The sequence below is a fragment of the Variovorax sp. TLI9-5A genome, from assembly GCF_056867935.1.
The window spans coordinates 4,690,507-4,910,717 of sequence record NZ_CP200310.1; the positions used below are offsets into that span (position 1 = coordinate 4,690,507).

General features: G+C 68.6%; 210 protein-coding genes and 1 pseudogene (2 of these 211 only partly in view). 118 read left to right on the forward strand and 93 right to left on the reverse strand.

Translation table 11 applies throughout. The features are described 5' to 3' along the window. Positions 1-646, reverse strand: partial view of a LytTR family DNA-binding domain-containing protein gene (locus AC1VNX_RS22215; protein WP_483159492.1) — the 5' portion only. The gene continues 317 nt to the left of window position 1, outside the view; 646 of the gene's 963 nt are visible here — the first part of the coding sequence; it begins with the start codon at positions 644-646; its stop codon lies beyond the left edge, outside the window. Positions 647-813: 167 nt separating this feature from the next. Between AC1VNX_RS22215 and AC1VNX_RS22220 the strand changes: the two genes are divergently transcribed. After that, positions 814-2,052 (forward strand): acyltransferase family protein, encoded by a 1,239-nt coding sequence (locus AC1VNX_RS22220; protein ID WP_483159495.1) that lies wholly within the window; start codon positions 814-816, stop codon positions 2,050-2,052. Here AC1VNX_RS22220 and AC1VNX_RS22225 read toward each other — a convergent pair. Beyond that, positions 1,964-2,410 carry a PaaI family thioesterase gene (locus AC1VNX_RS22225; protein WP_483159497.1) on the reverse strand — a complete coding sequence of 149 codons (447 nt, stop codon included), beginning with the start codon at positions 2,408-2,410 and terminating at the stop codon, positions 1,964-1,966. The two genes, AC1VNX_RS22220 and AC1VNX_RS22225, sit on opposite strands and share 89 nt — an antisense overlap. 223 nt (positions 2,411-2,633) lie before the next feature. Here AC1VNX_RS22225 and AC1VNX_RS22230 point away from each other — a divergent pair, with 223 nt between their 5' ends. Continuing rightward, on the forward strand, positions 2,634-4,295 hold the full coding sequence (locus tag AC1VNX_RS22230) for a DUF4139 domain-containing protein (RefSeq protein ID WP_483159499.1): 1,662 nt from the start codon (positions 2,634-2,636) through the stop codon (positions 4,293-4,295). Positions 4,296-4,412: 117 nt separating this feature from the next. Here the strand turns inward: AC1VNX_RS22230 and AC1VNX_RS22235 are convergent, their stop codons facing one another. Next, complete coding sequence (locus AC1VNX_RS22235; RefSeq protein ID WP_483159501.1) at positions 4,413-5,507, reverse strand: suppressor of fused domain protein; 1,095 nt, start codon at positions 5,505-5,507, stop codon at positions 4,413-4,415. A 175-nt stretch (positions 5,508-5,682) separates the two neighbouring features. On the opposite strand from AC1VNX_RS22235, the gene AC1VNX_RS22240 reads away from it, so the two are divergent. Further along, on the forward strand, positions 5,683-6,462 hold the full coding sequence (locus tag AC1VNX_RS22240) for a hypothetical protein (protein WP_483159503.1): 780 nt from the start codon (positions 5,683-5,685) through the stop codon (positions 6,460-6,462). A 12-nt stretch (positions 6,463-6,474) separates the two neighbouring features. Here AC1VNX_RS22240 and ylqF read toward each other — a convergent pair whose 3' ends face one another. Next, on the reverse strand, positions 6,475-7,431 hold the full coding sequence (gene ylqF, locus AC1VNX_RS22245; protein ID WP_483159506.1) for a ribosome biogenesis GTPase YlqF: 957 nt from the start codon (positions 7,429-7,431) through the stop codon (positions 6,475-6,477). Positions 7,432-7,658: 227 nt separating this feature from the next. On the opposite strand from ylqF, the gene AC1VNX_RS22250 reads away from it, so the two are divergent. From AC1VNX_RS22250 to AC1VNX_RS22260, 3 genes are all read left to right on the forward strand, one after another. Further along, entirely contained in the window at positions 7,659-8,282 is a 624-nt protein-coding gene (locus AC1VNX_RS22250; protein WP_483159508.1) for a cell envelope protein SmpA, read from the forward strand. A gap of 146 nt (positions 8,283-8,428) precedes the next feature. Then, the gene (locus tag AC1VNX_RS22255; protein ID WP_301508243.1) at positions 8,429-8,857 is read left to right on the forward strand and encodes a CBS domain-containing protein; all 429 of its coding nucleotides are present in this window, start codon (positions 8,429-8,431) and stop codon (positions 8,855-8,857) included. Positions 8,858-8,975: 118 nt separating this feature from the next. After that, positions 8,976-9,335: an HPF/RaiA family ribosome-associated protein gene (locus AC1VNX_RS22260; RefSeq protein ID WP_483159510.1), complete on the forward strand. Its 360-nt coding sequence runs from the start codon at positions 8,976-8,978 to the stop codon at positions 9,333-9,335. Here the strand turns inward: AC1VNX_RS22260 and AC1VNX_RS22265 are convergent. From AC1VNX_RS22265 to AC1VNX_RS22295, 7 genes are all read right to left on the reverse strand, one after another. Beyond that, the gene (locus AC1VNX_RS22265; RefSeq protein ID WP_483159512.1) at positions 9,322-9,789 is read right to left on the reverse strand and encodes a MerR family transcriptional regulator; all 468 of its coding nucleotides are present in this window, start codon (positions 9,787-9,789) and stop codon (positions 9,322-9,324) included. The two genes, AC1VNX_RS22260 and AC1VNX_RS22265, sit on opposite strands and share 14 nt — an antisense overlap. Further along, positions 9,779-10,198: a nuclear transport factor 2 family protein gene (locus AC1VNX_RS22270; RefSeq protein ID WP_483159514.1), complete on the reverse strand. Its 420-nt coding sequence runs from the start codon at positions 10,196-10,198 to the stop codon at positions 9,779-9,781. Before AC1VNX_RS22270 ends, AC1VNX_RS22265 begins: the two co-directional genes overlap by 11 nt. Before the next feature lie 128 nt (positions 10,199-10,326). Further along, entirely contained in the window at positions 10,327-11,265 is a 939-nt protein-coding gene (locus tag AC1VNX_RS22275) for an SDR family NAD(P)-dependent oxidoreductase (RefSeq protein ID WP_483159516.1), read from the reverse strand. A gap of 149 nt (positions 11,266-11,414) precedes the next feature. Next, positions 11,415-12,974, reverse strand: coding sequence for a glutamate--cysteine ligase (gene gshA / locus AC1VNX_RS22280; protein ID WP_483159518.1), 1,560 nt, complete (start codon positions 12,972-12,974; stop codon positions 11,415-11,417). A 137-nt stretch (positions 12,975-13,111) separates the two neighbouring features. Beyond that, positions 13,112-13,429, reverse strand: coding sequence for a putative quinol monooxygenase (locus AC1VNX_RS22285; protein WP_301508252.1), 318 nt, complete (start codon positions 13,427-13,429; stop codon positions 13,112-13,114). A 33-nt stretch (positions 13,430-13,462) separates the two neighbouring features. Further along, a complete protein-coding gene (locus tag AC1VNX_RS22290) occupies positions 13,463-14,125 on the reverse strand; it encodes an alpha/beta hydrolase (protein WP_301508253.1) in 663 nt (220 codons plus the stop codon). 153 nt (positions 14,126-14,278) lie between these two features. Beyond that, on the reverse strand, positions 14,279-15,289 hold the full coding sequence (locus AC1VNX_RS22295; protein ID WP_483159521.1) for a Bug family tripartite tricarboxylate transporter substrate binding protein: 1,011 nt from the start codon (positions 15,287-15,289) through the stop codon (positions 14,279-14,281). A 202-nt stretch (positions 15,290-15,491) separates the two neighbouring features. Between AC1VNX_RS22295 and AC1VNX_RS22300 the strand changes: the two genes are divergently transcribed. Then, a complete protein-coding gene (locus AC1VNX_RS22300) occupies positions 15,492-15,965 on the forward strand; it encodes a Fur family transcriptional regulator (RefSeq protein ID WP_483159523.1) in 474 nt (157 codons plus the stop codon). A 114-nt stretch (positions 15,966-16,079) separates the two neighbouring features. On the opposite strand, the gene zigA is transcribed toward AC1VNX_RS22300, so the two are convergent. Further along, positions 16,080-17,273: a zinc metallochaperone GTPase ZigA gene (gene zigA / locus AC1VNX_RS22305; protein ID WP_483159525.1), complete on the reverse strand. Its 1,194-nt coding sequence runs from the start codon at positions 17,271-17,273 to the stop codon at positions 16,080-16,082. 101 nt (positions 17,274-17,374) lie between these two features. Here zigA and AC1VNX_RS22310 point away from each other — a divergent pair, with 101 nt between their 5' ends. Then, positions 17,375-17,968 (forward strand): GNAT family N-acetyltransferase, encoded by a 594-nt coding sequence (locus tag AC1VNX_RS22310; protein ID WP_483159527.1) that lies wholly within the window; start codon positions 17,375-17,377, stop codon positions 17,966-17,968. A 3-nt stretch (positions 17,969-17,971) separates the two neighbouring features. Here AC1VNX_RS22310 and AC1VNX_RS22315 read toward each other — a convergent pair whose 3' ends face one another. Both AC1VNX_RS22315 and AC1VNX_RS22320 read right to left on the reverse strand, forming a co-directional pair. Next, positions 17,972-18,874: an SDR family NAD(P)-dependent oxidoreductase gene (locus tag AC1VNX_RS22315; protein ID WP_483159529.1), complete on the reverse strand. Its 903-nt coding sequence runs from the start codon at positions 18,872-18,874 to the stop codon at positions 17,972-17,974. A gap of 57 nt (positions 18,875-18,931) precedes the next feature. Then, positions 18,932-19,801 (reverse strand): helix-turn-helix domain-containing protein, encoded by an 870-nt coding sequence (locus AC1VNX_RS22320; RefSeq protein ID WP_483159531.1) that lies wholly within the window; start codon positions 19,799-19,801, stop codon positions 18,932-18,934. Between the two features lie 71 nt (positions 19,802-19,872). Between AC1VNX_RS22320 and AC1VNX_RS22325 the strand changes: the two genes are divergently transcribed. Beyond that, positions 19,873-20,529: a glutathione S-transferase gene (locus tag AC1VNX_RS22325; RefSeq protein WP_483159533.1), complete on the forward strand. Its 657-nt coding sequence runs from the start codon at positions 19,873-19,875 to the stop codon at positions 20,527-20,529. Here the strand turns inward: AC1VNX_RS22325 and AC1VNX_RS22330 are convergent. Next, positions 20,526-21,428 carry a LysR family transcriptional regulator gene (locus AC1VNX_RS22330; RefSeq protein WP_483159535.1) on the reverse strand — a complete coding sequence of 301 codons (903 nt, stop codon included), beginning with the start codon at positions 21,426-21,428 and terminating at the stop codon, positions 20,526-20,528. The genes AC1VNX_RS22325 and AC1VNX_RS22330 overlap by 4 nt on opposite strands. 134 nt (positions 21,429-21,562) lie before the next feature. Between AC1VNX_RS22330 and AC1VNX_RS22335 the strand changes: the two genes are divergently transcribed. After that, positions 21,563-22,897, forward strand: a complete 1,335-nt coding sequence (locus tag AC1VNX_RS22335; RefSeq protein WP_483159537.1) for an MFS transporter — start codon at positions 21,563-21,565, stop codon at positions 22,895-22,897. A gap of 37 nt (positions 22,898-22,934) precedes the next feature. Then, on the forward strand, positions 22,935-24,038 hold the full coding sequence (locus AC1VNX_RS22340) for a M14 family metallopeptidase (protein WP_483159539.1): 1,104 nt from the start codon (positions 22,935-22,937) through the stop codon (positions 24,036-24,038). A 17-nt stretch (positions 24,039-24,055) separates the two neighbouring features. On the opposite strand, the gene AC1VNX_RS22345 is transcribed toward AC1VNX_RS22340, so the two are convergent. The 3 genes from AC1VNX_RS22345 to AC1VNX_RS22355 form a co-directional block, all read right to left on the reverse strand. After that, positions 24,056-24,856: an enoyl-CoA hydratase/isomerase family protein gene (locus tag AC1VNX_RS22345; RefSeq protein WP_301508265.1), complete on the reverse strand. Its 801-nt coding sequence runs from the start codon at positions 24,854-24,856 to the stop codon at positions 24,056-24,058. 27 nt (positions 24,857-24,883) lie between these two features. Further along, positions 24,884-25,306: a hypothetical protein gene (locus AC1VNX_RS22350; protein ID WP_483159542.1), complete on the reverse strand. Its 423-nt coding sequence runs from the start codon at positions 25,304-25,306 to the stop codon at positions 24,884-24,886. A 75-nt stretch (positions 25,307-25,381) separates the two neighbouring features. Continuing rightward, positions 25,382-25,654: a DUF2164 domain-containing protein gene (locus tag AC1VNX_RS22355; RefSeq protein ID WP_483159544.1), complete on the reverse strand. Its 273-nt coding sequence runs from the start codon at positions 25,652-25,654 to the stop codon at positions 25,382-25,384. A gap of 94 nt (positions 25,655-25,748) precedes the next feature. On the opposite strand from AC1VNX_RS22355, the gene AC1VNX_RS22360 reads away from it, so the two are divergent. Together AC1VNX_RS22360 and AC1VNX_RS22365 are read left to right on the forward strand one after the other, a co-directional pair. Beyond that, a complete protein-coding gene (locus AC1VNX_RS22360; RefSeq protein ID WP_483159546.1) occupies positions 25,749-26,945 on the forward strand; it encodes a lactonase family protein in 1,197 nt (398 codons plus the stop codon). A gap of 33 nt (positions 26,946-26,978) precedes the next feature. Further along, the gene (locus AC1VNX_RS22365; RefSeq protein WP_483159549.1) at positions 26,979-27,191 is read left to right on the forward strand and encodes a hypothetical protein; all 213 of its coding nucleotides are present in this window, start codon (positions 26,979-26,981) and stop codon (positions 27,189-27,191) included. Between the two features lie 50 nt (positions 27,192-27,241). On the opposite strand, the gene AC1VNX_RS22370 is transcribed toward AC1VNX_RS22365, so the two are convergent. From AC1VNX_RS22370 to AC1VNX_RS22380, 3 genes are all read right to left on the reverse strand, one after another. Continuing rightward, entirely contained in the window at positions 27,242-28,150 is a 909-nt protein-coding gene (locus AC1VNX_RS22370) for a DUF808 domain-containing protein (RefSeq protein WP_483159551.1), read from the reverse strand. A gap of 103 nt (positions 28,151-28,253) precedes the next feature. Then, positions 28,254-28,946 (reverse strand): PepSY-associated TM helix domain-containing protein, encoded by a 693-nt coding sequence (locus AC1VNX_RS22375; RefSeq protein ID WP_483159553.1) that lies wholly within the window; start codon positions 28,944-28,946, stop codon positions 28,254-28,256. 13 nt (positions 28,947-28,959) lie between these two features. Further along, complete coding sequence (locus AC1VNX_RS22380) at positions 28,960-29,478, reverse strand: GNAT family N-acetyltransferase (protein WP_126024170.1); 519 nt, start codon at positions 29,476-29,478, stop codon at positions 28,960-28,962. 87 nt (positions 29,479-29,565) lie between these two features. Between AC1VNX_RS22380 and AC1VNX_RS22385 the strand changes: the two genes are divergently transcribed. From AC1VNX_RS22385 to AC1VNX_RS22395, 3 genes are read left to right on the forward strand one after another with little or no spacing between them, the layout of a single operon-like run. Then, positions 29,566-29,715 carry a hypothetical protein gene (locus AC1VNX_RS22385; RefSeq protein ID WP_301508274.1) on the forward strand — a complete coding sequence of 50 codons (150 nt, stop codon included), beginning with the start codon at positions 29,566-29,568 and terminating at the stop codon, positions 29,713-29,715. Then, positions 29,712-30,011, forward strand: coding sequence for a VF530 family protein (locus tag AC1VNX_RS22390; protein WP_483159555.1), 300 nt, complete (start codon positions 29,712-29,714; stop codon positions 30,009-30,011). Before AC1VNX_RS22385 ends, AC1VNX_RS22390 begins: the two co-directional genes overlap by 4 nt. Continuing rightward, positions 30,008-30,295, forward strand: a complete 288-nt coding sequence (locus AC1VNX_RS22395; protein ID WP_176664864.1) for a 2Fe-2S iron-sulfur cluster-binding protein — start codon at positions 30,008-30,010, stop codon at positions 30,293-30,295. Before AC1VNX_RS22390 ends, AC1VNX_RS22395 begins: the two co-directional genes overlap by 4 nt. 3 nt (positions 30,296-30,298) lie before the next feature. Here the strand turns inward: AC1VNX_RS22395 and AC1VNX_RS22400 are convergent, their stop codons facing one another. Further along, on the reverse strand, positions 30,299-31,498 hold the full coding sequence (locus AC1VNX_RS22400) for an MFS transporter (RefSeq protein ID WP_483159558.1): 1,200 nt from the start codon (positions 31,496-31,498) through the stop codon (positions 30,299-30,301). 201 nt (positions 31,499-31,699) lie between these two features. Here AC1VNX_RS22400 and AC1VNX_RS22405 point away from each other — a divergent pair, with 201 nt between their 5' ends. Further along, positions 31,700-32,350 (forward strand): RluA family pseudouridine synthase, encoded by a 651-nt coding sequence (locus AC1VNX_RS22405; RefSeq protein ID WP_483159560.1) that lies wholly within the window; start codon positions 31,700-31,702, stop codon positions 32,348-32,350. Positions 32,351-32,367: 17 nt separating this feature from the next. Here the strand turns inward: AC1VNX_RS22405 and AC1VNX_RS22410 are convergent, their stop codons facing one another. The 5 genes from AC1VNX_RS22410 to egtB all read right to left on the reverse strand — a co-directional run bounded on the left by AC1VNX_RS22410 (position 32,368) and on the right by egtB (position 37,041). Then, the gene (locus tag AC1VNX_RS22410; RefSeq protein WP_007833935.1) at positions 32,368-32,808 is read right to left on the reverse strand and encodes a universal stress protein; all 441 of its coding nucleotides are present in this window, start codon (positions 32,806-32,808) and stop codon (positions 32,368-32,370) included. 130 nt (positions 32,809-32,938) lie between these two features. Next, the gene (locus AC1VNX_RS22415) at positions 32,939-33,694 is read right to left on the reverse strand and encodes a 2OG-Fe dioxygenase family protein (protein WP_483159563.1); all 756 of its coding nucleotides are present in this window, start codon (positions 33,692-33,694) and stop codon (positions 32,939-32,941) included. Continuing rightward, on the reverse strand, positions 33,691-33,975 hold the full coding sequence (locus tag AC1VNX_RS22420) for a DUF427 domain-containing protein (RefSeq protein WP_483159565.1): 285 nt from the start codon (positions 33,973-33,975) through the stop codon (positions 33,691-33,693). Before AC1VNX_RS22420 ends, AC1VNX_RS22415 begins: the two co-directional genes overlap by 4 nt. 775 nt (positions 33,976-34,750) lie before the next feature. Continuing rightward, on the reverse strand, positions 34,751-35,647 hold the full coding sequence (gene egtD / locus AC1VNX_RS22425; protein WP_483162002.1) for an L-histidine N(alpha)-methyltransferase: 897 nt from the start codon (positions 35,645-35,647) through the stop codon (positions 34,751-34,753). Positions 35,648-35,781: 134 nt separating this feature from the next. Then, positions 35,782-37,041, reverse strand: coding sequence for an ergothioneine biosynthesis protein EgtB (gene egtB / locus AC1VNX_RS22430; protein ID WP_483159567.1), 1,260 nt, complete (start codon positions 37,039-37,041; stop codon positions 35,782-35,784). Between the two features lie 168 nt (positions 37,042-37,209). On the opposite strand from egtB, the gene AC1VNX_RS22435 reads away from it, so the two are divergent. Together AC1VNX_RS22435 and AC1VNX_RS22440 are read left to right on the forward strand one after the other, a co-directional pair. Beyond that, positions 37,210-38,556, forward strand: coding sequence for an NAD(P)/FAD-dependent oxidoreductase (locus AC1VNX_RS22435; protein WP_483159569.1), 1,347 nt, complete (start codon positions 37,210-37,212; stop codon positions 38,554-38,556). 13 nt (positions 38,557-38,569) lie between these two features. Beyond that, complete coding sequence (locus AC1VNX_RS22440; protein ID WP_483159571.1) at positions 38,570-38,818, forward strand: hypothetical protein; 249 nt, start codon at positions 38,570-38,572, stop codon at positions 38,816-38,818. A 22-nt stretch (positions 38,819-38,840) separates the two neighbouring features. Here AC1VNX_RS22440 and AC1VNX_RS22445 read toward each other — a convergent pair whose 3' ends face one another. Continuing rightward, positions 38,841-39,392 carry a thermonuclease family protein gene (locus tag AC1VNX_RS22445; protein ID WP_483159573.1) on the reverse strand — a complete coding sequence of 184 codons (552 nt, stop codon included), beginning with the start codon at positions 39,390-39,392 and terminating at the stop codon, positions 38,841-38,843. A 141-nt stretch (positions 39,393-39,533) separates the two neighbouring features. On the opposite strand from AC1VNX_RS22445, the gene AC1VNX_RS22450 reads away from it, so the two are divergent. Continuing rightward, the gene (locus tag AC1VNX_RS22450; RefSeq protein WP_483159575.1) at positions 39,534-40,016 is read left to right on the forward strand and encodes a tetratricopeptide repeat protein; all 483 of its coding nucleotides are present in this window, start codon (positions 39,534-39,536) and stop codon (positions 40,014-40,016) included. Positions 40,017-40,034: 18 nt separating this feature from the next. On the opposite strand, the gene AC1VNX_RS22455 is transcribed toward AC1VNX_RS22450, so the two are convergent. Then, on the reverse strand, positions 40,035-41,732 hold the full coding sequence (locus AC1VNX_RS22455; RefSeq protein WP_483159577.1) for a long-chain fatty acid--CoA ligase: 1,698 nt from the start codon (positions 41,730-41,732) through the stop codon (positions 40,035-40,037). Positions 41,733-41,986: 254 nt separating this feature from the next. On the opposite strand from AC1VNX_RS22455, the gene AC1VNX_RS22460 reads away from it, so the two are divergent. Both AC1VNX_RS22460 and AC1VNX_RS22465 read left to right on the forward strand, forming a co-directional pair. Next, the gene (locus AC1VNX_RS22460) at positions 41,987-42,427 is read left to right on the forward strand and encodes an OsmC family protein (RefSeq protein WP_483159579.1); all 441 of its coding nucleotides are present in this window, start codon (positions 41,987-41,989) and stop codon (positions 42,425-42,427) included. A gap of 45 nt (positions 42,428-42,472) precedes the next feature. Then, positions 42,473-43,441, forward strand: a complete 969-nt coding sequence (locus AC1VNX_RS22465; RefSeq protein ID WP_483159581.1) for a Bug family tripartite tricarboxylate transporter substrate binding protein — start codon at positions 42,473-42,475, stop codon at positions 43,439-43,441. A gap of 25 nt (positions 43,442-43,466) precedes the next feature. On the opposite strand, the gene AC1VNX_RS22470 is transcribed toward AC1VNX_RS22465, so the two are convergent. After that, a complete protein-coding gene (locus AC1VNX_RS22470; protein WP_483159583.1) occupies positions 43,467-44,186 on the reverse strand; it encodes a Crp/Fnr family transcriptional regulator in 720 nt (239 codons plus the stop codon). Between the two features lie 141 nt (positions 44,187-44,327). On the opposite strand from AC1VNX_RS22470, the gene AC1VNX_RS22475 reads away from it, so the two are divergent. The 11 genes from AC1VNX_RS22475 (at position 44,328) to AC1VNX_RS22525 (ending at position 53,135) form a co-directional block, all read left to right on the forward strand. Then, positions 44,328-44,846 (forward strand): ester cyclase, encoded by a 519-nt coding sequence (locus tag AC1VNX_RS22475; RefSeq protein WP_483159585.1) that lies wholly within the window; start codon positions 44,328-44,330, stop codon positions 44,844-44,846. Next, positions 44,843-45,616: an SDR family NAD(P)-dependent oxidoreductase gene (locus tag AC1VNX_RS22480; RefSeq protein ID WP_483159587.1), complete on the forward strand. Its 774-nt coding sequence runs from the start codon at positions 44,843-44,845 to the stop codon at positions 45,614-45,616. The genes AC1VNX_RS22475 and AC1VNX_RS22480 overlap by 4 nt, the downstream gene beginning before the upstream one ends. 54 nt (positions 45,617-45,670) lie before the next feature. Next, the gene (locus AC1VNX_RS22485; protein WP_483159589.1) at positions 45,671-46,744 is read left to right on the forward strand and encodes an MBL fold metallo-hydrolase; all 1,074 of its coding nucleotides are present in this window, start codon (positions 45,671-45,673) and stop codon (positions 46,742-46,744) included. 24 nt (positions 46,745-46,768) lie between these two features. Then, entirely contained in the window at positions 46,769-48,109 is a 1,341-nt protein-coding gene (locus tag AC1VNX_RS22490; RefSeq protein ID WP_483159591.1) for an MFS transporter, read from the forward strand. Positions 48,110-48,208: 99 nt separating this feature from the next. Further along, positions 48,209-48,988, forward strand: coding sequence for a GntR family transcriptional regulator (locus tag AC1VNX_RS22495; protein WP_483159593.1), 780 nt, complete (start codon positions 48,209-48,211; stop codon positions 48,986-48,988). Further along, entirely contained in the window at positions 48,985-49,785 is an 801-nt protein-coding gene (locus tag AC1VNX_RS22500; RefSeq protein ID WP_483159595.1) for a transporter substrate-binding domain-containing protein, read from the forward strand. Before AC1VNX_RS22495 ends, AC1VNX_RS22500 begins: the two co-directional genes overlap by 4 nt. A 15-nt stretch (positions 49,786-49,800) precedes the next feature. Then, positions 49,801-50,463 carry an amino acid ABC transporter permease gene (locus AC1VNX_RS22505; protein ID WP_483159597.1) on the forward strand — a complete coding sequence of 221 codons (663 nt, stop codon included), beginning with the start codon at positions 49,801-49,803 and terminating at the stop codon, positions 50,461-50,463. A gap of 36 nt (positions 50,464-50,499) precedes the next feature. Next, positions 50,500-51,153: an amino acid ABC transporter permease gene (locus tag AC1VNX_RS22510; RefSeq protein ID WP_483159599.1), complete on the forward strand. Its 654-nt coding sequence runs from the start codon at positions 50,500-50,502 to the stop codon at positions 51,151-51,153. Next, on the forward strand, positions 51,137-51,922 hold the full coding sequence (locus AC1VNX_RS22515; RefSeq protein ID WP_483159601.1) for an amino acid ABC transporter ATP-binding protein: 786 nt from the start codon (positions 51,137-51,139) through the stop codon (positions 51,920-51,922). Before AC1VNX_RS22510 ends, AC1VNX_RS22515 begins: the two co-directional genes overlap by 17 nt. Before the next feature lie 201 nt (positions 51,923-52,123). Continuing rightward, a complete protein-coding gene (locus AC1VNX_RS22520; RefSeq protein WP_483159603.1) occupies positions 52,124-52,615 on the forward strand; it encodes a P-loop nucleotide/nucleoside kinase family protein in 492 nt (163 codons plus the stop codon). A 28-nt stretch (positions 52,616-52,643) separates the two neighbouring features. Then, complete coding sequence (locus AC1VNX_RS22525; RefSeq protein ID WP_483159605.1) at positions 52,644-53,135, forward strand: GNAT family N-acetyltransferase; 492 nt, start codon at positions 52,644-52,646, stop codon at positions 53,133-53,135. A 6-nt stretch (positions 53,136-53,141) separates the two neighbouring features. On the opposite strand, the gene AC1VNX_RS22530 is transcribed toward AC1VNX_RS22525, so the two are convergent. Then, complete coding sequence (locus AC1VNX_RS22530) at positions 53,142-53,534, reverse strand: hypothetical protein (protein ID WP_483159607.1); 393 nt, start codon at positions 53,532-53,534, stop codon at positions 53,142-53,144. 29 nt (positions 53,535-53,563) lie between these two features. On the opposite strand from AC1VNX_RS22530, the gene AC1VNX_RS22535 reads away from it, so the two are divergent. Further along, the gene (locus AC1VNX_RS22535) at positions 53,564-53,929 is read left to right on the forward strand and encodes a hypothetical protein (protein ID WP_483159609.1); all 366 of its coding nucleotides are present in this window, start codon (positions 53,564-53,566) and stop codon (positions 53,927-53,929) included. 41 nt (positions 53,930-53,970) lie between these two features. Here the strand turns inward: AC1VNX_RS22535 and AC1VNX_RS22540 are convergent. Continuing rightward, a pseudogene (locus tag AC1VNX_RS22540) lies at positions 53,971-54,564 on the reverse strand (ArnT family glycosyltransferase); the annotation flags it as partial. On the opposite strand from AC1VNX_RS22540, the gene AC1VNX_RS22545 reads away from it, so the two are divergent. The 12 genes from AC1VNX_RS22545 (at position 54,473) to AC1VNX_RS22600 (ending at position 62,169) form a co-directional block, all read left to right on the forward strand. Then, a complete protein-coding gene (locus tag AC1VNX_RS22545; protein WP_483159611.1) occupies positions 54,473-54,676 on the forward strand; it encodes a hypothetical protein in 204 nt (67 codons plus the stop codon). The pseudogene AC1VNX_RS22540 and the gene AC1VNX_RS22545 sit on opposite strands and share 92 nt — an antisense overlap. Before the next feature lie 261 nt (positions 54,677-54,937). Beyond that, positions 54,938-55,507 (forward strand): DUF1439 domain-containing protein, encoded by a 570-nt coding sequence (locus tag AC1VNX_RS22550; RefSeq protein WP_483159613.1) that lies wholly within the window; start codon positions 54,938-54,940, stop codon positions 55,505-55,507. Continuing rightward, positions 55,504-56,496, forward strand: a complete 993-nt coding sequence (locus AC1VNX_RS22555; RefSeq protein WP_483159615.1) for a glycerophosphodiester phosphodiesterase — start codon at positions 55,504-55,506, stop codon at positions 56,494-56,496. The genes AC1VNX_RS22550 and AC1VNX_RS22555 overlap by 4 nt, the downstream gene beginning before the upstream one ends. Beyond that, positions 56,493-56,771, forward strand: a complete 279-nt coding sequence (locus AC1VNX_RS22560) for a hypothetical protein (RefSeq protein ID WP_483159617.1) — start codon at positions 56,493-56,495, stop codon at positions 56,769-56,771. Before AC1VNX_RS22555 ends, AC1VNX_RS22560 begins: the two co-directional genes overlap by 4 nt. A gap of 46 nt (positions 56,772-56,817) precedes the next feature. Next, positions 56,818-57,249, forward strand: a complete 432-nt coding sequence (locus AC1VNX_RS22565; RefSeq protein ID WP_483159619.1) for a hypothetical protein — start codon at positions 56,818-56,820, stop codon at positions 57,247-57,249. Between the two features lie 80 nt (positions 57,250-57,329). Beyond that, the gene (locus AC1VNX_RS22570) at positions 57,330-58,838 is read left to right on the forward strand and encodes a TolC family protein (RefSeq protein WP_483159621.1); all 1,509 of its coding nucleotides are present in this window, start codon (positions 57,330-57,332) and stop codon (positions 58,836-58,838) included. A 1-nt stretch (position 58,839) separates the two neighbouring features. Further along, positions 58,840-60,237: a multicopper oxidase family protein gene (locus AC1VNX_RS22575; RefSeq protein ID WP_483159623.1), complete on the forward strand. Its 1,398-nt coding sequence runs from the start codon at positions 58,840-58,842 to the stop codon at positions 60,235-60,237. Between the two features lie 34 nt (positions 60,238-60,271). Then, on the forward strand, positions 60,272-60,799 hold the full coding sequence (locus tag AC1VNX_RS22580; RefSeq protein ID WP_483159625.1) for a cupredoxin domain-containing protein: 528 nt from the start codon (positions 60,272-60,274) through the stop codon (positions 60,797-60,799). 11 nt (positions 60,800-60,810) lie between these two features. Then, on the forward strand, positions 60,811-61,266 hold the full coding sequence (locus AC1VNX_RS22585) for a DUF411 domain-containing protein (RefSeq protein ID WP_483159627.1): 456 nt from the start codon (positions 60,811-60,813) through the stop codon (positions 61,264-61,266). 34 nt (positions 61,267-61,300) lie between these two features. After that, a complete protein-coding gene (locus AC1VNX_RS22590; protein WP_483159629.1) occupies positions 61,301-61,591 on the forward strand; it encodes a copper-binding protein in 291 nt (96 codons plus the stop codon). A 63-nt stretch (positions 61,592-61,654) separates the two neighbouring features. Next, on the forward strand, positions 61,655-61,873 hold the full coding sequence (locus tag AC1VNX_RS22595; protein WP_483159631.1) for an addiction module protein: 219 nt from the start codon (positions 61,655-61,657) through the stop codon (positions 61,871-61,873). A 2-nt stretch (positions 61,874-61,875) separates the two neighbouring features. Then, complete coding sequence (locus AC1VNX_RS22600) at positions 61,876-62,169, forward strand: type II toxin-antitoxin system RelE/ParE family toxin (protein ID WP_483159633.1); 294 nt, start codon at positions 61,876-61,878, stop codon at positions 62,167-62,169. A 16-nt stretch (positions 62,170-62,185) separates the two neighbouring features. Here AC1VNX_RS22600 and AC1VNX_RS22605 read toward each other — a convergent pair whose 3' ends face one another. After that, positions 62,186-63,487 (reverse strand): NAD(P)/FAD-dependent oxidoreductase, encoded by a 1,302-nt coding sequence (locus AC1VNX_RS22605; protein WP_483159635.1) that lies wholly within the window; start codon positions 63,485-63,487, stop codon positions 62,186-62,188. A 41-nt stretch (positions 63,488-63,528) separates the two neighbouring features. Between AC1VNX_RS22605 and AC1VNX_RS22610 the strand changes: the two genes are divergently transcribed. The 5 genes from AC1VNX_RS22610 to AC1VNX_RS22630 are packed head-to-tail and all read left to right on the forward strand — an operon-like array spanning position 63,529 to position 68,666. Continuing rightward, on the forward strand, positions 63,529-64,566 hold the full coding sequence (locus tag AC1VNX_RS22610) for a P1 family peptidase (protein ID WP_483159637.1): 1,038 nt from the start codon (positions 63,529-63,531) through the stop codon (positions 64,564-64,566). A gap of 17 nt (positions 64,567-64,583) precedes the next feature. Then, positions 64,584-65,972 (forward strand): TAXI family TRAP transporter solute-binding subunit, encoded by a 1,389-nt coding sequence (locus tag AC1VNX_RS22615; protein WP_483159639.1) that lies wholly within the window; start codon positions 64,584-64,586, stop codon positions 65,970-65,972. Then, complete coding sequence (pabB, locus tag AC1VNX_RS22620; RefSeq protein WP_483159641.1) at positions 65,962-67,743, forward strand: aminodeoxychorismate synthase component I; 1,782 nt, start codon at positions 65,962-65,964, stop codon at positions 67,741-67,743. Before AC1VNX_RS22615 ends, pabB begins: the two co-directional genes overlap by 11 nt. A 58-nt stretch (positions 67,744-67,801) precedes the next feature. After that, positions 67,802-68,290 (forward strand): MerR family transcriptional regulator, encoded by a 489-nt coding sequence (locus AC1VNX_RS22625; RefSeq protein WP_483159643.1) that lies wholly within the window; start codon positions 67,802-67,804, stop codon positions 68,288-68,290. Continuing rightward, a complete protein-coding gene (locus AC1VNX_RS22630) occupies positions 68,217-68,666 on the forward strand; it encodes a carboxymuconolactone decarboxylase family protein (protein ID WP_483159645.1) in 450 nt (149 codons plus the stop codon). Before AC1VNX_RS22625 ends, AC1VNX_RS22630 begins: the two co-directional genes overlap by 74 nt. Before the next feature lie 115 nt (positions 68,667-68,781). Here the strand turns inward: AC1VNX_RS22630 and ettA are convergent, their stop codons facing one another. After that, positions 68,782-70,443: an energy-dependent translational throttle protein EttA gene (gene ettA / locus AC1VNX_RS22635; RefSeq protein ID WP_483159647.1), complete on the reverse strand. Its 1,662-nt coding sequence runs from the start codon at positions 70,441-70,443 to the stop codon at positions 68,782-68,784. Between the two features lie 303 nt (positions 70,444-70,746). On the opposite strand from ettA, the gene AC1VNX_RS22640 reads away from it, so the two are divergent. Next, the gene (locus AC1VNX_RS22640) at positions 70,747-72,540 is read left to right on the forward strand and encodes a DEAD/DEAH box helicase (RefSeq protein WP_483159649.1); all 1,794 of its coding nucleotides are present in this window, start codon (positions 70,747-70,749) and stop codon (positions 72,538-72,540) included. 84 nt (positions 72,541-72,624) lie between these two features. On the opposite strand, the gene AC1VNX_RS22645 is transcribed toward AC1VNX_RS22640, so the two are convergent. Both AC1VNX_RS22645 and AC1VNX_RS22650 read right to left on the reverse strand, forming a co-directional pair. Beyond that, positions 72,625-73,362 carry a hypothetical protein gene (locus AC1VNX_RS22645; protein WP_483159651.1) on the reverse strand — a complete coding sequence of 246 codons (738 nt, stop codon included), beginning with the start codon at positions 73,360-73,362 and terminating at the stop codon, positions 72,625-72,627. Then, entirely contained in the window at positions 73,359-74,804 is a 1,446-nt protein-coding gene (locus AC1VNX_RS22650) for a hypothetical protein (RefSeq protein ID WP_483159653.1), read from the reverse strand. The genes AC1VNX_RS22645 and AC1VNX_RS22650 overlap by 4 nt, the downstream gene beginning before the upstream one ends. Before the next feature lie 51 nt (positions 74,805-74,855). Between AC1VNX_RS22650 and AC1VNX_RS22655 the strand changes: the two genes are divergently transcribed. Next, positions 74,856-75,893, forward strand: coding sequence for an endonuclease/exonuclease/phosphatase family protein (locus tag AC1VNX_RS22655; protein WP_483159655.1), 1,038 nt, complete (start codon positions 74,856-74,858; stop codon positions 75,891-75,893). Positions 75,894-75,905: 12 nt separating this feature from the next. Here the strand turns inward: AC1VNX_RS22655 and AC1VNX_RS22660 are convergent, their stop codons facing one another. The 5 genes from AC1VNX_RS22660 to AC1VNX_RS22680 form a co-directional block, all read right to left on the reverse strand. Beyond that, complete coding sequence (locus AC1VNX_RS22660; protein WP_483159657.1) at positions 75,906-76,976, reverse strand: ABC transporter ATP-binding protein; 1,071 nt, start codon at positions 76,974-76,976, stop codon at positions 75,906-75,908. A 19-nt stretch (positions 76,977-76,995) separates the two neighbouring features. Then, the gene (locus AC1VNX_RS22665; protein ID WP_483159659.1) at positions 76,996-77,847 is read right to left on the reverse strand and encodes a carbohydrate ABC transporter permease; all 852 of its coding nucleotides are present in this window, start codon (positions 77,845-77,847) and stop codon (positions 76,996-76,998) included. Then, positions 77,844-78,728: a carbohydrate ABC transporter permease gene (locus AC1VNX_RS22670; protein WP_483159661.1), complete on the reverse strand. Its 885-nt coding sequence runs from the start codon at positions 78,726-78,728 to the stop codon at positions 77,844-77,846. Before AC1VNX_RS22670 ends, AC1VNX_RS22665 begins: the two co-directional genes overlap by 4 nt. A 49-nt stretch (positions 78,729-78,777) precedes the next feature. Then, entirely contained in the window at positions 78,778-80,160 is a 1,383-nt protein-coding gene (locus tag AC1VNX_RS22675) for an ABC transporter substrate-binding protein (protein ID WP_483159663.1), read from the reverse strand. A 109-nt stretch (positions 80,161-80,269) separates the two neighbouring features. Then, positions 80,270-81,013: a FadR/GntR family transcriptional regulator gene (locus tag AC1VNX_RS22680; protein WP_483159665.1), complete on the reverse strand. Its 744-nt coding sequence runs from the start codon at positions 81,011-81,013 to the stop codon at positions 80,270-80,272. A 149-nt stretch (positions 81,014-81,162) separates the two neighbouring features. Between AC1VNX_RS22680 and AC1VNX_RS22685 the strand changes: the two genes are divergently transcribed. From AC1VNX_RS22685 to AC1VNX_RS22705, 5 genes are all read left to right on the forward strand, one after another. Beyond that, a complete protein-coding gene (locus tag AC1VNX_RS22685) occupies positions 81,163-82,899 on the forward strand; it encodes an IlvD/Edd family dehydratase (RefSeq protein ID WP_483159667.1) in 1,737 nt (578 codons plus the stop codon). Position 82,900: 1 nt separating this feature from the next. Next, a complete protein-coding gene (locus AC1VNX_RS22690) occupies positions 82,901-83,812 on the forward strand; it encodes a 2-dehydro-3-deoxygalactonokinase (RefSeq protein ID WP_483159669.1) in 912 nt (303 codons plus the stop codon). Further along, on the forward strand, positions 83,809-84,456 hold the full coding sequence (locus AC1VNX_RS22695; RefSeq protein WP_483159671.1) for a 2-dehydro-3-deoxy-6-phosphogalactonate aldolase: 648 nt from the start codon (positions 83,809-83,811) through the stop codon (positions 84,454-84,456). Before AC1VNX_RS22690 ends, AC1VNX_RS22695 begins: the two co-directional genes overlap by 4 nt. A 35-nt stretch (positions 84,457-84,491) precedes the next feature. Further along, positions 84,492-85,259, forward strand: coding sequence for an aldolase (locus tag AC1VNX_RS22700; protein WP_483162003.1), 768 nt, complete (start codon positions 84,492-84,494; stop codon positions 85,257-85,259). A gap of 196 nt (positions 85,260-85,455) precedes the next feature. Next, complete coding sequence (locus AC1VNX_RS22705) at positions 85,456-85,767, forward strand: hypothetical protein (RefSeq protein WP_483159673.1); 312 nt, start codon at positions 85,456-85,458, stop codon at positions 85,765-85,767. A 43-nt stretch (positions 85,768-85,810) separates the two neighbouring features. Here the strand turns inward: AC1VNX_RS22705 and AC1VNX_RS22710 are convergent, their stop codons facing one another. From AC1VNX_RS22710 to AC1VNX_RS22725, 4 genes are all read right to left on the reverse strand, one after another. Next, the gene (locus AC1VNX_RS22710) at positions 85,811-86,524 is read right to left on the reverse strand and encodes an SDR family oxidoreductase (protein ID WP_483159675.1); all 714 of its coding nucleotides are present in this window, start codon (positions 86,522-86,524) and stop codon (positions 85,811-85,813) included. Between the two features lie 39 nt (positions 86,525-86,563). Further along, entirely contained in the window at positions 86,564-87,985 is a 1,422-nt protein-coding gene (locus tag AC1VNX_RS22715; RefSeq protein WP_483159677.1) for an MATE family efflux transporter, read from the reverse strand. Positions 87,986-88,004: 19 nt separating this feature from the next. Then, the gene (locus AC1VNX_RS22720) at positions 88,005-89,318 is read right to left on the reverse strand and encodes an MFS transporter (RefSeq protein WP_483159679.1); all 1,314 of its coding nucleotides are present in this window, start codon (positions 89,316-89,318) and stop codon (positions 88,005-88,007) included. Between the two features lie 111 nt (positions 89,319-89,429). After that, complete coding sequence (locus tag AC1VNX_RS22725; protein WP_126024114.1) at positions 89,430-89,885, reverse strand: MarR family winged helix-turn-helix transcriptional regulator; 456 nt, start codon at positions 89,883-89,885, stop codon at positions 89,430-89,432. A gap of 75 nt (positions 89,886-89,960) precedes the next feature. On the opposite strand from AC1VNX_RS22725, the gene AC1VNX_RS22730 reads away from it, so the two are divergent. Continuing rightward, complete coding sequence (locus AC1VNX_RS22730; RefSeq protein WP_093199442.1) at positions 89,961-90,509, forward strand: PaaI family thioesterase; 549 nt, start codon at positions 89,961-89,963, stop codon at positions 90,507-90,509. Positions 90,510-90,518: 9 nt separating this feature from the next. Here AC1VNX_RS22730 and AC1VNX_RS22735 read toward each other — a convergent pair whose 3' ends face one another. After that, positions 90,519-90,854, reverse strand: coding sequence for a hypothetical protein (locus tag AC1VNX_RS22735; RefSeq protein WP_483159682.1), 336 nt, complete (start codon positions 90,852-90,854; stop codon positions 90,519-90,521). Beyond that, positions 90,851-91,564 (reverse strand): hypothetical protein, encoded by a 714-nt coding sequence (locus tag AC1VNX_RS22740; protein ID WP_483159684.1) that lies wholly within the window; start codon positions 91,562-91,564, stop codon positions 90,851-90,853. Before AC1VNX_RS22740 ends, AC1VNX_RS22735 begins: the two co-directional genes overlap by 4 nt. 251 nt (positions 91,565-91,815) lie before the next feature. Between AC1VNX_RS22740 and AC1VNX_RS22745 the strand changes: the two genes are divergently transcribed. The 6 genes from AC1VNX_RS22745 (at position 91,816) to AC1VNX_RS22770 (ending at position 97,247) form a co-directional block, all read left to right on the forward strand. Next, on the forward strand, positions 91,816-92,877 hold the full coding sequence (locus AC1VNX_RS22745; RefSeq protein ID WP_483159686.1) for a Fe(3+) ABC transporter substrate-binding protein: 1,062 nt from the start codon (positions 91,816-91,818) through the stop codon (positions 92,875-92,877). 145 nt (positions 92,878-93,022) lie between these two features. Next, positions 93,023-94,699, forward strand: coding sequence for an ABC transporter permease (locus AC1VNX_RS22750; protein ID WP_483159688.1), 1,677 nt, complete (start codon positions 93,023-93,025; stop codon positions 94,697-94,699). Position 94,700: 1 nt separating this feature from the next. After that, the gene (locus tag AC1VNX_RS22755) at positions 94,701-95,396 is read left to right on the forward strand and encodes an ABC transporter ATP-binding protein (protein WP_483159690.1); all 696 of its coding nucleotides are present in this window, start codon (positions 94,701-94,703) and stop codon (positions 95,394-95,396) included. Positions 95,397-95,500: 104 nt separating this feature from the next. Then, complete coding sequence (locus tag AC1VNX_RS22760) at positions 95,501-96,184, forward strand: glutathione S-transferase family protein (protein ID WP_483159692.1); 684 nt, start codon at positions 95,501-95,503, stop codon at positions 96,182-96,184. A 66-nt stretch (positions 96,185-96,250) separates the two neighbouring features. Further along, on the forward strand, positions 96,251-96,664 hold the full coding sequence (gloA, locus tag AC1VNX_RS22765) for a lactoylglutathione lyase (RefSeq protein WP_483159694.1): 414 nt from the start codon (positions 96,251-96,253) through the stop codon (positions 96,662-96,664). Between the two features lie 22 nt (positions 96,665-96,686). After that, positions 96,687-97,247, forward strand: coding sequence for a DUF1697 domain-containing protein (locus AC1VNX_RS22770; RefSeq protein ID WP_483159696.1), 561 nt, complete (start codon positions 96,687-96,689; stop codon positions 97,245-97,247). Here AC1VNX_RS22770 and AC1VNX_RS22775 read toward each other — a convergent pair whose 3' ends face one another. The 4 genes from AC1VNX_RS22775 to AC1VNX_RS22790 all read right to left on the reverse strand — a co-directional run bounded on the left by AC1VNX_RS22775 (position 97,248) and on the right by AC1VNX_RS22790 (position 101,284). Next, on the reverse strand, positions 97,248-97,979 hold the full coding sequence (locus AC1VNX_RS22775; RefSeq protein WP_483159698.1) for a haloacid dehalogenase type II: 732 nt from the start codon (positions 97,977-97,979) through the stop codon (positions 97,248-97,250). It abuts the gene before it with no gap. An 11-nt stretch (positions 97,980-97,990) separates the two neighbouring features. Then, complete coding sequence (gene eda, locus AC1VNX_RS22780) at positions 97,991-98,626, reverse strand: bifunctional 4-hydroxy-2-oxoglutarate aldolase/2-dehydro-3-deoxy-phosphogluconate aldolase (RefSeq protein ID WP_483159700.1); 636 nt, start codon at positions 98,624-98,626, stop codon at positions 97,991-97,993. Between the two features lie 55 nt (positions 98,627-98,681). Continuing rightward, positions 98,682-100,523, reverse strand: a complete 1,842-nt coding sequence (gene edd, locus AC1VNX_RS22785) for a phosphogluconate dehydratase (protein WP_483159702.1) — start codon at positions 100,521-100,523, stop codon at positions 98,682-98,684. A gap of 194 nt (positions 100,524-100,717) precedes the next feature. After that, on the reverse strand, positions 100,718-101,284 hold the full coding sequence (locus AC1VNX_RS22790; RefSeq protein ID WP_483159704.1) for an OmpA family protein: 567 nt from the start codon (positions 101,282-101,284) through the stop codon (positions 100,718-100,720). Positions 101,285-101,419: 135 nt separating this feature from the next. Between AC1VNX_RS22790 and AC1VNX_RS22795 the strand changes: the two genes are divergently transcribed. Together AC1VNX_RS22795 and AC1VNX_RS22800 are read left to right on the forward strand one after the other, a co-directional pair. Then, positions 101,420-102,106 (forward strand): gamma-glutamylcyclotransferase, encoded by a 687-nt coding sequence (locus AC1VNX_RS22795; protein WP_483159706.1) that lies wholly within the window; start codon positions 101,420-101,422, stop codon positions 102,104-102,106. Then, positions 102,103-102,642, forward strand: coding sequence for a superoxide dismutase family protein (locus AC1VNX_RS22800; protein WP_483159708.1), 540 nt, complete (start codon positions 102,103-102,105; stop codon positions 102,640-102,642). Before AC1VNX_RS22795 ends, AC1VNX_RS22800 begins: the two co-directional genes overlap by 4 nt. A gap of 22 nt (positions 102,643-102,664) precedes the next feature. Here AC1VNX_RS22800 and AC1VNX_RS22805 read toward each other — a convergent pair whose 3' ends face one another. Then, positions 102,665-103,234, reverse strand: coding sequence for a nucleotidyltransferase family protein (locus tag AC1VNX_RS22805; RefSeq protein WP_483159710.1), 570 nt, complete (start codon positions 103,232-103,234; stop codon positions 102,665-102,667). Between the two features lie 29 nt (positions 103,235-103,263). On the opposite strand from AC1VNX_RS22805, the gene pdxH reads away from it, so the two are divergent. Next, entirely contained in the window at positions 103,264-103,917 is a 654-nt protein-coding gene (gene pdxH / locus AC1VNX_RS22810; RefSeq protein ID WP_483159712.1) for a pyridoxamine 5'-phosphate oxidase, read from the forward strand. 12 nt (positions 103,918-103,929) lie between these two features. On the opposite strand, the gene AC1VNX_RS22815 is transcribed toward pdxH, so the two are convergent. The 6 genes from AC1VNX_RS22815 to msrA all read right to left on the reverse strand — a co-directional run bounded on the left by AC1VNX_RS22815 (position 103,930) and on the right by msrA (position 109,842). After that, positions 103,930-105,141: an OmpA family protein gene (locus tag AC1VNX_RS22815; protein ID WP_483159714.1), complete on the reverse strand. Its 1,212-nt coding sequence runs from the start codon at positions 105,139-105,141 to the stop codon at positions 103,930-103,932. Next, complete coding sequence (locus AC1VNX_RS22820) at positions 105,135-105,539, reverse strand: hypothetical protein (protein ID WP_483159716.1); 405 nt, start codon at positions 105,537-105,539, stop codon at positions 105,135-105,137. The genes AC1VNX_RS22815 and AC1VNX_RS22820 overlap by 7 nt, the downstream gene beginning before the upstream one ends. A gap of 145 nt (positions 105,540-105,684) precedes the next feature. Continuing rightward, the gene (locus AC1VNX_RS22825) at positions 105,685-106,638 is read right to left on the reverse strand and encodes an AEC family transporter (RefSeq protein WP_483159718.1); all 954 of its coding nucleotides are present in this window, start codon (positions 106,636-106,638) and stop codon (positions 105,685-105,687) included. A gap of 62 nt (positions 106,639-106,700) precedes the next feature. Next, positions 106,701-108,803 carry a TonB-dependent receptor gene (locus AC1VNX_RS22830; RefSeq protein ID WP_483159720.1) on the reverse strand — a complete coding sequence of 701 codons (2,103 nt, stop codon included), beginning with the start codon at positions 108,801-108,803 and terminating at the stop codon, positions 106,701-106,703. An 84-nt stretch (positions 108,804-108,887) separates the two neighbouring features. After that, complete coding sequence (locus AC1VNX_RS22835) at positions 108,888-109,268, reverse strand: hypothetical protein (protein WP_483159722.1); 381 nt, start codon at positions 109,266-109,268, stop codon at positions 108,888-108,890. Positions 109,269-109,290: 22 nt separating this feature from the next. Further along, complete coding sequence (gene msrA / locus AC1VNX_RS22840) at positions 109,291-109,842, reverse strand: peptide-methionine (S)-S-oxide reductase MsrA (RefSeq protein WP_483159724.1); 552 nt, start codon at positions 109,840-109,842, stop codon at positions 109,291-109,293. Positions 109,843-109,944: 102 nt separating this feature from the next. On the opposite strand from msrA, the gene AC1VNX_RS22845 reads away from it, so the two are divergent. The 4 genes from AC1VNX_RS22845 to AC1VNX_RS22860 are packed head-to-tail and all read left to right on the forward strand — an operon-like array spanning position 109,945 to position 113,304. Further along, the gene (locus AC1VNX_RS22845) at positions 109,945-110,667 is read left to right on the forward strand and encodes a TetR/AcrR family transcriptional regulator (RefSeq protein WP_483162004.1); all 723 of its coding nucleotides are present in this window, start codon (positions 109,945-109,947) and stop codon (positions 110,665-110,667) included. Between the two features lie 21 nt (positions 110,668-110,688). After that, a complete protein-coding gene (locus AC1VNX_RS22850; RefSeq protein ID WP_483159726.1) occupies positions 110,689-111,366 on the forward strand; it encodes a protein-L-isoaspartate O-methyltransferase family protein in 678 nt (225 codons plus the stop codon). Between the two features lie 19 nt (positions 111,367-111,385). Further along, positions 111,386-111,730 carry a rhodanese-like domain-containing protein gene (locus tag AC1VNX_RS22855; protein WP_483159728.1) on the forward strand — a complete coding sequence of 115 codons (345 nt, stop codon included), beginning with the start codon at positions 111,386-111,388 and terminating at the stop codon, positions 111,728-111,730. 23 nt (positions 111,731-111,753) lie between these two features. Further along, positions 111,754-113,304 (forward strand): TolC family outer membrane protein, encoded by a 1,551-nt coding sequence (locus tag AC1VNX_RS22860; protein WP_483159730.1) that lies wholly within the window; start codon positions 111,754-111,756, stop codon positions 113,302-113,304. A 30-nt stretch (positions 113,305-113,334) separates the two neighbouring features. Here AC1VNX_RS22860 and AC1VNX_RS22865 read toward each other — a convergent pair whose 3' ends face one another. Together AC1VNX_RS22865 and AC1VNX_RS22870 are read right to left on the reverse strand one after the other, a co-directional pair. Then, positions 113,335-114,723 (reverse strand): 3-deoxy-D-manno-octulosonic acid transferase, encoded by a 1,389-nt coding sequence (locus tag AC1VNX_RS22865; RefSeq protein WP_483159732.1) that lies wholly within the window; start codon positions 114,721-114,723, stop codon positions 113,335-113,337. Between the two features lie 19 nt (positions 114,724-114,742). Beyond that, the gene (locus AC1VNX_RS22870; protein ID WP_483159734.1) at positions 114,743-116,125 is read right to left on the reverse strand and encodes a phosphomannomutase/phosphoglucomutase; all 1,383 of its coding nucleotides are present in this window, start codon (positions 116,123-116,125) and stop codon (positions 114,743-114,745) included. Positions 116,126-116,237: 112 nt separating this feature from the next. On the opposite strand from AC1VNX_RS22870, the gene AC1VNX_RS22875 reads away from it, so the two are divergent. The 3 genes from AC1VNX_RS22875 to AC1VNX_RS22885 are packed head-to-tail and all read left to right on the forward strand — an operon-like array spanning position 116,238 to position 119,400. Continuing rightward, on the forward strand, positions 116,238-117,869 hold the full coding sequence (locus AC1VNX_RS22875) for a DNA-3-methyladenine glycosylase 2 family protein (RefSeq protein WP_483159736.1): 1,632 nt from the start codon (positions 116,238-116,240) through the stop codon (positions 117,867-117,869). Positions 117,870-117,875: 6 nt separating this feature from the next. Next, complete coding sequence (locus AC1VNX_RS22880) at positions 117,876-118,373, forward strand: methylated-DNA--[protein]-cysteine S-methyltransferase (protein ID WP_483159738.1); 498 nt, start codon at positions 117,876-117,878, stop codon at positions 118,371-118,373. 49 nt (positions 118,374-118,422) lie between these two features. Further along, the gene (locus tag AC1VNX_RS22885; protein WP_483159740.1) at positions 118,423-119,400 is read left to right on the forward strand and encodes a DMT family transporter; all 978 of its coding nucleotides are present in this window, start codon (positions 118,423-118,425) and stop codon (positions 119,398-119,400) included. 18 nt (positions 119,401-119,418) lie between these two features. Here the strand turns inward: AC1VNX_RS22885 and AC1VNX_RS22890 are convergent, their stop codons facing one another. Beyond that, a complete protein-coding gene (locus tag AC1VNX_RS22890) occupies positions 119,419-120,090 on the reverse strand; it encodes a DUF1345 domain-containing protein (protein ID WP_483159742.1) in 672 nt (223 codons plus the stop codon). Positions 120,091-120,318: 228 nt separating this feature from the next. Between AC1VNX_RS22890 and AC1VNX_RS22895 the strand changes: the two genes are divergently transcribed. Both AC1VNX_RS22895 and AC1VNX_RS22900 read left to right on the forward strand, forming a co-directional pair. Then, the gene (locus AC1VNX_RS22895; RefSeq protein WP_483159744.1) at positions 120,319-121,164 is read left to right on the forward strand and encodes a hypothetical protein; all 846 of its coding nucleotides are present in this window, start codon (positions 120,319-120,321) and stop codon (positions 121,162-121,164) included. A gap of 102 nt (positions 121,165-121,266) precedes the next feature. After that, positions 121,267-122,880 (forward strand): class I adenylate-forming enzyme family protein, encoded by a 1,614-nt coding sequence (locus tag AC1VNX_RS22900; protein WP_483159746.1) that lies wholly within the window; start codon positions 121,267-121,269, stop codon positions 122,878-122,880. Positions 122,881-122,884: 4 nt separating this feature from the next. Here the strand turns inward: AC1VNX_RS22900 and AC1VNX_RS22905 are convergent, their stop codons facing one another. The 3 genes from AC1VNX_RS22905 to AC1VNX_RS22915 are packed head-to-tail and all read right to left on the reverse strand — an operon-like array spanning position 122,885 to position 126,416. Continuing rightward, the gene (locus AC1VNX_RS22905; protein WP_483159748.1) at positions 122,885-124,432 is read right to left on the reverse strand and encodes an acyl-CoA synthetase; all 1,548 of its coding nucleotides are present in this window, start codon (positions 124,430-124,432) and stop codon (positions 122,885-122,887) included. A gap of 5 nt (positions 124,433-124,437) precedes the next feature. Further along, on the reverse strand, positions 124,438-125,577 hold the full coding sequence (locus AC1VNX_RS22910) for a DUF5938 domain-containing protein (protein ID WP_483159750.1): 1,140 nt from the start codon (positions 125,575-125,577) through the stop codon (positions 124,438-124,440). 35 nt (positions 125,578-125,612) lie between these two features. Further along, positions 125,613-126,416: an SDR family NAD(P)-dependent oxidoreductase gene (locus tag AC1VNX_RS22915; protein ID WP_483159752.1), complete on the reverse strand. Its 804-nt coding sequence runs from the start codon at positions 126,414-126,416 to the stop codon at positions 125,613-125,615. Between the two features lie 241 nt (positions 126,417-126,657). Here AC1VNX_RS22915 and AC1VNX_RS22920 point away from each other — a divergent pair, with 241 nt between their 5' ends. Continuing rightward, the gene (locus AC1VNX_RS22920; protein WP_483159754.1) at positions 126,658-127,296 is read left to right on the forward strand and encodes a TetR/AcrR family transcriptional regulator; all 639 of its coding nucleotides are present in this window, start codon (positions 126,658-126,660) and stop codon (positions 127,294-127,296) included. 15 nt (positions 127,297-127,311) lie between these two features. Here AC1VNX_RS22920 and AC1VNX_RS22925 read toward each other — a convergent pair whose 3' ends face one another. From AC1VNX_RS22925 to ssuD, 13 genes are all read right to left on the reverse strand, one after another. Beyond that, positions 127,312-128,271, reverse strand: a complete 960-nt coding sequence (locus AC1VNX_RS22925; protein WP_483159756.1) for a LysR substrate-binding domain-containing protein — start codon at positions 128,269-128,271, stop codon at positions 127,312-127,314. A 68-nt stretch (positions 128,272-128,339) separates the two neighbouring features. Further along, positions 128,340-129,767 (reverse strand): FAD-binding oxidoreductase, encoded by a 1,428-nt coding sequence (locus AC1VNX_RS22930; protein WP_483159759.1) that lies wholly within the window; start codon positions 129,765-129,767, stop codon positions 128,340-128,342. 24 nt (positions 129,768-129,791) lie between these two features. Next, positions 129,792-131,108 (reverse strand): MFS transporter, encoded by a 1,317-nt coding sequence (locus AC1VNX_RS22935; protein WP_483159761.1) that lies wholly within the window; start codon positions 131,106-131,108, stop codon positions 129,792-129,794. Positions 131,109-131,493: 385 nt separating this feature from the next. After that, entirely contained in the window at positions 131,494-132,243 is a 750-nt protein-coding gene (locus AC1VNX_RS22940; protein WP_483159763.1) for an ABC transporter ATP-binding protein, read from the reverse strand. A 4-nt stretch (positions 132,244-132,247) separates the two neighbouring features. Then, positions 132,248-133,534, reverse strand: a complete 1,287-nt coding sequence (locus tag AC1VNX_RS22945; RefSeq protein ID WP_483159765.1) for an SfnB family sulfur acquisition oxidoreductase — start codon at positions 133,532-133,534, stop codon at positions 132,248-132,250. A 34-nt stretch (positions 133,535-133,568) separates the two neighbouring features. Next, complete coding sequence (locus tag AC1VNX_RS22950; RefSeq protein WP_483159767.1) at positions 133,569-134,891, reverse strand: ABC transporter substrate-binding protein; 1,323 nt, start codon at positions 134,889-134,891, stop codon at positions 133,569-133,571. 58 nt (positions 134,892-134,949) lie between these two features. Then, positions 134,950-135,984: a branched-chain amino acid ABC transporter permease gene (locus AC1VNX_RS22955; RefSeq protein ID WP_483159769.1), complete on the reverse strand. Its 1,035-nt coding sequence runs from the start codon at positions 135,982-135,984 to the stop codon at positions 134,950-134,952. A gap of 3 nt (positions 135,985-135,987) precedes the next feature. Next, positions 135,988-136,884 (reverse strand): branched-chain amino acid ABC transporter permease, encoded by an 897-nt coding sequence (locus AC1VNX_RS22960; protein WP_483159771.1) that lies wholly within the window; start codon positions 136,882-136,884, stop codon positions 135,988-135,990. After that, a complete protein-coding gene (locus AC1VNX_RS22965; protein WP_483159773.1) occupies positions 136,884-137,777 on the reverse strand; it encodes an ABC transporter ATP-binding protein in 894 nt (297 codons plus the stop codon). Before AC1VNX_RS22965 ends, AC1VNX_RS22960 begins: the two co-directional genes overlap by 1 nt. A gap of 8 nt (positions 137,778-137,785) precedes the next feature. Beyond that, positions 137,786-138,970, reverse strand: a complete 1,185-nt coding sequence (gene sfnG / locus AC1VNX_RS22970) for a dimethylsulfone monooxygenase SfnG (RefSeq protein ID WP_483159775.1) — start codon at positions 138,968-138,970, stop codon at positions 137,786-137,788. A gap of 43 nt (positions 138,971-139,013) precedes the next feature. Next, the gene (gene msuE / locus AC1VNX_RS22975) at positions 139,014-139,598 is read right to left on the reverse strand and encodes an FMN reductase (RefSeq protein WP_483159777.1); all 585 of its coding nucleotides are present in this window, start codon (positions 139,596-139,598) and stop codon (positions 139,014-139,016) included. A gap of 363 nt (positions 139,599-139,961) precedes the next feature. Beyond that, positions 139,962-141,155, reverse strand: coding sequence for an acyl-CoA dehydrogenase family protein (locus AC1VNX_RS22980; RefSeq protein ID WP_483159779.1), 1,194 nt, complete (start codon positions 141,153-141,155; stop codon positions 139,962-139,964). Beyond that, positions 141,152-142,342, reverse strand: coding sequence for an FMNH2-dependent alkanesulfonate monooxygenase (gene ssuD, locus AC1VNX_RS22985; protein ID WP_483159781.1), 1,191 nt, complete (start codon positions 142,340-142,342; stop codon positions 141,152-141,154). Before ssuD ends, AC1VNX_RS22980 begins: the two co-directional genes overlap by 4 nt. Positions 142,343-142,700: 358 nt before the next feature. Between ssuD and AC1VNX_RS22990 the strand changes: the two genes are divergently transcribed. From AC1VNX_RS22990 to AC1VNX_RS23000, 3 genes are read left to right on the forward strand one after another with little or no spacing between them, the layout of a single operon-like run. After that, positions 142,701-143,828, forward strand: a complete 1,128-nt coding sequence (locus AC1VNX_RS22990) for an acyl-CoA dehydrogenase family protein (protein WP_483162005.1) — start codon at positions 142,701-142,703, stop codon at positions 143,826-143,828. Further along, positions 143,825-144,952 (forward strand): sigma-54 interaction domain-containing protein, encoded by a 1,128-nt coding sequence (locus AC1VNX_RS22995; RefSeq protein WP_483159783.1) that lies wholly within the window; start codon positions 143,825-143,827, stop codon positions 144,950-144,952. Before AC1VNX_RS22990 ends, AC1VNX_RS22995 begins: the two co-directional genes overlap by 4 nt. A gap of 53 nt (positions 144,953-145,005) precedes the next feature. Further along, a complete protein-coding gene (locus tag AC1VNX_RS23000) occupies positions 145,006-146,625 on the forward strand; it encodes an alpha-amylase family glycosyl hydrolase (RefSeq protein ID WP_483159785.1) in 1,620 nt (539 codons plus the stop codon). 4 nt (positions 146,626-146,629) lie between these two features. Here AC1VNX_RS23000 and AC1VNX_RS23005 read toward each other — a convergent pair whose 3' ends face one another. From AC1VNX_RS23005 to AC1VNX_RS23020, 4 genes are read right to left on the reverse strand one after another with little or no spacing between them, the layout of a single operon-like run. Further along, a complete protein-coding gene (locus AC1VNX_RS23005; RefSeq protein ID WP_483159787.1) occupies positions 146,630-148,930 on the reverse strand; it encodes a CocE/NonD family hydrolase in 2,301 nt (766 codons plus the stop codon). After that, entirely contained in the window at positions 148,927-150,690 is a 1,764-nt protein-coding gene (locus AC1VNX_RS23010; RefSeq protein WP_483159789.1) for an ABC transporter ATP-binding protein/permease, read from the reverse strand. Before AC1VNX_RS23010 ends, AC1VNX_RS23005 begins: the two co-directional genes overlap by 4 nt. Next, positions 150,687-152,081, reverse strand: coding sequence for a glycoside hydrolase family 15 protein (locus AC1VNX_RS23015; RefSeq protein WP_483159791.1), 1,395 nt, complete (start codon positions 152,079-152,081; stop codon positions 150,687-150,689). Before AC1VNX_RS23015 ends, AC1VNX_RS23010 begins: the two co-directional genes overlap by 4 nt. After that, positions 152,078-153,373: a glucoamylase family protein gene (locus AC1VNX_RS23020; RefSeq protein WP_483159793.1), complete on the reverse strand. Its 1,296-nt coding sequence runs from the start codon at positions 153,371-153,373 to the stop codon at positions 152,078-152,080. Before AC1VNX_RS23020 ends, AC1VNX_RS23015 begins: the two co-directional genes overlap by 4 nt. Before the next feature lie 135 nt (positions 153,374-153,508). Here AC1VNX_RS23020 and AC1VNX_RS23025 point away from each other — a divergent pair, with 135 nt between their 5' ends. After that, positions 153,509-155,653: a glycoside hydrolase family 3 N-terminal domain-containing protein gene (locus AC1VNX_RS23025; protein WP_483159795.1), complete on the forward strand. Its 2,145-nt coding sequence runs from the start codon at positions 153,509-153,511 to the stop codon at positions 155,651-155,653. An 18-nt stretch (positions 155,654-155,671) separates the two neighbouring features. On the opposite strand, the gene AC1VNX_RS23030 is transcribed toward AC1VNX_RS23025, so the two are convergent. After that, entirely contained in the window at positions 155,672-156,040 is a 369-nt protein-coding gene (locus AC1VNX_RS23030; RefSeq protein WP_483159797.1) for a hypothetical protein, read from the reverse strand. A gap of 140 nt (positions 156,041-156,180) precedes the next feature. On the opposite strand from AC1VNX_RS23030, the gene AC1VNX_RS23035 reads away from it, so the two are divergent. Continuing rightward, the gene (locus AC1VNX_RS23035) at positions 156,181-157,020 is read left to right on the forward strand and encodes a phosphate/phosphite/phosphonate ABC transporter substrate-binding protein (protein ID WP_483159799.1); all 840 of its coding nucleotides are present in this window, start codon (positions 156,181-156,183) and stop codon (positions 157,018-157,020) included. Positions 157,021-157,121: 101 nt separating this feature from the next. Continuing rightward, on the forward strand, positions 157,122-157,826 hold the full coding sequence (locus AC1VNX_RS23040; protein ID WP_483159801.1) for a glutathione S-transferase N-terminal domain-containing protein: 705 nt from the start codon (positions 157,122-157,124) through the stop codon (positions 157,824-157,826). 9 nt (positions 157,827-157,835) lie between these two features. On the opposite strand, the gene AC1VNX_RS23045 is transcribed toward AC1VNX_RS23040, so the two are convergent. The 4 genes from AC1VNX_RS23045 to nthA form a co-directional block, all read right to left on the reverse strand. Next, complete coding sequence (locus AC1VNX_RS23045) at positions 157,836-159,059, reverse strand: glutamate carboxypeptidase (protein WP_483162006.1); 1,224 nt, start codon at positions 159,057-159,059, stop codon at positions 157,836-157,838. A 160-nt stretch (positions 159,060-159,219) separates the two neighbouring features. Beyond that, a complete protein-coding gene (locus AC1VNX_RS23050) occupies positions 159,220-159,588 on the reverse strand; it encodes a nitrile hydratase accessory protein (protein ID WP_483159803.1) in 369 nt (122 codons plus the stop codon). Continuing rightward, positions 159,585-160,250: a nitrile hydratase subunit beta gene (nthB, locus tag AC1VNX_RS23055; protein ID WP_483159805.1), complete on the reverse strand. Its 666-nt coding sequence runs from the start codon at positions 160,248-160,250 to the stop codon at positions 159,585-159,587. Before nthB ends, AC1VNX_RS23050 begins: the two co-directional genes overlap by 4 nt. Continuing rightward, entirely contained in the window at positions 160,247-160,906 is a 660-nt protein-coding gene (nthA, locus tag AC1VNX_RS23060; RefSeq protein ID WP_483159807.1) for a nitrile hydratase subunit alpha, read from the reverse strand. Before nthA ends, nthB begins: the two co-directional genes overlap by 4 nt. 71 nt (positions 160,907-160,977) lie before the next feature. On the opposite strand from nthA, the gene AC1VNX_RS23065 reads away from it, so the two are divergent. The 26 genes from AC1VNX_RS23065 to AC1VNX_RS23190 all read left to right on the forward strand — a co-directional run bounded on the left by AC1VNX_RS23065 (position 160,978) and on the right by AC1VNX_RS23190 (position 192,168). Further along, positions 160,978-161,820, forward strand: a complete 843-nt coding sequence (locus AC1VNX_RS23065) for a thymidylate synthase (protein ID WP_483159809.1) — start codon at positions 160,978-160,980, stop codon at positions 161,818-161,820. A gap of 14 nt (positions 161,821-161,834) precedes the next feature. Next, entirely contained in the window at positions 161,835-162,359 is a 525-nt protein-coding gene (locus AC1VNX_RS23070; RefSeq protein ID WP_483159811.1) for a dihydrofolate reductase, read from the forward strand. 12 nt (positions 162,360-162,371) lie between these two features. Further along, the gene (locus AC1VNX_RS23075; protein ID WP_483159813.1) at positions 162,372-163,514 is read left to right on the forward strand and encodes a phosphatidate phosphatase App1 family protein; all 1,143 of its coding nucleotides are present in this window, start codon (positions 162,372-162,374) and stop codon (positions 163,512-163,514) included. Between the two features lie 194 nt (positions 163,515-163,708). Next, on the forward strand, positions 163,709-163,948 hold the full coding sequence (locus AC1VNX_RS23080) for a hypothetical protein (RefSeq protein ID WP_483159815.1): 240 nt from the start codon (positions 163,709-163,711) through the stop codon (positions 163,946-163,948). Positions 163,949-164,418: 470 nt separating this feature from the next. Further along, positions 164,419-165,000: a type VI secretion system contractile sheath small subunit gene (gene tssB / locus AC1VNX_RS23085; RefSeq protein WP_483159817.1), complete on the forward strand. Its 582-nt coding sequence runs from the start codon at positions 164,419-164,421 to the stop codon at positions 164,998-165,000. Positions 165,001-165,061: 61 nt separating this feature from the next. After that, the gene (tssC, locus tag AC1VNX_RS23090) at positions 165,062-166,564 is read left to right on the forward strand and encodes a type VI secretion system contractile sheath large subunit (protein ID WP_483159819.1); all 1,503 of its coding nucleotides are present in this window, start codon (positions 165,062-165,064) and stop codon (positions 166,562-166,564) included. Between the two features lie 49 nt (positions 166,565-166,613). Then, positions 166,614-167,096: an Hcp family type VI secretion system effector gene (locus AC1VNX_RS23095; protein WP_483159821.1), complete on the forward strand. Its 483-nt coding sequence runs from the start codon at positions 166,614-166,616 to the stop codon at positions 167,094-167,096. A gap of 32 nt (positions 167,097-167,128) precedes the next feature. After that, positions 167,129-167,590, forward strand: coding sequence for a type VI secretion system baseplate subunit TssE (gene tssE / locus AC1VNX_RS23100; protein ID WP_483159823.1), 462 nt, complete (start codon positions 167,129-167,131; stop codon positions 167,588-167,590). A 1-nt stretch (position 167,591) separates the two neighbouring features. Then, positions 167,592-169,397, forward strand: coding sequence for a type VI secretion system baseplate subunit TssF (gene tssF / locus AC1VNX_RS23105; protein ID WP_483159825.1), 1,806 nt, complete (start codon positions 167,592-167,594; stop codon positions 169,395-169,397). Further along, entirely contained in the window at positions 169,361-170,401 is a 1,041-nt protein-coding gene (gene tssG, locus AC1VNX_RS23110; RefSeq protein WP_483159827.1) for a type VI secretion system baseplate subunit TssG, read from the forward strand. The genes tssF and tssG overlap by 37 nt, the downstream gene beginning before the upstream one ends. A gap of 13 nt (positions 170,402-170,414) precedes the next feature. Continuing rightward, complete coding sequence (tssH, locus tag AC1VNX_RS23115; protein ID WP_483159829.1) at positions 170,415-173,174, forward strand: type VI secretion system ATPase TssH; 2,760 nt, start codon at positions 170,415-170,417, stop codon at positions 173,172-173,174. Next, entirely contained in the window at positions 173,171-175,117 is a 1,947-nt protein-coding gene (locus AC1VNX_RS23120; RefSeq protein WP_483159831.1) for a type VI secretion system Vgr family protein, read from the forward strand. Before tssH ends, AC1VNX_RS23120 begins: the two co-directional genes overlap by 4 nt. A gap of 8 nt (positions 175,118-175,125) precedes the next feature. Beyond that, on the forward strand, positions 175,126-175,854 hold the full coding sequence (locus AC1VNX_RS23125; protein ID WP_483159833.1) for a toxin-antitoxin system YwqK family antitoxin: 729 nt from the start codon (positions 175,126-175,128) through the stop codon (positions 175,852-175,854). Positions 175,855-175,857: 3 nt separating this feature from the next. Then, the gene (locus tag AC1VNX_RS23130; protein WP_483159835.1) at positions 175,858-176,247 is read left to right on the forward strand and encodes a DUF4280 domain-containing protein; all 390 of its coding nucleotides are present in this window, start codon (positions 175,858-175,860) and stop codon (positions 176,245-176,247) included. A 60-nt stretch (positions 176,248-176,307) separates the two neighbouring features. After that, positions 176,308-176,520 (forward strand): hypothetical protein, encoded by a 213-nt coding sequence (locus tag AC1VNX_RS23135; RefSeq protein ID WP_483159837.1) that lies wholly within the window; start codon positions 176,308-176,310, stop codon positions 176,518-176,520. A gap of 17 nt (positions 176,521-176,537) precedes the next feature. Further along, positions 176,538-177,572, forward strand: a complete 1,035-nt coding sequence (locus AC1VNX_RS23140) for an ABC transporter substrate-binding protein (RefSeq protein ID WP_483159839.1) — start codon at positions 176,538-176,540, stop codon at positions 177,570-177,572. A gap of 24 nt (positions 177,573-177,596) precedes the next feature. Then, a complete protein-coding gene (locus AC1VNX_RS23145) occupies positions 177,597-178,871 on the forward strand; it encodes a dicarboxylate/amino acid:cation symporter (RefSeq protein WP_483159841.1) in 1,275 nt (424 codons plus the stop codon). A 13-nt stretch (positions 178,872-178,884) separates the two neighbouring features. Further along, positions 178,885-179,619: a cysteate racemase gene (cuyB, locus tag AC1VNX_RS23150; RefSeq protein WP_483159843.1), complete on the forward strand. Its 735-nt coding sequence runs from the start codon at positions 178,885-178,887 to the stop codon at positions 179,617-179,619. Continuing rightward, complete coding sequence (locus AC1VNX_RS23155; RefSeq protein ID WP_483159845.1) at positions 179,607-181,073, forward strand: dicarboxylate/amino acid:cation symporter; 1,467 nt, start codon at positions 179,607-179,609, stop codon at positions 181,071-181,073. The genes cuyB and AC1VNX_RS23155 overlap by 13 nt, the downstream gene beginning before the upstream one ends. Further along, positions 181,070-181,546 (forward strand): hypothetical protein, encoded by a 477-nt coding sequence (locus AC1VNX_RS23160; protein ID WP_301510617.1) that lies wholly within the window; start codon positions 181,070-181,072, stop codon positions 181,544-181,546. Before AC1VNX_RS23155 ends, AC1VNX_RS23160 begins: the two co-directional genes overlap by 4 nt. 59 nt (positions 181,547-181,605) lie before the next feature. Continuing rightward, the gene (gene tssK, locus AC1VNX_RS23165; protein WP_483159847.1) at positions 181,606-182,946 is read left to right on the forward strand and encodes a type VI secretion system baseplate subunit TssK; all 1,341 of its coding nucleotides are present in this window, start codon (positions 181,606-181,608) and stop codon (positions 182,944-182,946) included. A 7-nt stretch (positions 182,947-182,953) separates the two neighbouring features. Beyond that, positions 182,954-183,715 (forward strand): DotU family type IV/VI secretion system protein, encoded by a 762-nt coding sequence (locus AC1VNX_RS23170; protein WP_301510620.1) that lies wholly within the window; start codon positions 182,954-182,956, stop codon positions 183,713-183,715. A gap of 40 nt (positions 183,716-183,755) precedes the next feature. Further along, positions 183,756-187,820 (forward strand): type VI secretion system protein, encoded by a 4,065-nt coding sequence (locus AC1VNX_RS23175; protein WP_483159850.1) that lies wholly within the window; start codon positions 183,756-183,758, stop codon positions 187,818-187,820. After that, positions 187,820-189,064 (forward strand): type VI secretion system protein TssA, encoded by a 1,245-nt coding sequence (gene tssA / locus AC1VNX_RS23180; protein ID WP_483159852.1) that lies wholly within the window; start codon positions 187,820-187,822, stop codon positions 189,062-189,064. Before AC1VNX_RS23175 ends, tssA begins: the two co-directional genes overlap by 1 nt. Positions 189,065-189,102: 38 nt before the next feature. Then, positions 189,103-190,629: a hypothetical protein gene (locus AC1VNX_RS23185; RefSeq protein WP_483159854.1), complete on the forward strand. Its 1,527-nt coding sequence runs from the start codon at positions 189,103-189,105 to the stop codon at positions 190,627-190,629. Between the two features lie 27 nt (positions 190,630-190,656). Beyond that, a complete protein-coding gene (locus tag AC1VNX_RS23190; RefSeq protein ID WP_483159856.1) occupies positions 190,657-192,168 on the forward strand; it encodes a phospholipase D-like domain-containing protein in 1,512 nt (503 codons plus the stop codon). Positions 192,169-192,202: 34 nt separating this feature from the next. On the opposite strand, the gene AC1VNX_RS23195 is transcribed toward AC1VNX_RS23190, so the two are convergent. From AC1VNX_RS23195 to AC1VNX_RS23210, 4 genes are read right to left on the reverse strand one after another with little or no spacing between them, the layout of a single operon-like run. Beyond that, on the reverse strand, positions 192,203-192,640 hold the full coding sequence (locus AC1VNX_RS23195; protein ID WP_483159858.1) for a CBS domain-containing protein: 438 nt from the start codon (positions 192,638-192,640) through the stop codon (positions 192,203-192,205). A 48-nt stretch (positions 192,641-192,688) separates the two neighbouring features. Continuing rightward, complete coding sequence (locus AC1VNX_RS23200) at positions 192,689-193,744, reverse strand: 2-oxoacid:ferredoxin oxidoreductase subunit beta (RefSeq protein WP_126024593.1); 1,056 nt, start codon at positions 193,742-193,744, stop codon at positions 192,689-192,691. Beyond that, positions 193,741-195,591 carry a 2-oxoacid:acceptor oxidoreductase subunit alpha gene (locus AC1VNX_RS23205; RefSeq protein ID WP_483159860.1) on the reverse strand — a complete coding sequence of 617 codons (1,851 nt, stop codon included), beginning with the start codon at positions 195,589-195,591 and terminating at the stop codon, positions 193,741-193,743. Before AC1VNX_RS23205 ends, AC1VNX_RS23200 begins: the two co-directional genes overlap by 4 nt. Continuing rightward, on the reverse strand, positions 195,588-197,411 hold the full coding sequence (locus AC1VNX_RS23210) for an FAD-dependent oxidoreductase (protein ID WP_483159862.1): 1,824 nt from the start codon (positions 197,409-197,411) through the stop codon (positions 195,588-195,590). Before AC1VNX_RS23210 ends, AC1VNX_RS23205 begins: the two co-directional genes overlap by 4 nt. A 217-nt stretch (positions 197,412-197,628) precedes the next feature. Between AC1VNX_RS23210 and AC1VNX_RS23215 the strand changes: the two genes are divergently transcribed. After that, entirely contained in the window at positions 197,629-197,850 is a 222-nt protein-coding gene (locus tag AC1VNX_RS23215) for a hypothetical protein (RefSeq protein ID WP_483159864.1), read from the forward strand. A gap of 24 nt (positions 197,851-197,874) precedes the next feature. On the opposite strand, the gene AC1VNX_RS23220 is transcribed toward AC1VNX_RS23215, so the two are convergent. Next, positions 197,875-200,115 carry a sensor histidine kinase gene (locus tag AC1VNX_RS23220; RefSeq protein WP_483159866.1) on the reverse strand — a complete coding sequence of 747 codons (2,241 nt, stop codon included), beginning with the start codon at positions 200,113-200,115 and terminating at the stop codon, positions 197,875-197,877. Between the two features lie 87 nt (positions 200,116-200,202). After that, positions 200,203-201,039, reverse strand: coding sequence for a helix-turn-helix domain-containing protein (locus tag AC1VNX_RS23225; protein WP_483159868.1), 837 nt, complete (start codon positions 201,037-201,039; stop codon positions 200,203-200,205). A 280-nt stretch (positions 201,040-201,319) separates the two neighbouring features. Here AC1VNX_RS23225 and AC1VNX_RS23230 point away from each other — a divergent pair, with 280 nt between their 5' ends. From AC1VNX_RS23230 to AC1VNX_RS23245, 4 genes are read left to right on the forward strand one after another with little or no spacing between them, the layout of a single operon-like run. Beyond that, positions 201,320-209,317, forward strand: coding sequence for an SdrD B-like domain-containing protein (locus tag AC1VNX_RS23230; protein WP_483159870.1), 7,998 nt, complete (start codon positions 201,320-201,322; stop codon positions 209,315-209,317). Between the two features lie 23 nt (positions 209,318-209,340). Next, on the forward strand, positions 209,341-213,624 hold the full coding sequence (locus AC1VNX_RS23235) for an OmpA family protein (RefSeq protein WP_483159872.1): 4,284 nt from the start codon (positions 209,341-209,343) through the stop codon (positions 213,622-213,624). An 11-nt stretch (positions 213,625-213,635) separates the two neighbouring features. After that, on the forward strand, positions 213,636-213,941 hold the full coding sequence (locus AC1VNX_RS23240; protein WP_301509821.1) for a hypothetical protein: 306 nt from the start codon (positions 213,636-213,638) through the stop codon (positions 213,939-213,941). A gap of 7 nt (positions 213,942-213,948) precedes the next feature. After that, complete coding sequence (locus AC1VNX_RS23245; RefSeq protein ID WP_483159875.1) at positions 213,949-214,200, forward strand: hypothetical protein; 252 nt, start codon at positions 213,949-213,951, stop codon at positions 214,198-214,200. A 19-nt stretch (positions 214,201-214,219) separates the two neighbouring features. Here the strand turns inward: AC1VNX_RS23245 and AC1VNX_RS23250 are convergent, their stop codons facing one another. Beyond that, positions 214,220-214,843 carry a TetR/AcrR family transcriptional regulator gene (locus AC1VNX_RS23250; RefSeq protein ID WP_483159877.1) on the reverse strand — a complete coding sequence of 208 codons (624 nt, stop codon included), beginning with the start codon at positions 214,841-214,843 and terminating at the stop codon, positions 214,220-214,222. 146 nt (positions 214,844-214,989) lie between these two features. Between AC1VNX_RS23250 and AC1VNX_RS23255 the strand changes: the two genes are divergently transcribed. The 3 genes in view from AC1VNX_RS23255 to adeC are tightly spaced (at most 24 nt apart) and all read left to right on the forward strand, a layout consistent with a single transcriptional unit that may run on beyond the window. After that, the gene (locus AC1VNX_RS23255; RefSeq protein WP_483159879.1) at positions 214,990-216,198 is read left to right on the forward strand and encodes an efflux RND transporter periplasmic adaptor subunit; all 1,209 of its coding nucleotides are present in this window, start codon (positions 214,990-214,992) and stop codon (positions 216,196-216,198) included. A gap of 24 nt (positions 216,199-216,222) precedes the next feature. Next, positions 216,223-219,390: an efflux RND transporter permease subunit gene (locus AC1VNX_RS23260; RefSeq protein WP_483159881.1), complete on the forward strand. Its 3,168-nt coding sequence runs from the start codon at positions 216,223-216,225 to the stop codon at positions 219,388-219,390. A gap of 13 nt (positions 219,391-219,403) precedes the next feature. Continuing rightward, positions 219,404-220,211 carry the 5' portion of an AdeC/AdeK/OprM family multidrug efflux complex outer membrane factor gene (gene adeC / locus AC1VNX_RS23265; protein WP_483159883.1) on the forward strand. Its footprint extends 662 nt past the window's final position, so the window shows 808 of its 1,470 coding nt (coding positions 1-808); its start codon is at positions 219,404-219,406; its stop codon lies off the right edge, out of view.

A 220,211-nucleotide genomic window follows, 5' to 3' on the forward strand; every position in this document is an offset into this window, starting at 1 on the left:
GGAAGCGCTCGGGGCGCGGGGGCGGCGATGGGGGAGGCGCTTCTGCGGCCGGGGGTTCAAATCCCCCGGACTCCGCCAAGTCCGGGACCGGGACCGGGACGGGAGCCGGCTCAGCCACCACGCCCTCCTCCGGCGCATCCAGCACCCGCGCTTCGCCCTGCAGGCGCAGCAGGAACAAACGGTAGGCCCAGATGCCGAACACGATGCTGGCGTACACCCGCACGTCCTTCAGGTACTCGTAGCCCCACTGGGCAGCCCAGCCCCAGAAGTCGTAGCGCTCGCCGGCTGCGGCGTAGACCAGCGCCCGCAGCCCGAACATGCCCACCACGTGGACCACGCTGAACACCACGCTCGCGACCAAGTGCCAGGCCAGGAAGCGCAGCAGGTGGGTGCGCGCCAGCGGCGACAGCCGGCGCTCCACCGCGGCCAGCGCCGGCACAAGCAGCAACAGCATCAGGTGGCTCGACACCTCCCAGGTCGCGACCTCCCAGTTGGGCCGGGGCACGGCACGCGTGCGCACGTCCATGATCGCCACCATGGTGCTGAACGCGGCCTGCAGCGTCATCAGCACGATCCAGAAAGCCACCTCCAGCGGGCGGCGGATCGGCGCGTAGCGTTCGTACAGGTTCTTGCGGGGGTCTCCCATGGCCGGGATTCTCGCGAAAACGGACCCCGGGACGGCTGTTTCGGGGCCGGATTTCATCCCCGCGGGCCACCGCTCGTCACAAAGCGGGAGCGATCCGTCCCCCGGCCGCGCCGCGCGGGGGCGGCCGGGCCGAGCATGGCGGCCTTCCCCGCTTCGAGGAGCCGCCCATGACCGCCGATCCTGACCCTTCCGACCACCGCCGCCACGACATCGACGCCCTGCGCGCGCTGGCCTTCCTATTCGTCATCCTCTATCACGTGGGCATGTACTACGTGGCCGACTGGCCCTGGCACCTCAAGAGTCCGCACGCGGCCGAGTGGCTGCAATGGCCGATGCGCATCCTGAACCTGTGGCGCATGGACCTTGTCTTTTTGATCTCGGGCGTGTCGCTCGGCTTCCTCAGCCGGGGCCTGGGCACCTGGGGCCTGCTGCGCAGCCGGGGCCTGCGGCTGATGCTGCCGCTGGTCTTCGGCATGGCGGTGATCGTGCCCTACCAGGCCTACGCCCAGGGCGTGGCCAACGGGCTGGTGGCGCCGGGCTTCGGCGCCTTCCTGCTGCGCTACCTGTCGATGGCCCAGCCCTGGCCGAAGCAGGCCTTCGACGGCGCGGAGTTCGGCATCACCTGGAACCACCTCTGGTACCTGCCCTACCTGTTCACCTACACGGCGCTGGTCGCTCTGACGCTGCCGCTGTGGAAATCCGCCGCCGGCCAGCGGCTGCGCGCAGCCTTCAACGGCCTGCGCGGCTGGAAGCTGCTGCTGTTGCCGGTGGTGCCGCTGCTGGTCTTCACCATGCTGCTGGCCTCGCGCTTTCCGGCCACGCACAACCTGGTGCGCGACTTCCACCTGCACAGCCTCTACTTCACGATGTTCCTCTACGGCTACTGGATGGGCGTGGACACCGGCGTGTGGAAGGAGCTGGAGCGGCTACGCCGCGTGTCGCTCGCGCTGGCGGTCGCGGTGATCGCCATCTTCATCGCGCTGCGCGCCGGCATGAAGAGCCCGCCTTCGGGCCTGCTGATGGACACGCTGCGCATGCTCTACCTGTGGCTGGCGGTCGCGACCATCCTCGGCCACGGCCATCGCCACCTGAACCGCCCCTGGCCCTGGCTGCGCTGGGCCAACGAGTCGGTGTACCCGTGGTACGTGCTGCACCAGACGCTGATCATCGTCGGCGTGACGCTGCTGGCCCCGCTCGCGCTCGGCCCGGTCGTGGAGCCCGCGCTGCTGGTGGCCCTGACGCTGCTGGGCTGCTGGCTGCTGACGGATGGGCTGATCCGCCGCACCAACCTGCTGCGGCCGCTCTTCGGTCTGAAGCTCAGGCAGCGGGCTGCGACTTCTTCGGCGGCGCGGAAGCAGGATCTTCGACCGGAACGAGGATTGCGTTCCCCGTCGCCACGAGCTTGAGCGAATCGGCACCCTCGCCCTGCGCATAGAGTTCGGCCGCCGCGAACACCTGCTTGCGCCCGGCCTTCACCACCCGCCCGCGCGCCACGAAGGCGCGGCCGATGGCGGGCGAGACGCAGTTCACCGAGAAATGCGACGCCAGCACGCGGCCCGCCACGGTGGCGGCCGCGTAGCCGCTCACGGTGTCGAGCATCGCGCCGATCATTCCGGCGTGCAGGAAGCCGGCGTACTGGCCCATGTCCTCCTCGCGCCAGTTCATGCGCAGTTCGGCTTCGCCGTTGGCGGCGCTGGTCACTTCGAAGCCGGCCCAGCGGTTGAAGGCGGCGGTCTTGTTGATGGCCTGGATGGTGTCGAGCATGGCGGTGTGTCCTTGTCCGGGGTTGGGTGGAAAGACGATGCGGCCACTCTATGAACCACGCACCGCATCCGCCGTCGCGCGCGCGACCGGAAACGCCGTGGCGGTTGCATTGGCGACAGCGCCGCCGGCTGCATGCAATTTTTTTGACGATGCCTTAACCCCGATCGCCGGGGCCGCCCGTATGAGCCTGGGTCATTCATCACCTTCGCTCCAGAGGCATCACATGAAAACGTCGACTTCCGCCCTCCTCCGCGCCACCGCCGGTGCCGCCGTCCTGCTGGTCCTGAGCCTGAGCGCCCAGAGCCAGGCCACGGCTCAGCAGCAGCCCTCCGCGACGGCAGCCGCCGACTCGCGCATCACCCAGGTCAAGGTCTACCCCGGCAGCGCCACCGTCGAGCGCGTGGCCCGCGTCGCGGCCGGCGCGCGCTCGGTCACCTTCGCCTGCCTGCCCGCGGGGCTGGACGCGCAGAGCCTGCAAGTGTCGGCCGATGCCTCGGTGCGCATCGGCGAGACCTCGGTGCTCAGCGAGCAGCGCGAGCTCTCGGCACGCTGCTCGACCAGCCCGCTCGATGGCCGCATCCGCGAGCTCGAAGACCAGAAGGCCGCGCTGCAGGCCGAAACCGATGCGCTGGGCATGGTCACCGGCTATCTCAAGGGCCTGGCCGGCGGCAACGGCGGCGAGGCAACCGGCGCGCGCGCACCGATGGACGCGCGCAACCTCGCAGCCATGACCGAGGCCATGCGCCGCACCGGGCAGGATTCGCTGCTCAAGCAGCACCAGATCCAGCGCAGGCAAGCCGAGATCGACCGCCAGCTCAACCCGCTGCTGGCCGAGCGCACGCGCACCCAGGGCAACGGAGGCCAGGTGACGGCAGTGACGGTGACCCTGGCCGCGGGCGCCGATGCCGACGTCAAGCTCAGCTACCAGGTCAACGGCCCCGGCTGGACGCCCACCTACCGCGCGCTGCTCGACACCACCACGCGCAAGGTGCGCATCGAGCGCCAGGCGCTGGTGGCGCAGGCCACGGGCGAGGACTGGCGCGGCGTGAAGCTGGTGCTTTCGACCGGCCAGCCGCGCCGCGAAACAACGGGTCGCCTGCCGACGGCATGGCGCATCGGCATCGAGCCGCCGCCGCGCCCGCTGGCCGAGATGGCCTACCCCTCCGCGCCGGCGGCGGCCATGGCGCCGTCGCCCATCATGGCCAGCAAGTCCATGGACAGCCGCGAGCGCCGGGCAGAGCCGCTGTTCGACGTGAGCGTGTTCGACAACAGCTTCGCCACCGAGTTTTCGGTGCCGCAGGCCATCGACGTGCCCTCCAACGGCCAGCGCGTGACCATGGCGCTGGGCCAGCACGAAGACACGGCCAGGCTCGCCGCGCGCACCAGCCCGCGCGTGGACGCCAGCGCCTTCCTCGTCGCCGAGCTCGACCAGCCCGCCGGCGTGTGGCCTGCCGGCCCGATGCAGCTGTATCGCGACGGCGCCTTCGTTGGCAGCGGCCGCTGGAACGCGCCCACCGATGCGCGCCTGACGCTCTCCTTCGGCCGCGACGAGCTTGTGCGCGTGCAGGCCGAGCCCGAGCGCGACAACCAGGGCACGGGCGGCTTCGCCGGCTCGCGCGCCGAGCGCAAGGTGCAGCGCGCCTACGTGGTCGAGAACCGTCACCGCACGCCGATCGCGGTGCAGGTGCTGGAAGCCGCGCCGGTCTCGGTCGACGAGAAGGTGCGCGTGGCCTCGGAGTTCTCGCCGCAGCCCGCCGAGCTGACCTGGAACAAGCAGCCCGGCCTGGCCATGTGGCAGCTCGACCTCGCAGCCGGCCAGACCGCGCGCGTGACGGCCGACTACACCATCGGCTACCCGAAGGACGCGCGGCTGCAGATGCGCTGAGCTGCCGCGCGACATCGGTCGGCGTGCTTGGTGCCGTGGCCCGACTTGCCATTCGCCTCGGGCTTGCACGCCACCTCGCAGCGGGCTGGCGCAAGGCTGGCTTCGGGGGGCGACTGGTCAGCCTATGGTGCGGACCACGTTCCCCTGCGGGTCCTTGATGGTCGTCTTCTGCACCTTCCAGCGCACGGTGCCAAAACCCCGCACCTCGTAGATGCCGGCGACCGGCTTCAGCACATGGGCCAGCTCGCGCACCGTGGCGTCGGAAAGCCGCAGCGTGAGTCTGTTGCCCTCCTCCTCGACGCTGTCGGTCTCGCCGTGCGCGAAGACCAGCGCCCGCTCGCGGCTCGCGAAGTGGAAGTCGCGCCCGAAGGGCAGCCGCAGCGGCAACAGCGCGACCAGTTCGTCGACCTGCCGAGCCCCGAGCGTGATCTCGGTGACCGGCGCGCGCAGCAGCCGCCTGCTCGTCTCCCAGCCCAGCACGTCGGTGAAGAGAAAGCCACTGGACGAGCCGTCGCGCGCCGCGCCCTCCTCCACGCGCCTGCGCACCTCGGCGTCGTCGAGCAGCGAAGGCCGCGCGAGGTCGGTCACCCACAGCGGCATCGCGGGCAGCAGCGCGTCGAGCAGCCGGCGCGTGTCCCAGCGCTTGCCCGCGCGCTCCTCGTCTTCCGTCAGGCCGACGACCTGGATGAAGCTCATGCGGCCGTTGGGCGTGTCGATGGCCGGCAGCTCGGGATCGAACACGAAGCCCATCGAGCGGATCAGCGTCTCGCGCTCCAACGCGATGGGGCCGTTGGCGGTCATCCAGTGGCCGTCGTCGAACACGTTGCCGCTCTTGAACACGTAGCGCGCGAGGTTCTGCAGGAAGTTGATGGCCCATGCGGGCGGCTCTGCCTCGTCGGGCTCGCAAGCAAGGCGAAAGGTCAGCTCGAAGCCGTAGCCGCTGGTCCCGGCGTTGTCCGATTCCTTGGCATAGAGCTCGCTGAGACCGTAGCTCAGGTAGTGCCAGTGCGGCACCGGCTCCGTGCGCTTCCACACGCTCACGCCGTCCAGCGGATCGGGCCCGCCGAGCCTCCACTTGATCACCGTGCCGTAGTGCCTGGGCTCCTGGCCGGGGTAGAGGCGCTCCACGGCGGCGGTGATGGCATCCCAGCCGGGCGAGAGGTCGTCGTCACCATCGTCGTCGTTGCCCCGGTCCTGCGCTGCTTCGGTCATGTCGCTCCTTGCGATGTGGATGCGGCGAGCCTACACCGCGCCCCCTGCTACCCGGCCGTCCTCAGGCAGATGTCAGGCCCGCATGGCATCCTCGTGCGCCGGACAGATAGCTTTTCCCTGGAGAGAACACAAAGTGAGATGGTTCCATCGGCGGGACGCGCTGGTACTTTCTGCCGTGTGCGCCGCAACCGCCCTGCTGGCCGCCTCGGGCTGCGGGCAGTCGCAGGACGCGCCCGCATCCGCCCCGGCAGCGCCGCCCCAGCCGGGCAGCATCGAGATCACGCAGGCGGACATCGACTGGTTCCGCCGCAGCCACGCCGAGTGGGTCGACTGCGAATCCGGCGCGCCCGCCATCGTGCCGCCCGACATGACGTTCGAGCAGTTCGGCGACGTGCTCGACGGCGGCAGCTCGCCGGCCTTCGACCGCTTCGTGAACGTGGCTGCCGCCTTCTTCCTGCACGCGAGCTTCGTGGCCGGCCACTACGCCTTCCAGCCGCCCTTCGAGAAACGCGCGGCCTTCGACGTGACCGACGAGCACATCCGCCTGCTGCAGCACGCCAACTGGAGCAGCTTCGTCATCGACTGCAAGCGCCCGTACGGCGACTTCACGCACTTCGAGATCGACATGGCCGACATCCTCGGCCTGCCCATCACCAAGGACGCCAAGGGCTACGCGCAGATCGGCAAGGAGGCTGAGAAGCGCATGAACGCACTGCACGCCGACGTGCTCCCCACGCTGCAGGCCTACATCCGCTTCGCGCGGCTCAGCCCGGGGCGCTACGTGGTGCCCGGGCGCGGCATCGCGCAGACGCGCGGACGGCCGCTGTGCAGGCCGGTGTCGGCCACGCGGGTGGCGATGTACCAGCGCGCGCTGCAGGCGGCAGGGCCGGGCTCCGGCTCGCGCCGGCTCGCCGCGCTCGACGAGGCCGCGGCCGCGCTGTTCGCGCTGGACTGAACTGAGGCCAGCTCAGGCCTCCGGCTCGGCCTGCGCCTTCGGCTTGCCCTTCTGCTTGCGAGCGGCCTTCTTCGCCGCGCGCTCGGCGTCGGCGCGCTGGCCGTCGGCCAGCCACACCGCGAACTCCTCGGGCGTCTCGAGGGTGATGCGCCCGAGGTTGCCGGCGCGGAACTCGTGCATCACGATCTCCGCGGCCTTCTGCAGATTGACGCGCCCCTTGCCCAGCAGGGCGCCGCGCTTGCGGCCGATGGTGTCGAGCAGCGCCTCGTCCTTCATGCCGGCCATGGTCTCGGTGTCGAGCTCCACCAGCTTGAAGCGCGCGGCCACGCCGGCGGCGTAGCTGGTCTTGAGGTAGCCGAGCAGCTCGAGCGCCACTTCTTCCTCGTCGAAGGCGTTGCGCCCCACGGCGCCGCTGGCCGCGAGGTTGTAGCCGCTCTTGGGCACGATGATGCGCGGCCACAGCATGCCGGGCGTGTCCCACAGGTAGAAGTCGTCGGCCAGCGTGATGCGCTGCTCCAGCTTGGTGATGCCGGCCTCGTCGCCGGTCTTGGCCTTGCGCCCGCCGGTGAGCGTATTGATGAGGGTGGACTTGCCCACGTTGGGAATGCCGCAGATCAGCACCCGCATCGGCTTGGCCAGCCCGCCGCGGTTGGGCGAGAGCTCGTGGCAGGCCTTGACGATCTGCTGCGCAGGCGTGGTCTGGCTGGCGTCGAGGGGAATGGCGCGGGTGGCGGGCAGCGCGTTGTAGTGCGCCAGCCAGAGCGCGGTGCGCGCGGGGTCGGCCAGGTCCTGCTTGTTGAGCACCTTCAGCGTGGGCCGTCCGGCCGTGAGCTCGGCCAGCATCGGGTTGGCGCTGGAGCCGGGGAGGCGGGCGTCGAGCAGCTCGATGACCACGTCGATGTCCTTCACCCGTTCGGTGATGGCCTTCTGGGTCGAATACATGTGACCGGGGAACCACTGGATCGCCATCGGTGGGCTCTTCTTTCTTTTCGCGCTGTCTCTGTGAAGTCGGGGGGCGGCAGGGCCGCCGGGGCGCATTGTGAACCGGGAACCTGAACGCAAGCTGGTTGCTACGCTTTCGATAGCTGCAGGCGCGCATTCTGCCTTCGCTTGGGGATTGTTCGCTCCTAGAATCCCTTCGCTGCCGAGGACAGCGATCCCGCAGCGATTCCAACAACTCCGAGGGAAATCCAAAAATGCTCAAGCGCCTTGCCGCTGCCGCCCTGCTGGCAGCCACCGTCGTGCCCGCGTCCATCACCGTCGCCCATGCCCAGCGGCCCTCCCCGGCGCCCGGCCCGCTCGTCAGCGGCTACCTGTGCTGCAACATGCGCACCTACGGCGACTCGATCAGCGACATCAACTACGACGAACAGGGCACGAGCATCGTCGCCGTGGGCACCCCGGCGCGCATCACGACCTACGACTTCCGCTGGTTCGGCGTGGAACTCGCCGGCAAGCAGCAGCGCATCAAGAACGACTACAGCCGCAACATCCCGTTGCCGACCTTCGCGCAGCGCTACGTAGTGGCGGCGGACCCGAAGCAGAAGCTGGCGACCTTCCCCGCGCCGGTGCGCGACGCCATCCTGGCCGGCAAGGTGATGCCCGGCATGACGCGCGAGCAGGTGCTGATGGCCATCGCCTACCCGGTGGCCAGCGAGAACCCGAGCCTCGACGCGCCGGTGTGGCGCTACTGGCGCGACAGCTGGTCGGAGTTCCAGGTGCAGTTCGACGAGAAGGGCCTGGTGAAGACGGTGGTGGGCGACGCCGTGGCGCTGAACCGCGTGTTCATCGCCACCCCTGCGGCGGCTGCGCAGCCTTAAGTTCTCGCGCATTGCGCGTGTCTTGCACACACGCGCAATCCCTTAGAGTTTTTTGCGCCGCGCGATCATCCATCGCCTCTATGATTTGTTCGAGTGCGGCGCCCGAGCGTCGGTCGAATCGAAAACCCTTCATGGAGTTGCACACGATGAAACCCGTCTCCGAACTGCTCAAGCGCCATGATTCCGCGGCATGGCGCACCTCCCCCGACACCAGCGTGTTCGACGCGCTCTCCATCCTGGCGCGTTTCGAGGTGGGCGCGCTGATGGTGATGGACGGTGACAGGCTGGTGGGCTTCCTCTCCGAGCGCGACTACACCCGCAAGGTCGCGCTGCAGGGCAAGAACTCCAAGGAAATGAAGGTGCGCGAGATCATGACGCCCGACGTGATGACCGTCACCCCGCAGACCCGCACCCGCGCCTGCATGGCGCTCATGAGCCAGCGCAAGTTCCGCCACCTGCCGGTGGTCGACGGCGACAAGGTGGTCGGCATGATCTCCATCCAGGACTTGATGGACGACATCATCTCGGACCAGGAAGCCACCATCGAGCAGCTGACCACGTACATACAGAGCTGATCGAGCGCACGGCATCGCGGACCCTGCCCGTCGCGCGGGTAGGAAGCAGGCCTACGCACCACCCGGTGCCGCAGGGTGCACAGTGGGCTTTCTTTCATCCATCCAGCGGGGATATTGCATGCAGATACAGGTCAACACGAGCAACGGCATCACCAACAAGGACGCGCTGGAGCGTTGGGCCGACTCCGAGATCAAGCAGAACCTGAGCCGTTTCGTCGACGACGTGACGCGCGTCGAGGTGCACCTGAGCGACGAGAACCACGACAAGGCCGGCAGCGGCGACAAGTGCTGCGTGATGGAAGCGCGCCTGGCGCACCACCAGCCGCTGGCGGTGACGCAGCACGCGGCCAGCCTCGACGAGGCCTTCCGGGGCGCGTCCGACAAGCTCAAGCGCCTGATCGAGAACACGCTGGGGCGGCTTCACAACCACCGGGACAGGGGTTCGATCCGCACCGACCCGGGCTTCATCGCCGAGTAGCGCCGCTTCTGCGCTTCCTGGGCGCGGCTGAAGCCTCCGCGGCGATGAGCGGCGGGCGATGCCCGCTGGCCATCCACTCGTCGTAGAAGTCGATCTTGCGCTCGACCAGCGACAGCGCCCTCTTCCACCCGGCGATGGTCTCGTTCACACGCTCGCGGTGCGCGGCGAGCATGTCGCGCCGCTCGCGCAGCGTGGTCTTGCCCTGCAGCGCCAGCGCGGTGTACTCGCGCATCTCGGCGATCGACATGCCGGTGCGGCGCAGCCGCTCCATCAGGTCGAGCCAGCCGACGTGCAGCTCGACATAGAGGCGCCGGCCGCCCTCGTCGCGCGCCACGCCGGGCACGAGGCCCTGCGTTTCGTACCAGCGGATGGCGTGCACCGTGCGGCCGGTGCGCGCGGCCAGCTCGCCGATATGGAAGGGAGCGCCCCTTTCCGTTGCTCCGTCAGCCGGCATGGACGACGGCCGGGGGCTGCAGCGCCTCCTGCACCAGCGCGGTGTCGAAGTATTCGGTCAGCTCTTTCACCTTGCCTCCTTCGAGTCGGTAGACGTAGCAATAGCGGTTGTTGTAGCGCTTGCCGGCCTTGGTGGGCACGTCGCCGCTGAACAGCACCACCACCCGGTCGCCCTCGGCGATGACTCGCTCGGTCTTGCTCCTGTAGGGCGCGGCGAACTGGGCGAAGAGCGGGTCCAGCAGTTCCTCGCGGATCGCCTTCTTGCCTTGGTAGGTGCGCGACCACGCGGTGCTGCCTTCGAGCTTCCAGCTTGCGTCGTCGGCGAGGCTGTCGACGAAGGGACGGCCGTTGCCCTTGTCCAGCTCGTCGTGGATGTGCTGGACCAGGGCCTTGTTGTCGATCGTGTTCATGGCTCGATTTCCTTGCTTTGAATGAATGAACCGGAGATCCGGTGAATTCATTGGAAATGCTCGAGTGCGCTCTAGGTCAAGCGCGCCATGAACGCGGTGCCGGACTGTGCCGCTCCGCTCAGCCTCGCTCAGCCCCGCTTGGCGTTCGCCATGCCCTTGGCGACTTCGTTGGCGCCCTGGGCCGCACCGCTTTGCGGCACCGCCTCGCCTTCGCGGTCGGTCACTTCCGACAGGCGCGCCGCCAGTTGCTCGGGCGTGTCGGCCTCGATGCCCAGCCAGGCGCCCTGCGTCAGCGTGATGTGCGCGGCCTCGAAGGTGCCGGCGCCCGCGCAGAGGATGGTGCGATTGGGTGCGTCCTGCGCGGCCAGCACCAGCATCGCGGGCACCACGGCCTCGGGGCGGAAGGCCTCGAGCATTTCCTTGGGGAACAGGTCCTCGGTCATGCGGGTGGCGGCCGTGGGCGCCAGGCAGTTCACGCGGATGTCGTTCTTCGCGCCCTCGATGCTCAGCGTCTGCATCAGGCCCACCAGCGCGAGCTTGGCCGCGCCGTAGTTGCTCTGGCCGAAGTTGCCGTACAGGCCCGACGAAGAAGTGGTCATCACGATGCGGCCGTACTTCTGCTCGTTCATGAGCGCCCAGACGGCCTTGGTACAGTTCACGGCGCCCATCAGGTGCACGTCGACCACCAGCCGGAAGTCGGCCAGGTCCATCTTGGCGAAGCTCTTGTCGCGCAGGATGCCGGCGTTGTTCACGAGGATGTCGACGCGGCCCCAGGCATCGACCGCCTGCTTGACCATGGCCTGCACCGCCTCGAAGTCGGTGACCGAGGCGCCGTTGGCAATCGCCTCGCCGCCGGCCGCCTTGATCTCGTCGACCACCGCCTGCGCGGCGCTCACCGAGCCGCCGGAGCCGTCGCGCGCGCCGCCCAGGTCGTTGACCACCACCTTCGCGCCGCGCGCGGCCAGCGCCAGCGCATGCTGGCGGCCCAGGCCGCCGCCCGCGCCGGTCACGATGGCCACGCGGCCCTTGAAGTCGAGGTTGCTGCTGTTGCTGCTGCCGTTGCTCATGTCTCTGTGTCGCCTTCCATGGGAGTTGCCGTTGTTCGGAGCCGCGCCGGGCTTGCCTTGCCCGGGCGGCAGCGTGGCGTTTTACCCCAGAAAGCGGCCGCGGGGCAGCTTCGGCGCGGCGAGCCCAGTCGCCAGCGTGTCAGCGGCGTTCAGGCGGCGACTGCCGTACGGCTGCGCGGCACGCCCAGGCGCGAGGGCGAGACGTACTGCTCGCGGTAGATCTCGAAGGGCATGGTGTCGGCCGCCTCGATGCGCTTCTGTTCCTGGATGGACTCGGCCGTCATCTGCTCGAACTCGGCCTGCTGCGCCGCCGAGAACGGCAGGCCCAGCAGCGTGGCGCGGGTCTGCTCGGAGCGGGCGCGCACGAAGCCGACGAAGGAGTTGGCATGCTCCTTCTCGATGGCCGCCAGCACGCGGGCCGAGGGCAGGCTGTCGGGGTTGCGCAGCGCAGCGCCGGCGGCACGCACCGCGTCGGCATGCGCGGTGCCGCTGCCCTGCGCCGCGTCGAGTGCGGCTGCAATGGGCAGGCACTGCTCGACCAGTTCCAGGCCCCAGTCGGCGAGCGTGACTTCGGCGCCGTTGCGCCGCAGCTTCAGGCCCGGCTCGCGGCCACGCGCGGCGGTGAGGTGCTGGTTCTGCGCGAGGTCGGCGATTTCCTGAGGCGTGTCGTCGGGGCTGTCGCTCAGCAGGCAGTGCAGCAGGAACACGTCGATGAAGCGCATGGTCTGCGCGTTGATGCCGACCGTCTCGAAGGGGTCGAGGTCCATCAGGCGCACCTCGACGTACTCCACGCCGCGCTCGCGCAGCGCATGCAGCGGGCGCTCGCCGGGGTTGATGACGCGCTTGGGGCGGATGGTGCCGTAGAACTCGTTCTCGATCTGCAGCAGGCTGGTGCCGAGCTGGTTGTAGTCGCCGCCGAGGTTGCGGATGCCGATGGCCTCGTAGGCCGGCCACGGGCGGGTGAGCGCGTCCTGCAGCGAGGCGCCGTAGCCTTCGAGGCTGTTGTAGCTCACGGCCAGCGAGGCCTGCGCATCGCTCTGGTAGCCCAGCCGGCCCATGCGCAGCGAGGTGCCGTGCGGCATGAACATGCTGCCGTCGCCCAGCGGCTGCAGCTCGTGCGGGCGGCCCGCAACGAAGCTCGAACACAGCGCCGGCGAGGCGCCGAACAGGTACAGCAGCAGGAAAGCCTGGCGGCGGAAGTTGCGGATGAGCGCGAAATACTGTTCGCTCGAAACGTCGGGCAGCGACCAGTTGTAGTGGATGCCCGAGATGGTCTGCATGCGCCGGCCGTAGCGGTGGCTCAGGCCCATGCGGTAGACGCTCTTGGCGCGGCCCACGTTCGACGAGCCATAGCGGCCGATCGGAATGGTCTCGTCGGTCGGCAGGCCGCAGGGCATGCTCGACACCCACAGGCGCTCGTCGCCCAGTCCGTCGAGCACGCGGTAGGTGAACTGGTGCACCCGCGTGAGTTCTTCGATGGCCGAATCGACGTCCGCATGCACGCCCGTGATGAGTTCGAGCTGCGATTCGCTGAAGTCGGTCGTGATGTGCGGATGCGTGAGCGCGGAGCCCAGCGCGAGCGGATGCGGCGTCAGCGCAAGCTTGCCGTCCGGCAGCGCGCGCAGGCTTTCCTTCTCGATACCGCGTCGCATGCCCTGGAGGCGTGCGGCTGAAAGTGCACCCAACCTCTCCTGCAATCTGTTGCTCATATTGTTATGACCCATCAATCTTCTGAGGGGCTGGAAGGTAGCACGGGCAAGCGGGCACTGCTTGTGCAGGGAATCCCGGGGCTGGCTACCCTGTTGTGCGCTATGTTTTTGATAGCTGCCAGCGTTCCGGGCGCGACTCAGGCCTTGGAACGGCCCGCCGACAGGTCGATCTCTTCCGACCGGTAGACATGGATCTCCGGCGTGCCCTCCGCCATGGCCGAGAGCGCCTTGGCGAAGGCGCGCGATGCGTCCACGCGGAAGTGGGCCTGCAGCGCGTCCATGTCGCTCCAGCGCTCCACGAAGGTCAGGCGCAGTGGCTCCTGCACGTCGGTCGTGACTTCATGCGAGATGCAGCCGGGCTCGGCGCGCGAGCGCAGCACGTGCTCGGTGCTGATGGCGAGCATGGCCTGCAGGGTGTCGGGCTTGGCCAATGCGTGGCCGATGACGAGGATCATTTTGCGGCTCCTTCGTGCGAGCGTTGATCAGGTTCAGCCGAGCACCCGCAGCAGGAAGCGGTTCAGGTCGGCGACTTCTTCCATGCACACCGAGTGCGCCATGGCGTATTCGTGCCATTCGACGGCGTAGCCCAGCGCGGAGAGCGCCTCGCGCGTGCGCACGGCCGCCGCGTAGGGCACCACCGGGTCCTGCCGGCCGTGGGCGAGGAACACCGGTGTCTCGTGGTTGGCCGCGTGGCGCTCGGCCGCGGTGGTGGCCGCGATCGGCAGGTAGCCCGAGAGGCCGACGATGCCGGCGAGCCGTTCGGTGTGGCGCAGGCCGGTCATCAGCGCCATCGCGCAGCCTTGGGAGAAGCCGGCCACCACGATGCGATCCGCAGCGATGCCACGGGCCTTCTCGCTGGCGATGATGGCCTCGATGGTCGCCTGCGAGCGGCGCAGGCCCGCTTCGTCCTCTCCCGACGTCAGGTCGGGCTGGGCGATGTCGTACCAGGCCGGCATCTGGTAGCCGCCGTTGATGGTCACGGGCATGACGGGCGCATTGGGGAACACGAAGCGCACCGGCCCCACGGCCGAGAGGTCGAGTTCGCCGGCAATGGGCACGAAGTCGTTGCCGTCGGCACCGAGGCCGTGCATCAGGACCACCGTGGCGGTGGGGTTGGGGGCGGTTTCGATCTCGATGGGGGGACGGGACATGGTCGGGCGAAGGTATTCAGGAACGCGGATGCCCGGACCTTAGCGCATCCCGGCGCCGCCCGAGCCGCGGAAACGGCCGGTAGACCGACTTGCACAAGGTTTCGATGTAAAGCCCCGCCGTTACTTCCCGGGGCGGAACTTGGACGATTTCTGCTATTCGGCCTTGATGCCCACGGCCTTCACGATCTGCGCATAGCGCTCGTATTCGGCCGACACCTGCGTCTGGAACTGGCGCTGCGGAAACCCCGTGGCCTCGATGCCCTGCGCAGCCAGTTCGGCGCGCGCGGCCGGGGCCTGCACGATGCGCCCGGCCTCCGAGGCGATGGCGTCGAGCACCGGCTGCGGCGTGCGCGCCGGCGCAAAGAGGCCGAACCACGTGCCGGAGCGATAGCCCTTGTAGCTCTCTGCCACCGTCGGCACTTCGGGCAGCAGCGCATGGCGCTTCTCGCCGCTGGTGCCCAGCGCCATCAGCCGACCGCTGCGGATGTGCTGCAGCGCGGGCCCGACCGCGATGAACATCACGTCGACCTGCCCCGCGATCACGTCCTGCATGCCCAACGGGCCGCCACGGTAAGGGATGTGCGTGACGTAGATGCCCGCCTTCTGCTTGAGCAGCTCCATGCTCAGCTGCTGCGGGCTGCCGTTGCCGGCGGAGGCGTAGTTGATGTGCCCCGGCCGGGCCTTGGCCGCGCGCACGAAGTCGGCCACCGTGCGAAAGCCCGTCTTCGGGTTGGCGACCAGCACGAAGTCGATCTGCCCCAGCGACACCACCGGCACGAGGTCGCGCCGCGCGTCGTAAGGTAGGCCGGCCTGGATGTTGGGGAGGATGGTGATGGGCCCGTCGGCGCCCACCAGCAGCGAATAGCCGTCCGGTTGCGCCTTGGCCAGCCCGTCGGCCGCCAGGATGCCCGCCGCGCCCGCGCGGTTGTCGACGACCACCGGCTGCTTCCACTGCTCCGAAAGGCGCTGCCCCAGGTAGCGCGCCAGCACGTCGGGCGAACTGCCGGGCGTGTTCGCCACGGTGATGTGCACGGGCTTCGACGGATAGGCCGCGCCCGCCGGTTGCGCCTGCGCCATCACCGTCAGGGAAGCACAGGCTCCCAGCAGCACGGCCGGCCTGAGCAGCTTCGACAGCAACGAATGGGCACGCAAGAGGGCACGCATGGCGGACTTCCGATCGCAAAAGGCAAAGGGCGCGATTCTGTCGCGCGGCGGCGCGCAAGCGAACGACCCATTCGTCAGATGCTTAGGTGCGTTCCGGCATATATGCCCGGTCCGGGCGGAACACAGCCAGGCAGGTCATTTCCGCCGCTCCTACCCTCGCCGCCCCGGGATGCAACACAATGGCGTTTCGCAAGAAGACCGCATGAAGACCCCGACCTCGCACCCGAAGCCCCCGCGCGCCGCCCCGTTCGACAGCGAAACGCTGCTGCGCGACAGCGGCCTGCGCGTGACGCGCGCCGCCCAGACCGTGCTCGAACTCATCGAGCACAGCTCGCAACCCCTGACGCACGAGGAAGTGGCCGCCGCCTACACCGCCGCCACCGGCGAGGCGCCCGACCGGGTCACGGTCTACCGCGTGCTCGACCGCCTGGTCGAGGCCGGCCTGTGCGACCGCCGCGTGGGCACGGACCGCGTCAACCTCTTCTCGCGCCACGTGGAAGCCGAGTCGGGCAACACCTTCGAATGCGACCAGTGCCACAAGGTGCTGGCGCTGCCCTCCGACCCGGAGCTGCCGAAGGTGATGGGCCGGCTGGGGCGGGTGCTGCGCAAGCAGGGCATCGACACCCGCCACACCGCCCTCACCCTTCACGGTACCTGCGGCGACTGCGCAAGATAAAGGCAAACCCCCAGGCTGCGCGCACTTCGTGTCGCTTCGCCAACCCCCTTGCAGGGGGCAATGCCTGCGGCCCGGCAAAGCCGGTTCCGCGGCATTTCCCGCGCAGACATCAGTTCACTGGTTCCAAGAGGGAAATGGGTCCGGGAAGTTCTGCCACCACGAGGCGCCAAAGCGCATCTCGTTTTCCGTGAGCAGGCAGGCGTCGAGCCGGGCGCGCAGCGCGTCTTCGTCCATGCCGATGCCGATCAGCACCAGCTCCTGGCGGGCGTCGCCGGTGGCCGGGTCCCAGTTCTTGTGGATGAGTTCCAGCGCATCGGGATCGGTCGGCCAGTGCTCGCGCGGCACCGCCGCCCACCAGAAGCCCGCCGCGCCGTAGCGGCAGGCGCCGCCGGCCTGCGACCACGAGCCCGCGCGCGTCGCACGGCTGGCAAGCCAGAAGAAGCCCTTGGAGCGCACCACGCCCTCCCATTCGCTCTGCACCAGCTTCCAGAAGCGCATCGGGTGGAACGGCAGCCGCGAGCGGTAGACGAAGCTGCGGATGCCGTATTCCTCGCTCTCGGGCACATGCTCGCCGCGCAGCTCGGCCAGCCAGCCGGGCGCCCGCTCGGCCTGCTCGAAGTCGAAGAGGCCGGTGTCGAGCACGCGGTCGAGCGCCACGCGGCCGAACGCCGACACTTCGATGCGCGCACGCGGGTTCAGGCTGCGCAATATCGCCATCAGCCGCTCGCGCTCCCCGGGCGTGACGAGGTCGGTCTTGTTGACCACCAGCACGTCGCAGAACTCGATCTGCTCGATCAGCAGGTCGACCACCGTGCGCGTGTCCTCGTCGCCCAGCGACTGCCCGCGCTGGCCCAGGCTGTCGGGCGAGCCGTAGTCGCGCAGGAAATTGAAGGCGTCGACCACCGTCACCATGGTGTCGAGCCGCGCCACGTCCGACAGGCTCTTGCCGTCCTCGCCGGCGAAGGTGAAGGTCTCCGCCACCGGCAGGGGCTCGGAGATCCCGGTGGACTCGATCACCAGCTGGTCGAAGCGCTTTTCCTTCGCCAGGCGCCGCACCTCCACCAGCAGGTCCTCGCGCAGGGTGCAGCAGATGCAGCCGTTGCTCATCTCCACCAGCTTCTCGTCGGTGCGCGAGAGCTCGGCCCCGCCGTCGCGCACCAGGGCCGCGTCGATGTTGACCTCGCTCATGTCGTTGACGATGACGGCGACGCGCCGGCCTTCGCGGTTGTGGAGGATGTGGTTCAGCAGCGTGGTCTTGCCGGCGCCGAGGAAGCCGGAGAGCACGGTAACGGGGAGGCGGTCGGCCATGGGAGTTGGCTCCATATATGCAACAGGATTGCATTATATGAATCCAATGCAACTGCGTTGCGTTTTATGCCGTACCGGAGCCTTCGCCTACCATCGGCGCCATGACCGACTTTTCCGCCCTGCCCCTGCAACTCGTCTGGCCCTCTCGGGAGCATCTCCCCAGCTACATCGCGGCACTGGAGCGCGGCTGGTCGCCCAACAACCTCCGCCCCGAAGCCGGGCAGGAAGAACTGGCGCAGATCCGCATCGACCCCGCGCGCTTTCTCGCCGGCCTCGTCGACCCGGAGGCCAAGGGCCCGCCCGTCGCGCTGCCCGACGGCGGCACTGTGCCGCGCCTGCCGGGCTACCGACGCTGGATGTGGGACGGCGAGTTCTGCGGCAGCATCCAGCTGCGCTGGCAGCCCGGCACCAACGACCTGCCCGTCTACTGCCTCGGCCACATCGGCTATGGCGTGGTGCCGTGGAAAGGTGGCCGGGGCTACGCCAAGGCCGCACTGCGAGCCCTGCTGCCCGAGGCGCGCGCCAGAGGCCTCGACCACGTGGAGATCACTACCGACCCGGGCAACATCGCCTCGCAACAGGTGATCCGCGCCAACGGCGGCGTGCTGGTGGAGGAGTTCGTCAAGCTGCCCGGGCTCGGCGGCACGCCGGAGCTGCGCTTCCGCATCGACGTGTGGGGTCTCGACGCCCGGTAACGGCTACATCTCGAAGGCCGCGACCTGACGGCCGTCGATGTCGGTGAAGCCGTATTCGCGCGCGAGGTCGGCCACGCGCAGCACCTCGCCGCTCTTGTCCATCACGCGCGCATCGGCAGCGAGCGCCGCTATCGCCCGCCCGAGGTAGCGCGGCGACTCGGTACGCGCAAGCTCGGGACGTTCCTGCCAGTGCGCCTCGTCGGTCTTGTGACCGGCCAGTACGAACTCGGTGCGCATCCAGCCGGGCGACACCGCCACCGAGGCGACGCCGTGCGGCTTCAGCTCCTGCGCCATGCCGAAGGCCAGCCGCGTCATCGATGCCTTGGCGAGGTCGTAGAAGAGATTGCCGCGCAGATAGTGGCCTCGGTCCCAGAAGGTGGTGGTGGCGACCAGCCCCTTCTTCTGCCGCACCATCAGCGGCGCGACACAGCGGCTGGCCAGCAGGTGGTTGCGCACGCCGCGGTCGAACATCGAGTCCCAGTTCGACAGCGGATGCTCCCAGAACGGCGCCTCGAACACGCCGGTGAAGGTCTCGTGGCCGCCCCATGCGTTGTTCACCAGCAGGTCGATGCGGCCGGCGTCGCGCTCCACGCGGGCGAAGAGCGCGGCCACGTCTTGCTCGCTGGTGTGGTCGCAGCGCACCGCGATGCCGCGCCCGCCCAGGCGCGTGACCTCGTCGGCGGTGTCGTCGATGCTGCCCGGCAATGCGGCCAGGTCCGACAAGGCCATCAGCTGGCCGTAGGTGGCGGCAGGCTGCGCGCGCGTGCTGCGGCCGGTGACGTACACGGTGGCGCCGGCCGCGCCCAGTTCCACCGCAATGCCGCGCCCCGCGCCACGGCTCGCGCCGGTCACGACCGCCACGCAACCCTTCAGCGGATGGGCGGTCCTGTTTTCCTCGTTGTTCATCCTGATGGCTCCTTCGATCCGTTCTTTGCCTGAGGGAGCCGGGAAGATAGCCAGCGTTCAGCCCGGCGTCTTGGAAGAAACCGAAACCGCCCGGTCGAGGAATTCGGTGGGCGTGACGCCGCACAGCGCGCGGAACTCGTTGACCAGATGCGACTGGTCGTAGAAGCCGCCCTCCAGCGCCACCTCGGCCCAGGCCGGCGAAGGTTGCAGCCGCAGCGCGCGCAGGCAGCCGTGCATGCGCGCGAGCCGGCTCCAGGCGCGCGGTGAAAGCCCGACGTGGACATGGAAGAGCTGCTGCAGCCGCCGTTCGCCGACGCCGACGGCGGCCGCCACCTCGCGCAGCGGGCGCCGCCCGTCCGATCCGGCGATGAGCCTCGCGGCATGCATCGCGATGGTGTTGCCGGCGTTGTCGCTGTCGCGAAGCCTGCGCTGCAGCACGGCCTGCAGCATCGCCACCCGCGCCGCGTCGTCCGGCGCTTCGGTCATTCGCTCGAGCAGCTCCACGCCTTCGCCGCGCCACAGCGCATCGAGGTGCACCGCAGTGCCGCCGATCTCGCCGGCCGGCAGACCCTGCAGCGCGGCTGCGGCACCGGGGCGCAAGGTGACGGACAGCCCCTCCACCTTGCGCCGCATGCGCACCACGACCGGCGCGGTCGATGCGCCGATGGCTTCCAGCGCCTGCCCTTGCTCGTCGCCGACGAAGGGCGCATCGCCGAAGTTGAAGACCAGCCGCACGGCGCCATCGGGCAGCACCCGTTCGCGCATCTCGTGGCCGTCGGCGAAGCTCTCGCGGTACAGCATGATGTGGGAGACATGCCCGCGCAGCGCGGCATCGACCGCGAACGCGCTCAGCGTGCCGGCGGGCACGCCCGATTCCGGCCCGTGCAGCGGGTCGTCGTCGAGCCGGAGGAAGAGGCGTTCGCCCATGGGTCCCGATTGTCTGGAAAAAACCGGCCGTGGCATGTCCGAAAATCGGCTGCTTCGCCTGTCCGAATCGAATGCCTTCCGCCCTGCCTGTTCTCTACTCGTTCCGCCGCTGCCCTTACGCGATGCGCGCCCGCCTGGCGCTGGTCGCCAGTGGCCAGCAGTGCGAGCTGCGCGAGGTGGCGCTGAAGAACAAGCCGGCCGACATGCTCGCGGCCTCGCCCAAGGGCACGGTGCCGGTGCTGGTCGCGGAAGACGGTACGGTGCTGGAACAGAGCATCGACGTGATGCTGTGGGCGCTGCGCCGCAGCGATCCGCAGGGCTGGCTCCAGCCCTCGACGGGCACGCTGCAGGACATGCTCGGGCTGGTCGCCGCCTGCGACGACGGCTTCAAGCCCCAGCTCGACCGCTACAAGTACCCCGACCGGCATTCGGACGGCGGCGAACCCGCGCGCGAACGTGGCGCTGCCTTCCTGCGCGATCTGGAGACCCGGCTGTCGGCCTCGCCGCAACTGGCCGGCAACCACGCGACGCTGGCCGACGCCGCCCTCATGCCCTTCGTGCGCCAGTTCGCCATGGTCGACACGGCATGGTTCGACGCACAGCCCTGGCCGCATCTGCAAGACTGGCTCCGGAACTGGACCGCCTCTGAGCTCTTCGAGCGCGCCATGCACAAGTACGAGCCATGGAAGCCGGGCGAGGCCGGCGTGGACTACCCTCCTGCGCGCTAGGCAGCCACTGCTGCCGCCGAGGCCCGCTGGATGCATTCGACGAAGTGCTGCGCGGCCGGCGTCAGCAACTGCCCTCGCCGCTTGATGACGCTCACGCCGAGCATCGGCAGCTCTTCCTCGATCTCCACGCGGCGGATGCCGTGGCGCTTGAAGGTCAGCGTGGCCAGCGGTTCGACGAACAGGCCGACCAGGTCCATCTGCCCCACCAGCGCCAGCGCGACCGTGACCGACTGCCCCTGGATCACCCGCGCCGGCGGCGGCAGCCCCAGCGGCAGCAGCGGCGACACGGCCTCGCGGCCGCTGAAGTGGTCGTCGCCCGGCAGGATCCACTCGGCCTTGTAGAGGTCGCGGATCGAGCGGCTCGCGCGCAGCGGGTGGCGCTCTCGCAGGCCCACCACCAGCTTCACCGGAAAGAGCTCCATCGCCTCGAACTGCGGATCGAGCCGGCCCGGCACCACGTGCGCCACCGCGAAGTCGAGCGAGCCTTCGCGCAGGCGCGCCAGCATCCAGGGCAGCACGGTTTCGCTGAACTGCACGTCGACGGCAGGCAGCCGCGCGTGGAAGTCCTTGAACGCCGCCGGCAGCACCGTGAGCGCGAAGGAGGTGCTGACGGCCAGCGCGACCTTGCCGGTGAGCCCGTCGCGGATCTGCGCGATCTCGTCGCGGGCGCGCTGCATGTCGGCCAGCAGCAGCCGTGCGCGCGGCGCGAAGGCCTTGCCGAACTCGGTGAGCTGCACGCCCTTGACGCTGCGCTCCACCAGCGGCGCGCCGACCTCGCGCTCCAGCTCGCGCACGATCTTCGTCACGGCCGGCTGGGAAATGCCCAGCACGCGGGCTGCGGCGCGAATGCTCATCTGCTCGACCACCGCCACGAAGGCGTGCAACTGATTGGGTTTCATGACAACCAAAAGTTATCTTTGACGCCCAATTATTGTCTTTTCATGACAGCAGCGAGTCTCTAGCATCCGGCGCGGTCAGTGCGTAGATACCTTCGACCGACATCCTCGAAAAGCAAAGCCAACACTGGAGAGCCATGAGCAACCCAAGCAAGCAGCCCGCGCCGTCCTCGTCCCTCGCTCGCCCCGCACGCAGGCGCCAGACCATCGTGGCCACCACCATCGGCAACGGGCTGGAGTTCTTCGACTTCACCGTCTACGGCTTCCTGGCGCTCGTGATCGGCAAACTGTTCTTCCCGACCTTCAGTTCCTACGGCCAGCTGCTGCTGACGGTGGCCAGCTTCGGCGTGGGCTTCATCATGCGGCCGCTGGGCGGCATCGTGATCGGCGCGTATGCCGACCGCGCGGGCCGCAAGAAGGCCATGACGCTCACCATCTTCCTGATGGCGCTGGGCTGCGCCATGATCGCCTTCACGCCCACCTATGCGTCCATCGGCGTGGCGGCGCCCATCGTCATCGTGCTGGCGCGGCTCATCCAGGGCTTCTCGGCGGGCGGCGAAGTGGGCGCATCGACCACGCTGCTGGTGGAGCACGCCACGCCGGCCAACCGCGGCTACATGGCGAGCTGGCAGTTCGCGAGCCAGGGCCTGGGCGTGATGCTCGGCGCCGTCGTGGTGGGCCTGCTGACCTTCACGCTGTCGACCGAATCGATGCAGAGCTGGGGCTGGCGCATTCCCTTCATCATCGGCATGCTGATCGCGCCGGTGGGCATGTACATCCGCCGCCATCTGGAGGAGTCGCTGCACATCTCGCCGCAGGAGGCCTCCGCGCCGCGCGAAAGCAGCCTGAAGATCGTCTGCACGCAGCACGGCAAAACGGTGCTGGCAGCCATTCTTTCGCTGGTCGGCGGCACCACGGCCGCGTATGTCGTGACCTTCTACATGCCGACGTACGCCGTGCGCGAGCTGGGCTTCACGCCCTCGGTGGCGCTCTTCGGCGCGGCGCTCACCGGCCTGATCTCCTTCGCCTTCGCGCCCTTCGTCGGCAAGCTGTCGGACGTGGTGGGCCGCAAGACGCTGATCGTCTGGAGCCGCGTGGCGCTCGCCCTGCTGATCTACCCCGGCTTCCTGTGGCTCAACGCCTCGCCCACGCCCACGGTGCTGTTCGTGGTGCTCGGCGTGTTCAGCTTCGGGCTGGTGGTGCAGACGGTGCCGGGCATCACGATGCTGCCCGAGATGTTCCCGAAGGCGGTGCGCGCCAGCGGCATGTCGCTGGTGTACAGCGTGGGCGTGGCGCTCTTCGGCGGCTTCGCGCCCTTCATCAGCACCTGGCTGCTCAACGCCACGGGCAGCAAGCTCGCGCCGGCCTGGTACCTTGTGGCGATGACGGTGGTCTCGCTGCTGGGCCTGCTCTGGCTGCGCGACCATACGGGCCGCGACATCGACGCCGCCGGTGCCCACGCAACCGCCTGACGGCCTTCACCATTCCACGCACAGGAGTCCCCACCTCATGCAAGCACAATCCACTGCCGCCACGCGGTTCTTTTCCGGCACGTACGTCGAGGCACGCGCCAAGTTCCTCGAAGCCGCGGCGCAGCGCGGCGCCATCGTCGAGTCCTTCGTGATGGAGGCGCACAGGGGCGCGCTCGGCGAAGAGCTGGCCACCGACGTCGCGCTGGTCGGCGCCATCGACGCGAAGAAAGTGCTGCTCGTGAGCTCGGGCACGCACGGCCCCGAAGGCTTCTGCGGCTCGGGCACGCAGATCGCCACGCTCAACGACGCGGACCTGCTCTCGCGGCTGGAGCAGGCCGGCGTCTCGCTGCTGCTGGTGCACGCGGTCAACCCGCACGGCTTTTCGCACCTGCACCGCACGAACGAAGACAACATCGACCTGAACCGCAACCACATCGACTTCAGCGCGCCGCTGCCGGTGAATGCCGAGTACGCCGACGTCGAGCCGCTTGTGCTGCCCGCCACCTGGCCACCGACGCCCGCCGACGAGGCAGCCGTGGCCGCCTACGTGGCGAAGCACGGCATGCGCGCCTTCCGCGCCGCCGTGACGCGCGGCCAGTACACCTCGCCCGACGGCCTGTTCTACGGCGGCACCGCGCCTTCGTGGAGCAACAAGACCATCCGCAAGATCCTGCGCAAGTACGCCGCCTCGGCCACGCACCTGGGCTGGATCGACGTGCACACCGGCCTGGGCCCCTACGGCCACGGCGAGAAGATCTACCCCGGCCGCAACACGCCCGAAGACCTGGCGCGGGCCCACGAATGGTGGGGCGCCGACGTGTTCGCGCCCTTCGCCGGCGACTCGGCCTCGGCCGACGTGTCGGGCCCGGTGATCTCCACCGCGTACGACGAATGCCCCAACGCGAAGATCGCGCCCATGGGCCTCGAATTCGGCACCCTGCCCGACCTGGAAGTGCTCGACCGCCTGCGCGCCGACACCTGGCTGCGCCGCCACCCCGAAGCGCCGGAAGCGCAGAAGCGCGAGATCCGCAAGCGGTTGCGCGACGGCTTCTATTGCGACAACGACGAGTGGAAGGGGATGATCCTCGGGCAGACGCGGGTGGTGCTGCTGCAGACGCTGCAGGGGTTGCGCAAGGCCTGAGGCCGGCCGGTCTTTCTTCAGCCGAAGTTGGGCGCGCGCTTCTCGCGCAACGAAGCGACGCCCTCGCGCACATCGGCTCCCGCGAAGCCCATGAATTCGAGCGCCAGCGAAGCGTCGAATGTCGGCCCGGCCTGCCGCAGCCAGTTGTTCAGCGCGTACTTGGTGAAGCGGATCGCGCTCTGGCTGCCGGCCGCGAGCCGGTCGGCCACCTCGTAGGCGCGCGGCAGCAGCTCGGCCTCTTCCACCGCGAGCGACACGAGGCCGATGCGTTCGGCCTCCTCGCCGCTCACCGGCTCGCACAGCAGCAGGTGGTACTTGGCCTTGGCCATGCCACACAGGAGCGGCCAGACGATGGCCGCGTGGTCGCCGGCCGCCACGCCCAGGCGGGTGTGGCCGTCGACGATCTTCGCGTTCTTCGTGGCGATGGAGATGTCGGCCAGCAGTCCGGCCACCAGGCCCGCGCCCACCGCCGGACCGTGCATGGCGCTCACGATGGGCTTGTCGCAGTTGATGATGTTGTAGACGAGGTCGCGCGCCTCGCGCCACACACGCTGGCGCACCGCGTCGTCGGTGGTCATGTCCTGCACCATGGCTAGGTCGCCTCCGCCCGAGAAGCCCTGCCCTTCGCCTCGCAGCACCGCGCAGCGCACGCTGTCGTCGGCCGATACGTCGCGCCAGATCTCCGCGAGCTCGCGATGCCCGTCATGGCCCGCCGTGGGCAGCTTGCCGTTGGCCGCCAGCATCCGGATGTCGAGCACCGCGCCGTTCGCTCCGCGGCGCTCGATGGCGAGGGTCTTGTAGCGGGCGGCGTAGTCCATGGCGGGTGTCTCTTTCGTCTTTTTTGGCTATTTCCTTGCCGCCAGCTCGCGGCAGCGCTGCACGTTCGCGTCGAAGCGCGAGGCCAGCCCCGGCTCGCACTCGTCGGACGGCGCGAGCCGGCACATGCCGACCACAGCGTAGTCCATCACCGCCGCCGTGCACATCGGGTACGCGGCCAGTTCGGGATTGGCCTTGCTCTTGAAACCCCAGCGCTCCGAGAACTGCACCGTGCGGACCATCGCGCCGTGGAAGAAGCTGCGGTCCTTGGCGGCGATGGCCGCCTCCATGCGGGGCAGCTCCTCGTTCAGGTAGCCGACCGAGTCGAGCGGAAAGCCCGAAGGGTCCTGCTGTGCGGTGGCGAAGGAAGCGGCGAGCACGAAGGGCAAGGCCGCAAGGGCGCGCAGAACGGGGGAAGCTGCGCGGCGTCGGGAGGTGCGGTTGAAGGGCATGGGCTCGAATTCTGCAACGTTTTGAAGCATTTCTGAACCCGCCGCGATGCGTGGGCGCTACGCCGTCCGACTTTGCTAGCGGCCCTTCTTCTGCTTGTCGAATTTGCGCCAGTACTGGAACTCGTCCTCGTGCACCTCCAGGTCGATTTCGGAGATACGCGCCTGCAGCCGCTCCTGCACCTCGGCCACCGCCCTGTTGTAGACCAGCGGCCCGATCTCCTCGAGGAAGAAGCCGAGCAGCGCGCCCGCCGCGACGTTGCCGATGGGCTCCTCCATGTTCTCGCGGAAGTAGCGCTCGATGGAGGTGATGGCCTGCTGGCGGGCTTCCTTCGGTATCTCGACGGTCATGGGCTGTTCCGGCGGTTGGATCGATCGGCCGATTGTGCCGGCCGCCCCCTTCGCTACCATGCGCGCTCACAACAACACACACCGGAGACACACCATGAAGTTCCGCCTTGCCCCCGTCACGGCACTCGCGGCCGCAGCCCTTGCGCTCGTTTCGGGCTGCACGAACCTCACCCCCACCGTGCCGCAACGCCAGCTGATGCTGGTCGCCAACGACGAAAAACAGTCGTGGAACGATGCCGGCGCGGTGATCCTCGGGCCGATGGGCCGCGACACGGTGCAGGTGCTGGACATCGGCACCGATCCGCTGGCGCCCAAGGTGCTCGGCACGCTGCAGCTGGACAACACCATCGCCGGCCCGCCGACCAACCTCGCGATCACGCCCGGCGAGACGCTTGCGCTGGTCGCCAATTCGCTCAACGTAGTCGAGGAGAACGGCGCGCGCAAGCAGGTGCCCGACAACCGGCTCTTCGTGATCGACCTGACCACCACGCCACCCAAGCTGCTCGACACGCTGCAGGTGGGCAAGCAGCCCTCGGGCCTGTCGATCAACCGCACGGGCGACCTCGCGCTGGTGGCCAACCGCGCCGACAACTCGGTGAGCGTGCTGCGCATCTCGGGCAAGAAGGTGACGCTGGTCGACACCGTGGCCATGGGCGACTCGGTGGCGCACGTGCGCTTCACGCCCGACGGCAAGCGCGCGCTGGCGGCCAAGTTTCCGAGCCACAAGATCGCGCTGCTCGAGGTGAACGGCGAGAAGGTCAGCTACAGCAAGGTCGACCTCGCCGCGGGCCTGTGGCCCTACAACGTCGACGTGACGCCAGACGGCAAGCTGGCGCTGACCGCCGACAACGGCAACTCGGGCGCATCCGACGGCCAGGTCGACACGGTCAGCGTGATCGACATGGAAGCCGCGCCGCCGCGCGTGATCGACAAGGTGGTGGTCGGCGACGGCCCCGAGGGACTGGCCGTGAGCCCCACCGGCAAGCATGCGGTGGCGGTGATCCTGCGTGGCAGCAACGCGGCGAAGAACGCCTACTTCTACAACCGCAACGGCTCGGTGGTGCTGCTGAAGATCGACGGCAAGAAGGTCACGCGCGCCAACGAGGTCGTGGTGCGCGGGCTGCCCGAGGGCGCAGTGTGGAGTGCCGATGGGAAGTACCTGTACGTGGGCAACTTCATCGACCAGGACATCACGATCCTGCGGCTCGATGGGGATACGCTGGTCCCGACGGGCAAGTCGCTTCAACTGCAGGGCCATCCGGCTGCGATGCGCGGGAAAATGACGCACTGACAGATCCGCATTTCCCCGAAAGAACGAAGACCCATGGCTCAGCCCAAACGACAACTCCGCACGCTCGAACGCGGCATCCTCTGCCTCGTGATCGGCGCCGCCGTCCTGCTGGGGCCGCGCTTCCTGCAGGGCACGCGCTGGTTCGAGATGGTGGCTGGGGCCTATCTGGTGGGCTGGTTCGCATTGGTGCTGGGCGTCGCACTGATCGTGGTCGAGCTGGTGAAGCTCGGCAGGAAGCGCCAGTAAGAAGAAAAAACCCGCCTCGCGGCGGGTTTCGTCTGAAGGAGCGGGCCCGGTCAGGCCTTCTTCCCGCGCATCTTGCCGACCAGCTCCACAACGGCCAGCACGATGGCGCCGGCCACCAGGCCCACGCCGGCATTCACGCCCATCGAACCCAGCGTGCCGAACACGCCGCCCGTGGCCTTGGCCCAGTCCTCGACCGCATGGCCCAGCGCCGGCACCCCGTGCACCAGGATGCCGCCGCCCACGAGGAACATCGCGGCCGTGCCGGCCACCGACAGCCCCTTCATGAGCCACGGCGCCGCGGCCAGGATGCCCCGGCCCAGGGCCTGTGCGCCCGAGCTCGCGCGCTGGCTCAGGTAAAGGCCCGCGTCGTCGAGCTTCACGATGCCGGCCACCAGGCCATAGACGCCGATGGTCATGATGAGCGCGATGCCCACCAGCACGCTCAGCTGGGTGGTGAAGGGCTGGCCCTGCACGGTGCCCAGCGTGATGGCGATGATCTCGGCCGAGAGGATGAAGTCGGTGCGCACCGCCCCCTTGATCTTGTCCTTCTCCATCGCGACCACGTCGACCGAGGCGTCGGCCATGGCCTTCTCGTGGCGCTGCGTGTCGGCGTCGTGTTCGTTCTTGTGCAGGAACTTGTGCGCCAGCTTCTCGGCGCCCTCGAAGCAGAGAAAAGCGCCGCCGATCATCAGCAGCGGCGTCACCAGCCAGGGCAGCCAGGTGCCGATGGCCAGCGCCGCCGGCACGAGGATGGCCTTGTTGACGAAGGAGCCCTTGCACACGGCCCACACCACCGGGATCTCGCGGTCGGCCTTCACGCCGGTGACCTGCTGCGCGTTCAGCGCGAGGTCGTCGCCCAGGACGCCAGCCGTCTTCTTGGCGGCTACTTTGGTGAGGACCGATACGTCGTCGAGAACGGTCGCGATGTCGTCGAGCAGCAGGAGCAGGCTGGAGGCCATGGGCAGGATTCAGGCTGAAAAAGAAGCGGCGAGCTTATCCGCAGCCGCGATGCGCCCCTGCAATACCCGTACGCAGACGCCCTGAAGAACCAGGAAAGCGTACTCAGAGCGCGCTCAGCGCAATGGCCAGCACGGCCGCAAGCGAGGCACCGAACAGCGCCAGGCCCACGCGGCGGCGCCGGTGCGTGAGCATCCACAGCACCACGCCCGAGATCGACAGGAAGATCAGGCTGCCGGCCAGCGTGTCGACCAGCAGGATCCACGGCAGCGGCATGCCGCCGCCCTTGTGCATGTTGGTGAGCGTGGCGACGAAGCCGTTGTGCGTGGTGGTCACGCCCACCGAGCGGTTGCCCTGCCAGTACTCGGCCTGCACGATCTCGTTGGGCCCGCCGAAATTGAAGATCCAGTGCGCCGGCTGGGTGAGCGCGGGAGCGCTCTTGTCGCTCTTGTCGGCCCATGCGACGGGCTTGGCGGGCTCGATGCGGCTGGAGTTGGGCGGGCCGCTCATGCGCAGCGACTCCTGCAGCCAGCGGCCCATGGCCTCGGGCGTTTCCGGCACGGGTTCGGGCAGCGCCAGCTGGGCGCGGGTGCGCTCCTGGGCCTGCGGCAGCTTCAGCACGTTGCGGTGGTTGAGCCAGATGCCGCTGAAGCCGAACAGCAGCCCCAGCACCGCGCCCCAGAGGCCGAACCAGCCGTGGGTGCGGCGGATCCACTGCACGGCGGCCGTGCGGCGCTGGTGCGAACGCACGCGGGCGGCGTGGCCGAGGGAAGAAGAGCTGCTGCCGGCGGCGTCCATTGGCGTCGTCAGCTCAGGCCACGTTGCGCTTGAGGCGGATTTCCTCGATGCGCACGGTGCCGATGGCGGTGGTCTTGGCGGTCTTCATCTCGCGCTTGAAGCCCGCGAGCTCGTGGAAACGCATGGCGCGGTCGTTGCGGATCGGCACCCAGATGGTGACCGTGGTGCAGCCCTCTTCCTCGAGGCCTTCGCGGGCGGCGTCCCAGAGCGCCACGCCGGCGCCCTTGCCCCAGTGCTCGGGCTTGACATAGATGGCCCAGATCTCGCCGGTGGTCGGCGGGGTCTTGGGGTCGCGCGAGCGGTCGAAACCCACGAAGCCGACAACCTCGCTGCCTTGCACCACCACGTGGACCTGGGGTTCGCTGTATTCGATGGCCTCGCGCCACTTGGCTTCGCGCGAGGCCGGGGCCAGGGCGCGCAGTTCTTCCTCGGGAAGGATGCCTTCGTAGGCGGCCTTGACGGAGAGTGCGTGGATTTCTGCGACGGCCTTGGCGTCGCGCAGGGTCGCGGGGCGAACTTCGTAATCTGACATGGATGCGGGAAATCGGATGGAACCGGCTATTGTCGCCGCACCGCTAAACTGCTGGCCGCATCCGCCTCAACTACAGGAGAAACCGACATGGCCAAGGGTCAGCAACGCAGCACCAAGGAAGCGAAGAAACCGAAGAAGGACACCTCGCCGCCCAAGCCTGTGGGCACTGGCAGCATCGAGCCGGTCCGCACGATCACGACAGCAGTCATTCCCCGCGGCAAGCTCAAGAACAAGTGACGAACGAAGCGCCAGCGCCCGCCCCCGGGGCCCCGGATGCCCCAAGGGCCCAGCCGCGCAACCCGCTGCACGGGGTCACGCTGGAGGCCATCGTGACGGCGCTGGCCGACTACTACGGATGGGAACACCTGAGCGAACTCGTGCCCATCCGCTGCTTCACGCTCGACCCGAGCGTGAAATCGAGCCTCAAGTTCCTGCGCAAGACGCCGTGGGCGCGCGAGAAGGTCGAGAGCCTCTACCTCTTCATGCTGCGCGAGCAACGCCGCGAGCAGCAGCAACAACAGCAGCAGCCATGAAGGTCCGGATCGAGCCTTCGGGCCTCGACTTCGAGACCGACGCCGAAACCACCCTGCTGAAAGCCGCCGAGGCCGCCGGCATCGAGCTGCCGAGTTCGTGCCGCAACGGCACCTGCCGCACCTGCATCTGCCTGCGGCTCGCGGGCGAAACCCGCCACATCATCGAATGGCCCGGCCTGAGCGCCGAGGAAAAGGCCGAGGGCTGGATCCTGCCCTGCGTGGCGCAGGCGCTCGGCGACATCACGCTCGAAGTGCCCGGCGCACGCGCCCTGTTCGCCGATTGACCGTCAGCCTGGCGGCCTGACCGAAGGCGCCGCCACCACCAGCCGGTCGCGCTGCGCCAGCGACGGAAACAGCTTGAACCAGGTCAGCGCGACCAGCATCGTGCCCACGCCGCCCACCACCACCGAGCCGACCGGCCCCAGCAGCGCCGCGGTGGCGCCCGACTCGAACTCGCCGAGCTGGTTGCTCGCGCCGATGAAGATCGAGTTGACCGCGCTCACCCGCCCGCGCATGGCGTCGGGCGTTTCGAGCTGCACCAGCGTCTGGCGGATCACCACGTTGACCATGTCTGCGCCGCCCGAAACCGCGAGCGCGATCAGCGAGACGACGAAGCTCTTGGAGATGCCGAACACCACCATGCACAGCCCGAAGAGCCCGATGGCCAGCAGCAGCGTGCGCCCGATGTGGCGCTCCACCGGCCGGCGCGTGAGCGCGATGGACATCACCAGCGCGCCCACCGCCGGTGCGCTGCGCAGCAGGCCCAGGCCCCAGGGGCCGGTGTGCAGGATGTCCTTGGCATAGATCGGCAGCAGCGCCACCGCGCCGCCCAGCAGCACCGCGAACAGGTCGAGCGAGACGGCACCGAGCACCGGCTTGCGCTTCCAGATGAAATCGACGCCCGCGAACACCGTGGACAGCGTCACCGGCTCTCTCGCGGCCGGCGTGTAGGCATAGCGAAGCCGCAGCACCAGGGCGCAGGCCAGCGCGAAGAAGACCACGCTGGCGCCGTAGACCACCGCCATGCCCGCCACGAACAGCAGCCCGCCAAGGGCCGGCCCGCCGATGATCGCGCCCTGCATGCCCGCCGAACTGAAGGCCATCGCGCGCGACAGCATGGTGGGCGGCACCAGCAGCGGCGTCAGCGCCTGCTGCGCCGGCATCTGGAAGGCCCGCACCGCGCCCAGCACCAAGGACAGGCCCAGCAGCAGGCCGCGCGTGTCGTGTTTTTCGACCACCGCCAGCAGCAGTACCAGCGCCACCAGCCCCTGCACCGCGAAGCAGGCCGCCACGATGCGCCCGCGGTGGTGGCGGTCGACCACGTGGCCGGCCAGCAGCGCCAGCAGCAGCGCGGGCACGAACTGGTAGAGGCCGACCAGGCCCAGGTCCCAGGCGCTGCCGGTGAGGTCGTACATGTGCCAGCCGATGGCCACCAGCAGCATCTGCGAGGCAGCCGTGCCGAAGAGGCGCGCCGTCCACATCTGCATGAAGGGGCGCTCGCGCGTCAGGTCGGTAAAGCTGGGGGAGAAAGCGCCGCGGCCTGCAATGCGGCTTGGGCGGCGTCGGGAGAAGAGGAAGCGGAGGCTGGGGCGGGGCCGGACATTCGTCCGAGGATAGCCGAGGCCGGATGAGCGGGGCGTGAGCCCGGGCAAGCGGCGGCCGGGGCCTGTCTACACTCGACCGCATCCATGACAGCCCCGCCGCCGCTGCAACTCGTTCACGAAGACCCGTACCTGCTGGTGCTCGACAAGCCCGCCGGCCTGCTCTGCGTGCCCGGCCGCGGCGAGGACAAGCAGGACTGCCTGAGCGCCCGCGCCATGCGGCAATGGCCCGACGCGCTGATCGTGCACCGGCTCGACATGGCCACCAGCGGGCTGGTACTGATGGCGCGCGGCATCGAGATGCAGCGCGCGCTGAGCGCGGCCTTTGCCGACCGCGAAGTACACAAGCGCTATGAAGCCATCGTCGATGGCGCGATGCCGCTGCGCGAGGAATGGTCGCTGATCGATGCGCCGCTGATGGCCGACTGGCCGCGCCGCCCACTGCAGAAGATCGATCCGGAGGGCAAGCCCAGCCTCACGCGGTGGAAGGCGCTGTCAGTGCTGCCCGGCGAGCCCGCCGCCACGCATGTGCTGCTGGAGCCCCTGACGGGCCGCTCGCATCAGCTGCGCGTGCATCTGCTGTCGATCGGGCATCCCATTCTGGGAGATGCGCTGTACGGCGATGCCGCACTGCAGGCGCGTGCGCCGCGCCTGTTGCTGCATGCGAGCGAGCTGGGGTTCGTGCACCCTGTGACGCAGCAGAGCCTTTTCTTCAACCGGCCGCCTGACTGGGCGTGACGAGTCGGGCGGAACGTTCAGCCGCCCTTCACCACCAGCACGGGCATGTTCGCGTCCTGCAGCACGCGCTGCGTCACGCTGCCCAGCAGCAATTTCTCGATGCCGCTGCGGCCGTGCGAACCCATGACGATCAGGTCGGCCGCGATGGCGATGGCCGTGTCGACGATGCCTTCGTGCACCACGTGGCCGTCGATCACGCGCTGGTCGCTGTGCAGGCCCTCGGCCGCGAGCGCCGCCACGCCGCGTGCCAGGGCGGCATTGGCACTGGCAGTGGCCGCCGCGAGGTATTCGTTCTGGCCGAGCGCGTAGTCCGCGCCCACGCCGATGAAGGGATAGTTGTCGATCACGTGAATCAGCGTGATGCGGCTACCGAAGGCCAGCGCGAGGCCGCTGGCCTTGCTGACGGCGAGCATGGAAGTTTCGGAGCCGTCGATCGGAACCAGGATGTGATTGAACATGGCGGGACCTCGCTTTCGTTCGCAGACAGACTCGGTCCGTACCGGACCGGGGCCCCGAATTTAACCGCTGTTCCGCGGCACAGGCTGTAGGACTCGTGCCAGCAAGGGCAAGCCCCGACATCGCAGAGGTTCAACCCCCCTGGAAACCCTCGGCCCGGCAAGTGATCACCAGCGTGTCGCGCCAGCCTTCGCCTCCCTCTTCGAGCGGCTGGATCGGCGTCGACTCGTGGATCACGCGCGCATCGTCGAGCAGCAGAAGCGTCCATGGCTCGGTCATCGTGAAGCGCTCGCCGCGCCTTCCGTTGGCCTCGAACACGCGCGTCTCGCCGCCCTTGATGCCATGCCGCCCCACGAGCGCCACCGCCACCAGGTCCACACCGTCCCGGTGCGCGCCTTCGGGCGTCGGCCGTCCGATGCCGCCCGCGGTGTCGATGCGGAACTGGTGCGCTTCCACGTACCAGCGCTGCTGCGCGCCGCGCATCTCGCTGCTGGCTTTTCCGAGCTGCTGCAGCAGCCGCCGCCACACCGGCTGCGCCACGGTGGCTTCGAGCATCGGCGCGAACCAGCGCTGCATGCCGCCATGCAGCGCGTTGTATTCCACCGGCTGCCAGTGCGCGCGATGCGGCACCTGAGCCAGCGTGGCCTGCTCGTCGGCTTCGACCGTGAAGCAGGCATGGCGGCGCGTGCGGTAGCGGCCGCCGTCCTTCAGGTAGTCGTCAGGCGGAAGATCGTTCCAGTCGGCATGCAGCGCTTCGAGCTGCGCGACCGGAAGACCGAGCCACTCGGCCACGCCCTGCGGGCTCAGCACGGCATAGCCTTGATCGCGCAGCGCGGCGGGCAGCTCGGCCGGCGAGATGAAGGGGGGAGTGAACGCGGCCGTGGTCACTGCGCGCTGACCTTCACGTCCTTCCAGAACGCGACGCGGTCGCGGATCTCTTCGGCTTCGGGCTTCGGGTCGGCGTAGTACCAGGCGGCGTCGGTGTTGAGCTCGCCGTTGACCAGCAGCGAGTAGTAGTTCGCTGTGCCCTTCCAGGGGCAGGTGCTTCTGTGATTGCTGAAAGTGACGAAGTCGCGGTTCAGCGAGCTCATCGGGAAATAGTGGTTGCCTTCGACGAGGACTGTGTCGTCGCTTTCGGCGATGGTTACGCCGTTCCAGGTTGCTTTCATGGTTTTGGGGGTCTCCAGGGCGGCTGGCTGCCGCTGCGGGGGCTATTGTGCCGCTGCTGGGGGTTGGGCTTTTTTGGTACCTGTATCTACCCTGTCTGAGGGTTTACTTTCCGGGGCCGGGTCTCGGCCCGGCGGCCGACCTACTTTTCTTTGCTTCGCCAAAGAAACGTAGGCAAAAGAAAGGCGACCCTACTGTCTGCGTCCCTTCGCTTCGCTACGGGCAACCTGCGGTGCTCGACGTAGGAGGGGGTCCGCAGAACTCGCTTCGCTCAAACAGCTGCGGCCCTTATCCCTCCTACGTCTGCGCTCCTCGGCGCAGCCAGAAGGGATCGACACGCGCCATCGCTGCGCTCGGCTTTTGAACAGCCTGGACTGGCCTTCGCTTCGCTCGGCCGGGGATTCAAGGTCAGAACCAATTCCGACGACGCCAACAACGCACGCAAACCCAACACCCCCCGCCCCATTCCAAGCCCAGCAGGCGCGAAGCGCCTGCTGGGCCTTGGTGGCCGAGCAACGCGATGGCCCGCCCGCTCCCCTCTGGCTGCGCCGAGGAGCGCAGCGTTTCGCGGATCAGGGCTCGCCCTTGTCTGAGCGAAGCGAGTTTGGGCGAGACCCCGCGAAACGCGAGCACCGCAGGTTGCCCCGTAGCGCAGCGAAGGGGGCGCAGACAGTGGGGTCGCCTTTCTTTTGCCTACTTTTCTTTGGCGAAGCAAAGAAAAGTAGGTCGCCCGCCGGGGCGAGTCCCGGCCCCGGGAAACAAAAGCCCAACAAAAACCTAGGCAGCCAACCAGTGCACGCTGAAAAGCCTCTCAGGATCAGTCCAAACCGCCCCAGGCCGAAACCCAGCCCGAACAGCCAACGCCCGAAGCCCTTCAACAGTGAACTTATGCGAGTACTCCGTATGAATAGTCTCGCCTTCCTCAAACCCAAACACCTGCCCATTCAACGAAACACTCTGAGCCCGCCGACTGACAAGATGCATCTCGATCCGCTGCCAGGGCGCGTTGTAGAACGCCGCATGCGAAAACCCATCGAGGTCGAAGTCAGCATCCAACTCAGCATTGGCCCGCCGCAAGAGATTCAGGTTGAACTCCCCCGTAACCCCCTGCGCATCGTTGTAGGCCGCATGCAACCGCCCCGGATCCTTCACCAGATCCACCCCGATCAGCAGCCCACCTCCACGCAACATTCGCGCAGCCAGCTGCAGAAAAGCCAGCGCCTCGTCCGGCTCGAAGTTCCCGATCGTCGACCCAGGAAAGAATCCAACTCGTCGCCCTGAACCAGCCATGGGCGCAGGCAACACCAGCGGCATCGTGTAGTCGGCAGCAATAGGCTGCACCACCAGCTCCGGATAGTCCGCCTTCAGCCGCTGCGCAGCAGCCTCCAGATACTCCCCCGAGATATCGATAGGCAGATACCGCTTGGGCGTCTCCAGTGCATCGAGCAGCAGCCGCACCTTGGTCAGCGACCCAGCGCCGAACTCGACGATCTCCGCGTTCGGCCCTATCTGCCCCGCGATCTCGCCGGCGCATTCGCCAAGGATGCGCAGCTCCGTACGCGTCGGGTAGTACTCGGGCAGCTCGCAGATCCGGTCGAACAGCTGCGAGCCCACCGCGTCATAGAAAAACTTCGGCGAAATGCTGCGCGGCGAGCGCGCCAGCCCCGCCTGCATCTCGCGGCCGAATTCCGACAGCGGCGTTGTGGCGCCAACAGCAGCATCTGCCGTCTGCGAAGAAGCGCGCGGCTTCTGCCTGTCCTCGGCGGGCACGAAAGACAGCGAGGACGATGAAGTTGGATTGCGCATGATCAAAGGTCTTTCGCGAGCCGCAGCCCCGAGAACTGCCAGCGCGCCGCCGGCGGGAAGAAGTTGCGATAGCTGGGCCGGGCATGCCCGGCCGGCGTGGCGACGCTGCCTCCGCGCAGCACCAGTTGCCCCACCATGAACTTGCCGTTGTACTCGGCGGCGATGCCCGGCAAAGGCCTGAAGCCCGGATACGGGTCGTACGACGACCGCGTCCATTGCCAGACATGCCCCGTCATCTGCGAGATGCCGGGCGCTTCATGCGCGGCTTCCCATTCGAACTCGGTCGGCAGCCGCGCACCCGCCCATTCGGCGTACGCGGCGGCTTCATAGAAGCTGAGCTGCGACACGGGCGCATCGGCCTCCATCGGCCGCACGCCGTGCAGGCCGAACACATGCCAGCCGCCGCCGGCCTGGGCCGTGGCGGAACCGGCGAAGCGCAGCCTCGGATCATCCTGCGCGAGCCAGTAGGCCGGATGCCGCCAGCCGTTGGCCTGCACCGCGGCCCAGCCGTCGGACAGCCACAGCTCAGGCCGCTGGTAGCCGCCGTCGGCGATGAACTGGGCGAAGTCGCCGCAGTTCACGAGGCGGTCGGCAATGGCGTAAGGCTGCAGCAGCGCGCGGTGGCGCGGCGTTTCGTTGTCGAAGGAGAAGCCGGTGCCGTCGTGCCCCACTTCCACGACGCCGCCGTGCCGCTCGATCCAGCGCATCGCGGGCGGCACGGCGGCCAGGCGCAGCGCGGGTCCGCCGGCAGGCTTGTAGGCCGGCAGCATCGGGTTGAACGAGAGCGCGTGCAGGATGTCGGTGAGCAGCAGCTCCTGGTGCTGCTGCTCGTGGTTCAGTCCCAGCGTGACGATGGGCTCGATCACGGTCCAGTCGAGTCCGCCTTCTTCCAGCAACGCCACCACGGCCTCGTCGACATGGCGGCGGTACTCGTGCATCTCGTCCAGTGAAGGGCGCGTCAGCAGGCCGCGCTGCGGGCGCGGATGGCGCGGGCCGAGCGCCTCGTAGTACGAGTTGAAGAGGTAAAGAAAACGCGGATCGAAGGGCTGGTAGCCGCCGGCATGCGGCTGCAGCAGCACGCTTTCGAAGAACCAGGTGGTGTGCGCCAGGTGCCATTTGGTCGGGCTGGCGTCGGGCATCGACTGGATGCACTGGTCTTCGGCGGAGAGCGGGGCGGCAAGCGCCAGGCTCGTTGCGCGCACTTCGCGAAACCTGTCGCGCAGTGCGCCCGCCGCCTGAGTGATCGGCCGGGAAAGCGTCATGGAGTCTCCAGTCGGGTCAGCCGCAATTTGTAGCCCATCCGGGTCGCGGCGGCGCGTAGGACAAAACGCCGCAGGCCTGCCGCCGCGACTTCGGCAAAGAATGCAAAAGGGCAGCCACTGTGGCACAAGACGCCGGGGCGTGCAGGACGGCTGCGTATCATCCGACGCATGCAAACGACCAACCCCTCGGGCAGGCCCAAAGTCGTCATCGTCGGCTGCGGATTCGGCGGACTCGAAGCGGCCCGCAAGCTGCAGAAAGCCGACGTGGACGTGACGGTGATCGACAAGACCAACCACCACCTGTTCCAGCCGCTGCTGTACCAGGTGGCGACCGCCGGGCTCGCCGCGCCGTCCATCGCGGCGCCGGTGCGCGGGCTGTTCCGCAAGCAGCAGAACATCACGACGCTGCTGGGCGAGGTGAGCGGCATCGATCCGGCCGCGCGCTCGGTGCAGCTGGCCAATGGCGACCGCGTGCCGTACGACCACCTGATCGTCGCCGCCGGCGCCACGCACAGCTACTTCGGGCACGACGAGTGGTCCACCGTGGCGCCCGGGCTGAAGACGCTGGCCGATGCCTTCGAGATCCGCCGCCGCGTGCTGCTGTCCTTCGAGACCGCCGAGATCACCGCCGACCTGGAACGCCGCCGCGCCCTGCTCACCTTCGTGGTGATCGGCGCCGGTCCCACCGGCGTCGAGATGGCCGGCACGCTGGCCGAGATCGCCAAGCACACGCTGTCGGGCGAGTTCCGCCACATCGACCCGGCCAGCGCGCAGGTACTGCTGATCGAAGGCGGCCCGCGCGTGCTGCAGGCCATGCCCGAGTCGCTGAGCCAGAAGGCGCTGGAGCAGCTTCAGAAACTGGGCGTCGAGGTTCGGCTGAACGCGCGCGTGACCGCCATCGACACCACCGGGCTCGAAGTGCAGACCGGGGGTGGTGCAGATGGCTCGCCGGTCGACAGCTACCGAATCGATAGCAGCTGCGTGGTGTGGGCGGCAGGTGTGGCGGCCTCGCCGCTGGGCCGCATGCTGGGCACCACCACGGGTGTCGAATGCGACCGCGCGGGCCGCATCAAGGTCGAGCCCGACCTGAGCCTCGCGGGCCATCCCGAGATCAGCGTGGTCGGCGACCTCGCCGCCGCCATGAGCCACGCGCCCGGCAAGCCGCCCAAGCCCGTGCCCGGCGTGTCGCCCGGTGCCAAGCAGGCGGGGCGCGCCGCGGCGGCCAACATCCTGCGCCGCATCGCGGGCCAGCCGACGGTGCCGTTCCGCTATGCCGACTACGGCAACCTCGCCACCATCGGCCGCAATTCCGCCGTGGTCGACCTGGGCACGCCCTTCGGCCCGCTGCGCTTCAGCGGCCGGCCCGCATGGCTGTTCTGGTTGTTCGCGCACGCCTACTTCCTGATCGGCTTTCGCAACCGCGTCGTCGTGATGATGGATTGGGCCGGCGCCTACTGGAGCTTCCAGCGCAACGCACGCGTGGTGGCCGACGTGCAGGGCAAGAGCGAATCCTGAAGACGAGCCCCCGATGCTCTCGCTCTTCATCTGGATCGCGGCGCATGCCGCCGAGGCGGTGTTCTGTCTCTGGGTGCTGCGCTGGGGCGGCGCTGAACGGCTCGAAGGCAGCTTCGCCTCGGGCTTTCTCTTCAGCAGCTTCGCGCCGGGATGGAGCGCCGAGGGGCTGAAGATGGCGGCGCTGATCCTGCTGGTGTTCTGCGCCGTCAGCTTCGTGGCGGGCCTGTTCGTGCCGGGGATGCGCTGCTGGGGCAGTTGCTAGCGGCGTCCTGCCCCGCCAGGACTCAAAAGAGCCCGCCCCAGCCGCCACCCCAATGCGGCCGCGCCTGCTCCTCGCGCTGGTGCTTGCGCCATTCCCAGGGCGGAGTCGGCTTCGGGTCGGCCCAGAGGCCGGCGCGGCGAGCCTGCGCGCGCTCCTGCAGCTTGAAGAGCCCTCCGCCGCGCTTGGTGGCGAGCCGGTTGTAGTCGTACACCCAGGCCCAGCCCTCGGCGACCATGCGGCTGCCGGCGTCCTCGCCGTTGCAGCTCACGTCGGCCACGGTGCGGCCGTACCGGTCGGTGTCGACCTCGCTGATGAGCGCCTGCTCGCCAAAGCAGATGCCGCTGAGCGCCTGCCGGCTGCGCTGGCCGTAGGGCTGGGCCTTCTCTGGCGCGTCGATGGCGGCAAGGCGCACCTTCACGCGCTCGTAGGCGCCGATGCGCCCGCAGCGGGCGGTGAGCGTGTCGCCGTCGCTGATGCCGACGACGAGACAGTTGCGGGGAGCTGCCTGGGAAAGAAGGGGAAAGGCAAGAAGAAGGAGAGAAAGAAGACTGGAAGGCAGCGCGCGAAGGTGCATGAAAAAGCCGGAAAGACCAGGAGATTGGCAGAATGGCCGGTCCGATCGAGGCTAAGTGATGCGCGCGCCGGAAAAGATCGGGACACAGTTTTTTTCTTTCTTGCGTTCTTCCCAGAACGGTGCTTCGAAGGAGACCCGCACATGCAGGAACCCACCCGGGACGACTGGTTTTTCGCGGCCAACGACGCATGGGACGCCGGCGCGCACAAGAAGGCACTGTCGCTGTTCCTCAAGGCCGCCGCCGCCGGCGAGACCCACGCACTCAACAGCGTCGGCTACTTCCTCGACCACGGCATCGGCGTGAAGCAGGACAGCGCCGCCGCCCGCCAGTGGTATCGCAAGGCCGCCAAGGCAGGCGACATCGCCGGCTGCGCCAACCTCGCCATCTGCTATCGCGACGAAGGCAACTTCCGCTGGGCCCGCTTCTGGTTCGAGCGCGCCTACGCCCAGGGCGACGGCGATGCGGCACTGGAACTGGGCCGCCTTTTCCTCTGGGAGGGCCCGCACAAGAACCACCGCAAGGTCGTCGATTACCTGACGAAGGCGACGATGGCGGCGTCCGTCACGCCCGATGGGAAGAAGGAGGCCGGAAGGCTGCTGAAGTCGATGGGGCGCAGGGAATAGCGCGCCCCTGGCTCCAGCTCACTTCCCCGCGTTCTCATCCTCCTGCAGCAGCCGCCACATCACCTTCCCGCTACCACTCTTGGGCAGTGCGTCCACGAACTGCACCTTGCGCGGGATCTTGTAGACGGCCATGTTCTCGCGGCACCAGTCGATGATCTGCTGCTCGGTGGTGTCCTTGTGGGTGGGGCGCAGCACCACCACGGCCTTGACGGATTCGCCGCGGTAGTCGTCCCTGGTCGAGATCACGCAGGCTTCCTGGATGGCCGGATGGCGGAACATCAGCAGTTCGACCTCGGCCGGCCACACCTTGAAGCCGCTGGCGTTGATCATGCGTTTCAGGCGGTCGGTGATGAAGAAGTAGCCGTCCTCGTCCATGCGGCCCATGTCGCCCGAGCGGAAGAAGCGCTTGCCCTCGAATTCGACAAACGCGGCGGCCGTGGCGTCGGGGCGCTTCCAGTAGCCCTGGAACACCTCGGGGCCGTGGATGATGATCTCGCCCGATTCGCCGATGGGCATTTCCTTCAGCGTGTCGGGGTCGACCACGCGGGCGTCGGTGCTCATGAACGGGATGCCCAAGCACTGCTGCTTGGGGTGGTCCGACGGGTTGGTGTGCGAGGGCGCGGCGGTCTCGGTGAGGCCGTAGCCCTCCTGGTACTTCAGCCCGTACTGCTCGAACAGGCGCTGCGCCACGGCCTGCGGCATGGCGGCGCCGCCGCCGCCGATGTAGGTCATGCTCGACAGGTCGTAGTTCGCGAAGTTCGGGCTGGCCATCAGGTCGATGACCATGGTCGGGATGTTGGTCCACGCCGTGACCTTCCAGCGCGAGATGAGCCGGCCGGCCACGTCGCGGTCCCAGCGCGGCATGATGATCAGCGTGGCCGCCGCGAGGATGGCGGTGTGCATCATGCTCACCACGCCGGTGATGTGGAACATGGGCACCACCGCCAGCACCACCGTCTCGGAGGTCGAGCCGCCCCACATCAGGCCGGCGAAGGCGTTGTGCATCAGGCTCGAATGGTGGTGGACGCAGCCCTTGGGCAGGCCGGTGGTGCCGCTGGTGTAGGGCAGCAGCGCCATGTCGTTGGCGCCCACCACATGCTCGGGCGGCGGGTGGCCGGCTTCGAGCGCGTCGGTCCACGCGATGACCTTGCCGCCATCGAGCGCGGGCAGCGGATGGCGGGTGGTGAGCCATTCCTTCCAGGCGGGCGCCGGGGCGTCGTCGCCCGAGGCGTCGGCGTCGAAGGCGTCGGTGAACTGGGTCACGATCATGTGAGCCAGGCGCTGCCCGGACGGCAGCGCATTGCTGGCCTTGGCCAGCTCGGGCGCCAGGTCGCCGGTGATGATGGCCACCTTGGCGTCCGGGTCGGTGATGTAGTGCTTGAGCTCCTCGGCCCGGTTCATCGGGTTGACCGGCACCACCACCGCGTTGGCGCGCAGGATCGCGAAATGCGCGATCACCAGCTGCGGGCAGTTCTGCATGTCCAGGATCACGCGGTCGCCGCGCTTCACGCCCAGCGCATGCAGCGCGCCGGCCAGCTTCTCGGCCTGCGCGGCGAACTCTCGGTAGCTGATCACGCGGCCGAAGAACACCAGCGCGGGCTTGTCGGGGTAGCGCGCGGCCGAGGTGGCCAGGTTGTGCCAGAGCGAGGTGGCGGGGACGGTGATCGAATGCGGCAGGCGCTTGGGCCAGAACTTGTGGTGCGGGCGTTGTTCCATGGTCGAAACGGGCGGAAGAAGAAAGGAAGGAAGGGAAGGAAGGGGAAGAGGGGAAAAGAAAGCTTCCCGCCAGCCTAAGCCGCCACGCCCGCCGCTCCCATCGGGGAAGCCCCCGGGGCGTCACCTTGGCGACGCCCATTTTTCTGACGCCCCGCGCGACGAGATGTGCGACGCGATGTGCGACTACAGACAACCGCCCCCGCTTCGGCGATACCTGCTGACCCCAAACCCGTCACCGCAATGAAGGAGTCGACATGGCAGCAGACAAGCACGCGAGCGTTCACTGGGAAGGCGCCGGCAAGACCGGCAAGGGCCTGATCAGCACCGAGACCGGCGCCCTGAAGGACTACCCCTACGGCTTCGCCAGCCGCTTCGAGGACGACAAGCGCGGCACCAACCCCGAGGAGATCGTCGGCGCGGCCCATGCCGCCTGCCTGACGATGGCCTTCGCCTTCGCGCTGGAAAGAGAAGGCCTGACGGCCACGAAGATCGACACCCGGGCGGCCGTGCGGCTGGCCAAGGATGGTGAAGGCTTCAAGATCGACCGCATCGCGCTCGAACTCGACGCCAGCGTGCCGAACCTCGACGAGGCGAAGTTCCAGCAGATCGCGGCCGCCGCCAAGGCCGGCTGTCCGCTGTCGAAGGCGCTGGCGAGCGTGCCCGAGATCACGCTGAAGGCGACGCTGGCCGGCTGAGCGGGCTGCCTATGATCGTCTCCTCACAAGAACAGGAGACGGATCATGAACAAACCCTTCAGCACCGCGCTCGCGGCCATTTCCCTCGGCCTCGGCGCCACGGCGGCAATGGCCGCGTTTCCCGACAAGCCGATCAAGATCGTCATCGGCTTCCCGGCCGGCGGTCCGCTCGACCAGCATGCGCGCCTGCTCACCGACAAGCTGCAGGCCGTGCTGGGCCAGCCGCTGATCGTCGACTACAAGCCCGGCGCGGGCGGCTCGGTGGGGGCCGACGCGGTCGCCAAGAGCCCGGCCGACGGCTACACGCTGATGCTGGCCAACACCGGCGTGGCCGTGATCAACGGCGCGCTCTACAGCAAGCTGCCCTACAACACGCAGCGCGACTTCGTGCCCATCGCGCGCACCGCCATGCAGCCGCTGGCGCTCTTGGTCACGCCCAAGCTGCCGGTGCAGAACCTCAAGCAGTTCATCGACTACGCCAAGGCGCGGCCCGGCCAGGTCAACTACGGTTCGGCCGGCAACGGCGGCATCAGCCACCTGGTGCCGGAGATGTTCAAGACCGCCACCGGCATCTTCATGGTGCACATCCCCTACCGCGGCAGCGCCCCGGCCTTCACCGACCTGATGGGCGGGCAGGTGCAGTTCATGGCCGAGTCGATTCCGCAAGCCGCCAACTATCACAAGCAGGGCAAGGTGCGCGCGCTGGCCGTGACCAGCCGCGAGCGCAACCCCGCCCTGCCCGACATCCCGACCGTCATCGAATCGGGCGTCAAGGGCTTCGAGGTGGTGGGCTTCTACGGCTTCCTCGCGCCGAAGGACACGCCCAAGGACGTGGTCGCCAAACTGAGCGATGCATTCAGGCAGGTGCTGAACAGCCCCGAAGTGCGCGAGCGCATGGTGAGCCAGGGCGCCGACCCTGCCTTCCTGGGCAGCGAGGACTTCGCGCGCTTCCTGGCGACGGAAACGCCGCGCTGGGAAAAGGCGGTGAAGGCATCCGGCGCGCGGATGGACTGACCTGCCCGGCGTGGCTCAGGGTGGCTCAGGGCGGCGTGGCCGCATGCCGCTCGAGTTGCGCGCGGTCCAGCAGCTCGATGGCGCGGTAGCGCACGCGCAGCGTGCCGTCTTCCTCCCAGAGCTTGAGCTGCCGGTTCACGCTCTGGCGCGACACGCCGAGCATGAACGACAGGTCTTCCTGCGACACGCCCAGCATCGTGCCGCCGCCCTCGCCCGTGCCCTCGGCGCGTGCGTCCAGCGTGAGCAGGCGGTGCGCGAGCCGCACCGGCAGCGGCATCAGGATCACGTCGTCGATCCACGCCAGCGCCTGGCGCAGCCGCAGGCACACCAGCCGGGTGAAGGCCATGTGCACGTCGGGATGTTCGGCCACCAGCCGATGGAAGTCGGCCGCGGCGACCACCGCCATCTCGGTGGTGTCGACCGCGCAGGTGTCGTAGACGCGCTCGCGTCCCACCAGCAGCGAGACCTCGCCGAACCAGTGGCCGGGCTCGAGCATCGCGATGACGGCCTCGCGCCCGCCCGGCGCCACCACGCTCACGCGCAGCGAGCCTGAAACCACGCCGAAGAGCGCATCGGGCGACGAGCCCTTGTGAAAGAGCGACTCGCCGCGCGCCAGCGTGCGCCGGTGCGCCACTTCGAGCAGGCGCCGCTGCACGTCTTCGGCCAGCCGCATGTCGCCGTTGTGCACCGGCGATGGCTGTGCGTCCGGCGCCGTGTCGGGAGATGAAGGGGGCGTGCGTGGCATCGCGGGTTTGTCCGTAGCGGCGATTGCCAACACCGGACAGTCTTGTTTCAGGGGCGTGCCGATAGTACGCAGCGAGCCCGGGCAGGCGCATTCGCGCCAACCCGATGTCAGCAGCTTTCCTGTCACATGGAGCACACCCCGATGAACGACGACGACACCCCACGCACAGCACTCCAGGGCCGCCGCGAGCGCCTCGTGCTCGACCACTTCGCCGACGAGACCCGGCAGGACTTCGACGCGGTGCTCGGCACTTTCCCGCACCCCCACTACGAGCTGATTCCCAGCGGCGAGGTGCACGACGGCATCGCCGATGTGCGCCAGTACTACATCGACACGCGCCGCGCCTTTCCGGACCAGCGCCACGAGATCATCAAGCTGCGCCACGCCGACGACGCGGTGGTCGTCGAGTTCTGGCTGCTGGGCACGCACAAGGGCCCGCTGAAGGGACTGCCGTCCACGGGCAACAGCTTCCGCTGCCGCATGAATGCCTTCTTCATCTTCGAGGGCGACCGGCTGGTGTGCGAGCGCGTGTACTTCGACACGCTGACGATGCTGCGGCAGCTGCTGGCGGGCGTGCCGGCAGAGCACGTCGGCGCGCTGGTGGGCGGGCTGCTGGGCCAGCCCGCCGCCGCCCGCGCACCCGAGACGGCCGCGGCATGAGCGCGCTGCGCGGCGATGCGCTCGCGGGCCGCCATGCCGTGGTGACGGGTGGGGCGCGCGGCATCGGGCTGGCGATCGCGCGGCGGCTCATGGCGGCGGGCGCGAGCGTCGCGCTATGGGATCTCGATGCGTTGGTGCTTGCCGGCGGCCTGCGCGCCCTCGCGCCTCTCGGCACCGCGACATCGGCGGTAGTCGACGTGCGCGAAGAGGAGCAGATCGCTCAGGCGGCTTCGCAGTCGCAAGAACGCTTCGGCGGCATCGACATCCTCGTCAACAACGCCGGCGTGCTCGGCCCTACCGTGCCAACCTGGGAACACACGCCCGCGCAGTGGCGCAACGTGCTCGACGTCAACCTGACGGGCGCGTGGCTGTGCTGCCGCGCGGTGGCCCCGGCGATGCTCGCGCGGCGGCATGGCCGCATCGTCAACATCGCCTCGGTCGCGGGCAAGGAGGGCAACGGCTTCAACGCCGCCTACTCCGCCTCGAAGGCCGGGCTCATCGCGCTCACCAAGTCGCTGGGCAAGGAGCTGGCCTTGTCCGGCGTGCTGGTGAACTGCATCACGCCCTCCGCGGCCGACACCGATGTGTTCGCGGCCGTGCCCGCCGAGCATCGCGAGCAGCTTCGCACCGCCCTGCTCTCGCGCGTGCCGATGGGGCGCTTCGTCGAGGTCGACGAGGTGGCGGCCATGGCGGCGTGGCTCGCGTCGGACGACTGTTCCTTCAGCACCGGCGCGATGTTCGACATCTCGGGCGGGCGCTCGACCTACTGAGCGCCCGTCCATCCATTTCGCTTCGCTTCCTTCGAGGCCGACAAGGAGATTCCCATGACCAGAGACCCCGAACCCTCCGGCCTCGCGCAGCTGGCGGATTTCGACGGCGCGCGCGACGCCGCCATGCCGCAGGACCGCCTTCGCGCCATCCGCCGCGCCGCCGAGGACCTGCGCGAGCGCATGCTCGACGCGCCGCCGGTGCGTTTCGCGCGCAGCTTCAACCTGCTGCGCATTCCCTATCCGGCGTGGTTCGCCTTCACGGGCGTGTACTCGCAGCAGCTGCTCAAGCCGCACATGGTGCATCTGCTGGCGCGCGTGGTGCTCGTGCAGTACGACGACTTCGAGGGCCGGCTGCGCACGCTGCTGTTCACGCCGGCCGACTTCGAAGCCGGCAACGAGACGCCCTACTTCAAGCGCCTGGCCGAGCAGACGCCGAAGTTCCTGCACAAGGCCATCGCGCCGGTCTACCGGACCGTGCCGCAGGCGCTGGCAAGCTGCGGCGTGGCGCCGGAGCAGGTCGACTACATCACCTACGACCACCTGCACACGCAGGACGTGCGCCGCTGGCTGGGCAGCGACGGCACGCCGGGCCTGCTGCCGAACGCGAAGCTGCTGGTGCACCGCCAGGAGCTCGCAAGCGTGCAGGGCCTGATGCCGGTGCAGGCCGAGTGGTACTGCCCGCACGGGCTCGACGGCATTCCGGCGGATCGCATCGTGGCCTTCGACGGCAGCATCCAGCTCGGCCGCGGGCTGGCGCTGGTGCACACGCCGGGCCACACCGAGGGCAACCATTCGCTGGCCTACCGTGCCGCCGACGGCCTGCGGGTGAGCAGCGAGAACGGCGTGTCGGCCGACAGCTGGGCGCCGCTGCAGTCGCGGCACAACGGCATCCGCCGCTACGCGCAGGCCACCGGCGCAGAAGTCATCCTGAACGGCAACACGCAGGAAAGCAGCAACGACCAGTACCTGTCGATGGTGCTGGAGAAGACGCTGGCCGGCACTTCTTCCGCGCACGGCTTCAGCAACGTGGTGCCCTCGGCGGAATGCTCGCCGCACTGGCTCTTTCCGGGAGCACCGACCAGCTTTCTCTGGGGCGAGACCAGCTTCGGCACGCCGACCAGGGCCTGACCAATCCACGCGAGGAGACACACGATGAACACAGCCACCCTGCCCGGGGCGCAATCTCGCACCCCGGCGGACGCCACCGCGCGCGAAGACGCCGCCCTCTTTCGCAAGATCACCTGGCGCCTGATGCCGTTGCTGTGCGCCTGCTACGTGCTGAACTACCTGGACCGTACCAACGTGGGCTACGCGCAGCTGCAGATGAAGGAGCAGCTCGGCTTCAGCGACGCGGTGTTCGGCCTGGGCGCGGGCATCTTCTTCATCGGCTACGCGGTGTTCGAGATTCCGAGCAACCTGATGCTCGCCAAGATCGGCGTGCGCGCCACGCTGCTGCGCATCATGGGCCTGTGGGGGCTGGCCTCGGCCGCGATGATGTTCGCGACCACGCCCACGCATTTCTACGTTCTGCGCTTCCTCATCGGCGTGTTCGAGGCCGGCTTCGCGCCGGGCGTGCTGTTCTACCTGACGCTGTGGTTCCCCTCGCACCGCCGCGCGCAGGCCACGGCGCTCTTCTTCATGGCCTTCGGCGCGGCGCCCATCGTGGCCGGGCCGATCGCGGGGCTGACGATGACGTACCTCGACGGCACGCTGTCGCTGCGCGGCTGGCAGTGGCTGTTCCTGCTCGAGGGGCTGCCGAGCGTGCTGCTGGGCATCGCGGCCTTCGGCTGGCTGTCGAACAGCCCGGCGCAGGCGGCCTGGCTCAGCGCCGCCGAGAAGCAGCGCGTGGCCCGCCTGCTGGCCGAAGACCAGGCCGCGCATGGCGCCGCCGGGCGCCACACCTTCGGCGCGGCGATGCGCGACGGCCGGGTCTGGCTGATCGGCTTCATGTCTTTCCTGATCATCCTGGGCATCTACGCGCTGTCGTTCTGGCAGCCCACGATCCTCAAGTCGATGGGGCTGAGCGTGCTGCAGATCGGCTTCTATTCGGTGATCCCGGCGGTGGCAGGCATCGCGGCCAACATCGTCGTGGGCCGGCATTCGGACCGCAGCAAGGAGCGGCGCTGGCATTTCGCGCTCAGCGCGCTCGCGGGTGCGGCCGGGCTGGCGCTGACGACGCTCTTCATGCACGACGCCATCGCCGCCGTGCTGTGCCTCGCGCTGGCGGCCATGGGCATCTCGGCGGCGTTCACGGTGCTGTGGTCGGTGCCAGGCAACTTCATGTCGAAGAGCGCGGCGGCTGCGGGCATCGCGCTCATCAGCACCATCGGTGGCAGCGCGGGGCTTGTGGCGCCGATGATGGTCGGCTGGCTCAAGACGCTCACGGGAGGCTTCACCGCCAGCCTCTACGTGCTGAGCGGGGCGCTGGTGCTGTCGGCACTGCTCATGCTCGTGGCACTGCCGGCCAGCGCACTGGGGCGCGGCCGGCACTGAATCGGCGCACGCCGACGGCCCTCCATGCGGGGGCATGCTCCATTCAGGTGCGCAAATCTTGCATACCAGTTGGCACAGAAGCTGCTGGTATGCAGGCATATGGCCATTTCCGCATCCGAAATCAGTGCACGCATCGTCGAGGCGGTGATGGCGCAGAAGCTCGCGCCGGGTTCGCGCCTGGGCGAGCAGCAGCTGGCGATGCTCTTCGACTGCAGCCGCACCATCGTGCGCGAGGCGCTCACGCGGCTGGCGGCGCGCGGCATCGTCACGGTGAGCGCGCGGCGCGGCTGGTTCGTCATCGAGCCTTCGCAGGACGAGGCGCGCGAGGCCTTCGAGGCCCGGCGCGTGATCGAGCTGGGGCTCATCCGCAGCGCGGGCAGCGCCGGAAAAATCGAAAAAACGGCACTGCGCCAATTGAAGGCGCACCTGCAGCGTGAAAAGGCCGCACTGAAAGAGAGCGACGTCGGCAACCGCAGCTTCCTGCTGGGCGATTTCCATGTCTGCCTGGCCGAATGCCTGGGCAACACGCTGCTGGCCGACACGCTGCGCGACTACACGGCGCGCACCACGCTGATCGCGATGCTCTACCAGTCCACGCACGACGCGGTGCAGTCCTGCGAAGACCACGTGCAGATCGTCGCTGCGCTGGAGCGCGGCGACCACGCCGCCGCCGAGGCGCTGATGGCCGAACACATCGGTACGGTGCAGTCGGCCCTGCGCGTGCAGGCGCCGACCGATCCGCTGGCCCAGCTGCGCGATGCGCTCGCGCCGCTGCAGAACACCGCCGCCCCCGCCGCCACGGCACCCAAGGGCAGCCGCCGCAAGCCCGGCGCACCGCCCGATTCTGATTCTTCGACTTACCTAGGAGCCCTGCTATGACTTTCTCTGCCTCCAAGCGCCGCATCGCCCTCGCGCTCGCTTCCGCCGCCATGCTGGCCTCGGCCGGTGGCGCCTACGCCCAGAACGCGCTCGACAACGTGCTCAAGGCCAAGACCATCAAGATCGCCGTGCCCACCGACTACCCGCCCTACGGCTCGGTCGACAAGAACATGAAGCCGCAGGGCCTGGACGTGGAGATGGCCGAGCTCATCGCCGCCAAGCTCGGCGTGAAGGTCGAGCTGGTGCCCGTGACCAGCGCCAACCGCATCCCGTACCTGCAGACCAGGAAGGCCGACCTGGTGATCTCCACGCTGGGCAAGAACCCGGAGCGCGAGAAGGTGATCGACTTCTCGTCGGCCTACGCGCCCTTCTTCCAGGCCGTGTACGCCGCCAAGAGCATGAAGCTCACCAGCTTCGCCGACATGGCCGGCAAGACCGTGGCCGTGACGCGCGGCGCGATGGAAGACCAGGAGCTGAACAAGGTGGCGCCGCCGAACGTCGACTACCGCCGCTTCGAGGACAACAACGCGACCATCGCCGCCTTCGTGGCCGGCCAGACGCAGACCCTCGCGACCAGCGCGGCGGTCGCCGGCGACATGCTCGCCAAGAACCCGAAGGTGAGCGCCGAGTTCAAGCTGCTGCTGAAGGACAGCCCCTGCTTCGTCGGCGTCGCCAAGGGCGAGACCGCGCTGAAGACCAAGGTCAACGAGATCATCGCCGCCGCCAAGAAGGACGGCACGCTGGACGCGATGTCGAAGAAGTGGCTGGGCAAAGCGGCCGGCGACCTCCCCGTCTGATCGGCTGGCGCGGCCATGGGCATCGAATTCGACTTTGGTGCGGTGCTCTCCGAGTGGCCGCTGCTGCTGCGCGGCGTGGCGTGGACCGTCGGCCTGACCGCCATCGGCACCGTCCTGGGCATGATCGTGGGCACCTTCTGCGCGTGGGCGCGCGCCGACGGGCCGAAGTGGCTGCGCGCCATCGTGGGCACTTACGTGGAGCTGATCCGCAACACGCCCTTCATCGTGCAGCTGTTCTTCATCTTCTTCGGGCTGCCGGCCGCGGGCGTCAAGCTCACGCCGGAGGTGGCCTCGGTGATCGCGATGGTGCTGAACCTGGGTGCCTATTCCACCGAGATCATCCGCGCCGGCATCGAGGCCACGCCCAAGGGACAGATCGAGGCGGCCGTGAGCCTGGCGCTGAGCAAGTCGCAGGTGTTCCTGCGCGTGGTGCTGCCGCCTGCGCTCAAGAAGGTGTGGCCCGCGATGGTGAGCCAGATCGTCATCGTGATGCTGGGCTCGGCGGTGTGCGGGCAGATCTCCACCGAGGAGCTGAGCTACGCGGCCAACCTCATCCAGAGCCGCAACTTCCGCGCCTTCGAGGCCTTCATCATCGCCACGCTGATCTATCTGGCGCTGTCGGTGGCGCTGCGCAGGCTGCTCGACTGGGCGGGGCCGAAGTTCTTCTTCGGCCGCTGAACGACCAAGAGAACAACAAAGAGAACGCTCCTCGACATGGCTGATTTTTCTCTCTGGGACATCCTGCGCAACCTGCTGCTGGCGCTGCGCTGGACCGTCGTGCTCTCGCTCATCGCCTTCATCGGCGGCGGCATCGTGGGTGCGCTGCTGCTCTTTTTGCGGCTGCGCGGCGGCAGGGCGATCGGCCGTGCCGTGGGCCTTTACGTGCAGCTCTTCCAGGGCACGCCGCTGCTGATGCAGCTCTTCCTGGCCTACTTCGGCATCGCGCTCTTCGGCGTGGACGTGTCGGCATGGACCGCCGCCAGCGTGGCGCTCACGCTCTACACCAGCGCCTTTCTCACCGAAATCTGGCGCGGCTGCGTGGCCTCGATTCCGAAGGGCCAGTGGGAAGCCTCTGGCAGCCTCGCGCTGAGCTTCGGCGAGCAGCTTCGCCACGTGATCCTGCCGCAGGCGGTGAAGATCGCGATCGCGCCCACGGTGGGCTTCCTGGTGCAGGTCATCAAGGGCACGGCGCTTGCGTCGGTGATCGGTTTCGTCGAACTCACAAAGGCCGGCAGCATGATTTCGAACGCCACCTTCCAGCCTTTCGTAGTGTTCAGCTGCGTGGCCCTGCTTTATTTCGTGCTGTGCTTCCCGGTGAGCCTGTACGCCAAGAACCTCGAGAGGAAATCACATGGCCGCCGTGCTTGACCAACCGCAACAGCAACCCTCCACCTCGGTGGGCTCGCCCATCGTACGCATCACGGCGCTGCGCAAGTCCTACGGCACCAACGAGGTGCTCAAGGGCATCGACCTCGATGTGAAGCGCGGCGAGGTGATCGCCATCATCGGCAAGAGCGGCTCGGGCAAGAGCACGCTGCTTCGCTGCGTCAACGGGCTCGAAGTCTTCCAGGAAGGCTCGCTCACGGTCGACGGCAAGCCGCTGCTGCACGAGAGCGCGATGGCCATGCGCGAGCTGCGCCAGCGCGTGGGCATGATCTTCCAGAGCTTCAACCTGTTTCCGCACCTGTCGGTGGGCCGCAACGTGATGCTCGCGCCCACGCTGGTGAAGAAGCGCAGCAGCCTGGAAGCCGCCTCGCAGGCGCGCAAGCTGCTCGAGCGCGTGGGCCTGGCCGAGAAGTTCGACGCCATGCCCGACCAGCTCTCCGGCGGCCAGCAGCAGCGCGTGGCCATCGCCCGCGCGCTGGCGATGGAGCCGGCCGTGCTGCTGTGCGACGAGATCACCTCCGCGCTCGACCCCGAGCTGGTGGGCGAGGTGCTGCGCGTGGTGGAGTCGCTGGCCGACGAGGGCATGACGCTCCTGATGGTCACGCACGAGATGAGCTTCGCGCGCAAGGTCAGCGACCGCGTGATCTTCATGCACCAGGGTCGCGTGCACGAGATGGGGCCGCCGGCGGAGCTGTTCGGCAATCCGCAGACGGCGGAGCTGAAGCAGTTCCTGTCTTCGCTGCACGATTGAGCCGACATCGGGCAATCAGGCCGGGTTATCCTCGGCCCATGGCCAGCCTGCGTACCGCGTCCATTATTCGACCCATCCGGAAGACGGTGGGTTAGCGCGCGGCACTTCGAACGACAACAGGTACACGCCATGCAACCCGCCCCACGAGGCGGGTTTTTCGTTTCCTGGGGCGTTTTTCTTCCACCCATCCAGGAGATCGAAATGACACCACTCCCCCGCCCCGTGCTCCACATGGTCTGCGGCAAGATCGGCGCCGGCAAGTCCACGCTCACGCGGCAGCTCGCCGAAGCGCCCGCCACGGTGCTGATCAGCGAAGACACATGGCTGGCCGCGCTGTACCCCGATGAGATCCAAGAACTGCCCGACTACGTGCGCTGCGCGGGCCGGCTGAAGAAGGCGATGGCGGAGCATGTGGGGGCGCTGCTCGGCGCAGGCGTTTCGGTGGTGTTGGACTTTCCCGCCAACACGGTGGCAAACCGCCAGTGGATGCGCGGCATCTTCGAGGCGGCCGGCGCGGCGCACGCGCTGCACTTTCTCGACGTGCCCGACGAGGTCTGCAAGGCCCGCCTGCGCGCGCGCAACGCGAGCGGCACGCATCCCTTCGAGACGACGGACGCGCAGTTCGACCTGATCAGCAGCCACTTCGCCGCGCCGTCGCCGGAGGAAGGCTTCGACGTCGTCCGGCATGGCTGATATGCGCCGCCGCTATGCTCTGCCCCCGATGCAGATCGAACAAGCCAGGCCCGACGAGGCCGCCACAGTCGCCGCCGTCCTGAACGAAGCCGCCCAATGGATCGCCGGTGAAGGCCGGCCGCTGTGGTCGGCGGCCGACGTCGGCCTGGAGCGCGTGCAGCGCGACACCGATGCCGGCGGCTACTTCATCGCCCGAGTGGGCACCGACGTGGCCGGCGTGGTGCGGATCGACCTCGAAGACCCGGGCTTCTGGCCCGAGATGGAGAGCGGCAGCGCGCTCTACGTGCACAAGCTCGCGGTGAGCCGGGCCTGGGCCGGGCACGGCGTTTCGGTGCGGCTGCTGGAGTTCGCGCGCGAGCGCACGGCACAGCTGGGCCGCCCGTACCTGCGGCTCGACTGCGTGGCCGACCGGGCGCCGCTGCGCTCGCTGTACGAGCGTTTCGGCTTTTCAATGCACAGCGCGATCCAAAAAGGCGAGCGCTCCTTCGCCCGCTACGAATTGCGCGTCGGCGGCGCCTGAGCGGCTTCAGCCCGCGCCGGGCTTCGGCAGCTGCACGGCCCACCACAGCTTGCCGGTCACCCAGTGCCGCTCCAGGCCGGGTGGCGGCGGCAGCGAGTGCTCGTCGCCCACCCACAGCACGCCGTGGCGCTCGATCTGCGCGACCGACAACCAGGGGCTGGCCACCAGATCTCCTTCGAGCAGCACCAGCGGCCGCTCGGGCAGCCGCAGCGCGATGGCACTCGCGATGCGCGAGGAGCCGCCGACGATCATCACCGGCGCGCCCAGCACGGTGCGCGCGGGCGGACCGATGCGCGCCGCGAAGTGCTCCGAGCGGAAGCCCGCCGACTTGCTCTTCGACAGGCCCAGCCCGCTCATCGGCGACATCACCCAGGTCATGGCGAACAGCAGGATCTGCACCGCCAGGAAGCCGGTCGTCGCGTCGCTCGATGCGGTGCCAGCGGCTCATCGGCAGCAGCAGCATCAGCGCCGCGCAGGTGAAGGACATGAAGGCCGTGCCCCACTGGAACTGGAGGTCGGCGCCGGTTGCGAGGCCGATCAGCACGATCGTCATCAACGGCAGCAGGCCCCAGATGAAGAGGAACGCGCGGGCATCGGCGCGCACCACCGGCAGCGGCGGCTCGGGCTCCCGCGCCGCCGGCCGCCCGGCGCTGCTCCTCGTCTTCCACAACAGGCCCGCCGCCAGCAGCAGCGCGGGGCTCAGCCGGTTGCACTGGTCGGCCAGCCACATCAACGCATGGGCCGTGCGCTGCGCACAGGCCATGGCGGCGCCCAGCGAGGTGTGGCTGGCGTAGCGCAGCGGAAGGAAGTCGTGCGCCACCAACCACCAGAGGTGCGGCGAGACGACCACGGTGGCGACGGCGGCGGCGCTCAACAGCCCGCGCAGGTGCAGCGGATCGCGCCAGCCGCGCTGCGTCAGCCAGAAGGCGATCACGCACAGGGCCGCCAGCGCGACCTGGTACTTGGCCAGCGCCCCGAGGCCGAGCATGAGCCCCAGCGCGAACCAGGCCCTGGGCGAGCGGTCCGCGAAGGCGCGCCAGCAGAACCACGCGGCGGCCGCCACGAACAGCAGCAGCACGGTGTTGTGGTTGTAGAAGTTGGTGCGGCCGCTGTAGTAGGTGATGCTCAGCGAGCCGAGCATGGCCAGGGCCGAGAAATGATTGCCCGCCAGCTCGCGCACCAGCCGCCACGTGATCACGAGCGCCCCGGAAATGACCAGCGCGCCCGCCACGCTTACCACCCATTCCTGGATGCCGAAGAGCTGCACCAGCGGCCAGATCATCATCGTGGGCAGCGGCGGGTGCTTGTGGTAGCCCCATTCGATGGAGCGCACCCAGATGAGTTGCTCGACCGAATCCGTCGGCGGCGTGAACTGCAGGGCAGAAAGCACCGAGATCCAGGCGATGGCCCAGACCGCCATCCAGGCCATGGCGGCGGGAAAGTGGGCGTTGGCACAAGGCCGGGCCGGCAATGGCGCCGCGCCGTCGCGCACTGCCGGACTTGCCGGGCGCGCCGGAGCACCCCCGGTGCCATCGGGTTGAAGCAGCATGAAAAAGCATCCGAGTGAGAGTGAAACGGGCGGGCGCCGAAGCCGCCTGCCGTCGCTCGCATGGGTGGGCATTCCTGTCGCCGCGGGAACGCTGCCTGGTGCGCGAGCCCGAATATAGCCATTTCGAGCTACATATCTTTACGATCCGGACGAAAAACTTTACATGTCGTTTAAAAATTCGGCGCTGGTGGAACCGGCTTCAGGGAACCGCCCGTGCCTGTGGCAAGCTCAGACGGCTATGAACTTCCGTCCCATGCCTCCCATCACCTCCCGCCGCCGGGTGCTGCGCGCGCTGCTGGGCGCCACGGCCCTGCAGGCGCCCTTCGCGGCGCTGGCCGGCTTCAACTTCTTCACGAGCGAATACACCGCCAGCCGCGACGAACTGCAGACGCAGATCGCCAAGCGCTTTCCGGTGGCCGAGCGCTATGCCGAGATCTTCATGGTCGGCCTGCGCGACCCGCAGCTGGGCCTGGATTCGAAGGCCAACCGCGCGGCCATCACCGCCACGCTGACCATTGCGAGCCCGCTGCTGGCGGCCTCGCCGGTGCAGGGCCTGGTGTCGGTCAGCAGCGCGCTCAGGTACGACACCACGGCGCGCGCGCTGCGGCTGGACCAGCCCAAGGCCGAGCGCCTGGAGCTGCAGGGCATCGAAGGCCGCGACGCGGAGCGGCTGCAGAAGGTCGGCGCGGTGGTCGCGCAGGAGCTGCTGCAGGGGCAGGTGCTTCGCAGCTTCACGGCCGACGAGCTCACCGTCGGGCGCAAGACCTACGAGATCGGCGACATCACCGTGCAGGACAACGGCATCAAGGTACAGCTCAAATGAAATTCACCCTCCTGGCCTCGGCGCTACTCCTTGCCGGCTGCTCGGCCATCATGCCCACGGCCAGGCAGCACTTCGACCTCGAAGCGCATCGCGGCGGACGCGGCCTCGCGCCCGAGAACACGCTGGCCGCGTTCTCCAACGCCGTCGACATGGGCGTGACCACGCTGGAACTCGACATCGGGCTCACGGCCGATGGCGTGGTCGTGATCTCGCACGACATCTCGCTCAACCCCGACCACACGCGCGACGCGAAGGGCGCGTGGCTCGCACCGAAGAGCGGCGCGCCCATCCGCACCCTCACGCTGGCGCAGCTGCAGACCTACGACGTGGGCCGCATCGACCCGTCCAGCAACTACGGCAAGCTGTTCGCGCTGCAGATCCCGCGCGACGGCGAGCGCATTCCCACGCTGGCATCGCTCTTCGCGCAGGTGCAGGCACGCGGCGCCGATGCGGCCACGGTGCGCTTCAACATCGAGACCAAGATCGACCCGTCGAAGCCCGACGAAACCGCCGCGCCCGAGCCGATGGTGCGCGCGCTGCTCGCCGAGATCGACAAGGCGGACATGGCCAGCCGCGTGACCATCCAGAGCTTCGACTGGCGCACGCTCACGCTGGTCGGCAAGCTCGCGCCGCAGCTGCCGCGCGCCTACCTCACCACACCACGCACGCTGAAGGACAGCCGCTGGACCGACGGCTTCGACGCGGCCAGCTTCGCCTCGGTGCCGCAGATGGTCAGGGCCGCGTCGGCCAACGCGCCGGGCCCGGTGATCTGGTCGCCAGCCTTCGCCGACCTCACGCCCGAGGTCATCCGCGAGGCGCACAAGCTCGGCCTGAAGGTGCTGCCCTGGACGGTGAACCAGCGCGCCGACATGCAGCGGCTGATGGACTGGGGCGCCGACGGCATCATCACCGACTACCCCGACATCCTGCGCGACCTGATGCGCGAACGCGGCCTCTCGCTGCCGCCTCCGGGAAAGAACGCATCGTGAGCGCCGCACAGCAACAGCTCGACGCCATCGCCGCGCGCATCGCGGCCCTGCGCAACGACGCAGGCTCCGTGACCACGCTGTCGGACGAAGCCCGCGCCAGCGCCGAACTGCTGGGCGCCCTGCCCCCGCGCTACGGCGAAGTGCTGCTCAGCCTGCTCGACAGGCTGGAGTCGAGCGCGCTCTTCAGCGAGGAAAGCTGCTCGTTCAGCCAGAAGGACCTGCTCGACAACCTGCAGGTGTGGGTCGACAAGGCCCGCGGCCAACTGGTGTCTTGACCGGCGCGCCGTTTCAGCGGGTTTGGCCGGTTTATCATCCCGCCCCATGCGCACCCTGCTGCTCGCCATCATGATCGTCCTGCTGCCCATCCGCGGCTGGCTCGGCGATGCCATGGCGGTCGAGATGGTGCGCCACTCGCTGCCGGCGGCCATGGAGGCCGCGACCGTGGTCTCCGCCGCGGCCGAAGCCCATTGCCACGAGGCGACGGACGCCGATGCGGGCGGCGACATGGCGATGGCCATGGACATGTCCGCCCACGGCAGCAGCCATGACGACGGCGGCAGCGGCAACACCAACCATAACGACCACCAAGGCTGCGGCACCTGCGTCGCCTGCCAGGTCTGCCACACGGTGGCGCTCGGCGGCATACCCCTTGTCGCCATCGTTCACGGCGCGCCCCAGGCGTCGCCCGCGGCCCACGCGGCCCGTTTCGTCAGCGCGGAGCCCGTCCAGGGCCTGAAGCCGCCCATTTCCTGATCTCCCTGCCCGTAGTCCGTCCGCAGTGAGCCCGTTGTTCCGGCTCGCGGCGTCCGTCGTATTGCTCATGGAGATCGAAAGTGAATTCCCTCATTCGCCGGCAGACTGCCGGCACCCGTGGCCATCGCAGGCGTAGCGAAGCGCGCCCGCCCCGGCTCCCATCCATCAGAACCATCAAGACCGGCGCCACGCTGGCCGCCGCGCTGGTGCTCGCCGGCTGCGCCAGCCTCTCGCCCGACGGCGGCAGCGCCGACGTGCAGGCGCTGGTGTCGGGCAACCCGCTCATGGCGGGCGCCACCGCGCAACGCACGCCCGATGCGGCTTCGCAGAAGAGCGTCGATGTGCTGCTCGCCAAGCCGCTGGACGTCGAGTCCGCGGTGCGCATCGCGCTCATCAACGGCCCGCGCGTGCAGGATGCCTTCGCCACCCTGCAACTGAGCGACGCCGACCGCGTGCAGGCCGCGAGCCTGCCGAACCCGGTGCTCTCGTTCAGCCGCCTGGCGCAGGGCAGCGAGCGCGAGTTCGAGCGGATGCTCAGCTTCAACGTGCTGGGCCTCGTCACGCTGCCATGGCAGGCCCGTTGGGCCGGCCAGCGGCACGAGGCGGCCAAGCTGCAGGCCGCGCAGAGCGTTCTGCTGCTTGCGGCCGACACGCGCCGCGCCTGGGTGCGCGCGGTGGCGGCGCAGCAGGGCGTGGCCTACCTGCGCGACGCGAAGGAAACCGCCGAAGCCGGCGCCGAGCTCGCGCACCGCATGGCCCAGGCCGGCAACTGGAGCGCGCTGCAGCGCACGCGCGAGCAGCTGCTGCTGGCCGATGCAGCCGCGCAGCTGGCGCGCGCCGAACAGTCCGCAGTCGCCTCGCGCGAGCAGCTCACGCGCCTGATGGGCCTGAGCGGCGAGCGCGCCGCGAGCTACACCCTGCCCGACCGCCTGCCGCCGCTGCCGAAGGCCGCGCCGGAGCTCGGCGACGTGCAGGCGCTGGCGCTGCGCGACCGCCTCGACGTGCGCTCGGCCCAGGCGCAGAACACCGCCGTGGCCGGCTCGCTCGGCCTCACGCACGCCACCAGCGTCATCAACGCGATGGAGATCGGCGTGGTGCGCAACACCACCTTCGACAACGACGCCGACCGCACCAAGAAGACCAAGCGAGGCTTTGAGCTCGACCTGCCGATTCCGATCTTCGACTGGGGCCAGTCGCGCAACGGCCGCGCCGAGGCGCAGTACCTGCAGTCGGCAGCCCGCGTGCGCGACGTGGGCGTGCTCGCCGCGAGCGAGGCGCGCGAGGCGTGGCAGGGCTGGAACACGGCCTATGCGCTCGCGCGCCGCTACCGCGACGAGGTGCTGCCGCTGCGCAAGAAGGTCAACGAGGAAATGGTGCTGCGCTACAACGGCATGCTCGCCAGCGTGTGGGAACTGCTGGGCGAAACGCGCGCCAGCATGCTCGCGGTGAACGCGGGCATCGAGGCGCAGCGCGATTTCTGGATCGCCGACACCGACCTGCAGCTGGTGCTCACGGGCAGCTCGCCCGGTGGAATGTCGGCGCTGCAGACCGCTTCGGCCGCCGAAGCGCCGGCAACGGGAGGGCACTGACATGAACCGCCGCAACTTCTTCGCGGGCGCGGCCACGGCCGTCGCCGCGACCAGCGTGAGCCGCGTGTCCATGGCCGCGCTGCCCGAGCCGGTGTCGCAGGGCTCCACCGCCACCGCGCCGCCGCTTGCGCCGCCCAACGGCCGGCCCTACAACCCCGTCGTCACGCTCAACGGCTGGACGCTGCCCTGGCGCACGAACGCGGGTGTCAAGGAGTTCCACCTCGTCGCCGAGCCCGTGGTGCGCGAGATGGCACCGGGCTTCAAGGTCAACATGTGGGGCTACAACGGCCAGTCGCCCGGCCCGACCATCGAGGTGGTCGAGGGCGACCGCGTGCGCATCTTCGTCACCAACAGGCTGCCCGAGCACACCACCGTGCACTGGCACGGCCAGCGCCTGCCCAACGGCATGGACGGCGTGGGCGGCATCACGCAGCCGCACATTCCGCCGGGCAAGACCTTCGTCTACGAGTTCACCGCGCGCCGGCCCGGCACCTTCATGTACCACCCGCACGCCGACGAGATGGTGCAGATGGCGATGGGGATGATGGGCTTCTGGGTCACGCACCCGAAGGAAAGCCATCCGCTGATCGAGCCGGTGCAGCGCGACTTCTGCTTCCTGCTCGGCAGCTTCGACGTGGAGCCCGGCAGCGCCACGCCCAAGGTCAACACCATGACCGACTTCAACATCTGGAGCTTCAACAGCCGCGTGTTCCCGGGCATCGACACGCTCAACGTGCGCCGTGGCGACCGGGTGCGCATCCGCGTGGGCAACCTGACGATGACCAACCACCCGATCCACATCCACGGCCACGAGTTCGAGGTGACCGGCACCGACGGCGGCCCCGTGCCGCGCACCGCGCGCTGGCCCGAGGTGTCGGTGGACGTGGCGGTGGGCCAGATGCGGCAGATGGAATTCATCGCCGACGAGGAAGGCGACTGGGCGCTGCATTGCCACAAGTCGCACCACACCATGGGACCGATGGGCCACGAGGTGCCGACCATGATCGGCGTAGACCACCGCGGCGTGGCCGAGAAGATCCGCAAGCTCGTGCCCGACTACATGGTGATGGGCGACAAGGGCATGGCGGACATGGGCGAGATGGAAATGCCCATTCCCGACAACACCGTGCCGATGATGACCGGCACCGGCCCCTTCGGCTCGGCCGAGATGGGCGGCATGTTCACGCTGCTGAAGGTGCGGCGCGACCAGAAACCCGGCGACTACCGCGACCCGGGCTGGTTCAAGCACCCGCCGGGCACCGTCGCACGCGAGGTGAAGGGCGCGAACGTGCCGCCGGCCACGCGCAAGGAAACACCGGCGCCAGCTTCATCGCAGAAGGGCTCCGGCCCCGACGCGACCGTGCGCAAGCCTTCGGGGCACGGCTCGCACGAGCACTGATTTCTTCTCCCGTTTCATTTTCTGGAGTTCCCTCATGAACAAGACACTCATCAAGTCCATCGCCACGGGCCTCGTGCTCGCGGCAGCGGCCACGGCCTCGCTGGCCCACGAGGCCCACAAAAAACCCAAGCCCGAGGGTGCCGCCGAGCTCGCCCCCGAGCAGAAGCCCTGGGGCATCGCCGGCAAGAGCAGCGCGGTGAAGCGCACCATCGACATCGCGATGGCCGACGACATGACCTTCACGCCCTCGGTCATCGAGGTGCGCGAGGGCGACACCGTCCGACTGCGGCTGAAGAACCGCGGCAAGGAGCTGCACGAGCTGGTGCTGGGCACCACCGCCGAGATCGAGGCCCACGCGGCCATGATGAAGAAGTTTCCGGACATGGAGCACGACGATCCATGGATGGTCCACGTGCCCGCCGGCAAGACCGGCAGCATGGTCTGGACCTTCAACCGCGCCGGCGACTTCGACTTCGCCTGCCTCGTGAAGGACCACTACGAACTCGGCATGGCAGGCCGCGTCCGGGTGCTGCCTGCCGCCACCGGCGGCAACAAATCCTGAAGGAGACCCCCATGAAGAGAAGACGCGTGTTGCTGGCATTGGCTTCCACCGCCATGCCTTTCGCCTCGACCACCGCGCTGGCCGCGGCGCCGATGGTCGAGATATGGAAAGACCCGAACTGCGGCTGCTGCCAGGACTGGGTGAAGCATCTCAACAAGAACGGCTTCGCCACGCGTGTGCACGACGAAGGCAACACGGCGGCGCGCACCCGGCTCGGCATGCCCGCCAAGCTGGGCTCGTGCCACACGGGCCTCGTGGGCGGCTATGCCCTCGAAGGCCACGTGCCCGCGCGCGAAGTGCAACGGCTGCTGAAGGAAAAGCCCAAGGCCGTCGGCCTTGCCGTGCCCGGCATGCCGGTCGGCTCGCCGGGCATGGACGGCCCCGCCTACGGCGACCAGCGCGATCCCTACGACGTGCTGCTGGTGCTGGCCGATGGCAGCACGCGCGTCTACCAGAGCTATCGCTGACTCACCCTCGATGAAACAAGGAAACAAACCGATCATGAAGAAACTATTCACCGCCCTTTGCACCGCCCTGCTCGCCGCCACGGCCTTCGCCCAGGCTGCCCTGCCCGCCGTCGAGGGCGAGGTGCGCAAGATCGACGTCGACGCGAAGAAGATCACGCTGAAGCACGGCGACATTCCCAACCTCGAAATGACGGGCATGACGATGGTGTTCCGCGTGAGCGACCCCGCGCTGCTCGGCAAGGTGAAGCCCGGCGACAAGGTGCAGTTCACGGCCGACAAGGTCGACGGTGCGCTCACCGTGCTGTCGATAGCGCCGGCGAACTGAGGGGCGCCTCCGGTTTCGCTGCATAAAATGAAGTGTGTGTGATCCACTCATTGGGAGATCGAATTGGGAAGCTCCGATCTGCAACAGGCTCTTGCTTCGCTGAGTGTGGCGGAGCGCATCGAGCTGGCCGAAGAACTGTGGGACAGCGTTGCCCGTGATACCGAGGTTCAACGACTGAATGCGCACGAGCAGGAAGAAGTCGCTCTTCGGCGTGCGGAACACCGCGCCGACCCGCAGGCGGTCGTGCCTTGGAGCCAGGTCAAGGCATCGCTGAAACTCTGATCTTGCTCGACATCGTTTTTCGGGAAAGCGCAGCACACCAGCTGCGGGAGGCGCAGGGCTGGTACGAATCGCAGCGTGCAGGCTTGGGCGCGGAATTCGCGCGCAGCCTGGAGGCCGTGGTGCACCGGATCGCGCGCCAACCGGAAGGCGCGCCACTCGTCTGGGAAGACGTGCGCAGGGCTCATCTCAAGCGCTTTCCGTATTCCATTTTCTTCATCGTCGAAACGGATCGCGTGGTGGTGCTGAGTTGCATGCACCAGCGCCGCGATCCGGCAGGCTGGCCGCCCTCTTCCTAGCGTCCCGGCGGCCGCGCTACGACCTGAAGCGCCCCGGATCGAATGGCGCCAGCGGTATCTCCGCGGCAACACCCGCGAGCAGCTGCGCCGCCAGCCGCCCCGTGCGCGCCGAGCCGCACAGGCCGACGTGGCCATGCCCGAAGGCCAGCACGATGTCGGCGCTGGCACCTGACGGGCCGATGCAGGGCAGGCCGTCGGGCAGGCTCGGGCGATGCCCCAGCCAGTGCTTCACCGAGGCCGAGCCCGGGGCGGCTGGTGCGAGCGAGGGAAACATCGATCGCAAGTGCGCGTGCAGGATCTCGGCACGGCGCCAGTCGGGTGCGGCGTCGAGGCCGGCGATCTCGACCTGTCCGGCGGCGCGCAGGCCGCCGTCCATCCAGTGCGCGATGAGCTTGCCGTCGGCCACCATGGTCGGCGTGCGCGGGCCGGCCTTGGCATCTTCGACGACCACGTGGTAGCCGCGCTCCGACTCCAGCGGCACCGCCGAGCCGGCCGCCGCCGCTAGCGGGCCCGAGCGGGCGCCGGCGCAGATGGCAGCGGCGTCGCAGGCGATCTCGCCGGTATCGGTGAGCACGGCTCGCAGCCGGCCGCCCTCGATGCGGAAACCGGTCGCGCGAGCCGCAATGCGCGCAGCGCCCGTGTCGAGCGCATGCCGTGCCAGCGCGGCCACGTAGCGGCCCGGGTCGCGGCAGTGGCCGGCCTCGGGCACGAAGATGCCGAGCGTGTAGCGCGCATCCAGGTCGGGCTCGCGGCGGCGCAGTTCGTCCAGCGGCCATTCCTCCCACTGCACCCCGGTGCGCCGGCGCACGCGCCAGCCGAGCGCATCGCCCTCGAACTCGGCGCGCGAGCGGTAGGCATGCAGCAGCCCGCGCTGCTCGATGAGCTGAGGCACGCCGGCTTCGGCTGCCAGCCGCGCATGCAGCGCTGGCGCATCGGCCAGCAGCGTGCGCAGTGCGTCCGCCGTGCGCTGCACGCGCGCCTCGGTCCAGCCCGAGGCCAGGTAGCGCAGCAGCCACGGCAAGACGCGCGGCAGGTAGCGCCAGCGCAGGGCCAGCGGCCCGAGCGGATCGGCCAGCCAGCCCGGCACCTTGCGCCATGCGCCCGGGAGTGCGGGCGGCACCACCGAGTGCGACGAGAGCCAGCCGGCATTGCCGTAGCTGGTGGCGTGCTGGCCGCCGGGCTCGCCGGGCTCCAGCACCGTCACGCGCAGGCCCGCGCGCAGCGCCTCGATGGCGGTGGCGCTGCCGACCGCGCCCGCGCCGATCACCACCACGTGGCGAACCCCGCCGGGGGAAGAGAAACTTCTTGCAACCGTCATGGACGGCGATCGTAGAGGGTGCGGTCTCATAATCGGCCGCCATGTCTGCCCAGTCTTCTTCCTCATCTCCCTCTTCCCATTCCGCCGGTGCCATCACCGACGTCGCCGGCATCGAGGTCGGCCACTTCTCCGAAACCCGCCGCCCCACCGGCTGCACCGTGGTCATGGCGCGCGAGGGCGCCGTGGCCGGCGTGGACGTGCGCGGCGCCGCGCCCGGCACGCGCGAGACCGACCTGCTCTCGCCCGGCAACCTCGTGCAGCAGGTGCATGCGGTGATGCTCGCGGGCGGCAGCGCGTGGGGTCTGGCGGCGGCCGAGGGCGCGATGCGCTGGATGGAGGAACGCGACATCGGCATGGACGTGCGCTTCGGCACCCTGCCCATCGTGCCGGCCGCCGTGCTGTTCGACCTGCCCATGGGCGACGCGCGCATCCGCCCCGACGCGGCCGCCGGCTATGCCGCCTGCGAAGCGGCCAGCACCGCCGCGCCCGCCGAGGGCAACGTGGGCGCCGGCACCGGTGCGCTGGTGGGCAAGCTCTTCGGCGTGCACCGCGCGATGAAGGGCGGCATCGGCACCGCCTCGGTCAAGGTGGGCGGCGTCACGGTGGGCGCGCTCATCGCGGTGAACTCGCTGGGCGACGTGATCGACCACGACACCGGCCAGCCCGTGGCCGGTGCGCGCACCGAGGACGGCAAGGCCCTGCTCGACACCCGCCGCGCCCTGCTGCGCGGCCTGAGCCCCAAGCCGCTGCTCGCGGGCACCAACACCACCATCGGCGTGATCGCCACCGACGCGGTGCTGACCAAGGTGCAGGCCAACCGCCTCGCCACCGTGGCGCACGACGGCCTGGCGCGCGCCATCAACCCTGTGCACACCATGAGCGACGGCGACACGCTGTTCGCGCTGGCCACCGGCCGCGTGCCGCTGGAAGGCGACGCCCCCGGCATGACGGTGCTGAGCACCATGGCCGCCGAGGCGGTCGCCATCGCCACGCTGCGCGCAGTGCACGCGGCGCGCACGGTGACGGTGGGCGAGCTGCACATTCCCTGCGCGGCGGATCTCGGCAAGGCGCGCGGCTGACCACGGGAGGCATCACCATGGCGTTCCCCAGAACCCTGAAGCTGATACTGCTGTCGATCCGCGACCTGATCGCTTCGGCGGGCCCGATCGTGTTCATCGTCATCGGCCTGCTGATCGCCGCCTACTGGTGGCTGCAGCCGCAGCCGCCCAAGCACGTGACGCTGGCCACCGGCCCCACGGGCAGCGCCTACGCGCAGTTCGGCAAGCGCTACGCCGAGGCGCTCAGGCACAGCGGCATCGAGGTGGAGCTCAAGCCCACCTCGGGCTCGACCGAGAACCTGCAGCTACTGCGCACCGGCGGCGCCGACGTGGGCTTCGTGCGCGGCGGCAGCGCCGACCCGGTGGCCGACGAGGAAGCCGGCCTCACCTCGCTGGGCAGCCTGTTCTACGAGCCGATCTGGCTCTTCTACCGCACCGACTCGGCGCAGAAGATCGACCGCAAGACCGCCACGCTGACCTCGCTCGCCCAATTGCGCGGCCTGCGCGTGAACGTCGACCTGCAGGGCAGCGGGCTGCCCGACATCATGGAGCGCATGCTCAAGGCCAACAGGCTCGGCCCCGACGACCTGCTGCTGTCGAACCTGGAGCAGGCCTCGGCCGCCGAGGCGCTGGAGGCCGGCATCCTCGATGCCATCGTGCTGTCTTCCGCGCCGCAGTCGCCGCAGGTGCAGCGCCTGCTGCGCTCCGACTCCGTGAAGCTCATGGACTTCGGGCAGGCCGACGCCTACTCGCGGCACTTTCCCTTCCTCTCGCCGGTGACGCTGCCGCGCGGGATGATCGACCTGTCGAAGGACATGCCGCCGCACGACGTGTCGCTGCTCGCGGCCACCACCTCGCTGCTGTCGCGCGACGAGACGCACCCAGCCCTGCGCCAGCTGTTCGCGCAGGCGGCCCAGTCGGTGCACAGCAGCGCCGGCTGGTTCAACCGGGCGCGCGACTTCCCCAACACCCGCACCAGCGAACTGCCGGTGAGCCCCGAGGGCGACCGCGCCATCAACGGCACGCCGCCGGTGTGGCAGCGCTACCTGCCCTTCTGGGCCAGCAACCTCGTGGAGCGCATGTGGCTGGTGCTGGGCGGCCTGCTGGTGCTGATGCTGCCGCTGAGCCGCGTGGTGCCGCCGCTGTACCAGTTCCGCGTGCGCCGCCGCGTGTTCCGCTGGTATGCGCGGCTGCGCGACATCGAGGCGAAGGTCGACGCACAGAAGGGCGAGCAGAAGGAGCTGCTCGAAGACCTCGACCAGCTCGACCGCGTGGTCAACAAGGTGGCGGTGCCGCTGTCGTACGCCGACGAACTCTATGCGCTGCGCAACAACATCTACGCGGTGCGCAAGAGAGTGCTGGCCAGGACGCCGCAGGGCGCCGTGACCGAAGCGGCCCCGACGACTGCCGCGAACGATGCCACCTGACGAGGTCCGGCCCACGACATTGCGCACGCTGGTCGACTTCGCACAGCCGCTCGGCGGCGCCGGCCGGCTGCGGCTGGGTTTCGGCGAGCCTTCACGCGTGCTGGTGGCGCGCACCGCCGACGAGGTGCGGCCGGTGCTCGAGGCCGTCGGAGCGCTGGCGCGCGAGGGGCGATGGTGCGTGGGCTATCTACGCTACGAGGCTGCCGCGGCCTTCGACCATGCGTTCGCCGTGCATGCGACGGACGGGCCGCTGGCGTGGTTCGGCGTGCATGACGAAGCCGTGCCATGGCCTGAAGCGACCGACGATGACGTGCCTCCGTGGGTCGACTGGCAGCTCGACCTCTCTCGCGCGGACTTCGACAGCCGCATGCAGGCCATCCACCGCGCGATCTCCGACGGCGAGCTCTACCAGCTCAACTACACCGCCGCGCTGCATGCCGATTTCCACGACGACCCGCAGGCCCTGTTCATGGCGCTGCGGCAGGCACAGCCCGACGGCTACACCGCCTTCATCGACACCGGCGAGGAGCAGGTGCTGTCGGTGTCGCCCGAGCTCTTCTTCGACTGGCAGGGCGAGCGCATCCTGACGCGCCCGATGAAGGGCACCGCCCCGCGCGGCGCCACGCCCGCCGAGGACGAGGCGCTGGCCCGGCGGCTTCGCACGGTGCCCAAGGAGCGGGCCGAGAACGTGATGATCGTGGACCTGATCCGCAACGACCTCTCGCGCGTGGCCCGGCCCTTCTCGGTGCGCGTGCCGCGCCTCTTCCACACCGAGGCGCTGCCGACCGTGTGGCAGATGACATCGGACGTGGAGGCCCTCGTGCGCGAGGGCACCACGCTGGCCGACGTGTTCGCAGCGCTGTTCCCGTGCGGCTCGATCACCGGCGCGCCCAAGGTGAGCGCGATGCGCATGATCCGCGAGCTGGAGCCCGACGCGCGCGGTGTGTACTGCGGCGCGGTGGGCGTCGTGCGGCCCGGCGGCCATGCAATTTTCAACGTGCCGATCCGCACCGTGACATTGCGTGGCGCCGAGGCGCGCTGCGGCATCGGCAGCGGCATCACGGCCGATGCGCGAGCCGATGCGGAGTGGGAGGAATGGCGCCACAAGCGGGCCTTCCTGGACCGGGCGGGCCGGGCGTGCGGGCCGCCGTTCGACCTGCTCGAAACCCTCGCTCTGGTGGATGGCGAACTGCGCGACGCGCCGGCTCATCTGGCGCGCATGGCAATCGCAGCCGCCCATTTCGGGCGCCCGTGGAACCAGGCCTCGGTAGCCTCCTGCCTCGACGGCCTGAAGGCCCGGCACGCCACGGGCATGTGGCGCGTGCGCCTGCTGCTCGACGCACAAGGCACGCCGCGCGCCGAAGCCTTCGCGATGGAAGCGCCGCCCGCGCGCGTGCGCCTGCAGCTGGCGGATCGCCCCCTCGACGAGGCCCATGGCGAATTCACGCGCTTCAAGACCACGCGCCGCGCCCACTACGAAGCCTTCGCGCCCACCGAACCCGGCGCGTTCGACACGCTGCTGTGGAACCGCGACGGCGAGATCACCGAATGCACGCGCGCCAACATCGCCCTGCTGCTCGACGGCCGCTGGGTCACGCCGCCGCTGCGCTGCGGCCTGCTGGACGGCATCGGCCGCGCCAATCGCCTGCGCAACGGCCAGCTTGCCGAAGCGGTCGTTCGCGTGGACGATCTGCACCGCGTGCAGGCCCTTGCCTTCGTCAACAGCCTGCGCGGCTGGATCGATGCCGACCTGCCGCCGCAGGCCTCCTGAAAAATAGTTCGACAAAGCGCTTGACTTAGAGCGCGCTCCAATTTCGAGAATCGACGCCATGGAAACCAGCCTGACCATTGCGGAAGTCGCAGAACGAACCGGCCTCACGGCCTACACCCTGCGCTACTACGAGCGCATCGGGCTCATCGCAGCGGTGCCCCGTGCACCGGGCGGTCAGCGGCGCTATGCGAGCGCCGACATGGACTTGCTGGATTTCCTGTTGCGCCTGCGCGAGACCGGCATGTCCATCCAGGGCATGCAGGCCTTCGTCAGGCTTCGAAGCCAGGGGGACGCCAGCGTCGGCGAACGGCGCGAGATGCTCGAGCGGCATCTCGCCGAGGTTCAGGCCAAGGTGGCGGCGCTGCAGCAATCCATGCAGGCGCTGTCACTCAAGATCGACCACTACCGCGAGGTCGAGAAGACGAAGAAGCGTCCTCCTCTGTCGGGCAAAGCCCGGGAAGGAAAGACGAGCAATGACGAACACACAACAGAACCTGGACCAGGACGACAGCCTGCGCTACGCGCGTGGCCTGGCCAAGCTTCATGAGATCGACGGCGAAGGCGGCGTCAAGGTGGTCGAGAGCCTGGCCGGCATCGCGCCGGACTTCGGCCGCCTGGTGATCGAGTTTCCGTTCGGCGACATCTACTCGCGCCCCGGCCTCGACCTGCGCTCCCGCGAGATCGCGACGGTGGCCGCGCTTACCGCCATGGGCAATGCCGCGCCGCAGCTGAAGGTGCACATTCACGCGGCACTGAACGTCGGCGTGACGCGCGACGAGGTGGTCGAGGTCATCATGCAGATGGCGGTGTACGCGGGCTTTCCGGCGGCGCTCAACGGCCTCTTCGCGGCGCGCGATGTTTTCGCGGCCGAGGATGAAAAAGCGCGCGATCCCTTGCGGAACCGCGCGCTCTTGCTGAAATGACCTGAAGCCCATTCCAGAAACACCGAGGAACCGGCTTTGCCGGGCCTCCGGTGTTGCCCCCGGCAGGGGGTAGGCGAAGCGACACGAAGAGTGTCGCGCAGCCTGGGGGCGAGCCCTATTTCAGAGCCTTGTAGCGCATGCGCTTGGGCTTCGCGCCTTCCTCGCCCAGGCGCTTCTTCTTGTCGGCTTCGTACTCCTGGTAGTTGCCGTCGAAGAAGGTCCATTGGCTGTCGCCTTCGGCCGCGAGGATGTGCGTGGCGATGCGGTCGAGGAACCAGCGGTCGTGGCTGATCACCATGACCGTGCCGGCGAATTCGAGCAGCGCGTCTTCGAGCGCGCGCAGGGTTTCCACGTCCAGGTCGTTCGAGGGTTCGTCGAGCAGCAGCACATTGCCGCCGGCGATCAGCGTCTTGGCCAGGTGCAGGCGGCCGCGTTCACCGCCCGACAGCGTGCCGACCTTCTTCTGCTGGTCCGCGCCGTTGAAGTTGAAGCGGCCCGCGTAGGCGCGGCTGGCCATCTGGAACTTGCCGACGTTGATGATGTCCAGGCCGTTCGAGATGTCTTCCCACACGGTCTTCTGGTCGCCCAGCGCGTCGCGCGACTGGTCGACGAAGGCCATCTTCACGGTCTGGCCGATGACGACCTCGCCCGAATCCGGCTTTTCCTTGCCTGCCAGCAGCTTGAACAGCGTCGACTTGCCGGCGCCGTTCGGGCCGATGATGCCGACGATGGCGCCCGCAGGCACGTTGAAGCTCAGGTTGTCGATCAGCATGCGGTCGCCGAAGGACTTGCTGACGTTCCTGAACTCGAAAACCTGGCTGCCCAGTCGCTCGGCCACGGGAATGAAGATTTCCTGCGTTTCGTTGCGCTTCTGGTATTCGACGTCGCTCAGCTCCTCGAAGCGGGCCAGGCGCGACTTGCTCTTGGCCTGGCGTGCCTTCGGGTTCTGGCGCGACCACTCGAGTTCCTTCTTCAGGGCCTTGGCGTGGGCTTCCTCGCTCTTCTGCTCCTGCGCCAGGCGCTCGCCCTTCTGCTCGAGCCAGGTGCTGTAGTTGCCCTTCCATGGAATGCCGCGGCCGCGGTCCAGTTCGAGGATCCACTCGGCGGCGTTGTCGAGGAAGTAGCGATCGTGGGTGATGGCCACCACGGTGCCCGGGAAGCGCTGCAGGAACACTTCGAGCCACTCGACCGATTCGGCGTCCAGGTGGTTGGTCGGTTCGTCGAGCAGCAGCATGTCGGGCTTGCTCAGCAGCAGGCGGCACAGCGCGACGCGGCGCTTTTCACCGCCGGAGAGCACGCCGATCTTGGCGTCCCAGGCCGGCAGGCGCAGGGCATCGGCGGCGATCTCGAGCTGGTGCTCGGAGTCGGTGCCGGCGGTGGCGATGATGGCTTCGAGCTCGGCCTGCTCGGCCGCAAGTGCGTCGAAATCGGCATCTTCGGCTGCGTACAGCTCGTAGACCTCTTCCAGGCGCTTCTTGGCGGCGTTGACGGCGCCCATCGATTCCTCGACCGATTCGCGCACGGTGTGCTCGGGGTTGAGCTTGGGCTCCTGCTCCAGGTAGCCGATGGTCAGGCCGGGCATGGGCAGCGCCTCGCCCTCGATTTCCTTGTCGACGCCCGCCATGATCTTGAGCAGCGTGGACTTGCCCGAGCCGTTCAGGCCGAGCACGCCGATCTTGGCGCCGGGGAAGAAGGACAGCGAAATGTCTTTCAAGATCTGCCGCTTGGGCGGCACGGTCTTGCTGACACGGTTCATCGAATAGACGTATTGAGCCATGTGTGGTTGGTTACCTTGGGTAGCGGGGATTCGGGGGAATGCGCGGCCGCCGGAATGCAGGCATTCGGGCGCGGCAAACCACCGATTATCGACTCATGCGACAATAGGCCCCGTTGCCGGGTCCAGTTGCCCGCAACACCGGCTCTCTGCCGGGGACGAAGAAAGGTCCATTTCAACCCTTTTGCGAGGGCGGACTTTCCGGCTCCCACCCCTGATCCTCATCTGCCTTGACTGGCTCGGCGTTGTCTAGAAACGCCTGGCGGGCCGATGCCACCGCGCCGTGTATGGCGCTTGTTGTTTCCAATGAATTTTGACGAACTGAAGCTGGCTCCCGCCATCTTGAAGGCTGTGCACGAACACGGCTACGACTCCCCCACCCCCATCCAGGCGCAAGCCATCCCCGCGGTGCTCGAAGGCCACGACCTGCTCGGCGGCGCCCAGACCGGCACCGGCAAGACCGCCGCCTTCACGCTGCCAATGCTGCACAAGCTCAGCATGAGCCGCAGCGCCACCAACAAGTTCGGCGGCACCGGCATCCGCGCCCTCGTGCTGACCCCCACGCGCGAACTCGCCGCGCAGGTCGAGGAGTCGGTGCGCACCTACGGCAAATACCTGCAGCTCGACTCGACCGTGATCTTCGGCGGCGTCGGCATGAACCCGCAGATCGCCAAGCTCAAGAAGGGCGTCGACATCCTCGTGGCCACCCCCGGCCGCCTGCTCGACCTGCAGCAGCAGGGCATGCTCGACCTGGGCCAGGTCCAGATGCTGATCCTCGACGAAGCCGACCGCATGCTCGACATGGGCTTCATCCACGACGTGCGCAAGGTGCTGGCGCTGGTGCCCAAGGAAAAGCAGAGCCTGCTGTTCTCGGCCACCTTCAGCGACGAGATCCGCGACCTCGCGGCCACGCTGCTGAAGAATCCGCAGAGCATCCAGGTCACGCCGCGCAACACCACGGTGCAGCGCATCACCCAGGTGATCCACCCCGTGGGCCGCGGCAAGAAGAAGGCGCTGCTCGCGCACATCATCAACGAGAACAAGTGGAGCCAGGTGCTCGTGTTCACGCGCACCAAGTTCGGCGCCAACAGCGTGGCCGAGTTCCTCACCAAGAACGGCATCGAGGCGATGGCGCTGCACGGCAACAAGAGCCAGAGCGCCCGCACCCAGGCGCTGGCCGGGTTCAAGAGCGGTGAGATCCGCGCGCTGGTGGCCACCGACATCGCGGCCCGCGGCATCGACATCGACGAACTGCCGCACGTCGTGAACTACGAGATCCCGAACGTCAGCGAAGACTACGTGCACCGCATCGGCCGCACGGGCCGCGCCGGCTCCAGCGGCGAGGCCGTGAGCTTCGTGTGCCTGGACGAAGAAGGCTTCATGCAGGAGATCGAGCGCTTCACCAAGCAGACGATTCCCGTGCAGGTCATCGAAGGCTTCGGCCCCGAGGAAGGCGAGCGCGCCGAGCCCATCGCCATGGGCCGCCAGACCATCTGGGGCGGCGCCGGCCGTCCGCCGAGCCGCGAAGTCATGCAGGCGGCCGCCAAGGCCGCTCGCACCGAGATGCTGCAGCGCATCCGCGAGAACAAGGCCGGCCAGGGCGGCGGCAACGGTGGTGGTGGCGGCAATGGCGGCCAGCGCCGTGGCGGTGGCCAGGGCGGCAACGGCCAGGGCCGCAATGCCAACGGCGGCGGCCAGGGTCAAGGCCAGGGCCCGCGCGGCCAGGGCGCCCGTCCGCAGCAGCAGCCCCGCAACCCGCAGGGCCCGGCACGCGCCCCTCAACATCACCATCACGCGCCGCACGAGGAGCGCCAGCCGCGCCACCACGGCAACAGCCACAGCCCGACGCAGGCCAACCAGGTCGCGCACCTGCGAGCCGAATCGGTCGGCGGCGGCGGTGCCGGCCAGCCCGATCCGCTGCGCACCAGCGTCGACCACATGGGCGGCCGCGGACGCGGCGGCCGCTCGGGCGGCGGCGGTGGCGGTGGCTACGGCGGCGGCAATCGTTCGGGCGGCGGTGGCCGTTCGGGTGGTGGCGGCGGCTACGGCGGTGGCAACCGTTCCGGTGGCGGTGGTGGTGGCCGTTCGTTCGGCCGCTGACAAGGCGCTGCGAGCAGCACGCCTGCCTGCAAATTGAAAAGGGCACCTCGGTGCCCTTTCTTCTCCCTCGGGCAGCAACCGCCCTCAGCGGGGTGGCGCCGTCTGCGCCCGGATGTTCCTCGCGATGCGGGTCGCAAGCGCGATTACCGCCTCGTCATAGCTCGCGGCAACCGCTTGCGGCTGAGCGACCAATTCGCCGAAACTGCCCCACCGGTGGCCCGGGTTTGCCGGCACATTGACCGTTTTGTCTCCACTCGCATCGGCCCCGTAGTACAGGGTTTCGGAATAGACGGTGTCCCCGTCCTTCGAATCCATCAGGTAGGCGCTCACGTTGACCCGCGGGATGTAGTCGGTAGAGAAGCGCGCCGAATACATGCCGACCTCGTTGAAGTACACGTGCAGCACCGGCTCGGTGGTTGGCAGCCGGCTGTAGTCGACGTTGTCCGGCGACGCCGCCGGACGCGACACGCCTTCGAGCGCTTCTGCCTGGTAGCCCTGCGCATTCAGTTGCTGCACCAACGCAGCCGTCAGTTTGGGGCCCATCCCGCGGCGCACTGCCTCCATGCGCTCGTTGAAATCGGCGCCCTTGATCCGGTCGGCCAGCGACTGCCACAGCACGCCCAGGGGGATGCCCTTGTTCTCGGTGTGCATCTTCTCGATGGGGGCGACGGGGATCACCATGACGCGAGTGATCTTGGGCAACGGCGGCGGCGTCCTGGGACCGGAGCCGCATGCGGCGAGGGCAGGCAGGGCTGCGCAAGTCATCACCTGCCCCAGGTTGCACAGAAAACCGCGCCGATGTGTGATGGACACGCCGCTCATTGCTCGACCGCCGTGATCTTCTTGACGCCTTCGGAAGGCGGCTTTGCCCCGGCCTCCCCGAGCTGCACCGCGTAGCCATAGTCGGTCAGGTAGGCATAGGTGCTGGTCCGGCCGAGCGAGTCGGGCTCCATATGGCACTGCAGGCGCTTGGCCTCGCCGCTCAGATCGGCATGAAGTTCGGCAGCCGCGCTGACGCCGACGATCTTGCAGACGGTCGTGTAGTCGTAGGTCGTTCCACCCATCATGCTGAACAGGCTCAGCTTCTTCGTGGCGTAACGCAACTCGGAGCCGACCGTCATGCGCTGCCAGTCCCCTGTCAGCGAGAGATCGGTCACGACCTGGCTAATCGTGGCGGGGCCGGGAAGAAAGTTGACGAAGGCACTCAAATCGGCCAAACCTGCGAACGAGGCGAATTGACCCCGTGTACCGTCGGCCTCCCTGGTACGGGTCCGGAAAATGGAAGCTGTGGCGTCCGGCTCGATCTGGACCTCGCTGCGGGTTGGAGTCGTCTTGCCGTCCCTGGTCCATGTGCCTTCGAGTACGACGCGCTTCAGTCGCTTGGGCGCCGGGGGAAGGCCCGATCGCGAAACGGCGGTCGTCACCTCCGGGCTGAGTGCCGTCAGGCCTCGGGGATCGGGCATCGACTTGGCGCGAGGAGCGAAAACGGGTAGCGCCTGCGCCGCCGAAGTGCCGCCGCAGGCCGCCTTGAAGAGCGCCTGGTAGTCCGAATTCGTATCGGTGCCGATAGCGCTCGACTTCGCCTTGGCGCCATCGACCCGACCGTCCGTGACCCGACCGCGCTCATCGATGTCGAAGCCGCTCACCTGAGCGTAGGACTGCGTTTGGCATACGAGCCTGAAGCGCTCGCGCTTCTGGCCGAACGGGGCTCGGTAAGGCAGGTCGAAGTCCATTCGCGGGTAGTCGAATGCGCCCCAGAAGAGCAATGCACCGTTCGCTGTCTCGACGCTTGCGATGTCGATGAGCGTGAACGTCCCGTCCGGGCTGCGTTGCACTTCGCGCCAATCGGGCCGCTCCGCTCGGCACGCACGCTCGACCTCGGGCAACGCTTTCAGCGCCTGCGCCTGGCGCTCCACCAATTCCTTGCGCACGCCATAGCGTGGTCCGGTCACCGGATAGCTTCGGCCGGTGCGCAAATCGGAGTAGAGCAACCACGCCTGCTCTGCATTGCAGGAGACAGTGAAGTTGCGGGTCTCGGGCCCGTCTTCCAGCGCAAAGGAAACGTGATCGTCGATGCGCAGCAAGCTGTGTTCGACAAGCTTGCCGCCGAAGGACATCGACGAATTGCCTCTGGACGCGCAACCGGCGACAAGCAGCGTCGCTACGGCGCACGCGGTGATATGGATCAGCTTCATACATTCCGCCACCGGCGGCCCCCTCATTTCATTGTTGTTTCTGCAGCCGGCCTCGACGTCGAATGACATGGCGGGTGCACCTTGGTCGGGAATCGTAACCCGGGCCACAATCGTCACCCCATGCAATACATCCCGCCCAACTACGCCACCCTCTTCGTCGCCACCTGCAACCTCCTCAACCTCGCGGCGCCGAACCGCGTGTACTACGAGAACCAGGACGCCTACACCGAGCGCGAGTACGAGCGGAAGATCGAATGGACCGGCGAGCGCTTCCACGCGCTCAACGCCGACGTGCTGGCGGTGCAGGAGGTGTGGGACGAGTCGGCGCTGAAGGCCTGCATCGCGCGCAGCGGGCTGCGCTATGACTTCATCTCCGTGCCCGGCGCGGAGAACACGCCGCCGCCCGGCAGCCCCGAGGGCACGCCCGCGCGGCCGGGCGCGCAGGGTACGCCGCGCGTGGGCATCGCGACCCGGCTGAAGGTGGACGAGATCCGCTCCTTCGTCGACTTTCCGCCGGGCTTCGGCGTGGAGGTGCCTGGCATCGGCCCGCACACGCGCTTCGAGCGGCCTCCCCTGCTCGCCACGGTGCGCATGAAGCACGGCCAGCAGGTGCACGTGCTCACGGTGCACCTGAAGTCCAAGCGCCCCAAGTTCCTGCAGGACGCCCAGGGCAACCACCTGGAAGACCGCGACGACCGCAAGGTGGGCGTGATGGCCTCGCTGCGTTCGCTGCTGATGCGCGGCGCCGAGGCTGCCGCCCTGCGCTGCATCGTGATCGACCTGCTGCAGGGCACGGACGTGCCGCTGGTGGTGATGGGTGACTTCAACGACAACCCGCACAGCGTGACCACGCAACTCGTGGCCGCCACCTCCGAGGTGGCCTACGACAAGGCGGCGCGCGACGTGGCGCTCTTCAACGCCTACGAGATGCAGGGCGAGTCGGCGCTCAAGAAGGACGTGGCCTACTCGCACATCCACCAGGGCTACCCGGACGTGCTCGACCAGATCTTCGTGAGCGAGGAATTCGTGGCCACCAGCCGGCACAGCCTGGGCGACGTGCGGCGCGTCGACTATTTCAACGACCACCTGCACGAAGGGCGCGACCGCTCGCGCTCCGACCACGGCTTCGTGCGCGCCCTCCTGCGGCTGCGCACGTAGCCGCGATCAGGTTCAGCCCATGCGGCGGCCGGTCTGCCGGTCGAACAGGTGCACGTTCTCCGACTCGATGGCCAGCCGCACCGTGTCGTCGGGCCCCGCGTCGACGCGGCCGTGCACCGCGAGCACCAGCCTTGCCTCGCCGACCTGCACCAGCAGCTCGGTCTCGGCGCCGGTGGGCTCGACCACGATGACCCTGGCTTCGACGCCGTGCGATCCGCCGCCCAGCGTCATGTCGCCGGGCCTGACGCCGTAGTGCACCGGCTGGCCGTCGGGCGCCGACGTGGCGGCGGGAACCGGCCAGCGCGCGCCCTGCGCCTCGACCCAGCAGTCGCCGCCCGAGCGCCGCACCGTGCCCTCGATGACGTTCATCGACGGCGAGCCGATGAACTGCGCGACGAACAGGTTGTCGGGCCGGTCGTACAGGTCCAGCGGCGTGCCGATCTGCTCGACGATGCCGTCGTGCATCACGACGATGCGGTCGGCCATGGTCATGGCCTCGATCTGGTCGTGCGTGACGTAGACGGTGGTGGTCTTCAGCCGCTGGTGAAGCGCCTTGATCTCGGCGCGCATCGCCACGCGCAGCTTGGCGTCGAGGTTCGACAGCGGCTCGTCGAAGAGAAACACCTTCGGATCGCGCACGATGGCCCGGCCCATGGCCACGCGCTGGCGCTGGCCGCCCGAGAGCTCGCGCGGATAGCGGCCCAGCAGCGCGTCGAGGTTGAGGATCTTCGCGGCCTTGTTCACGCGCTCGTCGGTCACCGACTTGTCGGCGTTGCGCAGCCGCAGGCTGAAGCCCATGTTCTCGCCCACCGTCATGTGCGGATAGAGCGCGTAGCTCTGGAACACCATGGCGATGTCACGATCCTTCGACTCGAGGTCGTTGACCACGCGGCCGTCGATGACGATCTCGCCGCCGCTGATGTCCTCCAGGCCCGCGAGCATGCGCAGCAGCGTCGACTTGCCGCAGCCCGAAGGGCCGACCAGCACGACGAACTCGCCGTCGGTGATGTCGAAGCCCAGGCCCTTGATGATCTGGACCTTGCCGAAGGATTTCTGGATATTGCGAAAGGATACGGATGCCATGTGTTGTCCCTGAAATCGTTCAGCTCTTGACTGCTCCGGCGGTCAGGCCGCCGACCATGTAGCGCTTGAATGCGTAATAGATCGCTGCCGGGGGCAGCGCGTAGATCAGGCCGGTTGCCATCAGCAGTTCCCACGGCGAATCGTCGGCCGAGAGAAAGTTGCCCAGCGCCACGGCCAGCGTCACGCTCTTGTCGTTCGACAGCAGCAGGAAGGCATAGAGGTACTCGTTCCAGGCCAGCAGCAGCGAGTACGTGCCCACGGCCACCAGCGAGGGCACCATCAGCGGCAGGTACACGAGGCGAAACAGCTGCAGCGGCGAGGCACCATCCATGCGCGCGGCCTCGTCGAGCTCGTAGGGCAGCTTGTCGGAGGCCTGCTTCAGCACCCAGATGCAGTACGGCGAAGCAATGGTCACCATCGCAAGGATCAGCGCCCACTGGCTGTTGAGCAGGCCGTAGTTGCCCATGGTCTTGTACATGGGCACCGCGAGGAAGGCCGCCGGGATGAAGTAGGTGAACAGCGCCATGTTCATCACCGTGCGCCCGCCGCGCACGCGCAGCCGGCTGATGGCGAACGCCGCCGTGGTCGCCACGAAGAGCGTGAGCACGCCCACTGACAGCGCGATCAGCAGCGAGTTCCACAGCTGCAGCCAGAAGTGGTCGAGGTAGAAGTGCTTCTGCTGGAACACGATGCGGAAGTTGTCCAGCGTGGGGCTCTTGGGCCACAGATGGCCCGAGGTCGCGGAGTCCTTCGACGAGATCGCGAACAGCACCATGTGATAGACCGGGATCAGCGTCCACAGCAGCACCGGGATGCCGATGAGCAGCAGCCGGGCCTCGGTGAGCACCGCTTTCGGAGTCCAGCGCTTCATTTCGAGAGCCTCTTCATCATGAAGTACACGAGCGGCAGCACCAATGGCAAGGCCACCACGATGGACGCCATCGACAGGTCGACCTGGTCGAGGCGCAGGTAGCGGATGCCCAGCGTGGCGAGCACGTGCGTGAGGTCGGCGGGTCCGCCGCCGGTCAGCAGGTAGACGCTGTTGAAGTCGCCCAGCGTCCAGATCATCGAGAGGATGAGCGAGGTGATGTAGAGCGTCTTGAGCGCGGGCCAGCTCACGAAGCGGAACTTCTGCCACGACGAGGCGCCGTCGACGGAAGCCGCCTCGTACTGCTCGGTGGGAATGGCCAGGCGGCCGGCCACGAGAATGAGCGTCCAGAACGGCAGCGACTTCCAGATGTGCACGAGCATCGCGAAGGCCAGCGCCAGCGAGGGATCGTTGAGCCAGTTGGGGCCATCGGCGCCGGTCAGGCGGAAGATGGTGCTGTTGATCACGCCCCACTCCGGGTTGAGCATGAAGCGGATCGACAGGATCGTGGGAATGGAAGGCATCGCCCACGGCAAGATGAAGATCGCCGAGACGATCTTGATCCACCAGCGCGATGTCACGAAGAAGCCCGAGAGCACGAGGGCCACGAGCATCTTGAGGTTGATCGCCACGACCAGGAAGATGGCCGTGTTGATCACGGAGCGGAAGAAGATCGGGTCTTCGACCAGCTTCACGTAGCTTTGCGGATGGCGGGCCAGCCAGAGGCCGTAGCCCACCGGGTACAGCACGAACACCACGAACACCAGCAGGTAGGGCACGACCATGACCGCGCCCCAGAACTGCCAGCGCGCATGCCGCGCTCCGGGATTGACGACAGGCGCCGAAGTACTCGGCGCGGCGGCGGAGGCAGTTGCGCTGCTCATGGCGTGCTACTGATGGTGAACGTGCTGACCAGTGCCGTGGGTGCGCGGCTTACTGCCCCGCCACCGTCTTGATGCGGGCGATCATCTCGTCCACTGCCTTGTCCACCGGCACCTTGTCGGTCACGACGCGGCTCATGGCCTTGGCCCAGACGTTCTCGTTGTTCAGCACGGTGAACTTGTAGTTCTTCGTGAATTCGAAGGTCACGGTGCCGGCGGCGTACTGGTTGTAGACCGAGAGGCGATGCGGGTCGGCCTTCCAGAAGTCACGCTGCTGCGCGGTCTTGGTCACGGGGAACCAGCGGCCCAGCGAACCCTCGACGTACGGAGTGAGGTTTTCTTCCTGCAGCAGGAACGACACGAACTCCTTGGCGCGGGCCTTGTTCTTCGCGTCCTTGAACACCACGCCGGTCTTCACGGCCGTGCGGTAGACCATCTTGCTGCCATCGGGCTTGTTCGGGAAGCCGGCCGTGCGGATGCGCTCGGTGTAGTTCTTGCGCGCCTCTTCACGCTGCTCGGGCGTGAGCGATGCGTTGTTCGAATCGTCGAGCCACTTGGCGGCGATGGAGATGGTCGCGTTGTGCGTCATCACTGTCGTCTTGTTGTGGAAGGCGACGTTGTTGTCCGGGTCCTTCCAGCTGGTGGAGGAAGGCGGCGTGCAGCCCTTGACGTAAGGCGTCGTGTAGTCGGTCATGGCACCGATGAGGCCGGTGCGCACCTTCGGATCGTCGACCAGCAGCTTGCCGTTGTCGTCCACCAGCTTGACGTTGTAGGCGTCCATGAAGGTCAGGAACGAATAGAACGCGTCGCTCGAATCAACGCCCATCGGCATGCCGATGCCGAAGTTGCGCTTGCCGCTCTTCTGGCGGCTGGCGGGCTGCACCTTCTCGCACCAGAACGACCAGTAGTCCTTCCAGCCGGTGGGAATGTCGGACTCCTTGAACCCGGCCTCGGCGAGCATGTCGAGCCAGTACTCGATGTGCATGGTCTGCTGCTTGATCGGGAAGGCGTAGTACGCCTTGTTCTTCGTCTGGTCGTTGTAGAGGTAGGTGGTCTCCAGCGTGTTGGGCGCGAAGCGGTCCTTCATGGGCGTGAGCACGCTGCTGATGTCTTCCAGCTTGCCGTCGTAGGCCCACTTGCCGGTGACCTGGAAGTCGTACACGTCGGCGTACGCCACGTCGGGCGGGCTGCCCGAGTCGAGCGCGGACACGGTCTTGGGGATCATGTCCTGGATCGGGTACTGCGACAGTTCGATCTTCACGTTCTTGTTCTTCTCCTCGAACTTCTTGATGGCGGCGAACAGCGCGTCGTCCTCCGCCTTGTAGAAGCCCTTGACCCACCAGACGGTGAGTTTTTCCTGCGCGGCGACATGGCCTGCCGACAGCAGGCCCATCGCGACCAGCGTCGGCGCGATCAGCGACTTGACGAGTTTCATGGACTTTGTCTCCTTCTCTTCTGTGGGTGGAATTGGCTCGGCGCGCGAGCGTAGGGTGAAAGAACCGGATGCGAACTGCGGACAAACGCGTATGCAGACACCAATGCGGCTAACTGGCCTTGAGCCTCGGTGGCGGCCTGCTCAGTCGCGGCAATCGGCGGCGCGAGCCCAGCACGTCCTCGATGTCCTGGCGGGCGCCGTCGATGAGGCGGATGATCGCGCGCTCCGCCCTGTCCGGGTCGTGCGCGATCACCGCGTCCAGCACCGCGCGGTGCAGCGGCAGCGAGAGCGTGGGGCCGTCGGGCTTGGTGGTCGAAATCTCGAAGCTGGTGCGCAGCAGTGCGTTGAGCGCCTTGCTCATCTGCGCGAGCATGCGGTTGCGCGCGGCGGACAGCAGGCCGTTGTGAAAGCGCAGGTCGAAGGTGACGTAGTCGCCGCCGTTCTCCACGGCTTCCTTCATGCCCGCATAGGCGCGCTCGATCTCGTCGATGTCTTCTCCGGTCGCCCTCTCCGCGGCCAGTCGCACCGCCGCGGGCTCCACCACGCGGCGCAGGTCCTGCAGGTCGCGCAGAAACTCGGGCGTGAGGCCGGCGCGCGCCTGCCAGGTGATGACGTCGGGGTCGAACCAGTTCCACTTGTCCTTGGGCAGCACGCGCGTGCCGACCTTCGGTCCCGTCACGATCAGGCCCTTGGCCGCCAGCGACTTGATGGCCTCGCGCACCACGGTACGGCTCACGCCCAGCTCCTCTCCGAGCACGGGCTCGGAAGGGATGGACGCGCCGATCGCATAGCGGCCCGACACCACGGCTTCACCGAGGAGTTCGAGCGTGCGACCGTGGATGTTCTTGATCATGTGCGATGTGAAATCTGATATCCCGGCGCTCGAAAACACTAAGGGTCCGGCGCATTGTTCGCGCTTATCATATGATGATTGAAAAGCTCTATCGGCAGGACAAACCCTGAGGGTCGAGCCCAAGCTTCGACAACAAAGAGAGACATTCCATGAGCACCGCCCCCAAGAAAAAACCCGAGGAACTTCGCAGCCAGCAATGGTTCGGCCGACATGACCGCGACGGCTTCATCTACCGAAGCTGGATGAAGGGCAAAGGCGTTCCGCACGACCAGTTCGATGGCCGCCCGGTCATCGGCATCTGCAACACCTTCAGCGAGCTCACGCCCTGCAACTCGCACTTCCGCACGCTTGCCGAGCAGGTGAAGATCGGCGTGTACGAAGCGGGCGGCTTCCCGCTCGAGTTCCCGGTGATGTCGCTCGGCGAGACGCTGCTGCGGCCCACCGCCATGCTGTATCGCAACCTCGCGAGCATGGACGTGGAGGAAAGCATCCGCGGCAACCCGCTCGACGGCGTGGTGCTGCTCATGGGCTGCGACAAGACCACCCCCGCGCTCATGATGGGCGCGGCCAGCGTCGACCTGCCGACCATCGGCGTGTCGGGCGGCCCGATGCTCTCGGGCAAGTGGCGCGGCCAGGAGCTGGGCTCCGGCACCGGCGTGTGGCAGATGAGCGAGCAGGTGCGCGCCGGCACGCTCAAGCTGCAGGAATTCTTCGAGGCCGAGAGCTGCATGCACCGCAGCCACGGGCACTGCATGACGATGGGCACCGCGAGCACCATGGCCAGCATGGTCGAGTCGCTGGGCATCGGCCTGCCGGGCAACGCGGCCTACCCCGCCGTGGACGGCCGCCGCAACGTGCTCGCACGGCAGGCGGGCCGGCGCATCGTCGGCATGGTCCATGAAGACATGAACATGTCGAAGATCCTCACGCGCCAGGCCATCGAGAACGCGATCAAGGTCAACGCGGCGATCGGGGGCTCGACCAACTTCGTGATCCACCTGCTGGCCATCGCGGGCCGCATGGGCGTCGAACTCACGCTGGAGGACTTCGACCGTCTCGCATCCGAGCTGCCCTGCCTGGTGAACCTGCAGCCCTCGGGCCAGTTCCTGATGGAAGACTTCTGCTACGCGGGCGGCCTGCCGGTGGTCATCAAGGAAATCGCCGAGCACCTGCACAAGGACGTCCTCACCGCCACAGGCCAGAGCCTGTGGGAGAACGTGAAGGACGCCGAGAACTTCAACCCGCAGGTCATCCGCCCCCTGGCCGAGCCCTTCAAGGACAAGGCCGGCATCTGCGTGCTGCGCGGCAACCTCGCGCCCAACGGCGCCATCATCAAGCCCAGCGCGGCCACGCCCGAGCTGCTGGTGCACAAGGGCCGCGCGGTGGTGTTCGAAAACGCCGACGACCTGCACAAGCGCATCGACGACGAGAACCTCGACATCGACGAGAACTGCGTCATGGTGCTCAAGAACTGCGGCCCCAAGGGCTATCCCGGCATGGCCGAGGCCGGCAACATGCCGCTGCCGCCGAAGGTGCTGCGCAAGGGCATCACCGACATGGTCCGCATCAGCGACGCGCGCATGAGCGGCACGGCCTACGGCACCGTGGTGCTGCACACCGCGCCCGAGGCGGCTGCGGGCGGCCCGCTGGCGCTGGTGCAGGACGGCGACATCGTCGAGCTCGACGTGCCCAACCGCAAGCTGCACCTGCACGTGAGCGACGAAGAGCTCGCGAAGCGCCGCGAGAAGTGGGTCGCGCCCAAGGCGCCGCTGGAATCCGGTTACTGGAAGTTGTACGTCGATACAGTTTTGCAGGCTGACCAAGGGGCTGACCTGGCCTTCCTGCGTGGTCGCCGCGGGGCATTCGTGCCGCGCGACAATCACTGAGATGACAAGACTGGTAGCAATCGACTGGGGCACGAGTTCACTGCGCGGCGCGCTGCTGGACGCTGGCGGCAAGGTGCTCGAAGAGCGCAGCGATGCGCGCGGGATTCTCACGGTGCCCGAAGGCGGCTTTCCGGCCGTCTTCGACAAGCTCTTCGGCGACTGGATGCGCCTCGAAGGCGCACGCTGCCTGATCTCCGGCATGGCCGGCAGCAAGCAGGGCTGGGTGGAGGCGCCCTACTGCGCCTGCCCCGCCGGCCGCGTCGAAGTGGGTCGCCGGATCATCGACATCGACGCCGTTCCGGGTGCGCGCATTGCGATCGTGCCGGGCCTGAGCGACGAGCACGCCGGCGTGCCCGACGTGATGCGCGGCGAGGAAGTGCAGATCTTCGGCGCGATGGAGCTCACCGGCCTGAGCGAAGGTGTCTTCGTGCTGCCCGGCACGCACAACAAGTGGGCCTCGGTGAAGAAGGGCCGCGTCGCCGGCTTCCGCACCTACATGACGGGCGAGTTCTACGCGCTGCTGAGCCAGCATTCGATACTGGCGCGCACGCTCGATGCGTCGGCGCCGCTCGACGAAGCGGCCTTTCTCGAAGGCGTGACCCGATCCGAGAACGGACACGGCCTGCTGCACAACGCCTTCGGCACCCGCACGCTCGCGTTGTTCGAGCGCATGCCGAAGGAGGAGCTGTCGAGCTACCTCTCGGGCCTGCTGATCGGCGAGGAGCTGCGCACGCAGGCGCTGCAGGCATCGGGCGAGGTGATCCTGATCGGCTCGTCCAACCTCACCGAGCGCTACACGCTGGCCCTGCGCGCCACCGGCGTCGCGACGCGCACGCTTGGCGCCGAGGCTACCTGGGCCGGACTGCACGCGCTGTCCGGCTTTCTCGATTCCTCCGACAGATTTCCCGCATGACCGCTCCCACCCCCCTTGAAAAATTCGACGCCGCGATGCGCGAGCTGCCGCTGGTGGCCATCCTGCGCGGCCTCACGCCCGCCGAAGCGGGCGACGTCGGCGACGCCATTGTCGAGCCCGGATTCCGGCTGCTCGAAGTGCCGCTGAATTCGCCGCGACCGCTGGAAAGCATCGCGCTGATGCGCAAGCGCTTTCCGCAGGCGCTGGTCGGCGCCGGCACGGTGCTCGGCGCGCAGCAGGTGCGCGAAGTGCATGCGGCGGGCGGCGAGCTGATCGTCTCGCCCAACTTCAATGCCGAAGTCATCGCCGAGGCCGTACGGCTGGGCATGGTGTGCCTGCCGGGCGTGATGACGCCGACCGAAGCCTTCGGCGCGCTCGCGGCCGGCGCCACCGGGCTCAAGCTGTTCCCGGCCGAACTGGCCTCGCCCGCCGTGGTGAAGGCCTTGCTGGCGGTGCTGCCGGCTGGCACGCCGGTGATGCCGGTTGGCGGCATCTCGCCCACGAACATGGCCGAATGGCGCGCGGCCGGTGCCGCCGGCTTCGGCATCGGCTCCTCGCTCTACAAGCCCGGCAAGCAGGCCGCGGCGGTGCGCGAAGATGCCGACAGGTTCGTCGCGGCCTGGAAGGGCCTCGTCCGCGCCTGACGGACGCGCCTGACAGAGGCACCTGACCGCCCCACATCAAAGAAGAAACGGAGACCCCACCGATGTCCGCCGATGCCATCTACGCCAGCCCCGCCGTGCGCAAGCTGCGCGAAGACCTCGCCCTCGCCCTGCGCGCCGCCGACCATCACGGACTGTCGGAAGGCGTCTGCAACCACTTCAGCGTGATGCTGCCGGGCGCGCAGGACCGCTATCTCATCAACCCGCGCGGCTTGCACTGGAGCGAGATCGGCCCCGACGACATCGTGCTGATCGACGTGCACGGCGAGGTGCTGGCGGGCCGCCATCGCGTGGAGCCGACCGCCCTCTTCATCCACGGCGCGGTGCACCGGCTCACCGGTCACGCGGTGGTGCTGCACTGCCACATGCCCTACGCCACGGCGCTCACGATCACGGTCGACCGCGCGCTCGACCCGACCGCGAGCCAGAACGCGATGCGCTACATGAACCGCATCGCCATCGACGCCGAGTACAACGGCCTGGCACTCGACGACGCCGAGGGCGAGCGCATCGCCCGCGCGATGGCCGGCAAGGACGTGGCCTTTCTCGCGAACCACGGCGTGATCGTGGCCGGTGGCTCCATCGCCCATGCCTACGACGATCTCTACTACCTGGAGCGCGCCTGCCTGCACCAGGTGATCGCGCAATCGACCGGCCGCCCGCTGGTGCCGGTCAACCCAAAGCTGGCCGCGCATGTGGCGGCGCAGATCCAGGGCGAACGCGAGCAGTCCGACCTGTTCTTCGAGGCGCTGCGCCGCCTCCTGCCCGCACCGTCGCGCGGCTGAACCTTCGGCCGATAGAGCCGATGGCCTACCCGCGGACGATGTTCCGCGGTGCAAACTCCATTCACAATTGTGTCTCGCCTGTGCCGCGCTTTGCGCGCACCGGCTTACAGCTCTTCATCCGATTTCGCTCGAGCCTTACACCAACTTAACAAAGGGCCGCGAGGATGAGGCTTCCAACTCATAACCGGGGGATCACATGAAACAGCTTACTTTTGCAATCAGCGCCGCGGCCCTGCTCTCGCTGGCCGCATTCACCGCACCGGCACAGGCACAGACGGGCGGCTCCTTCATCCAGGCCCAGGTGTACGTCGTGCCGGCACCGCCGCCGCCCCGGCGCTACTACGCGCCGCCGCCTCCGCCGCGCCACTACTACGGCCCCGGCTACCGCCGCGACCACTATTACGACCGCCGCTGGGACGACCGCCGCCGCTATGGCCGCCGGGACAACGACGGCGACGGTGTTCCCAACCGTTACGACCGCCGTCCCAACAACCCCTACCGCTACTGAACGAACATGAAGACCCGGGCCGCGCGCCCGGGTCTTCGTACGTTCAGGCTGCCGCCGCGCCGGCGTAAGGCGGCGTAGGGCTCGACAGGCCCTGCTTCAGCTGCCGCGAAGTCTCGTCGGCAAGCACCTCGGGCTGCCCGGCTTCGAGACCGGCCAGGGCCTGCCGCGCCACGTCGTCCGGAGCGGCCTTGGGCAGGCCCTGAATATGTGCCGTCATGTCGGTGTCCATGTAGCCCACGTGCAGGCTCGTGACCTGCGTGCCCTGCCCGGCCAGTTCGTTGCGCAGGCCGTTGCTCAGCGACCATGCCGCCGACTTGGTCGCGCTGTAGGTCGCCACGCTCGGGAAAGTGGTCCATGCCAGCGCCGACAGCACATTGATCACGCCCCCGCCGCCGTTGGCCGCGAGCACCGGCGCAAAGGCCTGCGTGAGCGCCCAGGGGCCGAAGAAGTTGGTTTCGAACTCGGCGCGCGCCGCGGCGACCGCGTCGGGCGAGCCGAGGAAGCTGGAGCCGCGCGAGATGCCTGCGTTGTTGACCAGCACCGTCACGTCGCCACAGGCGCGCACGGCCGCTTCGATCTGCGCGGGCTGCGTCACGTCGAGCGCCACCGGCGTCACGCCCGGCAGGTCGATGCTCTTGGGGTCGCGCGCCGCGCCATAGACCTTGCGTGCGCCCGCCGCCAGCGCGGCCTTCGCGAAGGCGAGACCGAGGCCGCGATTGGCGCCGGTGATGAAGACCACGGAGTCCTTGATTTTCATGACGAGTCTTTCGTTGGTTGCTGGATGAGTCGATGGATTTCAGGCCTGTGCCATGCGCCGCAGCAGTCCGGTGGTGGTGCGCGGCCAGCCGACGCGGCCGAACCAGGCCCCGCCCGCGATGGCCGATGCGGTCACGATGCCGTACACCGCCAGCGCCACCCCCTGCGCTGCGAACACGCCGGTGAGCCCGGCGCCCCAGTTCAGCGCCAGCCAGCCGCCGCTGGCCGCCACCGCCAGGCGCGCGATGTTGCCGAGCATCGGCCACAGCAGCCGGCCTGCGCCCTGCGAGGCGAAGTAAAGGACCAGCCCGACGCCGAAGAGGCCGTACATCGGCCCGACCACGCGCAGATAGTGCGCACCGGTCTCCAGCATCGCCGGGTCGTTGCCGAACAGCAGCAGCCACGGCCGCGGGAACAGCGCCGCCGCGAGGCCGATCGTCTCCGTGAGCGTGAAGGCCAGGGCCGCACCGGTCCAGGTAGCGCGCAACGCCCGCTCGCGCAGCCCCGCGCCCATGCAAGTGCCGACCATCGCCACCAGCGGTGCGCCCAGGCCGAACACCAGCGGCACCAGCAGGTATTCGAGCCGCGAGGCCGTGCCGTAACCGGCCAGCGCGCCCGAGCCGAAATGCCCGGTCAGCGCGGTGGCGATGCCGATGGAAAGATTGGTTGCCACCGTCGACACCGCCCCCACCAGCCCGATGCGCAGGATGTCGCGGAACAGCGGCCAGCGCAGCTTCAGCGCGTCGAGCGTGGGCTTCAGCAGGCTGCGCGGCGAGCGCAGGTAGGCGATGAGCGCGATGGAGCCCAGCAGGTAGTACAGCAGCAGCGCCATCGCGCCGCCCGCGATGCCCATTCCCGGCAACGGTCCGACGCCGAAGATCAAGAGCGGCGACGCCGGAATGAGGAACACCACGCCCACCACCGTCACGTTCGCCGGCACCGACATGTTGCCGGTGCCGCGGATGATGGCCGCGAGCGAGTTGAAGAGCCACACCAGCGTCGCGCCAGCGAACACCCAGTTGGAGTACGTGAGCGCGGCCTCCAGTGCGGCCCCGGTGCCGCCCATCACGCCGTAGAGCCAGCGCCCGCCCAGCAGCAGCGCCAGCGTGAAACACAGGCCGAAGCCCAGCGCGATGACGATAGCGTGCCACACCAGCGCGTCGGCGTCGTCGCGGCGGCGCGCGCCGAGCGCACGGGCGATGGACGAGGCGATGCCGCCGCCCATGGCGCCGCTGGAGGTCATCTGCATCAGCATCACGATGGGGAACACCAGCGCCATGCCGGCGAGCGCATCGGTGCCGAGCTTGCCGACGAAGTAGGTCTCGATGAGGCCGACGCAGGCCTGCGCCACCATCACCAGCACGTTTGGCGCGGCCAGGCGCAGCAGCGTGGGGACGATGGGCGCCTCGAGCAGGCGGCGCGTGCGCGGGTCGAGTTCGGTGGTGCCGTGGGGTGCGGTCATGGCTGGAGCCTTGGCGGGTTCAGGCACGGGCCGCGGCGGGCGTGGCCGGGGAGCCGGACTTCGCTGCCGGGCGGCGGATGGTCATCACGATCAGCGCAGCCACCAGGCAGGCCGCGCCGGCGGTGTAGAGCGCCGGGGTGTAGGTCAGCAGCAGCGTGCGGGCGAAGCCGGCGCCGTAGGCGGCCGTGGCGGCGCCCAGCTGGTGCGCGGCGAAGACCCAGCCGAACACCAGGCCGACCTTGGCCGGACCGAAGGCAGCACCGGCAAGCTTGACGGTTGGCGGCACGGTGGCGATCCAGTCGAGTCCGTAGAACATCGCGAAGATGCCGAGGCCGTAGATGGTGAATTCGGAATGCGGCAGCCAGAAGAGCGACAGCCCGCGCAGACCGTAGTACCAGAAGAGCAGCTTGCGGTTGTCGTAGCGGTCGGAGAGCCAGCCCGAGAGGATCGTGCCGACGAAGTCGAAGGCGCCCATCATCGCGAGCACCGATGCTGCCGGCACGGCGCTCATGCCGTAGTCGCCGCACAGCGAGATGAAGTGCGTCTGCACAAGCCCGTTGGTGCTCAGGCCGCATATGAAGAAGGTGCCGGCCAGAACCCAGAAGGTGCGATTGGTCGAGACTTCCTTCAGCACGCGGAAGGGCGTGGCGAAGTTCATCGCGGGCGCCGCTGCGGCGGGCGCAGCGGGCTGCGTGCCGGGCACTTCGCCGTAGGGCAGCAGGCCGACGTCGGAGGGCCGGTTGCGCATCAGCAGAAGCGCCAGCAGGCCGATGAGGATGCTGCCGATCACGATCGGCACGATGGCCGAGCGCCAGCCCCAGTGCTCGATCATCCAGGCCGCCAGCGGCAGGAAGGCCAGTTGCCCCGTCGCCGAACTGGCCGTGAGCATGCCCACCACCAGCCCGCGCCGCGCGACGAACCAGCGGTTGGCCACGACCGCGCCGAGCACCAGCGCCGTCATGCCGGTGCCCAGGCCCAGCATCAGGCTCCAGAGAACGAAGAGCTGCCACAACTGCGAGGCCATGGTGACCAGCGCCATGCCCAGACCGACCAGCGCGAGGCCGGTGCAGACCACCGCGCGCAGGCCATAGCGCTCCATCAGCACCGCGGCGAACGGCCCCATCAGCCCGAAGAGCGCGAAGCGCAGAGCGAGCGACGACGATATCTGCTCGGTGCTCCAGCCGAACTCCTTTCCCAGCGGCTGCAGCATGGCGCCCGGCAGGCCCAGCGCGGCCGACATGGTCAGCATGGTGAGGAAGGTGATGGCGGCGACGATCCAGCCGTAGTGGATGCCGCGGCGCTGCAGCCATGCGGAAACGGAGTTGGCGAACATGGGGCCTCTGCTGTTGGAATTGAATAGAAGGAAAAAACGGCGAAACGGGTCCCTCGCGCGCCTGGGCGCACGATGAGCGAATTGGGTGTGGGTGAAGAAAAAGTTAGGGAGTCAGTCGTCGCTGGCGTGTTCTTCCTCGCCGCCCAGCAGCTCCATGGCCTCGTCGATCAGCAGGTGCAGCGCGAGCACGCGCTCGACGCCCAGCAGCGCGTTCAGCTTCTGCTGCGCGGTCTTCCAGTGCGCGAGAGCTTCGCGCCGCTTGACCTCGCCTTCCTCGGTGAGCTGTACCAGCCGGCTGCGAGCGTCGGCACCGGCGCCCTGCGCGATCCAGCCCGCGACGATCAGCGGCTGCAGATTGCGGCTCAGGGTGGAGGCGGTCATCTTGAGCTCGGCCGCCAGGTCGACGGGACGCGAGGGACCGAGCCGCGCGAGGTGCGACAGCAGCGAGTACTGCGTGGTCTTGAGCCCGCTTTGCGAAACCTCGGCGTCGTAGTGCTGTGAGAGGCGTCTCGAAAGCTGTCGCACCTTGAAGCTGGTGCAGCCGCGTGGCTTGGCAGGAGTGTCCATAGGCTATTATTGTATGTGCAACTATTGCATATGCAATCAATACCCCGGCACAAAGCCCCCAGAAGGAACACAGGCATGACACAAGCCACCAGCCAGCTCGACGCATGGATCGCCGAGGAGCAGAAGATCACCGGCCGTCTCGAGGCCGGCCCGGGCCCCGGCCTCGCCCGCCCCGACCAGATCGCCGGCAAGACCGGCCTGGAGATCATGCAGGCGATGCTCAACGGTGACATTCCCTACGCCGCCATCGCCAAGACGCTGGACTTCACGATCATCGAGGCGCGCCTGGGCGTGGCCATCTTCCAGGGCACGCCGCTGCCCCAGCACCTGAACCCGCTGGGCACCATCCACGGCGGCTGGGTCGCGACGATGCTCGACTCCGCCCTGGGCTGCTCGGTCCACACCATGATGCCGCCCGGCCGGGCCTACACCACTGCAGAACTGGGCGTGAACTACGTGAAGGGCCTCACGCCCAAGGTGCAGCGCGTGCGCGCCGAAGGAAAGGTGATCCACTGCGGCAAGCAGCTCGCCACCGCCGAGGCCCGCCTCTACGGGCCAGATGGCACGCTGTACGCGCACGCCACGACCACCTGCCTGGTGTTCGAGGTGCCTGCGGCGCGTTGAGCCGCGGCGCTAGCGGGCCGGGCAGGAAGGCGCCAGCACCACGAAGCGGATGCCCCACAGCGCCACCAGCACCAGCCCCACCCACAGCAGCCAGTGCGGCTTGCGCCGCCGCACCGACAGCACCACGGCCACGATGAGCAGCGGCACCAGGTACACGAAAGACTCGATCCGCGCATCCAGTCCGTGGTCGATGGGCAGGGTGCAGAAGGTCATGCCGTCTCCGCGCATCGCCGGGTCTTCGAGCATCCACTCGTAGCGGTTGCGCGGAATGGCGAACAGCATCGCCGCGCTGAACAGCGCATAGAGCGCCGCCCCCAGCGCGAAGACAGATCGCCCAAGGCTCATCGGTTGAGCAGCGACTCGACGTGCTCGCGGTGCTTCACCATCGCCCGGCCGTACGACGAGTACTCGCGCCCCGCGCTGCCCGGCGCGGCCTTCAGCGAATCGACGATGTCCGACAGCTTGCGCTCGACGCCGCGGTTGTAGCGCGCGCCGGCCACGATGAACTGCTCCTCCGACAGGTTCGCACCATCGACGCCGGGATAGTCGTGCTGCACCAGCCCCTGCAGGTGCCTGGCCACGATCTCGAGGTTGAAGACATCCGTCTCCAGGCAGGAGACGAGGCGCAGCTCGTCCGAATAGGTCAGTGTGTCGGCGTCCAGCCCCAGTTCGCGCACGGCGGCGCGCATCTGGATGCTCACCGCGCCGAACGAAGTCTCGCCCGGCGGCTTGGAGATCGTGAGGTTGCGGTCGACCCAGTCGGGGCCGCTCCAGTCGAAGGTGCGGAAGGCGAACCAGGGCCGCTTGGTCCCATCGGGCTTGCCGCCCACCTCGGACCAGGCCACGCTGCCGAGCAGCACCGGCGGGATCTTGTTCTTCTTCGCCACCGCGACGATGCGCTGGCGGTTGTAGAGAACCCACGCGTCCTTGTAGTTGTCCAGGTACGGGAAGCCGCCACCGAAGCGCTCGGGCACCAGCTTCCACTTGAAGGCATCCCACGACGTCCACTTCGGGTAGTTCTCGTTGTCAGGTGCGCAGAACTCTCGACCGCTCATCGGCACTCCCTCCGGTTCAGGAAAAAAGCAGGGGCAGTTTTAGCGGTCCGGTCGCGAGTTGTCGAGCGGCAAAGGCGCCTTCATTGCAACGATCTGCAGTAGGCCTTCAAGCTGTAAGTACAAAGGCATCGCAATCCAGGCGCCCAACGATAATTATTCTCATCCGGCACTCGCAACAGCAACACCCGGCGGCGACACCACCCGCTTCCGGCGCCGGAGCTTTCTAGAAAACCCGCTCCTGGAGGATCCTCATGACCGAACAACGCCCGCGCGTCCGAGGCTGCGCCGCGCGCGCACTGCTTGGCGCAGGCGCAGCCTGGCTGGCCGCCACCGCCCTGCCCGCCCAGGCCGCCGAAGAACTCACGCTCTACACGACGCGCGAGCCGGCGCTGATCCAGCCCCTCATCTCGGCCTTCAGCGCCCAGAGCAACATCAAGGTCAACACCGTCTTCGTGAAAGATGGCCTGCTGGAGCGCGTCAAGGCCGAAGGCGCGCGCTCGCCCGCCGACGTGCTGATGACGGTGGACATCGGCAACCTCATGGACCTCGTCGACGGCGGCGTGACGCAGCCCGTGAAGTCGGCAGCGCTCGAATCGGCCATTCCCGCCAACCTGCGCGGCGCCGACGGCCAATGGTTCTCGCTCTCGCTGCGCGCGCGCGTGCTCTACGCCGACAAGAGCCTGCCGCTCACCAGCTTCCGCTACGAAGACCTGGCCAGCCCCAAGTACAAGGGCAAGGTGTGTATCCGCGCCGGCCAGCACCCCTACAACACCGCTCTCGTGGCATCGCTGATCGCGCACGACGGCGAAGCCAAGGCCGAGCAGTGGCTGCGCGGCGTCAAGGCCAACCTGGCGCGCAAGGCCACCGGCGGCGACCGCGACGTGGCGCGCGACATCCTCGGCGGCATCTGCGACATCGGCCTGGCCAACTCGTACTACGTCGGCCAGATGAAGAGCGCCAAGGAAGGCACCGACGCGCGCAAGTGGGGCGACGCCATCAAGGTGGTGCGCCCGACCTTCGCCAACGCGAAGAGCGGCGGCACGCACGTCAACATCAGCGGCGCGGCCGTGGCGAAGAACGCGCCGCAGCGCGCCAACGCGGTCAAGCTGCTCGAGTTCCTGGTGTCGGAGCCTGCACAGGCCCTGTACGCGCAGACCAACTACGAGTACCCGGTGCGCAAGGGCGTGGCGCTCGACCCGATCATCGGCCAGTCCATCGGCGAGCTGAAGGTCGACCCGCTGCCGCTGACCGAGATCGCCAAGTACCGCAAGCAGGCCAGCGCCCTGGTCGACAAGGTTGGCTTCGACCAGTAGGCTTGGCTCGCCCCCCAAGGCTGCGGCGCACTGCGTGCCGCCTTCGCCATCCCCTTCCGGGGGCAACACCGGTGGCCCGGCAAAGCCGGTTCCACGGTGTTCCTCGCGGAACCCAGAGCGCGCGCATAGGCACCTTTTGCTTCGCATGAACATCGGTGGTCGGTACGCAGGCCTGCAAGCCGCAGGCCCGGCTTGGCGCTGCGCGTCTTTGCTGATCGCCATCGGCGTGCTTGCGCCGGTGCTCACGCTGGCGTGGCTGGCCTTCGGCTCGGGCCTGGGCCACTGGGGACCGCTGTTCGCGCACGTGCTGCCGCAGGCCGCACTCAACACCGCCGTGCTGCTTGCCGGCGTGGGCACGCTGGTGCTGGTGATCGGCACTGGGTGTGCCTGGCTGGTGACGGCGCATGACTTCCCCGGCCGCGGCATGCTGCACTGGGCCCTGCTGCTGCCATTGGCGATGCCGACCTACATCGTCGCCTTCGCCTATCTCGACCTGCTGCACCCCATCGGCCCGGTGCAGGGCGCGATCCGCTGGATGCTCGGCTTCGACAGCCCGCGCCAGTTCCGCCTGCCCGACCTGCGCTCCATGCCGGGCGCGATCTTCGTACTGGGCTTCGTGCTCTATCCGTACGTCTACATGACGGCCCGCGCGATGTTCATGACGCAGCCTGCGCATCTCATGGAAGCGGCGCGCATGCTCGGCGAGAGCCGGCGCGGCGCCTTCTTCCGCGTGGCGCTGCCGCTGGCGCGTCCTGCGCTGGCCGTGGGGCTGAGCCTCGCGCTGCTCGAGACGCTCAACGACATCGGCGCATCGGAATTCCTTGGCGTGAACACGCTGACGGTCGCGGTCTACACCACCTGGATCACGCGCTCCGACCTCGCGGGTGCCGCGCAGATCGCCTGCGCGATGCTGTTCGTGGTGATCGCGCTGGTCTGGCTGGAGCGCAACGGCCGCAGGCACCAGCGCTTCGGCTCGGCACAGCGCATGCGTGCTGTGCAGCCGCGTCGCCTGCGCGGTGCTGCGGGCTGGGCTGCGACGGCCGCAGCCTCGTTGCCGGTGCTGATCGGCTTTGCAGCTCCTGCCCTCTATCTGGTCTGGGAAAGCGCCAAGCGGCTGCGCCAGGGCGGCGGCATTTCGCAGGGGCTGGTCGCGAGTCTCGGCAATACGCTGGCACTGGCCACGGGCGTCACCGCCGTCGCAGTGGCCGCAGGGTTGATCGTCGCGTGGGCGGCACGCAGCCAGGGTTCGGGCTCCGGCCGTACCCGCTGGCAGGCACGCGCGGCAACGCTGGGCTACGCGGTGCCCGGCACGGTGCTGGCCATCGGGCTGCTCACGCCCGCTCTGGCCTTCGATTCGGCGCTGGCCACGGCCTTCGGCCTGCAGGGCCTGCCGCTCATGAGCTGCGGCGTGGTGCTGGTCGTGGCCTGCGCGATCCGCTTTCTCGCGATGCCGGTCGGCGGCATCGAGGCCGGCCTTTCGCGCATTCCGCCCGCCATCGAGCAGGCCTCGCGCCTGCTCGGAGAAACAGCAGCCGGCACGCTGCGCCGCGTGCACCTGCCGCTGCTTCGGCCCGCCATGGCGGCAGCCGCGCTGCTGGTGTTCGTCGACGCGATGAAGGAGCTGCCGGCCACGCTGCTGCTGCGGCCCGCCAACTTCGACACCCTGGCCACCTGGCTGTATGCCGAAGCCGCGCGCGGCACGTACGAGGAAGGCGCCATCGCCGCGCTCGCCATCGTGCTGGCCGGCCTGCTGCCCGTGGTGCTGCTGGCACGCAACCAGCTGGGCGCGCCTTCGGCCACACTGGGCCCCGAGAAGACATGACATGAGCTCTCCACTGCATCTCGACGCGATCAGCCTCGCCTACGACACGCCGCGCGGCCTGCACACCGTCGTCGACGGCTTCTCGCTGGCGCTGAACGCGGGCGACATCGCCTGCCTGTTCGGCCCCTCCGGCTGCGGCAAGACGACGGTGCTGCGCGCCATTGCGGGCTTCGAGCCGGTGCGCGCCGGCACGATCCGCCTCGGCGAGATGCTTCTGTCGTCCGCGCAGAAGCACCTGCCGCCCGAGCAGCGGCGCGTGGGCATGATGTTCCAGGAGTACGCGCTGTTCCCGCACCTCTCGGCCGCCGGGAACGTGGCCTTCGGCCTGCGCCGGCTGGGCCGGGCCGAACAGCAGTCGCGCGTGGCCGAAATGCTCGCGCTGGTCGGCCTCGCGGATGCGGGTGAGCGCTATCCGCACGAACTCTCCGGCGGCCAGCAGCAGCGCATCGCACTGGCCCGTGCGCTCGCGCCCTCGCCCGCCCTGCTGCTGCTCGACGAGCCCTTCTCCAACCTCGACGGCGGCACGCGCGAACGGCTGACCGTGGAGGTGCGCGACATCCTGAAGCAGGCTGGGCAGACGGCCATTCTCGTGACGCACAACGAGGCCGAGGCGCATGCGATGGCCGATCGCATCGGCGTGATGCATGGCGGGCGCATCACGCACTGGATAGATACGGAAGCCGTGGATCCGGCCTAGCACAGGCGGCCCGTTTTCCGAATGGGCTTTCCGGGAAAAGGTTGTTCGGGATCGGAAGAATCGCCGCGATCCAGACACAACCGATCCAGAAAAAGGAGAGCCCCATGTCCCAGCAATCCCTCACCCTCGTCAGCCACTTGCTGTGCCCGTACGTGCAACGCGCCGCGATCGCGCTGCATGAGAAGAACGTGCCCTTCGAGCGCATCGTGATCGACCTCGCCAGCAAGCCGCAGTGGTTTCTCGACATCTCGCCGCTCGGCAAGGTGCCGCTGCTGAAGGTGCGCAGGCCCGACGGCAGCGAGGCCGTGCTGTTCGAGAGCAACGTGATCTGCGAGTACCTGGAAGAAACGCAGCCCGGCGCGCGCCTGCACCCCGAAGACCCGCTCACCCGCGCGGGGCACCGCGCATGGATGGAGTTCGGCTCGGCCATCCTTGGCGACCTCTGGGGCTACGAGACCACGCAGGACGCGACGGTGTTCGAGCAGAAGCGGCAGGCGCTGCTCGCCAAGTTCCAGCGCGTGGAAGCAGCGCTGGGCGAAGGCCCCTACTTCGCGGGCGGCAGCTTCAGCCTCGTCGACGCGGTCTTCGCGCCGGTGTTCCGCTACTTCGAAGTGTTCGACGCGATCAGCGACTCGCACATCTTCGACGCCCTGCCCAAGGTCGATGCATGGCGCAAGGCGCTGGCCGCCCGCCCGAGCGTGCGCAATGCCGTGGTTCCGGAGTATCCGCAGCACCTGACGGAATTCCTGAAGCGCCACCAGGCCCACCTTCTGACCCTGGCGGCTTGATCGCAGCGCCCGCAGGCCCACAATAGCGGGCTTCCCTCCCCACAACTACAAACAAGGCACCACGAGATGCGACTCCTCCACACCATGCTGCGCGTCGGTAACCTGCAGCGCTCCATCGATTTCTACACCAAGGTGCTCGGCATGAACCTGCTGCGCACTTCCGAAAACCCCGAGTACAAGTACAGCCTCGCCTTCATCGGCTACGGCAACGGCAACCCCGACCAGGCCGAGATCGAGCTCACCTACAACTGGGGCACCGAGAGCTACGAGCTCGGCACCGCCTACGGCCACATCGCTCTCGGCGTGCCCGACGCCTACGCGGCCTGCGAGAAGATCAAGGCCGCCGGAGGCAACGTGACGCGCGAGGCCGGCCCGGTCAAGGGCGGCACCACCGTGATCGCCTTCGTCACGGACCCCGACGGCTACAAGGTGGAACTCATCCAGCGCGACGAGAACGCCACCGGCGGCGGCCTGCGCTGAGAGCCCCGGCGCCGAATACGCCATGGCAACCGCGAAGAAGCACGCCGCCACGGCAACGCGCCATGTCGCGCTGCTTCGCGGCGTGAACGTCAACGGCATCACGATCAAGAGCGCCGAGCTCAAGGCGCTCTTCGTCGAACTGGGCTTCGGCGCGGTGCGCACCGTGCTCGCCAGCGGCAACGTGCTGTTCGATACCGCCGAGAGCGACGCCGCAGCACTGCGCACCCGCATCGAGCAGGCGCTGCGCAAGCGCTTCGGCTACGACGCGTGGATCGTGCTGCTCACGCAGAAGGCCGTCGCCGACATGGCCGCGGCCTACCCCTTCGAGCGCATCGACGAAGAGCGCCATCCGTACATCGTGTTCGGCTCCGACAAGGCAATGCTCGACGAGATCATGGAAAAGGCCGGCACGGTCGATGCCGATACAGAAAGGCTCGAACGCGGCAAGGGCGTGCTGTACTGGCAATGCCCGCGCGGCGAGAGCCTGGAGACGCCAGTGGCCAAGCTGCTCGGCAAGACGCGCTACAAATCGAGCACCACGACGCGCAACCTGCGCACGGTGGAGAAGCTGCTGGGCGACTGATCAGCAGCCCAGCAGGTCGGCCAGATGGTCGATGTCGCGCACGTGCAGGTTGTTGTCCGGCAGCGGCGACACGTCCTTCGGCCGGGCCTGGCCGAATTCGTGCGGACGCTCGATGTACGCCGTCTTCAATCCGCAGGTGCGCGCGGCCGCGAGGTCGTCGTGGTGCGCGGCGGCCAGCATCACCTGGCCGGGCGTCGCGTCGAACACGCCCGCCACGCCGAGGTAGGTGCGCGGATCGGGCTTGTAGGCCTTGAACACTTCGGCCGAGAGCACGCAGTCCCAGGGGAGGCCGGCGCGCTTGGCCATCTCGGTGAGCAGGCCGATGTTGCCGTTCGACAGCGTGCAGATGGTGAACTTCTTCTTGAGCCGCGAGAGCCCCGCCACCGAATCGGGCCAGGCCGGCAGGCGGTGCCAGGCGCGGCTCAGGTCGCGTTTGGCAGCGCTGTCGATGCGATCGGCCAGGCTGAAGTCGTGCAGCACCTGATCGAGCATGCTCAGGTGCAGCTCGTCGAGCAGCGTGAAGCCGCCCTCGCCCGCGGCGATGCGCTCCATCACCGCCTTCATGGCCGGCTGGTAGCCGGCGCGCCAAGCGAGCGCGAAGGCCGCGCCGTCCACGCCAGGGAACACGCGCTCGACCTCGGCGGCGATGCCGCTGTGCCAATCGACCACCGTGCCGAAGACGTCGAACGCGATGACCTTGAGATCGCTCGCGTCGAAATCAGCGCTGCTCATGGCAACAAAGCTCAGCGCGCCAGCTGGCTAGCGGCGCGTGCCAGTTGCTCGATGCGCGCCCAGTCGCCGTCGCGGATCGCGTCGGTCGGCACAATCCACGAACCGCCCACACAGGCCACGTTCGACAGCGCGAGGAACTCGGCTGCGTTGCCGGCATGGATGCCGCCGGTCGGGCAGAAGGTGACGTCGCCGAAAGGCCCCTGCCAGGCCTTGAGCATCGGCAGGCCGCCGGCCTGCAGCGCGGGGAAGAACTTAAGCTGCGTGTAGCCGTCTTCCTGCGCCGTCATGATCTCGCTGCCCGTGGCCACGCCGGGCAGGAGCGGCAGGCCGATGTCGTGGCAGGCCTTGCCGACCGAGCGCGTATAGCCCGGGCTCACGCCGAACTTCGCACCGGCCAGTGCCGCGGCCTGCGCGTCGGCGGCGCTGCGGATGGTGCCGGCGCCGGCCACGGCCTCGGGCACGTCCTTGGCGATGGCCTCGATGCACTGCAGCGCCTGCGGTGTGCGCAGCGTGACTTCGAGCATGCGGATGCCGCCGGCCACCAGGGCGCGCGCCAGAGGGATGGCGTCTTTCACATCGTTGAGCACGATGACCGGAATGACCGGGGCGTCGCGCATCACATCGAGGGGGGTGAGTTTTTCAGTCATTTCCTGGCTCCAATTGGTTACTTGCGCATCGCCTTCGGGGAAGAAGCCGCCCTGGTCACAGCCAGGAGCAGGCGCCCTCTTCGGCGGTCAGTGCATTACGGCGCATGCCTGCGAACAGCTCGCGGCCGAGGCCGTGTCCGTCGGCGATGCGCTGCGCCTCGGACATGGTGGCGACCTCGCGCGCGGCCCATTCGTCGTCGGGCAGCAACACGGCGAGCGTACCTGCGACGGAATCGAGGCGGATCAGGTCGCCGTCGCGCACCTTGGCCAGCGGCCCGCCGGCGGCGGCTTCGGGCGAAACGTGAATGGCGGCCGGGATCTTGCCCGACGCGCCGCTCATGCGACCGTCGGTGACCAGCGCCACGCGGAATCCCTTGCCCTGCAGCACCGACAGCGGCGGCGTGAGCTTGTGCAGCTCGGGCATGCCGTTGGCCTGCGGGCCCTGCCAGCGCACCACGCAGACCACGTCGCGCTCCAGTTCGCCGGCGGTGAATGCCTTCTGCAGCGCGGCCTGCGAATCGAAGACGCGCGCGGGCGCCTCGATGACATGGCGGTCATCGGGCACCGAGGACACCTTGATGACGCTGCGGCCCAGGTTGCCGCTCAGCAGCTTGAGGCCGCCGGTGGCGCTGAAGGGGCTGTCGACGGTGCGGGTGACGGCCTCGTTCTTCAGCGGCGCGGCGGGAGTCCATTGCAGGCGCTTCTCATCCGAACCGCTCGCCAGCGAGGGAATGTTCGCGAATTCGCGGATGCCGCCGGAGCGCACCGTCAGCACGTCGGCGTGCATGAGGCCGGCATCGACCAGTTCGCCGATCACGAAGCCGGGGCCGCCCGAGGCCTGGAATTCGTTCACGTCGGCGCTACCGTTGGGATACACGCGGCTCAGCAGCGGCACCACGTCGGAGAGCTTCGAGAAGTCGTCCCAGTCGATCACGATGCCCGCGGCGCGCGCCACGGCCACCCAGTGGATCAGGTGGTTGGTGGAGCCGCCCGTGGCGAGCAGCGCGACCATGGCGTTGACGATGCAGCGCTCGTCGACCATCACGCCGATCGGGGGGCAGTCGAATGTGGTTTCGCCCGCCTTGCCCAGCACCGTGCGCACGGCCTCGCGGGTGAGCGTCTCGCGCATCGCGTCGCCCGGCTGGATGAAGGCCGTGCCGGGCACGTGCAGGCCCATGGCCTCCAGCAGCATCTGGTTGCTGTTGGCGGTGCCGTAGAAAGTGCAGGTGCCGAGCGTGTGATAGGCGGCCATCTCGGCGTCGAGCAGGCCCTGGCGGCCCACGAGGCCCTGGGCTGCCTGCTCGCGCACCTTCGACTTGGCGCCGTTCGACAGGCCCGAGGGCATCGGCCCCGCCGGCACGAACACGGTGGGCAGGTGGCCGAAGTGCAGCGCTCCGATGAGCAGGCCGGGCACGATCTTGTCGCACACGCCGAGCATCAGCGCGGCGTCGAACATGTCGTGCGTGAGCGCGACGGCGGTGCTCATGGCGATGAGGTCGCGGCTGAAGAGGCTCAGCTCCATGCCGGGCGTGCCCTGCGTGACGCCGTCGCACATGGCGGGCACGCCGCCAGCCACCTGGGCGGTGGCGCCGAGGCCACGGGCCTCGTTCTTGATGATGTCGGGGTAGCCCTGGTACGGCGCGTGGGCCGAGAGCATGTCGTTGTAGGCGGTGACGATGCCGATGTTGGGCGCGCGCTCGGTCACCACGCGGAACTTGTCGTTGGCCGGAATGCCGGCCACGGCGTGCGCCACGTTGGCGCAGCCCATGCGGTCGGAGCCGCGGTCGCGGGCGCGGATCTCGGCAAGTCGGGTGAGGTATGCGCCGCGCAGCCCCTGGCTGCGCTCGCGGATGCGATCGGTGACGTCGCGTACGGTGGGGTTGGTGCTGCTGCTCATGGGGGATCGATGGCTCTTGCTGCTGTCGCCCGGGCGACTCTGGGCCTGGAGGCCCATGGTAACAAGTCAGGCGCGAATGCCCGATGAAATCCGAGCGCGGGGCAATACGAATTTACCCAGTTGCACGCTGAAAGACGCCGCACACAAAAAAGCCCGGCATGGCCGGGCTTCCTGTCCGGCAGCGAGGCTGCCGCTCAGTCGACCAGCTTGACCTCGACGCGGCGCGCCTCGGCGTTGTTGCCCGAGCCGGCCGTCACGGCGGGCTTCTGCAGGTCGACCTTGGCGGCTGGAACGCCCAGGCCCACGAGCACGTCACGCACCATTTCGGCACGTTTCTTCGCGAGCTGCTCGTTGATGGCGGCGTCGCCGGTGGTGTCGTGGAAGCCCGAGATCACCGCCTTGCGGCCGCTCTCCAAGCCCTTGATGACGGCGGCCAGGGCCTCGGCGGCGCCCGGTGCGAGGTCGGCGCTGCCGGTGGCGAAGTAGAAGTTCACCACGCCGTCGACCACGCGGATGCTCGCGCCGTCGGGGATGACCACGGTGACCGTCTCGGTGACTTCGGCCACCTTGGGCGCCGCCTGGGCTGGCGATGCCGGCGGCATGGTCGTCGTCATCGCGGCCACCGCCGGCGGCTTGGCGGCGACCGCGGTGCCGTGGCCCTTGTGCCAGATGGCGATGCCCACCACGAAGAAGATCACCAGGGCGATCAGCGCCATGACGAATCCGAGGATGAAGTTCTGCTGGCTGTCGTCGTCGCTCATCGGGGGTCTTGCTCCATAAGGAAGGGGCCGGTAAATAATGGTGCGGTGAACCATGATCAGGAAATTGTAGGTGGCGGTTCCGGCACTCCCGTGTCGGAGCCGGCGCCGAACCCCGGTCCGCCGGGACTCGACCCCATGCCCACTCCCCTGCGCGACCCGCAGCCGATGCTCGAGCGCGCCATCGCCGACTGGGGCGGGCACGAGGATCTCTGGCTCTTCGGCTACGGCTCGCTGATCTGGCGGCCGGAGTTCGATTTCGTCGAGCGGCGCCAGGCCTGGGTGCGCGGCTGGCACCGGGCGCTGAAGATGTGGAGCCGCGTGAACCGGGGCAGCGTACAGACGCCGGGCCTGGTGTTCGGGCTGCTCTCGGGCGGCAGCTGCCGCGGCATGGTGTTCCGCGTGCCGAAGGCCGAGGGACTCGAAACCCTGCGCCGGCTCTGGCTGCGCGAGATGCCGACCGGCGTGTACGACCCCAGGTGGCTGCGCTGCGGCACTTCCGAAGGCCATGTGCGCGCACTGGCTTTCACGCTCTCGCGGCGCAGCCCCAACTTCACCGGCGAGCTCAGCGACGAGCGCTACCGCCACATCTTCGCCAACGCGGTCGGCCGCTACGGCAGCTCGCTCGATTACGCCCAGCAGACGCTGCTGGAGCTGCAGCGCCATTCGATCCACGACGCGGCACTGGCGCGGCTGGTGGCGCTGGCCGAAGCGAAGGAGCAGCCCTCGTCCGATTGCGATGCACCGCAGCCTCCGGTATATGTTCCGGGGTCTTCAGACAACCCTTCCCAACCATCTTCCGGTCCATTCAAGGAAAACACATGAACCATCGTCGCCTCATCGCCACCGGCTCCGCCCTCCTCGCCTCGGCCATCCTGGCCGCCTGCGGCAGCATGGGCGGCAATCCCAGCTCCGCCGTCGAGCTGGAGCCAACCGGCGCGATCACGCCCAACCCGACGCGCGGCACGGTGACCTTCACCGCCCTCGACCATGGCGTGCGCGTGGCGGGCGAGGTGCGCGGCCTGGTGCCGGGCAGCGAGCACGGCTTCCACATCCACGAAAAGGGCGACTGCGGCGACAACGGCAACGCCTCGGGCGGCCACTTCAACCCGACCGGCGGCACGCACGGCAAGTTCGGCGCGCCCGGCAGCCATGCCGGCGAACTGCCAAGCCTGCGGGCAGACGCCAGCGGCGTAGCGCGTTTCAGCTTGGAAGACCACTCGATCTCCCTCATCCCAGGCGCGACCAACAGCGTGATCGGCCGTGCGCTGGTGGTGCACCGCGACCCCGACGACTTCACGACTCAGCCGGCGGGCAACTCCGGCCCGCGCATCGCCTGCGCGGTGATCGCGAAGCCCTGATCGCGCAAGAAGAAAAAGAAGGCTAGGCGCCCTCGCGCGCCAGCCATAGCGCCTCGGCCCTCGCCAGGGCTTCGGGCGTGTCGATGTCGGTGACGACGCCCACATCATCCACCGCGAGATCGATGACCGAATCGATGGCACGCATCGCCCGCAGGACGGACGCCGCGCCGGCAGCCCCCTCCAGCGCCGCAAGCCGAGCACCGCACGCTGCGGCGAAGCCTACCGGGTGGCCGCGCTCTCCCTGGTATTGCGGTTGAACGGCATTCGCCACACCGCCCAGAGCCGCCGCCACGGCCTGCAGCGTGCGCGGCTGCACGAGCGGCAGATCGCCCGGCAGGATCAGCCAGCCCGCCGCCCCGGAAGTGGCGCGCACGGCCGCCGCGATCGAATCGCCCATGCCGGGATGCCCCGCGTCTTCCACATGCCAGGGCAGCCCGCTGGCGCGTACCGCGTCCAGCGTGCGTTCCAGCACCGGCCTGCCCGCGAGCAGCGCCTTGAGCTTCGAGCCGGTGCCACCGGCCGCGATGAAGCGCTCGCCGCGGCCCGAGGCCAGCACGATCACCACTGGGGAATTCGCCTTCTGCGTCGTCATGGGCCGAGTATGTGCGCAACAATCCCGGCATGACTTCCCCTCTTTCCAAAGACGCGCTGGCCGCGCTGCGCAAGAGCTACGAACGTGCCGAGCTCGACGAGACCCGCAGCGCCGACGATCCGCTCAAGCAGTTCGAACGCTGGCTCACCGAAGCCGTCGAGGCCCAGGTGCCCGAGCCCAACGCGATGACGCTGTGCACCGTGGGCAGCGACCTGCGGCCGTCGAGCCGCATCGTGCTCATCAAGGGCTACGACGCGCGCGGCATCGTCTGGTACACCAACTACGAAAGCCGCAAGGGCCGCGAGCTCTCGGGCAATCCGTATGCGTCGCTGCAGTTCCATTGGGTCGAGCTGGAGCGCGTGGTGCGCATCGAGGGCCGCGTCGAGAAAACCGGCGCCGAGGAAAGCGACGCCTACTACGCGAGCCGCCCGCTCGATTCGCGCATCGGCGCCTGGGCCAGCCCGCAGAGCGAAGTGATCAGCGGCCGCGACGTGCTCGTGAAGAACGCAGCCCTCTACGCCGCCAAGCACCTGCTCTCGCCACCGCGACCGCCGCACTGGGGCGGCTACCGGCTGGTGCCCGACCGCTGGGAGTTCTGGCAGGGCCGCAAGAGCCGGCTGCACGACCGGCTGCGCTACCGGCTCGAGGGCGCGGACTGGGTGCGCGAACGTTTGGCTCCGTAAGACGGCTCGCGGTCAGGCCTCACAAGCGACCACCTTGAACTCGACGCGCCGGTCCAGCGCGTCGCTCGCATCGTCGGCGCCCGTGCCGACGATGTTCTCGCGGAATCCCATGCCCGATTCGCGCAGCTTCTTCGACAGCGGCGGCGCTTCGCCCACCAGCCTGGTCTTCACGCTCGCCGCACGCTGCAGCGACAGCCGCTCGTTCACCGCTTCCGAACCCGTGCGGCTGGTGTGGCCCGTGACCACCACGCACGAATCGATCTGCGCCGCCTGCCGCGCGATCTGGCGCAGCCACATCGGATAGGCGGCGCTGATCTTCGGGTCGGACAGAAAGTCGGTCGAACCCGGCTTGAACAGGAACTTCACGCTCAGGTTGTTGGTTTCGAGCCCCAGCCGCGCGATGGTGCCGAAGGTCTTCTCGGCATCGGCCGTGCGGCCCAGTTGCGACTGCGTGAGGTACAGCCCGCTGTAGATGCGCAGCTGCTGCCCGTCGGGCCGCTTCGACGCGGCCTCGTAACGGCTCAGCGCTTCGGTCATGCGGCCGGCCTCGTAGGCGGCCGTGGCCTCCTGCAACACGGTGGCGGTCGGCAGGCGCTCCAGGTAGAGCGCGTCGGCGGCCTGGCCGGGCTGGGTCTCTGCGGTGCGGATGTAGCCCTCGACGCCACGGTCCTTGCCGTTCACCGGGCTGTCGCGGAAGAAGGCGGTCGGGCGGGTGTCGAGCGAGGCGTCGCTGATGCGCGTCACCGACTGCGCGATCACCACGCCGCTCTTGATCTCGGTGAGCGCCAGGTTCAGCCGGTAAGGCGCACCCGAGGCGTCCTTGTCGCGCACCAGCGTGCCGTTGAGCACGTACTGCGCGTTGCCGATCTCGGTGGCGTTGAAGGGCGAGACGGTGAACTGCTTGAACTGCGCCTGCATGCGCTGCACGATGCGCTGCTCGGCCACTCGCGTCACCTCGGTCTGCTGGCCGCTCGCGCCTTCGAGCAGCGGGTCGATCACGATGCGGCGCTGCGTGAGCGTCGACTCGACCTTGGCAAGGAAGGCCGGCAGCTTCTGCGTCTGCACCATCAGGTCGTCCACCGCCTGGTTCACGGCCTGGTCGAAGGGCATGGCGTTGCCGGGCGCGGGGCGGTGGGCGCAGGCGGCGGCGAGCACGGCGCAGCACAGCAGCGCGAAGATGCGCAGCGCCAGGCGGGCGCGGTGGATGGTTGTCGTCATCAGCATTGGCTCCTCAATGTCTTCATGTCCTGGTCCGACAGCGGCTCGCCGACGGCGGCGCGCATGTTGATCTCGGTGCAGCGCTTCGACGGCGCGGGGCGCTGCGCTGCGGCCGCAGAGGCCTCGCGCTGCACCGGCGGCGGCGATGGCACCGGCGCGGCCGGCTGCGGGCGTGCCTTGGCCGCCGGCTTCGGTTTCGACGGTCCCTCCTCGGCCTTGGGCACCTTGTCGGCCTTCGCCGTGGCCGCAGGCTCCGTCGGCTCGCGCGGCGCGCTCGCCGAAAGGCAGGGCGTGCGGCACGGCTTGGGCGAGTCGGCGGCAGTCTCCGCTGCCTGCACGGGTCGGCCGTGCAGCGCGATCACCGTCGCGACCACCGCCATAGCAAGAAGGGGCGAAGAGCGCACCGGGTGAATCATCAGCCGGCAAATGTAGGGGCCGGAGGGCCGCACGGCATCTCGCCAAACGGCCACCCTGCCGAACGGCATAGGCGCGCCTTGCGGGAGCTAAGGCAAAAGTGCGCGGGAAATTACCGGAACGAGTCCGAAGGACTCAGGGCAACCACTGCACGCACATCATCACGAGCGTGAGCGTTGCCAGCGCCAGCACCGTCGAGACGGCGACGCTTGCCGTCACCAGGTCTTCGGCCGTGCGGTAGCGCTGGGAGAACAGGAACACGTTGGCGCCGATCGGCAGCGCCGCGGCCACCACCATCACCGTGAGCGGAATGCCGCGCACGCCCAGCAGCCAGCCGATGAGCGCCACCAGCAGCGGATGCAGCAGGTTCTTCACCAGCGCCTGCACCAGCGCGCCGCGCCAGTGCCGCCCGATGGGCGTGAGCGCGAGCGTGATGCCCACCATCACCAGCGCGATCGGGCCGAAGGCCTGGCCCAGAAGCTGGATCGGCTTGTCGAGCGCTTCGGGCATCACCAGCCCGGTCTGAGCGAACAACAGGCCCGCGATGATCGGCAGCGGCACCGGGTGGATGATGGCGTTGCGCAGCGCGCGCATCACGGTGCGGGCGATCGAGGGGCGCTTTTCCGCGCCGGCGGCGCCGGCCTGCTCGCGCGCCACGGCCAGTTCCAGCACCACCGTGGCGCTGGTCAGAAGCACCAGCGAATGCAGCGAGATCAGCGTGAGCAGCACCACCATGCCTTCCTCGCCGTAGGCCAGCCCGATCAGCGCGATGCCGATCATCACGGTGTTGCTGTAGGTGTTGGCCAACGCGATCACCGCCGCCGTGCGGTTGAAGCCGCGCAAGGCCAGCGTGCCCGCGAACAGCAGGCCCGAGGCGACGAAGTAGGCCGCCACCGGCTTCAGGCTGAGCTGCTCGACGTGCACCGTGCTCATCGCGCGGAACAGCAGCGCGGGCGCGAGCAGCAGGAAGATGAGGTGCGAAAGATCCTTCACCGCGCCACCGCCGATCCAGCGCCGCTTGCCGGCCAGGTAGCCCGCGGCGATGAGCACGACCACGGGCACGAGCGAGGAGATGACGAAGGAATTCACCCCGGCGAGGATAGCCGAGCGGCTTCCGACGCCCTCCCCCACGTTCAGGCCCGGACTCAGGCTCAGAACGTCACGCGCAGACCGACCTTCAGCGTGCGGCCCGGCAGCGGCGCGTTCGGATACACCGTGCTCGTCAGGATCGAGGTCGCGCTGTAAGCCAGCTTGTTCGTGATGTTGTCCATGCGCGCGTACCAGGTGAGGTTGGCGCGCTGCACCTTCATGCGGTAGGTGATGGCGGCGTTCCACAGCGTGTAGGCATCGGTCTCGCGCGCGCCCACCGTGGGCACGCGGCGCTGGGCGGCGTTGTAGTCGAAGCCGAAGCGCGCGCCCCACGGGCCGTTGTTGTAGGCCAGCGTGGCGCCCAGGCGCAGCGGCGCGATGCGCGGCAGCGGCTCGCCGGTGTCGAGGTTCTTCGCGCGCACGATGTCGCCGCGCCACTCGAGGTCGAGCGTGCCCGCGTCGTCCATGCGCGCGAAGCCGTCGGAGCCCAGCAGTCGCAGGTTGCCGTTGGCCTCGATGCCGGTGAAGCGCGCGCGCACGCCGCCGTAGACGTACTCGGCCAGCGTGTCGGTGGCGCCGGGCTCGGCCACGTTGCCTTCCTCGTCGAGGTTGCGCCCCGTCGCGGTCAGGCCGATGTAGTTGCTGAATCGCGTGACGTAGGCGTTCACGCGGGCCGTGTTGGGGCCCGACTTCCACTGCGCGCCCAGGTCGAGACCGGTCGACTTTTCCTTCTTCAGGTTCGGGTCGCCCACCTCCCAGGCGCCGGTCGCCACGTGCGGGCCGTTGGCCAGCAACTCGTAGTCCTTGGGCGCGCGCTCGGTGTAGGCGAGGTTCGAGGTCAGCTGCCACTGCGGCGCGAGGTTGACCAACGCACCGAAAGCCGCGCTGTGCGGATTGAAGGTGCGCTCGCCGATGGCGAAGCGCGTGACCGTCGGATCGTCCGGATAGCCCAGCGAGCGGATGCGGACCTGCTCGGTGCGCGCGCCGAAGCTCAGGCGGCCCCACGAGGTGCCGTATTCCTCGAACAGGAACAGCGCGTTGGAACGCGTGCGACTGTGCGGCGCGAAGGCTTCCTCGCCGTCGGCGGCGAAGCGGTTGGTCTCGCTGCTGAAGCCGACCAGGCCCTCGAAGTTGCCGATCTTCTGGTGGCGCGCCTCGATGCGCAGATCGTTGCTCATGTTCGAGAAGGTGGTGCCGGGCGTGCCGCCCTCGAACTCGGTGTGGCGGTAGTCGGTGTGGCTGAGCTTGGCGTGGATGCTGCTGATGAAGCCGCCCGGACGCCATTCGCCTTCCAGCGCGTAGCGGTCGGACTTCATGTTGATGGTGACGTCGTCCTCGGCCACGGTGCCGTACTTGCTGCGGTAGCTGCTGACGGAGGCGCCGATGTAGCCCTGGTCGAAGAACAGCGTGCCGCCGAGTGCGCCGCCGTTGGCCTCGTTGGCGGAGTTGCAGATCTTGCGCGCCGTCCAGGGCGAGCCGGGCTTGCTGCATTCGAGCGTGATCGGCACCGAGACGTCCTTGGAGTCGCGGTTGAAGGCATCGACGTGCAGGGCGAAGCGGTCGTTGCCGCCCTCGACCACCACGCCGCCGTTCTTCTCCTTGTTGCCGGTGGAATAGCCCAGGTCGGCGCGGCCGCCGAAGCCGTTGATGGGCTCCGAAGGAATGCGGTTGTCGATCACGTTGACCACTCCGCCGACGGCGCTGCCGCCGTACTGCAGCGCCGAGGGGCCGCGCAGCACCTCGATGCGCTCGGTGACCAGCGCATCGACGGGCACGGCATGGTCGTAGCTCAGCGAGGAGGCGTCAGGCGCGGCGCCGCCGTTCTGCAGGATGCGGATGCGGTCGCCGTCCTGGCCGCGGATGATCGGCCGGCTGGCGTTGGGGCCGAAGTAGCTGCTGCTCACGCCCGGCACGTTGTCCAGCGTTTCGCCGAGCGTCGACTGGGAGCGCAGCAGCAGCTTGTCGCCCGACAGCGTGGAGGTGGGCGCGATCAGGTCGGAGGCGCCGAGCGGATTGCCGGTGACGGTGATCTCGCGCAGGCTCGCGGCGTCGGCGGGTTGGGCCTGCTGGACCTGCGCCGGGTCTTGTGCCTGGGCCAGGCTAGCGAAGGAGGCAAGCGAAAGAACGGCAACGCCGATGGCGTTGCGACGGAAATTGGGGATCATGAAATGGACACTCGGTGAATCAAGGGACGACCAGCCGCCACCGCGCGCAAGGCGGGTGCAGCAGCAGCCGGCACACAGGGGGATTCAGCGAGTGGGAGGCGGGCCGCGCGCGTCGAAGAGCGCGACCCAGCGGGCGAGAGCCTCGCCCTGCAGGAAAGCGAAGGTGGCCGACGGCAGCAGCATCGGCAGCACCACCAGCGGCACGCCGGGCATGGCCGAGCCGTGGGAGAGCTGGTCGTACAGCCGGCACTCGGCATCGGTGTGATCGCCGAACAGGCTGGCCAGGTGATGAGCCGTGTGCTTGTGGACGATCTGCGCGGCCTGCGCCGCGGCGGCCGGCAGGCCCGGCACGTGCAGAGATCGGTGCATCAGCCCCAGCGTGCCCGCGAACCACAGCGCGACCGCGAGCACGACCGCGAGCGCGCGGGTCGAGCGGGGGCGGGACTGTCGGATGGCGAGGTGCACGGGGAAACTGATTCCGGGCCGCTCAGGCCTTGAGGCGGGACGCGAAGGTCTTCTGGAACTTCTCGACCTTCGGGCCCACGACGAACGCGCAGTAGCCCTGGTTCGGGTTGTTCAGGAAGTAGTCCTGGTGATAGGCCTCGGCCGTCGAATAGTTGGCCAGCGGCGCCACCTCGGTCACGACGGGCGAGTGGTAGGTCTTGCTCGCCTCGATCTCGCGGATGACGTCCTGCGCCACCTGCTTCTGGGCGTCGTCGGTGTAGTAGATGCCGCTGCGGTACTGGGTGCCGACGTCGTTGCCCTGGCGGTTGAGCGTGGTCGGGTCGTGCACGACGAAGAAGATCTCGAGGATTTCGCGCAGGCTGATCTGGGCCGGGTCGAATTCGAGCTTCACCACCTCGGCGTGGCCGGTGCGGCCGGTGCAGACCTGCTCGTAGGTCGGGTTGACAACCTGGCCGTTGCAATAGCCCGATTCCACGTCGAGCACGCCCTGGACGCGGTCGAAGACCGCCTCGGTGCACCAGAAGCAGCCTCCGCCCAGCACGATGGTTTCGGTGGGCGGCGATGAGGTGGACATGGTGCGGCTCCGGCAGGGGTTGAAAAGACGAGCCCGGTATTGTGGCGGCTTGACGTGACGTATGTCGGTCACTACATTACTAACCCGCGAGTCATTAACCCCATGTCCACGCCCCGTTCCTTCGTCGACAAGATCTGCCCGGTACGCGCCAAGCGCGAGCGCCGGAAGGAGGCGCGCCCCGGCGAACTGCTGGCCGCCGCGCTCGATCTGTTCGTCGAAAAGGGCTTCGCCGCCACCCGCTCGGAAGAAGTTGCGGCGCGCGCCGGAGTCTCCAAGGGCACCCTCTTTCTCTACTTTCCGAGCAAGGAAGAGCTCTTCAAGGCCGTGGTCATGGAAAACCTCGGCGGCCGTTTCACTGAGTGGAATGCCGAATTCGAGGCCTTCGAGGGCACCACCGCCGACATGCTGCGCTACTGCATGAACGTGTGGTGGGAACGCGTCGGCAAGACCCAGGCCTCGGGCCTGACCAAGCTCATGATGAGCGAGGGCTCCAATTTTCCGGGGCTTGCTGAGTTCTATCGCGAGCAGGTGGTCCGGCCCGGCCATGTGTTGCTGCGGCGCATTTTCCAGCGCGGCATCGACAGCGGCGAGTTCGCGCCGATGGACATCGACCACGCGATCTACTCGGTGGTCGCTCCCATGGTCTTTCTCATGCTCTGGAAGCATTCGGCCATGGTCTGCGTCGACGGAACCGCGGCGCTCGACCCCGAAAAGTACCTGGCCACACAGGCCGAAGTGGTGATCAACGGGCTCAGCGTGCGCTCCGGAAGGCCGAGCGAACCGGAGGTGTCATCGGCGGCACCTAAAATTGAAGGTTTGTCCTGAGCCAACAAGGAAAGCCACGCCATGAACCCCACCCCCACCCTCGAGCGCTTGCGCTTCAACATGATCGAGCAGCAGATCCGCCCCTGGGACGTGCTCGACAACGACATCCTCGAGCTGCTGGCCCAGATCCACCGCGAGGACTACGTGCCCGACGCGCACCGCACGCTGTCGTTCTTCGACATGGAACTGCCGCTGCTCGACGGCTCCGTGCCCGGCGAGATCATGCTGTCGCCCAAGGTCGAAGCCCGCACGCTGCAAGACCTGCACATCCAGAAGCACGAGACCGTGCTCGAGATCGGCACCGGCTCCGGCTTCATGGCCGCCCTGCTGGGCGCCCGCGCCGCGCAGGTGCTCTCGCTCGAAATCAACCCCGTGCTGGCCGCCCGCGCCGCCGAGACGCTGCGCCGCAACGGCGTGACCAACGTCGAGGTGCGCAATGCCGACGGCTCCGTGCCCCTGCCCAGCGGCCCCAGCTTCGACGTGATCGTGCTCAGCGGCTCCGTCGCGCGCATTCCGCAGAACCTGCTGGGATCGCTCAAGGTCGGCGGCCGCCTCTCGGCCATCGTGGGCGACGAGCCGATGATGCGCGCCCACTTCGTCACCCGCACCAGCGAAAGCAAGTGGGACACCATCCAGCCCTGGGACACGATGGCGCCGCGCCTGCTGAACTTCCCCGAGCCCTCGCGCTTCGCGTTCTGAGCAGACGGTTGACCGAAGCATGATCGATCAAGTCCGCCCCGCCGACCTCGCCGCCTGGTTCGCGCAGAACGCCGACGCCGCCCCCGTGCTGCTCGACGTGCGCGAGCCCTGGGAGCTGCAGACGGCGAGCGTCGCGCCCCAGGGCTTCACCCTGGTGGCGATTCCGATGAACGAGATTCCCGGGCGGCTGGCCGAGCTGAGTGACGGCCAGCCCGAGCTCCGGATTGCTTGCCTGTGCCACCACGGCGCGCGCAGCCAGCGCGTGGCCGCATTCCTGAACCAGAACGGCTTTGACCAGCTCGCCAACGTGGCGGGCGGCATCGACGCCTGGTCCTCGCACGACCCTACGGTCCCGCGCTACTAGATTCTTTCCCCCAAGGACGTTCAATGCCTTCCAGGCCCCGGCTTTCGCCTATTTCCGCAGCGCTCGCAACCACCTTCGCAGTCCTGCTCGCATCGCCGGCCCTGACCCAGGCCCAGACCCTGAACGAACTCTACGAATCCGCCCGCGGTTTCGACGCCACCTACCAGGGTGCGCGGGCGCAGTACGACGCGAGCATCGCGCGCGCAGCGCAGGCCAAGGCCGGCATCCTGCCCGCCGTGGGGCTCACGGCCGGCGTGACGCGCAGCGACCTCGACATCGACACCCTCACGGGCGCCGGCCGGGGCACCTCCGCCTCGCGCGACTTCAACACGCAGAACGTCGGCATCAACGCCACGCAGCCGCTGTACCGCCCCGCCAACTGGGCCACCTACGAGCAGGGCAAGCGCCAGGCCGACATCGCGCAGGCGGTGCTCACCATCGCCGAGCAGGACCTGATCGTGCGCGTGAGCCAGGCCTACTTCGACGTGCTCGCGAGCCAGGACAGCCTGGCGCTCGTGCGCGCGCAGAAGGTGGCCGTGGCCGAGCAGCTGGCTTCTGCCAAGCGCAACTTCGAGGTCGGCACCTCCACCATCACCGATTCGCGCGAGGCCCAGGCCCGCTACGACCTGGTGATCGCACAGGAAATCGCCGCCGAGAACGACCTGCAGGTGAAAAAGGTGGTGCTCGACCAGCTGGTCGGCCGCCCGGGCAGCGTACCGGTGCCGCTGGCGGTGCCGGTGGTGCTGCCGACGGCCATGCCCGCCGACATCAACGCCTGGGTTTCGCAGGCCGACCAGGTGCATCCCGCCATCCAGCAGGCCCGCCTGGGCCTCGACGTGGCCGGGCTCGAAGTGGACAAGGCCAAGGCCGGCCACAAGCCCACGCTGGACGCCAACCTGGGCTACAACGTCACGCGCAACCCGACCGGCACCAGCACGAGCACCGTGGGCACGCGCGTCAACGCGGCCACGGTGGGCGTCACCTTCAACCTGCCGCTCTTCGCCGGCTTCGCCACCGAGAACCGAATCAAGGAAACGCTGGCGCTCGAAGACCAGTCGCGCAGCGTGCTCGAGGGCACGCGCCGCAGCGTGGCGCAGGCCACGCGCGCGGCCTACCTCGGGCTCGTCTCGGGCGCGGGGCAGGTGAAGGCGCTGGAAGCCGCCGAAGCATCGAGCCAGAGCGCGCTCGACGCCAACCGGCTCGGCTACCAGGTGGGCGTGCGCATCAACATCGACGTGCTGAACTCGCAGAGCCAGCTCTACCAGACCAAGCGCGACCTCGCGCAGGCGCGCTACAACGTGCTGCTGGGCAACCTGAAGCTGCGCCAGGCCAACGGCACGCTGACCACCGACGACATGAACGCGATCAACGCGACGCTGGCGAGCAACGGCAGCGTGCCGGCCGTGCCGCCGGCCATCGGGCCCGATCGCGGCACGACGACGCCCGCGGTGCCCGTGACGCCGCCGAGCATCCCGGTGATCCCGCCGGTGCAGACGCCGCAGTTCAATCCGCCCGCGCCGACGATGCCGACGGCACCCGTGCCGCCGGTGATCCTGAATCCGCCGGCGCGCTGAGCCGCCGGGCGCGGATTCGGCTTTTTCGGATCAGTCGAGCGTAGGCTCGGCCCGCGCCGGCTCGCTGCTTTCTTCCACCGGCTCGCCTTTCGCCGTCACCGGCTCCGCAGCCTGCGCGATGGCAAGCACCGCGGCGGCCGTGCGCTCGGCCGCTCCGCGGTTCGAAGACGAGAACGCCAGCGCGGCCTGCGCCATGGTTGCGCGGCGCTCGGGGTTCTCGACCAGCTTCAATGCAGCCGTCACCGCCTGCTCCATGCCTTCGACGCGCAGCGAAGCGCCGGCAGCCAGCGAGAGCTGCGCCGCCTCGGCGAAGTTGAAGGTCGATGGGCCCATGACCACCGGGCAGCCGCAGGCCGCCGGCTCGATCAGGTTCTGCCCGCCCAGCGGCTCGAAGCTGCCGCCGAGCAGCGCCACGTCGGCCAGGCCGTAGTACAGCGCCATCTCGCCCAGCGAGTCGCCGAGCCAGATTTCGGCCTCGGCAGGCTGGCCCGCCGCGCTGCGGCGCGCCACGGCGAAGCCCTCGGCCTCGATCAGCGCCGCCACTTCGTCGAAGCGCTGCGGATGGCGCGGCACGATCATCCATTGCACGTCGTGCACGCGCTTGGAAATCGAGCGGATCGCGCCCTGCTCCGGCGGCACGGGCGAAGTCGCGCCGAAGCGCTTGAGCACTTCGAGCAGCATGCGTTCCTCGCCGTCGCGCGAGCTTGCAAGCACCACCATCGGCTTGGGCAGGCGCTCGCGCAGCGAAGCGGCCGTGGCGAGCTGGCGCGTGTCGGGCGTGGCGTCGAACTTGAGGTTGCCGTAGATGCCCGCCACCTTGGCGCCGAGCGACACCAGCCGGTGCGCATCGGCCTCGGTCTGCGCGCAAACGGCCGTGAGGGACGAGTACGCGGGCCGCGCCAGCCATGCGAGCCGTTCGGCCGCGGCCAGCGATTTCTCGTTGAGGCGCGCATTGGCCAGCACCAGCGGAATGCGGCGTTCGGCGCAGGCGGCCGTCATCTCCGGCCAGACCTCGGTTTCCATCAGCACGCCGATGCGCGGCTGGAAGCGGTCCAGGAAGCGCCCGACCGCGCCCGGCGTGTCCCAGGGCTGCCAGACCTGCGTGTCGCCCGGCTCGAGCAGCTTGGCGCCCTCCTCGCGGCCGGTGGCGGTGCCGTGCGTGAGCAGGATCGGCACGCCCGGATACTGCCGGCGCAGCTCGGCGATCAGGATGGCGGCAGCGCGCGTCTCGCCGAGCGAGACCGCGTGCACCCAGCACTGGGCCTGGCCGGTGGTGGCCTCATCGTAGTAGCCGAAGCGCTCCTCCACGGCCACGCCATAGCCCGGCTCGGCCTCCGCGCGGCGCCGCAGCTTGCGGCGCACGAGCGGTTGCACGACGGTGGTGAAGACGCCGTAGAGGCGCAGCAGCAGGGAACGCACGGGCTCGGCAGTCAGCGGTTCAGTGGGCGGCTTCTGCCAGCCTGGCGTCGGGCTTGGCGGTTTTCAGGAGGGCCAGCATCTCGGCTTCGATGCGCTTGAGCGCGGCATCGGTCTGCCCTTCGAAGCGCAGCACCAGCACGGGCGTGGTGTTCGATGCGCGGATCAGTCCGAAGCCATCGGGCCAGTCGACGCGCAGGCCGTCGATGGTCGAAACCTGGGCGGGAGCGGCAAAGGCAGCGCTCTTCACCAGCTTGTCGACCACCGCGTGCGGCTCGCCCTCGGCGCAGGCCACGTTCAGCTCGGGGGTCGAGAAGCTCGTGGGCAGCGCGTTGAGCACGGCGTTCGCGTCAGGGCTCTTGCTCAGAATCTCCAGCAGGCGGCAGCCCGCGTAGGTGCCGTCGTCGAAGCCGAACCAGCGCTCCTTGAAGAAGATGTGGCCGCTCATCTCGCCGCCCAGGGGCGAATCGATTTCCTTCATCTTCGCCTTGATGAGCGAGTGGCCGGTCTTGAAGATCATCGGCTTGCCGCCCGCGGCCTCGATGGCCGGCGCCAGGCGCTGCGAGCACTTCACGTCGTAGACGATGGTGCCGCCGGGCACGCGCGAGAGCACGTCCTGTGCAAACAGTTGCATCTGGCGGTCGGGGAAGATGTTCTGGCCGTCCTTGGTGACAATGCCCAGGCGGTCGCCGTCGCCGTCGAAGGCCAGGCCCAGTTCGGCGTCGCCGGTGGCCAGCGCCGCGATCAGGTCCTTCAGGTTCTCGGGCTTGCTCGGATCGGGATGGTGGTTGGGGAAGTTACCGTCGACCTCGCTGTAGAGCTCGGTCACCTCGCAGCCCAGTGCGCGGAAGATGGCCGGGGCCGAAGCGCCGGCGATGCCGTTGCCCGAATCGACCACGATCTTCATCGGGCGCGCCAGCTTGATGTCGCCCGCGATGCGCTTGATGTATGCATCGGTCACGTCGACCTTGCGCACGCTGCCGCCCTCTGCGAGTTGGGCGGTGCCGGCTTCCATGGTCCTGCGCAGGGCCTGGATCTCGTCGCCGTAGATCGCGCGGCCGGCCAGCACCATCTTGAAGCCGTTGTAGTCCTTGGGGTTGTGGCTGCCGGTGACCTGGATTCCGCTCCTGCATAGGGTATGGGCCGCGAAGTAGAGCATCGGCGTCGTGACCGCGCCCACGTCGATGACTTCGACGCCGGCGGCCACCAGGCCCTTGATCAGCGCCTCGGCCAGCGCCGGGCCCGACAGGCGGCCATCGCGCCCCACGGCCACCGACTTCTCGCCCGCTGCACGGGCCGCACTGCCGAAGGCCCTGCCGAGCGCTTCCGCCACCTCCGCATCGAGAGTGACCGGCACGACGCCGCGGATGTCATAGGCCTTGAAGATCGACGCGCTGAGCTGCATGGAAAGGCGTTTCCCTGATGGATTTGTAAACGGGGCATTGTAGGCAAGGCCCGGGGTGCCCACATGTCCGGAAACGGCCAGTTGAAACGAGTCGAAACCGTATCATTTCTCCATGCCTGCCAACCACCACTCCACCGAAGCGCTCGAGAGCGACGCCTGCTACCTGGCGATGAAGACGCATGACGCGCGCTTCGACGGGTCGTTCTTCACCGCAGTGACATCCACCGGCATCTACTGCCGCCCGGTCTGCCGCGTGAAGCTGCCGCGGCGCGAGAACTGCCGGTTCTTCCGCCATGCGGCACAGGCCGAGGCCGCGGGCTTCCGCCCCTGCCTGCGCTGCCGGCCCGAACTGGCCCCTCGCGCTTCAGGCGCGGCCAGCTGGTCGACCGAAGACGCGTCGCGCATCCTCGCGCTGCAGGCGGCGCGGCTGATCGACGAGCCCGACGCCTGGTCGGAAGACGGCCCCGGCGCGGCGCAGATCGCGACACGCCTGGGCGTGAGCGACCGCCACCTTCGGCGCATTTTCGAGTCGCAGTTCGGCGTCTCGCCTCTTCAATACCTGCAGACGCGCCGCCTGCTGGCCGCCAAGCAGCTCATCGCCGACACCCGCCTGCCGATGACGCAGGTGGCGCTGGCCAGCGGCTTCGCCAGCGTGCGGCGCTTCAACGCGGCCTTCCTGGAGCACTACGGCCTGAATCCGAGCGCACTGCGACGCGCCGGTGGTGCCACCGGCGACAACGGTGGCGGCCAGGGCAAGGCCATCGAGGTGCGGCTGGGCTTCCGCCCGCCCTATGACGCCAACGCCATGCTGGGCTTCTTCGCGCGGCGCGCGCTGCGCGGCGTGGAAGCCGTCTCCACGGCCGACGGCAAGGAGCCCGCCAAGGGCAGCACGCCCGAATACGTGAAGCTGACCCGCACCCTGCGCATCCAGCAGGGCGGGCAGTCCCATGCCGGATGGCTCCAGCTGCGCTTCGACCTGGAACGCGAGCAGATGCTGCTGTCGGTCAGCGATTCGCTGGCCGCGGTGCTGCCCATCGTCATCAGCCGCGCCCGTGCCCTGTTCGACCTCGACGCCGAGCCGATGGCGATCAACGCGGCGCTGCATGCAGCCTTCCCGCACGGCGACGGACTGCGCGTGCCCGGCGCGGTCGACGGCTTCGAGCTCGCGGTGCGCGCGGTGCTGGGCCAGCAGATCACGGTGGCCGCGGCGCGCACGCTGGGCTCGCGGCTGGTCGAGGCCTTCGGCGAAACGCTGGCCACGCCCGTCGAGGGGCTGAACCGGCTCTTTCCCACCCCGGCCGCCATCGCTGCCGCCAGCGGCGACGAGCTGGGCCGGCTCGGCATCGTGCGGCAGCGGCAGACGGCACTGCACGCCATCGCCCGCGAAGTGGCGTCCGGCAGGCTGGCGCTGCACGCAGGAGCCGACGTGCCATCCACCATCGCCGCGCTGCAGGAGCTGCCCGGCATCGGCGCCTGGACCGCGCAGTACATCGCGATGCGCGCACTGCGCTGGCCCGACGCCTTTCCGGCCGGCGACGTCGCGCTGCAGAAGGCTCTGGGCGTGACCACGGCTCGCGCGGCCAGCGATGCATCGCAGGCGTGGCGGCCGTGGCGCAGCTACGCGGTGCTGCGGGCCTGGCATGCGCCCTCCCCGGACTCGCCCCCCGTCGCGGACACCGCCGGCACCGCCGAGCAGGCGGACGCCGCATCTCCCCTCGTCAACACGGCAGGCGTTGCCGCCTGAAATGTCATGAAGTTCAAGAGCAAAGCCATCTACACCTCGCACATCGACACGCCGCTGGGCGGCATCACGATGGCGGCCACCGACAAGGGCCTGGCCGGCGTCTGGTTCGACCAGCAGCGCCACTGGCCCGACACCAGCGGCTGGGTCACCAAGGAAGACCACCCCGCGCTGGTCGAGGCGGCCGCGCAGCTGCGCGACTACTTCGCCGGCAAGCGCGACAGCTTCGACATGAAGCTCGACCTCTCACACGGCACCGCCTTCCAGCAGAGCGTGTGGCAGCAGCTGCTGGCCATTCCGGCCGGCGCAACCACGAGCTACGGCGCGCTGAGCGCCAACGTGGGCAACCCGGCCGCGGTCCGCGCGGTGGGCGCGGCCGTGGGGCGCAACCCGATCAGCGTGATCGTGCCCTGCCACCGCGTGCTCGGCGCGGACGGCTCGCTGACCGGTTACGCTGGCGGGCTCGAACGCAAGACGGCATTGCTGCAGCTCGAAAAAGCGATCTGAGCAGTCCCGGCGCATGGAAAGAGAAAGAAAGAGACCGATCAGAGGACGCATGACCACAACGAAGAACAACATCGCCGCCGCCACTCCCGCCACTCCCGCCACTCCCGCTACTCCCGCCAAGCCCCTCGCCCCCACCGCCTGGCTCATCGACCTGGTGCTGCTGGGCGCGCTGTGGGGCGCCTCCTTTCTCTTCATGCGCATCGGCGCCGCCGAGTTCGGCGCGCTGCCGACGGCTGCGGTGCGGGTGGCGATCGCCGCGCTGTTCCTGCTGCCCATCGCACTGCTGCGCGGCCAGGGGCCATCGCTGGCGAAGCACTGGAAGGCGAGCCTGCTGGTCGGCGTCTTCAACTCGGGCATGCCGTTCGCGCTCTTCTGCTTCGCGCTGCTGACCATCAACACCGGCCTCGCCGCCGTGCTCAACGCCACCACGCCGATGTTCGGCGCGCTCGTGGCCTGGGCCTGGTTCCGCGAGCGTCCGGCGAACTGGCGTCTGGTCGGGCTGGCGATCGGCTTCGCCGGCGTGGCGATGCTCGCCAGCCGAAACGCCGGCCTGCATTCCGGCGCCAGCGGCAATGCCGCGCTCTTCGCGGTGCTGGCCTGCCTGGGCGCGTGCCTTTGCTACGGCATCTCGGCCAGCGCCACGCGGGCCTACCTGGGCGGCGTGCCCGCGCTGACCACGGCCACCGGCAGCCAGATCGGCGCCACCGCATTCCTCGCCCTGCCCGCCATCTGGCTCTGGCCCGCGCAGATGCCCAGCCTGCGCGCATGGCTCGCGCTGCTGGCGCTGGGCATCGCCTGTACCGGTGTGGCCTACATCCTGTTCTTCCGCCTGATCGAGCGCGCCGGCCCGGCCCGCGCGCTGACGGTGACCTTCCTGGTGCCGGTGTTCGCGCTGTTCTACGGCGCGGTGTTCCTGGGCGAAAGTATCACGCAGTGGATGCTGATCTGCGCGGTGGTGATCGTCTGCGGCGTGGCGCTGTCTACCGGTATCGTCAAACCCGGCTGGCAGCGCAAGGTTGCGGCCTGAACGAGCATCGCGAGGCGCCTACACGGCGCCCGCGACGACGTTCACCGAGAGTGCCAGCACCAGCATGTTGAAGGCGAAGGCCAGCACGCTGTGCAGCAGCGTGATGCGCCGCATTTCCTTCGACGTCGCCTGCACGTCGGACACCTGCGAGGTCATGCCGATCACGTACGAGTAGTAGAGAAAGTCGAAGTAGTCGGGCGCGTCGGGCGCATCGCCCTTGCCTGGAAAGTCGAGGCCGCCGTCGGTCGTGCCGTCGCGCTGGTCGATGTAGTAGCGGTGCGCGTAATGGAAGGCGTAGATCGTGTGCATCGTCAGCCACGAACCCGCCAGCGCCACCAGGCCCAGCGCGATGTGCGCCGCGCGCTCCCACCCGCTCAGGTCCTTCACCTGCTGCAGCAGCATGGCAATGGCCACGACGCTCATCGCCACGATCACCAGCATCGACACCAGGATCACCACGTTGGGCTGGTCCAGCGACTGCGCCCGCTCGCGCGTGCGCTTCGCGTCGAAGGTGCCGGCCAACCACCACGACAGCACCTGGTACACGCCCACTGCCGCGCACCAGCCGGCCAGCCCGCGCGCCATGCCGCTCATGTGCACGGGCATCAGCGCGGCGGCGACGGCGCAGCCCGTGACGGCGCCATAGAAAAGACGTTGGGGACCGGTGGTGGTGGAGAGGTGTTGGCGCATGACGGCACTTTAGCGCCCGCCAAGGCGCGCGACGGCCGGCCGTCGCGGCGTAGAGAAATTCCTACAGCCACTGCGGCATTCCGCGCATCCACGGGACGTGCGCGCGCTACTAATGTCCTTGCTGTTGTTCAAGGGAGCCCCGCCCGGAGCACGTCTGCGCCACGTCATGACAGCGCGCCCGCGGCATTCGTTCAATTCCGGCCCTCCGGACCATCAAGGATTCGCTTCATGCCGCTGCTTCGCCGCACCCGTTTCCGCGACCGCTTCGTTCCCCGCCTGCTCGGCCAGCCCGCGCTGCTCGGCACCGGCCTGCTGCTGGCCGCCGCGCCGGCCTTCGCCGATCCCTCGCCCGCGCTCGACCGCTTCAGCCTCTCGGTCGGCGGCTTCAATGCCGATCCGAAGATCAACGCTTCCTTCGGCACGGCCTATGGCGCGTTGCAGACGGGCGACATCAAGCCGGGCCGCGTCACCATGCCGCGCATCTCGGCGGACGTGCTGCTCGGCGACAGTCAGGGCATCTCCTTCGACTACTACCGGTACAAGCGCGACTACTCGGGCGGCGTCGCGAACACCACCTCGCTGGGCCCCTTCGGCACGCTCAATACCTTCGGCAACGCCAACCTGAGCACCAAGCTCGACTTCGCCAAGCTCTCCTACAAGTGGTGGATCGGCTCGGGCAACACCGTGCTGGGCTTGGGCGCCGGCGCGGCCTACTACCGCGCGACGCTGGGCGCAACCGCGCTGGCCTCGGTGAACGGCCAGATCGGCACGCTGAGCCAGAGCACGAGCGACAACGCCGTGGCGCCGCTGCTCGAAATAGGCGTGCGCCACGCCATCACACCCGACCTGCGGCTCTTCGCCGACGCCTCGGGCGTGTGGAAGAGCAGCGGCCGCTTCCACGGCAACATCTACAACGCTTCCGCCGGCGTGGAGTGGTTCCCGGTGAAGAACGTGGGCGTGGTACTGGCCTATGGCGTGACGAACATCGACCTGACACGCGAGAACGACTTCGCCGATTCGCGCCTGAAGGTCCGGCTGCAGGGGCCTTCGGCCTTCCTCAAGGCGCGCTTCTAGCCGCACTGCAGGCCAGCTCGGGGCGGTAGCCAGTCTTCGCAAGACGCGGCTCAGGGCGCGGCCTTAGGCTGCGCGCATCACCGAAGAACGGAGACGAAGAGCATGCCCGCAGCCGCCCCCGGCCCTGTGCCGTCGCAGTTCCATTCACGCATCTCGCGCATCGCGCTGGGCGACGTGGTCCACCGCAGCGCGCGCCGCTTCGGCGCGCGCACCGCGCTGATCGAAGGCGAGCACCGCATCACCTACGGCGAGCTCGACGCCGCTTCGAACCGCTTCGCGCATCACCTGCTGGGACTGGGCCTCGCGGGCGGCGACCGCGTGGGCATGCTGTGCAACAACTCGATCCAGATGGTGGTCGCCATGCTGGGCATCCAGAAGGCGGGCCTCGTGTGGGTGCCGATCAACACCGCGCTGGCGGTGGATGCCATCGGCTACATCCTCGGCCATGCCGACGTGCGCCACATCGTGATCGACACCGCGCTGCACGCCAGGCCCGATCTGCGCGAACTGCTGGAAGCGAAAGGCGTGGCGCCCATCCTCTGCGTGCTCGATGGCGACACGCCGCCTGCCGGCGTGCTCACGGTGCCGCAGGCGATCGCGCAAGGCCCGGTAACGCTGCCCGAGGTGCCCATCGACAGCACGCAGCTCGCGCTCATCATGTACACCAGCGGCACCACCGGCCGGCAGAAGGGCGTGATGCATTCGCACGCCTCGGTGCATTCGGTGCTGCTGAGCAACATGGTCGAATGGGGCAGCAGCCCCGAGCGCGCCGACGTGTGGAGCAGCGTGCTGCCGCTTTTCCATTGCGGGCAGCACACGGTGCTGATGTCGGCGCTGGCGGTGGGCGGCTCGCTCGTCGTGCTGCGCGGCTTCGACCCGGGCGCGGTGCTCGCGGCCATCGAGCGGCACCGCATCACGGTGATGGTCGGCCTGCCGATGATGTACGGCGCGCTGCTCGCGCACCCGCAGCGTGCCGCGCGGGACATTTCGAGTCTGCGGCTTTGCGTGTACGCGATGGCGCCGATGTCGCGCACGCTGCTGCTGCGCCTGCTCGACGAGTTCTGCCCCGACTTCGCACTCGTCTCGGGCCAGACCGAGATGTATCCCGGCGCCACCATCTTCGAGGCGCATGAGCAGCGCAGGCGCTTCGGCTCCTACTGGGGCGTGGGCACGCTGGTGAACGAGGTCGCGGTGATGGGCGACGATGGCGGGCTGCTGGGCCCCGAGCAGGTCGGCGAGATCGTCTTTCGCGGCCCCAACGTGATGCTCGGCTACTACAACGACCCCGAGGCCACGGCCAACGCGCAGCGCTTCGGCTGGCACCACTCGGGCGACCTGGGCAAGCTCGACGCCGACGGGCAGCTGATCTTTCTCGACCGGCTGAAGGACATGGTCAAGTCGGGCGGCGAGAACGTGCCCTCGATCAAGGTCGAGGAGGTGCTGCTGCGGCACCCCGCCGTGCTCAACGCGGCGGTGGTGGGCCTGCCGCACGAGCGCTGGGGCGAGGCGATCACCGCCTTCGTCACGCGCAGGCCCGATGCACCCGCGGACTTCGACGAGAACGTGCTCACCGCGCACTGCAGGGAGCACCTGGGCGGCTTCGAAGTGCCGAAGAAGATCATCTTCCTGCCGGCGCTGCCGATGACATCGACCGGCAAGATCCAGAAGTTCGAGCTGCGCCGGGCGCACCACGACCACTACGAGCGCGGCGGCTGACCGGTCAGCCCGGATGATCGGCACGCTGCAGCAGCGTCGTGCGCACTTCCTTCTTCAGCACCTTGCCCACCCTGGAGCGCGGCAGATCGAGCCACACCTCGATCTGCTTGGGCGCCTTCACGCTGCCGATGCGCGCCTTGACGAAGGCCTTGATGTCCTCGACATCCACCTGCCTGCCATCGTGCAGCTGCAGCACGGCCACAACGCGCTCGCCCCACTTCTCGTCGGGCAGTCCGACGACGGCGCTGTCCTGCACGTCGGGATGCTGCAGCAGCACCTGTTCGACCTCGGCCGAATAGACGTTGAAGCCGCCGGAGATGATCATGTCCTTGGCGCGGTCGACGATGTAGAGGAAGCCGTCGGCGTCGAGGTAGCCGATGTCGCCCGTGTGATGCCAGCCGTGGCGCGAAGCCTCTTCGGTCGCGCCCGGGTTCCTGTAGTAGCCGAGCATCACGAGCGAGCCGCGCACCACGATCTCGCCGCTCTCGCCCGTGGGCAGCAGCTTGCCCTCGCCGTTCATCACCCCGACCTGCACCAGCGGCCCCGGGCGGCCAGCCGACGCGAGGCGGTGGCGCGCAACGGTGCCGTCGGCGTTGAAGTGCTCGCGCGGCGACATCATCGAGATCATCATCGGCGCCTCCGTCTGGCCGAAGAGCTGGGCCATGACGGGGCCGATCTTCTGCAGCGCCTCTTCGAGCCGCGCGGACGACATCGGCGCCGCGCCGTACCAGAAGCACTGCAGCGAATCGAGCTTCGCGCCGCGCAGCTGCGGATGCTGCAGCAGCATGTAGATCAGCGTGGGCGGCAGGAAGGTGTGGGTGACGCCGTGCGCCTCGATGAGGCCGAGGAACTCGCCGATGTCGGGCCTGGGCATGATCACGATGCGCCCGCCCAGCGCCATGACCGGCAGGCACAGCACGCCGGCCGCATGCGTGAGCGGCGCGAGCGCGAGGTAGACGGGCCGGCCCTCGAAGGGATAGCCCATCAGCGTCAGCGCGGACATCGCCTCCAGGTTGCGCCCCGAAAGCATCACGCCCTTGGGCTGGCCGGTGGTGCCGCCGGTGCCGGCGATCATCGCAACGTCGTCGGGTGGGGCGATGTCCAGCGGCGAATCGTCCAGGCCTTCGAGCCAGTCGTTCATGGATGGCGCGAAAGGCTGCCGCTGGTCGAGGCAAACGAGTGCGCGCAGCTTGGGCAACTGCGCGTGCATCTGCTCGACCATGAGCGCGTAGTTGCCGTGGAAGATCAGGCAGGCGCAGTCGAAGGCGTCGAGCACGAAGGCGTTCTCGCCGGCCTCGTTGCGAGGGTTGATCGGGCACCACACGCAACCCGCGCGCGAGATGCCGAACACGGTGGCGAAGGCGGTAGCGTCGTTGCTCGAGAGCACGGCCACCTTGTCTCCGGGCTCGATGCCGGCGCGCTGCAGGCCGCGCGCCACGCGCCAGCTGATGCGCTGCACCCCGCCGTAGCTGAGATCCGTGCCGGCCATGGTGAGGCACGGCGCGTGGGCGCCCAGCTGGGCGCCCTTGTCGAGGTAGTCGACGAGGCGCATGGCAGTCAGCCCATCCGCGTGAGCACGGGCTCCTGCACCAGTCCGAAACCGCGCAGCGCGCCCAGCAACTCGCGGTGCCCGAAGGCCTGGCAGCCCGAGGCGAAGCCGGCGCGCCGCGGCGGCTGCTGCAGCAACGAGGCCGCCGCATAGGCCTGCAGCAGGCCGGTCTGCTTGTAGTTGCAGTTGCCGAAGATCACACAGTGCACGCGGCCCAGCGGCCCGGAGGCGTGCACCGAGTCGACGGACTTGTTGATGCGCGGGTTCTCGCGCGGGGGCATGGTGTTCATCACGCCCGATGCGGTCTGGGCCAGCGCGGCATAGCGGTCGTCGTCGTTCATGCCCTCGGTGGCCTTGAGCGCCGCGGCGACGATCTGTGGCACGCCTTGCATCAGCGCCTTGTTGAAGACCCCGCCGAGCACCTTCACGTTGGCCACGCGCGGATCGCGCTTGAACCACACCGGATGCGAGGTGCCGCCCCAGGGCAGCGCCAGTGCCGCCTCGTGCTGGCCGGGGATGGACAGGTGGTAGAGGCCCGCGTCAGGCTGCCACTCGACGTACTCGTTCTGCTCCAGGTAGAAGGCCTTGGAGGTGGCTGCGTTCACCAGGATGGTCTGGGTGGATGCGATGGTCGGACTTCCGCCCCAGAACACGGCGATGTCGAGGGTGTCGAGGCCAGGTGTTTCCAGGCAAAGCTGCGCCGCGATCTCGCCGGTGGTGTACATGTGGGCGAGGCCGGGCGAGAGCAGCAGGCCGGCCGCGGCGAAGCGGGCGCCGTATTTCTGGTCGAGCGTGATGAGCCAGTCCTGCTCGCCTGTGGTGTCGGTGTAGTGGCAGCCGGCGGCGAGGCAGGCATCGACCACTTCCGGGCCGAAACGGGCGAAGGGGCCGACCGTGTTGAGCACGACCGAGGCACCGGTGAAGAGCTCGGTGAGCGCCTCCACCGAATGCGCCACTTCCACCACCTCGTAGCTCGCGGTCTCGATGCCGGGCACGTTGGCCTTCATCGCCGCTTCGACCTTCTGCGCACTGCGGCCCGCAGCGACGAAGGGAATGTTGTACTCGCGCAGGTACTCGCATACGAGCCGGCCGGTGTAGCCGGAGGCGCCGTAGACGACGACGGGTTTCTTCTTGCTGTTGTTGCTCATGCTGTGTCTCCTTGCTGACTGATTGCCCGTGCGACTTACATGCCCATGCCGCCGTCCACCGCGATGCCGGCGCCGGTGATGAACCGGGCCGCATCGGAGCAGAGGAAGACCACCACGTCGGCCATGTCGCCGACTTCGCCCAGACGCCCCAGCGGCGTCTGGCCGACCACGTCGCCCACTGCCGCCTCGACGCTGGGCGCGAGGCCGGCGGCCACGATGTCCTGCGCGAGCTTCATGCCCATTTCTGTGGGCACGAGGCCCGGGTAGATGCAGTTCACGCGCACGCCGTAGCCCAGCTTGCCGGACTCCATCGCCGCGACACGGGTGGCGCGGTCGACGGCGGACTTGGTGGCCGAATAGCCGGAGATGGCCGGGAAGGCGATGGTTGCCGCGACGGAGGCGATGTTGACCACCGCCCCGCCCTTGCCGGCGCTGCCGCCAGGGCGCATCGCGCGGAATGCGTGCTTCATGCCGAGCAGGGTGCCGGCGACGTTGACGTCGAGCATGCGGCGCAGGTCGTCGCCATCGACGTCGACGACCAGCGAAGTGATCTCGATGCCGGCGTTGTTGACGAGGATGTCGAAGCCGCCGAGTTCCTTCACCGTGGTCTCGGTGGCCGAGGCCCAGTCACCGTCCTTCGTGACGTCGAGCGGGACGAAGCCCACCTTCGCTCCAGAGGAAGAGAGCCTGGCGGCCGTTTCGCGCCCCAGGTCGGCGAGCACGTCGCCAATCATCACGGAAGCGCCGGCGGCGGCCAGCGTCTCGGCGATGCTCGCGCCAATGCCGCGCGCACCACCTGTCACGAGCGCACGGCGCCCTTTCAAGTCGAACTTGGCCATCACTTGTCTCCTGTGGATATGTTGTGAGATGGAGCGGCCATCGTAGAAATCGACTTTACGAGTGTCAAGATTTTTCTTGTCACTCGTCAAGATTTTCTAGAATGACATTCGCGGCACGCCGGATGCGGGTTCTCCCGCTTGCGTGCTATGGTCTGCAATCACGAGGAACACAGGGGCTGGCAAGCGGGCAGCCCGGCTTTCAATGACGACACATCAACGGGTAAAGAAACACGCTGAACGAGTGCCCAAGGCGCGGGTCGACAAGTTCTCCGAGCGCCGCGCCGAACTGGGTGAAGCCGCCCTGACCACGCTGGCGGCACTGGGCTACGCGCGCACCAGCCTGCGCGAGATCGCGCAGAACTCCGAGTTCTCGCACGGCGTGCTGCACTACTACTTCAGCGACAAGGTCGACCTGATCATCTGCAGCGTGAAGCAGTACAAGGCCCGTTGTGTCACGCGCTACGACCACGCGGTGGAAACCGCCACCACCTACGACGAGCTGATGGAGGGCTTCCTCCAGGGCCTCGGCGATACGCTGTGCGACGAGGGCCACGTCCACCGACTCTGGTACGACCTGCGCTCGCAGGCCCTCTTCGAAGAAGCCTTCCGCGCCGATGTCGTGCAGATCGACAAGAGCCTGGAAGACATGATCTGGCGCATCATGAGCCGCTTCGCCGAGCTCTCCGGCGAAGAGCCGGGCATGTCGCCTCCGGCCACCTACGCGCTGTTCGACGGGCTCTTCCAGCAGTCGCTGCTGAAGCACATGTCGGGCGATACGAAGGCCGTCGAAAACATGCAGGCTGATGTGCGTCAGGCCATCGTGCGCCTCTTCACGCCACCGGCAAAGGCTACAGCCAGCGCCCGCAAGCGCCGCGCCTGAAACAAGAGGCCCGCCCTACTTCGTCTTCTTCACCGGCGCGAGTGCACGCGCGCCGGCCCATTGCCCGCTCTCGCACAGATCGCGCACCACGTCGCCGATCAGCGTGCACACCGCGCGTTTCGCGTTCGTGGTTGGCAGATGCACCGACACACAAAGCCCCAGCGTGCGATGCATCGAAGGCGAATCGATGCGATGCGCGACAAGGCGCCCTTCCTGCACCTCGCGCTGCGCCAGCCCGAACGGCATGATCGTCGGCCCGAGCCCCGCCTCCACCGCCGCCTTCAGCGTGTAGACGGAGTTGATCTCCGCCGCCACCTGCGCAGCCGGTTGCCTCGCCTGCTCCAGCACCGCATCGACCAGCCATCGCGTGCAATGCCCATGCGCATGAGCCGGCCACACCAGCGGCCGCGCGGTGGCCTGCGCGATGCTCACGTCGCCGGGCGGCAGCGCATGCGGGCTCTGAGGTGACTCGAGGAAGACGAAGTCTTCTTCCACCAGCGGAACGAAGCGGATGTCCTCTTCGGGCATGGTGGGCGAGAACACCGCCACGTCGACCCGACCGCGCAGCAGCTGGTCGGCCATATTGCCCGTGAGTTCCTCGTTCAGGTGCAGCACCACGTCCGGATAGCGCCGCGCCGCCGCACGCATCAAAGGCAACGCGATCATCGGGGACACGCTCTGCGGCAGCGCCGCCACCACCGACCCCGCAACCGATTCGGCCGCGACATGCACCGCTGCCTTCGCGTCGCGCACCTGCTTGGTGATGCCCTGCGCGTATTCGTAGAAGACCTTGCCGGCTTCGGTCATCGCAACGCCGTTGCGGCTGCGCAGAAGCAGTTGCGTGCCGAGTTCGGATTCGAGCTCGGCCATCTGCTTGCTCAATGCCGACTGCGCGATGAAGAGTTGCTGTGCGGCGCGCGAGAGGCTGCCGCAATCCACGATGGCAACGAAGTACTTGAACTGGCGCAACTCCATCAGGGGACCTCCGGCCGCACGCCGCGAGGTGCGGGCAAGGCCGGAGATTCTAGATCGCACACCCGCGCTCAGCTCTCGGTCCGCGCGACCACCTTCCCGGGATTGAAGATGTCATGCGGATCCAGCGCCTTCTTCACCGCACGCATCAGCGCCACCGTGTGTTCGCCATGCTCCTCGACCAGGTACTTCATCTTGTGCAGCCCCACGCCGTGCTCCCCGGTCGAAGTGCCGCCATGGCTCAGCGCGCGCTGCACCAGCCGGTGGCTGAAGGCCTCGGCCGCTTCGGTCTCCGCCGCGCTGCCCGGGTCCACCAGCACCAGGCAGTGGAAGTTGCCGTCACCGACATGGCCCAGCACCGGCACGAGCAGCCCGTGCTCGGCGATGTCGGCCTGCGTCTCCTCGATGCACTGTGCGAGCGCGGAAAGCGGCACGCAGGCGTCTGTGCTCAGGCTGCGGCAGCCTGCCTTCAACTGCAGGCATGCGAAGTAGGCGTGATGGCGCGGTGTCCAAAGCCGCGAGCGCTCCTCGGGCCGCTTCGCCCACTGAAAGGCGCCGCCGCCATGACTGCCCGCGATCTCGCGCACGATGGCTGCCTGCTCGTCGATCTGCGCCTGGCTGCCGCCGAACTCCAGGAACAGCGTCGGGTGCTCGCCCAGCGTGGTGCGGCTGTGCGCGTTGACGGCGCGGATGGTCAGCGCGTCCAGCAGTTCGGCGCGCGCCAGCGGCACGCCCATCTGGATCGCCTCGATCACGCAGCCGACCACCGCGCGCACCGACGGAAAGTGCACCACGGCGGCCGCATACGTCTCGGGATGCGGGTGCAGCCGCACCGTGGCTTCGGCGATCAACCCCAGCGTGCCCTCGGAGCCGCAATACAGCTGCGTGAGGTTGTAGCCCGCCGAGCTCTTGCGCGCCCGCGAGGCGGTGCGGACGATCTCTCCATCGGCAGTGACCACCGTGAGATTCACGAGGTTGTCGCGCATGGTGCCGTAGCGGACGGTGTTGGTACCCGATGCCGCCGTCGCGACCATGCCGCCGATGGACGCATCGGCGCCGGGATCGACCGAGAAGAAGAAGCCCGTGCCCTGCAGCGCGGCGTTCAGCTGCCCGCGCGTGACTCCCGCCTCCACCGTGGCCGTGAGGTCGCCGGGCCTTATCGCCAGTACCTTGTTCATCTGCGAGAAGTCGACGCACACGCCGCCCTCCACCGCCAGCAGATGCCCTTCGACCGAAGAGCCCACCCCGAAGCCGATGACTGGCACCCGCTCGCGCGCGCAGGCGCGCACCACGAAAGCCGCTTCTTCCGTGCTGTGCACGTACACCACTGCGTCGGGTGGCTGCGGCGGATAGGTCGACTCGTCCGTGCCGTGCTGCAGCAGCACAACTTTGCTGGTGGAAAAGCGTTCGGCGAACCTGCCCTGCAGCAGCGCGAGCAGTTCGGGCGACGGAGAGCGCCGGGTGTTCAGGCGCACGGGAATGCTCACGATCGAGTCCATGGGTTCCTCCTGACTGGGTACGGGTCAGCGCCGCGACGAAGCAACGCCCGGCCTGACGAACAGCACCAGCACGGCGCCGATCACCAGCAGCGCCGCAAGCATGTGCAGCCCCGCATCGGTGCTCTGCGTCGCATCCTTGATGAGCCCGATCAGGTACGGCGCGCTGAAGCCCGAGAGATTGCCGAAGGAGTTGATGAGCGCGATGCCCGCTGCAGCGGCCGCACCACCGAGGAAGGCCGTGGGCATGCCCCAGAAGACCGGGAAGGTCGACATGATGCCCATCGTCGCCAGCGTGAGACCGGCCATCGCCAGCGTCACGTTGCCATGGAAGGCCACGCTGAGCACCAGCCCGATCGCACCGATCACGGCGCCGATGGCGCTGTGCCAGCGGTACTCCAGCCGGCGATCCGCGCTGCGCGCCATGAAGTACATCGCGACCACGCCGAAGGTCCACGGAATGGCGCTGAGCAGGCCGATGTCGAGCGCGCCCTTCACGCCTGCCGCCTTGATGATGCTGGGCAGCCAGAACGAGATGCCGTACAGCCCCGAGGTATAGGCGAAGTACACCAGCGCCAGCAGCCACACACGGCCGTTGCCCAGCACGCCGGCGATGCGCGGCTCGGCCTTGCCCACCGACTCGGCGGCGATGTCGCGGGCAATGATCTCGCGCTCGGCCGGCGTGAGCCAGCGCGCGTCCTTCACGCGGTCGTCGAGGTAGCGCCACACCACGAGGCCCAGCGCCACCGTCGGCAGCCCCTGCAGCAGGAACAGCCACTGCCAGCCCGCCCATCCGTTGACGCCGCCCATGCCCTGGAGGATCCAGCCCGAGAACGGCCCGCCGAGAATGCCCGCGAACGGGATCGCCGCGAGGAACAGCGAGGTCGCCTTGCCCCGCCGCGCGGCCGGGTACCAGTAAGTGAGATAAAGAATGATGCCGGGGAAGAAGCCCGCCTCGGCCGCGCCGAGCAGGAAGCGGATCACGTAGAACGACACCGGCGAGCTCACGAACATGGTGGCCGCCGAGAGCAGTCCCCAGGTGATCATGATCCGCGCGATCCAGCGGCGCGCACCCACGCGGTGCAGCACCACGTTGCTCGGCACCTCGAACAGGAAGTAGCCGATGAAGAAGATGCCCGCGCCCAGCCCGTAGACCGCGTCGCTGAACTGCAGGTCGCCCTGCATCTGCAGCTTGGCGAAGCCGACGTTCACGCGGTCGAGGTACGCCACGATGTAGCAGAGGAACAGCAGCGGAATCAGCCGCCATCCGACCTTGCGGTAGACGGCATCGGAGGTGCTGTCGAAGCGGCCCTCGTAGGGCTGCGCGATGGTGCTGGTGTTCATGGATGCGTCGCTTTCCTTCGCCTGATCCGGCTGCAGGCGATGGTCGCGTCCACACCCGCCGCACGGCTGCGGGTTTCCACGCAAGATTCATATGGATTGAAGATCGGCGCATCTCGCAACGAGATGCGCAAGGCCGGTGCATGTCACGAAGACGGTGCACGCCGTGCACGGGATGCCTTCGAACCAAGGTCGAGCCATAGCGCCTGGACAGCGTTCCGGCAGGAAGTTGTTCCACCAGTCTGTGGAAATCTTTGTGGATAACACAGGGACAACATCGGCGTTGCCAGCAATCATGCGGGCCGTCGCCAGAGTGCCTGTATTCGAGGCAACCGCCTCTTGACTTTTTTCGCCGGCAGGCTCGGGGCGAGCGCGGTGAACTGGATATCTACGCGTCAGCCCCGCCGAAGTAAAAGGACTGGATATCCGCCCGCTGCCGCAACTCCGGCGCATCGCCGCTCAATACCGTGATACCCGCCTCGAGCACGGTCGCGCGGTCGGCGTACTGCAGCGCCACGGTCGAGTTCTGCTCCGCGACGAGGATCGACAGGCCCTGTTCCCGGTTGAGCCTGCGCAGCTGCTCGAAGATGTCGCGCACCACGATGGGCGCAAGCCCCATCGACGGTTCGTCGAGCACGAGCAGCCGGGGCCGCGACATCAGCGCGCGGCCGATGGCGGTCATCTGCTGCTCGCCGCCCGAGCTCAGGCCGGCCGGTGTGCGCCGGCGCTCCTTCAGGCGCGGAAAGATCCCGTAGACCCGTGCGAGATCGTCAGCGGCCTCGGCGCGCCCCGCACTGCGCCCGAGCGCGCCGGTCAGCAGGTTCTCCTCGACGGTCAGCGAACGAAAGCAATGACGGCCTTCGAGCACCTGCACGAGGCCGAGCCGCACCAGATCGGCCGGGCTGGTACGGCTCGCGTCGCGGCCGTCGAACGCGATGCGCCCGGCCGTCACCTGCCCCCGCTGCGCCGGCAGCAGGTTCGACACTGCCTTCAGCGTGGTCGACTTGCCCGCGCCGTTGGCGCCGAGCAGCGCATGGATCTCGCCCGCGCGCACCTCCAGGCTCACGCCATGCAGCGCGACGATGGCGCCCTGGTACGCGGCCTCGACCGCCTCGACGCGCAGCAAGGGTGCGGTCATCCGGTCAGCTCCAGGCGTGGAACGGTGGCTTCACGCCGTTGAGGAAGTAGTTGCCGACGATGGCGTACTTCCAGCGCACCGGGTCGTGCAGGGTATGCGTGCGCGCGTTGCGCCAGTGCCGGTCGAGGTTGTACTGGCCCAGCGTCGAGCGCGTGCCCGCCAGCTCGAAGAGCTTGTTGGTCGCGTGGATCGCGATCTCCGTGGACAGCACCTTGGCTTCCGCCGTCGCGATCTGCGCCGCGGCCACGCTGTCGGCGTCTGGCGCGGCCACGGCGAGGTCGATGGCACGGCCGGCGCGCTCCAGCAGCGCTTCGCTGGCGTGCAGGCGGATCTGCAGGTCGCCCACCGCCTGTATCGAGTACGGGTCTTCCCACGCATGGTCGCGCTGGCTGTCGATCCACGGCCGCGTCTTGGTGCGGATGAAATCGATGGTCTCCGCAATGGCGCCGCGCGCGATGCCCACGTCGACGGCAGCCTGGATGATCTGGAAGATCGCACCATCGGCCGAGGGCGTGGCGTAGCCCTTGTAGGCCGGGATCAGGTGCGTCTTCGGCACTTTCACGTGGTCGATGACCACCGTGCCGCTGAGCGTGGTGCGCTGGCCGAAGGCCGACCAGTCGTCGATCACCGTCAGGCCCGGCGCGTTGCGCTCGGCCACCACGTACCAGGTGTTGCCCTGCTCGTCGTTGGCCACGATGGGCACGTAGTGCGCGAGCAGCGCGCCGGTCGAATAGAACTTGCGCCCCGTCACCACCACGTGGTCGCCCGCGTCGGTGAAGCGCGTCTCGAAGTCGGCCGCGCGCTTCGAGCCCGATTCCGAGAACGCGTTGCCCCAGCGCACACCGCGCAGGAAGTCGGCGAAGAAGAGCTTCTGCTGCGCCGCGTCCGAAACCGTGCGCACCGCTGCCACGAAGCCGAGGTGGTTCTGCGTGATCTGGCCCAGCGACGGGTCCGCCGCCGAGATGATCGCGATCACCTCCGCCAGCGTCGCGTACGACACCTCCGCGCCGCCGAAGGCCTTGGGCACGTTGATGGCCCAGAGGCCGCTTTGCGAGTAGGCGTCGATCTCCTCGACCGGCCAGCGCCGCAGGCGGTCGCGCTCGGAAGCGCCGACGATCAGCTTCGCGGCCAGCGCATGCGCCACGGCGATGGCCTCGGCGTCGCCGCGGATGACATGGGCCGGCTCGTCGGGCAGCGGCAAACCCGGCACCGGGTCGTTGGCGGCCGCGGGCTGCGCGGCGGAGGAGGAAGAGGAAGAAGAGGAGGAAGGAGCTTCGAGTACGGCGGACATCGTTCGGCCTTTCGGTGGTTTGTCGGGATGGCGTTCAGTCATCGATGCTCTTGCGCACCTTGACGTTCTTCTCCTTGGCGTAGGCCAGCGAAGACTTCTCGATGATCGGGCGCAGCAGCTTCCAGTCGGGCGCGATCCAGTCAGACACCACGTTCCACTTGCTGCCGTCCCACTGCTGGAAGGCCACGCGGCCGTCGCCCTCGTGGTTGTCCCAGGTCACATTGATCGAGTGGAAGAGCCCCTTGGCGCCGAGCGCGGCGGCACGCGCCTCGTCGATCTTCAGGTTCTCCAGCCCCCAGCGGATCTCGTCGCCGGTGAGCGTGCGCTTGCCGAACTTCGCCTGCGCGATGCGGATCGCCTCCACGTTCAGGATGCCGTTGAGCACGCCGAGGTTGTGATAGACGCTGCCGATGCGCTTGGGGTCCTGCAGGTTGCCCTTGCCGGCACCGTAGACGATCTTCGTGATGTCCTGCAGCACCGGGTATTGCGCGCCGGCCGCCACGGTGGTGATGGCCACGTAGCCCTTGGCCGCCTCGCCGGCGGGGATCACGTCCTCCTCGGAGTTCGACCACACGTTACCCACGATGTGGTCGACCGGGAAGCCCGTCTTCTGCGCAGTCTTGAGCGCCACCGGGTTCATCACGCCCCAGCCGCGCAGCACCACGTAGTCGGGCTTCACGCGCCGGATGGCGAGCCACTGCGACTGCTGTTCGTTGCCCGGGTGCGGCACCTCGATCTGCTGCAGCGTGAAGCCGTACTTCTTCGCCAGCAGCTCGTAGACCGGAATGGTCTCCTTGCCGTAGGGCGAGCCGTGATACAGCACCACGATCTTCTTGCCCTTGAGCTTGTCGGCGCCGCCCTCCTTGCCGGCGATGTAGTTCACGATGCCCGAGGTCTCGCTGTAGGGGTTGAGCAGCAGCGGAAAGATGTACTTGAACACGCGGCCGTCGGTGGTGTCGGTGCGGCCGTGGTTGATGGTGAGCAGCGGCACCTTGTCGGCCGTCACGCGGTCGATCAGCGCATAGGCGATGCCGACCGACAGCGGGTTCCATGTCGCGATGCCGGGGCGCTGCTTGAGGCGCTCGTACACCTCCACGCCGCGCTCCACTTCGTACTGCGTCTCGCCCTCCTCCCAGGTCAGCTTGACGCCGCCCACGCCGCCGTCGCGCGTGTTGACCAGGTTCAGGTAGTCGATGAAGCCGCCGAAGAAGCCGGTGCCGCCGGCGGCGTAAGGCCCCACGCGATAGCTCTGCAGCGGGAAGAACTGCTCGTTGGCATCGGCATGCGCCGCCTGCAGGCCGCCGGCTGCGATGGTGACGGCCAGGGCCGCGTTTTTCAGGTGCTTGATGAAGGACATGGTCTGGAAGGGTCGCGTTGGAATGGAAAGAAAGGGAAAAGAAGGAAGGAGAAAGAAGTCAGCCCGGCGCGGACGGCCGGCGCCGCAGGCGCTTTGCCGCCCGGTCCCATAGGGCGGCCAGCCCCTGCGGCTCCACGACGAGAAAGAAAATGATCAGCGCGCCCAGCACGATGCGTTGGCTCATGTCGAGCACGCCCGAGTCGAAGCTTCCGCCCAACAGCAGGCTGCCCACGCGCGAGAGCAGCAACGGAAACACCACGATCAGCGCGGCGCCGAAGAAGGCCCCCCGGATCGTCGAGAGCCCGCCGATGATCACGATGAAGAGAATCTGGAAGGAGCGGTCCAGGTTGAAGCCCGCCGGCTCCACCGTGCGCAGGTAAACGAAGCCCCACAGCACACCCGCCACCCCGGCGATGAAGGACGACACGGCAAAGGCCAGCAGCTTGGTGCGCAGCACCGGCACGCCGATGACGCGCGCGGCCAACTCGTTGTCGCGCACGGCGATGAAGTGGTGCCCGGCCTGAGTGCGCACCAGCCGCCATGCCAGCGCGGTGAGCACCGTCACGATCGCGAGCGAAAAGAGGTAGCGCCCCACTGGCGTATCGAACACGATGCCCGCCACCTCGAGCGTGGGCGCGTCGATCACGCCCGAGGCGTTGTCGTTGCTGAACCAGCCGAACTTGGTGAGGGCCCATTGCACGAAGAACTGCGCTGCCAGCGTCGACACCGCGAGGTAGAAGCCGCGCAGCCGCAGGCTCGGCAACCCGAACACCAGCCCGACCGCCGTGGCCGCCAGCCCCGCGAGGCCGATGCTCGCCAGCAGCGGCAGCCCCTGCAGGCGCAGGTTGAAGTTGTAGGCCGCGAAGGCTCCCACCGCCATGAAGGCCGCGGTGCCCAGCGAGAGCTGACCCGCGTAGCCCGTCAGCAGGTTGAGCCCCACGGCCGCGAGCGACAGCGCCAGAAAGGGAATCAGCAGCGCATCGAACACATAGCCCGATGCCACGAACGGCACCACGCCGAAGGCGATGGCCAGCACGGCGAGCGGCCATGCCCGCAGCGGCGTCCTCCAGGATGAAGAGGCGACAGCGCCCATGGCTCAGGCCCTCTCCACGAGCTTCTGCCCGAACAGGCCGCTCGGCCTGACCAGCAGGAAGGCCAGCGCCGCCACGTAGGCGAACCAGCTCTCGATGCCGCCGCCCACGAAGGGCCCGATGTAGACCTCGGCCAGTTTCTCCAGCGCGCCGATCACCAGCCCGCCAACGATCGCGCCGAGGATGGAATCGAAGCCTCCAAGCACCAGCACCGGCAGCGCCTTCAGCACCACGAGCGAGAGCGAGAACTGCACGCCCAGCCGCGCACCCCACAGCAGGCCGGCGACCAGCGCGATGACGCCGGCCGTTGCCCACACCGTCGTCCAGATGCGCGGCAGGCGCAGGCCCACGGCCACGGCCGCGTAGGTATCGTCGGCCACCGCGCGGAACGCCAGGCCCACGCGGGTGTAGCGGAAGAAGGCCGAGAGAAGTGCCACCATCACGCCCGCCGTGGCGGCGGCGAAGAGGTCGAAGGTCGAGACCATGATGCCGAGGAACTGCAGCGGCTCGTCCGCGATGCCCAGCTCCAGCGCGTGCACCTGCGTGCCCCACAGCAGCTGGGCGACGCCCTCGATCACGTACGACAGGCCCAGCGTGGCCATGAACAGCGTGATCGGCGGCTGATTCACCAGCGGGCGCAGCACCGTGCGCTCGATGGTCAGCCCCAGCAGCACCATCAGCGCGAAGGTCAGCGCGAGCGCCAGCGCGAAAGGTACGCCGCGCTCGACCAGGCTCACGAAGGTGAGCGCGGCGAACAGCAGCTGCGCGCCCTGTGCGAAATTGAGCACGCCCGAGGTCTTGTAGATCAGCACGAAACCGATCGCCACCAGCGAATACATCACGCCCGAGAGCAGGCCGCCCACGAGCACTTCGACGAAGAAACCGAGCTCGCTGCCGTCCATCAGGCCCGCTCCGCTTCTTCGTCGTGGGCCACGCCGAGGTAGGCGTCGATCACCGCCGGGTCGGCACGCACCTCGGCCGGCGTGCCGTCGGCGATCTTGCGGCCGTAGTCCAGCACAGCCACGCGGTCCGACAGCCCCAGCACCACGCCGATGTCGTGCTCGATCAGCAGGATGGTGGTGCCGAACTCGTCGCGCGCGGCGCGCACGAAATGCGCCATCTCGCGCTTCTCGCTCACCGTCATGCCGGCCATGGGCTCGTCGAGCAGCAGCAGTTGCGGCTGAGCGACGAGCGCCCGCGCCAGTTCGACGCGCTTCTGCAGGCCGTAGGCCAGCGTGCCGGCCAGGCGCTCGCTCACCGCGCCCAGCCCCAGGAAACCGATGATCGCGTCGGCGCGTTCGCGTGCGTCCTCGCGCTCGCGCCTCGCGCGCCCCAGCCCGACGATCTGTTCGATGAAGGTGGAGCGCGCAGCGTCCACGCGGCCGAGCACGATGTTGTCCCGCACGCTCAGGCCCTTGAAGAGCGCGAGATTCTGGAAGGTGCGCGCCACGCCCAGCCGGGCCAGGCGCGCGGTCGGCACCCGAGCGAAGCCGCGCTCCCCGATCCACACGCGCCCGCGGTCGGGCCGGTAAAGGCCGCTGATCACGTTGACCAGCGAGCTCTTGCCCGCACCGTTTGGCCCGATGACCGCGCGTATCTCGCCCCTGGCGATCGACAGGTCCACGCTCGCCAGCGCTGTGACGCCGCCGAACGAAAGATCCACGCCCTCCAGCCGCAACACGCTCGCCCCCTCGCGGGCCCGGGCGACCGGCGCGGACTGCCCTGCGGGCAGGAAGCCCGCCAGCGGATCGACGCCCAGGGAGACCGGCCCGGCCTCGAACAGGAAGTCAGGCATCGCCGGGCTCACGCAACGGCTTCCAGCGCCGGACTGCCCTGGCGGCCCGACTGCTGTTGCTGATGCTGCGCGGCCGCCTGTTCGGCTTCCAGCTGGCGCACCAACGGCAGCACCTTCTCGCCGAAGTACTCCACCTCCTCGATGAAGTGCAGGAAGCCCGCCAGCACCAGGTCGACGCCGATGGCCTTGAGCGCCACGATGCGCTGCGCGATCTGCAGCGGCGTGCCGATGAGGTTGGTGCGGAAGCCGTCGTTGTACTGAACCAGGTCTTCGAAGGTCGACTTGGCCCAGTTGCCCTCGCCTTCCGGCGAAGCCTTGCCGGCCTGCTTCACTGCATCGCCGAAGGCGTGCACCGCCTCCACGTGCGCGTGCCTGACGATGTCGTCGAGCACCGCCCTGGCTTCCTCCTCGGTGTCGCGCGCGATGACGAAGGCATTCACGCCGATGCGGACCTTGTGGCCGTTCTGCGCCGCCTTGGCCTGGATGTCGTCGATCTGCACCTTCAGTCCCTCCGGCGTATTGCCGTTGGTGAAGTACCAGTCCGACACGCTGGCCGCGTTGTCGCGCGCGGCGCGCGAGCTGCCGCCCTGGAAGATCTCCGGATGCGGCTTCTGCACCGGCTTCGGGCTCAGCGTGTAGTCGGTGAAGCGGTAGAAGTCGCCCTTGAAGCTGAAGTTGTCCTGCGTCCAGATGCCCTTGAGCGCGCGGATGAACTCGTTGGAACGGCGATAGCGCTCGTCGTGCTCCAGCCAAGGCTCGCCGATGGCCTGGAACTCGCCCTTGAACCAGCCGCTGACCACGTTGATGGCGATGCGGCCGTTTGAAATGTGGTCGATGGTGGCGATCTGCTTGGCCACCACGGCCGGGTTCCACGGACCCGGCAGGATCGCCGCGAGCACCTTCAGCTTGGTGGTCGCATGCAGCAGCGCCTGACTGAACGACACCGACTCGTGCTGGTACTCCGCGCCGTAGCCGGCGGTGAAGCGGATCTGGCTCAGCGCGTACTCGAAGCCCGCCTTCTCGGCCGCGACGGCCAGTCGCTGGTTGTATTCGAGGCTCCAGTCGGTGCGCTGCTCGATGGTGCTGACCACCAGCCCGCCGCTGACGTTGGGCACCCAGTAGGCGAACTTGACCGGGGCGGAGACGGATGCGGAAGAAGCGGAGGAAGTGGAAGGCGAAGACGCTTGGCTCATGGAAGGCTCCTTGGATGTCTGTGGAACTGCGCTCGATCCGGCTTCAGGCCGGCACCGCGACCGGCACGGGCTTGCGTACCACGGGCGTGGCGGCATCGCGAAGCTGCGGCACGGCGCGCGCGACGGCCAGGGCGATGCGCTCGCGCAGCGCGTGGTTTGCGATCTCGTAGCCCTCGAAATCCTTTTCCACCGCGTAGACGCCGATGGGCAGCGTGCGCGACTGGAAGAAGCTGAAGAGCGGACGCAGCTGGTGATCGATGACCAGCGCATGGCGGTCGCTGCCGCCGGTGGCCGCGAGCAGCACGGGCTTGTCGATGAGCGCCTCGTGGTGGACGAAGTCGAACAGGTGCTTGAAGAGGCCCGTGTACGAGCCGCGATACACCGGACTCGCCACCAGCAGCAGGTCGGCCGACTCGATGGCCGCGATGCTTTCCTCGACGGCCGCGGGCAGCTGGTTGCGATAGAGCACGCCCGCGAACTGCGGACCGATCTCGCCAAGCGAGATCACGCGCGCATCGATGGCCAGCTCGTCGCCTAGCGCCTCCAGCAGGCGATCCACCAGCACCAGGGTTCGCGAGGGACGTTGCAGGCTGCCGGACACGGCAACGACTTTCAGTTTTCGACTCATGTTGATATGACCTCTGTTCAGAAGCCGCGAGTCATTCGCGGCACGCTCGATATATGCGAATCGCGTGCCACTTACTTTCCCCTTATGAATCAACGAGTTAGACGAAAATGACTGCATCCGCGCGTGCTGGATCGGCAGCAGGCTGCGGCTCGGTTGCTGATGCATCAGCAGCACGGCGCGCTTAGTCGTTCGAGGCACATCGGTATGCGCCGATCGAATGAACGCCAGGCAGCAACGGGGCTTGCGAACTGCTGCCCCGACAGCAGCACACAGGCATGGCGCACCAAAGAAAAGGGCCTGCGGCTCACGCCGCAGGCCCTCATCCGTCATCGCGCAACGACGCTCTACGCGGGAATGGAACTCTCAGGAATAGAAGCTCGGCGGCGGCAGCCGCTCGTTGAGCGCCCAGTCGCCCAGCTCGCGCACTTTGTAGTCGACCGGGTCGTGCAGCGTGTGCACGCGCAGGTTGCGCCAGTAGCGGTCCAGCCGCAGTGCCGCCGTGGTGGCGCGTGCGCCCGTGACCTCGAACATGCGGTGCGCAACCTCGAGGCCGGCGCGCGTGCTCGCAACCTTCGCCGCGGCCACCGCGATGGCGACCTGCCCGCGCTCCTGCGCGTCGAGCGAATCGCCGCGCAGCCATGCCTGGTCGAAGGCGTCGGCGGCGTCGTCGAGCAGGCTGCGCGCGCCTTGCAGCGCGAGCCAGAAGTCGCCGTAGTGCGCGAGCACGAACGGGTCTTCGTTCGCGGCTGGTGCCGGCGAGAAAAGCCACGGCCTTCCCTGCTGCAGCGTGAAAGCCTTCGCTTCCGCCAGCGCCCCTTCTCCCAGGCCCAGGTAGATGTTCGCGAGGATCAGCTGCGCGAGCAGCGGGCGAAGGCACGCAAAGGGCGTGGACAGCGGCCCCGGTTCCAGCAGCAGTTCCTTCGCGTCGACGCGCACCCCATCGAAGAGCACGCTGCCGCTGTCGGTCTGGCGCTGGCCCATGTTGTCCCAGTCGTCGAGCACCCTGATGCCCGCGCGGTCCGTGGGCACCACGCCGATCAGCAGCTTTCCGTTCGCGTCGAGCGCCGAAGCCAGCAGCATGTCCGAATCGCTGGCGCCGGAGCAGAAGCTCTTGCGCCCGGAAAAGACATAGCCCCCGCCGCCTGCGAGCTCGGCGCGCGTGGACTTGTCCAGCGGATTGAGCGCGTTGCCCCAGAACCATCGGCGCTCGCCCGTCTGTACGATCCACGGCTCCCATTGCGCGCGCCGCCCGAAGAGTCGCGTGGTCGCCAGCAGCAGGTGGTGGAAGGCGAACAGGTGCGCCACCGAGCTGTCGACACGCGCGAAGCCGCGCACGACATCGAGCGTCTGCCGCCAGCTCGCGCCCAGGCCGCCCAGCTCCGCCGGCACGCTGAGCATCAGCAGGCCGCTCTCGCGCAGCAGGTCGCGCTCGGCCTTCGGCGTACCGCCGCGTTCGTCGCGCTCGACCGCCGTCTGCGCCAGCGCCTGTGCCACGCGCTGCGCCGCCGAATGCCATGGCACCACCTCGTCGCCCGCCTCGGCCGGAAAGTGTTTCATGCCTCGGCCTTCTCGCGCGCGGGCGCCGGCGGGGCCTGCACAGCCGATCCAGCCTGCGCAGGCGGCGGCACGATGTCATTGGCGATGACCTCGCCGAACGGCCCTGTGATGTTGGCCTGTCCCGGTGCCCGCGCATTCTCGAGCGGCAGCAGCGGAAACAGCAGTTCGGCCACGCGGTATGCCTCTTCCAGATGCGGGTAGCCCGAGAAGATGAAGGTCTCCACGCCGAGCGCCGCATATTCAGCGATGCGCGCGGCCACCTCCTCGGGGCTGCCGACCAGCGCGGTGCCCGCGCCGCCGCGCACCAGCCCCACGCCGGCCCACAGATTGGGCGACACCTCCAGCCTGTCGCGCCGACCGCCATGCAGCGCCGCCATGCGCCGCTGACCCACAGAGTCGAAGCGCGCGAAGGCCTTCTGCGCGGCCGCGATGGTGTCGTCGGTCACATGCGAGATCAGCTCTTCGGCCGCCTGCCATGCGGCTTCGCTGGTCTCGCGCACGATCACATGCAGCCGGATGCCGAAGCGCAGCCTGCGCCCGTGCTTCGCCGCCGCGGCGCGCGCCTTCGCGATCTTGTCGGCGACGTCGGCCGGCGGCTCGCCCCAGGTGAGGTACACGTCGACCTGCTCGCCCGCGAGCTCGATGGCCGCCTCCGACGAGCCGCCGAACCACAGCGGCGGATAAGGCTTCTGCACCGGCAGATAGAGCGTCTTCGCGTTCTCCACGCGCAGATGCCGGCCGGTGTAGTTCACCGTCTCGCCGGCCGCCACGCCGCGCCAGATGCGCAGGAACTCGTCGGTCACCTCGTAGCGCTCGGCATGCGTGAGGAAGCTGCCGTCGCCACGCTGTTCGTCGGGGTCACCGCCGGTCACGACGTTGATGAGCAGCCGGCCGTCGCTGAAGCGGTCGAGTGTCGCGGCCTGCCTGGCGGACACCGTCGGCGAGATGATGCCGGGGCGTATGGCCACGAGGAACTTGAGCCGCTCGGTCTGCGCCGCAAGCGAAGAGGCGACCACCCACGAGTCCTCGCACGAGCGCCCGGTGGGAATCAGCACGCCCTCGTAGCCCAGTTCGTCGGCGGCCTGCGCGACTTGCCGCAGATAGCGTTGGCTCACAGTGCGCGCACCGCGCGAGGTGCCGAGGTAGCGGCTGTCGCCGTGCGTGGGAAGAAACCAGAAAATTTGCATCCCACGATTCAGCAGTTAGCGTGCCAGTGGAATCGACCATAGGTTCCCCTGTGGAATCGCCTCCGCGCGCGCGGCAACTGCTGCTGGAGCAGCAGCCGGGCACCACATCTGCTGCATGCAACGCATCGCACGCGCTCACTCTGCTGCCACGGAAGCAAAACAAGGATCGATATGCGGATCGCATCGTTGGCCGCGCCTTCGCCTGCCTCCAACATGCTGCCAGCGCAGCAACGGTGCTGCCTGCACATCACCGAGGTCCTGCGTGAGTTCCGTTCTTCCCCTGCTCGCTCCAGTCGCTTCGTCCATCTCTCCTTCTTCCCCTGCTGCTGAATCGGCCCGCGACATCGCGCGCGATCTCATGCGGCGCTTCGCGCACACCGCCGTCGAGCGCGACGAACGCGGCGGCACGCCGAAGGCCGAGCGCGATGCACTGCGCGCCAGCGGCCTGCTGGCACTGAGCATCCCCGCGCAGTTCGGCGGCGGCGGCGCCGACTGGCGCGAGACGCTGGACGTGGTGCGCCTGCTCGCGCAGGCCGACAGTTCCATCGCGCACGTGTTCGGCTTCCACCACCTGATGCTGGCGACGGTGCGCCTGTTCGCGCGGCCGGCGCAGTGGGAGCCGTGGTTCGAGCAGACGGCGCGGCGCCGCTGGTTCTGGGGCAACGCGCTCAATCCGCTGGACGACCGCACCGTGTCCAGCGCGCACGAAGGCTGGCGCGAATTCACCGGGCAGAAGAGCTTCTGCTCGGGCGCGCTCGACTCCGAGATGCTGATCGCCTCTGCGCGCGAGGAAGGCAGCGGCGCCTTCATCGTCGCGGCCGTGCCCACCGGACGCAGCGGCATCTTCGTGGCGCCCGACTGGAACAACATCGGCCAGCGCCAGACCGACAGCGGCAGCGTCACCTTCGAGAAGGTGCGCGTCGAGCAGCACGAGGTGCTGGCCGACCCCGGGCCGCTGTCGACGCCCTTCGCCTGCCTGCGCCCGCTGGTGTCGCAACTGGTGCTCACCAACATCTATCTCGGCATCGCCGAAGGCGCCTTCGACGATGCGCGCCACTACACGCTGCACGAGTCGCGCCCCTGGCATGCGGCCAGGGTTTCGCAGATGCACGAAGACCCGTATGTGCTGGGCCAATACGGTGAATTCTGGGTCGGGCTGGAAAGCGTGCGGGTGCTGACCGACCGCGCGGCCGACCGGCTGGACGCAGCCTGGCGGCTCGGCGCGGCTCTCTCGGAGGACGAGCGCGGCGAGGTCGCGGTCGCGGTGGCCACCGCCAAGGTCGCGGCCACGAACATCGGCCTGGAGATCTGTACGCGCATGTTCGACGTAGCCGGCGCGCGCGCCACGCACGGCGGCCTTCGGCTGGACCGCCACTGGCGCAACCTGCGCACCCAGTCCCTGCACGACCCCGTGGCCTACAAGGTGCGCGAGCTCGGCGAATGGGCCCTCAAGCAGCAATACCCCGTACCGACCTTCTACTCATGAACGCCCTCACCCACCCCCTCGACCTGCCCTCGCCGGCCGATGCCACGGAGCCCGAGTGGGAAGCCCCCACGCTGCTCACGTTGCCCAACCCGCGCAAGCTCACGACCTCGATCCGCGCCACCGCGCAGGTGTTCCAGGACCCGCGCTCGGCCGCACTGCTCGAGCGCATCCGGCTCGTGGCGCCCAGCGACGCCAACGTGCTCATCATCGGGGAGACCGGCACCGGCAAGGAACTCATCGCTCGCCACGTGCACGACCTGAGCCGGCGCAGCGGCAAGCCCTTCGTGGCCGTGAACTGCGGCGCCTTCTCCGAGAACCTGGTCGAGAGCGAGCTCTTCGGCCACGAGAAAGGCGCCTTCACCGGCGCGTTCTCGGCCAAGACCGGCTGGTTCGAGGCGGCCAACGGCGGCACGCTCTTCCTCGACGAGATCGGCGACCTGCCGCTGCCGATACAGGTGAAGCTGCTGCGCGTGCTGCAGGAGCGCGAGGTGGTGCGCCTGGGCTCGCGCAAGAGCGTGCCGATCGACGTGCGCGTTATCGCCGCCACCAACGTGCGGCTGCAGGACGCGGTGGCCGCCGGCAACTTCCGCGAAGACCTGTTCTACCGGTTGCACGTGGTGCACCTCGCGCTGCCGACGCTGCGCGAGCGCCCCGGCGACATCCTGCCGCTGGCGCGCCACTTCATCGAGGAATACCGCCGGCGGCTGGGCTACGGCGCGGTGCGGCTCGACGAGAGCGCCGAGCGCAAGCTCAGCGAGCACGCCTGGCCCGGCAACATCCGCGAGTTGGAGAACGTCATCCACCACGGCCTGTTGATCTGCCAGCACAACGTGCTCGGCGCGGAGCACCTGCACCTGTCGTCGCTGAACATCCAGCGCCGCGCCCCCGAAGGCGAACCGCAGCCGGCGGAGACCGCGCCGCACCAGGCGCTGGAGGACGTGCTGCGCGAGCTCTTCAACGAGCCCGACGAGCAGCTCTTCGAGAAGATCGAGGAGACCGTGATGCGCACGGCCTTCGAGTTCTGCCACCGCAACCAGGTGCAGGCGGCCAAGCTGCTGGGCATCAGCCGCAACGTGCTGCGTTCCAGGCTCATCAAGAACCGGGAAATCTCGGCGCTGAAGTAGCCCCTTGAAGAGGAGACAATGATCCGCTCGAAGCCGAACATGAGGGGATCACGATGTCAGCTGACGACTGGTGGAAGTACGGAATCGTCTACCAGGTCTATCCACGTTCGTTCCAGGACAGCAACGGCGACGGCATCGGGGACATAAACGGCATCCGCGCCCGGCTGGATCATCTGGTCTCGCTCGGCATCGATGCCGTCTGGATCTCGCCGATCTATCCCTCGCCGATGGCCGACTTCGGCTACGACATCTCCGATTTCTGCGACATCGATCCGCGCTTCGGCACGCTGGACGACTTCGACGCGCTGGTGCGGGAAGCCCATGCGAAGGGCCTGAAGCTCATCCTCGATTTCGTGCCCAACCATACCTCGGACCGTCACCCGTGGTTCGTGCAGAGCCGCAGCGCGCGCACCGATGCGCGGCGCGACTGGTACATCTGGCGCGACCCGGCGCCCGACGGCGGACCGCCCAACAACTGGCTCGGCAATTTCGGCGGCCCGGCCTGGAGCTTCGATGCGGCCACCGGCCAGTACTACGCCCATTCGTTCCTGAAGGAGCAGCCCGACCTCAACTGGCGCAACCCCGAGGTGCGCGCCGCGATGTACGAGGTGCTGTGCTTCTGGCTGCGGCGCGGCGTCGACGGATTCCGCGTCGACGTGCTCTCGCAGATCGTCAAGGACGCGCAGTTCCGCGACAACCCGCCCAATCCCGATTACGTCGAGGGCCAGGACCCGTTCCTGCGCCTGACCATGCTCTACAACACCGACCTGCCGGAGGTGCAGCCCATCGTGGCCGAGATGCGCCGCGTGGTCGATGAGTTCAGCGACGCACGCTCGTCGCGCGTGCTGATCGGCGAGCTCTATCTGCCGCTCCCACGCCTGGTCGCCTACTACGGCCTCAATGCCCAGGGCGTGCTCGAAGGCGTGCAGCTGCCCTTCAACTTCCAGCTGATCGCGACCGAATGGCAGGCCGCAATCATCGACCGGCTCGTGCGCGACTACGAAGCCGCCCTGCCCCCCGGCGCCGCGCCGAACTGGGTGCTGGGCAATCACGACAGGGCCCGCATCGCGAGCCGCGTCGGGCCGCAGATGGCGCGGCTGGCGGCCATGCTGCTGCTTACGCTGCGCGGCACTCCGACGCTCTATTACGGTGACGAGATCGGCATGACGGACGTGCCGATTCCCGCCGACGAAGTCCAGGACCCGTTCGAGAAGAACAAGCCCGGCATGGGCCTGGGCCGCGACCCGGAGCGGACACCCATGCAGTGGAGTACCGCGGCCAGCGCCGGCTTCACGACGGGAAGCCCCTGGCTGCGCCTGGCATCCGACTGGCGCGCGTGCAACGTCGAGGCGCAGTCGCGCGACCCCGGCTCCATGCTGACGCTCTACCGGCGTCTCATCGCGCTGCGCCGTGCGCAGCCTGCGCTGCACCGGGGCAGCTACGAAGCGCTCGAAGCCGGGAGCGAGCTGCTCGCCTATGCGCGCGAGAGCGACGGACAGCGGCTGGTGGTTGTCCTGAACTTCGGTGCCACCGCGGCACCGGTGCCGTCGGCGCTGCTGCCGCACAAGCCGACCGTGCTGGCATCGACCGATCCCGCACGCGCCGGATCGATCGAACAGCCCCTGGTGCTGGCGCCCTGCGAAGGCGTCGTGATCGGCACCGAAAGCGCCTGAGGAATCAGGACGGCTTGCCGGCCTGGATCTCGACGTAGCTGCGCGCATGCCAGCGCACGCGCAGAGGCCATTTCGCGTCGGTGATGGTTTCCGAGTTCACGTCCTTGCCGCTGCCGTAGTCGATCTGCCGGTCGGGCCGCTTGTTGATACCGACCACCAGCACGAGGCGGCTGCCCGCCGCCAGCCTGCAGGCGGTGACGCGCTCGACGGTGAAGGCCAGCAGCTGGCGCTCGCCGGCCCGCAGAAGCCGGCGACGCACGCGATGGCCTGCATAGCTCGCGCGGAAGTCGTAGGGCTCGAACAGCAGCTGGCATTCGCCGCTTGCCGTCTGCTCGTACAGCGAGACGCTGAAGTCCACGTCCTGCCGCGAGGGCGTGATGTCGAACACGCCGCGCAGGCTGCCGATGATCTCGGTGCCTTCGGGCAGCGGGTCGCTGACGAAGCTGATGCTGTTGCGCGCCGGCACCTGCTTCGTGCGCAGTGCGTCCGGCCACGGAGTACGCACGTCGCGCCTGTCGGCCAGATCGACCGACAGACGCGCGTTACCGCCGCCTTCGGCCGGTGAAGACAGCAGGCGATGCGGTTCGTCGCGCCCGCTGGTGTCGAGATAGAGGCGCAGCGGCGTGCGCTCCGACGCGTCCAGCACCGGAGCATGGCGCCACTGGTCCATGCCCATCACCTGGTAGTTGACGCGATCCGCCAGCAGCGCAGGCTTGTTCGCACCCTTGAGGATGTGGTCGATCCACTGGTAGCGCAGCTCCGGCAGGTCGACGTGCGCAACGGGGTCCGGCGTATAGCCGCGCAGCGTCGCCGCCATGCCGCGCCGGATCGAGCTCGCGTCGTAGGGGCCGAGCAGCAGCGTCGTGTCGGCCTTCGGCCGGTTGCGAAGATGCTCGCGATGGAAGTACAGCGCGCCGGCGTCGGCGCCGAAGTAGCCCGCGAAGCCGAGCACCGGAATGTCGATGCGTGCGAACTGCTCCGCCGACGGCAGGAACTTCTGCCAGTAGCGGTCGTGGCTCGGGTGCGTCAGCCAGGTCCGGATCAGCCTGCTGCGCTTGCCCAGCAGGACGCGGTCGATGTCCCAGTAGGGGCGATTGCCGCGATACCAGCGCGCGTCGAGCGCCTGCCACACGGCATCCGGGTCGGCGTCGGCATCGCCATGGGTGCTGATGTGCAGCGGCTCGGCCAGTGCATGCTCCTGCGCCCAGCGGACCATGGCGTTGCGGAAGATCTGTCCGGCCATGGGGAAGTCGATGCCCGGCGCCATCGGCGCGATGGTGGCGATGGCCTTGAGTGCCGCCGGCCTCCTGCGAGCGGCCGCCCACGCGGCATAGCCGGAGTAGCCCTCGCCGAGCATGACCACGCGCCCGTCGCTCCACGCCTGACGCGCGATCCAGTCGATGACGGCGGCGGCGTCTTCGCCATCGCGCATGAAGGGCCACACGGCGCCCTTGCCGTCGGGCGTGCGCCCGCGCACGTACGCCGTGATGCCGACATAGCCTCTGGCCGCGCTGCGCCGCGCGTCGTCCTCGCCCGGGTCGAGCGTGAAGCGCAGCAGCGTCGACAGCGCTCCTTCCGCCCGGCCGGGCCGGACCATGCTGGCATGGATGACGCCCCCGCGCACGGGAATCCTGATGTCGGCCTCCGCCACGTAGCGGCTGCCGTTCTGCGCCGCGAACAGCTCCGGCAGCAGCCCGCTGAAGCTGCGTCGCGACTGGTACGACAGCCAGGTCCGCACGAGCGCCAAGGCCTCGGCCTCGGGCAGGCTGCCCTTCGCGCGCCAGAGATCGAAAGCCTGGCGCAGCGGCTCCCTGAACGCCGACGGCGGAATCTCGAGCCGCGCCATGACGGCCTGGGCCTGCGCGTTGTCGAGCGGGGACACCAGTTCGTGGAACGAACGCGCGTAGGCCTCGGCGAAGCCGACGCGCCCCTCCGCCTCGAGCATGCGAGCGCCCGCATAGATGCCGTCGAGAGTCGCGCGTTCGACCAGCCCGTCGAAGGGCTTGCCCTTGCGGCGCTCGCGCAGGGAGCGGCTGCTGTCCTGGGCCGCGCGGTAGGCCCCGCTGACGATCTGCAGGGCCGTCACGTTGGCCAGGAAGGCATCGGTGTCCGTGTCCTGGTACACCGGCAGGATACGCTCGGCCAGATCCCGCATCAGGCCCTCGGCGGCCGCATCGTCCGGATCGCGCGGCGGCCGGAAGCCGAAGTCCGCCGCCCGGGACCAGGCAGGCAAGGCGGGCAGCGCAAGAACCACCCGCATGAGGGCGCGGCGCGCGCGGCTGATGGTTGACACGGGGCGTCTCATGGTCGCTGCTCCTCGGGCACTGCGTGCGGCGCCTTGACCAGATGAACCACCTGCGTGAACAACAGCCGGTCGTGCGCCCCGCCGGCCGAGCCGATGTGAATGATGCCCGTGCGCGTGAGCTTGCCAAGTGCGCCGGTGATGAGTTCGAGCGTGTCGTCGTCGAACGCGCTGAAGGCCTCGTCCATCACCAGCCAGGGCGGTGCCTGCAGCACCACGCGGGCAAAGCCCAGCCGCAGCTGCTCGTCCATGCTGAGCTCGCTTTCCCAGCGGCCCGTCCTGTCGAGCAGCGGTTCAAGGCGCTGCAGGCCCACGCTCTCCAGCGCGGCCACCAGTGCTTCCCGCGGATAGGTTGCCGGCTCCATCGCATAAGACAGCACCTCGGCCAGCGTGCCGCGCGGAATGTAGGGCGTGCCGCGCGGCATGTAGTGGATCGTCTCGCCATTCGGTCTGCGCACGGTGCCCGAACCCCAGGGCCACAGGCCGGCGAGCGCCCGGAACAACAGGGTCTTCTCGGTGCCCGGCGTGCCGAGGATCAGGACGCACTGGCCGCGCTGCACGACGAGCGCCGGCACGTCCAGCCGGTCGTGGCCGCTCCAGGAGCGAACATCGAGCGCTTCCATCGCGAGCGTCCCGGCTTCGCCCTCCTCGTAGGCGATGCGGCTGCCACCCGCCTGCGACTCCAGGTCGGATGCCAGCATCCGGCGCAGGTCGGTCACGCGCAGCAGCGTGGCGCGCCAGTCGGCAATGATGCTGAAGTTGTCGACGAACCAGCGCAGCGACGACTGCGCCTGCGTGAAGGCGGCGGCGGCCATCATCAGCCCACCGAACGAAACCTTCCCAGAGAAGTACAGCGGCGCGGCCACCAGTGTCGGCGCGATGACGGTGACCCAGCCGAAGCCCGCCGTGGCCCAGGTCAGGTTGGTCAGCCCGAGCACCACGCGCGAGGTGGCGCGCAGCACGTCGGCGAAATGCACAGCGACGCGGCGCTTCTCGTCGGCCTCGCCGCCGGCCAGCGAGATACCGTCGAGGTGCTCGTTGATGCGCGTGAGCGAGAAGCGCAGTTCGCCTTCGCGCGCGTAGCGCTCGGCGTTGCGCGAGATCAGGCCGTTGCCGATCCAGTAGGCGGCCAGCGAGCCGGCGACCGCATAGGCGATCGCCGCCCACAACATGAAGCCGGGCAGCACGTGGTCCTGGCCGTTGAAGAAGATGCTGAAGTCCTTGGAGAGCACCCACAGCACGCTCGCGAAGCTGCCGAACAGCATCGCGGCCTGCAGGAGGCCCACGCCGAGGTTGACCGACAAATCGCACAGCTTCAGCGTGTCCTCGTGCATGCGCTGATCCGGATGGGCACCCATCGGCCCGCTGGCCTGGAGCCAGAACGCACGGCGCGGCTGCAGCCACAGCCCCACGAGGTCATTGACCACGGCCTCGCGCAGCCTCAGCTGCAGGGTTTCGCTCAGCCACCTCTGCGCGACGTTCAGGACCAGCAGCGCGCCCGCGATCACCGCGAAGACGCCGACCTGCACGATGAATTCATTGAGGTCGCGGCGCGAGATGGCGTCGTAGAAGGGCTTGTTCCAGCTGTTGAGTTCGATCTGCCCGTAGGCCGTGAGCCCGATGACCACGACGATCGCAGCCAGCAGCGCAACGAGCCTCTTCGCGACCGGGGACACGCGCAAGGCGCCGAGCAGTTCGCCGACCTGGCGAAACACACCGGCTCCTGCAGCCGGGCCGGCAAGGTTGACTGGTTTCGCGCTCATCGCTGTCGCGGCGCCTGACAGGCCGCGAGCGCGATGCGGCGCGCCGAGACACAGGAAATGAACGCGGCGTGGCTCCAGGCCAGCTGCTTCGCCGAGGTCTGCTCGCCGCTGCGCTGGTCGAACTGTTCGGACAGATCGCCGCTGGCCGGCGTGTAGGCGCGCACGGTGGCAAGGTAGGCGTCGCCGCGCTCCGTCCACTGGTTGCGCTGGTGCTCATCGCCGCTGCCTGCCGCCGCGGCGCGGAAACAGAACTCGGCGGCGCCGAGCGTCGAGAAGTAGTACGCGCCGCCCGAGCAGTACACGTCGCCGGCGTACCGGCCCATTGCCGCGCCACGGCCTGCGGCGCGGCCGTGGTTGATCGGATAGGCCTCGTCGAACAGCGCGTCCAGCCGCGCCAGCGTGGCCTGCATGCGCGGGTCGCCCGGGCCGTGTTCGGCTCCGGTGCCGATGCTGTGGATCGCCGAGAGGATCACCGCGATGTCCAGCGCCTTCGCACCAAGCCCGCCGTCCGCCAGCACGCGTGAACGGTAGTAGCCATGGGCCGCGTCCCGGTCATCGACCCAGTAGCCGTCGAGCTGGCGCAGCACGGCTTGCGACTCTTCACGGCAGCGCTGTGCCTGTGCCGTGTCGCCCTGGCTCTCCAGCCATGCCGCGCCTTCGGCCAGCGCGGCAGCCGAGACACGAAGCGTGTAGTAGTGATGGCCGCTTTCCTCCTCCCAGATGTCGAACGACGGCTCGCGCCAGTGACGCAGCGTGAAGCCGAGATCGAAGCGGATCAGCGACGTGACCTCGGCCAGCAGGCCCGCATCGTCGAGATGCCCGCCGGCCACCCAGCGCAGCAGCGCCAGCGCGCGCAGCGGCGGGCCGTCGTGCTGGGGGCGCGCCCAGCGCAGGATGTCGAGCGTGCCGTCGGGGTTCACACGCGTCTCGGCGACGACAGCGTCGCCGTGGATGCTTGCCAGGTCCTGATCCTCGCGCAGGTACTGCAGCAGTTCGGGAGCCACGCGCGCCCTGCGGTCCGGCACCGCGGCAATTGCCCGGCCGTCGAGCCCGTTCAGGGCAAGGCTGAAGCGGGTGAAGTCGCGCAGATGCCGCAGCGCTTCGGTGCCGATGCGCCCGTCGGCATAGAGCAGCCGCAGCGCATCGATGACGACGGCGGAATCGCGGAACCAATGGAAGAAGTAGTCCGGGTCGGGGTTGTAGTCGCCGAGCACGGGCGAGGCGACGATGGCGCCGGCGACCGGCCGCACGGTCTGCCCGAAGCCCGGGCGATGCTTGACGATCGACACCGGCGAAATGCTCGACAGCATCGCGCTCGCCGAATGGAGCAGCTGCCCTTCGAGCCACGACTCGAAGGCCGGGTCTTGTCGACTCGTCGCGCCAAGACTCACGATGCGGGCGCCCTCAGATGCGGGCTGCTGAAGTCCAGGCGCCGCAGCCCCGCCTGCACCTCGGGCGCACTCATGAACAGCTTCCAGAGCAGGCCCGTGCGATGGTTCTCCATCATCACGACGATGGGGCCCTGGTCGATGGCCAGGAAGGTGTCGGCGAACCAGCCGTGCGCCTCGCAGAATGCATCGATGAAGCCGTAGTCCCGCCACACGCGCGTGCCGTGCACGTTGAGAAAATGCCGCAGCACCCGCATCACCTCGGCCGGCGCGTAAGGCAGACTGGCCAGCGCGGCTGTCGGTGAGATGGTGCCGTTGTCGTTGTTCGGGTCGTGCGCGAGATAGCCGTCCGGGTCGTCGCTGGCGGTCAGGCCCCAGCACGATTCGCCGTAGCCAGCGAAGCCCCGGGGATTGGCGACGCAGTGCGCGCGGTTCACCTGCACGTGGCGGGTGTTGAGACTCCAGTAGTCGGCATAGCGGTCCTTCAGGCCGTGCGGATCGAGGCCGCAGAACGAGTAGTGCGCGAAGAACAGCGGGCCGCCGTTGGGTGGGCCCAGCGGCAGCTCGATGCCGTGGTACGAGCGGCCGTTGAGGAAGTCGGGCCCGGAAGCGAAGCCGCGGTGGTACACCCGCGGATCGATCGCATGGCGCGGCGCCGCGGCGGCCATGAAGTAGGTGATGAGGCACTCGTTCCAGCCGTGCACCTCGTGGTTCATCGCCCAACCGTGGGTCGGGCTCCAGTGCCAGTAAAGAACATCGCGCCCGCCCTGGGTGAACCAGTCCCACTCGACCTCGTGCCACAGCATGTCGAAGTCGGCGCGCAGCCGGCGCGCCATGGCCGTGTCGTCGTTGAAGTACTGGCGCGCGCACAGCAGGCCCATGCACAGAAACGAGGTCTCGACCAGGTCGCCCGCGTCGTCCTTCGGGCTCATCGGGATCGTCACGCCGCTCGCCCCGTCCATGAAGTGCGGAAAGGTGCCGTGGTAGCGCCTGGCGCGCAGGAGCGCGTCGCGCATGCGCCCCAGCCGCTCCAGCGCCGCGTCGCGCGAGACCCAGCCGCGCTCCACCGCGACGATCAGGCCCATGATGCCGAAGCCCGTGCCGCCGATCGCCACCCTCTCGTCAGCCACGTCCTCGCCGGTGGCGGCGACCAGCGTGCGGCGGTCGAGCGCAAGGCCGCTGGCGGCATCGGCGCCGTCCCAGAAATAGCGGAAGGTCTGCCGCTGCACGGCCTCGATCAAGGCTTCGTCGGGCAGCGCAGCCAGTTCCTTCGGGTTCCTCTCATCCTTCAACACGAACGGATCCTTTCGTCGTTGTCGTCTTCGGTGTGACGTTTGGTTTCACCGAATCATCGGCCACACCACATGGCCGATGGCCCTGTCCCACAGCATGCCATCATTGAGGCCCCTGGGCTCTATTCGAAATCCCTGATGAGTCGCATCGATACCCTCATGGCCCGGATGACGCTGCCCGAAAAGCTCGGCCAGCTCACGATGACTGCCTCCAGCTACACGGTCACCGGACCGGTGCTCGCGGGAGACTCCACGCAGTCGATCATCGACGGCACCGTCGGCAATCTGCTGAACATGGTGGGCGCCGGTCCCACGCACGAGATGCAGCGGCTGGCCGTCGAGAAGTCGCGGCTGGGCATTCCGCTCTTGATCGGCCTGGACATCATCCATGGCCATCGCACGCTCTTTCCGATCCCGCTCGCGGAGGCCGGCGCCTTTGACGAAAAGCTCTGGGAGCGCACCGCGCGCGAGGCCGCGCGCGAAGGCGCGGCCGACGGACTGGCGATGACCTTCGCGCCGATGCTCGACGTATCGCGCGACCCGCGCTGGGGCCGCACGGCGGAAGGCCCCGGCGAAGACCCGTGGCTCAACGCGCGCATCGCGCAGGCCAAGGTTCGCGGCTTCCAGGGCGCCGACCTGTCCTCGGCCGAAACACTAGCGGCCTGCGCGAAGCATTTCGTCGCATACGGCGGCGTCAACGCGGGGCGGGAGTACGCCGCCGTCGACATCTCCGAGCGCACCCTGCACGAAGTGCACCTGCCGGGTTTCGCGGCGGCCGTGCGCGCCGGCGTCGCGACGCTGATGCCCGCCTTCACCGATCTCAACGGCGTGCCGATGACGGCGCACATCCCCCTGCTGCGCGACTGGCTGCGCGGCGAGATGGGCTTCGAGGGCGTGATCGTCAGCGACTACAACGCGATCGCGGAACTCATCAAGCACGGCGTCGCCGCCGATCTCGTCGATGCCGCGGTGCTGGCGCTGAAGGCCGGCGTCGACATCGACATGATGGCCGACGCATACCGCAAGGGCCTGCCGGTCGCGCTCGAACAGGGCCGCGTGACCATCGAGGAGATCGACGCGAGCGTGCGCCGCGTGCTGCGGCTCAAGGAGCAGCTCGGCCTGTTCGACGACCCCTACCGCCGCGGCGCGGCGCCCGAGCCTGCCGAAGCCGTTGCCGAGCGGCGCACGGTGGCGCGCGACGCTGCGCGCAAGGCCATCGTCATGCTCAAAAACGAGCGCGACACCCTGCCCTTGCCCGCATCCGCGAAGACGCTGTGCGTCATCGGCCCGCTGGCCGACGCGAACACCGAGATGAAGGGCCCGTGGTGGGGCGCCGGCGAACACGAGCCGGCGGTTACCGTGCTGGCCGGCCTGCGCGCCGCGCTGCCGCAGACCGACATACGCCACGCACCGGGCGTCGCCATCGAGAGCGACGACGACAGCGGCATCGACGCCGCGGTCGCGCTGTGCGATGGCGCCGACGCCGTGCTGCTGTGCCTGGGCGAGCGCGCCACCATGAGCGGTGAAGCGGCCAGCCGCGCCACGCCCGCTCTCGCCGGCCGGCAGCAGGCCTTGGCCGAAGCAGTGACGGCCCGCGCGAAGGCGCTTGGCATCCCCGTCATCGCGATCCTGTTCTCTGGCCGCCCGCTCGTCATCCCCTGGCTGGCCGAACACGCAGATGCACTGCTGGCCGCATGGTTCCTCGGCGTCGAGGCCGGCAACGCGATCGCCGACATGGTCACGGGCCAGACGAGCCCCAGTGGCCGCACGCCCATGAGCTGGCCGCGCGCCGTCGGGCAGGTGCCGATCTTCTACGGCCAGCGCCCTTCCGGCCGGCCGATGAACCCGGCCGACTACTTCACGAGCAAGTACCAGGACATCGACAACTCGCCGCTGTACCCCTTCGGCCACGGACTGAGCTACGGCCGCTTCAGCTACGACGAACTCCAGGTCGAGCCGAGGCGTGTGCGCGAGCAGGACGCGCTGAAGATCAGCGTCAGGCTGCGCAACACCGGCGCACGCGAGGCTGAAGAAACTGTCTTCCTGTTCACCCACCGCAAGGTGAGCCGCGTCACCCGGCCGCTGCTGGAACTCAAGGGCTACGCGAAGCTGCGACTGGCACCCGGCGAAGCCGGCTCGATCGAGCTGGAGTTGCCGGCTGCCGAGCTGCGCTATCCCGGTCCGGACCTGCAGCCCCTGTTCGAGGCAGGCGAAGTCGAGATCCTCGTCGGGCCGAGCGCCGATGCATCGGGGCTGCTGCGCCAGACCATCGAGCTGTACTGACCCGGGCCCAGGCCTCCTTCACACCTGCGCCTGCGCCTGCGCTTGCGCTTGCATCAGGCTCGCGCCCTGGCGGCTCGCGAGCTTCCCGTCTTCCAGCACCACGATCAGATCGGCGTCGCGGATGGTGGACAGGCGGTGCGCGATCACGAGGGTGGTCCGGTGCTGCATCAGCACATCCAGCGCGGCGCGCTCCAGCGCCAGGGCCAGTTCCTCGCTGCTGGCGTCGGGGCGGGCCAGGCGGACGTTGCCTTCGAGCGTGTCGTTGAACAGGTAGGTGTCCTGCGACACCAGCGCCACGCGTTCGCGCAAACCGTCGGGCCGAAGCTCGAGCAGGTCCATGCCATCGATGCGCACGCTGCCCTCGCAGGGGTCCCAGAAGCGCAGCATCCACCGGTCTCGCTGCGGAGCTGACGGTATCGGGGAAAGGTAAAGAGCGGCATGGGTACAGCCCTATTGCTTAATCTGGATGAATGTAATAATTTAGTTACAAAATCCACAACTACCCTCCCTCCAAAGAAAGCCCCGCCATGCAACGCCAGCCCCTTCATCCTTCGCTTCGCATCACCGCCCGCGTCGCAGCGGGTGTGTTCCTCGCGGCCAGCGCCTCGGCGCACGCCTTCGTGATCGGCGTCAGCGAAGGCGTCAGCTACGACGTGTCCGACGCGCAGGTCACCGCCCGCTTCGAGCCCATCGCCGAGGTGCTCTCCAAGGCGCTCAAGCAGCCGGTGACGGTCAAGGTGCTCAACTCGTACAACGGGGCGCGCGAGGCGCTCAAGCAGCAGCAGGTCGACCTGGCCTTCGTGCACCCGTCGCATGTGGCGCTCGGCGCCATCAAGGGCGGGCAGTACAAGGCCTTCGCCTGGACCACCGGCTACACCGACTACAAGGTGTCGTTCCTGTGCAAGGAGCAGCAGCCGATCTCCGACTGGAAGAGCGTGGCCGGCAAGCAGCTGGTGATGCCCGATGCCGACTCCATCACCTCCGTCATCACGCGCGCCATGCTGCGCGAGCAGGGCCTGCAAGGGCCGGCCGCCGTGAAGGTGACGAACACGCGCTTCCAGGAGGCCGTGCCCTTCTACGTGCAGAACGGCTTCGCGGCCTACGGCGCCACCGCGGCCTCGGGCGTGGTCAAGACCTGGAAGGAAGGCGGCGGCAAGATCTGCGCGGAATCGCGCGCGGTGCCGATCAAGCAATGGCTCGCCTCCAGCAAGCTCGACGCGGCCACGGTGAACACGGCGCGCGATGCATTGCTCGGCCTGGCGCAGACCGACGCGGGCAAGCGCGCGCTGGCGGCATCGAGCTACGTGGGCTTCGTCAAGCCTTCCGCGGATGTCGAGGCTTCGCTGATGAACTGGCTCGGTATCTGAGGGGAACTGGAAGGGCCCGGAACAAGACCGCACGCGCGCGCCCGGCCACAGGCCCGGGCAGAATCCTGCGCTTGCAGTCTTCTTCCCTCAAGGACCCTTTCATGACCGATCTCTCGAGCTTCCCCATCACGAAGAAGTGGCCCGCGCAGCACCCCGAGCGGCTGCAGCTGTATTCGCTGCCCACGCCCAACGGCGTGAAGGTGTCGATCATGCTGGAGGAAACCGGCCTGCCCTACGAGCCGCACCTCGTGAGCTTCGAGACCAACGACCAGATGTCGCCGGAGTTCCTGTCGCTCAATCCGAACAACAAGATCCCCGCCATCCTCGATCCCGATGGCCCGGGCGGCAAGCCGCTGGCGCTGTTCGAATCGGGCGCGATCCTGATGTACCTCGCCGAGAAGACCGGCAAGCTCATCCCGCAGGACGCCGCCGGCCGCTACGAGACCCTTCAGTGGGTGATGTTCCAGATGGGCGGCATCGGCCCCATGTTCGGCCAGCTCGGCTTCTTCAACAAGTTCGCCGGCAAGGACTATGAAGACAAGCGCCCGCGCGACCGCTACGTGAACGAGTCGAAGCGCCTGCTGGGCGTGCTCGACAAGCGCCTGGCCGATCGCGCATGGATCATGGGCAGCGACTACACCATCGCCGACATCGCGACCTTCCCATGGGTGCGCAACCTGATCGGCTTCTACGAGGCGGGCGATCTGGTCGGCTTCAAGGATTTTCCGAACGTCGCGCGCACGCTCGAAGCCTTCGTGGCGCGCCCCGCCGTCGTGGCGGGGCTGGGCATTCCGAAGCGCGGCTGAGCGCGCGGATCAGTTCGCGCTGCTCAGGTCCATCAGCATGCGCGACAGCAGGTACAGGCGCGGCACCACGCTCTCGACTTCCGCGTACTCCTCCGGCGTGTGGATGCCGCCGCCCACGATGCCGAAGCCGTCGAGCACCGGCACGCCGACGCCCGCCACCAGGCTCGCGTCGGCCGCGCCGCCGCTGCTCTCGATGGTGAGCTTCTTGCCGATCTCGGCATAGATGCCTTCGGCCATGTTCACCAGCTTGTCCGAGGCGGGCGAGCGCGGCATCGGCGGCAGGCCGCGGATCAGGCGCACGCGCACTTCGGTCTCGGGAATCAGCTTGTTCTGCGAAATGCGCACGAGGTCCTTCTCCACGCGATCGAGCTCCTCGGGCGTGGCGGCGCGCACGTCGCCCTTGGCGCTCGCTGTCGCGGGAATCACGTTGGTCGGTCCGTTGGCCGTGAGCACCGTGAAGTTGACGGTCGTCTTCTTCGCCGCGTCGGCCGTCTTCGACAGCTGCAGCACCTGGTGCGCCACCTCCATCGCCGCGTTGCGGCCGGCCTCGGGCGCAACGCCCGCGTGAGCGGCCAGCCCCTTGACCTCGACGAGCGCGGTGGCCGAGCCCTTGCGCTCGACCACGAGGCCGTCGGCCGGGCGGCCCGGCTCCAGGTTCAGCGCCACGTCATGCTGCTTGGCGACGCGCTCGATCAGTGCGCTGGTGCCCACTGAGCCGGTCTCTTCGTTGGTGTCGAGCAGGAAGGTGATCTGCCCATAGTCCTTGAAGCCGATCTGCTGGAGGATCTTCAGCGCATAAAGGCCCGCCACCACGCCGCCCTTGTCGTCCATCACGCCGGGGCCGTAGGCGCGGCCGTCCTTGATGTAGAAAGGCTTGGCTGCGGCCGTGCCTTCCTTGAAGACGGTGTCCATGTGCGCGAGGATCAGGATCTTCTTCTTGCCCTGCCCCGTCAGCGTGGCGACCACGTTGGTGCCGGGATGCGGATCGGCCGGAAAGGTCTCGATGCGCGCGCCGAGCTTGCGCAGCTCTTCCACCGCCATCTCGCGCACCTTGGCCAGGCCCGCCGTGTCCGCCGAGCCCGAATCGATGTTGACCATGGTCTCCAGCATCTTGAGCGCGCCATCCTTGCTCTGCGTGGCCGCGTCGAGCACACCCTGGTGCGGCTTCTGCGCCATGGCGTTGCCGGCGAAGAGCGCGCATGCGAGCGCGGCGCACTGGGCGATGGCGAGCATGCGGCGGCGGGCGGGTGCGCGGGATTTCATGGCCGAAGAGACAGAAGAAGCCGATGCGGGATGGCGCGAGTGAGTCGTCATGTTGTCCGTTCTGTTGAAGAGGTTCGGGAAAAGCGCGGCGGGCTCGCACCCGCCTTGCCGCTCGCACTCTACAGACAGTTCAGCCGGGAAAGTCCTCCCCGCGCAGTTCGATCGGCTGACCGTGCGGCGTGCGGCTGGCCGCGTGCTCCCAGGCATGCCGGTAGCGGGCCAGCTCGTCGCCCGAGCTGGCGCCCTTGCTGGCCACGAGCTTCTCGAGCGCGGCCAGCCAGTGCAGGTAGTAGGTCTGGCCGGTGTCGGGATCGCCAGCGGCCTGGGCCTCGGCGATCTGCGCGGCCAGCGCCTCGGCCCATTCGGGCCACGTGAAAAGGCCGCGCTCGTGCAGCGCCAGCGTCATCGCGAAGGCCTGGGCCTCCCATGGCGCGCTGAACACCGGCCCGTCCGCATCGCGCGGCATGCCGGGCGACAACGGCATGCGCTCTCCACTCATGCCACCGCCTCCAGGTAACTCTCCCAGGCATCGACCGACACCGAGAGGTTCTGGCGCGGCGCATCGCCGCCCCAGAGCTCGGTCTCGTCGAACTCCACCGTGTAGAGCCACTGCGGGTGCTCGCCTAGCCCTTGCGCGTTGGTGTCGGCGAACACATGCGCGCCATGCACCTGGACGATGGTGCCGCGCTTGCCCTGCACATAGGCCGGCAGGCGCGTGTGATGGTCGACCTTGCCCAGATGCATGCGCACCTCCTGGCCCGGGGCGAAGCGGGCCGGTGCTAGTGCCGGCCGTTCGGCGGGCGAGCCCTTGGCCAGCACCGCCGGCACATCGGCCGCGCGCAGCACGCGGGCCACGGGCGCGGCCGGGTGGCTCATCTCGCCGTTCGCGATCTCGCCGGGAAAGATCTGGCCGCGCTGCAGCATCAGCTGCTCCAGCGCGCGAAGCCATATCTGGTAGTAGCCCAGCTCACCGTAGTCGGGCAGTGTCTCGCGCACGGAGCGGCTCGCATCGATGTTCCAGGAGCCCGTCGCACCCATGGCCAACACCAGTGCCAAGGCACGCGGCTCCCAGTCGGCATGGAAGAGTTCGCCCTCGGCTTCGGGCACCACCTTGCCGAAGCCGGGCTGTCCACCGAGATCGGCCTTCGTCGCGTAGCTCATGCGGCGCCCCCGGCTTCAACTGGCGCACCGGCCAGCCGCGTGCCGATCATCGAGTCGCGCGAGACCAGGTCGGCAAGCTGCTCTTCGCTCAGGCCCTCGGTGCCGGCGGGCCGCTGCGGGATGACGAGGTAGCGCACCTCGGCGGTCGAATCCCATACGCGGATGCGTGTGGTCTCGGGCAGGGTCACGCCGAAGTCGGCGAGCACGCCGCGCGGGTCCTTCACCGCACGCGAGCGGTATGGCGCGCTCTTGTACCAGGTGGGCGGCAGGCCCAGCACCGGCCACGGGTAGCAGCTGCACAGGGTGCACACCACCATGTGGTGCGTGTCGCCGGTGTTCTCCACCGCCACCATGTGCTCGCCCTGCCTGCCGGTGTAGCCCAGCGAGGCGATGGCCGCCGTGGCGTCCGCCAGCAGCCACTGCCGGAAGGCCGGATCGACCCAGGCCCGCGCCACCACCCTCGCGCCGTTGCGCGGGCCGATGCGGGTCTGGTAGGTGTCGATCAGCACGTCGAGCGCGGCCGGGTCGATGTAGCCCTTCTGTGCGAGCACGCTCTCGAGCGCGCGCACGCGCAGGTCCATTTCTCCGAGTTCGCTGTGTTCATGGCCATGGTCGTGACCGTGGCCGCTGTCGTCGTGGGGGTGGTCGGAGCTCATCCGGGCGATGCTACGCCCGGGCACTTAAAATTCGAAGCCTCCCGCCAGATCCCCCCGGAAGCCCCTCCCCCATGACCTCCACGCCCGCCCGCCCCGTCCGCTCCCAGTACGAAGATTTCATGCGCCATGTCGACACCCATGGCGTCTTCAAGAGCGACCGCACGGGCACCGGCACCAAGAGCGTGTTCGGCCACCAGATGCGCTTCGACCTCAACGAGGGTTTCCCGCTGGTCACCACCAAGAAGGTGCACCTGAAGTCCATCATCCAGGAACTGCTGTGGTTCCTCACCGGCTCCAGCAACAACAACTGGCTCAAGGAACGCGGCGTCACCATCTGGGACGAATGGGCGCGCGAGGATGGCGACCTCGGCCCCGTGTACGGCGTGCAGTGGCGCAGCTGGCCCACGCCCGATGGCGGCCACATCGACCAGATTTCCGAAGTCATCAAGACGCTCAAGACCAACCCCGATTCGCGCCGCATCATCGTGAGCGCGTGGAACGTGGCCGAGCTGTCGAAGATGGCGCTCATGCCCTGCCACGCCTTCTTCCAGTTCTACGTGGCGCCGCCGCAGGCCGAGGGCGAACGCGGCAAGCTCAGCTGCCAGCTCTACCAGCGCAGCGCCGACATCTTCCTGGGCGTGCCCTTCAACATCGCGAGCTATGCGCTGCTCACGCACATGATCGCGCAGCAGTGCGACCTCGACGTGGGCGACTTCATCTGGACCGGCGGCGACTGCCACATCTACAGCAACCACGCCGAACAGGTCGCGCTGCAGCTGAGCCGCACGCCCTACCCGTACCCCACGCTGAACATCAAGCGCAAGCCGGCCTCGATCTTCGACTACCAGTACGAGGACTTCGAGGTGCTGGACTACCGGCACGGCGATCCGATCAAGGCGCCGGTGGCGGTGTGAGTGGTGCGAGCCGAATGAGCAAGCCCCGCATCAACCTCATCTTCGCCCGCGCCGCCAACGGCGTGATCGGCATCAACAACACCATCCCCTGGCACATCCCGGAGGACATGGCGCACTTCAAGCAGCAGACCGCCGGCGCACCGGTGATCATGGGCCGCAAGACCTGGGACTCGCTGCCGCCGCGCTTCCGTCCGCTGCCGGGCCGGCGCAACATCGTGATCACGCGGCAGGCCGACTGGCAGGCCGAGGGCGCACAACGCGCGGGCAGCCTGCAGGAGGCGCTGTCGCACTGCGACTCGCCGGAGACCGATACCGCCTGGGTCATCGGCGGCGCGCAGATCTACGCCGAAGCCGAGCCGCTCGCGCAGCGCGCTGTGGTAACCGAGGTCGCGCGCGACTACGAAGGCGATGCCTACGCACCCGAGCTCGATGCCGCCTCCTGGCGCGAGACGCAGCGCGAATCGCATGTCTCGGCCAAGGAAGGCCTTGGCTTCAGCTTCGTGACCTACGAGCGCATCGCCCCCGCGGCGAAGAAATAAAAAAACAGGGCGATGAGCGAAGGCGTTGCGCACCGGCCACTCCCGTCCGGCTTGCGGCGCCGCTCGGTGATCGCCGGTGCGGCCCTGCTCGCGGGCCTTGCGCCTATGCAGGCCCTGCGAGCGGCGGAGCCACTTGAGCCCGACGAAGAAGCGCTCTTCATGACCGGCACGGCGCGCCCCACCGCCGATGGCCGGCTCGAGGTCGACGTCCACGCATGGATCTTCGAGCGCGAGCATCGCTGGGGACTCAACACGACCCTTGCGCGCTACCTCGGCCTGAGCCTGAAGAAGCTCTCGCCCGCCGCGCGCCTGCGCTTCAACCAGCGCACCGCGCTCTTCCATGCGGAGTCGGAAGAAGGCAAGGTGATCGGCGTCGACTTCGACGGCAGCCCCACGCGCGTGACGATGCCGCCTTCGGGCAAGGACGGCCGTTGCAACCTGCGCATCGTGATCGACATGCCCCGCGCGCCGCTGCTGCCTACGTCGCCTTCGCCGCAGGAGTGGGTGCAGTTCCATGGCGTGACCGGCCCGGGCGAGCTGCTGCATCGCTTCAGGGGCCAGGCGCTCGTGGTGCCCGAGCAGGGTGTGTCGGTCATCTCGGACATCGACGACACCATCAAGCGCACGCAGGTGCGCGACCGGCGCGAGATGCTGCTCAACACATTCGCGCGCCGCTTCGAGGCTGCACCGCGCATGGCGGGCTGGTATCGCGCGCTGGCGAAGGTGCCGGGCACGCGCTTCCACTATCTTTCGGCGAGCCCCATACAGCTGTATCCGGCGCTGTCGGACTTCATCCGCAACGCGGATTTTCCGCCGGGCAGCATGCACCTGCGCGAGAGCACGACGTGGCGCACGCTCATTCCGGGCGACAACGATTCGCGCGAGCACAAGCTCGGCGTGATAGCCCGGCTGCTCGCGGAATTTCCGCAGCGCCGCTTCGTGCTGGTGGGCGATTCGGGCGAGGCCGATCCCGAGATCTACGCGCAAACGTTTCGCTCGCATCCGAAGCGCATCGACAGCATCGTGATACGCGACGTGACGGGCGAAGGACGCACCTCCGATCGCTATCGCGCGACCTTCGAAGGCATCGACCCGGTGCGCTGGCACATCGTGATGCCGGACACCACTGCGTGGCCCGTGCAGACCATCAACTAACCGTCGATCGAGCGCTCTTCATGTCAGCTCTCCGGCAGGTCGCCGGAAACAAACTGGCACCTTCGTCGCCTTCGCTGCGCGAAAGGAACACTTCGGTACACGCGAAGAAAGGCATGCGCAGCACAGGGTTTAGACAACGCTAATTGTTTGTGCGCACAATGTCCGGAACGCCCTCAACCAAAAGGAGACGGCTCATGTCCATGGAATTTCTTCGGGCTATCGCCGAGCAGAAATTGCCATATGTCATCCACACGCCGGCCGACATCGACAGGCTGCGCGTGCTGCGTGCGGCAGAGTTGGTGACAGCGTTCATCCCGCCTTCGGACCGTGCGCCCGATGCGCGCGCGATCCGCCAGCTCGCCCAGGTCGAATCGATCACGGCCAAGGGCATGCTGGCACTCAACAAGGCCACCTCGGCATTCATCGAACTGTAGGAAGACGCGGCGGCGTTTTTCCTCGCGCGAGCAACTCGCCAGCGCTGCGGCCGGGGCCGCGGCACCTCCCCATCGGCCGTTACAAATAGCCCGCTTTTTCGCGCGCATCGACCGGCTCGCGGTCGCTTGGCGCTTCCCACTCTTCTCCCATCCGCGTGACCGGATGCGCGTATTCGCGCCCCCTCCGGTAGCACGCCGGTCATTTGCGTGTCAATTACGTGAAAAAACGCGCAATAACAAGATTTTTCCCAGATTCATCTCTTGCTTTTTGACGAGGTTCTACCTGCGTCATGGGGTACCTACCCAATTCTGGGGATTGTTAGCAGATATCTCGATTTGTATCTTCTGTGCCGTCTCTGATGCATGCCGGGACCGCAACGGCAACGGACCGCGCGCCGCCCCAGGGGCGGCACGGCGTCGAAAACTCCAACGAGTGTTCTTGTCAATTCAACCTTTTCTGAGAGCGAACAATGTCGAACAGCTTGCAAAAATGGGTGGGACGCAACCGTCCTCCGCGCGTCCAGATCACCTACGACGTCGAGATCGGCGACGCAGTCGAAAAGAAGGAGCTGCCGCTCGTGGTGGGCCTGCTGGCCGACCTGTCGGGCCAGCCCGCGCAGCCGCTGCCCAAGCTCAAGGAGCGCCGCTTCGTCGAGATCGACCGCGACAACTTCGACGGCGTGCTCGGCAACATCTCCCCTCGCCTGGACCTCTCGGTGCCCGACACCATGAAGGGCGAAGGCAACCTGAAGATCGAACTGAACTTCAAGGAGTTCGGCGACTTCCATCCCGAAGCCATCGTGAGCCAGGTGCCCCGCCTGGCCAAGCTGCTCGAAGCGCGCCAGCAGCTGCGCGACCTGCTCGCCAAGCTCGACGGCAACGACGAACTCGACGGCCTGCTCGAGCGCGTGGTGCAGAACAGCGAAGACCTGAAGACGGTCCAGAGCCAGGCCAAGGCGGAAGCCGACGCCGCGCCGGCCCAGGCCCCCGCTGCTGCTTCTGCGGAAGCCGCTCCCCAGACCTCCCCCGAAGCCGAAGCACCGGCAGCGTGATCAACCACGCCGGCCGCTGCCCCTCGCGGCGCAGCCCGGCACTTCATGAATGGTGATAGAGATGGCCAACAAATCCAAAGCCGCCGAAGCCGGCAGTGCAGCAGCAACCACCGTCACGACCAGTGACATGAGCCTGCTCGACAAGATCGTCCACGAAGGCAACATGACGACGGAGCCCTCGCAGGGCGCCTACGCCAAGAAGCTGATCGGCCAGCTGGCTTCGCAGATCCTCGACGAAGGCATGAAGACCAGCCCCGACAAGGGCGTGGTCACGCTCATCAACGAGCGCGTCGCCGAAATCGACCGCCTTCTGACCGACCAGCTCAACGCGATCCTGCACGCCGCCGAGTTCCAGGCCCTCGAAGCCTCGTGGCGCGGCCTGCACGACCTGGTGTTCGGCACCGAGACCGGCAGCAACCTCAAGCTGCGCCTGCTCAACGTGAGCAAGAAGGACCTGCTGAAGGACCTGGAAGGCGCAGTCGACCACGACACCAGCGTGCTCTTCAAGAAGATCTACGAAGAGGAATACGGCACCTACGGCGGCCACCCCTACTCGCTGCTGATCGGCGACTACTACTTCGGCCGCCACCCGCAGGACATCGCCCTGCTGGAGCGCATCTCGCGCGTGGCAGCCGCCGCGCACGCGCCTTTCATCGCCGCAGCCGCGCCCGCCCTGTTCGACTTCAAGTCGTTCACCGAACTCGGTATTCCGCGCGACCTGTCCAAGACCTTCGAGAGCGCCGAGCTCGCCTCGTGGCGCGGCTTCCGCGAATCGGAAGACTCGCGCTACGTCTCGCTGGTGCTGCCCAGCTATGCGGCCCGCCTGCCCTACGGCGCCAAGACCATTCCCGTGGAGAACTTCAACTACGAGGAAGACGTGGACGGCACCGACCACGGCAAGTACCTGTGGGCCAACGCGGCCTACCAGCTCGGCCTTCGCATCACGCAGGCGCACTCGCTGTACGGCTGGACCACCGCCATCCGCGGCGTGGAAGGCGGCGGCAAGGTCGACGGCATGGTGGCCCACGCCTACAAGACGGACGAAGGCGACATCGCGCTGAAGCCGCCGACGGAAGTGACCATCACCGACCGCCGCGAGAAGGAGCTGAGCGACCTGGGCTTCATCGCCATCGTCAACTCCAAGGGCTCGAACACCGCGGCCTTCTTCGGCGGCCAGACCGTCAACAAGCCCAAGGTCTACGACAAGGACGCGGCCAACGCCAATGCCGCCGTCTCCGCGCGCCTGCCCTACATCCTGGCCGCCTCGCGCTTCGCCCACTACCTGAAGGTGATCGTGCGCGACAAGATCGGCAGCTTCCAGACGCAGGCCGACATGCAGAAGCACCTGAACAACTGGGTTGCGAACTACGTGCTGGTGAGCCCGTCGGCGCCGCAGGCCATGAAGGCCAAGTACCCGCTGAGCCAGGCCCGCGTGGACGTGACCGAAGTGCCGGGCAAGCCGGGCTCGTACCGCGCCATCGCCTTCCTGAAGCCGCACTTCCAGCTCGAGGAACTCTCGGCCTCCATCCGCCTGGTGGCCGACCTGCCGGCGGCCGCCGCCTGACCGCCCCGACATCCACGTCAACCTACAGACAGACTGAAAGAACATTCATATGCCGATCTATCTCAAGATGCCCGGTGTCAAGGGCCAGACCCAGATCGAAGGCCACAAGGACGAAATGGAAGTGCAGAGCTTCCAGTTCGGCGCCGGCCTCGCCGTGACCTCGGGCACCTCCAACCAGGAGCGCACCGCGGGCAAGCCCAGCTTCTCCGAAATCACCGTGACGCGCACCAGCGACTCGGCCTCGCCCCAGCTGCTGCAGAAGCTCGCCGGCGGCGAAGTGTTCGGCGGCGACACCGTCATCACCTTCCCGCGCGAAGACAAGAGCGGCCTGCTGCCCCTGATGGTCGTGACCCTGACCGACGTGATCCTCAGCGGCTTCTCGGTGTCCAGCGGCGGCGACCTGCCCCAGGAAAGCATCTCGCTGAACTACGCGGCCATCAAGGTCGAGTACACGAAGCAGAAGGAAGAAGGCGGCCAGGAAGGCGTCGCACCGTTCGGCTGGGATATCTCCAAGAACGTCGCGGTGGCCTGATGACGCGCCGCTGACCTCCGGCGCCAAGCACCGTGTCCGAACTCGTCAAAGGGAGCGTCGTCCCCCTGTTCGACCGGTTGGCGTCCGCGCAGTCCGAGCACGTCCGTGGTGCCGCGCATCTCGAGACGATGGAGTCCGTGCAGGACTCCATCGGCCGCGAGCTGCGCCGGCTCTTCAACACGCGCTCGCCGCTTTCGGCGGACGACTACGCGCAAGGCAGCGGCACCGTCCTGGAGTACGGCATTCCCGATTTTTCCGTGTTCAGCGCTCAGAACGCGGCCGACCTGCAGAGGTTGGCCGCGCTTCTGCGCACGGCCGTTTCGCGCTACGAGCCGCGCCTGTCGGAGGTGAGCGTGCAGGTCAGCCCCGCGCCCAACCGCCACGAGGTGGCGCTGGTGCACATCGGCGCGCAGGCGCGGGCCGGACTCGCGCTGCGCCGCGTGGACTTCGAGATGCTGCTCGGCGCGCCGGACAGCCTGATGAAAGTCGCCTGACGTGTCCGACCTACAGCACAGCGACCTTCTGCAGTACTACAAGCGCGAGCTGTCCTACCTCAGGGGACAGGGGGCCGACTTCGCCCAGCGCTACCCCAAGGTCGCCTCGCGCCTCTCGCTGCACGGCGGCGAGTCGCTCGACCCTCACACCGAACGCCTGATCGAGTCGGTGGCCTTCCTGTCGGCGCGCGTGCACCGCGACCTCGACCAGGAGTTTCCCGACGTCGCCTACGCCCTGCTCGACAACCTCTGCCCTTCGCTGGTGCAGCCCCTGCCCTCGATGTCGGTGGCGCAGTTCGCCCTCGACCCCGCGCAGGGCAAGGTCACGGCGGGCTTCAAGGTGCCGCGCCACACCATGCTGCACGCGCGCACGACTTCGTCGTCTTCATCTTCTTCATCTTCGCCGTCCTCGCAGGACTGCCGCTTCCGCACCGCCTGGGACACCGTGCTGTGGCCGCTGCGCATCGCGCAAGCCGGCATCGATGCCGACGCCGTGCTGCGGCTGGTGCTCGAATGCGAGGCCGAGGCCGACTTCTCCGAGTTGGAGATCGACAGCCTGCGCATTCACCTGCAGGGCGACTGGATGACCACCATGCCGCTGTACGACGCGCTGGTGTCGGGCGTGAAGTCGGTGGCCGTCATTCCCGAAGGCGGCATGGCGCAGGCGCTGCCGGCCGATGCATGGCGCGAGGTGGGCTTCGCCGAAGGCGAGGAGGTGCTGCCGCAGCCCGCCAACGCCCAACCCGCCTACGGCCTGCTGCAGGAGTACTTCGCGTTCCCGCGCAAGTTCCATTTCTTCGACCTGCATCGGCTGCGCTCGCGCCTGGGCAGCGGGCGCCGCTGCGAGATCGCCTTCCAGCTCGATCGCTCCACGCGCGCGCTGCGCTACATCGACGCCGACAACTTCCAGCTCGGCTGCACGCCCATCGTCAACCTGTTCCCCCGCGTGAGCGAACCGCTGGCGATGGACCAGCGCCACTACGAATACATGCTGGTGCCCGACCGCCAGCGCGACGCGACCACCGAGGTGCATTCCATCGTCTCGGTGGTGGCCTCCGATCCGGACGCCGACAAGCCGGTGAACGTGCCCGGCTTCGCCGCGCTGGGCCATGTGGACGGCGCACCGGGCGCAAAGGACGGCGCGGTCTTCTGGTCCGCGCGCCGCGAGCCCTGCCTGCGCCAGAACATCCCGGGCACCGACGTCTTCCTTTCCTTCGTCGACCAGGGCAAGGCGCACACCCGCCCCGCGCAGCCCGTGGTCTACGCGCACCTGCTGTGCACCAACCGCCGCCTGGCCGAGCAGGTGCCCGTGGGCGCGCGCCTGCTGGCCGAGGGCCCGCCGCAGCCCACGCACGTGCGCTGCCTCTACGAGCCCACCGCGCAGCGCGATCCGCCGCTGGGCAGCGAAACGCTCTGGCGCCTGGTGTCGCTGCTCACGCTCAACCACCAATCGCTGGTCGACGGCTCCACCGGCCGCGAGCAGCTGCGCGAAATGCTGCTGCTGTTCGCCTCCGACAGCCGCCGCGACCACGCGCAGATTCGCGGCATCGCCGGGCTCTCCGCGCGCGGCGTCACCGCGCACGTGGGCACGGAGGCCTGGCGCGGCTACTGCCGGGGCACGCAGGTCACGCTCGAATTCGAGGACGACGCCTTCGTCGGCGGCTCGCCGCTCATGATGTCGGCGGTGCTCGCGCGCTTCTTCGCGATGTACACCTCGGTGAACTCCTTCGTGCGCCTCGCGGTGCGCAGCGGCGAGGAGATCCGCAAGCAATGGGCCCCGATGACGGGCCGCCAGGTGGTGCTGTGATCATCGAGGAACTCAGCGCCCGACCGCAGGACTTCAACCTGTTCCAGGCCATCAGCCTGCTCGAGCGCGCCGCGCCCGACGCGGTGCCCGTGGGCCGCTCGCAGGGCCCGCGCGAGCGCGAGGCCGTGCGGCTGCACGCCTTCGTCTCGCTCGCCTTCGAGGCCAGCGACGTGCGCGAAGTCGGCACCGGGGCCGTCACCGGCGAGCCTTACTCGCTCACCACGCCCACGCTCTCGCTGGCCGGCAGCGGCGGCCCGCTGCCGATGCCCTTCACCGAGATGCTGCTGGAGCGCCGCCAGCAGCGCGACCATGCCACGGCGGACTTCCTCGACATCTTCAACCACCGCTTCCTGGCCTTTCTCTACCGCAGCCGGCGCAAGCACCACGTGGCGCTCAACCCGCAGTCGCCCTCGCGCTCCACGCTGGCCAGCACGCTCGATGCCGCCAGCGCGCTGGGCCTGCGCGCCGGCGTGCGCGCGCCCGACGGCTCGGCCCTGTGGCTGCGGCATGCCGGCCTGCTCGGCGGCGCGCCGCGCGGCATGACCGCCCTGCTCGCGCTGCTGCGCGACCGCCTCGGCGTGCAGGTGGACGGCACGCAGTTCCGCGGCTGCTGGCTGGCGCTGGAGCCCGATGCCACGGCGCGACTGGACATGCGCCAGCCGCTGGGCGGCGGTGCGGTGCTCGGCAAGCGCGTGTGGGACCAGGGAGCGGGCATCCGCCTCGTCTTCAACAACCTGAGCCAGCAGCGGCTGCGCGAGCTGCTGCCCAAGGGCGCCGACCACGCGCTCGCCAAATGGCTGGTGCGCCGCTTCATCCCGCAGGACATGAAGGTCGAGATGGAGCTGCGGCTGGCGCCCGCCGAGCGGCGCAGCAGCGTGCTCGGCGCGGCCAACCCGATGCGGCTGGGCTGGACCTCGTGGGTCGCCGGGCCGGCCTTCCGCGGCGCGCTGCCGCCCGTTCAACACACCCTGACCAGCGACGGCGGCGACGCGCCCCTCGCCTGATCCGAACATTCCTATGGACATCGACATCCGCACCCTGCTCGGCCGGCTCAACCCGGAGTGCAAGCGCGCCATGGAGCAGGCCGCCGAGCTGTGCGTGCAGCAGACGCACTACAACGTCGACATCGAGCACCTGCTGATGAAGCTGGTGGACAACGAAGCGCCCGACCTGCGGCTGGTGTTCGGCCGCTTCGGCATCCGGCCCGACACGGTGCAGGCGCAGCTGCAGAAGTCGCTGGACACCTTCAAGCGCGGCAATGGCCGCACGCCCAGCCTCGCGCCCGACTTCGCGCCGCTCTTCCAGGAAGCCTGGCTCATGAGCTCGATGCTGCTGGGCCAGCAGCACGTGCGCTCCGGCACGCTGATGCTGGCGCTGCTCGAGGTCGATCGCCTGCGCGGCCGGCTGGTCGACGCCGCGCCCGCGCTGCTGCAGATCCCGCGCGGATCGCTGCGCGACGAACTCGCGAGCCTGCTGCAGTCGTCGCCCGAAGACGCGGCGGGTGCAGCACTGGCCGCCGCGCCGATCGCATCGGCCCCCTCCGCGCCTGCCGCGAACCAACCCGCCGCACCGCAGCCCGCTCCCGAAGCCGGCGCGATGCAGATGCCCACCGCGCGCCGCAGCAGCTCGGCCACGCCCTCGCTCGACCAGTACACGGTCGACATGACGCAACTCGCGCGCGACGGCGCCATCGATCCCATCCGCGGCCGCGACGGCGAGATCCGCCAGATCATCGACGTGCTGCTGCGCCGCCGCCAGAACAACCCCATCCTCACCGGCGAGGCCGGCGTGGGCAAGACGGCCGTGGTCGAAGGCTTCGCACAGCGCGTGGTGCAGGGCGACGTGCCACCCGCGCTGCGCCAGGTTTCGGTGCGCTCGCTCGATCTCGCGCTGCTGCAGGCCGGTGCCGGCGTGAAGGGCGAGTTCGAGAACCGGCTCAAGTCGGTCATCGCCGAGGTCAAGGCTTCGCCGACGCCTGTGATCCTTTTCATCGACGAGGCGCACCAGCTCATCGGCGCGGGCGGTGCCGAGGGCCAGGGCGACGCGGCCAACCTGCTCAAGCCCGCGCTCGCTCGCGGCGAGCTGCGCACCATCGCCGCCACCACCTGGGCCGAGTACAAGAAATACGTGGAGCGCGATCCGGCGCTGGCGCGGCGCTTCCAGGTCGTGAAGGTCGAAGAGCCGAGCGAAGAAGTCGCCATCGACATGCTGCGCGGCATGGTCGAGACGCTGGAGAAGCACCACGGCGTGGAGATCGTCGACGACGCGGTGCGCGAGGCGGTCAAGCTCTCGCACCGCTACATCACCGGCCGCCAGCTGCCCGACAAGGCGATCAGCGTGCTCGACACCGCCTGCGCGCGCGTGGCCATCGGGCAGAACGGGCTGCCGGCCGAGCTCGAATCGGCCGCGCGCGACATCGCCACCGGCGAGAGCGAGCTGCGCGTGCTGCGTCATGAAGCGGCCACGGGCGGTGACCATCAGGAAGCCATCGCCGCACTCTCCGGGCGGCTCGAGGTGCTGCGCCAGAAGCACAAGCGCCTGTCCGACAAGGTCGACGAGGAGAAGCACGCGGTGATGGAGATCGTCGCGCTGCGCCGCAAGATCGCCGGGAACCTGCGCAGCGACGCGCCGCCGGCCGACGAGGAGAACGACCCCGCCCTGCTCACCGCCGCGCTGCGCCGGCTGGAGAAGGGCCTGGAAGCGCTGCAGAGCGACGAACCCATGGTGCCGGTGTGCGTCGACGGCGTCATGGTGGCCGAGGTCATCTCCGGCTGGACCGGCATCCCGGTCGGCAAGATGATGACCGACGAGCTGCACACGGTGCTCAACCTGAAGGAGAAGCTGGCCGAGCGCGTGGTCGGCCAGGACGACGCCCTCGACGCCATCGCGCGGCGCATCCGCACCTTCCACGCCGACCTCGACGACCCCGGCAAGCCGGTGGGCGTGTTCATGCTGGTGGGCCCGAGCGGCGTGGGCAAGACCGAGACGGCCTTCGCGCTGGCCGACCTGCTGTACGGCGGCGAGCGCAACGTCATCACCGTGAACATGTCGGAGTTCCAGGAGGCGCACACCGTCTCCAGCCTCAAGGGCGCGCCGCCCGGCTACGTGGGCTACGGGCGCGGCGGCGTGCTCACCGAGGCGGTGCGCCGCCGGCCCTACAGCGTGGTGCTGCTCGACGAGATGGAGAAGGCGCACCCCGACGTGCTGGAGCTGTTCTTCCAGGTGTTCGACAAGGGCACGATGGAAGACGGCGAAGGCGTGCTGATCGACTTCAAGAACACGCTGATCCTGCTGACCTCCAACGCCGCGCAGGACGTGATCACGCAGGCCTCGCAGGGCGGGCGCAGGCCCGACCCCGAGGAGCTGGTGGAGCGCCTACGGCCCGAACTGCTCAAGCAGTTCAGCCCCGCCTTCCTGGGCCGGCTGGCGCTTGTGCCGTACCACCACCTGGGTGACGGGCAGATCCGCGCCATCGTCAACCTCAAGCTGGGCAAGCTGGCGCGGCGCTTCTCGCTGAACCATCACGCCGAATTCACCTGGGACGCGCAGGTGGAAGACGCCATCACCGCGCGCTGCACCGAGGTGGACAGCGGCGCGCGCAACATCGATCACATCCTGGCGCACGCGGTGCTGCCCGAGCTTTCGCGCCAGGTGCTGGAGCGCATCTCGATGGCTGCCGCCTTCACCGCGGTGCACATGAGCGTGGGCGCGGACGGTGCCTTCGCCTTCGGCTTCGAGCCGGAAACGCTGAGCTGGGCTGAGCTGACGAAGCGATGAACATGCGCGAAGGCTTCACCCAGAACGCCGCTTTCCTGACGGTGAAGACCGTGCTCGCTCCGGACACGCTGCTGCTCGAATCCTTCCAGGCCAGCGAGGGCCTGTCGCAGCTCTTCGCCTGCTCGCTGACCATGCGCTGCGCCGACGACGCGCTGGACGCCGCCACCCTGATCGGCACCTCGGCCACGGTCGTGCTGCAGCGGCCCGAGAAGGAGAGCCGCTTCTTCAACGGCATCGTCTCGCGCTTCACCTACCTGGGCAGCAGCCGCGACTTCGCGACCTACACGCTCGAACTGGTGCCGCGCATGTGGCTGCTCACCCTGGGCCGCGACCGCGTGATCTACCAGAACCTGAGCACGCCCGACATCGTGCAGAAGGTGCTCGACGAGTTCGGCGTGGAGTTCCAGCTCCAGCTCACCGGCAGCTACACGCCGCGCGAGTACTGCGTGCGCTACGACGAGACGGCCTTCGACTTCGTCTCGCGGCTGATGGAAGAGGAAGGCATCTTCTACTTCTTCACCTTCGCGGACGGCGCGCACAAGCTGGTGCTGGCTGACGCCAATTCGGCTTGCGCGCCGTGCACGCACGCGGAAAAACTGGTCGTGCGCAGCGGCGAGGAAGGCTTCGCGCACGCCCATGCCGTCACTCGCTTCGAGTCGGACGCGCGGCTGGTGACCAAGTCGCATTCGGTGGACGACTACGACTTCCTCACGCCCGACACCCGACTGCTGAAGCAGATCGACGGCAAGTCCGGGCGCGGCGCCGACTACGAATACCCCTCGCGCGTGGCGCTCGCGGCGGGCGAAACGCGCGCGCGCATCCGCCTGGAAGCGCACCAGACCGGCAGCCAGTCGGGCCGCGGCGACAGCCACTGCCACTACCTCACGCCCGGCACCACCTTCACGCTGGAAGATCATCCGCGCGCGGACCTCAACGTGGAGCATCTGGTGCACAGCGTTCGGCACCACGCCGAACTGGAGCACTACGGCAACAGCTTCGAGACCCTGCCTCCCGCCATGCCCTTCCGCCCGCCGCGCCTCACGCCCCGGCCGGTGGTGGCGGGCAGCCATACGGCGCGGGTAGTGGGCCCCGCCGGCGAAGAGATCTGGACCGACCAGCACGGGCGCATCAAGGTGCAGTTCCCGTGGGACCGCCTGGGCAAGAAGGACGAGAAAAGCTCGTGCTGGATCCGGGTGTCGCAGATGTGGGCCGGCGAAGGCTGGGGCGCGCTCTTCCTGCCGCGCGTCGGACAGGAAGTGGTCGTGAGCTACGTCGACGGCGACCCCGACCGGCCGCTGGTATCGGGCAGTGTCTACAACGGCACGCACGCCACGCCGGTCGCCCTGCCGGGCAGTTCGTCGCAAAGCACCATCCGCTCGCGCTCGACCAAGGCCGGCGAGGCCGGCAACGAGATGCGCTTCGAGGACAAGAAGGACGCCGAGGAGCTCTACATGCACGCGCAGAAGGACATGCGCGTGGAAATCGAGAACGACCTCACCACCACCGTGATGGCCGGCAACGAGCTGCACACCGTCACCAAGGGCAATCGCACCGTCAAGGTCGACACGGGCAACGAGACCCACTCGGTGAAGGGCACGCGCGCACTCGACGTCACCGGCAACGAGACGCACGACAACAAGGCCAACTTCACGCAGACGGTGACGGGCAACTATGAGCTCAAGGTCACGGGCAACCTGGTGATCGACGTGACGGGCACGCTGCTCATCAAGTCGGCGCAGACGCTGGACCTGAAGGCCGGCACCAACCTGGGCGCCAACGCCAGCCTGAACTTCGCGGCCGAAGCCGGCGTGGCGCTGTCGGCCAAGGGCGGCGCATCGCTCTCGACCGAAGCGCCCTCCATCAGCAGCAAGGCCTCGGGCATGAACGCGGTCGAAGGCGGCGGCATGGTCACGCTCAAGGGCGGGCTGGTGAAGATCAATTGAGCGGCGCCATGGCACTTCCCTCCTCCCTCCCCGACAAGGACCTCGCCGCTATGCCCGCTGCCGTGATGCGCGAGACGCTGGACGATGCCGGCCAGACTGTGGTGCGCGCCTCCTTCGTGGGCGACCTGCCGCACGGGCCGATGCAGGTGTTCTCGGCAACCGGCAAGCCGGCGTTCGACGCCTCCTACCAGGCCGGCCTGCCGCACGGCGCCATGCGCCTCTTCGACGAGCGCGGCCAGCTGCTGCAGGAAACCCAGCGACTGGGCGGCGTGGCCGAGGGCATCACGCGCAGCTACTACCCCAGCGGCAAGCTGATGCAGACGCGGCAGCATGTGCGCGGCGTGCAGCACGGCGAGGCCGTGTCGTATGCCGAATCGGGCGACGTCACCGCGCGCCTGCCCTATGCGGCCGGGCGCCTCGAAGGCGAGGCCAGCTACTTCCACGAAGGCCGCATGCTGCGGCGCGAGCGCTACCGCGGCGGGCTGCTCGACGGCGAGGTGGTCGATTACGCGCCGGGCGGCGGCGTGGCGCAGTCGTCCACCTACGTGGCCAACGTGTTGCACGGCCCGCTGCGCCGCTTCTGGCCCAACGGGCAGCTGATGGAAGAGATCGCCTACCGCCAGGGCAAGCCGTACGGCGGCGCGCGTCGCTTCGACCAGGCGGGCCGCGAGATCGCGGAAACCGCCGCATCGCCGGGCTTCATGAAGAGCCTGGAAAAACTCGTGAGGGGAGGCTGAGCCATGGGCATGCACGTCTGCATGGGGGCCACGCTGCAGTGCAGCTTCGGCGCCGCGCCCTCCAACCTCGTGGTACTTCCGGTGAGCAGCGTGCTCACCGGCGGCGTACCGGCCGCCAACATCATGGACAACAAGCCGATCGTCAACGTCATGCCCTTCGGCACCTGCAACAGCATGTCGAACCCGATGGTGGCGGCGGCCACCGCCGCCGCGCTCGGCGCCTTCACGCCCATGCCCTGCATCCCGGTGACGGCCGCGCCCTGGGCGCCCGGTTCGCCCACGGTGCTGGTCGGCAACATGCCCGCGCTGCAGGACAGCTCCAAGCTCGCCTGCAACTGGGGCGGCGTGATCCAGGTGGTCGTGCCCGGGCAGTTCACATCCATGGTTCCCTGAAACGAACGAATAACAACGAACGGCACGCCCGACCACCCCATGTCCCAATACGTTTTCACGATGAGTTCCCGCATGGTCGCCATCACGGCGGCCTGCCTGGTGCTGCTGTGCGTGCTGCTGTTCCTGATGGGCATCGAGATCGGCAAGCTGCTGGCGCCCGCGCCGCTGCCTGCGCCCGCTGCGGTTGCGCCAGCGCAGCAGCAACAAGCGCTGCCGCAATCCCCTTCCGCCGCGCCGGCACCCGCACAGGCTCCCGCGACTTCCACCCAATGACCAAACCGACTCCAAGCATGTCGAACAACGCACGACACCTCACGGGCATGCACAACGCACTGCGTCGCCTTGCCCTTCCCTCTCTGCTCGCGCTCGCCGGCCTTTGCGCCGGCACGAGCGCGCTCGCAGCGGGCGAACGGCCCGTGGCACAGGGCACGCTCACTTCGCCCGCTCCGGCCGTGGTCGCGACGCCCGCCGGCACACCACCTGCACCGCCTGCGGCACCGGCGGCAGCCGCCTTCGCCGTCGAACCGGCCGCTCCCGCCACGCCGCCCGTGCTCGTCAACGGCCTCGTGCGCGTGCCCGACGGCCGGCTGCTCGCGCCCGACATCGCCCGCATCGTGACGCGCGGCGAGCTGGTGGTGGCGATGCTCAAGGTCGACACGCCGCCGTTCTTCTTCTTCGACGACGGCGGCCAGTGGACCGGGCTCGAAGTGGGCCTGGCCCAGTCGCTGGCCAAGGAGCTGGGCGTGAAGCTGCGCTTCAACCGCGAGGCCGGCACCTTCAATGCGGTGGTCGACCTGCTGGCCAACGGCCAGGCCGACCTGGCCATCAGCAAGCTGTCGCGCACGCTGGCGCGCTCGCAGACCATCGCCTTCAGCGACGCCTACCTCACGCTGAACCACTCGCTGATCCTCAACCGCGTGAAGTTCGCGCAGCTCGCGCACGGGCGCCCGCTGCCGGAGGTCATCCGCAACTTCAACGGCAGCATCGGCGTGATCGCCAAGTCGTCCTTCGCGGACTACGCGCGCACCAACTTCCCGCACGCCAAGGTGCAGGAGTACCCGACCTGGAACGACGTGCTGGTGGCCGTGCACAAGGGCGAGATCGTGAGCGCCTATCGCGACGAGTTCGAGGTCAAGCGCGTGCTCAAGGCCGACCCCACCGTCTCGCTGGTGCTGCGCACCGTGACGCTGAAGGACCTGGAAGACACGCTGGGCATCGGCGTGGCCGTGACCGACACCACGCTGCTGGCCTACGTCAACCAGTTCCTCGCGCAGCGCGCCGAGAAGCTCGACATCCAGAAGGTGCTGCAGGCACTCGACCGCTGAGCGGCACAGGACGCCCGAACCATCATGAATACCTCCAAGATCTACGCCTTCGTTCTCAACCCCTGGGTCGTGATCATCAGCCTGGGCGCCGGTGTCGCCTTCGGCATGCTCGCGCCTCTGCTCGCCACGCCGCTGAGCTTCGTGGGCGACATCTACGTCGACCTGCTGAAGATGATCACGCTGCCTTTCATGGTCTCGGCCGTGATCTTCAGCCTGCAGCGCCTGTTCCGCGACGGCGGCACGGCCAGCCTGCTGGGCCGCGTGGCGCTGGTGTTCCTCGCGTTCTCGGCCTTCGTGGCCATCGCGGGCGCGGCCACGCTGCTGATTCTTCGCCCCGGCGAGAACCTGCCGAGCAGCACCATGCAGACCTTCGGCCAGATCGTGGGCGGCGACCTGAGCGCCAGCGACACGGCCATGAACCTGCGCGGCGTCGACGAGCCCAAGAAGACCGCCAGCTTCGCCGACATGCTGGTGAGCCTGGTGCCCGCCAACATCTTCTCGGCGCTGGCCAACGGCGACACGCTGAAGACGCTGGTGTTCGCGCTGCTCTTCGGCCTGGCGGTGGGGCACGTGCCCACGCGCATCTCCGACGGCCTCACGCAGGCGCTGGAAACCGTCTACCACGCCTGCCAGACGCTGATGCGCTGGCTGAGCTTTCCGCTGCCGGTGGTGCTGTTCTGCATGAGCGCGGCGCAACTTGGCAAGACCGGCATAGAGCCGCTGAAAGCGATGGGCGCCTTCGTGGTGGCCTTCCTCATCGTGTCGGCGCTGCTGCTGGCGGTGGCGGCGGTCATCATCTGGAAGCGCTCCAACGGCACGCTGGGGCAGACGCTCAACGCGCTGCGCGGCCCCTTCGCGCTGGCGCTGGCCACGCGCAGCAGCGCGACCTGCATGCCGATCATGATCGAGAGCCTGGTCACGCGGCTGGGCTTCGCGCGCTCGCGCGTGGAGCTGCTGGTGCCGCTCACGGTGTCGCTGCTGCGCATCGGGCCGGTCGTGTACTACGTGTGCGCCACGCTCTTCATCGCGCAGATCTACGGGCGCTCGCTCACGCCGGTGGAGATCGGCATCGTGCTCACCTCCTCGGTGCTCGCGGGCTTCGCCTCGGCCGGCATGACGGGGCTGGTGACGGTGTCGCTGATCGGCATGACCTGCACCTACCTGGGCCTGCCCTTCGAGGCGGCCTTCATCCTGTTCCTGGCGGTGGACCCGGTGTGCGACATGCTGCGCACGCTGGTGCTGGTCATCGGCAACACGGCCGCCGTGGCTGTCGTGTGCCCGCGGCCATTGAAGATCTAGGGAGCGCGCCTTCATGTCACGCATCGGCGTTCTCGGCGGCATGGGCCCATCGGCAACGGTGGACTTCATGGACAAGATCATCCAGCTCACCCCCGCCACGCGCGACCAGGAGCACCTGCCGGTGATCGTGGCGAACCTGCCGCACGTGCCCGACCGCTCCAGCGCCATCCTGGGCACCGGCCCCGATCCGCTTCGCGCGCTGCTCGCGGGCATCGACGTGCTCAACGACGCCAACGTGGGCGTGATCGCGATTCCCTGCAACTCGTCACACCACTGGTATGCGCAGATCGCGGCGCACAGCCGCGCGCCGGTGATCCACATCGCGCAGTCGTGCGTGGCCGCCATCGCGACGGCATCCGAAGACCGGCCGGTGCGGGTGGCGGTGCTGGCCACGCGCGGCGCGCTGGCCTCGGGCTTCTATCAGCAGGCGCTGCGCGAGCGCGGCATCGACTTCCTCGTGCCCGATGCCGCCACCGGCCAGGACCACGTGGACGCCTGCATCCGCGCCGTGAAGGGCGGCGACGTGCAGGCCGGCGCGGCCGCGTTCAGGCGCGCGCTTGAAGCGTTGGCCGCGACGGGCGCCACCGCCGTGATCATGGGCTGCACCGAGTTGCCCATCGCCGCGCAAGCCGCGCATGCCATCGAGCACACGCCCCTCGCGCTGGTCGACAGCTCGCTGGAGCTGGCCCGCGCCACGGTCGCTTTCGCGCTCGACAAGGGATGGAACAAGCCGACATGGGTTTCCTGACGCGCATGTCCCACAGCCTGTTCGCCCTGCTGATCTGCATGGCGGCAGGCGGCGTCGCGGGCGTGTACCTGCCCGTGGCGGGCGACGTGGCGCATGCGGTGGCGCAGGTCTACCTGTCGATCGTGAGCATGGCTGCCATTCCGCTGCTGGTGGTGGCCACCTTCTTCGGCCTGCGCCAGACCATGGGGCTGCCCTTTCCGGGGCGGCGCATCGCGATGATCGCGGGCCTCGCGCTGCTGCTGGTGACCAGCTGCGCGGCGGTCGGCCTGGCGCTGGGCTGGATCAACGCGCCGGGCACGCAGCTCGACGCCGCTTCGCGCGAGCACCTGGGCGAACTGGTGCAGCGGGCCGGCGACGGCGGCGACATCGAGATGCGGCTGCACGACAGCGGCACGCAGGCCACACCCATCGAGCGCCCCCGCGCCACGCTGCTGCCCGACAACTTCTTCCGCGTGCTGGTGGAAGGCCGCTCACTGGGCATCCTCTCGTGCGCCCTGCTCTTCGGCCTGGCCTTCGCGGCGCTGGCGCGCACGCAGCACGCGGCGCTCAACCACATGTTCGAGGGCATCTACCGCACGCTCGAACTCATCATCGCGCGCGCCAACATCCTGCTGCCGGTGGTGGCCTTCGGCATGTCGGCGCACGTGCTGTCGCAGACCGACGCGGTGACCATCCGCGCGATGAGCGGCTTCCTGCTGCACTTCGTGGTGCTGGTGGCGCTGCTGGGCGCGGCGGCCATAGCGGTGATCCACCGGCGCGGCAACCAGCCGCTGGCCGAGGTGCTGCAGCACCTGAAGACGCCGATGCTGGTGAGCCTGATGTCGTCGAGCACCACGGCGAGCATTCCGCACACCATCGAGGCGATGAGCGCGCGACTGGGCTTCAGCCGCGGCATCGTGGAACTGGTGGTGCCCACGGCCTCGGTGTTCCTGCGCGCGGGTTCGGCGCTCTACTACGTGCTGGCGGCGCTGTTCGTCGCCAACCTCTACGACCGCACGCTGGTCCCAGCCGACTTCGCCACCATCGGCATCGGCGCGACCATCGCGGCCTTCGCCTCGGCCGGCAACAACAGCCTGACCAACGTGGGCTACGCGGGCATCGTGCTGTCGATGCTGCAGCTTCCCATCGAGGCCGCGCTGGCGCTTTTCCTCGCCATCGACCTGATCTGCGAGGGCCCGCGCAACGTGCTGACGCTGCTGGCCACCTGCGCGCTGATTTCCGTGGTGTCGGCCGGCCTGCCTTCGGAGCGCGTGACGGCGCCGGCCGCCGAGATCAAGCCCGCCCAGCCGCTGCGCTTCGTGTTCGCGCGCGGGCACGTCGCGCTGCTGGCAGGCTGCAGCGTGCTGGCCTCGGTGCTGATCCTGCTGATGGGCATCGCCGTGGGCGTGCGGCAGGCGCAGCCGGCGGTCACGCAGGCCTCTTCCGCCACGGCGAACACAGGAATCCAGCGATGAACCGGACGAACAACCTTTTCAAATGGATAGCTGCGCTGCTGCTCCTCGTGGAGCTCGCCGCATGCGGCAGCCTCTTTCCCAAGGGCACGCGCGTGAACTGGAGCGAACTCACGCTCTCGGCCGCGCCCGGCGCCAACCAGAACAGCCCGGTCGCGGTCGACGTGGTGATGGTGCTCGACGACGCGATGCTCGCCCGCGTGACCGAGCTCACGGCCGCCAAATGGTTCGGCGCGCGCGCCGACCTGCAGAAGACCTTTCCGCAGAGCCTGTCGTACCTCTCGTGGGAGCTGGTGCCGGGCCAGACGATCCGCGTGCCGTCGAGCGCCATCGGCTCGCCGCGCGTGGCGGCGGTGCTCGTCTTCGCGAACTACACCACGCCCGGCGCGAACCGCGTACGGGTGGAAGACCTCAAGGGCCCGATCGTGGCCCGCTTCGATGCACAGAGCTTCGACGTGTCTGCCGCGTCACGTTGAACAACCCGGATCCCTTCAAGTGAACCAACAACTCCAATACAGCCGCGCGGGAGAGCACCATGTCTGACCTGCACCGCGCCGCCCCCATCACCGACCGCGTCGAGTGGCACGAGGGCATGCTGCTGTCGCCGCAGCATTTCCAGCAGTTCTCGGCGCGCATGGACACCCTCGTCGCCTGGCAGATGCTGGCCGCCGCGCCCTTCGCCTGGGGCGTGCGCCGCCTGGTGTTCGACCAGGGCCTGCTGCCCGCCGGCCTGCTGCGCGTGCTGGTGCTCGAAGCCATCCTGCCGGACGGCACGGCGGTGCAGTTCTCCGCCGCCGAGGCCGCGCACGGCGCGCTCGAACTCTCGCTTGCGCCCTACGCCGAGCGGCTGGCCAACGAGCCGCTGGACATCTACCTCACGCTGCCCGTGACCACGCCCAACCGGCATCGCGCCGCGACGGTGCGCTTCCGCTCGGTGGCCGGCGCGCCGGTGGAGGACGCGGTGTCCGACGCCGAGCCCGCGAACATCCCGCGCATGCTGCCGCGCCTCGCGCTGAGTGCCGGCGCGGTGCCGCCCGGCACGCACGTGCACCTGCGCCTAGGCCAGGTGTTCAAGGACAACGAGGTGGTGAAGCTGGGCGAGGCGCAGCCGCCGCTGCTGGAGGTGACGCACGACAACCCGCTGTGGACGGCCGCGTCCGCCCTGCTCGGCCAGTTGCGCGGCAAGGCCGCCTTCGTGGCCAAGCAGACGGCAGTGCCCTCCTCGCGCGTGGACGACCGCCTCGCGCACCTCGAGCTGAAGGACCGGCTGCGCAGCCTGCTGTCGGGCCTGCCCCATGCGGAGGCCGTGATGCGCACGCCGCACCTGCATCCGCTGCCGATGTACTGGTCGCTTTGCGCGCTGCTGGCCTCGCTGAGCCTGCTGCGCCCGGGCGGCGTGCCGCCGGTGCCGATGGACTACGACCACGCCGACCCTTCGCGCGTGTTCCAGCCGCTGCTGCTGGCGCTGCGCGATGCGGTTTCGGAGGTGAGCCAGGAGTACCGCGAGCACAAGTTCGATTTCCGCCAGGGCGCCTTCGAGACCACGCTGCAGCCGCAGTGGGTGTCGGGCGCGCGCATCGTGGTGGGCCTGCGCGGGCAGTCCGACAAGGACCTGATGGCCTGGATGGACAGCGCCATCGTCGGCTCGCGGTCGGCCTACCCCTCGCTGCGCGAGCGCCGGGTGCTGGGCGCGGTGCGCCGCTGCATCGAGTCGGCCGACGAGCTGGGCCTGCGCCCGGGCTCGGGCTACCTGCTCTACGCGATCCAGACCAGCGCGGCGCTGACCGTTCCCGGCGAGCTGCTGGTGATCGCCAATGCCAACGAAGGCGCCACCGCGCAGCCTCCGCAGGAAATCGTGCTGTTCATCAAGGATTGACCGGACCATGGCACGCAACCTCCCCGACCTCGCGGTCGACGACCACATCACGAGGCAGTTCCGCGCCTTCTACGACGAGATCGTGAAGGCACGCGACCGCACCGCCGAATCGCGCGAGAGCGACATCGACGCGGTGGCGCAGACGCTGGCGCGCCACCTGGAGAACCTGCTGGAGCTGCAGTCGCTCGAATCGCGCCGCGAGAGCACGCGCTTCGAACTCGAGAACGTGGCCGACGCGCGCTACCTCAAGGCCGCGCTGGCCGACGAGATCCTGCTGCACACGCCATGGATCGGCCGCGAGCGCTGGACTGGGCACCTGCTGGAATCGTCGCTGTTCCGCACCAACATCGCGGGCGACCTGGTGTTCAGCCGCATCGAAGAATTGCTTTCGGGCCGCGAGCCCTCCAAGCGCGACATCGCGCGGCTGTATCTCTTTGCTCTCGCGCTGGGCTTCCAGGGCAAGTACAGGGGCGCGGGCGAGGAGGCCCGACTGCTCGGCTACCGCGAGGAACTCTTCCAGTTCGTCTACCAGCGGCCGGCCGACTTCTCGGGCCGCGACCGCGTGGTGTCGGAGCGGGCCTATGCGAGCACGCTCTCGCACATCGCGCCGCGCAAGCTGCCCACGCTGAGCCGCTGGACGGTGCTGTTCCTGCTTGGCGTGGCCACGCTGCTGGCAGTGTCGGAACTGCTGTGGCTGTGGCAGTCGTGGCCGGTGCGGCAGGTGCTGCAGCCGGGCGCCGTCGAAGCATCGGGGGCTTACCTGCGATGAACGGCATGCGTCTCCACAGCAATACCGGAGGGTCGTCGCGATGCTGACCGACCAGCTCTTCCTCATTTCCATCGCGGTGCTGACGCTGGTGGTGCTGCTCGTGCTCGGCATGGTGCTGTACTTCGCGGCACGGCGCTCGCACGCCAAGCCGTCTAGCGATCCGAAGGTCGCGCGCATCCGCTTCGACTCGCTGCGCAGCTCGTTCCGCCAGGCGGTCGAGCTGATCGAGGGCAACATCGCCTCGCGCGCGGACCGCTACGGCATTCCGTGGATCATGCTGCTCAACGAGGGCGACGACCACCGGCAGCTGCCCATCGAGCAGTCGGGCGTGGCGAGCGCGCTGAGCACCGAGTCGGCCTCGGCGGCGGCCACGCAGGGCATCTCGTGGCACTTCTTTGACCGCGGCGTGGTCATCGACATCCAGGGTGCCTATTTGGGCTCGCCCGATGACGACGACGCCTCCGAGAAGCCGTGGGACGAGTTCCTCGGCATGTGCCGCGCCTACCGGCCGCAGCGGCCCTTCGACTCGGTGGTCATCACCATTCCGGCGGCGCTGCTGCTGGACGACAGTACCGACGGGCGGCTCGAACTCTCCAAGCGCGCCAAGCTCGCGCACCGCCGCCTGTGGCTGGCGCAGAACCGCTTCGCGATGCGCTTCGCGGTGTACGTGCTGGTGACCGGCGCGGAGCAGCTCGAAGGCTTCAGCGCCTTCGCGAGCGCCCTGCCCGAGCCGCTGCGCGCGAGCATGCTGGGCTGGTCTTCGCCCTACGACCTGTCGACCACCTACCAGCCGGCATGGGTCGACGAGGCGGTGGGCACGGTGGTGCGCTCGGTGTCGGACGTGTCGGCCGAGCTCTTCGCCACCGGCACCGCACCGCAGGGCACCGGTCCGCAACTGCTGCTGCCTTCGCGCATCGAGGCGCTGCGCGGGCAGCTGCAGCTGTACGTCGACGAGCTGATGCGCCCGAGCGCGTACCACGAGCCCTTCTTCTTCCGCGGCATCTACCTCACGGGCGACAGCGGCGAGTCGGCACAGACCGTTGCCGCCATCGACGCCCAGCACGACGCCTACGGCCACAAGGACCTGGAGCCCATCGGCGGCGACCTGATCGCGCAGCTGATGCGCCAGCCAGCGTTCCTGCGCGACCTGTTCGAGAAGAAGATCTTCCTCGAGTACGGCCTCACGCGGCCCTCGCGCACGCAGACGCTCACGCGCCCGGTGCTGCACCGCGCGCTGCGCTGGGCGGCGGTGATCTTCCTGGGCGGCTGGGGCGTCGGGCTCTTGGTCGCCACCTGGCAGCTGCACCGCCACAACGCGACGCTGGTGCCCGCGCTGGCCCAACTGCAGAACGACGCCCAGTACCGCATGCGCGCGCTGCAGCGCGGCGAAACCATTCCGACCGCCTGGTACCGCAACAAGGCGCTGTCGCTGCTGGCCATGAACGAGCGGCTGCGCACCGACGGCACGTATTCCTTCTTCATGCCCGGTTCGTGGCAGCCCTTCGACGACCTGAACGAGCGCGTGATCGAGCGCATCGAGCGCGAGTTCGGCGACATCGCGGTGAGCACGCTGCGCCGCGAGCTGATGGCGCGCGTGAGCCAGTTGAGCGGCGTCGAGCAGGACGAGGCGACCGGCGAATTCATCGTCGGCGCCAGCTGCGGCCTGCCGCCCAGCTTCAGGACCATCGGCGACGCGCCGCGCAAGAACGGACTGCTGGTGGAAGACCAGCCCGAGTTCGGCGCGCTGCAGCGCTACCTGGGCTCGGTCGAGCAGCTCGATGCAGCACTGCAGGCGGTGGAGCGGCTGCGCCAGCCCGCGACCGGCAATGCCGACGACCTGCGCGTGGCCGTGCGCTACGCGCTGGGCGCGGAGCTGCCGGCCGACCTGAGCCGCAACCTGCGCTACTTCCGCCAGGCGGCCGAAGGCAATGCGCTGGCGATTCCGCTTGCGCCCGTGCAGTCGGCGCTGCGCTGCGCGCTCGACAAGGGCACGGCGCAGCTCGATGCGCGGCTCTTCGTCAACAACGAGCTGCTGGTGTCGGAGCAGTCGCTGGCGCGGCTGCTGCCCTCGCTGGCGAGCACCGGCACCTTCGCGCGCACCACGGCCAGCTTCCGCGAGGTGATCGCGGCCATCAAGGACCAGGAAGACCTGGTCGCCTCCGGCAAGGGCGGCTGGATGCGCCAGCCGGTGCTGGTGCTGGGCTCTTCGTATGACCGCACCATCGCGCGCATCGAGCAGAACCGGCTGCTGGGGCTGGAGTCGGCCGATGCGGTGCGAAACCGCGCGCAGGATGCCTTCCAGAAATTCCGCGTCGAGTTCAGCCTGCGCTTCGGCGGCGCGCAGCCCGGCCTCGTGTGGCAGGACAAGGACGGCCGCTTCGCGCTGGCGCCCGAGCGCATCGCGCTGCGCGACGCGCTCACCGCACTGCTGGCGCAGCCCTTCATGGCCGCCGCGCGCGACCGCGAACTGCCCGGCGCAGGCATGCGCACCACGGCCGTGTGGGACCTGCCCCGGCTCGACCAGGCGCTGGCCGTCGGCGACATCCGCAAGCGCTACATGAGCGAGGGCCTGCAGGCCTTCCCGGCCACGCTGCGCCCCGGCATCGAGGGCGCACTGAACGCGCACTTCGCGCAGCTGGTGGTCGACCAGGTCGCCGAGGCTGCGAACGGCATGAGCGACGGCGGCCGCGCCACCGACACGCAGGCCGCCGCGTACGAAGCCTCGCGCCAGCGCCTCGCCAAGATCCAGGCGCTGCTGTACGAACTGGGCGCGGGCCCGCGCGCCGAGGACCTGCGCGCGATGATCTCGCGCGACGCGCTTCAGCGGCTGGAGGCCGTGGACGAGGCCTTCAACCAGTCGGAGCTGTACGCCATGCGCGGGCGCGACTTCCAAAGCTGGCGCGGCGAACGCGGGCCGATGCTGGTGGCCTTCGGCGTCTCGGACGTGGGCTCGCTCGCGGCCTACCTGGGCCAGCAGTTCAACCGCACGGAAACGCTGGGCAAGCTGGCCGACAGCTACATCGCGGCGCTCGACGGCATGGGCGCGGGCTCGGTGCTCGCGCAGCGCTGGCAGGCGATCAACCGCGACCTGGAGCGCTACCGCCTCAAGAACCCGAACAGCAGCCTGCTGCTGCTCGAACAGTTCCTGGGCACCACCGGCGCCGAGATCGACCGCGAGACCTGCGGCGCGAAGCTGGCCGGCAAGGCGCCGGCGGCGCGCATCGGCGATTACTTTGCCGACCGCCACCAGCAGATCTACAGCGCCTTGCTCGCGCGCTGCCAGGAACTGCAGTTCGGCGACCAGCAGGAGCTGTGGACGCAGTTCTCCACCCGCTTCAACCGCTCGCTGGCGGGCCGCCACCCGTTCGGCCCGGCGACAGGACGTGCCTTCGAACTGGCCGACCCGGCCGACGTGAACGACCTGACGCGCGCCTTCGACCCGCTGGCACGCGCGCTGAAGGAGAACCGTGGCGCGGATGCCGGCGTGCGCAACGTGGGCATGCCCGGAGCCGGCGCGCGCCGCTTCACCGAGCAGTTCGCCCGTGCGCGCGACTTCCTGCAGCCGCTCTTCCCGACCGAGGAAGGCGCCGCGCCGGGCTATGACCTGAGCGTGGACTTCCGCGCGAACACCACCGCCGAGATCGAAGGCAACAAGATCATCGACTGGTCCTTCGAGGTCGGCGACCAGGTGCTGCGCCTGCGCGACGCGCCGCGCACGCTGCGCTGGGAATACGGCATGCCCGTGGCGCTGGTGCTGCGCATCGCGAAGGACTCGCCGCTGATGGCGCGCGCCGATCCGCAGCAGCACGCGCTGATCACCGACGGCCAGACCGTGAGCTTCCGCTTTGCCGACCCGTGGGCGCTGTTCACGCTGGCGCAGCGGCAGCGCGAAGGCGACCCGGCCCAGCGGCCGGACGGCCGCTCACAGCTGCTGAAGTTCGAGTTTCCGCTGGTGGCCCAGTCGGCCGGCGACGCCGCGCAGGCACCCGATGGAGGACGCGCACGCGTTTTCCTGCGCATCGCGGCCAGCCCCGCCGGCAAGAAGAACGCCCTGATATGGCCCGCCGCGTTCCCCGCGCGCGCCCCCGAATGGAACATGCCCTGATGGCCGCCCTGCTGTCCCCCCTGAACTCCGATATCGACGAAGCCACCGGCGGCTTCGCGCCCGACCTCGCGATCTTTCTATCGCCGCTTGCGGGCCCGGAGGGCCCGGCCGGCCCGCCGCTGCGCTACGACCCGGTGTGCGCCCGCATCCGCGAGGCGCGCACCGAGGAAGACGCCAGCCTGCCGATGGGCGAATGGACCCGTCCGCTGAAGAAGGCCGACTGGCGTACCGCCGAGATGCTGTGCACCGAGGTCCTGCAGCGCCGCAGCAAGGACCTGCAGATGGCCGCCTGGCTCACCGAGGCCTGGGTGCACCGCCATGCGATCGACGGGCTGGCCGCCGGGGCGCGGCTGCTCGAAGGCCTGGCGCGCGAGTTCTGGGAAGACGTGCATCCGCGCATCGGCGACGACGGCGACGCCGACATGCGCACCGCCACTTTCGTGTGGGTCAACGACACCATCGCGCACGCGCTTCTGATGCGCGTGCCGCTGCTCGAATGGCCGGATTTCTCGCCGCCTTTCATCACGCTGGGCGACTGGCAGCGTGCGCTGACCAGCGAGTACGGCACGGGCGCGGCCGGGGCTGCGGGCAACGCCAAGGCGAAGGCGAAGGAAGTGGCCGAGGAGCCGAGCGCGCAGACGGTGTCGCGCCAGGACATTCTCGACCGCGCAGCGCGCGACCTGCATGCGCTCGCCGCGCTCGACGATCGGGTCGCCGTGGCCGCCGATGCGTGGCAAGGCCTGGAAGCCCTGCTCGACGAGCGGCTGGGCATCGATGCGCCCAGCCTGTCGAAGGTGAAGGAGATGCTCGCCCGCATGCGGCAGGCGCTGCGCAGCCTGCTGCAGGAGCGGGATCCGCGCGATGAAGAGAAACCGGTCATGCCGACCACGCCGGCCACGGCCGGCTGGATGCCGGATGCCGAGCCGCTGCCAGCCGAAACCCCGATGGACGACAACGACATGAGCAACGCTCCTCTTCCTTCCTTTCCTCCCGTGTCATCCGAGGCACTCCCGCAGGCGCTGGCAAGCGGCCGCATCGGCAGCCGCGCCGAGGCCTATCGGCTGCTCGAGCTGGCGGCCGCCTACCTCATGCGCGAGGAGCCGCACAGCCCGACGCCCTACCTGGTGAACCGCGCCGTGGCATGGGGGCGCATGCCCCTGCCGCAGCTGATGCAGGAAGTGCTGCGGGAGGACGGGGACCTGAACCGGTACTTTTCGATGATCGGCGTGCGGCCCGACGCATAGGCCCCGCGACTTCTTTTCATTCCACACATCCCCAGGCCATGGCCACCTCTTCCACGCCCCTGTTCAATGCGCTCGCCAGCGCCAAGTTCACGCACAAGTACGAAGTCGCCTGGGCGGAACTGCCCGCCGGCGAGTTCGGCATCAAGACGAAGGCCTGGCTCAAGCTGCTCGGCAAGGTGATCGGAGGCCCCTCCAGCAAGGAGCGCAAGGCGCTCGCGCAGGAGTTCCTGCAGTTCCTGTACGTCTACAAGCAGATGCTGGAGAAGCTCACGCACGGCACGCGCTCGCCGGAGCCAGCGCAGGTGCTGCAGAAGATGAACGACTTCAACGCCGAGTACAAGCGGCAGTTCGGCAGCCTGCTGGACATGCCCATCCTTCGCCTGCCCAGCGAACTCGCCTCGGTCGCCGACAAGATGGCCGTGAACGCGGTGCGACGCGACCTCATCGTGCGCAAGAAGCAGCTGCTCAAGTTCTGGATGGACGGCCTGCGCAATGGCTCGGAGTACATGGAGGACGTGTCGCTCTCGCTGCAGTACATGGGCAACAACGAGCCCGCCAAGGTGCGCCTGTTCCTCGACGTGCTGTGCAAGGACCTCACGAAGATCCGGTTCGCCGACCCGCGGCCCTGGCTGCAGACCGGCGGCAAGGTCGAGACCGGCCTCATGCGCGGCGGCGAGAACGGCAAGTTCGGCAAGGTGACCTGGACCGACGAGGAGTTCAAGAAGGCCGTCAAGGCCGAGGCCTCGGTAGGCTACGGCGTGCGCGCCACGGGCGAGTGCGTGATCGAGATCACCGGGCTGCGCGCGGAGTTCAAGGCCGACGCGTTCGCCGGCGGCTCCGCCTCCGTCGAGGCCGAAGCGAGCTACGAACGCGGCAAGGGCGTGACGGCCAAGGCTGCCGTCGAGGCGATGGTCGGCGTGAAGATCAAGCTCGACGCGAAGATCGACGTGGCCGACATCTTCCTGATCGAGGCCAGCGCCGAGGCCTTCGCGGGTGCCATGGCCAAGGCCGAGGTCGAGTTCAACGCCACCGTCGACGGCGTGAAGTTCAAGGTCGGAGCCGAGGCCTTCGCTGGCGCGCGGGTCACGGGCGAGGCATCTCTCTCGGTTCGCATGTGCGGGTACGACATAGTGAAGGGCACGGCCAAGGGCTCGCTCTCGGCGGGCGTGGGCGCATCGTTCTCGCTGGAGTTCGAGTCCTCGGCCTTCGGCGGCTCCAAGCTCGGCATCGAGGCCGACGTGACGCTGGGCGTGGGTGCCGGTGGCGGCGGCGAATTCACCGTCTACCAGGACAACATCGGCCGCGCGTTCAATTCGCTCTTCTACAGCGCCTACCTCACGCTGCTGGGGCAATCGAAGGAGCGCGACACCTGGCGCACCTATTTCCGCGACCTGGAAGACAACCAGATCCTCTTCGAGCGGGCCGACAAGATCATCGACGAGGCACTGACCGGCTGCTACATCGAATACCAGACGAACTTCACGCAGCTGCAGGCCTGGAAGCAGATAGAGGCGCTGTCCTGCTTCAGGGCGAACAAGCCGATTGCGGATGTGATTGCGCTCTGAGAGCGGTCGTCTTCAACCCTGGACATCATGGCACGCTATACCTGCCTCAACCCCATCTGCAGACGAACCACGGAGAACGCGTGGCTAGCAGTGACGACATGCCCTCACTGCAAGGGCACCGCCCTGCGCCAGGAGGTCACGACAACGGTGGCCTCTTCCAGCCAGCCGGTCGGGCGCACCGTGGTCCCGATCGGCAAGGCGACGATGTCGAAGCCACCGGGCAAGGCCACGATCCCGATCCCGACGCCGCCGGGCAAGGCAATGACGGTCGCGATGCCGCCGCATCCGCTTCTGTTGAGCGACATTCTTGTTCAGCTCTTCGAGTTGTTCGACGAACGCAGCGTCGGCCTGCTCGCACGGGTATGCAGGCGCTGGCACCACGCGGCCACCATCGTGCTGCGGCGCTACGTGGCCGATGCGCGCGGATTCGGCTCGGGTTCGGGCCTCACGATGAAGAGCCAGATACTGGGCCTGCTTGCGAACACGAGGAACCTTTCGCTGGCGGTAGACAAGTTCATGCCGGTCGGCTACGGTGACGGCGACAGCATCCTGGCGTACATCGTCAAGCACAGGATCAAGCTCACGCTGAAACTGGGTACTCCGAATCCGAAGCTTCTGAAGCAGTTGCAAAAGGCAGCGCAGAATCCCAATTTCATATACCAGCGGCACGAAATCCAGGCCCTGAAAAGGGGACGCAAAAATCCCGCTCTTCTCGACTACAAGGCCGAGACCGTCACCCATTTCGGCGACCTCGAGCACGAACTGGACGGCGGGCACGTCCAGACGGGTCTGATGCACAACAAGTTCTGGATACTGGACGACGACGGCATCGTCACAGGCTCGCCCAACGTGAGTTTTTCCGCCATGGAGGGCGGCAACTTCGAGAGTTGCATCTACATCCGAAGCGCCAAGCTGGCGCCGCTCTACCAGCGCTACTTCCAGTTGCTAAGCACGCCCTACTCCGCCGATTCCGTGGATTGGCAGGCCTTCGAAAAACAGGTCGTTCACTACAACAGCAACTCCACTCGCGTGAAGGCTGCATTCGCTCCCACCGTGAACATCAGCGACTTCATCGTGGAGAACCTGGTCGGCGCGGTGAAGATCACGGTGCGCCAATTTCTCGTGAGCACGGCAGGCATCGACGACGACTACAGCATCGTGCCCGTTCTCTGCGAGATGGCGGAGCAAGGGGCCGACATCGAGGTCTTCCTCGACGAGGCTGCCTACAAAAAATACGGATTCGTGCAGAAGGCCGCCCTGCGACTGATGCAAAGCGGCGGCAAGGTCTTTGTGCAGACACCGGTGACGGTGGTGGGCGGACAGGAGCGTCTGCAACACGACAAGCTGATCCTTGCCACCTTTCACAACGGCGTGAAGCGCACGCTGCTGGGCAGTGCGGGCGCCACGGTCAGCGTGATCGCCAACATCAATGCGGAGAACTTTCTCTGTCTAGACCTTCCTACGGTCTATGACGAGTTGATGGTGCACCATCGGAATACCAAAAAGGGCGGGACGACCACGCCGCTCGTGCTCAAGTAGCGTCTCTGCAAGGGCCCCGGGGAAACCGCCGCCCTCACCCCAGCGCGTCGTTCACCTGCTCCCTGAACTCGCTCAGGCTCACCGCAGCGCCGATCTCCCTCGGCAGGGCATCCCGCACCGAGAACACGCCCAGCACCTTCGCCCCCGTCACCAGCGGCAGATGGCGAAAGCCGCGCTCCAGCATCAGCACCACGGCGTCGGACACCAGCGTCTCGGGCGGCACGCAGATCGGGTTGGGCGTCATCACCTCGCGCACCGGGGTGCCGTCGGGGTCCAGCCCCTTGGCGAGCACGCGGGTCATGAGGTCGCGCTCGGTCAGTATGCCCAGCAGCGTGTCGGGCAGTTCCATGACGAGCACGCTGCCGCAGTTGGCGCGCGTCATCACGCAGGCGGCGTCGCGCACGGTGGCCTGCGGCGCCACGCTGACCACATGCTTGCGCGATATCGATTGGAAAACGGTGCGCTCGGCCATGATGCGCCCTCCGTGAGTGGAGCCTTGGATGTTGACGCCGGCCGTTGCTCAGCGCAAGGAGGCGTTGAGCCGTTCCAGCGCCTGGGCGCCGGGGCACAGCTGTTGCGGCCCCAACGCATTGAGCGGCCGGTCGCAAGTGTTGAGTGCAGTGTGCAGGTCGGTGGCCAGCGGGTCGACATAGAGCAGCCCCGTCACCACCTCGCCCATTTCGTGATGCCGCTGCATGTAGGCCATGGCGGCAAAGCGGTCGCCCGGGTCGTAGTCCGGGTGCAGGCTGCGCAGGCGCAGCAGCGTGCCGTCGTGCTGGCGCACGTCCATCACCTCGCCGGGCTCCATGTCCACGGCGATCTCCTCCCGTCCGCTGATGAAGTCGATGCGGCTGACCGCCTCGTTGTGCTCGCGGATGTAGTCGTAGCTCTTGGTGCTGCCCGGATGGTTGTTGAAGGCCACGCAGGGGCTGATGACGTCGATGAAGGCGGAGCCGCCATGGCTGATCGCACCCTTGATGAGCGGCACCAGCTGCGCCTTGTTGCCCGAGAAGCCCCGCCCCACGTAGCTCGCGCCAAGCTGCAGCGCCATGGCCACCAGGTCGACCGGGCTGTCGGTGTTGACCACGCCCTTCTTGCTCTTGGAGCCCTGGTCGGCCGTGGCCGAGAACTGGCCCTTCGTGAGGCCGTAGACGCCGTTGTTCTCCACGATGTAGGCCATGCGCACGCCACGCCGCATGGCGTGCGCGAACTGGCCCAGGCCGATGGAGGCCGAGTCGCCGTCGCCCGAGACGCCGAGGTACAGCAGGTCGCGGTTGGCCAGGTTGGCGCCGGTCAGCACGCTGGGCATGCGCCCGTGCACCGTATTGAAGCCGTGCGATGCGCCAAGAAAGTAGTCCGGCGTCTTCGAGCTGCAGCCGATGCCCGAGAGCTTGGCCACGCGGTGCGGCTCGATGTCGAGTTCCCAGCAGGCCTCGATGATCGAGGCCGAAATCGAGTCATGCCCGCAGCCCGCGCACAGCGTGGAAATCTTTCCCTCATAGTCGCGCCGCGTGTAGCCCACCTTGTTGGTGGCAAGCGTCGGATGCCGCAGCTTCGGCTTGGCGAGGTAAGTCATGCGGCCTCCTTCGCATTGGCGGTTGTGCTGCCTTGCGCGCTCGTCTTGCCGGCGTGCGCCTCGATCGCCTGCACGATGAAGCGCGCGGTGATGGGCGTTCCGTCGAAGTGCAGCACCCGCACCAGCTTCGCCGGATCGGCATCCAGTTCGTTGACCAGCAGGCTGCGCATCTGCGCGTCGCGGTTCTGCTCGACCACGAACACGCGCGAATGCTGCGCAAGAAACTGCACCACGTTGTCGGGAAACGGAAAGGCCCGCAGCCGCATCGCGTCGAGATGGATGCCTTGCTCTTCCAGCGCCTGCAGCGCCTCGTGCATCGACGGGCTGGTCGATCCGAAATAGATCACGCCCAGTTCGGTCTTCTGCGCGGCAGGCCGCAGCACCGGCTGCGGAACCAGCGCGGCGGCGGTCGCAAACTTCTTCAGCAGCCGCTCCATGTTGTAGATGTAGTCCGGCCCGCGCTCGGAATATCGCGCATAGGCATCGCGCGTGGTGCCGCGCGTGAAGTAGCTGCCCTTGGTGGGGTGCGTGCCCGGCAGCGTGCGCCACGGGATGCCGTCGCCGTCCACGTCCTTGTAGCGGCCGAAGTCGCGGCCCGCTTCCAGCTCCTCGGCGCTCATGACCTTGCCGCGGTCGTAGGCCTTGCTGTCGTCCCACTCGAAGGGCTTGCACAGCCGCTGGTTCATGCCGATGTCCAGGTCGGTCATCACGAACACCGGCGTCTGCAGCCGGTCGGCCAGGTCCAGCGCCGCTGCGGAATGCTCGAAGCACTCGTGCGGGTCTTCGGGAAACAGCAGCACGTGCTTGGTGTCGCCGTGCGACGCATAGGCGCAGCAGAGGATGTCTGCCTGCTGCGTGCGCGTCGGCATCCCGGTCGAAGGGCCGCCGCGCTGCACGTTGATGAGCGTGACCGGAATCTCCGCGAAGTAGGCCAGCCCGATGAACTCGGTCATCAGCGAAATGCCCGGCCCCGAGGTCGCGGTGAAGGCCCGCGCGCCGTTCCATCCGGCACCGACCACAACGCCGATCGACGCGAGTTCGTCCTCGGCTTGCACGATGGCGAATCGGTGCTGGCCGGTGGATTGATCGACGCGGAACTTGGTGCAGTACTTCTGGAAGGCCTCGGCCACGGAAGACGACGGCGTGATCGGATACCACGCCGCCACCGTCGCGCCGCCGTACACGCAGCCCAGTGCGGCCGCGCTGTTGCCGTCCACGAAGATCCTGTCGCCCACGCGGTCGGCGCGCCGCACCTTCAGCCCCACGGGTTCGCGCAGGTTCTCCCGCGCGAAGTCGCAGCCCAGGTGCAGTGCCTGCACGTTGGAGGCGAGCAGCTTCTCCTTGCCCTTGTACTGTTCGCCGAAGAGCTTCTCGACCACCTCGGGCTCGATGCCCAGAAGGATGGCCAGCGCGCCCACGTAGACGATGTTCTTGAACAGCTGCCGCTGGCGCGGGTCCTGGTAGACGGCATTGCAGATCTCGGTGAGCGGCATGCCGATCACGCGGATGTCGTCGCGGAACTTCGAAGGCGGCAGTGGCCGGGTGCTGTCGTAGAAGAGGTAGCCGCCGGGCGCCAGCTCGGCGATGTCGGCGTCCCAGGTCTGCGGGTTCATCGCCACCATCATGTCGGTGCCGCCGCGCCGGCCCAGGTGGCCCTCTTCGGTCACGCGCACTTCGTACCAGGTCGGCAGGCCCTGGATGTTGCTGGGGAAGATGTTGCGCGGGCTCACCGGCACGCCCATGCGCAGGATGGCCTTGGCGAACAGCTCGTTGGCCGATGCCGAGCCCGAACCGTTGACGTTGGCGAACTTGATGACGAAGTCGTTGACCGCCTCTATCTGCTTCATGCGGCCTCCTTCAGGCCTTGCTCCTGGGTCTTCTCCTGGCCCGCGAGCGTCATCTTCAGCAGGAATTTCTGCATGTCCCACGCACCGGTCGGGCACCGTTCGGCACACAGTCCGCAGTGCAGGCAGACGTCCTCGTCCTTCACCATCACGCGGCCCGTCTTCAGCCCGCCGGACACGTACAGGTCCTGCGCCAGGTTCAGCGCCGGTGCCTTCAGGCGCGAGCGCAGCCCTTCTTCATCGGTGTTGTCGACGAAGTTGATGCAGTCCATCGGGCAGATGTCCACGCAGGCGTCGCATTCGATGCAGGCGGGCTCGTTGAACACCGTCTGCACGTCGCAGTTCAGGCAGCGCGCGGCTTCCTTGAAGGCGGTGGCGGCGTCGAAACCCAGCTCCACCTCCACGCGGATGCTGGCCAGCGCCGCTTCTGCCTTGGCCCACGGCACCTTGTAGCGAAGGTCGTTGGAGGTGTCGTTGTCGTAGCTCCACTCGTGGATGCCCATCTTCTGCGACACCAGGTTGGTCATGGGCGGCGGACGAACGTCGATCGGCTCCGCGCGCAGCAGCTTGTCGATGGACACCGCGGCCTCGTGGCCATGCGCGACGGCGGTGATGATGTTCTTGGGCCCGAAGGCCGCATCGCCGCCGAAGAACACGTTGGACACCGTCGACTGGAAGGTGTTCGCGTCCAGCGTGGGCAGGCCCCACTTGTCGAAGTCGATGCCGCAGTCGCGCTCGATCCAGGGGAAGGAATTTTCCTGGCCCACGGCCACCAGCACCTCGTCGCATTCGAAGTAGGCCTCGGGCTCGCCCGTGGGCTCCAGCGTGCGGCGGCCCTTGTCGTCGTACACGGCCTTGACGATCTCGAAGCGCATGCCCACGAGCTTGCCGTTGTCGTGCACGAAGGCCTTGGGCACGTGGAAGTTGATGATCGGAATGCCCTCGTGCGCGGCGTCTTCCTTCTCCCAGGGCGAGGCCTTCATCTCGTCGAAGCCGCTGCGCACGATGACCTTCACGTCGCTGCCGCCGAGGCGGCGCGCCGACCGGCAGCAGTCCATGGCGGTGTTGCCGCCGCCCAGCACGATCACGCGTCGGCCGATGCTGCTGACATGGCCGAAAGAGACTGAGCTCAGCCAGTCGATGCCGATGTGGATGCCGGCCGCCGCTTCCTGCCGGCCCGGAATGTCCAGGTCGCGCCCGCGCGGCGCACCGCAGCCGACGAAGATCGCGTCCCAGCCCTGCCCCATCAGCGCCTTCATCGAATCGATGCGCTCGCCGCCGCGGAACTCGGCGCCGAGGTCGAGCACGTAGCCCGTCTCCTCGTCGATGATCGACTCGGGCAGCCGGAAGCGCGGGATCTGCGTGCGGATGAAGCCGCCGGGCTTGGCCTCGCCGTCGAACACCGTCACCTCGTAGCCCAGGGGCGCCAGGTCGCGCGCGACGGTGAGCGAGGCCGGCCCCGCGCCGATGCAGGCCACGCGCTTGCCGTTCTTCGGCACGGGCTTAGGCATGCGCGCGCGCACGTCCTCCTTCATGTCGGCGGCCACGCGCTTGAGCCTGCAGATGGCCACCGGCTCTGGGGCTTCTGTATTGCTTTCTTCCACACGTCCGCGCCGGCAGGCCGGCTCGCAGGGCCTGTCGCAGGTGCGCCCCAGGATGCCGGGGAAGACGTTGGAGACCCAGTTGATCATGTACGCATCGCCGTATCGGCGCTGCGCGATCATGCGTATGTACTCGGGGACGGGAGTGTGCGCCGGGCAGGCGTACTGGCAATCGACGACCTTGTGAAAGTAGGCCGGGTTGGCAATGTTCGTTCGCTGCAACACGTGTCTCCTGGCTGTCGCCCGGAACCCCGCAGGGGCCGACGAGTGGCTGGTGGTGTTTTTTGCGCAGTATGCGCCGCACGGGCAGAAGCGCAAGCTTGGTGGAATCCCGCAGCCGTGGGGTTCCGGGCCAAAGCATCTGCGCCGGGAGGGCGATTCGCCCGTTCCGGGCCCGATGCGCTCACAATGTCCGCCGGTTACTCCACGGGACGACACCATGAGCGTTTTGCACATGTTTCTACCGGTATGCGAGCCGGCGCGCAGTGAAGCGCTGGCGCAGTTGCGGAAGACGCATCACCTGCCCCGCCACCTCGTCAAGGGCATCGCGATCAGGCACCACGCCGAAAGCGAACAGGCCGCCGCGCCCGATGCGCAGCAGGCCCAGTTGCAGGCACAGATACCGCCGCAGGAAGCGCAGGCACAGGCCTCGCCGCAATAGCTCCGGCCACTGCCGGACCGAAGATCACTGGCTGGCGTTCGGCGTCGCGCGCGCCAGCAGGCGGATGTGCTCGAAATCGAGCAGGTCCAGTGCATGCCGCACGGCCTCGACCAGCGCCGAATGCCGCGTGTCGGCCGCAAGGCGGTCGGCCCAGTCGTGCAGGTCGCTCCAGCGGCCGTCGCGCGCGAGCGTTTCGAGTTCGTCGCGCACCGCCGCGGGCAGCGGCTCGATGGCGGGCACCGGCATGCGCCTGGGCTTGCGGGCCGGCACGGGGAGCGACAGCGGCCTTGCGACAACCGACACCAGCTCCTTCGGCGCCTCCTTCACGATCACCGAGAAGCGCACGCGCGTGCCCAGGTTGCGGCGGCTTTCCAGCTGCAGCCGGCCGCCCATGTTCTGGACGATGCGCCGCGCGATCGTCAGGCCGAGCCCGTGGCCATCGGAGCTGGAAACGCCCTGCTCGAAGGCTTGCATGATGCGCGCCTGGTCTTCCTTCTCGATGCCGACGCCGCTGTCCCATACGTCGAACTCGAGCCGCCATGAATCCTCGCGCGGCCGCGCCTGCACGCGCAGGCCCATCTTGCCCTCGCGCGTGAACTTGGCGGCATTCGACAGCAGGTTCAGCAGCAGTTGCTGGAAGCGCTTGCTGTCCAGGAACACGGCGGTGGGCAGCGCACCCAGCACGTCGAGCTCGAAGCGGTTGTGCTGTCGCTGCGCGAGCGTGTCGGCGTACTGCGCGACGTCGTCGATCAGCGCGCGCAGGTGCACCGGCTTCGACTCGAAGGAAAAGGGAAGCAGCTCGCTCCTCGCGTAGTCGAGCAGGTCGTCGATGAGCGTGAGCTGGTAGGCCGCGCTGCGCTCGATGGCCTGCAGCCGGTCGGGCGAAGAAACGCCGTCGTCCTTCAGCCGGCGCACGTTGCCGATGATGGTCGACAGCGGCGCGCGCAGGTCGTGGCTGATGTAGGCCAGCAGTTGGGTCTGCTCGCGCGCCTGCTGCTCGGACTGCTCCAGCGCCGCGTTCAGCGCGTGGGTCTTGCGCTCCACCTCTTCGCGCAGCCGCTGCTGTTCTTCCGCCTGCCAGTGCGCCAGCGAGCGTTGCGCGGAATGCCGCTGCCGCGACAGGTGCTGCGCCCACGCCGCCAGCGCCACCAGCCCGACCAGCATGCCCGGGAAGCCCAGCGCATAGGCGTCGAAGCCGCGGATCATGTGCGCCGGCATCGCCAGCTCGACCAGCCGCAGGCACACGCCGACGGCGACGAAGCTCATCACCGGAAAGGCCAGCCGCCCGCCCGGCCCCGCGCGGCGCATGTAGATGAAGGTGCTGACGGTCAGCGACACCACCACCAGCGGCGCGCTCAGCGTGCCCGCCATCGCGAAGGGCGCGTAGGGCCCGACGAGCGTGCCCAGCACCACCACGCACTGCGCGAGCGCGAGCACGAAAAGCCATGGCAGCCCGGGCACGCGCACCGGACCGCGGCGCGACACGGTGTACAAGTAGCACATCAGCGAGAGCACGCAGCAGCCCGCGGTGACGCCGGCCGCGCGGTAGCTCCACTCGATGCTGTCGGGCCACAGCGCGAGCCGCGCGTGGCCGCGGTAGGTGCTCTCGTAGAGCGCCACCAGCGCGAAGCCCATGCTCTGCAGCGCCATCGCGAGATTGCGCGAGATGACCCACAGCGACAGCGAATACACCGACAGCACCAGCAGCCCGCCGATGAGCAGGCCGTCGACCAGCGCGTGGCTGCTTTCCGACATGCGCCACGCGTCCGCCGAATACAGCTTGGGCACGAGCTTGACGCTGCTGTCGGTGCGCACGCGCACCAGCACGCGCGCCTGCTCGCCGGGGCGCAGGTCGAGGTCCAGCGTGGGCACACGGTCACGGTCGCGGCCCGCGCTCGATCGCACCGACACGCCCGCCTGCTCATGCGTCCAGCTGGCCCAGCCGGCAAGTTCGCGGCGGGCGTGGAAATCGACGTGCTGCAGCCATGTGGCGTCGAGCACCAGCCGCAGCGGCTGGATCGCGGCGCTGCCGTTCACCACGGTCAGGCGCAGCCAGAAGGCGGACCTGGAGAAGCCCGGGCGCAGGCGCGCGGAGTTGCCGGGCCGGAAGCCGTCGGGCGAGTCGTCCTGCAGCGCGTCGACCTCGTCCAGCGTCATGCGCGCGCCGGTGTCCTCGAACATTTCGACGCGCGTGTCGAGCGCGATCGGCCAACGGGTCTCGTCGTCGATGCGCAGCACGTCCGCCCAGGCGGCGGGAAGCGCCATCAGCCAGAGGACGGCGCACAGCAGCAGCGCACGAGCGCAGTGAATTCCGCGAGGGCCCGAGGTGGTCACCGCCTTTGCGCTGCCGCGTCAGGCCGAAGGCACCGGCGGAGGAGCGACGGGCGCGGTGCGTGCCTGGCGGAATGCCGTGGGCGTGGCGCCGAAGCGTTCGCGGAATGCGGTCGAGAAATTGGCGGCACCCGAAAAACCCACTGCCAGAGCCACTTCCTCCACGCTGAGCGCCGAGCCCGCGAGCAGCCGCTGCGCCTCGGCAAGCCGGGCCTCGCGCGCGAATTCGAAGACCGTGCGGCCGGTCTGCTCCTTGAACACGCGCGACAGGCGCTTCTCGTGCGTGCCCACGCTGGCCGCGAGCGCGGGGAGCGCCGGCACGTTCGCGAGGTCGGCACGCACCAGCCGCTCGACGGCCTGCACGAGCACGCGGTCGGCATGGTCCGCAGCGGGCTCGCCCCGGGCATGCTCCAGCGCGCTCTCGGCCTCGTCGATGCAGGCCTGCGCCTGCTCGCGGCAGCTCGCCAGCGCGAGGTGCACGGCCACGCGCGCAAGCACTTCCGCCGGCTCGAAGGGCTTGAGGATGTAGTCGACCGCGCCTTCGCGAAGGCCGGTGAGGCGCTCCTCCACCGAGCTCGAAGAGGTCACGAAGATCACGGGGATGCGCGCCGTCGAGCGGTCGGCCTTCAGCAGCCGGCAGGTGGCGTAGCCGTTGGTCGCGCCCATGCGCACATCAAGCAGTACCAGGTCGGGCAGCAGCGCGGTCGCGCGGCGGTAGCCCTCCAGCGCATCGAACGCGAGGCTGATGCGGTGCCCCGCCTCTCGCAACACACCCAGCAGCAACTGCAGCTCTTCGATGTTGTCGTCGATGACGAGGATGTGCGCGCGCCGGGGCGGCGTGGTCGACCAGTAAGACATGGGCGTCGAGCGTAGAAGTGCGTCGCCTAAACGCAGCGTGAATTAGTTCACATTCGGTTCACATTATGTTGCATTAGTAAACAAATGTCATCAATGGCAAAGCTTTTGTCCTGAATCGCAAAAGTGCCCCCGAGGGGGCGGCCGAAGAATCCCGCCCTTTCCGGAGCACCCGCCGCCTTCGCGGCGCCACAACAAACGGTGCCCGGCCACCAGAGCCATCACGAGGGACGGGATGTTCAGGACACCATCGAATCTGTCGCACGCACGGGCGCGCCGCGACTTGTCTTCCAACGCCGCGCGACTGCGGCATTGCCTGAGGCGCATCGCCGCGCCTCTCGCGGGACTGCTGTTCGCCACGGCCGCACACGCGGTGCCGCAGGTGTCGAGCCTGGTGCATTCGCCGGACATCCTTCCCGCCGGCGGCACGGTGACGAGCACCGTCACCATCGCCGAGAGCGACAGCCTGCCGATTGGCGCGCCGGGCGCTTCGTTCACGTACACGATTCCCGCCAATTCGGTCTACATGGGCACCGGCGCGGTTCCCGTGGGCAGCTGCTCGGCGACCATTCCCGTGGGCACCGCCGGCGGCGGCACGCTGACCTGCTCGGGCATCACGCTCGCCGCGAACCAGCTGCGCAACTTCGAGGTGCTGCTGCGCACCGTCACGCAGGGCACGCTGAGCGTGACCGCCGCGATCAGCGGAGGCAGCTCGAGTGAAACCAAGATCATCACGGTGAACCAGGGCGCCGACGTGTCGGTGGCCATCAGCGCACCGGCCACCGCGCCCAGCGGCTCCACGGTGCCGATCGTCTTCACGCTCACCAACAACGGCCCCGACACCAGCACGGGCTCGACGCTGACCTACCCGATTCCCACCGGCCTCTCGGTGTCGGGCAGCGGCCTGCCTTCGGGCTGCTCGATCAGCGGCAGCCAGCTGACCTGCAACGTGCCCGCCACGCCGGCCACAGCCGGCAGCAACACGCGTACCTTCACGATCAACGGCGTGGTCACGGCGGGTGCGGGCTCGACCATCACGCACCAGCCGGCCGTGGCCGCGGCGGGTTCGGTGGGCGACGGCGTTTCCACCAACAACAGCGCCACCGCCAACACCACCGTGACAGCGGGCTACGTGCTCGCCATGGCCAAGAGCCATGACGGCGGCCAGCTGCTGGTGGGCCAGCGCTTCAACTTCAGGCTGAGCCCGAGCTTCAGCGGCACTGCGCCCACCGGCGTGACGCTGAGCGACACCATTCCTGCCAACTTCGCGATCCAGCCGCTGCCCACCCAGCCGACCGGCTGGACCTGCACCGTCAGCGGCCAGACGGTGAGCTGCACCCGCAGCAACATCGGCGGCAGCGGCGGCGCCAACGTGGCGCTCGGCGACATCATGGTGCCCGTCATCGCCATGACGGCCGGCACCGGCGTGGTCAACGACGCCACCGTGAGCGCGACCGGCCCCATCGCCAACTCGGCCACCGGCAGCGTGCCGGCCGACGTGGCGGTCTCGGCCACCGACTTCCGCGCCGACAAGCGCCGCGGCTGGCCGCAGAACAACGTGCCGCTGGGCCAGGCCTTCGACTACCAGGTCGGCAGCACCAACCTCGGCGGCACCCGCCTGCTCGCGGGCAGCACCATCCAGCTGGTGGACGACCTGCCGGCCGGCGTGCAGATCAACAGCGTCACGCAGCGCGACGGCTACACCTGCACGGTGACCAAGGGCGGCGCCACCGTCGTGCCGACGCCCGCGACGCCGGTGCCCGGCCCCGCCACCGTGACCTGCACGCGCACGCTCACGGCCGACATCAACGTGGACCTGTCCAACGGCAGCAGCGCGCGCAACGGCGGCTACATCATCGTGAACGCCACGATCCCGTCGCTTCCGGCGGGCGGCCAGATCGTCAACAGCATGTGCGTGAACGTGGCGCTGCCCGCGGCCGCGCCCACGCTCGGCGCCGACCCCGACGCCAACACCGGCAACGACTGCGTGAGCCTGGGCACCGGCGTGAACGACACGGCCACCGCAGCCGACGTGAAAGTGCTCAAGCGCGTGGTGGGCATCGGCGACAGCGCCGGCAACCGCCAGATCGCGGGCCAGCCCGTGACTTGGGAAATCGAGGTGGTCAACACCGGCCCTTCCGAGGCGCAGAACGTGGTCGTCACCGACGCCTTCGCGCAGGTGATCGGCGCGGGCAGTGTTTCGCAGACGCCTAACGGCGGCACCTTCGCCGGCGCCTGCACGCTGCCGGCCAATGGCGGCGGCTTCGGCCAGGCTTCGCTTTCCAACTGCACGCTGTCGACCCTGCCGGTCTGCCGCGCGAGCACCGACGCCGCGAGCGCCCTGCCGCTGTGCCCGGTGATACGCGTCGTGGCATCACACTACGGCGACGGCCGCTCGGCCACCGACCACGGCTTCGAGATCAACAACACGGCGAACGCACTGGCGGTCACGCCGGCCGATCCGAACCTTGCCAACAACGACGGCAGCGCCACCGCCTACCTGCTCGCTCGCGCCGATGTGACCGTGACCAAGGCCGCCAACAAGTCGTCGGTGCCGGTCGGGCAGGAGCTCGTCTACACGCTGGCGGTCATCAACCGCAACGTGCCGCAAAGCCTGAGCCGCGCCTACGACGTGAGCCTGACCGACACGCTGCCGGCGAATCTGATGTTCCTCGATGCGGTTGCCTCCGGCAGCGGCACCTGCGGCACGACGCCGCTGAAGACACAGCCCACCGGCACCGGCACCACCAACAACCAGCTCGTGTGCAGCTGGAGTTCGCTCGCGCGCAACGTGCAGCAGACCGTCACGGTGCGCGTGCGGCCGCTGTACGCACTGCTGGGGCAGCCCATCACCAACAACGTGGTCGTCCAGACAGAAACGCCCGAACTTGATAAGACCAACAACGCCGCCAGCGTCACGACTTCGGTCTCCGCGCCGGAGTACGACCTCGTCGTCACCAAGCACGACGATGCCGACCCTGTGAACGTGGGCGACGACGTCGGCTACACCATCACCGTGTCGAACAACGCCGCATCGACCGCCGAAGGTGTGCGTCTGGTCGACATCCTGCCGCAGGCCCTGCCGACCGGCGAAGCCGCACCCACCTTTGTGTCCGCGAGCGCGCCCACGGGCATCATCTTCAGCAGTCCGGCGGTCGGTTCGTCCGGCGGGCAGGTCGAGTTCACCATTCCGTCGCTGGGCGGCAGCGGTTCCGGCTCGACCGGCGAACAGGCTTCGCTGCAATTCCGCGTGGTGCTCAAGGGCGTCTCGCGCGGCACCTTCCAGAACAACGCCAAGGTCGACTTCATCCTGGCCGCACAGAACGCCTATGACACGAAGCAGGCCAACAACACGGTAGCCGAGAACACCACCTTCCGCTTCAAGGCCGACGTGCAGGTGGTCTCCAAGGCCGCTGTCTCCTCTGGCACTGCCACGCCGCTGGCCACCGTGTCGTCGACCCAGACCTTCGACTGGCTCGTGCAGCTGCGCAACAACGGCCCCGACAGCGCCGAGACCACCAGCTTCACCGACACCCTGCCCGCGCCGCTGGTGCTGGCCGGCACGCCGGTCTTCACCGTGACCGGCGGCAGCTTCACGCCCGCCGCGCCCACCTGCACCGGCACGGCCGGCAGCACTGCCGTGAGCTGCGCCATCGCATCCATGCCGGCCAACGGCACGGCCACCGTGCGCATTCCGGTGCGCTTCAGCGGCGCGGCGCCCGCAAACGGCACGGTTCTCACGAACCGCGCCCACATCATCACCACCGGCTCGGGCGACACCAACGGCGGTACCGACCCCGATGGCGGCAACAACTTCAGCGATGGCCAGATCACCGTGCAGAACAGCGCGCTGTCCGGCCGCGTGTACGAAGACCTCAACGGCAACGGCCTGATCGACGGCAGCGAAACCGGCATCGCCGGCGTGACCATGCGCCTGAGCGGCACCGACAGCTCGGGCAACGCGGTCTCGATGACCACCACCACCGACGCCAGCGGCAACTGGGCCTTCACCGTGCCCGCGGGCACCTACAGCGTGACGGAAGACCAGCCCGCCGCGTACCAGCCCGGCATCACCCGCGCGGGCTCCGTCACCGGCACGGGCAGCGTGATGGGCACCGTGCCGCCGGGTGCCAGCAACGGCCCGAACGGCTCGAACGCCAACCGCATCGACAACATCGTGCTCGGCACGGGCGGCACCTCCAGTGCCAACAACTTCGGCGAAGTGCGTTCTTCCAGCCTGGCCGGCCGCGTCTACCAGGACGCCGACTACAGCGGAGCCTCCAGCGCGGGCGACCCCGGCATCGCAGGCGTGACCGTCACGCTCACCGGCACCGACATGTTCGGCAACCCGGTGTCCCTGACCACCACCACGGCGGCAGGCACCGGCAACTACGCGTTCAACAACCTCACGCCCGGCAACTACGTGCTGACCGAAACGCAGCCGGCCGGCTTCGTCGACGGCAGCGACGCGGCCGGCACCGCCGGCGGCACCGCGGGCAACGACGTGGTGAACGCCATCGCGCTCGCATCCAACGTGAACGGCACCGGCTACAACTTCGGCGAGCAGCTCACCCGCATCACGACGCGCGTGTTCGTCGACGGCAACAACGACGGCGTCCCGCAGGCCGGCGACACCGGCATCCCGAACGTCGAGCTGCGCCTCACGGGCACCGACGCCGCAGGCAACCCGGTGAACATCCTTGCGGTGGCCACCGGCACGCCCGGCGCCTACGAGTTCCGCAACGTGCCTCCCTCGGGCGCGGGCGGCTACACCATCACCGAGACGCAGCCGGCCAACTACGCGCCCGGCAAGGCCAACAACAACGGCCAGCCCGGCACGCCACAGGGCGGCGGCAACGTCATCACCGGCGTGACCGTATCGGGCACCAACGTACCGTCGACGCAGGGCGAGTACTGGTTCGGCGAGCTGCTGCCCGGTGGCATCTCCGGCCGCGTCTACTACGACCGCGACGGCAACGGCGCGCAGGGCGCGCCGGCCACCGAGCCGGGCCTGGCGGGCGTGGTCATCACGCTCACCGGCACCGACGTCAACGGCCAGGCGGTGTCGCGCACCACCACCACCGACGCCAGCGGCGACTACAGCTTCCCGAACCTCGCACCGGGCAGCTACGCCGTGACCGAAGCGCGGCCCGCGGGCTACCTGCCCGGCATCACGCGCGCCGGCACCGTCAGCGGCGCGGGCAGCACGCCGGGCTCCGTGCCCACCAGCGGCAGCGGCGTGACCAACGGCCCCAACGGCTCGACCGCGAACGTGATCCAGAACATCGTGCTGGGCGCCGCGGGCGCAGGCTCCGCCGGCAACAACTTCTCGGCCGTGAAGCCCGCGAGCCTCTCCGGCTACGTGTACGCCGACGTGGCACCGTCCAACGGCACGCGCGACCCCGGCGAGCCCGGCATCGCAGGCACCGCCATCCGCGTGACCGGCACCGACTTCCAGGGCAACCCGGTCGACCGCACGGTGCAGACCGCCGCCGACGGCCACTACCTGGTGGACGCGCTCACGCCCGGCACCTACCAGATCGACGAGACCCAACCCGCCGGCGTGGCCGACGGCCCCGAGTCGCTGGGCACCGTGGGTGGCGCGCCGCGCGGCACCGCCAACCCCGGCGGCACCAACGACCGCTTCGGCGGCCTGGCGCTGGTGTCGGAAGACGCGGGCATCGACTACAACTTCGGCGAGCGCGGCGGCCAGATCGCGGGCTGGGTGTACGTCGACACCAACAACGACGGCATCCGCCAGCCCACCGAGGCCGGCATTCCGGGCGTGACCATCACGATCACAGGCCGCTCGGCCAGCGGCCTCGCGGTGAACGCCACGGTGGTCACCGACGCGAACGGACGCTACGTCTTCACCGGCCTGCTGCCGGCCGACGCGGCGGGCTACACCATCCGCGAGACGCAGCCCGTGACCTATGCCGACGGCCTCGACGCCGTGGGCACGGTCGAGGGCGCGGCCACCGGCACGCTGGGCAACGACGTCATCAGCGCCATCGCCTACCGCGGCGGCAACGGCGACAACTACAACTTCGGCGAACGCGGCGCATCGCTGGCGGGCACCGTCTACAACGACGCCAACCGCAACGGCAAGCGCGAGCCGCAGGACCTGCCGATCGCGGGCGTGACCATCACGCTCACCGGCACCGACGCGGCCGGCCAGCCGGTGACGCGTACCTCCGTCACCGACGCCAACGGCCGCTACGAGCTGCCCGGCCTTCCGCTGCCAGGCAGTGGCGGCTACACCGTCACCGAGACACAGCCGAGCGGCTACGACGAAGGCATTGCCATCCCCGGCACGCTGGGCGGCACCGCGCAGGGCACCAACCAGATCCGCGTGAGCTTCACCGGCCTGGAAGCCAACGGCACCGGCTACGACTTCACCGAGCACAGCAACCAGCCCGCATCGCTCACCGGCACCGTGTGGTTCGACCAGAACCACAACCGCACGCGCGAATCGGGCGAGGGCCAGGGCGAAGGCTGGACGGTCGAGCTGATGCGCTGCGCCGACGGCGGCAACGCCTGCTCCGAAACCACCGCCAGCGTGCTCTACACCGTGACCACCAACGCCGACGGCAGCTACCGCTTCGGCGACCTGACGCCCGGCGAATACCGCGTGCGCTTCCGCTCGCCCGACGGCCGCGTGGTGGGCGGCGTGTGGCCGACCGACGCCGCGCAGAACGGCGCCAACGGCCCCTACCCGACGCCGGCCGCGAGCGACCCGCGCTTCAGCATCAAGGTGCGCGTGACCGCGGGCGCCAACATCCAGAAGCAGGACCTGCCCTACGACCCGGGCGGCGTGGTCTACGACAGCGTGAGCGGCACGCCCGTGCCCGGCGCCGTGGTGAAGCTGGTCGGCCCGCCGGGCTTCGACCCGGCGCAGCACCTGCTCGACGGACGCGACAGCTACACCACCGGCCCCGCCGGCTACTACGACTTCTTCGTGCTGCCTGGCGCACCCGCCGGTGAATACCGCCTGGTCGTCACGCCGCCGGGCGCCTACCTGCCCTCCACCATGTACCCGGCAGCGGCCGGCGCGCTGGGCACGCAGTCGTGCGCCGCGCCCGCCAACGGACCGGCGCCCGCGCAGACCAACCCCTGCGTGGTGAGCCCCGGCGCGGCACTGGTGACCGGTGCCGGCTACTACCTGGTGTTCCAGATGCCGGGCGGCGGCGGCCAGCACGTGGTGGCCAACAACATCCCGCTCGACCCGTCGAACGCCACGCTCATCGAGCTGCGCAAGACCACCTCGAAGCTGACCGTGAAGAAGGGCGAGCTGCTGCCCTACCGCATCACGGCGCGCAACACGCGAGGCACCACGGTGCCGGGCGTGGCCGTGGTCGACACGCTGCCGCCGGGCTTCCGCTACATCCAGGGCTCGCTCAGCGTGCGCACGCTCCCCGGCGGCGTGGCGCTGCCCGTGATCCCGCAGGTCAACGGCCGCCAGGTCGTGGTGCCCGGCCAGAACTTCGCGCCCAACGAGACCAAGGAATACCTGATGGTCGCGGGCGTGGGCGTCGGCGTGGGCGAAGGCGAGTTCGTCAACCAGGTCGTCGCCACGCAGGGCGTGGGCGGCCGGACGCTGTCGAACCAGGCCACCGCCGCCGTGCGCGTGGTGCCCGACGCCCTCTTCGACTGCACCGACGTGATCGGCAAGGTCTACGACGACAGGAACGCCAACGGCTACCAGGACGAAGGCGAGCCCGGCATCGCGAACGTGCGCATCGCCACCGTCAACGGCGTGCTGGCCACCACCGACGCGGAGGGCCGCTACCACATCGCTTGCGCCGCCATTCCGAAGGAAGGCACCGGCAGCAACCTGGTGCTCAAGCTCGACGAGCGCACCCTGCCCTCGGGCTATCGCACCACCAGCGAGAACCCGGCGGCCGAGCGCGCCACGCGCGGCAAGGTGCTGAAGATCAACTTCGGCGCCACCGTGCACCGCGTGGTGCGCCTCGCGCTGCAGGGCGCGGCCTTCGACGACGGCGCCGCCACGCTGCGCGCCGCCTTCGCGGGCGAACTCGACCGCACGGTGAACGTGCTGGCCGAGAAGACCGCCGTGCTGCGGCTGGCCTACAAGGCCGTGCCGGGCGAGCCCGCATCGCTGGGCCGCGACCGCACCGACGCGGTGAAGGCCGCGGTGCTCTCGCGCTGGAAGCAGCTCGGCGAGCAGCGCGCCGCTCGCAACGAGCAACCGCTCTTCAACCTGGACGTCGAGATCGAGCTGGTGCCTGCCGCCACCCCCGAAGGGGAGGCCAAGCCATGACGCGAGGAAAAGACACCGCCGCCATGACCCGACCACAGACACCGAACCCGATCGAGCGAGCCGACATGAGAAGAAAGAAGAAGGCGCTTCCGAAGCGCATGGCCCTTGCGGGCGCCGTGACCGCCGCGTGCCTGAGCATGGGCCTGGCCGCCGCGCAGGAAACCGCCGTGCGCGGCCGCATGCTGGATCGCGCTGCGGCGGACCCGCGCGCGGTCGACATCGACGCCGCGCGCCACCTGCCGCGCAGCAGCGAACGCGAGCTGCCCAAAGCCACCTTCGTGCTCGGCGACGAGCGCGCGGCGCAGCCGTCAGCGGTGGCCGCCGCTCCCACTGCGACGCCCGTCGAACGCAGCCAGGCCGGCACGCCGCATTTCGATTCCGGCGCCGACGGCCTCTCCCCCGCCGACCGCGCGCAGCTCGACCGCATCGCCGACCAGGTGAAGGGCCGCGACGGCCTGCGCTTCGAGATCGTCGGCCATACCGACACGCAGGCGCTGAGCGCGAAGTCGCGCGAGCGTTTCGCCGACAACCACGCGCTGGGCCTGGCCCGCGCGCAGCAGGCCGCGCGCTACATCACGCAGCGCCTCGGCCTGCCGGAGACGGCCGCGTCCGCGAGCTCGCGCGGCCCCGACGCGCCCGTGGCGACACCCGCCACCGACCCCGCCAACTGGGCAGCCAATCGCCGCGTGGAGGTCCGCGTGTACTGGCGCGATGCGCCCGTTGCCACAGCCCCCGTCGCCGCGCCGGCCGATCCCGGCGTGTGCCGCACCTTCACCGCCTTCGGCACCGACGACGCGCCGCTTCGCCTGAGCGTGGACGGCCAGTTGCTGTCGGCGGACGGCAAGCAGCCCGCGGCCGATGGCACCACCAGTGCCGACCGCCAGCGCTGCGTCGACGTGCAGCTGGAGCGCAACCAGCTGCGCCTGCAGTACGACAACCTCTCGCAGCCACGCCGCCTGAGCGCCAGCGCATGGCCCACCACCGTGGTGGCCGGCGACACGGTGCGCTTCGCGGGCTACAGCAACTACCTGCTCTTCACCTCGAAGGCCGAGCTGCGCGTGTACACCGCCAACGAGGCGATGCAGCGCCGCCTGCTGGCCACCGTACCGCTGGACGCCGGCCTGCGCGGCGAATGGCAGGTGCCCGAGGGCCTGCTCGACCGCCTGCCCGAAAGCGCGAGCGGCAAGCTCTATTACCGCGTGCGCGTGTACGACCGCCAGGGCCGCTTCGACGAGACCGATGACCTCTCGCTCACGCTCGCAAAGCGCCACAAGCCCGAGACCGGCACCCCGCCCGACGCGGCGCGGGAGCTGCTGCGCGGCTATGGCCAGAACAACATCGCCATCGCCAACATTCCGTTGAGCGCGGGCACCGTCACCGCCAGCGGCGCGGCCATCCGCCCCGGCGAGAGCGTGCGCGCGCTGGGCTTCGCGGTGCCGGTGGACGAGGCCGGGCGCTTCGTGTTCCAGCAGCTGGTGCCGCGCCGCGTGCAGACCGGAGAGATCGCCGTCACCGACGCGCAGGGCGCCACGCGCGTTTACCGGCGCGACTTCGACCTGCCCACCAGCGACTGGTTCTTCGTCGGCCAGGCCGACCTCACCGTGGGCAGCAACAGCGTGAGCGGCCCGGCCGCGATCATGACCAACGACAAGAACCGCTACGGCGGCGGCGGCTGGAGCGAAGGCCGCATCGCCGGCTACGCCAAGGGCCAGCTCAACGACCGCTGGACGCTCACGGCCAGCGTCGACACGGAAGAGCGACCGCTGAAGGAGCTGTTCCGCAATCTGGACCGCAAGGACCCGACCTCCCTCTTCCGCCGCTTCGATCCCGAGGACTCCTGGAGCACCTTCGGCGACGACTCCACCACCGTCGAGGACGCGCCCACGCAGGGCCGCTTCTACCTGCGCGTGGACGACGGCCGCTCGCAGGCGATGTGGGGCAACTTCAAGCTCAACTTCGGCGACACCGAGCTCACCCGCGTGAGCCGCGGCCTCTACGGCTTCCATGGCCGCTACCTCGGCGAGGAGTCGACCTCCTTCGGCGAGGCGCGGCTGAAGGTCGACGCCTTCGCGGCCGAGCCCGGCACGCTGGCCGCGCGCGAGGAGTTCCGCGGCACCGGCGGCTCGCTCTACTACCTGCGCAGCCAGGACATCACGCGCGGCGCCGAGCGCGTGACGCTGGAAATCCGCGACCGCGACTCGGGCATGGTGCTCAAGCGCACGCAGCTCGTGCCCACCACCGACTACGAGATCGACTACCTGCAGGGCCGAGTGCTGCTGTCGGCGCCGCTGCCCAGCCTGTCGGACGACGGCTCGCTGGTGCGCGCGGGCGGCTTCACCGGCATGCCGACCTACCTGGTGGTGGACTACGAATACACGCCGCTGGCCACCTCGCTCGACACGCTGGCCGTGGGCGGCCGCGTCTCCTGGTGGGCCAACGACCACGTGGGCGTGGGCGTCACCGCCTCGCGGCAGGACCAGATCGGCGGCGACCAGCGCCTGGCCGGCGCCGACATCACGCTGCGCAAGACCGAGAACACCTACCTCAAGGGCGAGTTCGCGCGCAGCCGCGGGCCGGGCACCACGCAGCTCGACTCGATGGACGGCGGCTTCAGCTTCACAGGCCGCAACGGCTCCCTGACCAACGGACTGGGCAACGGCCCCACCGGCAGCGCCAGCGCATGGCGCCTCGAAGGCCAGGCAGACCTGGGCGACTTCGACATCCGCGGCGGTGGCCGCGTGAGCGCCTATGCGCAGTCGCGCGATGCCGGCTTCTCGGCGCCGGGACAGTACGCGAGCAACGCCACGCGCCAGGTCGGCGTGCAGGCCACCGTGCCCTTCGGCGAGAAGGCGGAGAACGGCGAGTTGCGCCTGAAGGCCGACCGCCGCGACGAACAGAACGGCTACAACAGCAGCGTGCTCGACGCGCAGTACTCGCTGGCCCTGTCGCCCGAATGGAAGCTGGGCCTCGGCCTGCGCTACGACGACAAGACGGGCGACTCGCTCATCACCAGCCCCTCGCTGCCGACCACGCAGGCGGTGTCGGGCGAACGCGCCGACGCGGCCGTGCAGCTCGAATACACCGGCGCCGACCGCTGGAGCGCCTACGGCTTCGCGCAGAAGACGCTGCGGCGCACCGGCACGCGGCTGGAGAACGACCGGCTGGGCTTCGGCGGGCGCTACCGCGTCAACGACAAGCTGGCGCTGCGCGGCGAGCTCTCCACCGGCGACGGCGGCTTCGCGGGCAAGGCCGGCGTCGACTACCAATACGACGACCGCTCCAGCGTCTACATGACCTACGTGTCGGACACCGGCCGCACCGACGAGAACCTCATCGGCCGCGGCGGCAGCCTGGTGACGGGCGTGCGCTCGCGCGTGGGCGACGGCCTCACCCTCTTCACCGAGCACCGCAAGGCCACCGGCGCGCAGCCGGGCCTCACGCACGCCTACGGCGTGCAGTACGCGCCCGACACGCGCTGGACCTTCGGCGTCAACTTCGAGAACGGCTGGGTCGGCGCCGAGACGCTGGGCGCCACGCGCCGCCAGGCCGTGGCCTTCACCAGCGGCTATTCGAGCGAACGCCTGAAGTACAGCGGCGGCCTCGAATACCGCAAGGACCGCACCACCGCCGAGACGCGCACCAGCTGGCTGGTGAAGAACTCCTTCAGCTGGAAGGTGGACGACGACTCGCGCTGGATCGGCAAGTTCAACTGGGCCGACAGCGACAGCACCACCGGCACGCTGGCCGCCGCCAAGTACACCGAAGCCATGCTCGGCTACGCGCTGCGCCCGGCTCTGAACGACCGGCTGAACCTGCTGTTCAAGTACACCTACCTGTACGACCTCTCGTCGCCGGGCCAGGTGGTGTCGGGCGGCGTCGATTCCACGCTGGGCACGGTCTCGACCACCGGCATCGACTACCAGCAGCGCAGCCACGTCTTCGCCATCGACGCCACCTGGGACCTCGACGAGCGCTGGACGCTGGGCGGCAAGTACGCCTGGCGCCGCGGCGAGCTGCGCGCGAGCCGCGACAACTCGGCGCCGTGGTTCAAGAGCTCGGCCGAGCTCGCGGTGCTGCGCGTCGACTGGAAGCTGGTGCGCAACTGGGACTGGATGCTCGAATGGCGCACCCTGCGCGCCAAGGAACTCAAGGACCGCAAGAGCGGCTGGGTCACCGCTGCGTACTACCACGTCAACGAGAACCTGAAGGTGGGCATCGGCTACAACTTCACCGACTACTCCGACAACCTCACGGACATGAGCTACCGCAGCAAGGGGTGGTTCCTGAACGTGCTCGGCAAGTTCTGACGAGGCCTCTCATGCGCGAACGCAACGACGAGATTCCCATCACGGTCCCGCTGGTCGACATCGCGCAGACGCTGGCGCGCGCGGGCCTCCTCGACACACGAGGAGACCGCTACCGGCTCTACGAGGAATGGGCCCGCGACTTCCAGGCCGACTTCGAGGCCCGCGCCGCTGCGGGCCGCGAGCCGGGCAGCACCTACCTGCGCGACGTGACCACCTTCGCGCTGCGCCGCGCGGCCGCCTACGGCTTCGCGACGCGCTGCGAGGACTACGGCCCGCGCCTGTGCAGCGAAGTGCGGCTGGTGGCCGGCGTGCGCTGACACTGAAATGAAGAAGACCGACGTTCTCGTGACGGTGATCGGCATGGCGCGCGAGGGTGTGGGCTTCACGCCCACCGACGCGCTCGCCTGCATCAGCGAGCTGATAGAGCAGGAAGACAAGCAGAACCCCCTGCACGACGCCAACGTGGAAAGGCTGCTGCGGCTGGGCGCCTGCGTGTGGAGCCTGAGGCACGGCATGCTGGCGCCGCCCTCCTCCAGGGGCCTGCTGCGGGAAGATCCGCTGAAGCAGGCCGACTAGCGGAGCCGCCGGCGCGGCCTCAGCCTGCGGTCTTGCGCTGCGGCGCGTAGCCGCCGAGAAATACCTGCACGGCGCGTTGCGTCGCCTCGCGCAGGTCCTTGCGGGTCAGCGGCCCCAGGATGCCGAGGAGGCGCGGCCTGACGGTCTCCGAGTCGAGCAGCGCCATCAGGTGGTGCGCCGCCGCGACCGGATCGGCCATGCGCAGCCGGCCCTTGCGCATCTGCTGCTCCAGGAAGCCCGACATCTGGGTGACCCCCTGCCTGGGCCCGCCCTCGTAGAAGAGGCGCCCGATGTCGCTGCGGCCGGACTCCGCGATCACCGCCCGCTGCGCCTCGATGACCTCCTGCGAGCAGATCACCGCCAGGACCTTCTCGCCGAAGCGCTGCAGCACGCGCTCGAGGTCTTCGTCGGCCTCCTGGCCCAGCGCCTCGAAGATCGGATCGAAGTGGCTCCTCGCCGTGCCGAGGATCACCGCGACGAACAGCTCCTCCTTCGACTTGAAATAGCCATAAAGCGTGGCCCTGGAGCCGCCCACGCGGGCGGCGATTTCCACCATCGAGGCGCCCTCGAACCCCAGCTCCCTGAAGACTTCCGATGCCACCTGGACGATGGCATCGCGCTTGGCTTCGGTCTTTACGCGCATTCCGTGTGCCTCCTTATTTCTATACACGTCTGACTATTTTAATTGACAGACCTCCAGAGTTCAAAATACATTTCAGTACAGCACTGTCTATTTAAACGCCGACGCGGCCCATGCCGGAGCCCCGTCGTTTCCCCTGGAGAACCGCAATGCGCCCCCCTCTCACATACGGCCTGACCTTCGCCGCGGCCCTCGCGTCCACCTGCATGCTCGTCGCCTGCGGCAAGCCCCCGGGCGGCCCGCCGCCTGCCGCCGGCACGCCCGAGGTGGGCGTGGTCACGGTGCAGCCGCAGCGCGTGGCCCTCACCACCGAGCTGCCGGGGCGCACCGTGCCCTTTCTCATCGCCGACGTGCGCCCGCAGGTCGGGGGCATCGTGCAGTCGCGCAAGTTCCGCGAAGGCAGCGAGGTGAAGGCCGGCGAGGCGCTCTACCAGATCGACCCCGCCACCTACAAGGCGACCTACGACAGCAACGTCGCCTCGCTCGCCAAGGCGCAGGCCAGCCTCGGCACCACGCGGCTGAAGGCCGAGCGCTACAAGGAGCTGGTGGCCATCAAGGCCGTGAGCCAGCAGGACTACGACGACGCCGCCGCCTCGCTGCAGCAGGGCGAGGCCGACGTGGCTTCGGCCAAGGCCAGCGTCGAGACCAGCCGCATCAACCTCGCCTACGCGCGCATCGAGGCGCCGATCTCGGGGCGCATCGGCAAGTCGTCGGTCACGCCCGGCGCGCTGGTCACGGCCAGCCAGTCGACCGCGCTCGCGACCATCCAGCAGCTGGACCCGATCTACGTCGACGTGACGCAGTCGAGCGCGGCGATGCTGCAGCTGCGGCAGGCCATGGCGCGCGGCGACTTGCAGAAAAGCGGCGCCAACGCCGCGAAGGTGAAGCTGCTGCTGGAAGACGGCAGCGCCTATCCGCTCGAAGGCAAGCTGGAGTTCTCCGACGTCACCGTCGACCAGAACACCGGCGCCATCACGCTGCGCGCGGTGTTCCCCAACCCCAGGGCCGACCTGCTGCCCGGCATGTACGTGCGCGCGGTGCTGCAGGAAGGCGAGAAGGAACAGGCGCTGCTGGTGCCGCAGCAGGCGGTGTCGCGCGACGGCAGCGGCAAGCCGATGGCCTACGTGGTCGATTCGCAGAGCAAGCTGCAGCGGCGCGCCCTCGAAACGGAACGCGCCATTGGCGACCAGTGGCTGGTGCGCAGCGGCCTGCAGGCCGGCGACAAGCTCGTGGTGGACGGCCAGCAGCGCGCCGCGCCGGGCGTGGAGGTGAAGACGGTGCAGTGGAGCCCCAAGCCCAAGGCCGGCACGGAGACCGCCAAGGCCGCCTCGCCCGAACACGCCGCCACGGCGAACTGACAGAGCGAGCAACCAGAGACACCCATGGCACGCTTTTTCATCGACCGGCCCATCTTCGCGTGGGTCCTCGCCATCATCGTGATGCTGGGCGGCGCAATGTCCATCGCCACCCTGCCGATCGCGCAATACCCGAGCATCGCGCCGCCGGCCATCGCGATCACCGCCAACTACCCCGGCGCTTCCGCGAAGACGCTGGAAGACACCGTCACCCAGGTCATCGAGCAGAAGATGAAGGGGCTGGACCGGCTGAGCTACATGGCCTCGACCAGCGAGTCCTCCGGCTCGGCCACCATCACGCTCACCTTCGAGAACGGCACCGACCCCGACACCGCGCAGGTGCAGGTGCAGAACAAGCTCTCGCTGGCCACGCCGCTGCTGCCCCAGGAAGTGCAGCAGCAGGGCGTGACCGTCGCGAAGTCGGCCACCAATTTCCTGAATGTGCTGGCCTTCACATCCGAAGACGGCAGCATGAACGGCTCCGACCTGTCGGACTACGTGGCGGCCAACGTGCAGGACGCGCTGAGCCGCGTCGAGGGCGTGGGCGAGACCACGCTCTTCGGCTCGCAATACGCGATGCGCGTGTGGCTCGACCCCGACAAGCTCGCCAACTTCAGCCTCACGCCGCTGGACGTGAAGACCGCCATCCAGGCGCAGAACGCGCAGGTGTCGGCAGGCCAGCTCGGCGGCATGCCCGCCGCCGGCAACCAGCAGATCAACGCGACCATCACCTCGCAGACGCGCCTGAAGACCGCGCAGGAGTTCGAGGACATTCTTCTGCGCACGCAGACCAACGGCGCCCAGGTGCGCCTGCGCGACGTGGCGCGCATCGAGCTGGGCAGCGAGTCGTACAGCACGGTGGGCCGCTACAACGGCAAGCCGGCGGCCGGCCTCGCCATCAAGCTGGCAGCGGGCGCGAACGCGCTGGACACGGTGAAGGCCGTCGACGCGCGCGTGGCCGAGCTGGAGAAGTTCTTCCCGCAGGGCATGAAAGTGCAGAAGCCCTACGACACCACGCCCTTCGTGCGCATCTCCATCGAGGAAGTGGTGCGCACGCTCGTCGAGGCGGTGGTGCTGGTGTTCCTGGTGATGTATCTCTTCTTGCAGAACTTCCGCGCCACGCTGATCCCGACCATCGCGGTGCCCGTGGTGCTGCTGGGCACCTTCGGCGTGCTCGCGGCCTTCGGCTTCACCATCAACACGCTGACCATGTTCGCGATGGTGCTGGCCATCGGCCTGCTGGTGGACGACGCGATCGTGGTGGTGGAGAACGTCGAGCGCGTGATGACCGAGGAAGGCCTCTCGCCCAAGGAGGCCACGCGCAAGTCGATGGGCCAGATCACCGGCGCGCTGGTGGGCGTGGCCCTGGTGCTGGCGGCGGTGTTCGTGCCGATGGCCTTCTTCGGCGGCTCCACTGGCGTGATCTACCGGCAGTTCTCGATCACCATCGTCTCGGCGATGACGCTGTCGGTGCTGGTGGCGCTGGTGCTCACGCCCGCCCTGTGCGCGACGCTGCTCAAGCCTGTACCCAAGGGCCATGCGCTGGCCACCACCGGCTTCTTCGGCTGGTTCAACCGCAGCTTCGACCGCGGCAACCGCCGCTACCAGGGCATCGTTCGGCACATGGTCGGCAAGGGCTGGCGCTACATGGCCGTCTACACGGTGCTGCTGGCGGCGGTGGTGTTCGGTTTCATGAAGCTGCCGGTGGGCTTCCTGCCCGATGAAGACCAGGGCACGATGTTCGCGCTGGTCCAGCTGCCGCCCGGCGCGACCAACGCGCGCACGGAAGAAGTGATCCGCCAGGTGGAGCACCACTTCCTTGTCGACCAGAAGGATGCCGTCTCCGGCATCTTCACGGTGGCGGGCTTCAGCTTCGCGGGCAGCGGCCAGAACACGGGCTTCGCCTTCGTCAAGCTCAAGCCCTGGGACGAGCGCAAGGGCGAGGCGCTGAGCGTGACCGGCGTATCGGCGAAAGCCGGCGCCTTCTTCAACACGATCCGCGACGCGAGGGTGTTCGCCTTCGCGCCGCCCGCAGTGGCCGAACTCGGCAACGCGACCGGCTTCGACCTGATGCTGCAGGACCGCGCCAACCTCGGCCACGACGCGCTGATGAAGGCGCGCAACCAGCTGCTGGCCGCGCTGTCGCAGGACAAGCGGCTGGTGGCGGTGCGCCCCAACGGCCAGGAGGACACGCCCGAGTTCAGGCTGGAGATCGACCCGCACAAGGCACAGGCCCAGGGGCTTTCGATGAGCGACATCAACAACACCTTCTCCGCCGCCTGGGGCAGCAGCTACGTCAACGACTTCATCGACAAGGGCCGCGTGAAGAAGGTGATGCTGCAGGCCGACGCGCAGTACCGCATGCTGCCCGAGGACATCGACCGCTGGTACGTACGCAACAGCGCCGGCGGCATGGTGCCCTTCACCTCCTTCGCCAAGGCGGGCTGGAGCTCGGGCTCGCCGCGCCTGGAGCGCTACAACGGCGTTCCCTCGGTGGAGATCCTGGGCATGGCGATGCCGGGCTCGGCTTCCAGCGGCGAGGCGCTGGCCATCGTCGAGCAGGCCGTGGCCAAGCTGCCCGCGGGCATCGGCTACGAATGGACCGGCCTCTCGCGCCAGGAGAAGGCATCGAGCGGCCAGACCGGGCTGCTGTATGCGCTGTCGGTCCTGATCGTGTTCCTCTGCCTCGCCGCGCTCTACGAGAGCTGGGCCATTCCGTTCTCGGTGATCCTGGTGGTGCCGCTGGGCGTGCTGGGCGCGCTCATCGGCGCCATCCTCACCTGGAAGATGAACGACGTGTACTTCCAGGTGGGCCTGCTCACCACCATCGGCCTCGCCTCGAAGAACGCCATCCTGATCGTGGAGTTCGCGAAGGACCTGCATGCCCAGGGCAAGGGGCTGCTCGAGTCCGCACTGGAAGCGGCGCGCCTGCGCCTGCGCCCCATCCTCATGACCTCGCTGGCCTTCATCCTCGGCGTGCTGCCGCTGGTGCTGGGCAGCGGCGCGGGCGCTGGCGCGCAGCATGCGCTGGGCACGGCCGTCATCGGCGGCATGTTGTCGGGCACCGTGCTCGCGATTTTCTTCGTCCCGCTCTTCTTCGTGCTGGTGCGCGGAATCTTCAAGGGCAAGCCGCAAGGCGATTCTTCCGCGGCGGCCTCGGCGCACGCCGCACAACCGGCTCCGGCCGCATCCTGAGGAGGCGCACGCCATGAAGACATTCCGCCTTGCTGCGCTCACGACGGCCGCCCTGCTGGCCGGCTGCAGCCTGATCCCTGCCTACCAGCAGCCTGCCGCGCCCGTGGCCGCGAAGTTCTCCGGCGACACCAGCACCGATGCGGCCGGGGCATCCACGCCCGTCGCCGACCTTGGCTGGCGCGAGGTGTTCACCGACCCGTCGCTGCAGCGCGTGATCGAGATGAGCCTGGCCAACAACCGCGACCTGCGCGTGGCGGTGCTCAACATCGAGAAGGCCCGAGCCCAGTACCGGGTGCAGGACGCGGCGCTCTTCCCCACCGTCAACGCCAGCGCGGGCGGCAGCGGCAGCCGCACGCCGGCGAGCCTGTCGTCCACCGGCGAGACGCTCATCGCGCACCAGTACAGCGCCTCGCTCGGCTTCAGCTCGTACGAGATCGACCTCTTCGGCCGCGTGCGCAGCCTGAGCGAGCAGGCGCTGCAGCAGTTCCTGTCGACGGCCGAGGCGCGCCGCAGCACGCAGATCAGCCTGGTGGCCGAGGTGGCGACCAGCTACCTCACGCTCGCCGCCGACCAGGACCGGCTGAAGCTCGCGCGCGACACGCTGCAAAGCCAGAGCGATTCGTACCGGCTCAACCAGCGCAGCTTCGAGCTGGGCGTGTCGTCGGCGCTCACGCTGAGCCAGGCGCAGACCAGCGTCGATACGGCGCGCGTCGACGTGGAGCGCTACACCGCGCAGGTGGCGCAGGACCGCAACGCGCTGGTGCTGCTCGTGGGCGCGGAGCTGCCCGAGGAACTGCTGCCGCAGGCCCTGCCCGATGGCG

What these genes read in the sequence shown, in the direction of transcription:
- AC1VNX_RS22995 (WP_483159783.1), top strand. Translation starts at nt 143,825, where the DNA reads ATGAACGCCCTCACCCACCCCCTCGACCTGCCCTCGCCGGCCGATGCC.
- AC1VNX_RS22485 (WP_483159589.1), top strand. Translation starts at nt 45,671, where the DNA reads ATGACCAGAGACCCCGAACCCTCCGGCCTCGCGCAGCTGGCGGATTTC.
- pabB (WP_483159641.1), top strand. Translation starts at nt 65,962, where the DNA reads ATGCCACCTGACGAGGTCCGGCCCACGACATTGCGCACGCTGGTCGAC.
- AC1VNX_RS23160 (WP_301510617.1), top strand. Translation starts at nt 181,070, where the DNA reads ATGAACCGGACGAACAACCTTTTCAAATGGATAGCTGCGCTGCTGCTC.
- AC1VNX_RS22815 (WP_483159714.1), bottom strand. Translation starts at nt 105,141, where the DNA reads ATGCTGATGACGACAACCATCCACCGCGCCCGCCTGGCGCTGCGCATC.
- AC1VNX_RS22795 (WP_483159706.1), top strand. Translation starts at nt 101,420, where the DNA reads ATGCCCACTCCCCTGCGCGACCCGCAGCCGATGCTCGAGCGCGCCATC.
- AC1VNX_RS22630 (WP_483159645.1), top strand. Translation starts at nt 68,217, where the DNA reads ATGACGAACACACAACAGAACCTGGACCAGGACGACAGCCTGCGCTAC.
- AC1VNX_RS22905 (WP_483159748.1), bottom strand. Translation starts at nt 124,432, where the DNA reads ATGCGCCTCGTCGACTACCTCGACAAGGGCGCCCAGCTGGGCGCCCAC.
- AC1VNX_RS22365 (WP_483159549.1), top strand. Translation starts at nt 26,979, where the DNA reads ATGGCTCAGCCCAAACGACAACTCCGCACGCTCGAACGCGGCATCCTC.
- AC1VNX_RS22740 (WP_483159684.1), bottom strand. Translation starts at nt 91,564, where the DNA reads ATGAGCGGTCGAGAGTTCTGCGCACCTGACAACGAGAACTACCCGAAG.
- AC1VNX_RS22705 (WP_483159673.1), top strand. Translation starts at nt 85,456, where the DNA reads ATGAAACAGCTTACTTTTGCAATCAGCGCCGCGGCCCTGCTCTCGCTG.
- AC1VNX_RS22535 (WP_483159609.1), top strand. Translation starts at nt 53,564, where the DNA reads ATGCGGTGCCAGCGGCTCATCGGCAGCAGCAGCATCAGCGCCGCGCAG.
- AC1VNX_RS22345 (WP_301508265.1), bottom strand. Translation starts at nt 24,856, where the DNA reads ATGGACTACGCCGCCCGCTACAAGACCCTCGCCATCGAGCGCCGCGGA.
- AC1VNX_RS23205 (WP_483159860.1), bottom strand. Translation starts at nt 195,591, where the DNA reads ATGAAGCAGATAGAGGCGGTCAACGACTTCGTCATCAAGTTCGCCAAC.
- AC1VNX_RS23235 (WP_483159872.1), top strand. Translation starts at nt 209,341, where the DNA reads ATGACCCGACCACAGACACCGAACCCGATCGAGCGAGCCGACATGAGA.
- AC1VNX_RS23240 (WP_301509821.1), top strand. Translation starts at nt 213,636, where the DNA reads ATGCGCGAACGCAACGACGAGATTCCCATCACGGTCCCGCTGGTCGAC.
- egtB (WP_483159567.1), bottom strand. Translation starts at nt 37,041, where the DNA reads ATGACGCTTTCCCGGCCGATCACTCAGGCGGCGGGCGCACTGCGCGAC.
- AC1VNX_RS23080 (WP_483159815.1), top strand. Translation starts at nt 163,709, where the DNA reads ATGTCCATGGAATTTCTTCGGGCTATCGCCGAGCAGAAATTGCCATAT.
- AC1VNX_RS22915 (WP_483159752.1), bottom strand. Translation starts at nt 126,416, where the DNA reads ATGGCCAAGTTCGACTTGAAAGGGCGCCGTGCGCTCGTGACAGGTGGT.
- nthA (WP_483159807.1), bottom strand. Translation starts at nt 160,906, where the DNA reads ATGAGCTCCGACCACCCCCACGACGACAGCGGCCACGGTCACGACCAT.
- AC1VNX_RS22490 (WP_483159591.1), top strand. Translation starts at nt 46,769, where the DNA reads ATGAACACAGCCACCCTGCCCGGGGCGCAATCTCGCACCCCGGCGGAC.
- sfnG (WP_483159775.1), bottom strand. Translation starts at nt 138,970, where the DNA reads ATGAGCCAAGCGTCTTCGCCTTCCACTTCCTCCGCTTCTTCCGCATCC.
- AC1VNX_RS22930 (WP_483159759.1), bottom strand. Translation starts at nt 129,767, where the DNA reads ATGGACTCGATCGTGAGCATTCCCGTGCGCCTGAACACCCGGCGCTCT.
- AC1VNX_RS22395 (WP_176664864.1), top strand. Translation starts at nt 30,008, where the DNA reads ATGAAGGTCCGGATCGAGCCTTCGGGCCTCGACTTCGAGACCGACGCC.
- AC1VNX_RS22420 (WP_483159565.1), bottom strand. Translation starts at nt 33,975, where the DNA reads ATGAAAGCAACCTGGAACGGCGTAACCATCGCCGAAAGCGACGACACA.
- AC1VNX_RS23225 (WP_483159868.1), bottom strand. Translation starts at nt 201,039, where the DNA reads ATGTCTTACTGGTCGACCACGCCGCCCCGGCGCGCGCACATCCTCGTC.
- AC1VNX_RS22850 (WP_483159726.1), top strand. Translation starts at nt 110,689, where the DNA reads ATGAACCCCACCCCCACCCTCGAGCGCTTGCGCTTCAACATGATCGAG.
- eda (WP_483159700.1), bottom strand. Translation starts at nt 98,626, where the DNA reads ATGACTGAAAAACTCACCCCCCTCGATGTGATGCGCGACGCCCCGGTC.
- AC1VNX_RS22585 (WP_483159627.1), top strand. Translation starts at nt 60,811, where the DNA reads ATGAAGAGAAGACGCGTGTTGCTGGCATTGGCTTCCACCGCCATGCCT.
- AC1VNX_RS22880 (WP_483159738.1), top strand. Translation starts at nt 117,876, where the DNA reads ATGAAGTTCAAGAGCAAAGCCATCTACACCTCGCACATCGACACGCCG.
- AC1VNX_RS22435 (WP_483159569.1), top strand. Translation starts at nt 37,210, where the DNA reads ATGCAAACGACCAACCCCTCGGGCAGGCCCAAAGTCGTCATCGTCGGC.
- AC1VNX_RS22735 (WP_483159682.1), bottom strand. Translation starts at nt 90,854, where the DNA reads ATGAGCCTTGGGCGATCTGTCTTCGCGCTGGGGGCGGCGCTCTATGCG.
- AC1VNX_RS22695 (WP_483159671.1), top strand. Translation starts at nt 83,809, where the DNA reads ATGACCGCTCCCACCCCCCTTGAAAAATTCGACGCCGCGATGCGCGAG.
- AC1VNX_RS22360 (WP_483159546.1), top strand. Translation starts at nt 25,749, where the DNA reads ATGAAGTTCCGCCTTGCCCCCGTCACGGCACTCGCGGCCGCAGCCCTT.
- AC1VNX_RS22675 (WP_483159663.1), bottom strand. Translation starts at nt 80,160, where the DNA reads ATGAAACTCGTCAAGTCGCTGATCGCGCCGACGCTGGTCGCGATGGGC.
- AC1VNX_RS22470 (WP_483159583.1), bottom strand. Translation starts at nt 44,186, where the DNA reads ATGCCACGCACGCCCCCTTCATCTCCCGACACGGCGCCGGACGCACAG.
- AC1VNX_RS22605 (WP_483159635.1), bottom strand. Translation starts at nt 63,487, where the DNA reads ATGACGGTTGCAAGAAGTTTCTCTTCCCCCGGCGGGGTTCGCCACGTG.
- AC1VNX_RS22400 (WP_483159558.1), bottom strand. Translation starts at nt 31,498, where the DNA reads ATGCAGATGTGGACGGCGCGCCTCTTCGGCACGGCTGCCTCGCAGATG.
- AC1VNX_RS22235 (WP_483159501.1), bottom strand. Translation starts at nt 5,507, where the DNA reads ATGACCGAAGCAGCGCAGGACCGGGGCAACGACGACGATGGTGACGAC.
- AC1VNX_RS23045 (WP_483162006.1), bottom strand. Translation starts at nt 159,059, where the DNA reads ATGCTCGCCATCGCCCAGTGCGCCGCGCTCGCATGCGCGCTCTTCGCC.
- AC1VNX_RS22610 (WP_483159637.1), top strand. Translation starts at nt 63,529, where the DNA reads ATGTCTGCCCAGTCTTCTTCCTCATCTCCCTCTTCCCATTCCGCCGGT.
- gloA (WP_483159694.1), top strand. Translation starts at nt 96,251, where the DNA reads ATGCGACTCCTCCACACCATGCTGCGCGTCGGTAACCTGCAGCGCTCC.
- AC1VNX_RS22355 (WP_483159544.1), bottom strand. Translation starts at nt 25,654, where the DNA reads ATGACCGTCGAGATACCGAAGGAAGCCCGCCAGCAGGCCATCACCTCC.
- AC1VNX_RS22890 (WP_483159742.1), bottom strand. Translation starts at nt 120,090, where the DNA reads ATGCGCCAACACCTCTCCACCACCACCGGTCCCCAACGTCTTTTCTAT.
- AC1VNX_RS22285 (WP_301508252.1), bottom strand. Translation starts at nt 13,429, where the DNA reads ATGATCCTCGTCATCGGCCACGCATTGGCCAAGCCCGACACCCTGCAG.
- tssG (WP_483159827.1), top strand. Translation starts at nt 169,361, where the DNA reads ATGGGCCCCGATGACGGGCCGCCAGGTGGTGCTGTGATCATCGAGGAA.
- AC1VNX_RS22290 (WP_301508253.1), bottom strand. Translation starts at nt 14,125, where the DNA reads ATGTCCCGTCCCCCCATCGAGATCGAAACCGCCCCCAACCCCACCGCC.
- zigA (WP_483159525.1), bottom strand. Translation starts at nt 17,273, where the DNA reads ATGGCCGACCGCCTCCCCGTTACCGTGCTCTCCGGCTTCCTCGGCGCC.
- AC1VNX_RS22315 (WP_483159529.1), bottom strand. Translation starts at nt 18,874, where the DNA reads ATGAACAACGAGGAAAACAGGACCGCCCATCCGCTGAAGGGTTGCGTG.
- AC1VNX_RS22895 (WP_483159744.1), top strand. Translation starts at nt 120,319, where the DNA reads ATGCCGCTGCTTCGCCGCACCCGTTTCCGCGACCGCTTCGTTCCCCGC.
- AC1VNX_RS22220 (WP_483159495.1), top strand. Translation starts at nt 814, where the DNA reads ATGACCGCCGATCCTGACCCTTCCGACCACCGCCGCCACGACATCGAC.
- AC1VNX_RS22455 (WP_483159577.1), bottom strand. Translation starts at nt 41,732, where the DNA reads ATGGAACAACGCCCGCACCACAAGTTCTGGCCCAAGCGCCTGCCGCAT.
- AC1VNX_RS22575 (WP_483159623.1), top strand. Translation starts at nt 58,840, where the DNA reads ATGAACCGCCGCAACTTCTTCGCGGGCGCGGCCACGGCCGTCGCCGCG.
- AC1VNX_RS22615 (WP_483159639.1), top strand. Translation starts at nt 64,584, where the DNA reads ATGGCGTTCCCCAGAACCCTGAAGCTGATACTGCTGTCGATCCGCGAC.
- AC1VNX_RS23025 (WP_483159795.1), top strand. Translation starts at nt 153,509, where the DNA reads ATGAGTCGCATCGATACCCTCATGGCCCGGATGACGCTGCCCGAAAAG.
- AC1VNX_RS22460 (WP_483159579.1), top strand. Translation starts at nt 41,987, where the DNA reads ATGGCAGCAGACAAGCACGCGAGCGTTCACTGGGAAGGCGCCGGCAAG.
- AC1VNX_RS22955 (WP_483159769.1), bottom strand. Translation starts at nt 135,984, where the DNA reads ATGGGCGCTGTCGCCTCTTCATCCTGGAGGACGCCGCTGCGGGCATGG.
- AC1VNX_RS22755 (WP_483159690.1), top strand. Translation starts at nt 94,701, where the DNA reads ATGAGCTCTCCACTGCATCTCGACGCGATCAGCCTCGCCTACGACACG.
- AC1VNX_RS22310 (WP_483159527.1), top strand. Translation starts at nt 17,375, where the DNA reads ATGACCGACTTTTCCGCCCTGCCCCTGCAACTCGTCTGGCCCTCTCGG.
- AC1VNX_RS22830 (WP_483159720.1), bottom strand. Translation starts at nt 108,803, where the DNA reads ATGATCCCCAATTTCCGTCGCAACGCCATCGGCGTTGCCGTTCTTTCG.
- AC1VNX_RS23140 (WP_483159839.1), top strand. Translation starts at nt 176,538, where the DNA reads ATGTCGAACAACGCACGACACCTCACGGGCATGCACAACGCACTGCGT.
- AC1VNX_RS23075 (WP_483159813.1), top strand. Translation starts at nt 162,372, where the DNA reads ATGAGCGAAGGCGTTGCGCACCGGCCACTCCCGTCCGGCTTGCGGCGC.
- AC1VNX_RS22380 (WP_126024170.1), bottom strand. Translation starts at nt 29,478, where the DNA reads ATGTCAGATTACGAAGTTCGCCCCGCGACCCTGCGCGACGCCAAGGCC.
- ettA (WP_483159647.1), bottom strand. Translation starts at nt 70,443, where the DNA reads ATGGCTCAATACGTCTATTCGATGAACCGTGTCAGCAAGACCGTGCCG.
- AC1VNX_RS22565 (WP_483159619.1), top strand. Translation starts at nt 56,818, where the DNA reads ATGCGCACCCTGCTGCTCGCCATCATGATCGTCCTGCTGCCCATCCGC.
- AC1VNX_RS22325 (WP_483159533.1), top strand. Translation starts at nt 19,873, where the DNA reads ATGCCTTCCGCCCTGCCTGTTCTCTACTCGTTCCGCCGCTGCCCTTAC.
- nthB (WP_483159805.1), bottom strand. Translation starts at nt 160,250, where the DNA reads ATGAGCTACGCGACGAAGGCCGATCTCGGTGGACAGCCCGGCTTCGGC.
- tssK (WP_483159847.1), top strand. Translation starts at nt 181,606, where the DNA reads ATGTCTGACCTGCACCGCGCCGCCCCCATCACCGACCGCGTCGAGTGG.
- AC1VNX_RS22225 (WP_483159497.1), bottom strand. Translation starts at nt 2,410, where the DNA reads ATGCTCGACACCATCCAGGCCATCAACAAGACCGCCGCCTTCAACCGC.
- AC1VNX_RS23010 (WP_483159789.1), bottom strand. Translation starts at nt 150,690, where the DNA reads ATGAGCGCGAAACCAGTCAACCTTGCCGGCCCGGCTGCAGGAGCCGGT.
- AC1VNX_RS22265 (WP_483159512.1), bottom strand. Translation starts at nt 9,789, where the DNA reads ATGCCGGCTGACGGAGCAACGGAAAGGGGCGCTCCCTTCCATATCGGC.
- AC1VNX_RS22445 (WP_483159573.1), bottom strand. Translation starts at nt 39,392, where the DNA reads ATGCACCTTCGCGCGCTGCCTTCCAGTCTTCTTTCTCTCCTTCTTCTT.
- AC1VNX_RS22350 (WP_483159542.1), bottom strand. Translation starts at nt 25,306, where the DNA reads ATGCCCTTCAACCGCACCTCCCGACGCCGCGCAGCTTCCCCCGTTCTG.
- AC1VNX_RS22855 (WP_483159728.1), top strand. Translation starts at nt 111,386, where the DNA reads ATGATCGATCAAGTCCGCCCCGCCGACCTCGCCGCCTGGTTCGCGCAG.
- AC1VNX_RS22670 (WP_483159661.1), bottom strand. Translation starts at nt 78,728, where the DNA reads ATGAGCAGCGCAACTGCCTCCGCCGCCGCGCCGAGTACTTCGGCGCCT.
- AC1VNX_RS22625 (WP_483159643.1), top strand. Translation starts at nt 67,802, where the DNA reads ATGGAAACCAGCCTGACCATTGCGGAAGTCGCAGAACGAACCGGCCTC.
- AC1VNX_RS23200 (WP_126024593.1), bottom strand. Translation starts at nt 193,744, where the DNA reads ATGACTTACCTCGCCAAGCCGAAGCTGCGGCATCCGACGCTTGCCACC.
- AC1VNX_RS23000 (WP_483159785.1), top strand. Translation starts at nt 145,006, where the DNA reads ATGTCAGCTGACGACTGGTGGAAGTACGGAATCGTCTACCAGGTCTAT.
- AC1VNX_RS22320 (WP_483159531.1), bottom strand. Translation starts at nt 19,801, where the DNA reads ATGGGCGAACGCCTCTTCCTCCGGCTCGACGACGACCCGCTGCACGGG.
- AC1VNX_RS22770 (WP_483159696.1), top strand. Translation starts at nt 96,687, where the DNA reads ATGGCAACCGCGAAGAAGCACGCCGCCACGGCAACGCGCCATGTCGCG.
- AC1VNX_RS22960 (WP_483159771.1), bottom strand. Translation starts at nt 136,884, where the DNA reads ATGGACGGCAGCGAGCTCGGTTTCTTCGTCGAAGTGCTCGTGGGCGGC.
- AC1VNX_RS22650 (WP_483159653.1), bottom strand. Translation starts at nt 74,804, where the DNA reads ATGTCATTCGACGTCGAGGCCGGCTGCAGAAACAACAATGAAATGAGG.
- AC1VNX_RS23145 (WP_483159841.1), top strand. Translation starts at nt 177,597, where the DNA reads ATGAATACCTCCAAGATCTACGCCTTCGTTCTCAACCCCTGGGTCGTG.
- AC1VNX_RS22370 (WP_483159551.1), bottom strand. Translation starts at nt 28,150, where the DNA reads ATGGCCTCCAGCCTGCTCCTGCTGCTCGACGACATCGCGACCGTTCTC.
- AC1VNX_RS22250 (WP_483159508.1), top strand. Translation starts at nt 7,659, where the DNA reads ATGCTCAAGCGCCTTGCCGCTGCCGCCCTGCTGGCAGCCACCGTCGTG.
- AC1VNX_RS22275 (WP_483159516.1), bottom strand. Translation starts at nt 11,265, where the DNA reads ATGAGCAACGGCAGCAGCAACAGCAGCAACCTCGACTTCAAGGGCCGC.
- edd (WP_483159702.1), bottom strand. Translation starts at nt 100,523, where the DNA reads ATGAGCAGCAGCACCAACCCCACCGTACGCGACGTCACCGATCGCATC.
- AC1VNX_RS23030 (WP_483159797.1), bottom strand. Translation starts at nt 156,040, where the DNA reads ATGCTGCGCTTCTGGGACCCCTGCGAGGGCAGCGTGCGCATCGATGGC.
- ylqF (WP_483159506.1), bottom strand. Translation starts at nt 7,431, where the DNA reads ATGGCGATCCAGTGGTTCCCCGGTCACATGTATTCGACCCAGAAGGCC.
- cuyB (WP_483159843.1), top strand. Translation starts at nt 178,885, where the DNA reads ATGTCACGCATCGGCGTTCTCGGCGGCATGGGCCCATCGGCAACGGTG.
- AC1VNX_RS23005 (WP_483159787.1), bottom strand. Translation starts at nt 148,930, where the DNA reads ATGAGACGCCCCGTGTCAACCATCAGCCGCGCGCGCCGCGCCCTCATG.
- AC1VNX_RS23170 (WP_301510620.1), top strand. Translation starts at nt 182,954, where the DNA reads ATGGCACGCAACCTCCCCGACCTCGCGGTCGACGACCACATCACGAGG.
- AC1VNX_RS23050 (WP_483159803.1), bottom strand. Translation starts at nt 159,588, where the DNA reads ATGAGTGGAGAGCGCATGCCGTTGTCGCCCGGCATGCCGCGCGATGCG.
- AC1VNX_RS23260 (WP_483159881.1), top strand. Translation starts at nt 216,223, where the DNA reads ATGGCACGCTTTTTCATCGACCGGCCCATCTTCGCGTGGGTCCTCGCC.
- AC1VNX_RS22480 (WP_483159587.1), top strand. Translation starts at nt 44,843, where the DNA reads ATGAGCGCGCTGCGCGGCGATGCGCTCGCGGGCCGCCATGCCGTGGTG.
- gshA (WP_483159518.1), bottom strand. Translation starts at nt 12,974, where the DNA reads ATGAGCAACAGATTGCAGGAGAGGTTGGGTGCACTTTCAGCCGCACGC.
- AC1VNX_RS22760 (WP_483159692.1), top strand. Translation starts at nt 95,501, where the DNA reads ATGTCCCAGCAATCCCTCACCCTCGTCAGCCACTTGCTGTGCCCGTAC.
- AC1VNX_RS23245 (WP_483159875.1), top strand. Translation starts at nt 213,949, where the DNA reads ATGAAGAAGACCGACGTTCTCGTGACGGTGATCGGCATGGCGCGCGAG.
- AC1VNX_RS23065 (WP_483159809.1), top strand. Translation starts at nt 160,978, where the DNA reads ATGACCTCCACGCCCGCCCGCCCCGTCCGCTCCCAGTACGAAGATTTC.
- AC1VNX_RS22745 (WP_483159686.1), top strand. Translation starts at nt 91,816, where the DNA reads ATGACCGAACAACGCCCGCGCGTCCGAGGCTGCGCCGCGCGCGCACTG.
- AC1VNX_RS23120 (WP_483159831.1), top strand. Translation starts at nt 173,171, where the DNA reads ATGAACATGCGCGAAGGCTTCACCCAGAACGCCGCTTTCCTGACGGTG.
- AC1VNX_RS23175 (WP_483159850.1), top strand. Translation starts at nt 183,756, where the DNA reads ATGCTGACCGACCAGCTCTTCCTCATTTCCATCGCGGTGCTGACGCTG.
- AC1VNX_RS22805 (WP_483159710.1), bottom strand. Translation starts at nt 103,234, where the DNA reads ATGACGACGCAGAAGGCGAATTCCCCAGTGGTGATCGTGCTGGCCTCG.
- AC1VNX_RS22555 (WP_483159615.1), top strand. Translation starts at nt 55,504, where the DNA reads ATGAAATTCACCCTCCTGGCCTCGGCGCTACTCCTTGCCGGCTGCTCG.
- AC1VNX_RS23130 (WP_483159835.1), top strand. Translation starts at nt 175,858, where the DNA reads ATGGGCATGCACGTCTGCATGGGGGCCACGCTGCAGTGCAGCTTCGGC.
- AC1VNX_RS22925 (WP_483159756.1), bottom strand. Translation starts at nt 128,271, where the DNA reads ATGGAGTTGCGCCAGTTCAAGTACTTCGTTGCCATCGTGGATTGCGGC.
- AC1VNX_RS22335 (WP_483159537.1), top strand. Translation starts at nt 21,563, where the DNA reads ATGAGCAACCCAAGCAAGCAGCCCGCGCCGTCCTCGTCCCTCGCTCGC.
- AC1VNX_RS22525 (WP_483159605.1), top strand. Translation starts at nt 52,644, where the DNA reads ATGCAGATCGAACAAGCCAGGCCCGACGAGGCCGCCACAGTCGCCGCC.
- AC1VNX_RS22875 (WP_483159736.1), top strand. Translation starts at nt 116,238, where the DNA reads ATGCCTGCCAACCACCACTCCACCGAAGCGCTCGAGAGCGACGCCTGC.
- AC1VNX_RS22475 (WP_483159585.1), top strand. Translation starts at nt 44,328, where the DNA reads ATGAACGACGACGACACCCCACGCACAGCACTCCAGGGCCGCCGCGAG.
- AC1VNX_RS22680 (WP_483159665.1), bottom strand. Translation starts at nt 81,013, where the DNA reads ATGATCAAGAACATCCACGGTCGCACGCTCGAACTCCTCGGTGAAGCC.
- AC1VNX_RS22965 (WP_483159773.1), bottom strand. Translation starts at nt 137,777, where the DNA reads ATGCCTGACTTCCTGTTCGAGGCCGGGCCGGTCTCCCTGGGCGTCGAT.
- AC1VNX_RS22580 (WP_483159625.1), top strand. Translation starts at nt 60,272, where the DNA reads ATGAACAAGACACTCATCAAGTCCATCGCCACGGGCCTCGTGCTCGCG.
- AC1VNX_RS22655 (WP_483159655.1), top strand. Translation starts at nt 74,856, where the DNA reads ATGCAATACATCCCGCCCAACTACGCCACCCTCTTCGTCGCCACCTGC.
- AC1VNX_RS22440 (WP_483159571.1), top strand. Translation starts at nt 38,570, where the DNA reads ATGCTCTCGCTCTTCATCTGGATCGCGGCGCATGCCGCCGAGGCGGTG.
- AC1VNX_RS22465 (WP_483159581.1), top strand. Translation starts at nt 42,473, where the DNA reads ATGAACAAACCCTTCAGCACCGCGCTCGCGGCCATTTCCCTCGGCCTC.
- AC1VNX_RS22550 (WP_483159613.1), top strand. Translation starts at nt 54,938, where the DNA reads ATGCCTCCCATCACCTCCCGCCGCCGGGTGCTGCGCGCGCTGCTGGGC.
- AC1VNX_RS22230 (WP_483159499.1), top strand. Translation starts at nt 2,634, where the DNA reads ATGAAAACGTCGACTTCCGCCCTCCTCCGCGCCACCGCCGGTGCCGCC.
- AC1VNX_RS22910 (WP_483159750.1), bottom strand. Translation starts at nt 125,577, where the DNA reads ATGAGCAACAACAGCAAGAAGAAACCCGTCGTCGTCTACGGCGCCTCC.
- AC1VNX_RS22590 (WP_483159629.1), top strand. Translation starts at nt 61,301, where the DNA reads ATGAAGAAACTATTCACCGCCCTTTGCACCGCCCTGCTCGCCGCCACG.
- AC1VNX_RS23250 (WP_483159877.1), bottom strand. Translation starts at nt 214,843, where the DNA reads ATGCGCGTAAAGACCGAAGCCAAGCGCGATGCCATCGTCCAGGTGGCA.
- tssC (WP_483159819.1), top strand. Translation starts at nt 165,062, where the DNA reads ATGGCCAACAAATCCAAAGCCGCCGAAGCCGGCAGTGCAGCAGCAACC.
- tssB (WP_483159817.1), top strand. Translation starts at nt 164,419, where the DNA reads ATGTCGAACAGCTTGCAAAAATGGGTGGGACGCAACCGTCCTCCGCGC.
- AC1VNX_RS22375 (WP_483159553.1), bottom strand. Translation starts at nt 28,946, where the DNA reads ATGGACGCCGCCGGCAGCAGCTCTTCTTCCCTCGGCCACGCCGCCCGC.
- AC1VNX_RS22510 (WP_483159599.1), top strand. Translation starts at nt 50,500, where the DNA reads ATGGCTGATTTTTCTCTCTGGGACATCCTGCGCAACCTGCTGCTGGCG.
- AC1VNX_RS22515 (WP_483159601.1), top strand. Translation starts at nt 51,137, where the DNA reads ATGGCCGCCGTGCTTGACCAACCGCAACAGCAACCCTCCACCTCGGTG.
- AC1VNX_RS22495 (WP_483159593.1), top strand. Translation starts at nt 48,209, where the DNA reads ATGGCCATTTCCGCATCCGAAATCAGTGCACGCATCGTCGAGGCGGTG.
- AC1VNX_RS22255 (WP_301508243.1), top strand. Translation starts at nt 8,429, where the DNA reads ATGAAACCCGTCTCCGAACTGCTCAAGCGCCATGATTCCGCGGCATGG.
- tssA (WP_483159852.1), top strand. Translation starts at nt 187,820, where the DNA reads ATGGCCGCCCTGCTGTCCCCCCTGAACTCCGATATCGACGAAGCCACC.
- AC1VNX_RS22950 (WP_483159767.1), bottom strand. Translation starts at nt 134,891, where the DNA reads ATGTCCTTCATCAAGCACCTGAAAAACGCGGCCCTGGCCGTCACCATC.
- AC1VNX_RS23220 (WP_483159866.1), bottom strand. Translation starts at nt 200,115, where the DNA reads ATGGCGCTTCCCGCCGCCTGGGCGGACGTGCTGCGCATCGACGACGAG.
- AC1VNX_RS22385 (WP_301508274.1), top strand. Translation starts at nt 29,566, where the DNA reads ATGGCCAAGGGTCAGCAACGCAGCACCAAGGAAGCGAAGAAACCGAAG.
- msrA (WP_483159724.1), bottom strand. Translation starts at nt 109,842, where the DNA reads ATGTCCACCTCATCGCCGCCCACCGAAACCATCGTGCTGGGCGGAGGC.
- AC1VNX_RS23095 (WP_483159821.1), top strand. Translation starts at nt 166,614, where the DNA reads ATGCCGATCTATCTCAAGATGCCCGGTGTCAAGGGCCAGACCCAGATC.
- ssuD (WP_483159781.1), bottom strand. Translation starts at nt 142,342, where the DNA reads ATGCAAATTTTCTGGTTTCTTCCCACGCACGGCGACAGCCGCTACCTC.
- tssH (WP_483159829.1), top strand. Translation starts at nt 170,415, where the DNA reads ATGGACATCGACATCCGCACCCTGCTCGGCCGGCTCAACCCGGAGTGC.
- AC1VNX_RS22330 (WP_483159535.1), bottom strand. Translation starts at nt 21,428, where the DNA reads ATGAAACCCAATCAGTTGCACGCCTTCGTGGCGGTGGTCGAGCAGATG.
- AC1VNX_RS22410 (WP_007833935.1), bottom strand. Translation starts at nt 32,808, where the DNA reads ATGTTCAATCACATCCTGGTTCCGATCGACGGCTCCGAAACTTCCATG.
- AC1VNX_RS23070 (WP_483159811.1), top strand. Translation starts at nt 161,835, where the DNA reads ATGAGCAAGCCCCGCATCAACCTCATCTTCGCCCGCGCCGCCAACGGC.
- AC1VNX_RS22645 (WP_483159651.1), bottom strand. Translation starts at nt 73,362, where the DNA reads ATGAGCGGCGTGTCCATCACACATCGGCGCGGTTTTCTGTGCAACCTG.
- AC1VNX_RS23255 (WP_483159879.1), top strand. Translation starts at nt 214,990, where the DNA reads ATGCGCCCCCCTCTCACATACGGCCTGACCTTCGCCGCGGCCCTCGCG.
- AC1VNX_RS22845 (WP_483162004.1), top strand. Translation starts at nt 109,945, where the DNA reads ATGTCCACGCCCCGTTCCTTCGTCGACAAGATCTGCCCGGTACGCGCC.
- AC1VNX_RS23215 (WP_483159864.1), top strand. Translation starts at nt 197,629, where the DNA reads ATGAGCGTTTTGCACATGTTTCTACCGGTATGCGAGCCGGCGCGCAGT.
- AC1VNX_RS22500 (WP_483159595.1), top strand. Translation starts at nt 48,985, where the DNA reads ATGACTTTCTCTGCCTCCAAGCGCCGCATCGCCCTCGCGCTCGCTTCC.
- AC1VNX_RS23155 (WP_483159845.1), top strand. Translation starts at nt 179,607, where the DNA reads ATGGGTTTCCTGACGCGCATGTCCCACAGCCTGTTCGCCCTGCTGATC.
- AC1VNX_RS22750 (WP_483159688.1), top strand. Translation starts at nt 93,023, where the DNA reads ATGAACATCGGTGGTCGGTACGCAGGCCTGCAAGCCGCAGGCCCGGCT.
- AC1VNX_RS22270 (WP_483159514.1), bottom strand. Translation starts at nt 10,198, where the DNA reads ATGAACACGATCGACAACAAGGCCCTGGTCCAGCACATCCACGACGAG.
- AC1VNX_RS22860 (WP_483159730.1), top strand. Translation starts at nt 111,754, where the DNA reads ATGCCTTCCAGGCCCCGGCTTTCGCCTATTTCCGCAGCGCTCGCAACC.
- AC1VNX_RS22870 (WP_483159734.1), bottom strand. Translation starts at nt 116,125, where the DNA reads ATGCAGCTCAGCGCGTCGATCTTCAAGGCCTATGACATCCGCGGCGTC.
- AC1VNX_RS22800 (WP_483159708.1), top strand. Translation starts at nt 102,103, where the DNA reads ATGAACCATCGTCGCCTCATCGCCACCGGCTCCGCCCTCCTCGCCTCG.
- AC1VNX_RS22980 (WP_483159779.1), bottom strand. Translation starts at nt 141,155, where the DNA reads ATGAAACACTTTCCGGCCGAGGCGGGCGACGAGGTGGTGCCATGGCAT.
- AC1VNX_RS23040 (WP_483159801.1), top strand. Translation starts at nt 157,122, where the DNA reads ATGACCGATCTCTCGAGCTTCCCCATCACGAAGAAGTGGCCCGCGCAG.
- AC1VNX_RS22790 (WP_483159704.1), bottom strand. Translation starts at nt 101,284, where the DNA reads ATGAGCGACGACGACAGCCAGCAGAACTTCATCCTCGGATTCGTCATG.
- AC1VNX_RS23195 (WP_483159858.1), bottom strand. Translation starts at nt 192,640, where the DNA reads ATGGCCGAGCGCACCGTTTTCCAATCGATATCGCGCAAGCATGTGGTC.
- AC1VNX_RS23125 (WP_483159833.1), top strand. Translation starts at nt 175,126, where the DNA reads ATGGCACTTCCCTCCTCCCTCCCCGACAAGGACCTCGCCGCTATGCCC.
- AC1VNX_RS22450 (WP_483159575.1), top strand. Translation starts at nt 39,534, where the DNA reads ATGCAGGAACCCACCCGGGACGACTGGTTTTTCGCGGCCAACGACGCA.
- AC1VNX_RS22730 (WP_093199442.1), top strand. Translation starts at nt 89,961, where the DNA reads ATGACACAAGCCACCAGCCAGCTCGACGCATGGATCGCCGAGGAGCAG.
- AC1VNX_RS22885 (WP_483159740.1), top strand. Translation starts at nt 118,423, where the DNA reads ATGACCACAACGAAGAACAACATCGCCGCCGCCACTCCCGCCACTCCC.
- AC1VNX_RS22900 (WP_483159746.1), top strand. Translation starts at nt 121,267, where the DNA reads ATGCCCGCAGCCGCCCCCGGCCCTGTGCCGTCGCAGTTCCATTCACGC.
- AC1VNX_RS23190 (WP_483159856.1), top strand. Translation starts at nt 190,657, where the DNA reads ATGGCACGCTATACCTGCCTCAACCCCATCTGCAGACGAACCACGGAG.
- egtD (WP_483162002.1), bottom strand. Translation starts at nt 35,647, where the DNA reads ATGCAGGCGGGGCTGGCGCGCTCGCCGCGCAGCATTTCGCCGAAGTTT.
- AC1VNX_RS23185 (WP_483159854.1), top strand. Translation starts at nt 189,103, where the DNA reads ATGGCCACCTCTTCCACGCCCCTGTTCAATGCGCTCGCCAGCGCCAAG.
- AC1VNX_RS22640 (WP_483159649.1), top strand. Translation starts at nt 70,747, where the DNA reads ATGAATTTTGACGAACTGAAGCTGGCTCCCGCCATCTTGAAGGCTGTG.
- AC1VNX_RS22505 (WP_483159597.1), top strand. Translation starts at nt 49,801, where the DNA reads ATGGGCATCGAATTCGACTTTGGTGCGGTGCTCTCCGAGTGGCCGCTG.
- AC1VNX_RS22405 (WP_483159560.1), top strand. Translation starts at nt 31,700, where the DNA reads ATGACAGCCCCGCCGCCGCTGCAACTCGTTCACGAAGACCCGTACCTG.
- AC1VNX_RS23135 (WP_483159837.1), top strand. Translation starts at nt 176,308, where the DNA reads ATGAGTTCCCGCATGGTCGCCATCACGGCGGCCTGCCTGGTGCTGCTG.
- AC1VNX_RS23035 (WP_483159799.1), top strand. Translation starts at nt 156,181, where the DNA reads ATGCAACGCCAGCCCCTTCATCCTTCGCTTCGCATCACCGCCCGCGTC.
- AC1VNX_RS22545 (WP_483159611.1), top strand. Translation starts at nt 54,473, where the DNA reads ATGAGTTGCTCGACCGAATCCGTCGGCGGCGTGAACTGCAGGGCAGAA.
- AC1VNX_RS22665 (WP_483159659.1), bottom strand. Translation starts at nt 77,847, where the DNA reads ATGAAGCGCTGGACTCCGAAAGCGGTGCTCACCGAGGCCCGGCTGCTG.
- AC1VNX_RS22685 (WP_483159667.1), top strand. Translation starts at nt 81,163, where the DNA reads ATGAGCACCGCCCCCAAGAAAAAACCCGAGGAACTTCGCAGCCAGCAA.
- pdxH (WP_483159712.1), top strand. Translation starts at nt 103,264, where the DNA reads ATGACTTCCCCTCTTTCCAAAGACGCGCTGGCCGCGCTGCGCAAGAGC.
- AC1VNX_RS22725 (WP_126024114.1), bottom strand. Translation starts at nt 89,885, where the DNA reads ATGGACACTCCTGCCAAGCCACGCGGCTGCACCAGCTTCAAGGTGCGA.
- AC1VNX_RS22340 (WP_483159539.1), top strand. Translation starts at nt 22,935, where the DNA reads ATGCAAGCACAATCCACTGCCGCCACGCGGTTCTTTTCCGGCACGTAC.
- AC1VNX_RS22260 (WP_483159510.1), top strand. Translation starts at nt 8,976, where the DNA reads ATGCAGATACAGGTCAACACGAGCAACGGCATCACCAACAAGGACGCG.
- AC1VNX_RS22935 (WP_483159761.1), bottom strand. Translation starts at nt 131,108, where the DNA reads ATGAACACCAGCACCATCGCGCAGCCCTACGAGGGCCGCTTCGACAGC.
- AC1VNX_RS22990 (WP_483162005.1), top strand. Translation starts at nt 142,701, where the DNA reads ATGCGGCGCTTCGCGCACACCGCCGTCGAGCGCGACGAACGCGGCGGC.
- AC1VNX_RS22660 (WP_483159657.1), bottom strand. Translation starts at nt 76,976, where the DNA reads ATGGCATCCGTATCCTTTCGCAATATCCAGAAATCCTTCGGCAAGGTC.
- AC1VNX_RS22715 (WP_483159677.1), bottom strand. Translation starts at nt 87,985, where the DNA reads ATGACCGCACCCCACGGCACCACCGAACTCGACCCGCGCACGCGCCGC.
- AC1VNX_RS22945 (WP_483159765.1), bottom strand. Translation starts at nt 133,534, where the DNA reads ATGTCCGCCGTACTCGAAGCTCCTTCCTCCTCTTCTTCCTCTTCCTCC.
- AC1VNX_RS22720 (WP_483159679.1), bottom strand. Translation starts at nt 89,318, where the DNA reads ATGTTCGCCAACTCCGTTTCCGCATGGCTGCAGCGCCGCGGCATCCAC.
- AC1VNX_RS22775 (WP_483159698.1), bottom strand. Translation starts at nt 97,979, where the DNA reads ATGAGCAGCGCTGATTTCGACGCGAGCGATCTCAAGGTCATCGCGTTC.
- AC1VNX_RS22520 (WP_483159603.1), top strand. Translation starts at nt 52,124, where the DNA reads ATGACACCACTCCCCCGCCCCGTGCTCCACATGGTCTGCGGCAAGATC.
- AC1VNX_RS22295 (WP_483159521.1), bottom strand. Translation starts at nt 15,289, where the DNA reads ATGCGTGCCCTCTTGCGTGCCCATTCGTTGCTGTCGAAGCTGCTCAGG.
- AC1VNX_RS22300 (WP_483159523.1), top strand. Translation starts at nt 15,492, where the DNA reads ATGAAGACCCCGACCTCGCACCCGAAGCCCCCGCGCGCCGCCCCGTTC.
- AC1VNX_RS22690 (WP_483159669.1), top strand. Translation starts at nt 82,901, where the DNA reads ATGACAAGACTGGTAGCAATCGACTGGGGCACGAGTTCACTGCGCGGC.
- AC1VNX_RS22710 (WP_483159675.1), bottom strand. Translation starts at nt 86,524, where the DNA reads ATGAAAATCAAGGACTCCGTGGTCTTCATCACCGGCGCCAATCGCGGC.
- AC1VNX_RS22940 (WP_483159763.1), bottom strand. Translation starts at nt 132,243, where the DNA reads ATGACCGCACCCTTGCTGCGCGTCGAGGCGGTCGAGGCCGCGTACCAG.
- msuE (WP_483159777.1), bottom strand. Translation starts at nt 139,598, where the DNA reads ATGAGTCGAAAACTGAAAGTCGTTGCCGTGTCCGGCAGCCTGCAACGT.